The sequence below is a fragment of the Pseudomonas sp. AAC genome (assembly GCF_000725445.1).
GTDB lineage: Bacteria > Pseudomonadota > Gammaproteobacteria > Pseudomonadales > Pseudomonadaceae > Pseudomonas > Pseudomonas citronellolis.
In genome coordinates, this window is the sequence record NZ_KL647101.1 from 81,548 (window position 1) to 274,334 (window position 192,787).

162 protein-coding genes and 4 pseudogenes are annotated in these 192,787 nt (G+C 67.8%); 86 read left to right on the forward strand and 80 right to left on the reverse strand.

Going from position 1 to position 192,787, the window contains the following annotated elements; translation table 11 throughout:
• Positions 1-142: 142 nt before the first annotated feature.
• Both FG99_RS25885 and FG99_RS25890 read left to right on the forward strand, forming a co-directional pair.
• Complete coding sequence (locus tag FG99_RS25885; RefSeq protein ID WP_043273087.1) at positions 143-1,285, forward strand: NAD(P)/FAD-dependent oxidoreductase; 1,143 nt, start codon at positions 143-145, stop codon at positions 1,283-1,285.
• A 517-nt stretch (positions 1,286-1,802) separates the two neighbouring features.
• A complete protein-coding gene (locus tag FG99_RS25890) occupies positions 1,803-2,033 on the forward strand; it encodes a hypothetical protein (protein WP_009616111.1) in 231 nt (76 codons plus the stop codon).
• A 337-nt stretch (positions 2,034-2,370) separates the two neighbouring features.
• On the opposite strand, the gene moaA is transcribed toward FG99_RS25890, so the two are convergent.
• The 8 genes from moaA to FG99_RS25930 all read right to left on the reverse strand — a co-directional run bounded on the left by moaA (position 2,371) and on the right by FG99_RS25930 (position 13,892).
• Positions 2,371-3,360 (reverse strand): GTP 3',8-cyclase MoaA, encoded by a 990-nt coding sequence (gene moaA, locus FG99_RS25895; protein ID WP_009616110.1) that lies wholly within the window; start codon positions 3,358-3,360, stop codon positions 2,371-2,373.
• A gap of 100 nt (positions 3,361-3,460) precedes the next feature.
• Positions 3,461-4,279, reverse strand: a complete 819-nt coding sequence (locus tag FG99_RS25900) for a peptidylprolyl isomerase (protein ID WP_043273088.1) — start codon at positions 4,277-4,279, stop codon at positions 3,461-3,463.
• 64 nt (positions 4,280-4,343) lie between these two features.
• On the reverse strand, positions 4,344-5,030 hold the full coding sequence (gene narI / locus FG99_RS25905; RefSeq protein ID WP_009616108.1) for a respiratory nitrate reductase subunit gamma: 687 nt from the start codon (positions 5,028-5,030) through the stop codon (positions 4,344-4,346).
• 2 nt (positions 5,031-5,032) lie between these two features.
• Positions 5,033-5,764 carry a nitrate reductase molybdenum cofactor assembly chaperone gene (gene narJ, locus FG99_RS25910; RefSeq protein WP_141679736.1) on the reverse strand — a complete coding sequence of 244 codons (732 nt, stop codon included), beginning with the start codon at positions 5,762-5,764 and terminating at the stop codon, positions 5,033-5,035.
• Between the two features lie 17 nt (positions 5,765-5,781).
• Entirely contained in the window at positions 5,782-7,317 is a 1,536-nt protein-coding gene (gene narH / locus FG99_RS25915) for a nitrate reductase subunit beta (protein ID WP_043273090.1), read from the reverse strand.
• An 11-nt stretch (positions 7,318-7,328) separates the two neighbouring features.
• Positions 7,329-11,108: a nitrate reductase subunit alpha gene (locus tag FG99_RS25920; RefSeq protein WP_043273091.1), complete on the reverse strand. Its 3,780-nt coding sequence runs from the start codon at positions 11,106-11,108 to the stop codon at positions 7,329-7,331.
• A gap of 63 nt (positions 11,109-11,171) precedes the next feature.
• Positions 11,172-12,578: a NarK family nitrate/nitrite MFS transporter gene (locus FG99_RS25925; RefSeq protein ID WP_051879269.1), complete on the reverse strand. Its 1,407-nt coding sequence runs from the start codon at positions 12,576-12,578 to the stop codon at positions 11,172-11,174.
• A gap of 12 nt (positions 12,579-12,590) precedes the next feature.
• The gene (locus FG99_RS25930; protein ID WP_009616103.1) at positions 12,591-13,892 is read right to left on the reverse strand and encodes a nitrate/nitrite transporter; all 1,302 of its coding nucleotides are present in this window, start codon (positions 13,890-13,892) and stop codon (positions 12,591-12,593) included.
• Positions 13,893-14,065: 173 nt separating this feature from the next.
• Between FG99_RS25930 and FG99_RS25935 the strand changes: the two genes are divergently transcribed.
• The 3 genes from FG99_RS25935 (at position 14,066) to FG99_RS25950 (ending at position 17,896) form a co-directional block, all read left to right on the forward strand.
• On the forward strand, positions 14,066-15,928 hold the full coding sequence (locus FG99_RS25935) for a histidine kinase (protein WP_043273092.1): 1,863 nt from the start codon (positions 14,066-14,068) through the stop codon (positions 15,926-15,928).
• Entirely contained in the window at positions 15,925-16,578 is a 654-nt protein-coding gene (gene narL / locus FG99_RS25940; RefSeq protein ID WP_043273094.1) for a two-component system response regulator NarL, read from the forward strand. Before FG99_RS25935 ends, narL begins: the two co-directional genes overlap by 4 nt.
• A gap of 949 nt (positions 16,579-17,527) precedes the next feature.
• The gene (locus FG99_RS25950; protein WP_009616100.1) at positions 17,528-17,896 is read left to right on the forward strand and encodes a putative zinc-binding protein; all 369 of its coding nucleotides are present in this window, start codon (positions 17,528-17,530) and stop codon (positions 17,894-17,896) included.
• Between the two features lie 8 nt (positions 17,897-17,904).
• Here the strand turns inward: FG99_RS25950 and FG99_RS25955 are convergent, their stop codons facing one another.
• The 9 genes from FG99_RS25955 to FG99_RS25995 form a co-directional block, all read right to left on the reverse strand.
• Positions 17,905-18,381, reverse strand: a complete 477-nt coding sequence (locus FG99_RS25955; RefSeq protein ID WP_043273098.1) for a ubiquinone anaerobic biosynthesis accessory factor UbiT — start codon at positions 18,379-18,381, stop codon at positions 17,905-17,907.
• Positions 18,375-19,265, reverse strand: coding sequence for a U32 family peptidase (locus FG99_RS25960; protein ID WP_043273099.1), 891 nt, complete (start codon positions 19,263-19,265; stop codon positions 18,375-18,377). The genes FG99_RS25955 and FG99_RS25960 overlap by 7 nt, the downstream gene beginning before the upstream one ends.
• Positions 19,266-19,276: 11 nt before the next feature.
• Positions 19,277-20,272 carry a ubiquinone anaerobic biosynthesis protein UbiU gene (locus tag FG99_RS25965; protein WP_043273102.1) on the reverse strand — a complete coding sequence of 332 codons (996 nt, stop codon included), beginning with the start codon at positions 20,270-20,272 and terminating at the stop codon, positions 19,277-19,279.
• A gap of 60 nt (positions 20,273-20,332) precedes the next feature.
• Complete coding sequence (gene glp / locus FG99_RS25970) at positions 20,333-21,568, reverse strand: molybdopterin molybdotransferase MoeA (RefSeq protein ID WP_043273104.1); 1,236 nt, start codon at positions 21,566-21,568, stop codon at positions 20,333-20,335.
• Positions 21,565-22,137 carry a molybdenum cofactor biosynthesis protein B gene (gene moaB, locus FG99_RS25975; RefSeq protein WP_043273106.1) on the reverse strand — a complete coding sequence of 191 codons (573 nt, stop codon included), beginning with the start codon at positions 22,135-22,137 and terminating at the stop codon, positions 21,565-21,567. Before moaB ends, glp begins: the two co-directional genes overlap by 4 nt.
• Positions 22,138-22,220: 83 nt before the next feature.
• Positions 22,221-22,673, reverse strand: coding sequence for a molybdopterin synthase catalytic subunit MoaE (moaE, locus tag FG99_RS25980; RefSeq protein ID WP_043273107.1), 453 nt, complete (start codon positions 22,671-22,673; stop codon positions 22,221-22,223).
• 4 nt (positions 22,674-22,677) lie between these two features.
• Positions 22,678-22,926, reverse strand: coding sequence for a MoaD/ThiS family protein (locus FG99_RS25985; RefSeq protein WP_009616093.1), 249 nt, complete (start codon positions 22,924-22,926; stop codon positions 22,678-22,680).
• Positions 22,923-23,399: a cyclic pyranopterin monophosphate synthase MoaC gene (gene moaC / locus FG99_RS25990; protein ID WP_009616092.1), complete on the reverse strand. Its 477-nt coding sequence runs from the start codon at positions 23,397-23,399 to the stop codon at positions 22,923-22,925. The genes FG99_RS25985 and moaC overlap by 4 nt, the downstream gene beginning before the upstream one ends.
• A 657-nt stretch (positions 23,400-24,056) precedes the next feature.
• Positions 24,057-25,448 carry a PhoH family protein gene (locus FG99_RS25995; protein ID WP_009616091.1) on the reverse strand — a complete coding sequence of 464 codons (1,392 nt, stop codon included), beginning with the start codon at positions 25,446-25,448 and terminating at the stop codon, positions 24,057-24,059.
• A 407-nt stretch (positions 25,449-25,855) separates the two neighbouring features.
• On the opposite strand from FG99_RS25995, the gene yaaA reads away from it, so the two are divergent.
• The 13 genes from yaaA to FG99_RS26060 all read left to right on the forward strand — a co-directional run bounded on the left by yaaA (position 25,856) and on the right by FG99_RS26060 (position 44,673).
• Complete coding sequence (gene yaaA / locus FG99_RS26000) at positions 25,856-26,635, forward strand: peroxide stress protein YaaA (protein ID WP_043273108.1); 780 nt, start codon at positions 25,856-25,858, stop codon at positions 26,633-26,635.
• A gap of 855 nt (positions 26,636-27,490) precedes the next feature.
• Complete coding sequence (algD, locus tag FG99_RS26005) at positions 27,491-28,801, forward strand: GDP-mannose 6-dehydrogenase (RefSeq protein ID WP_043273109.1); 1,311 nt, start codon at positions 27,491-27,493, stop codon at positions 28,799-28,801.
• 144 nt (positions 28,802-28,945) lie between these two features.
• Positions 28,946-30,427 (forward strand): mannuronan synthase, encoded by a 1,482-nt coding sequence (gene alg8, locus FG99_RS26010; RefSeq protein ID WP_043273110.1) that lies wholly within the window; start codon positions 28,946-28,948, stop codon positions 30,425-30,427.
• 58 nt (positions 30,428-30,485) lie between these two features.
• Positions 30,486-31,655: an alginate biosynthesis protein Alg44 gene (locus FG99_RS26015; RefSeq protein ID WP_043273112.1), complete on the forward strand. Its 1,170-nt coding sequence runs from the start codon at positions 30,486-30,488 to the stop codon at positions 31,653-31,655.
• Positions 31,656-31,665: 10 nt separating this feature from the next.
• A complete protein-coding gene (algK, locus tag FG99_RS26020; RefSeq protein WP_051879271.1) occupies positions 31,666-33,063 on the forward strand; it encodes an alginate biosynthesis TPR repeat lipoprotein AlgK in 1,398 nt (465 codons plus the stop codon).
• A gap of 83 nt (positions 33,064-33,146) precedes the next feature.
• Positions 33,147-34,580, forward strand: a complete 1,434-nt coding sequence (locus tag FG99_RS26025) for an alginate export family protein (protein ID WP_043273377.1) — start codon at positions 33,147-33,149, stop codon at positions 34,578-34,580.
• Positions 34,581-34,765: 185 nt separating this feature from the next.
• Positions 34,766-36,376, forward strand: coding sequence for a mannuronan 5-epimerase AlgG (algG, locus tag FG99_RS26030; protein WP_043273114.1), 1,611 nt, complete (start codon positions 34,766-34,768; stop codon positions 36,374-36,376).
• An 11-nt stretch (positions 36,377-36,387) separates the two neighbouring features.
• Complete coding sequence (locus tag FG99_RS26035; RefSeq protein ID WP_043273116.1) at positions 36,388-37,821, forward strand: alginate O-acetyltransferase; 1,434 nt, start codon at positions 36,388-36,390, stop codon at positions 37,819-37,821.
• Between the two features lie 57 nt (positions 37,822-37,878).
• Entirely contained in the window at positions 37,879-38,952 is a 1,074-nt protein-coding gene (locus tag FG99_RS26040) for a mannuronate-specific alginate lyase (protein ID WP_141766102.1), read from the forward strand.
• Positions 38,953-39,280: 328 nt separating this feature from the next.
• Entirely contained in the window at positions 39,281-40,843 is a 1,563-nt protein-coding gene (locus FG99_RS26045) for an MBOAT family O-acyltransferase (RefSeq protein ID WP_043273118.1), read from the forward strand.
• A gap of 13 nt (positions 40,844-40,856) precedes the next feature.
• Positions 40,857-42,047: an alginate O-acetyltransferase gene (locus tag FG99_RS26050; RefSeq protein ID WP_081884736.1), complete on the forward strand. Its 1,191-nt coding sequence runs from the start codon at positions 40,857-40,859 to the stop codon at positions 42,045-42,047.
• A 58-nt stretch (positions 42,048-42,105) separates the two neighbouring features.
• Positions 42,106-42,753 carry an alginate O-acetyltransferase AlgF gene (gene algF, locus FG99_RS26055; protein ID WP_043273119.1) on the forward strand — a complete coding sequence of 216 codons (648 nt, stop codon included), beginning with the start codon at positions 42,106-42,108 and terminating at the stop codon, positions 42,751-42,753.
• A 474-nt stretch (positions 42,754-43,227) separates the two neighbouring features.
• Positions 43,228-44,673 (forward strand): mannose-1-phosphate guanylyltransferase/mannose-6-phosphate isomerase, encoded by a 1,446-nt coding sequence (locus FG99_RS26060; RefSeq protein WP_043273120.1) that lies wholly within the window; start codon positions 43,228-43,230, stop codon positions 44,671-44,673.
• A gap of 90 nt (positions 44,674-44,763) precedes the next feature.
• Here FG99_RS26060 and FG99_RS26065 read toward each other — a convergent pair whose 3' ends face one another.
• Together FG99_RS26065 and FG99_RS26070 are read right to left on the reverse strand one after the other, a co-directional pair.
• Positions 44,764-45,156 (reverse strand): hypothetical protein, encoded by a 393-nt coding sequence (locus FG99_RS26065; RefSeq protein WP_043273121.1) that lies wholly within the window; start codon positions 45,154-45,156, stop codon positions 44,764-44,766.
• Positions 45,153-46,412: a hypothetical protein gene (locus FG99_RS26070; protein ID WP_051879273.1), complete on the reverse strand. Its 1,260-nt coding sequence runs from the start codon at positions 46,410-46,412 to the stop codon at positions 45,153-45,155. The genes FG99_RS26065 and FG99_RS26070 overlap by 4 nt, the downstream gene beginning before the upstream one ends.
• Before the next feature lie 190 nt (positions 46,413-46,602).
• Here FG99_RS26070 and FG99_RS31655 point away from each other — a divergent pair.
• Together FG99_RS31655 and FG99_RS31660 are read left to right on the forward strand one after the other, a co-directional pair.
• Positions 46,603-46,722, forward strand: a pseudogene (locus FG99_RS31655) (multidrug transporter); the annotation flags it as partial.
• Between the two features lie 5 nt (positions 46,723-46,727).
• A pseudogene (locus tag FG99_RS31660) lies at positions 46,728-46,871 on the forward strand (hypothetical protein); the annotation flags it as partial.
• A 507-nt stretch (positions 46,872-47,378) separates the two neighbouring features.
• On the opposite strand, the gene codA reads toward FG99_RS31660, so the two are convergent.
• Together codA and codB are read right to left on the reverse strand one after the other, a co-directional pair.
• The gene (gene codA / locus FG99_RS26075) at positions 47,379-48,620 is read right to left on the reverse strand and encodes a cytosine deaminase (RefSeq protein WP_043273122.1); all 1,242 of its coding nucleotides are present in this window, start codon (positions 48,618-48,620) and stop codon (positions 47,379-47,381) included.
• A 61-nt stretch (positions 48,621-48,681) separates the two neighbouring features.
• The gene (codB, locus tag FG99_RS26080) at positions 48,682-49,941 is read right to left on the reverse strand and encodes a cytosine permease (RefSeq protein ID WP_009616076.1); all 1,260 of its coding nucleotides are present in this window, start codon (positions 49,939-49,941) and stop codon (positions 48,682-48,684) included.
• Positions 49,942-50,256: 315 nt separating this feature from the next.
• Here codB and FG99_RS26085 point away from each other — a divergent pair, with 315 nt between their 5' ends.
• The 6 genes from FG99_RS26085 (at position 50,257) to FG99_RS26110 (ending at position 54,003) form a co-directional block, all read left to right on the forward strand.
• A complete protein-coding gene (locus tag FG99_RS26085; protein ID WP_043273123.1) occupies positions 50,257-50,721 on the forward strand; it encodes a hypothetical protein in 465 nt (154 codons plus the stop codon).
• A gap of 71 nt (positions 50,722-50,792) precedes the next feature.
• A complete protein-coding gene (locus FG99_RS26090) occupies positions 50,793-51,623 on the forward strand; it encodes an SDR family oxidoreductase (RefSeq protein WP_043273124.1) in 831 nt (276 codons plus the stop codon).
• A gap of 2 nt (positions 51,624-51,625) precedes the next feature.
• Complete coding sequence (locus FG99_RS26095) at positions 51,626-52,003, forward strand: hypothetical protein (RefSeq protein ID WP_009616073.1); 378 nt, start codon at positions 51,626-51,628, stop codon at positions 52,001-52,003.
• A 97-nt stretch (positions 52,004-52,100) separates the two neighbouring features.
• On the forward strand, positions 52,101-52,772 hold the full coding sequence (locus FG99_RS26100) for a tyrosine-protein phosphatase (RefSeq protein WP_043273125.1): 672 nt from the start codon (positions 52,101-52,103) through the stop codon (positions 52,770-52,772).
• Positions 52,773-52,835: 63 nt separating this feature from the next.
• Positions 52,836-53,723: a TIGR01459 family HAD-type hydrolase gene (locus tag FG99_RS26105; protein ID WP_051879275.1), complete on the forward strand. Its 888-nt coding sequence runs from the start codon at positions 52,836-52,838 to the stop codon at positions 53,721-53,723.
• Between the two features lie 31 nt (positions 53,724-53,754).
• Positions 53,755-54,003, forward strand: coding sequence for a hypothetical protein (locus FG99_RS26110; RefSeq protein ID WP_009616070.1), 249 nt, complete (start codon positions 53,755-53,757; stop codon positions 54,001-54,003).
• Positions 54,004-54,282: 279 nt separating this feature from the next.
• On the opposite strand, the gene FG99_RS26115 is transcribed toward FG99_RS26110, so the two are convergent.
• The 4 genes from FG99_RS26115 to FG99_RS26130 all read right to left on the reverse strand — a co-directional run bounded on the left by FG99_RS26115 (position 54,283) and on the right by FG99_RS26130 (position 58,111).
• On the reverse strand, positions 54,283-55,416 hold the full coding sequence (locus FG99_RS26115) for an ABC transporter permease (RefSeq protein WP_043273126.1): 1,134 nt from the start codon (positions 55,414-55,416) through the stop codon (positions 54,283-54,285).
• A 9-nt stretch (positions 55,417-55,425) separates the two neighbouring features.
• On the reverse strand, positions 55,426-56,598 hold the full coding sequence (locus FG99_RS26120) for an ABC transporter permease (RefSeq protein WP_043273128.1): 1,173 nt from the start codon (positions 56,596-56,598) through the stop codon (positions 55,426-55,428).
• Positions 56,580-57,551: an HlyD family secretion protein gene (locus tag FG99_RS26125; RefSeq protein ID WP_043273130.1), complete on the reverse strand. Its 972-nt coding sequence runs from the start codon at positions 57,549-57,551 to the stop codon at positions 56,580-56,582. The genes FG99_RS26120 and FG99_RS26125 overlap by 19 nt, the downstream gene beginning before the upstream one ends.
• Before the next feature lie 86 nt (positions 57,552-57,637).
• Positions 57,638-58,111 carry a phosphate-starvation-inducible protein PsiE gene (locus FG99_RS26130; RefSeq protein ID WP_043273132.1) on the reverse strand — a complete coding sequence of 158 codons (474 nt, stop codon included), beginning with the start codon at positions 58,109-58,111 and terminating at the stop codon, positions 57,638-57,640.
• Between the two features lie 168 nt (positions 58,112-58,279).
• Between FG99_RS26130 and FG99_RS26135 the strand changes: the two genes are divergently transcribed.
• Positions 58,280-58,558 carry a DUF3509 domain-containing protein gene (locus FG99_RS26135; RefSeq protein WP_024128466.1) on the forward strand — a complete coding sequence of 93 codons (279 nt, stop codon included), beginning with the start codon at positions 58,280-58,282 and terminating at the stop codon, positions 58,556-58,558.
• 239 nt (positions 58,559-58,797) lie between these two features.
• Positions 58,798-59,055: a YebG family protein gene (locus FG99_RS26140; RefSeq protein WP_009616064.1), complete on the forward strand. Its 258-nt coding sequence runs from the start codon at positions 58,798-58,800 to the stop codon at positions 59,053-59,055.
• Positions 59,056-59,340: 285 nt separating this feature from the next.
• Here FG99_RS26140 and FG99_RS26145 read toward each other — a convergent pair whose 3' ends face one another.
• Positions 59,341-60,369 (reverse strand): Glu/Leu/Phe/Val dehydrogenase family protein, encoded by a 1,029-nt coding sequence (locus tag FG99_RS26145; protein ID WP_043273133.1) that lies wholly within the window; start codon positions 60,367-60,369, stop codon positions 59,341-59,343.
• Positions 60,370-60,542: 173 nt separating this feature from the next.
• On the opposite strand from FG99_RS26145, the gene FG99_RS26150 reads away from it, so the two are divergent.
• The 3 genes from FG99_RS26150 to FG99_RS26160 all read left to right on the forward strand — a co-directional run bounded on the left by FG99_RS26150 (position 60,543) and on the right by FG99_RS26160 (position 62,251).
• The gene (locus FG99_RS26150; RefSeq protein ID WP_043273134.1) at positions 60,543-61,352 is read left to right on the forward strand and encodes a SirB1 family protein; all 810 of its coding nucleotides are present in this window, start codon (positions 60,543-60,545) and stop codon (positions 61,350-61,352) included.
• A gap of 67 nt (positions 61,353-61,419) precedes the next feature.
• Positions 61,420-61,710 (forward strand): hypothetical protein, encoded by a 291-nt coding sequence (locus FG99_RS26155; RefSeq protein WP_043273381.1) that lies wholly within the window; start codon positions 61,420-61,422, stop codon positions 61,708-61,710.
• 4 nt (positions 61,711-61,714) lie between these two features.
• Positions 61,715-62,251, forward strand: a complete 537-nt coding sequence (locus tag FG99_RS26160) for a helix-turn-helix transcriptional regulator (RefSeq protein ID WP_043273136.1) — start codon at positions 61,715-61,717, stop codon at positions 62,249-62,251.
• A gap of 257 nt (positions 62,252-62,508) precedes the next feature.
• Here FG99_RS26160 and FG99_RS26165 read toward each other — a convergent pair whose 3' ends face one another.
• The 3 genes from FG99_RS26165 to FG99_RS26175 form a co-directional block, all read right to left on the reverse strand.
• The gene (locus FG99_RS26165) at positions 62,509-65,028 is read right to left on the reverse strand and encodes a LuxR C-terminal-related transcriptional regulator (RefSeq protein ID WP_043273138.1); all 2,520 of its coding nucleotides are present in this window, start codon (positions 65,026-65,028) and stop codon (positions 62,509-62,511) included.
• 155 nt (positions 65,029-65,183) lie between these two features.
• Positions 65,184-66,554 carry a DUF1329 domain-containing protein gene (locus FG99_RS26170; protein ID WP_043273140.1) on the reverse strand — a complete coding sequence of 457 codons (1,371 nt, stop codon included), beginning with the start codon at positions 66,552-66,554 and terminating at the stop codon, positions 65,184-65,186.
• A 23-nt stretch (positions 66,555-66,577) separates the two neighbouring features.
• On the reverse strand, positions 66,578-68,335 hold the full coding sequence (locus FG99_RS26175) for a DUF1302 domain-containing protein (RefSeq protein ID WP_043273142.1): 1,758 nt from the start codon (positions 68,333-68,335) through the stop codon (positions 66,578-66,580).
• A 228-nt stretch (positions 68,336-68,563) separates the two neighbouring features.
• Here FG99_RS26175 and FG99_RS26180 point away from each other — a divergent pair, with 228 nt between their 5' ends.
• The 3 genes from FG99_RS26180 (at position 68,564) to FG99_RS26190 (ending at position 71,465) form a co-directional block, all read left to right on the forward strand.
• A complete protein-coding gene (locus FG99_RS26180) occupies positions 68,564-69,370 on the forward strand; it encodes an AraC family transcriptional regulator (RefSeq protein WP_043273144.1) in 807 nt (268 codons plus the stop codon).
• Between the two features lie 286 nt (positions 69,371-69,656).
• Complete coding sequence (locus tag FG99_RS26185; RefSeq protein WP_043273145.1) at positions 69,657-71,078, forward strand: NAD(P)/FAD-dependent oxidoreductase; 1,422 nt, start codon at positions 69,657-69,659, stop codon at positions 71,076-71,078.
• A gap of 42 nt (positions 71,079-71,120) precedes the next feature.
• A complete protein-coding gene (locus FG99_RS26190; protein WP_009616056.1) occupies positions 71,121-71,465 on the forward strand; it encodes a cupin domain-containing protein in 345 nt (114 codons plus the stop codon).
• Between the two features lie 422 nt (positions 71,466-71,887).
• Here FG99_RS26190 and FG99_RS26195 read toward each other — a convergent pair whose 3' ends face one another.
• The 6 genes from FG99_RS26195 to FG99_RS26220 all read right to left on the reverse strand — a co-directional run bounded on the left by FG99_RS26195 (position 71,888) and on the right by FG99_RS26220 (position 76,739).
• The gene (locus FG99_RS26195; RefSeq protein WP_043273383.1) at positions 71,888-72,655 is read right to left on the reverse strand and encodes a crotonase/enoyl-CoA hydratase family protein; all 768 of its coding nucleotides are present in this window, start codon (positions 72,653-72,655) and stop codon (positions 71,888-71,890) included.
• Between the two features lie 115 nt (positions 72,656-72,770).
• Positions 72,771-73,682 carry an SDR family oxidoreductase gene (locus FG99_RS26200; protein ID WP_009616054.1) on the reverse strand — a complete coding sequence of 304 codons (912 nt, stop codon included), beginning with the start codon at positions 73,680-73,682 and terminating at the stop codon, positions 72,771-72,773.
• A 121-nt stretch (positions 73,683-73,803) separates the two neighbouring features.
• Complete coding sequence (locus tag FG99_RS26205; protein ID WP_043273146.1) at positions 73,804-74,700, reverse strand: alpha/beta fold hydrolase; 897 nt, start codon at positions 74,698-74,700, stop codon at positions 73,804-73,806.
• Positions 74,700-75,476: a class II aldolase/adducin family protein gene (locus tag FG99_RS26210; RefSeq protein ID WP_043273147.1), complete on the reverse strand. Its 777-nt coding sequence runs from the start codon at positions 75,474-75,476 to the stop codon at positions 74,700-74,702. Before FG99_RS26210 ends, FG99_RS26205 begins: the two co-directional genes overlap by 1 nt.
• Before the next feature lie 212 nt (positions 75,477-75,688).
• On the reverse strand, positions 75,689-76,375 hold the full coding sequence (locus tag FG99_RS26215) for an LrgB family protein (protein WP_009616051.1): 687 nt from the start codon (positions 76,373-76,375) through the stop codon (positions 75,689-75,691).
• A complete protein-coding gene (locus FG99_RS26220; RefSeq protein ID WP_009616050.1) occupies positions 76,362-76,739 on the reverse strand; it encodes a CidA/LrgA family protein in 378 nt (125 codons plus the stop codon). Before FG99_RS26220 ends, FG99_RS26215 begins: the two co-directional genes overlap by 14 nt.
• Positions 76,740-76,837: 98 nt before the next feature.
• On the opposite strand from FG99_RS26220, the gene FG99_RS26225 reads away from it, so the two are divergent.
• A complete protein-coding gene (locus FG99_RS26225; RefSeq protein WP_043273148.1) occupies positions 76,838-77,728 on the forward strand; it encodes a LysR family transcriptional regulator in 891 nt (296 codons plus the stop codon).
• A gap of 255 nt (positions 77,729-77,983) precedes the next feature.
• Here the strand turns inward: FG99_RS26225 and FG99_RS26230 are convergent, their stop codons facing one another.
• A complete protein-coding gene (locus FG99_RS26230; RefSeq protein WP_009616048.1) occupies positions 77,984-78,436 on the reverse strand; it encodes a flavodoxin in 453 nt (150 codons plus the stop codon).
• 148 nt (positions 78,437-78,584) lie between these two features.
• Here FG99_RS26230 and folM point away from each other — a divergent pair, with 148 nt between their 5' ends.
• The 5 genes from folM to FG99_RS26255 all read left to right on the forward strand — a co-directional run bounded on the left by folM (position 78,585) and on the right by FG99_RS26255 (position 81,053).
• On the forward strand, positions 78,585-79,295 hold the full coding sequence (folM, locus tag FG99_RS26235) for a dihydromonapterin reductase (RefSeq protein WP_043273149.1): 711 nt from the start codon (positions 78,585-78,587) through the stop codon (positions 79,293-79,295).
• Between the two features lie 29 nt (positions 79,296-79,324).
• A complete protein-coding gene (folE, locus tag FG99_RS26240; protein WP_009616046.1) occupies positions 79,325-79,885 on the forward strand; it encodes a GTP cyclohydrolase I FolE in 561 nt (186 codons plus the stop codon).
• A 2-nt stretch (positions 79,886-79,887) separates the two neighbouring features.
• Complete coding sequence (folX, locus tag FG99_RS26245; RefSeq protein ID WP_009616045.1) at positions 79,888-80,259, forward strand: dihydroneopterin triphosphate 2'-epimerase; 372 nt, start codon at positions 79,888-79,890, stop codon at positions 80,257-80,259.
• 118 nt (positions 80,260-80,377) lie between these two features.
• Positions 80,378-80,701 (forward strand): DUF1244 domain-containing protein, encoded by a 324-nt coding sequence (locus FG99_RS26250; protein ID WP_009616044.1) that lies wholly within the window; start codon positions 80,378-80,380, stop codon positions 80,699-80,701.
• A 13-nt stretch (positions 80,702-80,714) separates the two neighbouring features.
• Complete coding sequence (locus FG99_RS26255) at positions 80,715-81,053, forward strand: HopJ type III effector protein (protein ID WP_009616043.1); 339 nt, start codon at positions 80,715-80,717, stop codon at positions 81,051-81,053.
• 950 nt (positions 81,054-82,003) lie between these two features.
• Here FG99_RS26255 and trxB read toward each other — a convergent pair.
• Positions 82,004-82,951, reverse strand: a complete 948-nt coding sequence (trxB, locus tag FG99_RS26260; RefSeq protein WP_043273150.1) for a thioredoxin-disulfide reductase — start codon at positions 82,949-82,951, stop codon at positions 82,004-82,006.
• 375 nt (positions 82,952-83,326) lie between these two features.
• Here trxB and FG99_RS26265 point away from each other — a divergent pair, with 375 nt between their 5' ends.
• Together FG99_RS26265 and cysZ are read left to right on the forward strand one after the other, a co-directional pair.
• Positions 83,327-85,267, forward strand: a complete 1,941-nt coding sequence (locus FG99_RS26265) for a sensor domain-containing diguanylate cyclase (RefSeq protein ID WP_043273384.1) — start codon at positions 83,327-83,329, stop codon at positions 85,265-85,267.
• 86 nt (positions 85,268-85,353) lie between these two features.
• On the forward strand, positions 85,354-86,094 hold the full coding sequence (gene cysZ / locus FG99_RS26270) for a sulfate transporter CysZ (protein ID WP_043273152.1): 741 nt from the start codon (positions 85,354-85,356) through the stop codon (positions 86,092-86,094).
• Positions 86,095-86,391: 297 nt separating this feature from the next.
• Here the strand turns inward: cysZ and FG99_RS26275 are convergent, their stop codons facing one another.
• A complete protein-coding gene (locus FG99_RS26275; RefSeq protein ID WP_043273153.1) occupies positions 86,392-86,976 on the reverse strand; it encodes a hypothetical protein in 585 nt (194 codons plus the stop codon).
• Between the two features lie 174 nt (positions 86,977-87,150).
• Here FG99_RS26275 and FG99_RS32275 point away from each other — a divergent pair.
• Positions 87,151-87,347, forward strand: a pseudogene (locus FG99_RS32275) (EI24 domain-containing protein); the annotation flags it as partial.
• A gap of 17 nt (positions 87,348-87,364) precedes the next feature.
• Here the strand turns inward: FG99_RS32275 and FG99_RS26280 are convergent.
• From FG99_RS26280 to FG99_RS30900, 3 genes are all read right to left on the reverse strand, one after another.
• Positions 87,365-88,858, reverse strand: coding sequence for an ArnT family glycosyltransferase (locus FG99_RS26280; RefSeq protein ID WP_157763332.1), 1,494 nt, complete (start codon positions 88,856-88,858; stop codon positions 87,365-87,367).
• Between the two features lie 97 nt (positions 88,859-88,955).
• Positions 88,956-90,056: a hypothetical protein gene (locus tag FG99_RS26285; protein ID WP_064584238.1), complete on the reverse strand. Its 1,101-nt coding sequence runs from the start codon at positions 90,054-90,056 to the stop codon at positions 88,956-88,958.
• A 269-nt stretch (positions 90,057-90,325) separates the two neighbouring features.
• Positions 90,326-93,382: an autotransporter family protein gene (locus FG99_RS30900; protein ID WP_177330924.1), complete on the reverse strand. Its 3,057-nt coding sequence runs from the start codon at positions 93,380-93,382 to the stop codon at positions 90,326-90,328.
• Positions 93,383-94,048: 666 nt separating this feature from the next.
• Here FG99_RS30900 and FG99_RS26295 point away from each other — a divergent pair.
• Positions 94,049-96,652, forward strand: coding sequence for an autotransporter outer membrane beta-barrel domain-containing protein (locus tag FG99_RS26295; RefSeq protein ID WP_043273155.1), 2,604 nt, complete (start codon positions 94,049-94,051; stop codon positions 96,650-96,652).
• Positions 96,653-96,691: 39 nt separating this feature from the next.
• On the opposite strand, the gene FG99_RS26300 is transcribed toward FG99_RS26295, so the two are convergent.
• Complete coding sequence (locus FG99_RS26300; protein ID WP_043273156.1) at positions 96,692-98,386, reverse strand: acid phosphatase; 1,695 nt, start codon at positions 98,384-98,386, stop codon at positions 96,692-96,694.
• Positions 98,387-98,561: 175 nt separating this feature from the next.
• On the opposite strand from FG99_RS26300, the gene FG99_RS26305 reads away from it, so the two are divergent.
• Positions 98,562-99,764 carry a glycosyltransferase family 4 protein gene (locus FG99_RS26305; RefSeq protein WP_043273158.1) on the forward strand — a complete coding sequence of 401 codons (1,203 nt, stop codon included), beginning with the start codon at positions 98,562-98,564 and terminating at the stop codon, positions 99,762-99,764.
• On the opposite strand, the gene FG99_RS26310 is transcribed toward FG99_RS26305, so the two are convergent.
• The 5 genes from FG99_RS26310 to slyD all read right to left on the reverse strand — a co-directional run bounded on the left by FG99_RS26310 (position 99,765) and on the right by slyD (position 104,069).
• The gene (locus FG99_RS26310; protein ID WP_043273160.1) at positions 99,765-100,724 is read right to left on the reverse strand and encodes a DegV family protein; all 960 of its coding nucleotides are present in this window, start codon (positions 100,722-100,724) and stop codon (positions 99,765-99,767) included.
• Between the two features lie 198 nt (positions 100,725-100,922).
• Entirely contained in the window at positions 100,923-102,035 is a 1,113-nt protein-coding gene (locus tag FG99_RS26315) for an NADH:flavin oxidoreductase (protein WP_043273162.1), read from the reverse strand.
• Positions 102,036-102,090: 55 nt separating this feature from the next.
• Positions 102,091-102,684, reverse strand: a complete 594-nt coding sequence (locus tag FG99_RS26320) for a TetR/AcrR family transcriptional regulator (RefSeq protein ID WP_009616035.1) — start codon at positions 102,682-102,684, stop codon at positions 102,091-102,093.
• A 213-nt stretch (positions 102,685-102,897) separates the two neighbouring features.
• The gene (locus FG99_RS26325) at positions 102,898-103,380 is read right to left on the reverse strand and encodes a glutathione peroxidase (protein ID WP_009616034.1); all 483 of its coding nucleotides are present in this window, start codon (positions 103,378-103,380) and stop codon (positions 102,898-102,900) included.
• A 203-nt stretch (positions 103,381-103,583) separates the two neighbouring features.
• Positions 103,584-104,069, reverse strand: a complete 486-nt coding sequence (slyD, locus tag FG99_RS26330; protein ID WP_009616033.1) for a peptidylprolyl isomerase — start codon at positions 104,067-104,069, stop codon at positions 103,584-103,586.
• On the opposite strand from slyD, the gene FG99_RS26335 reads away from it, so the two are divergent.
• The 5 genes from FG99_RS26335 to FG99_RS26355 all read left to right on the forward strand — a co-directional run bounded on the left by FG99_RS26335 (position 104,038) and on the right by FG99_RS26355 (position 110,703).
• Complete coding sequence (locus FG99_RS26335) at positions 104,038-104,373, forward strand: DUF3565 domain-containing protein (RefSeq protein WP_081884745.1); 336 nt, start codon at positions 104,038-104,040, stop codon at positions 104,371-104,373. The genes slyD and FG99_RS26335 overlap by 32 nt on opposite strands.
• Before the next feature lie 7 nt (positions 104,374-104,380).
• A complete protein-coding gene (locus FG99_RS26340; RefSeq protein ID WP_043273164.1) occupies positions 104,381-105,568 on the forward strand; it encodes an acetate kinase in 1,188 nt (395 codons plus the stop codon).
• A 59-nt stretch (positions 105,569-105,627) separates the two neighbouring features.
• A complete protein-coding gene (gene pta, locus FG99_RS26345) occupies positions 105,628-107,751 on the forward strand; it encodes a phosphate acetyltransferase (protein WP_009616030.1) in 2,124 nt (707 codons plus the stop codon).
• 124 nt (positions 107,752-107,875) lie between these two features.
• Positions 107,876-108,784, forward strand: a complete 909-nt coding sequence (locus FG99_RS26350; protein WP_043273166.1) for an acyltransferase — start codon at positions 107,876-107,878, stop codon at positions 108,782-108,784.
• A 497-nt stretch (positions 108,785-109,281) separates the two neighbouring features.
• Positions 109,282-110,703, forward strand: a complete 1,422-nt coding sequence (locus tag FG99_RS26355; protein ID WP_043273167.1) for an IS1182 family transposase — start codon at positions 109,282-109,284, stop codon at positions 110,701-110,703.
• Positions 110,704-110,828: 125 nt separating this feature from the next.
• Here the strand turns inward: FG99_RS26355 and FG99_RS26360 are convergent, their stop codons facing one another.
• The 3 genes from FG99_RS26360 to FG99_RS26370 form a co-directional block, all read right to left on the reverse strand.
• Positions 110,829-111,557: a YiaD family glycine zipper/OmpA-like lipoprotein gene (locus FG99_RS26360; protein ID WP_009616028.1), complete on the reverse strand. Its 729-nt coding sequence runs from the start codon at positions 111,555-111,557 to the stop codon at positions 110,829-110,831.
• An 83-nt stretch (positions 111,558-111,640) separates the two neighbouring features.
• Entirely contained in the window at positions 111,641-112,285 is a 645-nt protein-coding gene (locus tag FG99_RS26365) for an MBL fold metallo-hydrolase (protein WP_009616027.1), read from the reverse strand.
• 73 nt (positions 112,286-112,358) lie between these two features.
• A complete protein-coding gene (locus FG99_RS26370) occupies positions 112,359-113,375 on the reverse strand; it encodes an AraC family transcriptional regulator (protein ID WP_043273169.1) in 1,017 nt (338 codons plus the stop codon).
• Between the two features lie 123 nt (positions 113,376-113,498).
• Here FG99_RS26370 and FG99_RS26375 point away from each other — a divergent pair, with 123 nt between their 5' ends.
• A complete protein-coding gene (locus FG99_RS26375; protein ID WP_043273170.1) occupies positions 113,499-114,338 on the forward strand; it encodes a metal-dependent hydrolase in 840 nt (279 codons plus the stop codon).
• Between the two features lie 949 nt (positions 114,339-115,287).
• Here FG99_RS26375 and FG99_RS26385 read toward each other — a convergent pair.
• Entirely contained in the window at positions 115,288-116,226 is a 939-nt protein-coding gene (locus FG99_RS26385) for an alpha/beta fold hydrolase (RefSeq protein WP_043273172.1), read from the reverse strand.
• Positions 116,227-116,295: 69 nt separating this feature from the next.
• Positions 116,296-116,958 (reverse strand): TetR/AcrR family transcriptional regulator, encoded by a 663-nt coding sequence (locus FG99_RS26390; protein ID WP_043273173.1) that lies wholly within the window; start codon positions 116,956-116,958, stop codon positions 116,296-116,298.
• A 90-nt stretch (positions 116,959-117,048) separates the two neighbouring features.
• Here FG99_RS26390 and FG99_RS26395 point away from each other — a divergent pair, with 90 nt between their 5' ends.
• Positions 117,049-117,906, forward strand: coding sequence for a hypothetical protein (locus FG99_RS26395; protein ID WP_009616021.1), 858 nt, complete (start codon positions 117,049-117,051; stop codon positions 117,904-117,906).
• 319 nt (positions 117,907-118,225) lie between these two features.
• On the opposite strand, the gene FG99_RS26400 is transcribed toward FG99_RS26395, so the two are convergent.
• Positions 118,226-120,952 (reverse strand): winged helix-turn-helix domain-containing protein, encoded by a 2,727-nt coding sequence (locus FG99_RS26400; RefSeq protein ID WP_043273174.1) that lies wholly within the window; start codon positions 120,950-120,952, stop codon positions 118,226-118,228.
• Between the two features lie 802 nt (positions 120,953-121,754).
• Positions 121,755-123,650: a propionyl-CoA synthetase gene (locus FG99_RS26405; protein WP_043273387.1), complete on the reverse strand. Its 1,896-nt coding sequence runs from the start codon at positions 123,648-123,650 to the stop codon at positions 121,755-121,757.
• 260 nt (positions 123,651-123,910) lie between these two features.
• Between FG99_RS26405 and FG99_RS26410 the strand changes: the two genes are divergently transcribed.
• Positions 123,911-124,090 (forward strand): hypothetical protein, encoded by a 180-nt coding sequence (locus FG99_RS26410; protein ID WP_009616018.1) that lies wholly within the window; start codon positions 123,911-123,913, stop codon positions 124,088-124,090.
• 6 nt (positions 124,091-124,096) lie between these two features.
• Here FG99_RS26410 and FG99_RS26415 read toward each other — a convergent pair whose 3' ends face one another.
• The 3 genes from FG99_RS26415 to FG99_RS26425 form a co-directional block, all read right to left on the reverse strand.
• On the reverse strand, positions 124,097-125,272 hold the full coding sequence (locus FG99_RS26415; protein ID WP_043273176.1) for a multidrug effflux MFS transporter: 1,176 nt from the start codon (positions 125,270-125,272) through the stop codon (positions 124,097-124,099).
• Positions 125,273-125,446: 174 nt separating this feature from the next.
• On the reverse strand, positions 125,447-128,611 hold the full coding sequence (locus tag FG99_RS26420) for an efflux RND transporter permease subunit (RefSeq protein WP_043273177.1): 3,165 nt from the start codon (positions 128,609-128,611) through the stop codon (positions 125,447-125,449).
• 13 nt (positions 128,612-128,624) lie between these two features.
• Positions 128,625-129,809, reverse strand: a complete 1,185-nt coding sequence (locus FG99_RS26425; protein WP_051879279.1) for an efflux RND transporter periplasmic adaptor subunit — start codon at positions 129,807-129,809, stop codon at positions 128,625-128,627.
• Positions 129,810-129,957: 148 nt separating this feature from the next.
• Here FG99_RS26425 and FG99_RS26430 point away from each other — a divergent pair, with 148 nt between their 5' ends.
• Positions 129,958-130,611 carry a TetR family transcriptional regulator gene (locus tag FG99_RS26430; protein WP_043273179.1) on the forward strand — a complete coding sequence of 218 codons (654 nt, stop codon included), beginning with the start codon at positions 129,958-129,960 and terminating at the stop codon, positions 130,609-130,611.
• On the opposite strand, the gene FG99_RS26435 is transcribed toward FG99_RS26430, so the two are convergent.
• On the reverse strand, positions 130,590-130,787 hold the full coding sequence (locus tag FG99_RS26435) for a heavy-metal-associated domain-containing protein (protein ID WP_009616013.1): 198 nt from the start codon (positions 130,785-130,787) through the stop codon (positions 130,590-130,592). The genes FG99_RS26430 and FG99_RS26435 overlap by 22 nt on opposite strands.
• Positions 130,788-130,939: 152 nt before the next feature.
• Between FG99_RS26435 and FG99_RS26440 the strand changes: the two genes are divergently transcribed.
• From FG99_RS26440 to cueR, 3 genes are all read left to right on the forward strand, one after another.
• On the forward strand, positions 130,940-131,344 hold the full coding sequence (locus FG99_RS26440; RefSeq protein ID WP_043273181.1) for a hypothetical protein: 405 nt from the start codon (positions 130,940-130,942) through the stop codon (positions 131,342-131,344).
• Positions 131,345-131,451: 107 nt separating this feature from the next.
• Positions 131,452-133,875 (forward strand): heavy metal translocating P-type ATPase, encoded by a 2,424-nt coding sequence (locus FG99_RS26445; RefSeq protein ID WP_043273182.1) that lies wholly within the window; start codon positions 131,452-131,454, stop codon positions 133,873-133,875.
• Positions 133,862-134,263: a Cu(I)-responsive transcriptional regulator gene (cueR, locus tag FG99_RS26450; RefSeq protein ID WP_009616010.1), complete on the forward strand. Its 402-nt coding sequence runs from the start codon at positions 133,862-133,864 to the stop codon at positions 134,261-134,263. Before FG99_RS26445 ends, cueR begins: the two co-directional genes overlap by 14 nt.
• A 509-nt stretch (positions 134,264-134,772) precedes the next feature.
• On the opposite strand, the gene FG99_RS26455 is transcribed toward cueR, so the two are convergent.
• The 5 genes from FG99_RS26455 to FG99_RS26475 form a co-directional block, all read right to left on the reverse strand.
• Positions 134,773-135,663, reverse strand: coding sequence for an EamA family transporter (locus tag FG99_RS26455; protein WP_043273184.1), 891 nt, complete (start codon positions 135,661-135,663; stop codon positions 134,773-134,775).
• 79 nt (positions 135,664-135,742) lie between these two features.
• Positions 135,743-136,294, reverse strand: a complete 552-nt coding sequence (locus FG99_RS26460) for a nucleotidyltransferase family protein (protein ID WP_043273186.1) — start codon at positions 136,292-136,294, stop codon at positions 135,743-135,745.
• Positions 136,291-137,184, reverse strand: a complete 894-nt coding sequence (locus FG99_RS26465; RefSeq protein WP_043273187.1) for a PA4780 family RIO1-like protein kinase — start codon at positions 137,182-137,184, stop codon at positions 136,291-136,293. The genes FG99_RS26460 and FG99_RS26465 overlap by 4 nt, the downstream gene beginning before the upstream one ends.
• Before the next feature lie 92 nt (positions 137,185-137,276).
• Positions 137,277-138,458, reverse strand: a complete 1,182-nt coding sequence (locus FG99_RS26470) for a response regulator (RefSeq protein ID WP_043273188.1) — start codon at positions 138,456-138,458, stop codon at positions 137,277-137,279.
• Between the two features lie 19 nt (positions 138,459-138,477).
• Positions 138,478-140,841 (reverse strand): ATP-binding protein, encoded by a 2,364-nt coding sequence (locus FG99_RS26475; protein ID WP_043273189.1) that lies wholly within the window; start codon positions 140,839-140,841, stop codon positions 138,478-138,480.
• Between the two features lie 122 nt (positions 140,842-140,963).
• Between FG99_RS26475 and ada the strand changes: the two genes are divergently transcribed.
• From ada to FG99_RS26530, 11 genes are all read left to right on the forward strand, one after another.
• Positions 140,964-142,022 carry a bifunctional DNA-binding transcriptional regulator/O6-methylguanine-DNA methyltransferase Ada gene (gene ada, locus FG99_RS26480; protein ID WP_043273191.1) on the forward strand — a complete coding sequence of 353 codons (1,059 nt, stop codon included), beginning with the start codon at positions 140,964-140,966 and terminating at the stop codon, positions 142,020-142,022.
• Positions 142,023-142,103: 81 nt separating this feature from the next.
• On the forward strand, positions 142,104-142,745 hold the full coding sequence (locus FG99_RS26485; protein WP_043273192.1) for a phosphatase PAP2 family protein: 642 nt from the start codon (positions 142,104-142,106) through the stop codon (positions 142,743-142,745).
• A 453-nt stretch (positions 142,746-143,198) separates the two neighbouring features.
• The gene (locus FG99_RS26490; RefSeq protein WP_043273193.1) at positions 143,199-144,107 is read left to right on the forward strand and encodes a glutamate/aspartate ABC transporter substrate-binding protein; all 909 of its coding nucleotides are present in this window, start codon (positions 143,199-143,201) and stop codon (positions 144,105-144,107) included.
• A 186-nt stretch (positions 144,108-144,293) separates the two neighbouring features.
• Positions 144,294-145,040: an amino acid ABC transporter permease gene (locus FG99_RS26495; protein WP_009616001.1), complete on the forward strand. Its 747-nt coding sequence runs from the start codon at positions 144,294-144,296 to the stop codon at positions 145,038-145,040.
• Positions 145,037-145,705, forward strand: a complete 669-nt coding sequence (locus FG99_RS26500; RefSeq protein WP_173427889.1) for an amino acid ABC transporter permease — start codon at positions 145,037-145,039, stop codon at positions 145,703-145,705. Before FG99_RS26495 ends, FG99_RS26500 begins: the two co-directional genes overlap by 4 nt.
• Positions 145,702-146,436 (forward strand): amino acid ABC transporter ATP-binding protein, encoded by a 735-nt coding sequence (locus tag FG99_RS26505; RefSeq protein ID WP_009615999.1) that lies wholly within the window; start codon positions 145,702-145,704, stop codon positions 146,434-146,436. Before FG99_RS26500 ends, FG99_RS26505 begins: the two co-directional genes overlap by 4 nt.
• Before the next feature lie 108 nt (positions 146,437-146,544).
• Positions 146,545-148,431: a sensor histidine kinase gene (locus FG99_RS26510; protein WP_043273194.1), complete on the forward strand. Its 1,887-nt coding sequence runs from the start codon at positions 146,545-146,547 to the stop codon at positions 148,429-148,431.
• Positions 148,428-149,756, forward strand: a complete 1,329-nt coding sequence (locus FG99_RS26515; protein ID WP_043273195.1) for a two-component response regulator AauR — start codon at positions 148,428-148,430, stop codon at positions 149,754-149,756. The genes FG99_RS26510 and FG99_RS26515 overlap by 4 nt, the downstream gene beginning before the upstream one ends.
• A gap of 418 nt (positions 149,757-150,174) precedes the next feature.
• Complete coding sequence (locus tag FG99_RS26520; RefSeq protein ID WP_009615993.1) at positions 150,175-150,627, forward strand: hypothetical protein; 453 nt, start codon at positions 150,175-150,177, stop codon at positions 150,625-150,627.
• A gap of 111 nt (positions 150,628-150,738) precedes the next feature.
• Entirely contained in the window at positions 150,739-150,969 is a 231-nt protein-coding gene (locus FG99_RS26525) for a hypothetical protein (RefSeq protein WP_043273197.1), read from the forward strand.
• A gap of 165 nt (positions 150,970-151,134) precedes the next feature.
• Positions 151,135-151,374, forward strand: coding sequence for a hypothetical protein (locus FG99_RS26530; protein WP_009615991.1), 240 nt, complete (start codon positions 151,135-151,137; stop codon positions 151,372-151,374).
• A 7-nt stretch (positions 151,375-151,381) separates the two neighbouring features.
• Here FG99_RS26530 and FG99_RS26535 read toward each other — a convergent pair whose 3' ends face one another.
• Complete coding sequence (locus FG99_RS26535; RefSeq protein ID WP_043273198.1) at positions 151,382-151,993, reverse strand: class I SAM-dependent methyltransferase; 612 nt, start codon at positions 151,991-151,993, stop codon at positions 151,382-151,384.
• Positions 151,994-152,188: 195 nt separating this feature from the next.
• Here FG99_RS26535 and FG99_RS26540 point away from each other — a divergent pair, with 195 nt between their 5' ends.
• The 6 genes from FG99_RS26540 to prpD all read left to right on the forward strand — a co-directional run bounded on the left by FG99_RS26540 (position 152,189) and on the right by prpD (position 160,859).
• Positions 152,189-152,911, forward strand: a complete 723-nt coding sequence (locus FG99_RS26540; protein WP_009615989.1) for a GntR family transcriptional regulator — start codon at positions 152,189-152,191, stop codon at positions 152,909-152,911.
• On the forward strand, positions 152,908-153,792 hold the full coding sequence (gene prpB / locus FG99_RS26545; RefSeq protein WP_043273200.1) for a methylisocitrate lyase: 885 nt from the start codon (positions 152,908-152,910) through the stop codon (positions 153,790-153,792). Before FG99_RS26540 ends, prpB begins: the two co-directional genes overlap by 4 nt.
• A 121-nt stretch (positions 153,793-153,913) precedes the next feature.
• Positions 153,914-155,071, forward strand: coding sequence for a bifunctional 2-methylcitrate synthase/citrate synthase (gene prpC / locus FG99_RS26550; RefSeq protein ID WP_043273202.1), 1,158 nt, complete (start codon positions 153,914-153,916; stop codon positions 155,069-155,071).
• A gap of 18 nt (positions 155,072-155,089) precedes the next feature.
• Positions 155,090-157,699 carry a Fe/S-dependent 2-methylisocitrate dehydratase AcnD gene (gene acnD / locus FG99_RS26555; protein WP_043273203.1) on the forward strand — a complete coding sequence of 870 codons (2,610 nt, stop codon included), beginning with the start codon at positions 155,090-155,092 and terminating at the stop codon, positions 157,697-157,699.
• Positions 157,700-157,861: 162 nt separating this feature from the next.
• Positions 157,862-159,049, forward strand: a complete 1,188-nt coding sequence (gene prpF / locus FG99_RS26560; protein WP_043273205.1) for a 2-methylaconitate cis-trans isomerase PrpF — start codon at positions 157,862-157,864, stop codon at positions 159,047-159,049.
• 325 nt (positions 159,050-159,374) lie between these two features.
• The gene (gene prpD, locus FG99_RS26565; RefSeq protein WP_043273206.1) at positions 159,375-160,859 is read left to right on the forward strand and encodes a 2-methylcitrate dehydratase; all 1,485 of its coding nucleotides are present in this window, start codon (positions 159,375-159,377) and stop codon (positions 160,857-160,859) included.
• A gap of 244 nt (positions 160,860-161,103) precedes the next feature.
• Here the strand turns inward: prpD and FG99_RS26570 are convergent, their stop codons facing one another.
• Genes FG99_RS26570 through FG99_RS26580 form a run of 3 tightly spaced genes read right to left on the reverse strand, consistent with a single transcriptional unit; the run spans position 161,104 to position 162,784 of the window.
• Positions 161,104-161,694: an LON peptidase substrate-binding domain-containing protein gene (locus FG99_RS26570; protein ID WP_043273207.1), complete on the reverse strand. Its 591-nt coding sequence runs from the start codon at positions 161,692-161,694 to the stop codon at positions 161,104-161,106.
• 15 nt (positions 161,695-161,709) lie between these two features.
• Positions 161,710-162,423, reverse strand: coding sequence for an LrgB family protein (locus tag FG99_RS26575; protein WP_043273208.1), 714 nt, complete (start codon positions 162,421-162,423; stop codon positions 161,710-161,712).
• Positions 162,416-162,784: a CidA/LrgA family protein gene (locus FG99_RS26580; RefSeq protein ID WP_009615981.1), complete on the reverse strand. Its 369-nt coding sequence runs from the start codon at positions 162,782-162,784 to the stop codon at positions 162,416-162,418. Before FG99_RS26580 ends, FG99_RS26575 begins: the two co-directional genes overlap by 8 nt.
• A gap of 152 nt (positions 162,785-162,936) precedes the next feature.
• Between FG99_RS26580 and FG99_RS26585 the strand changes: the two genes are divergently transcribed.
• The 3 genes from FG99_RS26585 (at position 162,937) to FG99_RS26595 (ending at position 165,680) form a co-directional block, all read left to right on the forward strand.
• Positions 162,937-163,392: a MaoC family dehydratase gene (locus FG99_RS26585; RefSeq protein ID WP_009615980.1), complete on the forward strand. Its 456-nt coding sequence runs from the start codon at positions 162,937-162,939 to the stop codon at positions 163,390-163,392.
• Positions 163,393-163,481: 89 nt separating this feature from the next.
• Complete coding sequence (locus tag FG99_RS26590; RefSeq protein ID WP_043273210.1) at positions 163,482-164,996, forward strand: C13 family peptidase; 1,515 nt, start codon at positions 163,482-163,484, stop codon at positions 164,994-164,996.
• Positions 164,997-165,038: 42 nt separating this feature from the next.
• Entirely contained in the window at positions 165,039-165,680 is a 642-nt protein-coding gene (locus FG99_RS26595) for an oxidoreductase (protein ID WP_009615978.1), read from the forward strand.
• A gap of 574 nt (positions 165,681-166,254) precedes the next feature.
• On the opposite strand, the gene FG99_RS26600 is transcribed toward FG99_RS26595, so the two are convergent.
• From FG99_RS26600 to FG99_RS26615, 4 genes are all read right to left on the reverse strand, one after another.
• A complete protein-coding gene (locus tag FG99_RS26600; RefSeq protein ID WP_043273211.1) occupies positions 166,255-166,515 on the reverse strand; it encodes a YceK/YidQ family lipoprotein in 261 nt (86 codons plus the stop codon).
• Between the two features lie 16 nt (positions 166,516-166,531).
• Entirely contained in the window at positions 166,532-167,161 is a 630-nt protein-coding gene (ubiX, locus tag FG99_RS26605) for a flavin prenyltransferase UbiX (protein WP_043273212.1), read from the reverse strand.
• Between the two features lies 1 nt (position 167,162).
• On the reverse strand, positions 167,163-168,515 hold the full coding sequence (gene mpl, locus FG99_RS26610) for a UDP-N-acetylmuramate:L-alanyl-gamma-D-glutamyl-meso-diaminopimelate ligase (RefSeq protein ID WP_043273213.1): 1,353 nt from the start codon (positions 168,513-168,515) through the stop codon (positions 167,163-167,165).
• A 310-nt stretch (positions 168,516-168,825) separates the two neighbouring features.
• A complete protein-coding gene (locus tag FG99_RS26615) occupies positions 168,826-170,736 on the reverse strand; it encodes a sigma-54-dependent Fis family transcriptional regulator (protein ID WP_043273214.1) in 1,911 nt (636 codons plus the stop codon).
• A 304-nt stretch (positions 170,737-171,040) separates the two neighbouring features.
• Here FG99_RS26615 and FG99_RS26620 point away from each other — a divergent pair, with 304 nt between their 5' ends.
• Positions 171,041-172,561 (forward strand): acetaldehyde dehydrogenase ExaC, encoded by a 1,521-nt coding sequence (locus FG99_RS26620; RefSeq protein WP_009615972.1) that lies wholly within the window; start codon positions 171,041-171,043, stop codon positions 172,559-172,561.
• Between the two features lie 267 nt (positions 172,562-172,828).
• Here the strand turns inward: FG99_RS26620 and FG99_RS26625 are convergent, their stop codons facing one another.
• Entirely contained in the window at positions 172,829-173,878 is a 1,050-nt protein-coding gene (locus FG99_RS26625) for an AraC-like transcriptional regulator QhpR (protein ID WP_043273215.1), read from the reverse strand.
• A 296-nt stretch (positions 173,879-174,174) separates the two neighbouring features.
• On the opposite strand from FG99_RS26625, the gene eat reads away from it, so the two are divergent.
• The 8 genes from eat (at position 174,175) to ppa (ending at position 181,873) form a co-directional block, all read left to right on the forward strand.
• The gene (gene eat / locus FG99_RS26630; protein WP_043273217.1) at positions 174,175-175,539 is read left to right on the forward strand and encodes an ethanolamine permease; all 1,365 of its coding nucleotides are present in this window, start codon (positions 174,175-174,177) and stop codon (positions 175,537-175,539) included.
• A 52-nt stretch (positions 175,540-175,591) separates the two neighbouring features.
• The gene (locus FG99_RS26635) at positions 175,592-176,986 is read left to right on the forward strand and encodes an ethanolamine ammonia-lyase subunit EutB (protein WP_043273218.1); all 1,395 of its coding nucleotides are present in this window, start codon (positions 175,592-175,594) and stop codon (positions 176,984-176,986) included.
• A 10-nt stretch (positions 176,987-176,996) separates the two neighbouring features.
• Complete coding sequence (eutC, locus tag FG99_RS26640; protein WP_043273219.1) at positions 176,997-177,809, forward strand: ethanolamine ammonia-lyase subunit EutC; 813 nt, start codon at positions 176,997-176,999, stop codon at positions 177,807-177,809.
• Positions 177,810-178,079: 270 nt separating this feature from the next.
• Positions 178,080-178,544, forward strand: a complete 465-nt coding sequence (locus FG99_RS26645) for a GNAT family N-acetyltransferase (RefSeq protein WP_009615966.1) — start codon at positions 178,080-178,082, stop codon at positions 178,542-178,544.
• Between the two features lie 92 nt (positions 178,545-178,636).
• Positions 178,637-179,527, forward strand: coding sequence for a substrate-binding periplasmic protein (locus tag FG99_RS26650; protein ID WP_043273220.1), 891 nt, complete (start codon positions 178,637-178,639; stop codon positions 179,525-179,527).
• A gap of 247 nt (positions 179,528-179,774) precedes the next feature.
• Positions 179,775-180,434, forward strand: a complete 660-nt coding sequence (locus FG99_RS26655; protein ID WP_043273221.1) for a DedA family protein — start codon at positions 179,775-179,777, stop codon at positions 180,432-180,434.
• Between the two features lie 7 nt (positions 180,435-180,441).
• Positions 180,442-181,260 carry a M90 family metallopeptidase gene (locus tag FG99_RS26660; RefSeq protein ID WP_043273223.1) on the forward strand — a complete coding sequence of 273 codons (819 nt, stop codon included), beginning with the start codon at positions 180,442-180,444 and terminating at the stop codon, positions 181,258-181,260.
• A gap of 82 nt (positions 181,261-181,342) precedes the next feature.
• Positions 181,343-181,873 (forward strand): inorganic diphosphatase, encoded by a 531-nt coding sequence (ppa, locus tag FG99_RS26665; RefSeq protein WP_009615962.1) that lies wholly within the window; start codon positions 181,343-181,345, stop codon positions 181,871-181,873.
• Positions 181,874-182,491: 618 nt separating this feature from the next.
• Here the strand turns inward: ppa and FG99_RS33365 are convergent.
• The 8 genes and pseudogenes from FG99_RS33365 to tssD all read right to left on the reverse strand — a co-directional run.
• Positions 182,492-182,773: a DUF6966 domain-containing protein gene (locus FG99_RS33365; protein WP_371263887.1), complete on the reverse strand. Its 282-nt coding sequence runs from the start codon at positions 182,771-182,773 to the stop codon at positions 182,492-182,494.
• 222 nt (positions 182,774-182,995) lie between these two features.
• Positions 182,996-183,259, reverse strand: coding sequence for a hypothetical protein (locus FG99_RS31665; RefSeq protein WP_081884739.1), 264 nt, complete (start codon positions 183,257-183,259; stop codon positions 182,996-182,998).
• Positions 183,260-183,765: 506 nt separating this feature from the next.
• Positions 183,766-184,136: pseudogene (locus FG99_RS33110) on the reverse strand (RHS repeat-associated core domain-containing protein); the annotation flags it as partial.
• Between the two features lie 412 nt (positions 184,137-184,548).
• Positions 184,549-184,860 (reverse strand): hypothetical protein, encoded by a 312-nt coding sequence (locus FG99_RS32280; RefSeq protein WP_141766181.1) that lies wholly within the window; start codon positions 184,858-184,860, stop codon positions 184,549-184,551.
• Positions 184,860-189,599: an RHS repeat-associated core domain-containing protein gene (locus tag FG99_RS26670; RefSeq protein ID WP_051879280.1), complete on the reverse strand. Its 4,740-nt coding sequence runs from the start codon at positions 189,597-189,599 to the stop codon at positions 184,860-184,862. Before FG99_RS26670 ends, FG99_RS32280 begins: the two co-directional genes overlap by 1 nt.
• Entirely contained in the window at positions 189,599-190,336 is a 738-nt protein-coding gene (locus FG99_RS26675; RefSeq protein WP_043273225.1) for a DUF4123 domain-containing protein, read from the reverse strand. Before FG99_RS26675 ends, FG99_RS26670 begins: the two co-directional genes overlap by 1 nt.
• Positions 190,326-192,368 (reverse strand): type VI secretion system Vgr family protein, encoded by a 2,043-nt coding sequence (gene tssI / locus FG99_RS26680; protein WP_043273227.1) that lies wholly within the window; start codon positions 192,366-192,368, stop codon positions 190,326-190,328. Before tssI ends, FG99_RS26675 begins: the two co-directional genes overlap by 11 nt.
• Positions 192,369-192,484: 116 nt before the next feature.
• Positions 192,485-192,787: type VI secretion system tube protein TssD (gene tssD / locus FG99_RS26685; protein WP_043273391.1), on the reverse strand; the 303-nt coding region annotated here is incomplete at its 5' end.

A 192,787-nucleotide genomic window follows, 5' to 3' on the forward strand; every position in this document is an offset into this window, starting at 1 on the left:
CCCCCCCCCCCACGCCAGAGCCCTCCATCCTTGCCGCCCCCACCTCCAAAAATCCAGAATGGAAAAATCATCCATCCCGGAGCCCCGGCATGCCCATCACCCTTCCCCCGCCCGCGGCCACCCGCCTGACGCAGAGACGCCCATGACCGAGGTCGACTTCCTGATCATCGGCGCCGGTATCGCCGGCGCTTCCACCGGCTACTTCCTCGCGCCCCACGGCAAGGTCGCCGTGCTCGAGCGCGAATCCCACGCCGGCTACCACTCCACCGGCCGCTCGGCGGCGCTGTATACCGTGGCCTACGGCACGCCCCAGGTACGCGCCCTGACCGCCGCCAGCCGGGCCTTCTTCGACGCGCCGCCGGAAGGCTTCGCCGAGCACCCGATCCTCAGCCCGCGCGGCGAGTTGATCGTGGACTTCGCCGGCAACGCCGAGGAACTGCGCCGCCAGTTCGACAGTGCCCGCGCCAATGTGCCGGAGATGCGCCTGCTGGACGCCGACGAGGCCTGCGCCATGGTCCCGGTGCTGCGCCGCGAGAAGGTCCACGGCGCGCTGTACGACCCCAGCGCCGCCGACATCGACACCGACGCCCTGCTGCAGGGCTACCTGCGCGGCATCCGCCGCAACGGCGGCAGCGTGCAGTTCGACAGCGAGGTGCTCGCCGCGGCCTATATCGACGGCCAGTGGGAAGTGCGCACGGGCCAGCAGAGCTACCGCGCCCCCGTGCTGGTCAACGCCGCCGGCGCCTGGTGCGACAAGCTGGCCGAACTCGCCGGCGTCGCCCCGCTGGGGCTGCAGCCCAAGCGCCGCGCGGCCTTCCTCTTCGCGCCGGGCGAAGACGTGGACAGCCATGCCTGGCCGGTGCTGGTGAGCCTGGACGAGTCCTTCTACTTCAAGCCCGACGCCGGCCTGCTGCTCGGCTCGCCGGCCAACGCCGACGCGGTGGAGCCCCACGACGTGCAGCCCGAGGAACTGGACATCGCCCTGGGCATCCATCGCATTGAGGAGCACACCACGCTCAGCATTCGCCGCCCCAGCCACACCTGGGCCGGGCTGCGCTCGTTCTTCGCCGACGGCGAGCTGGTGTCCGGCTACGATCCGCAGGCGCCCGGTTTCTACTGGGTGGCCGGCCAGGGCGGCTACGGCATCCAGACCTCGGCGGCCATGGGCCAGGCCAGCGCAGCGCTAATCCGTGCCGACGAGTTGCCCGAGGTGCTGGTGCGCCATGGGCTGAGTGCGGACGGGTTGGCTCCGGCGCGGCTGAAGCCAAGGTCAAGCGGCGGATAACCGCGAACGGTTATCCGCCCTACGCCGCACCAGCCGTGGCATTCCCCTGCACGCGATTCGCGGGCAGGGCCCGCTCCTACAGGTTGACGCCGAACTTCCCGCCGACGCCGAACGGCTCCCTCTCCCTCTGGGAGAGGGCTGGGGTGAGGGCAACGGAGCCAGCCCGCCCCCTCCGTACCCCCCTCCCCATTGTAGGAGCGCGCCCTGCGCGCGATTTCGCGGGCAGGGCCCGCTCCTACAGGGTGACGCCGAACTTCTCACCCACGCCGAGCGGCCCCCTCTCCCTCTGGGAGAGGGCTGGGGTGAGGGAGCGGAGCCAGCCTGGCACACACAGCCGCCGGCAAGCACCGTACGCGAGCACGCGAAGACAGCCCCTTCCGCGTGGCCATGCTCACGCACACCGGACGTTTCCCACCGTCCGGCGCGCCCATCCCGAATGGCCCGCCTGCGCGGTGGCCGGGAGAATGCGGGTCGGCCCATCCCGGGCCGATCCCTTTCCTGCTTGCGAGAGACAGCCATGAACGATCTGAAAGTACTCAACGAAAACGAAATCGACCAGGTAGCCGGCGGCTTCCTCTTCGGCATGCTGGGCGACCTGTTCGGCACTTCCGGCTCGCAGTCCGGTGGCCTGCTGGGCGGCGTGTTCAACGTGCTGCAGAACCTGCCGATCGTCGGTGGCCTGTTCGGCCTGGTCAACAGCATCTTCGGCGGCCTGTTCGGCGGCGGCTCCTCCAGCAACCCGCGCTGAACGCCAGGCGACGGATAACGTCGCCGCACTCTCTTTCGCCCCGGGCGGACTACCCCCTACGAGGGATGTCAGTGCCCCGGCGCTGGCCTAGTCTGACTTGCAACGACAGCCATATGGAGGGACCGCCAGACGAGATGATCTGCCTTTCCAACCACGGTTATCCAGCGCAGACATGCGCCCAGGCCCCAGCGAACCGCTCATTTCGCCGGGGCCTTTTTCTTTGGGAACGGAAAAGCACGACCGCAGGATGGGTTGAGCGAAGCGATACCCATCGGGCCGGGGGTGATGGGTATCGCTTCGCTCAACCCATCCTACGAGGGGCGTTCTTTACTTTGGCTCAGCCGCCGCTGAGGTTCATGAAGCGCAGCACCTGCACATCGCCGCCGGTGCTGAATTCGTGGCGGGCGGGCTTGCGTTGCAGGGCAGCGTGCAGGGCGTCGAGGATCGGGCCGTCGTCCAGCGGGTAGCGGCGCAGCAGGCCGCGCAGGTCCACGGAGTGCTCGTGGCCCAGGCACAGCAGCAGGCGGCCTTCGGCAGTCAGGCGCAGGCGGTTGCAGGTGGCGCAGAAGTTGTGCGAGTGCGGCGAGATGAAGCCGATGCGCGTGCGCGGGTGCTGCGCCAGGCGCACGTAGCGCGCCGGGCCGCCGCTGTGTTCGGCGCTGTCCAGCAGTTCGAAGCGCTCGGCGATCAGTGCGCGCACTTCGTCGCTGGAGCAGAAGCTCTCCTCGCGGTCGCGGCCGACCTGGCCCAGGGGCATTTCCTCGATGAAGCTGATGTCCAGTTCGTTGGCGATGGCGTAGTCCACCAGCGCCGGCACCTCGTCGGCGTTGCGCCCCTTCATCACCACGCAGTTGAGCTTGATCCCGGAAAAGCCCACCTCCCGCGCCGCGTCTATGCCGCGCAGCACCTGGTCGAGGCGGCCGGTGCGGGTGATGGCCTGGAAGCGCTGCGGGTCCAGGGTGTCGAGGCTGATGTTCAGGCGCGTCAGGCCCGCGGCGCGCAGGTCGCCGGCCAGGCGGACGAGTTGCGAGCCGTTGCTGGTCATGCACAGTTCGCGCAGGCCTGGCAGCGCCGCCAGGCGTTCGCACAGGCCGACGATGCCGGGGCGCACCAGCGGCTCGCCGCCGGTGAGGCGCAGCTTGCGCACGCCGCGTTCGACGAACAGCCGGGCGACGCGCTCGATCTCTTCCAAGGTCAGCACCTGCTGGCGTGGCAGGAAGCGCATGTTCTCGGCCATGCAGTAGACGCAGCGGAAGTCGCAGCGGTCGGTCACCGACAGGCGCAGGTAGTCGATCTTGCGGCCCTGGCCGTCGATCCAGTCGGACATGTGGGTGCTCCGGTTGATGCGTTGGCGAAGGCGGATGATCCGGCCCTCTCCCCAACCCTCTCCCTGAAGGAAGAGGGGGCTGTCCAGTGCAGCGGCTGCCTCACTGCACCAGCGGCGAGTCCGCGGCGTCGAAGGCGAAGCCCTCGATGTGCGCCTCGCCGGCCAGCACGGCGATGTACTGGCTGACCGCGCGCTGCAGCACCTGGGCGCGCAGGTAGGCGGCGATGCGCGGGCGGGCTTCGGCGAAGGGCAACGGTTCGCCGCCTTCGCGCGCCAGCAGTTCGACCACGTGCAGGCCGTAGCGGCTTTCCAGGGGCTGGGCCAGCAGGCCGGGGGTTTCCCGCAGCAGGCGTTTCTCGAATTCGGGCACGGTCTGGCCCGGCTCGATCCAGCCCAGGTCGCCGCCCTCGTCCTTCGACGGGCAGGCGGAGAAGCGCATGGCCTTTTCGGTGAAGCGCTCGGGGTGTTGGCGCAGCTCTTCCAGCAGGGCCAGGGCCTGTTCGCGGGCCTTGGCGCGGCCTTCCAGGTCGTCCGGGGCGCAGGCCAGCAGGATGTGCCGCAGGCTCATGCGCCAGGGGCTGGTCAGGCGGCCGGGGTTGGCTTCATACCATTGCCGGCAGCTGGCTTCGTCAGCCTCGGGTGTCCCTACGTCACGGTCGACCAGGGCACGGATGCGGGCTTCCTCGGGCGCCTCGCCCTCCTCCGCCTCGGCGCTGATGCCCAGCGCGTCGGCGCGCTGCAACAGCAGCTGGCGCACCACCAGCGCGCGGCAGGCGGCGTGCAGCGCCTCGGCGTGGCTGGTGGCCGGGTGGTACTGGAGTTCGCGGGCCAGTTCGTCGGCGTCGATGGCGATGCCGTTGACCGCCAGCTTCGGCAGCTCGACGTGTTCGACGCGGTTTTCGTAGTGGGAGCAGCTCATGGGTTCACCTTCGGGCGGCGGATAACCGCGAACGGTTATCCGCCCAGTGGGTTGGCGCGACTGTTCAGGCCGCGCGGCTCTTCTGGCGGACCACCTGGTAGCGGCGGCCCAGGTACCACACCGGGGCGCTGACGATGTGCACCAGGCGGGTGAAGGGGAAGAGCACGAACAGCGTCAGGCCGAGCATCACGTGCAGCTTGTAGACCAGCGACACCGGGGCGATGGCCTCGGCCGCGGCCAGCGGCTGCAGGGTGACCACCGACTGCGCCCAGTCGGCCAGCATGACCATCACCGAGCCATCCAGGTGGTGGGTGGAGGCGACGATGGTGGACAGGCCGAGGATCAGCTGGGCGTAGAGCACCAGCAGGATCATCAGGTCCGAGGCGTTGCCGGTGGCGCGCACCCGGGCGTCGGTCAGGCGGCGCAGGATCAGCCCGGTCAGGCCGATGAAGCAGAGCACGCCGAAGAAGCCGCCGGAGACCATGGCCAGCAGTTGCTTGTGCTCGGTGCTGATCAGGTGCTCGTAGACCGCGTGCGGCGTCAGCAGGCCGACGAAGTGGCCGGCGAGGATGAACAGCACGCCCACGTGGAACAGGTTGCTGTACACGCGCATGCCTTTCTTGCTCAGCATCTGGCTGGAGCCGGCCTTCCAGGTGTATTGCGACAGGTCGAAGCGCGCCCAACTGCCCACCAGGCAGATAAACAGGGCGACGTAGGGGTAGACCCCGAACAGCAGGGTATTGAACGACATGATCAGGCTCCTTGGCTGGCCACCCGGCGCGGCGGCACCGGCTGGGCGACCCATTGCAGGGGTTGTTCGAGGGCGCTGGAGGGCTGCCGCGGGTTCGACGGGCAGCCGGCGGCGGGTTCGCCGAAGCTCACCTGGGTTTCCTCCCAGGCCTTGTCCAGCGCCTCCAGGCTGTCGTCGCGAGCCTCCTGCTCGCAGTCGCGGTGCAGCCCGGCCAGGTCCGGGCGCTCGCCGGAGAGTTCCAGCAGGCCGTGGAACACCGCCGCGTAGGCGCTGCCGCGCTCGTCCAGGCGCGTCGCCAGCAGGGCGAGGATGTGCGCCACCTCGGCCAGGCCGACGCGCGCGCCCTCGGCGTCCTGCAGGGCGAGGAACTCCAGGTACAGCGGCAGGTAGTCCGGCAGCTCGTTGACGTGGATGGCCAGGCCCGCGGCGTTGTAGCGGTGCAGCAGGTCGACCATGGCCTGGCCGCGGTCGCGGCTCTCGCCGTGGACGTGCTCGAAGAGCAGCAGCGAGACCGAGCGGCCACGTTCGAACAGGCCGTCGTAGCGCGCCTGCACGTCCAGCAGGTCGCCCTGGCAGAGTTCGTTGAGCAGCGCGGCGAGGCCGTCGCGCTGCGCTTCGGGCAGGTCGCTGGTGCGGATCAGCGCGTGCAGCGCCAGGCTTTCCTCGCGCACTTCCGGGCGCGGGTAGTCCAGCAGCAGCGCGCAGAGCTTGAGCAGTTGGCTGTGGCTTTCCAGGGAGATAGTCATGGCCTTCACTCCTGGATCTGCACGGTCTGGATGACGTTGCGGCGGTCCACCGGCTTGCCGCCGAACAGGTTCACGCCGGAGTTGCCCGAGCAGCCGCTGCCGAAGCTGAAGCCGCAGCCCGAGCGCTCGGCGAAGGCGTCGGAAAGCGCCTCCTCGCGGTGCGCGGTGGGGATGACGAAGCGGTCCTCGTAGTTGGCGATGGCCAGGTAGCGGTACATCTCTTCCACCTGTTGCACCGACAGCCCGACCTTGGCCAGCACGTCCAGGTCCTGCTTGCCTTCCACCTGCTCGGCGCGCTTGTAGGCGCGCATCGCCAACAGGCGCTTGAGGGCGCGCAGCACCGGCGCGGTGTCGCCGGCGGTGAGCAGGTTGGCCAGGTACTGCACGGGGATGCGCAGCGATTCGACGTCCGGGATCACCCCGTCGCTGCCGATGTGGCCCTCGGCGGCGGCGTTCTGGATCGGCGACAGCGGCGGCACGTACCAGACCATCGGCAGCGTGCGGTATTCCGGGTGCAGCGGCAGGGCCAGCTGCCAGTCCATGGCCAGCTTGTACACCGGCGACTTCTGCGCCGACTCGATGACGCTGTCCGGCACGCCGTCCTTGCGCGCCTGTTCGATCACTTTCGGGTCGAAGGGGTCGAGGAAGATTTCCAGCTGCTTCTGGTACAGCTCGCGCTCGTCGGCGCAGCTGGCCACCTCATGGATGCGGTCGGCGTCGTAGAGCAGCACGCCCAAGTAGCGGATGCGCCCCACGCAGGTTTCCGAGCACACGGTGGGCTGGCCGGCCTCGATGCGCGGGTAGCAGAAGATGCACTTCTCGGACTTGCCGCTCTTCCAGTTGAAGTAGATCTTCTTGTACGGGCAGCCGCTGATGCACATGCGCCAGCCGCGGCACTTGTCCTGGTCGATGAGGACGATGCCGTCCTCCTCGCGCTTGTAGATCGCTCCGCTCGGGCAGGACGCCACGCACGCCGGGTTCAGGCAGTGCTCGCACAGGCGCGGCAGGTACATCATGAAGGTGTTTTCGTACTCACCGTAGATGTCCGCCTGGACCTGGTCGAAGTTCTTGTCCTTGCGCCGCTTGGCGAACTCGGTGCCGAGGATTTCCTCCCAGTTCGGGCCCCATTCGATCTTCTGCATGCGCTGCCCGCTGATCAGCGAGCGCGGCCGCGCCACCGGCTGGTGCTGCGCCTTGGGCGCGGTGTGCAGGTGCTGGTAGTCGAAGTCGAAGGGTTCGTAGTAGTCGTCGATCTCCGGCAGGTCGGGGTTGGCGAAGATGTTCGCCAGCACCCGGAACTTGCCGCCGATGCGCGGGACGATGGAGCCGTCGGCGTTGCGCACCCAGCCGCCCTTCCACTTCTGCTGGTTCTCCCACTCCTTCGGGTAGCCGATGCCGGGCTTGGTCTCGACGTTGTTGAACCAGGCGTATTCCATGCCTTCGCGGCTGGTCCAGACGTTCTTGCAGGTGATGGAGCAGGTGTGGCAGCCGATGCATTTGTCGAGGTTCAGCACCATGCCGACTTGCGAACGAATTTTCATGGCGTCTCTCCTCAAATGTCCCGGGGCAGCGGCTGCGGCAGGGCGTCGCCGCCCAGGCCGCCATGTTCCGGCTCGTCGAGCCAGTCGACCTTGTTCATCTTGCGCACCACCACGAACTCGTCGCGGTTGCAGCCCACGGTGCCGTAGTAGTTGAAGCCCCAGGCCTGCTGGGCGTAGCCGCCGATCATGTGGGTGGGCTTGAGCACCACGCGGGTCACCGAGTTGTGGTGGCCGCCGCGGGTCTTGGTGGTCTCGCTGCCGGGCACGTTCACGATGCGTTCCTGGGCGTGGTACATCAGCACCATGCCGTCCTTCACCCGCTGGCTGACCACCGCGCGGCAGGTGGCGGCGCCGTTGGCGTTGAAGACTTCGACCCAGTCGTTGTCCTCGATGCCGGCGCGCTTGGCGTCATGCTCGCTGAGCCAGATGATCGGCCCGCCGCGCGACAGGGTGAGCATCAGCAGGTTGTCGCTGTAGGTGGAGTGGATGCCCCATTTCTGGTGCGGGGTGATCCAGTTCAGGGTGATCTCCGGGTTGCCGTTGGGCTTCTTGTTGAACAGCTTGTCGGTGCTGCGGGTGTTGACCGGCGGCCGGTAGCTGACGAAGCCCTCGCCGAAGGCCTGCATCCACGGGTGGTCCTGGTAGAACTGCTGGCGGCCGGTGATGGTGCGCCACGGGATCAGTTCGTGGACGTTGGTGTAGCAGGCGTTGTAGCTCACGTGCTCGTCTTCCAGGCCCGACCAGGTGGGGCTGGAGATGATCTTGCGCGGCTGCGCCTGGATGTCGCGGAAGCGGATCTTCTCCTCTTCCTTGGGCAGCGCCAGGTGCTCGTGCTCGCGGCCGGTGATCTTGGCCAGCGCGTTCCACGCCTTGACCGCCACCTGGCCGTTGGTTTCCGGGGCCAGGGCGAGGATCACCTCGGCGGCGTCGATGGCGCTCTCGATGCGCGGCCGGCCCTGGCTGACGCCCGGCTCCAGCACGCGGTGGTTGAGATCGCCCACCAGTTTCACTTCCTTCTCGGTGTTCCAGCCGATGCCCTTGCCGCCGTTGCCCAGCTTGTCCAGCAGCGGGCCGAGGGAGGTGAACTTCTTGTAGGTGTTCGGGTAGTCGCGCTCGACCACATGCAGGGTGGGCATGGTTTTGCCCGGCAGCGCTTCGCACTCGCCTTTCTTCCAGTCACTGCCGCCGAAGGGCTGGGCCAGTTCGTTGGCGGTGTCGTGCAGCAGCGGCACGGTGACCAGGTCCTGCTCCACGCCCAGGTGGCCGACGGCGACCTCGGAGAATTTCTTCGCGATGGCCTTGTAGATCTCCCAGTCGCTCTTGGCTTCCCAGGCCGGGTCGATGGCGGCCGACAGCGGGTGGATGAAGGGGTGCATGTCGGAGGTGTTGAGGTCGTCCTTTTCGTACCAGGTGGCCGTCGGCAGGACGATGTCCGAGTACATGCAGGTGGAGGACATGCGGAAGTCCAGGGTGGTGACCAGGTCGACCTTGCCTTCGGCGCCCTGTTCGACCCAGTCCACCTCGGTGGGACGCGGGCCGCCGGCCTTGCCGAGGTCTTCGTTCATCACGCCGTTCTTGGCGCCCAGCAGGTACTTGAGCATGTACTCGTGGCCCTTGCCCGAGCTGCCCAGCAGGTTGGAGCGCCAGATGAACATGTTGCGCGGGAAGTTCTGCGCGTCGTCCGGCTTCTCGCTGGCGAAGCGCAGGTTGCCGGCCTTGAGCTCGCGCACCACGTAGTCCTGCACCGGCAGCCCGGCGCGTTCGGCGTCGGCGGCGATGCGCAGCGGGTTGCGGTCCAGCTGCGGCGCGGAGGGCAGCCAGCCCATGCGCTCGGCGCGGATGTTGTAGTCCACCGCGTGCTCGGGGAACTGCTTGCTGTCGGCCAGGGGCGAGAGCACTTCGTGCATCGACAGCTTTTCATGGCGCCACTGCGAGCTGTGCAGGTAGAAGAAGCTGGTGCCGTTCATCTGCCGCGGCGGGCGGCTCCAGTCGGTGCCGAAGGCCAGCGGTACCCAGCCGGTCTGCGGGCGCAGCTTCTCCTGGCCGACGTAGTGGGCCCAGCCGCCGCCGCTCTGGCCGATGCAGCCGCACATCATCAGCATGTTGATGACCGCGCGGTAGTTCATGTCCATGTGGTACCAGTGGTTCATCGCCGCGCCGATGATGACCATGGCCTTGCCGTGGGTCTTGTCGGCGCTGTCGGCGAACTCGCGGGCCACCTGGATGGCGCGGGCGGCCGGCACGCCGGTGATGCGTTCCTGCCAGGCCGGGGTGTAGGGGGTGTCGGCGTCGTCGAAGCCGCGGGCCACGTTGGCGCCGCCCAGGCCGCGGTCGACGCTGTAGTTGGCCATCTGCAGGTCGTAGACGGTGGCCACGCGCAGGGTCTTGCCGTCGGCGCCCTGGATGTCGCGGAAGGGCACGCGGCGCAGCAGCACCTCGTCGTTGTCCACGCCCTTGAAGTGCGGGTGCAGCTGGCCGGCGAAGTACGGGAAGCCCACCTCGCAGGCGTGCTCCGGGCCGTCGATCAGGCTCAGGCTCAGGCGCGTCTCGCGGCCCTGGCCGCCTTCCTTCTCCTCGATGTTCCACTTGCCCGACTCGCCCCAGCGGTAGCCGATGGCGCCGGTGGGCGAGACCAGCTCGCCGCTGCTTTCATCGAAGGCGATGGTCTTCCACTCGGGGTTGTTGTCCTGGCCCAGCTGGCCGTCGAGGTCGGCGGCGCGCAGGTAGCGGGTCGGCTTGAAGGCGCCCTCGCCGTGCGGCTCCAGCAGCACCAGCATGGGCATGTCGGTGTACTGCCGGCAGTAGTCGACGAAGTAGGCGCGCGGCTTGTCGAGGTGGAATTCCTTGAGGATGACGTGACCGAAGGCCATGCCCAGCGCGGCGTCGGTGCCCTGCTTGGGGTTGAGCCAGAGGTCGGTGAGCTTGGCCACCTCGGAGTAGTCCGGGGTCACGGACACGGTCTTGGTGCCCTTGTAGCGCACCTCGGTGAAGAAGTGCGCGTCGGGGGTCCGCGTCTGCGGCACGTTGGAGCCCCAGGCGATGATGTAGCTGGAGTTGTACCAGTCGGCCGACTCCGGCACGTCGGTCTGCTCGCCCCAGATCTGCGGGCTGGCCGGCGGCAGGTCGCAGTACCAGTCGTAGAAGCTCAGGCACACCCCGCCGATCAGCGACAGGTAGCGGGCGCCGGCGGCGTAGCTGACCATGGACATGGCCGGGATCGGCGAGAAGCCGATGACGCGGTCGGGGCCGTAGGTCTTCACGGTGTAGACGTTGGCCGCGGCGATGATCTCGGTGACCTCGTCCCAGCTGGAGCGCACGAAGCCGCCCAGGCCGCGCTCGCTCTTGTAGCTTTTCGCCTTGGCGGCGTCCTCGACGATGCTCGCCCAGGCGTCCACCGCGTCCTTGTGCGCGGCGCGCGCCTCGCGCCACAGCTTGAGCAGCGGCTTGCGCACCTTGGGGTACTTCAGGCGGTTGGCGCTATAGATGTACCAGGAGTAGCTGGCCCCGCGCGGGCAACCGCGCGGCTCGTGGTTGGGCAGGTCCGGGCGGGTGCGCGGGTAGTCGGTCTGCTGGGTTTCCCAGGTGATCAGGCCGTTCTTCACGTAGATCTTCCAGGAGCAGGAACCGGTGCAGTTCACCCCGTGGGTGGAGCGCACGATCTTGTCGTGCTGCCAGCGCTGGCGGTAGCCGTTCTCCCAGGCGCGGCTCTCGTTGGAGACCTCGCCATGGCCGTCGGCGAATTCGCCCTGTTTCTTCTTGAAGAACTGCAGGCGGTCGAGCAGGTAACTCATCTGTATCTCCTAACCCGGTCTACGCCGGGCGTTCAAACGCTAATCAGGCTCGCGAAACGGGGCTCAGCAGGGGCTTTCCGCACCCTTGCGCGCATACCACCACCAGGTCGCGACTATGCAGCTGAGGTAGTAGGCGACGAACACGTAGAGGGCGCCCTCGGCGCTGCCGGTCATGTGCAGCGAAGTGCCGAAGGCCTTGGGGATGAAGAAGCCGCCGAAGGCGCCGATGGCGGCGGAGAAACCGATCACCGCGGCCGACTCCATGCTGGCGTTCCGGGCTGCCTCGGCCTCGCTGTAGCCGCCGCGCTTGAAGCGCGCGGCCCACTCGTTGCGGAAGATCACCGGGATCATGCGGAAGGTGGAGCCGTTGCCGATGCCGGCGAAGAAGAACAGGCCGATGAAGGCGCCGAGGAAGCCGAAGAAGCTGCCCGCGCCACCGTCGCCGGGGAGGAAGGCGATCACCGCGAACACCCCGGCGATCATCGCCGCGTAGTTCCACAGGGTGATGCGCGCGCCGCCGAACTTGTCCGCCAGCCAGCCGCCCAGGGGCCGGCTCAGGGCGCCCACCAGCGGGCCGAGGAAGGCGTACTGCAGCGGGTTGATGTCCGGGAACTGGGTCTTGCTGAGCATGGCGAAGCCGGCCGAGAAGCCGATGAAGCTGCCGAAGGTGGCCACGTACAGCCAGCACATCAGCCAGTTGTGCTTGCGCTTGAAGATCACCGACTGCTCGCTGAACGAGGCCTTGGCGTCGGCGATGTCGTTCATCCCGAACCAGGCGGCGACGGCCACCACGGCGATGAACGGCACCCAGATCCAGCCGGCGTTCTGCAGCCACAGGCGGCCGCCATCGGAAAGCTGCTGCGGCTCGCCGCCGAAGCTGCCGAACAGGCCGCCGGCCACCGCCAGGGGCACGGCGAACTGCATCACCGAGACGCCCAGGTTGCCCAGCCCGGCGTTCAGGCCCAGGGCCGTGCCCTGCTGGCTCTTGGGATAGAAGAAGCTGATGTTGGACATGCTGGAGGCGAAGTTGCCGCCGCCGAAGCCGCACAGCAGGGCGATGGTGGCGAACACCCAGTAGGGCGTCTGCGGATCCTGCACGGCGAAGCCCAGCCAGATGCACGGGATCAGCAGCGAGGCGGTGGACAGCGCGGTCCAGCGGCGGCCGCCGAACACCGGCACCATGAAGGAGTAGAACACCCGCAGGGTGGCGCCGGAGATCGACGGCAGCGCGGCCAGCATGAACAGCTGGTCGTTGCTGAAGGCGAAGCCCACGGCGTTCAGGCGCACGGTGACGGTGCTCCAGATCATCCACACGGAGAAGGCCAGCAGCAGAGCCGGGATGGAGATCCACAGGTTGCGCGTGGCGATGCGCTTGCCGGACTGCGCCCAGAACTGCGAGTCCTCGGGGCGCCAGTCGACCAGCAGGGGCCCCCGCGCGGCTTTGAGTTGGGAATTGGCGATCATGCCCATGTCGGCACTCCGTCAGGATTGGCTGGAAGTCAGAGGGGAAAGGTCGACGTCGGCCGTCTGGGCCCGGCCGTCGAGGCGGCGCTGCTGCTTGATCGCGTAGTGCATCCAGACCATGCAGACGATGGTCAGGCCGAACAGCAGCATGAAGCAGGAGGAACGCACGCCGATGTGGTCGGCGGCGTAGCCGAACAGGATGGGCAGGCAGAAGCCGCCGAGGCCGCCGATGACGCCGACCATGCCGCCGACGGTGCCCATGTTCTGCGGGTAGTAGTCGTGGATGATGCGGTACACGCTGGCCTTGCCGAAGCCCTGGGCGATGCCGACCACGAACACCAGGAAGGTGAACAGCCAGACGTTCAGGCCCACGCCCAGGCTGAGGTCGCCCTGGATGCCGTGGATGGTCATGGTGGTCTGCGGGTAGGACAGGAAGAACAGGCACACCAGGCATACCCAGAACACGCCCCAGTTCACCGCGCGGGCGCCGTAGCTGTCGCTGAACCAGCCGCCCAGGGCGCGGATCAGGCCCGACGGCAGGGTGAACAGCATGGTGATGAAGGACGCGGTCTTCAGGTCCAGGCCGTACTCGGCGATGTAGTACTTGGGCAGCCACAGGGCCAGGGCGACGAAGCCGCCGAAGACGAAGAAGTAGTACAGGCCGAAGCGCCACACCCGCAGCTCGGCAAGCGGCGCCAGCTGCTTGGCCAGGGTCGGCCGGGCGCGGCTGGCGTCGGCCTCGCCGCCCTTGGCGTGGGCCGGGTCGTTCCAGGTGCAGAACCAGAACAGCGCCGCGGTCACCAGCATGGCCACCGAGTACACCTGCGGCACCATGCGCCAGCCGAAGGCGACCACGATCAGCGGCGCCACAAGGTTGGTGATGGCTGCGCCCGCGTTACCGGCGCCGAAGATGCCCATGGCGGTGCCCTGGCGCTCCTTCTCGAACCAGGCCGAGGTGTAGGCGATGCCCACCGCGAAGGAGCCGCCGGCCAGGCCGACGAACAGGCCCAGCACCAGGTACTGCCAGTATTGCGTGGCGAAGGCCAGGCCGTAGATGGGGATGGCCACCAGCAGCATGTGGATGAAGAACACGATGCGCCCGCCGAAGCGGTCGGTGATCAACCCCAGGGGCAGGCGCACCAGCGAACCGGTGAGGATCGGCAGCGCCACCAGCAGGCCGAACTGCGCCTCGGACAGGCCCAGTTCCGCCTTGATGCGGATACCGATGATCGAGAACATCGTCCAGACCGCGAAATTCACGGCGAACGCCAGTGTGCTCATGCCGAGCACGGAGTACTGTTTCTGTCGATGCGATGCCATGGCCAACACTCATTCGTCGATGCCGTTGGCCGCACGTTAGGCAGAGCCCATTCGGCGTCCGTTGACCGCGATCAATGAGCCCGGGGCCGTTTCATGGGCAGATGTGCGCCGCTACCTACAAATGGGTATCGTCGAAATGCATGCACAACACTTTGATTTAAAAGGTTTTTTCAATGAATACAGGCACTCGTTCGGAGCCTGATGCGGCCGAGCGGTTCTTTGGAGGTATGGCCCCCGCCAGCCGCCAGACCCTGCGCCGCTCCATCGTCCTGCGCTTCGGCTGCTACCTCACCCTGCTGGTGTCCCTGGCCCTGGCCGGCATGTTCAGCGCCCTGCTGTTCGCCGACTACTCGCACCAGGACGCGGCGGTGATCAACCAGGCCGGCTCGCTGCGCATGCTCAGCTACCGCCTGGCCCTGGAGCCCTCGGCGGAAGGCCGCCAGGCGCTGCGCCGGACCCTCGGCGAACGCCTGGAAAGCAGCGAGATCGCGCGCCTGCTGCAACGCGCCGACGCCGACGACCCGCTGCGCCACCAGCACCAGCTGCTGCGCCTGGAACTGGCCAGCCTGGACGTCGCCCAGACCCCGGCCCTGGCCACCCTCGACACCCTGGTCGGGCACATCGACGCCTTCGTCGGCACCCTGCAGCGCAACGCCGAGCAGCGCTCGCAGATGCTCAGCACGGTGCAGGGCCTGTGCCTGTTCCTCAGCCTGCTGGTGGTGTTCGTCAGCCTCTACGACCTCAGCTACCACGTGGTCGGCCCGCTGCGCGAGCTGACGCAGACCGCCCGCCGCCTCGGCCGCGGCCAGCTGGAGGCACGCGTCAGCTACAGCGGCGAGGACGAGCTGAGCCAGTTGGGCGAGCGCTTCAACCAGATGGCCGAGGAGCTGCAGGGCATCTACGGCGAGCTGGAAGCGCGGGTGGCGGACAAGACCCGTGCCCTCTCCCACAGCCACCAGCGCCTGGAACTGCTCTACGCCAGCGCCCGCCGCCTCGGCCAGGACCCCTACGACGAGCGCAGCCTGCGCCCGCTGCTGGGCCAGCTGGAGCAGGTACTGCAAGCCGGCAAGGTGACCCTCTGCCTGAACAAGGACGGCGTCGAGCGCGCCTACAACTCGCTGACCCCCAGCGGCGCCATCGCCGACTTCTGCCTGCAGGGCGACTGCGGCACCTGCCGCACCCGGGCCGACAGCTGTGGCGAGGGCGGTGGCCTGCAACCATTGCTGATGTTCCCCCTGGCCAGCGGCGAACACCGTTTCGGCGAGCTGTTCGTGGAAGCCAGCGGGCGCCTGGAAGACTGGCAGGCGCAATGCATCGCGGCCTTCTGCGACAACATCGCCCGCACCTTCGCCCTGACCCTGCAGCAGGAGCAGGAAAGCCGCCTGGCGCTGTTCGCCGAGCGCAGCACCATCGCCCGCGAGCTGCACGACTCGCTGGCGCAGTCGCTGTCGTACCTGAAGATCCAGGTCAGCCGCCTGGGCACCCTGCTCAAGCGCGAGGCGCCGGCGCAGAAGATCGACGAGACACTGGACGAGCTGCGCGAGGGCCTCAACAGCGCCTACCGCCAACTGCGCGAACTGCTCACCACCTTCCGTCTGAGCCTGGAGCGCTCCAGCCTGGCGGTGGCGCTGGAGGACACGGTGCGCGAGTTCGCCGAGCGCGGCGAGCTGACCATCGAGCTGGACAACCGCCTGGCGCACATCCCGCTCAACCCCAACGACGAAATCCACCTGCTGCAGATCGTCCGCGAGGCGCTGTCCAACGTGGTCCGCCATGCCCACGCCGACTGCGCGCGGGTGGTGCTGGCCGAGGACGAGGACGGCCAGGTGCTGGTCAGCATCGAGGACGATGGCGTGGGCCTTGACCCAACGCAGAACCGCAACGGCCACTATGGGCTTAGTATCATGCGCGAACGCAGCCAGACCCTCGGCGCCGACTTCCACATCGCCCCGCGCGAGCCGCGCGGCACCCGCGTCAGCCTGAGCTTCCAGCCACACCCCCTGTCCCAACGTCAGCGCGAGGAGTCCGCCCCATGACCGCCAGCCCCACCGACGATCGAGCCCGCATCCTGCTGGTGGACGACCACCCGATGATGCGCCGCGGGGTGATCCAGCTGCTGGAGTTCGAGGACGACCTCAGCGTGGTCGGCGAGGCCGGCAGCGGCGAGGAAGCCCTGCGCCTGGCCACCGAGCTGGACCCGGACATGATCCTGCTGGACCTCAACATGAAGGGCATGAACGGCCTGGAAACCCTGCGCGCGCTGCGCGAGAACGGGGTGGACGCGCGCATCGTGGTGTTCACCGTGTCCGACGACCGCGGCGACGTGATCAGCGTGCTGCGCGCCGGCGCCGACGGCTACCTGCTCAAGGACATGGAGCCCGAGCGCCTGCTGGAGCACATCCGCCAGGCCGCCACAGGCCAGCTCAGCGTCAGCCCGCAACTGACCCAGGTGCTGGCCCAGGCCCTGCGCGGCGACGAACACCCCAAGCGCCTGGAAGACCTGACCGACCGCGAACGGCAGATCCTCCGCCAACTCGCCCAGGGCTTCAGCAACAAGATGATCGCCCGCAAGCTGGACATCACCGAAGGCACGGTGAAAGTCCACGTCAAGCGCGTGCTGCACAAACTGGGCATGCGCTCGCGGGTGGAAGCGGCGGTATGGGCGGTGGAGAACCGGTTGGGTTGAAAACCAGGACCGGACCGGCGCGATTCGCGGATAAGATCCGCTCCTACGCAACCCCGTCTACGCCATTCCCCTGTAGGAGCGCGCCCTGCGCGCGATTCGCGGGCAGGGCCCGCTCCTACAATTGGCGGATAACCGCGAACGGTTATTCGCCCTACGCTCCCGGGAAGCACGGTCGTAGGAGCAACTGTCTTGCGCCGAGGTGCTCTTCGTAGGATGGGTTGAGCTTGCGATACCCATGCTGCCGTGGTGATGGGTATCGCTTCGCTCAACGCCATCCTACGAAAAGCCGTGCGTCCTGGCACCGTAGGACCTTGTCCGCGATGGCCGGAACCAACGGCGCGATTCGCGGATGAGATCCGCTACGCAACCCCGGCTACGCCATTCCCCTGTAGGAGCGCGCCCTGCGCGCGATTCGCGGGCAGGGCCCGCTCCTACAATTGGCGTATAACCGCGAACGGTTATACGCCCTACGCTCCCGGGAAGCAAGGTCGTAGGAGCAACTGGCTTGCGCCGAGGTGCTCTTCGTAGGATGGGTTGAGCTTGCGATACCCATGCTGCCGTGGTGATGGGGATCGCTTCGCTCAACGCCATCCTACGAAAAGCCGTGCTTCCTGGCACCGTAGGACCTTGTCCGCGATGGCCGGAACCAACAGCGCGATTCGCGGATGAGATCCGCTACGCTGCCCCACCCACACCATTCCCATGTAGGAGCGCGCCCTGCGCGCGATTCGCGGGCAGGGCCCGCTCCTACAGGTTACCGGGAGGTACGGTATTCCTCCTCCGTAGGAGCGGACCTTGTCCGCGATAACCGGACATACCGGCGCGATCCAGGGCCCCATGTAAAACCCTCATACCTCCACAGGAGTAGCCGTCAGCACGAATTGACGCAGGTCATGTCGCCGCGCCTGGCCGCCGCCGGACACTGCGCACTCACTGCGCGGAGGTCGCCATGCACCCGAAGTCCCAGTTGCCCCTCGTGTATTCCTGTTCCGGCTGTTCCAACCTGGCCCAGCTGGCCAACGACCTGGCCCTGCGCCTGGACCGCGACGGCCTGGCGGAGATGTCCTGCATCGCCGGCGTCGGCGGCGACGTGCCGCCGCTGGTGAAGAAGGCCTGCTCCGGCCGGCCGATCCTCGCCCTGGACGGCTGCCACCTGCACTGCGTGCGCGGCTGCCTGGCGCGCCATGGGGTGATCCCGGCGCACGCGCTCACCCTCACCGACTACGGGCTGCGCAAGCGCTACGGCGAAAGCAGTTCGCTCGACGATTTCGAGATGCTCTACGAGGAACTGCAGTTCCTCCTGCTCAGCAGCGCCTGAGCATCGCCTCAGGCCTGCTGCGCCTGCACGCTGCGGGCGGCGCGCTGCAGGCCGCTCCACAGCCAGGGCGGCAGGCTGTCGGGGTCGAGGCTGTCGATCAGGTTCTTCAGCGCCAGGCCCAGTTCGGTGTCGCCCTCGATCACCAGGCGGCGGCGGAAGAACAGGGTGTCGGGGTCCTCCTGGCGCCCGGCCAGCAGCAGGAAGTCGCGCCAGCCGCCGCGGATGGTCACGCTGGGCACCGGGCCCTCGGCCAGTTGCAGGCCGTTGCGGCCGCGGGTGAGGTTCCAGCCCAGGCCCAGGTCGCTCACCTCCAGGCGCAGCCAGTGGCCCTCCAGCAAGTCGAAGTCCCCAGCCGCCAGGGGCGCGGCGAACAGGCGGTTGGCGGCGCGTTGCAGCACCGCCCGCTGCAGCGGCGCGGGCACCCGCGCGGCCAGCGGCAGCAAGCGTTCGGCGGCGCGCAGGGCGCCGGTTTCGAGATTCAGCACAGGTTCACCTCATCGCTGCGCAACATGCCGGGGCGGCCATGCCAGTAACCGTTGCAGCCTTCCACCGCCAGCGGCGGCGCGGCGCCGCGGCGCACCCGGTCGAAGGCCTGGACCACTTCCACCATGCCCTGCGCCCGCGGGCTCAGGCGCAGCAGGTCGGCGCCGCAGTCGCGCAGCGAGGCGTAGTCGGCCAGCAGGTTGCCCGGCTCGCCGGACATCGTCTGGATGCCGTTGAGGGTGAACAGCGGCGCGCCTTCCTGGCTGAGCATCGACATCCCCTCCGGGTAGTTCTGGCAGCAGAACTGGCAGTCGTCCTTGGGCCGGTTCTCCGCGCGGGCGGTGAAGCAGCGCGCGGAGTACGCCAGGGGCAGGTGGCCGTAGGCGAACACCTCGGTTTCCAGGTCCTCCAGGCCCAGCTCCCGGGCCTGCTCCAGCACCGCCAGCACCTGCTCGCCGGAGCATTCCACCGGCGGCACCCAGCGGCGCAGGCCGCAGCCGTGCAGCTCGGCCAGGGCATGGCCGTTGTACAGGTTCAGCGCCGGGCCGCCGACGAATTCCACGCCCAGGCCGTGCAGTATCTGCACCGCGCCCATGTCGTTGGCCTCCACCCGCAGCTCGCCGTTGCCGCACAGCCGGCGCAGCGCCGACAGTTCGGAGGCCGCCTCGATCAGCGCCAGCCCCGAGAGGAGGATTTCCGCCCCGCTCTGCTGCGCCAGCTCACGGCCCAGACCCAGCCAGTCGTCCAGCGACAGGGCGCGGCGCTTGGAGCACACGGTCTCGCCGAGGTAGATGGCGTCCAGCGGCTGTTCGGCCATCTGCGCGTAGAAGTCCAGGAGTGTCCGGCGGTCCCAGTAGAACAGCACCGGCCCCAGGCTGAGTTTCATCAGGCTTTACCTCACTGCCAGGAACGATGGTAGGCGCCCAGGGTGGTCTGGTGGCCTTCGGAAAGTTTCTCCAGCGCGGCCTGCCACTGCGCCTGCGGCTGGTAGCGCTCCGGCGCGCGGCGCCAGCTGTCCAGCGCCTGGCGCCAGACGCGGGTGACCTGCTCGACGTAGGCCGGGCTGCGCTGGCGGCCCTCGATCTTCACCGCCGCCACGCCGATCTGCGCCAGCTGTGGGATGAGGTCGATGGTATTGAGGCTGGTGGGCTCCTCCAGGGCGTGGAAGCGCTGGCCGTCGACCACGAAGCGGCCCTTGCAGAGGGTCGGGTAGCCGGCCGGCTCGCCCGGCGCGTAGCGGTCGATCAGCACTTCGTTCAGGCGCGAGGTCAGCCCCTCGGGCTCCTCGCTCCAGCGCACCGCCTTGGCCGGCGAGCAGACGCCGCAGAGGTTCGGCGACTCGCCGGTGACGTAGGAGGACAGGTGGCAGCGCCCCTCGGCCATGATGCACAGGCTGCCGAAGGCGAAGACTTCCACCGGCACCGGGCTGTTCGCCGCCACCTGGCGCACCTGGGCCAGCGACAGCACCCGCGGCAGCACCGCGCGGCGGATGCCGTAGCGCTCGTGGTAGAAGGCCAGCGCCGCGACGTTGGTCGCCGAGCCCTGCACCGACAGGTGCAGCGCCAGGTCCGGGTGGCGCCGCGCGGCGTAGCCGAGCACCGCGCAGTCGGCGGCGATCAGCGCGTCCACGCCCAGTTCGGCGGCGTGGTCCACCGCCCGCTGCCAACGCGGCCAACCGGCGGCGCCGGGGTAGGTGTTGACCGCCAGGTAGAGCTGCCGGCCGGCCGCGCGGATCAGTCCCAGGCCCTCCTGCAGTTGGCGGTCGTCGAGGTTCAGCCCGGCGAAGTGGCGGGCGTTGGTGTCGTCGCGGAAACCCACGTAGATGGCGTCGGCGCCTTCGCGCAGCGCCGACTTGAGGGCGGGCAGGCTGCCCGCCGGACATACCAGTTGCATGCTTCCCCCTTGCATGGAACGGCCGCCGCGCCTCGGCGAGGCCGGCGGCCAGGGCTGACGTCAGCCGTACAGTTCGCTGAACGGCAGGTAGGCCACGGGCTCGCCGGCGGCGAGGGTGCGCCCCGCCTCCACCACCGCCAGGCCGTCGGCCCAGCTGGCGGCCAGCAGCATGGCCGAGCCCTGCTGCGGGTGGATTTCCACCCGGCTGGCGCCGCCGGCGTCGGTGGCCAGGCGCGCCCGCAGGTACTGGCGGCGCTTGTTCGGCTGCGGCCAGGCGAAGGCCGCCGGCAGGTTCAGCGGCGCCAGCGCGGTCTCGGCCAGCCCCTGGGCGCGGCGCAGGAAGGGCCGCGCCGCCACCAGGGCGGTGACCAGCGCCGCCGCCGGGTTGCCCGGCAGGCCCAGCCAGGGCTTGCCGGCCACGCTGCCGAAGGCCAGCGGCTTGCCCGGCTGCATCGCCAGGCGCCACAGGTGCAGTTCGCCGAGGGCGCCGACCGCCTGCTTGAGATGGTCGCGCTCGCCCACCGAGACGCCGCCGCTGCTGATCAGCACGTCGCATTCGGCGGCGGCCAGCTCCAGGGCGTCGCGGCTGGCGGCCAGGGTGTCGACCAGCACTTCGTATTCCTGTACGTCCAGGCCCCATTGGCGCAGCAGGGCGCCGAGGCTGAAGCGGTTGGCGTTGTAGATCTGCCCCGGCGCCAGCGACTGGCCGGGCTCGCGCAGCTCGTCGCCGCTGCTCAGCAGGCATACGCGCAGGCGCCGGTACACCGGCACCCGGGCCTGGCCCACGGCGGCCAGCAGGCCCAGTTCCTGGGGCCGCAGGCGGAGTCCGGCGCGCAACAGCGGCGCGCCCTGGCGCAGTTCTTCGCCACGGCGGCGCACATGGCTGCCCAGCGTAACCGCCGGCAACCACACGCGGTCGCCTTCGGCCCGGCAATCCTCCTGGGCCACCACGCTGTCGGCCCCCGGCGGCAAGGGCGCACCGGTGAAGATGCGCACGGCGCAACCCGCCGGCAACGCCTGGTCGCCCGCCTCGCCGGCGGCGATGCAGCCGGCCAGCGCCAGGCTCCCGCCGCCCGCCGGCACGTCGGCCGCGCGCAGGGCGTAGCCGTCCATCGCGCTGTTGTCCCAGTGCGGCAGGTCGCAGGGGGCTTCCAGGTCGCTGGCCAGCACCCGGCCGAGGGCATCGGCCAGGGCCACGGATTCCACCGCCGGCGGCGCCGGGGCGCGCGCCAGCAGCTCGGCCAGGGCCTCGTCCACCGGCTTCAGGCCGTGGCCGTCACAGCCGCAGCCGCTCATGACCGGCTGCCGCAGGCACAGGCGCCGCCGCCGCAGCCGCCCTCGGGCCTGGGCGGGGTCTTCAGGTGCGGCACGAAGCTGCACGGCCGGGTGCGGCTGTCCAGCTGCGCGGCGAGGATTTCCCGCCAGGCGGTGCGGCAGGCGCCGGGCGAGCCGGGCAGGCAGCAGACCAGGGTGCCGTTGGTGACGCCGGCCAGGGCCCGCGACTGGATGCTGGAGGTGCCGATCTCGCCCAGGGAGACCTGGCGGAAGAGTTCGCCGAAGCCCTCGACGCGCCGCTCCAGCAGCGGCTCGACGGCCTGCGGGGTGTTGTCGCGGGCGGTGAAGCCGGTGCCGCCGGTGATCAGCCCGACCTGGATGCGTGGGTCGGCGATCCAGGCGCAGACCACCGCGCGGATCTGGTGGATGTCGTCCACCACCAGGCGCCGCTCGGCCAGCACGTGGCCGGCCTCGCGCAGGGCGTCGGCCAGGCTCTGGCCGGAATCGTCGGTTTGCAGGGTGCGGGTGTCGCTGACGGTCAGCACGGCGATCTGCAGGCTCTGGAAGTCCTGCGTGGCCAGGTGGCTCATGGCTGCCTCCGGGGAAGGATGAGACTGCGGCCAGCCTGCGCCTCGGCGGCTGGCCTGCCCATTCCTCGGAAGAGGTAGCGCGACTATTTGTCCCAGCGCTGCGCCGCGGCCTGGTCGCTGCAGCGGCCTTCCACCCAGCGCGGGCCTTCGGCGGTGTCTTCCTTCTTCCAGAAGGGCGCGCGGGTCTTGAGGTAGTCCATGACGAAGTTGCAGGCGTCGAACGCCGCCTGGCGGTGGGCGCTGGCGGTGCCGACGAAGACGATGGGTTCGCCCGGCTCCAGGCGGCCGATGCGGTGGAGGATCTCCAGGCGCAGCAGCGGCCAGCGCTCCCGGGCCTGCCCGGCGATCTTCTCCAGGGCCCTCTCGGTCATGCCCGGGTAGTGTTCGAGGAACATGCCGCCGACCTCGCGGCCGTCGTTGAAGTCACGCACGTAGCCGACGAAGCCGACCACCGCGCCGACGCCGACGTTGGCGGCATGCAGCGCGTTGACCTCGGCGCCGGGATCGAAGGGGCTTTCCTGGACGCGCACGGCCATGGCCTCAGCCTCCGGTGACGGTGGGGAAGAAGGCCACCTCGTCGCCATCGGCGAGGGGCTCGTCGAGGGCGCACAACTCCTGGTTGCGCGCGCACATCAGATTCTGCTCGGCCAGCACCTGCCAGGCGCCGCCGCGTTGCAGCAGGTGCTCGCGCAGGCCGTCGACGCTGGCGAAGGCCTCGCTCCAGCCCAGCTGCTCGCCGTCCAGGCCGAGGGCCTCGCGGTAACGGGCGAAGTATTGCACGCGGATCATCGGCCCTCCTCCGCACGGTAGTGGCCGCTCTTGCCGCCGAGTTTCTCCAGCAGGCGCACGCCCTCGATGGTCATGCCCTTGTCCACGGCCTTGCACATGTCGTAGATGGTCAGCGCGGCGACGCTGGCGGCGGTCAGCGCTTCCATTTCCACGCCGGTCTGCCCGGCCAGCTTGCAGCGCGCCTCGATGCGCACGGCGTCCTCGCCGTCGGCCTGCAGCTCGACCTTGACGCTGGTAAGCAGCAGCGGGTGGCACAGCGGGATGAGTTCATGGGTGCGCTTGGCCGCCTGGATGCCGGCGATGCGCGCCACGGCGAAGACGTCGCCCTTGGGGTGGCCGCCGTCCTGGATCAGGCGCAGGGTCTCCGGGCGCATGCGCACCCGCGCTTCGGCCACGGCTTCACGGGAGGTCACCGCCTTGTCGGTGACGTCGACCATGTTGGCGCGGCCCTGGGAATCGAGATGGGTGAGCAAGGAAGGTCTCCGGATGGAACGAGCGATGGCAACCAGTGTACGCCCTGGACGGGCCGTGGGGGGCCTGGCGAGAGGTGAAAAAGGAGGGGGGATTGTATACAAAAAGAGGTAGGGCGGGTCCAGGTCGGACGCTGGAATGGTGGCGGAGTCCGTCACCCTCACCCCAACCCTCTCCCAGAGGGAGAGGGGGCTGTCCGGAGCGCACGGAAAGCCCGTGGCTCCCTGCATCTGTACTGCCGGCTGACTGCGTGGCCCCCCGTTCTGCCCAACGGTCCCCTCTCCCGCTTGCGGGGGAGGGTTAGGGAGGGGGTGCGGAGTCCAGGCCAAAACGCTGGAGTGGCGGCGAAGTCCGTAACCCTCTCCCCAGCCCTCTCCCTGAAGGGAGAGGGGGCCGTCCGTGCCGGCTGGGAGAGCGGCTTTAGCCGGAAATTACGGTGGGGCTGACTGCATGGCCCCCCGTTCTGCCCAACGGTCCCCTCTCCCGCTTGCGGGGGAGGGTTAGGGAGGGGGTGCGGAGTCCAGGCCAAACGCTGGAGCAGCGGCGAAGTCCGTAACCCTCTCCCCAGCCCTCTCCCTGAAGGGAGAGGGGGCTTTCCGTGCATCGGGGACGACTCGCGTACTCCGGCCAGCCCGGCAGGAGCCCGGCCGGTTCCGCGTTTACAGATGCGCCTCGGCGAACTCCGCCAGCACCGAGCGCGGTACCCCTTGCAGGGTCACGTGCACGCCGTGGGGGAAGTCCTTGAAGCGTTCGGTCAGGTAGGTCAGGCCGGAGCTGGTGGCCGACAGGTAGGGGGTGTCGATCTGCGCCAGGTTGCCCAGGCAGATCACCTTCGAGCCATTGCCCGCGCGGGTGATGATGGTCTTCATCTGGTGCGGGGTGAGGTTCTGGCACTCGTCGATGAGGATCAGGCTCTGCTGGAAGCTGCGGCCGCGGATGTAGTTCAGCGACTTGAACTGCAGCGGCACCTTGCTGAGGATGTAGTCGACGCTGCCGTGGGTGCATTCGTCGTCCGAATGCAGGGCTTCCAGGTTGTCGGTGATGGCCCCCAGCCAGGGCTCCATCTTCTCGGCCTCGGTGCCGGGCAGGAAGCCGATATCCTCGTCCAGGCCCTGCACGCTGCGGGTGGCGATGATGCGCCGGTAGCGCTTGGTGACCATGGTCTGCTCGATGGCCGCGGCCAGGGCCAGGATGGTCTTGCCCGAGCCGGCGGCGCCGGACAGGTTGACCAGGTGGATGTCCGGGTCGAGCAGCGCGTACAGCGCCAGCGACTGGTACAGGTCGCGCGGGCGCAGGCCCCAGGCTTCCTGGTGCAGCAGCGGCTCCTGGTGCAGGTCGAGGATCAGCAACTCGTCCTGCTGGATGCCCTTGATCCAGCCGACGAAGCCCTGCTCGTCGACGATGAACTCGTTGATGTGCACCGCCGGCAGGTTGTCGGTGAGCTGCACGCGGTGCCAGGTGCGGCCGTGGTCCTGGCGCGTCTCCACCTTGCTGACGCGGTCCCAGAACGAGCCGTTCAGCGAGTGGTAGCCGCGCGGCAGCAGGGCCACGTCGTCGATCAGCTGGTCGGTGTGGTAGTCCTCCGCCGCCACCCCGCAGGCGCGCGCCTTCAGGCGCATGTTGATGTCCTTGGTGACCAGCACCACCCGGCGGCTGCTGTTGCGGCTCTGCAGCTCCACCAGCTGGTTGATGATCTTGTTGTCGTTGAGGTGCTCCGGCAGCCAGGTGATCGGCTCGGCGCGCTTGCTCATGAGGATCGACAGGCTGCCGCAGGGGCCGCTCTTGCCACGCTGGATGGGAACGCCGTCCTCCACCTGCTCCGGGCTCGCCTCACCCAGCACCTGGTCGATCAGGCGGATGGCCTGGCGGCATTCGGCGGCGACGGAGTGCTTGCCGGTCTTGAGCTTGTCGAGTTCTTCCAGCACCGTCATCGGGATGGCGACGTGGTGTTCCTGGAAGTTGAGCAGGGCGTTGGGATCGTGGATCAGAACGTTGGTGTCGAGGACGTAGAAGATCGGCTGGGTGGTGCTGGAACGTCCGTGGTCATCCATACGCGTGTCACCTCATTCTGGGGGCGTTACGACGGAATGCCGTGACAGCGCTCCGCCGTGCGGTGAGACGCCGGCTCTCGATGCCGGGGCTCGAGAGAGGTGCAAGCAAGGGACGGGCCGGGGCCGCCACCTGTCTGCAGGGTTCGGCGGTCTACGGCTCCAGAAATACAGGAAAAATTGTGACGGTAGAAAGTCTTTTTCCTTATCAGACGAATTTTTTTCGCCGGCTGACGAAATACCTTGGCGCGGCTGCGTTACGGCGCTAATTTTATTAATCCGATCATCGGCTTATCCGCACCCGACGGTCTCCCCGCGCCCCTCCTCATTGGCCCCGCCTATCGTCCCCATGGGTGGAGCCGGCCCCGGCAACTCCCTACAATCGCCCGACGCTTCGAGGAGACCGCACGATGCTGATGGTGATTTCCCCCGCCAAGACCCTGGACTACGAGACCCCGCCGGTCACCGACCGCCACACCCTGCCGCTGCACCTGGACGATGCCCAGGAGCTGATCGGCGTGCTGCGCGAGATGACCCCGGCGCAGATCGGCAGCCTGATGAGCCTGTCGGACAAGCTGGCCGGCCTGAACGCCGCGCGCTACGCCAGCTGGCACCCCGACTTCAGCCCGGCCAACGCCAAGCAGGCGCTGCTGGCCTTCAAGGGCGACGTCTATACCGGCCTTGCCGCCGAGGACTTCGACGCCGCCGACTTCGACTTCGCCCAGCGCCACCTGCGCATGCTTTCCGGCCTTTATGGCGTGCTGCGGCCGCTGGACCTGATGCAGCCCTACCGCCTGGAGATGGGCACCAAACTGGCCAACGCCCGCGGCGCCAACCTCTATGAGTTCTGGGGCGAGCGCATCAGCGCCTGGCTGAATCAAGACCTCGCCGAGCAGGGCGACGCCGTGCTGCTCAACCTGGCCTCCAACGAATACTTCGGCGCGGTGAAGCGCAAGGCGCTGGACGCCCGCATCATCGACACCGAGTTCAAGGACCTGAAGAACGGCCAGTACAAGATCATCAGCTTCTACGCCAAGAAGGCCCGCGGCCTGATGGCGCGCTACGTGATCAAGGAGCGCCTGACCGACTCCGAGGGCCTGAAGGACTTCGACTACGCCGGCTACCGCTTCGCCGCCGAGGAGTCCTCCGCCGACCGCCTGGTGTTCCTGCGCGACCACCCCGACGCCTGACCTGCCCCCCGAAAGTGGCGGCCAAACGGCCGTCACGCCCCCTCCCCCGCTACCGTCGATCCCCCTCCAGCCCCCATGTGCCGCCGAATTACCCACACGGCGAAAATGGTCAAGGCTACCGTTCGTCGGCAACAGCCAAGACATTGAAAAAATTTTTCTCGCTCCCGCGCGCCATCACCACGGCAGAAAAGCGCCTTTTTTGCCATCGCGCATGTAATCCATTGGCCATTAAAAGCACCCCGCCATTACATGCAATTCACGATTGCAAGTTGCACGAAATACCTTGAAACACCCTCCCCGACATCCTGAACGGCAGCTGAACGAAGTGTAAAACGGCTGAATCACCGCGGAACTTTTTCCAATCCTTGCATTTTGCAAGTCCGCCAAAAACGACAGTCGTGTTTCAGCTTGATATCAAAAGCGCCTTATTTGATGGCGATTGGATATTTAATTCCGACCACTCCTCAGGATGGGTGGCAGGAACTATCGAGCGGCCTCGAACATCCTACTTCCGCAACGCCCATCATGGGTTTGTTGCCCATAACCAGGTTTTTCGAAAACGCATCGAGCGCTGCTCGAGGGACTCGTTCAACCTGAATAATTTCAATGAGTTATGAAATTAATGCAGAACTCCAAAGCAAACTTTAGTGCATCAGAAGAGTGCAATTAGTTCTAACTTTGCAATCACCCTGAAACATTAAAGTGCATGCCGCGGAACTCTGCCCGAATTGAGTGCAGAAAATTCGAGTCACTCACGGACTGCCTGAAGCGGCGCGCCTGACAGGGGCGCCGCAGCAAAAGGGAATTGGCCAGAAGGCCAACTTTTAACAGCTCGACAAAGCAGAGGTGAATACGATGCGTATCAGCATCTTTGGTCTTGGCTACGTCGGTGCAGTATGCGCCGGTTGCCTGTCCGCCCGTGGTCACGAAGTGATCGGCGTGGACGTTTCCACCACCAAGATCGACCTGATCAACCGCGGCAAGTCGCCCATCGTCGAACCGGGGCTGGAGCCCCTGCTGGAACAGGGCATCCGCACCTCGCGGCTGTCGGGCACCACCGACTTCAAGCAGGCGGTGCTGGACAGCGACGTCTCCTTCATCTGCGTCGGCACCCCGAGCAAGAAGAACGGCGACCTGGACCTGGGCTACATCGAGAGCGTCTGCCGCGAGATCGGCTACGCCATCCGCGAGAAGGCCGGCCGTCACACCGTGGTGGTGCGCAGCACCGTGCTGCCGGGCACCGTGAAGAACGTGGTGATCCCGATCATCGAGGACTGCTCGGGCAAGAAGGCCGGCGTCGACTTCGGCGTGGGCACCAACCCCGAGTTCCTGCGCGAGAGCACCGCGATCAAGGACTACGACTTCCCGCCGATGACCGTCATCGGCGAGCTGGACGCCCAGACCGGCGACCTGCTGGAGGAAATCTACCGCGAGCTGGACGCGCCGATCATCCGCAAGTCCATCGAGGTCGCGGAGATGATCAAGTACACCTGCAACGTCTGGCACGCCGCCAAGGTCACCTTCGCCAACGAGATCGGCAACATCGCCAAGGCCGTCGGCGTCGATGGCCGCGAGGTGATGGACGTGGTCTGCCAGGACCGCAAGCTGAACCTGTCGCGCTACTACATGAAGCCCGGCTTCGCCTTCGGCGGCTCCTGCCTGCCCAAGGACGTGCGCGCCCTCACCTACCGCGCCGGCCAGCTGGACGTCGAGCACCCGATGATCGGCTCGATCATGCGCAGCAACGCCTACCAGGTGCAGAAGGCCTTCGAGATCATCACCACCCACGGCAGCCGCAAGGTCGGCCTGCTCGGCCTGTCGTTCAAGTCCGGCACCGACGACCTGCGCGAGAGCCCGCTGGTGGAACTGGCCGAGATGCTCATCGGCAAGGGCTACGAGCTGCAGATCTTCGACCGCAACGTCGAGTACGCCCGCGTCCACGGCGCGAACAAGGAGTACATCGAGTCGAAGATCCCCCACGTCTCCTCGCTGCTGGTCTCCGACCTCGACCAGGTGGTGAAGACCTCCGACGTGCTGGTGCTGGGCAACGGCGACGAGCTGTTCGTCGACGTGGTGAACCAGGCGCCGCAGGGCAAGAAGGTGGTCGACCTGATCGGCTTCATGTCCCACGGCTCCGACGAGCGCGCCGAAGGCATCTGCTGGTAAGCGCCGCCGGCTCTTCGTAGGAGTGAGCCTGCTCGCGAACGCTCTTCCCGGCGGTACCGGTGCCGGGGCGGTTCGCGAGCAAGCTCGCACCTACGGGAGCCCACCTGTTCCCACGAAGCCAAGACGCGACTGACGGACCTGACCATGGACGCATACAAACGAGCCCTCGGCGAAGCCACCGGCTGGCTGGCCTTCCTCTGCCTGCTGATGGGCCTGGCGCTGATCGTGCCCCCCACGGTGTTCGACCCCAATGCCCGCGACTTCCTGCTGATCATCGGCGCGGTGGGCATCTGGCGCTACTCCATGGGCGGCCTGCACTTCCTGCGCGGCATGCTCTTCCTCCACGTCGTCTACCCGCACTACAAGCGGCGCCTGCGCAAGCTCGGCAAGGCGGCGGACCCGTCCCACGTCTACCTGATGGTCACCAGTTTCCGCATCGACGCCATGACCACCTCCATGGTCTACCGCTCGGTGATCCAGGAGGCCATCGTCTGCGGCTACCCGACCACCGTGGTCTGCTCCATCGTCGAGATGTCCGACGAGGTGCTGATCAAGCAGCAGTGGCAGAAGCTCAACCCGCCCGCCCACGTGAAGCTGGACTTCGTGCGCATCCCCGGCACCGGCAAGCGCGACGGCCTGGCCCACGGCTTCCGCGCCATCTCCCGGCACATGCCCGACGAAGGCTCGGTGGTGGCGGTGATCGACGGCGACACCGTGCTCGAGCCCGGCGTGGTCCAGGCCACGGTGCGCTGGTTCAAGCTGTTCCCCCAGGTCGGCGGCCTGACCACCAACGAATTCTGCGAGGTGCAGGGCGGCTACGTGATGAGCCAGTGGCACAAGCTGCGCTTCGCCCAGCGCCACATCAACATGTGCTCCATGGCCCTATCCAAGCGCGTGCTGACCATGACCGGGCGCATGTCGGTGTTCCGCGCCGCGGTGGTCACCGACCCCGACTTCATCGCCGACGTCGAGGCCGACCACCTGGACCACTGGCGCCTGGGGCGCTTCCAGTTCCTCACCGGCGACGACAAGTCCAGCTGGTACAGCCTGATGCGCCTGGGCTACGACACCTTCTACGTGCCGGACGCTGCCATCAACACCGTCGAGCACCCGCCGGAGAAGAGCTTCATCAAGGCCAGCCGCAAGCTGATGTTCCGCTGGTACGGCAACAACCTGCGGCAGAACTCCCGCGCCCTGGGCCTGGGCCCGCGGCGCCTGGGCTGGTTCACCACGGTGGTGCTGTTCGACCAGCGCCTGTCCATGTGGACCTGCCTGCTGGGCCTGGTGGCGGCGATCATCGCCAGCATCAAGTACAGCATCACCTTCCTGCTGGTGTACCTGCTGTGGATCGGCATCACCCGCCTGATCCTGACGCTGCTGCTGTCGCTGTCCGGCCACCCGATCGGCCCGGCCTACCCGCTGATCCTCTATTACAACCAGATCGTCGGCGCCCTGGTGAAGATCTACGTGTTCTTCCGCCTCGACCAGCAGTCCTGGACGCGCCAGAGCACCAAGCTCGACCGGGGCCTGAACAGCTACCAGCGCTGGTTCAACACCTGGTCCTCGCGCGCCATGACCTTCTCTGCCGCCAGTGTGTTCGTCGCCGTACTCCTGACGATCGTATGACCCCTTGAGCAACCGGCCCGCGGCCGATCCGACCCGTTTCGAACATAGGACCGACTTCATGAATACCGCCGTCAACGTCAACGTCGTGCACGAATCCGAAGCCCAGCGCCAGCACGCGCGGGTCAAGCTGCCCGCGCGCATCCGCTACATCGGCGCCAACCGCGAGGGCGTCGACGCAAGGCTCTTGGACCTTTCCGCCGGCGGCTTCGCCTTCACTGCCAGCGGCGCGCCTATCCAGGTCGGCGACCTGCACAAGGGCAAGCTGCTGTTCCAGATCGACAGCATCAGCTTCGCCCTGGAAGTGGAGTTCCAGGTGCGCTCCTTCGACCCGGACAGCCGCCGCACCGGCTGCGAGTTCCAGCACCTGAAGCCGCGCGAGGTCGCCGCCCTGCGCTACCTGATCACCGCGTACCTGGCCGGCGAGGTGGTCAGCGTCGGCGACATGCTCAACACCCTGCAGCGCGAGAACTTCACCAAGGCCCGCAAGCACGGCGGCGCCGGCGGCGGCATGGGCTTCTTCGGGCGCATCCGCGCGGTGACCCTGAGCACCGCCATCTTCGTGGTCGGCGTCGGCGCCTTCGCCTTCATCCTCAACCAGCTGTACAACCTGTACTTCGTCACCCATGCCGACTCCGGCGTGGTCAACATCCCCGCCCAGCAGATCACCATGCCCCGCGAGGGCACCGTCGACAGCCTGGTGCAGATGGACGCCGAAGTGGCCAAGGGCGCGCCCATCGCCACCTTCTCCACCAGCCTGCTGGACCTGCTCAAGGGCAATCTGTCCGACGAGCAGCTCAACCCCGGCAACATCGAGAAGCTCTTCGGCCACCAGCTCAAGGGCACCCTCACCAGCCCCTGCGACTGCCGGGTGATCGAGCAGCGCGTCGCCAACGGCCAGTACGCCAACAAGGGCGACGTGATCTTCACCCTGGCCCCGCGCGACGCCAGCGCCACCGTCGAGGCGCGCTTCGCCTACCGCAACGCCGCCGAACTCTCGCCGGGCACCCTGGTGCACTTCCAGGTCGCCGGCGACAGCGAAGTGCGCAGCGGCCGCATCCTGCGCACCGCGCCGGTGGACGGCGACCTGTCGTCGGAGATCCGCGCGCAGATCCAGCCCGAGCAGCCGCTGGACAGCCAGCTCGCCGGGCGCCCGGCGGAAGTCAGCATCGGCGGCCTGCCCGGCCGCACCCTGCTGAACAAGGCCATGGCCATGGCCACCGCGCGCTGAGGAGCCAAGCATGAACGCCATCGCCCACCATCCGCTGCGCGGCGCCGCCCTGGCCCTGGCCATCGGCCTGGCCGCCGGCTGCGCCGGCCTGCCGGACCAGCGCCTGGCCGACGAAGCCATGGCCCGCGGCGACATCGCCACCGCCCAGGCCAACTACCAGGCCCTGGCCACCCTCGGCTACACCGACGCGCAGATCGGCCTGGCCGACATGCAGGCCGCCAGCGGCGACAGCGCCGCCCAGGCCCGCGCCGAGAAGCTCTACCGCGACGCCGCCGAGACCTCGCCGCGGGCCCGCGCGCGCCTGGGCAAGTGGCTGGCGGCCAAGCCCGGCGCGACCGACGCCGAGCACCGCGAGGCCGAGCAGTTGCTCAACCGCGCCTTCAACGAAGGCGAGGACAGCGCCCTGGTGCCGCTGATCGTGCTCTACCTGCAGTACCCGCAGGCCTGGCCGGGCGTGAACCCGCAGCAGCGCATCGACCAGTGGCGCGCCCAGGGCCTGCCCCAGGCGGACCTGGCGCAGATCATCCTGTACCGCACCCAGGGCACCTACAACCAGCACCTGGGCGAGATCGAGCAGGTCTGCCAGCGCTGGCTGACGCGCATGGACGTGTGCTGGATGGAGCTGGCCACCGTCTACCAGGTGCAGGGCGACGCCGACAAGCAGAAGGCCCACCTCGAGCGCCTGCGCGCCGCGCACAAGGCCGGCCGGGTGCCGCCGGAGCGGGTGGAATCGGTGGCCCAGGTGCTGGCCGACGCCGACCTCGGCAAGCCCGACCCGCAGACCGCCCAGGCCCTGCTCAACGAACTGGCGCCGACCTACCCCGCGGCCTGGGTCGACCTCGCCAAGCTGCAGTACGACTACCCCGAGCTGGGCGACGTCGAGCAGATGCTCGACTACCTGAAGAAGGCCCAGGACGCCGCCCAGCCGCGCGCCGAGCTGCTGCTCGGGCGCCTGTACTACGACGGCAAGTGGATGCCCCAGGATCCGCAGAAGGCCGAGCAGCACCTGCTCAAGGCCGCCGCCAGCGAACCCCAGGCGCACTACTACCTGGGGCAGATCTACCGCCGCGGCTTCCTCGGCAAGGTCTACCCGCAGAAGGCCGCCGACCACCTGCTGATCGCCGCCCGCGCGGGCCAGGCCAGCGCCGACATGGCCCTGGCCCAGCTCTGGTCGCAAGGCCGCGGCGTACAGCCCAATCGCGTCAACGCCTACGTCTTCGGCACCCTGGCGCAGCGCCAGCAGATACCCCAGGCCGGCGACCTGATGAGCGAACTGCAACCGCAGCTGCAGCCGGCCGAACTGAGCCAGGCGCAGCAGCTGCTCAAGCGCGAGGAACAGGCCCGCGGCGCCAACTGGCAGGCCACCGTCAGCCTCATGCAGAACGAACAGGAACAAGAAAGCCTATGAAGCGCCCCGACCCGACCTCCGCCCCGCTGTTCCAACCGATCCGCCTGGCCCGCGCCATCCGCCGCGCCCGGCTGTTCCCGGCGATGCTCGGCGCCGGCATGAGCCTGGCCGGCACCCTGTTCGCCGCCAGCGCCTGGGCCGACGACACGCCGCCCAAGAACTACGGCATCGACATCAAGATCACCGCCGAGTCCGAGGACGATCGCGACCTGGGCACCGCCCACGGCGGCGACCTCAACGGCATCGGCATCGACCTGCGGCCCTGGGCCTTCGGCCAGTGGGGCCAGTGGAGCGCCTACGTGATGGGCCAGGCGGTGGCCGCCACCGACACCATCCAGACCGACACCCTGCAGTCCGACGAAGTCGACGCCAGCGGCCGCGACAGCAGCGACAACAAGCGCGAGCCCGACGACGCCTACCTCGCCCTGCGCGAGTTCTGGGTGGACTACGCCGGCCTCACCCAGTACCCCGGCGAGCACCTGCGCTTCGGCCGCCAGCGCCTGCGCGACGACAGCGGCATGTGGCAGGACACCAATATCGAGGCGCTGAACTGGACCTTCGACACCACCCTGCTGCGCGCCCACCTGGGCGCCGCCCAGCGTTTCTCCGAGTACCGCACCGACATCACCGACCTGGCGCCGGAAGACGAGGACCGCACCCACGTCTTCGGCGACATTTCCACGCAGTGGGCGCCGCACCACTGGGTGGGCCTGCGCCTGCACCACGCCGATGACAGCGGCAGCCTGCCGGACCCGGGCGAAACCATCGACTCGCTGGACAAGCGCTCCACCGGCGACCTCACCTGGGTCGGCATCGAAGCCAACGGCGATGGCTACAACTACCGCTCGCAGATGCCGCTGAACTACTGGGCCAGCGCCACCTGGCTGAGCGGCAACCGCGACCGCCTGACCAGCGCCGCGGTGGACGGCGAGCGCGTGGCCACCGGCAAGCAGAGCGGCGACGTCAACGCCTACGGCGTCGACCTGGGCCTGCGCTGGAACATCGACGAGCAGTGGCGCGCCGGCGTCGGCTACGCCCGTGGCAGCGGCGGCGGCCACGACGGCGAGGACCAGTACGAGCAGACCGGCCTGCAGAGCAACCGCTCCAACTTCACCGGCACCCGTGCCCGCGTGCACCGCTTCGGCGAGGCCTTCCGCGGCGAACTCTCCAACCTGCAGGACGCCACCCTGTTCGGCGCCTGGCAGCTGCGCGACGACTACGACGCCAGCGTCGTGTACCACAAGTTCTGGCGCGTGGACGGCGACTCGGACATCGGCAACAGCGGCATCACCGCCCCCCTGGAGAACAACTCCAAGGACATCGGCCAGGAAGTCGACCTGGTGGTCACCAAGTACTTCAAGCAGGGCCTGCTGCCCGCCTCGATGAGCCAGTACATCGACGAGCCCTCGGCCCTGGTGCGCTTCCGCGGCGGCGTGTTCAAGCCCGGCGACGCCTACGGCAGCCACGTCGACTCGACGATGCACCACGCCTTCGTCGATTTCATCTGGCGCTTCTGAGGATCAGGGCGATGCGAACTGGCAGTCACTGGTTCCCCGCGTTAGCGGGGATGACGGAAAACCCCTCCCGCGTGCGAACGGGCACGGGGAGCGCGGGGGTTCGCATCCCCCGCCCGGCGACCGTCACTCCCGCGCACGCGGGGGCCCAGCGCCTTCCGGCTCCACGCCCACAGGGAGAACCCACCATGAACCGCCATCCGCTACCCCTGGCCGCCCTGCTGCTCGGCGGCCTGCTGGTCGCCACGGGCCCCGCCTGGGCCTCGACCCCGGCGGCCAACGCCAAGGACGCCGAGGCCAGCGAGCAGCCCTCGCCGGCCAACCAGCCCGGCCACGTCCAGGGCCTCAAGGAAACCGGCAACTACACGGTCACCGCGCTGCCCGAGGGCCCGCTGCACCTGGACCCGCCGAAGCTGCCCGACCTCTCCGGCTACACCGCCGAGGCGGTGGCGAAGAAGATCGTGCGCAAGCCCGGCGGCAAGGCCGTGGTGCAGCGCATGGTGCAGCAGCAGCCGCTGAAGGAATTCACCGGCGGGCAGAACCGCCTGGCCGAGTGGGTCAAGCGCCAGCGGCAGATGCCCCAGGCCATCTTCATCGAAGGCGGCTACGTCAACCTCGCGCAGCTGGCCGGCAAGCTCGGCAAGGCGCTGGAGCAGGTCGAGCCCGGCGTGTTCGTCGCCCGCCTGCCCATCGTGGTCAGCCAGGGCGCGACCCTGGAGATCGACGGCAAGGTCAGGGAACTGCGCCTGTCCCAGGACCGCGGCGCCTTCCTGGTCAACGACGGCAAGCTGTTCGTGCGCGATACCAAGGTCACCGCCTGGAACGAAGCCCGCGGCGAGCCGGCCTGGTTCAAGAGCCCCAACGAGTTCCGCCCGTTCCTGGTGTCCTGGGGCGGCGCCGAGGCCTACCTGGTGAACAGCACCTTCACCAGTTTCGGCTACAACGCCTCCAAGGCCTACGGCATCTCCATCTCGCAGTACAGCCCGGGCATGGACAAGACCATGAAGCGTCCGCGGCCCAAGGGCTGGGTGATCGGCTCCACCTTCGTCGACAACTGGTACGGCTTCTACTGCTACGAGGCCGACGACCTGGTGGTGCGCGGCAACACCTACCGCGACAACGTCATCTACGGCATCGACCCCCACGACCGCTCGCACCGCCTGATCATCGCCGAGAACACCGTGTACGGGACGAAGAAGAAGCACGGCATCATCGTCTCGCGCGAGGTCAACGACAGCTGGATCTTCCGCAACAAGACCTACGACAACCACCTCTCCGGGATCGTCCTGGACCGTAACTCCGAACGCAACCTGGTGGCCTACAACGAGGTGTACCGCAACCACTCCGACGGCATCACCCTGTACGAGAGCGGCGACAACCTGATCTACGGCAACCAGGTGCTGGGCAACCGGCGCCACGGCATCCGCATCCGCAACAGCGTGAACATCCGCCTGTACGAGAACCTCGCCGCCGGCAACAAGCTGATCGGCGTGTACGGGCACATCAAGGACCTGTCCAACACCGACCGCAACATCGACCTCGACCCCTTCGACACCAAGGTGTCGCTCATCGTGGTCGGCGGCAAGCTGGTGGGCAACGGCTCAGGTCCCTTGTCGGTGGATTCGCCGCTGTCGCTGGAACTCTACAAGGTGGCCATGCTCGGCCCGACCAAATCCTCGGGCATCAGCTTCAACGGCGTGCTCGGCGAGAAGCAGGACCAGATCCTCGACCTGCTCGTGCGCCAGCAGCGCGCCGTGCTGATCGACCCCGTGGAAAGCCAGGCCGAACTGCAGAATTGAGGACCCGTACCATGACCATCCGCCCCCATCGTCTGCTGCGCCTGTCGACTCTGGCCGCCGGCCTGCTGCTGGCCCACGGTATTCTTGCTGCGGGCGCCGCCGACGCCGGCGCGCCGACCTACAGCGCCCTGCCCGCCGCCGGCCTGTGCCCGGCCGCGGCCGACGACAAGGCCTACAACACCAAGTACCTGGGCTTCTTCACCCACCTGGTGCCAGCCCAGGAAGACTGGCTGTTCCGCACCACCTACGACCTGCGCACCGACTTCGGCACCACGCCCGAGGGCTGGCGCGAACTCAAGGCGCTGCGTGAGGCGCTGGAGCGCCGCGGCGTCGAGCTGATGGTGGTCTACCAGCCCACCCGCGGGCTGATCAACCGCGAGAAGCTCAGCCCCGAGGAGAAGGCCTCGTTCGACTACGAACTGGCGAAGAAGAACTACCTGGCGACCATCGCCAAGTTCCGCGAGGCCGGCATCTACACCCCGGACTTCTCGCCGCTGTTCGACGAGAAGGAAGCCCACCCCTACTACTTCAAGGGCGACCACCACTGGACGCCCTACGGCGCCATGCGCAGCGCCAAGATCGCCGCCGAGACGCTGAAGCAGATGCCCGCCTATGCGGACATCCCGAAGAAGGAATTCGAAAGCAAGCGCGTGGGCCTGCTGTCCAAGCTCGGCACCTTCCACAAGGCCGCCGCGCAACTGTGCGGCAGCAGCTACGCGCCGCAGTACGTCGACCGCTTCGAGACCGAGCCGGTGGGCGACAGCGGCGGCGGCGACCTGTTCGGCGACGGCGGCGACCCGCAGGTGGCGGTGGTCGGCACCTCCAACAGCGGCCCGGCGTACAACTTCGTCGGCTTCCTGGAGCAGTACGGCAAGGTCGACATCCTCAACAACGCCGTCTCCGGCGGCGGCTTCGACAGCTCGCTGCTGGCCTACCTGACCAGCAAGGAATTCCACGACAAGCCGCCGAAGATCCTGGTCTGGGAATTCGCCACCCACTACGACATGGCGCAGAAGAGCTTCTACCGCCAGGCCATGCCCCTGGTGGCCAACGGCTGCGCCGAGCAGAAGGCCGTGCTCAGCCGCAAGGTCAAGCTGCACGCCGGGCGCAACGAGGTGCTGCTCAACAGCGCGGCGCTGCCGATCCGCAGCGGCAGCTACACCGCCGACGTCACCTACAGCGACCCGGGCATCCACGAGCTGAAGAACACCGTCTGGTACATGAACGGCCGCCGCGAGCAGCTGAAGATCGAGCAGTCCAAGGCCGTCGACACCGGCGGGCGCTACGTCTTCGAACTGCGCAACGACGAGGACTGGCCGGACCAGCAGTTCCTCTCCCTGGAGATCGAGGCGCCGGACGACATGCCGGCCGGCCTCGAGGTCGAGGCGAAGCTGTGCCAGACCCCGCAGATCAAGGCCACCGCCAGTACCGTGGCCGGGAGGTAATCCATGTCCATCCAGCGACTTTCCCGCAACAAGGGCCTGCGCCTGCTGTGGCCGGCCATGGCCCTGAGCAGCCTCGCCGCCCTCTACGGGCAGAGCAGCCAGGCCGCCGACCTGGTGCCGCCGCCGGGCTACTTCGCCGCGGTCGGCGAGCGCAAGGGCGACGCCGATAGTTGCCCGGCAGTGCCCACGCCCTACACCGGCTCGCTGCAGTTCACCAGCAAGTACGAGGGCTCCGACTCGGCGCGCGCTACCCTCAACCTGGCCGCCGAAGGCAAGTTCCGCGCGCAGATCAAGGACATCACCGACATGGAGCGCGGCACCACCAAGCTGATCACCCAATACATGCGCAGCGGCCACAAGGGCGACCTGGACTGCGCGCTGAACTGGCTGACCACCTGGGCCCGAGCCGATGCGCTGGAAAGCGGCGACTTCAACCACACCGGCAAGTCCATGCGCAAATGGGCCCTGGGCAGCCTGTCCTCGTCCTACCTGCGCCTGAAGTTCTCCAGCAGCCGCCCGCTGGCGGCCTACCCGCAGCAGGCGGCGCAGATCGAGCAGTGGTTCGGCAAGCTCGGCACCCAGGTGGTCAGCGACTGGAGCAACCTGCCGCTGAAGAAGATCAACAACCACAGCTACTGGGCCGCCTGGTCGGTGATGTCCACCGCCGTGGTGACCAACCGCCGCGACCTGTTCGACTGGTCGGTGCGCGAATTCAAGGTGGCGGCCAGCCAGGTCGACGCCCAGGGCTACCTGCCCAACGAACTCAAGCGCCGCCAGCGCGCCCTGTCCTACCACAACTACAGCCTGCCGCCGCTGGCGATGATCGCCGCCTTCGCCCAGGTCAACGGCGTGGACCTGCGCCAGGAAAACAACGGCGCCCTGCAGCGCCTGGCCGAAAGGGTGATGCAGGGGGTGGACGACCAGCAGGACTTCGACCGCCGGACCGGCAACGACCAGGACATGAGCGACCTGAAGGAAAACAGCAAGTTCGCCTGGCTGGAGCCCTACTGCGCGCTCTACAGCTGCGCGCCGAAGACCCAGGACTGGCGCAGGAAGATGGAGCCGTTCAACAGCTTCCGGCTGGGCGGGGATGTGACGAAGGTGTTCAACCGGGGGAATGGCGGGAGCTGATGCGCTCAATGGGAGTGGGGTGCAGACCGGCACGTGCCGGCTGACACAACGGTTTCCACCTGCACCGAACAGTCCCCTCTCCCTTCAGGGAGAGGGTTAGGGAGAGGGCAAGAACCTCCCAGCAACACCGCGACAACCGGCTGAACCCCGCAACGAAGACGGGCCCAGCCACCCCCGACCCAAGCGCAAAAGACGCCGGGCGGGCGCACCACCTTAGCGACAAAACGGGGAGGAACTGGCGGGTGACACCGGCCTTTTCCTTGCGCGCTATACGGCGCCGGAAGGGCTGGAGCCACCCTGGGTACGAAGCTCCAGAGCGAGACGGGCAATGGTCTTTTCTTCCAACGTGTTCCTGTTCCTGTTCCTGCCGATCTTCCTCGGCCTGTACTACCTGAGCGGGAACCGCTACCGCAACCTGCTGTTGCTGGTGGCCAGCTACGTCTTCTACGCCTGGTGGCGGGTGGACTTCCTCGCCCTGTTCGCCGGCGTGACCCTGTTCAACTACTGGATCGGCCTGCGCATCGGCGCCGCCGGCGTGCGCACCCTGGCGGCCAAACGCTGGCTGATCCTCGGCGTGGTGGTCGACCTGGCCGTGCTGGGCTACTTCAAGTACGCCAACTTCGGCGTCGACAGCCTCAACCAGATCATCACCTCGTTCGGCATGCAGCCCTTCGTGCTGACGCACATCCTGCTGCCCATCGGCATCAGCTTCTACACCTTCGAGTCGATCAGCTACATCATCGACGTGTACCGCGGCGACACCCCGGCCACGCGCAACCTCATCGACTTCGCGGCCTTCGTGGCGATCTTCCCGCACCTGATCGCCGGCCCCGTGCTGCGCTTCAAGGACCTGGTCGACCAGTTCAACCACCGCACCCACACCCTGGACAAGTTCGCCGAAGGCTGCACCCGCTTCATGCAGGGCTTCGTCAAGAAGGTGTTCATCGCCGACACCCTGGCGGCCCTGGCCGACCACTGCTTCGCCCTGCAGGACCCGACCACCGGCGACGCCTGGCTGGGCGCGCTGGCCTACACCGCGCAGCTGTACTTCGACTTCTCCGGCTACAGCGACATGGCCATCGGCCTGGGCCTGATGATGGGCTTCCGCTTCATGGAGAACTTCAACCAGCCCTACATCAGCCAGTCCATCACCGAGTTCTGGCGGCGCTGGCACATCAGCCTGTCCACCTGGCTGCGCGACTACCTGTACATCAGCCTGGGCGGCAACCGCGGCAGCACCTTCCAGACCTACCGCAACCTGATCCTGACCATGCTCCTGGGTGGCCTGTGGCACGGCGCCAACGTCACCTACATCATCTGGGGCGCCTGGCACGGCGTATGGCTGGCCATCGAGCGCGCCCTGGGCGTGAACGCCGCGCCGCGGGTGCTCAACCCGCTGAAATGGGCCTTCACTTTCCTGCTGGTGATCATCGGCTGGGTGATCTTCCGCGCCGAGAACCTGCACGTGGCCTGGCGCATGTACGAAGCCATGTTCAGCTTCGGCGACTGGAGCCTGTCCGAGCAGAGCCGCGCCAGCCTCACCGGCCTGCAGGTGGGCACCCTGGTGGTGGCCTACGTGGTGCTGGCCGTCTTCGGCCTGCGCCAGTTCTACAACCAGCCGCTGCAGAGCAAGGCGCCCAAGGCCGCGGCCAAGACCGACGACGTCGCCGCCGACGGCCCGGCCAGCGCCCAGCCGCGCAGCCCGCAGGACGCCGAGAACGACCCGGCGGCCATCGCCTACTTGCGCAGCGGCGCGGCGGTGTACCGCCCGCACTGGCTCACCCAGCTGCCCGTGCTGGCCACCCGAGTGGCCCTGCTGGCGCTGTTCGCCGCCTCGGTGCTGAAGCTCTCGGCGCAGAGCTACTCGCCCTTCCTCTACTTCCAGTTCTGAGCGAGGCCGGACCATGCAACCGACTCCTTACGTTTCCAAGATCAGCAAACCCCTGCAATACGCCTACGTCGCCGCCTTCGGCGGGATACTGCTGGGCCTGGCCGGCTGGTCGCTGAAGGCCTTCCCCAGCTTCGCCGCCGCCGAGGGCACCACGGTGCTCAACGGCAAGCTGGCCCACGCCTTCGAAGGCCACTACGACGACCAGTTCCCCATCAAGCGCCTGGGCACCAACCTCTGGGCCGCGCTGGACTACGCCCTGTTCGACGAAGGCCGCCCGGGCGTGGTGATCGGCAAGGACGGCTGGCTGTACACAGACGAGGAATTCAAGCCGGCGCCCAGCCAGACCCAGCTGGACGACAACTGGGCCCTGGTGCGCGGCGTGCAGCAGGAGCTGGAGCGCCGCGGCGTGAAGCTGGTGCTGGCGATCATCCCGGCCAAGGCGCGCATCTACCCCGAGTACATCGGCAAGGAACAGCCTGCCCAGCTGCACGTCGGCCTGTACGACGAATTCCTGCAGCGCGCGCGCCAGGCCGGCATGGCCGCGCCCAAGCTGCTGGACACCCTGGAGCAGGCCAAGGACAACGGCCAGGTGTTCCTGCGCACCGACACCCACTGGACGCCGCTGGGCGCCGAGGCCGTGGCCCAGCGCCTGGCCCAGAGCATCCGCGAGGGGCAGAACCTCGACCTGCCGCAGCAGACCTTCATCACCGACGCCAGCAAGGCCACGCCGCACAAGGGCGACCTGCTGACCTTCCTGCCCCTGGACCCGCTGTTCAGCGAACTGCTGCCGGCGCCGGACCAGCTGCAGGCGCGCCAGACCCGCCCGGCCGAGGACAACGCCGCGGCCGGCGGCGACCTGTTCGGCGACAGCGCCGAGCCGCAGGTGGCCCTGGTGGGCACCAGCTACAGCGCCAACCCCCACTGGAACTTCGCCGGCGCCCTCAAGCAGGCGCTGTCCACCGACCTGATCAACTACGCCAAGGAAGGCAAGGGCCCCCTCGAACCCATGCTCGAACTGCTCAAGGACCCGGGCTTCCAGCAGAAGCCGCCGCGCCTGCTGGTGTGGGAATTCCCCGAACGCTACCTGCCGATGCACAGCGACCTCAGCCAGTTCGATGCCGACTGGCTGGCCCAGCTGCGCGCGGCCGGCAACCGTGACGAACGCCTGGCGGCCAACCCGCCGGGCCTGACCGCGGCGCACTGAGCGCCACGCCAAGGGCGCCAGCGCGCCCCATGAAAAAGTGAAGACGGAGGTACACCCCATGACTCGTTCCAAGACCCTCGGCTGGAAATCCCCCGCCCTGGCACTGGCCCTGGGCCTGGCCGCCTTCGGCGCCCACGCCGGCGAAGCCGCGCTCTACGGCCCGCAGGCGCCCAAGGGTTCGGCCTTCGTGCGGGCCTACAACGCCGGCAACAGCGAACTCTCGGTGAGCGTCGGCAACGCCCAGCTCAACGACGTATCGCCCCTGGGCTCCAGCGACTTCAAGTTCCTCCCGCCGGGCAACTACACCGCCAAGGTCGGCAGCCAGAGCCTGCCGGTGAAACTCGACCCGGACGCCTACTACACCCTGGTCAGCCAGCCCGGCGGCCAGCCCAAGCTGGTGCCCGAGCCGCCCTTCAAGAACAAGCAGAAGGCCCTGGTGCGGGTGCAGAACCTCAGCGGCCAGGCGCTGACCCTGAAGACCGCCGACGGCAAGACCGAAGTGGTCGGCAACGTCGCCCCGCAAAGCCACGGCGACCGCGAGATCAACCCGGTGAAGGTGAACCTGGCGCTGTTCGAGGGCGGCAAGAAGGTCAGCGACCTCAAGCCCGTCACCCTGGAACGCGGCGAGGTGGTGTGCCTGTACGTCACCGGCGAGGGCGGCAAGCTGTCGCCGGTGTGGGTCAAGCGGCCGGTGAAGGCCGACTGAGTTAGATGGCGATGACGTGCCGACGTGAAGGCCGCCCCCTCTCCCTAACCCTCTCCCTGAAGGGAGAGGGGACCGTTCGGCATCAAGCGCAACCCTGGCGCTCGCCGGCAGTGAAGGAGCGGCCGGTTGGCACAGTCCTCGCCGATCGCACGGATAGCCCCCTCTCCCTTCAGGGAGAGGGGACCGTTCGGCATCAGGCGCAACCCTGGCGCTCGCCGGCAGTGAAGGAGCAGCCGGTTGGCACAGTCCTCGCCGATCGCACGGATAGCCCCCTCTCCCTTCAGGGAGAGGGCTGGGGAGAGGGGCTCTTACCCCCCACACCCAATCACCAAAACGAACACCACAAAAAGACCGGCCACACCGGCAGAAAAAACCAGCGAGCTGCCAAGACGGCCCGCACGGAGAGGTCACCCGAAACGGTAACGGCGCCCGGCGCCCCACAGAACGCATGAACGCTTTAAGGAGAAACCCCACATGATTCCCGTCATTCTTTCCGGTGGTAGCGGCTCGCGACTCTGGCCCCTTTCCCGCAAGCTGTATCCCAAGCAGTTCCTGGCCCTGGCCGGCGAGCACACGCTGTTCCAGCAGACCCTCGAGCGCCTGGCCTTCGAAGGCATGGAGCCGCCGCTGGTGGTGAGCAACAAGGAACACCGCTTCATCCTCCAGGAACAGCTGGAACAACTGAAGCTCAAGACCCAGGGCATCCTGCTCGAACCCTTCGGCCGCAACACCGCCCCGGCCGTAGCCATCGCCGCCATGAAGCTGCTCGCCGAAGGCCGTGACGAACTGCTGCTGGTGCTGCCGGCCGACCACGTGCTGGAAGACCCGCGCGCCTTCCAGCGCGCCCTGGCCCTGGCCACCGTGGCCGCCGAGAAGGGCGAGATGGTGCTCTTCGGCGTGCCGGCCAGCCGCCCGGAAACCGGCTACGGCTACATCCGCGCCAACGCCGACGACAAGCTGCCCGGCGGCGTCGCGCGGGTCGAGCGCTTCATCGAGAAACCCGACGAGGCCCGCGCCCGCCAGTTCGTCGAGGAAGGCGGGCACTACTGGAACAGCGGCATGTTCCTGTTCCGCGCCAGCCGCTTCCTGGAAGAACTCAAGCGCCACGACGCCGACATCTACGACACCTGCCTGCTGGCCCTGGAGCGCAGCCAGCACGAGGGCGAGGTGGTCAACATCGACCCGGCCACCTTCGAGTGCTGCCCGGACAACTCCATCGACTACGCGGTGATGGAAAAGACCCAGCGCGCCTGCGTGGTGCCCCTGGCCGCCGGCTGGAACGACGTCGGCAGCTGGTCGTCGATCTGGGAAGTGCACGACAAGGACGCCAACGGCAACGTCACCAAGGGCGACGTGCTGGTGCACGACAGCCGCAACTGCCTGGTGCACGGCAACGGCAAGCTGGTCTCGGTGGTCGGCCTGGACGACATCGTCGTGGTGGAAACCAAGGACGCCATGATGATCGCCCACCGCGACCGCGTGCAGGACGTGAAGAAGGTGGTCAACGAACTGGACGCCGCCGGCCGCAGCGAAACCCAGAACCACTGCGCCGTGTACCGCCCCTGGGGCAGCTACGACTCGGTGGACATGGGCGGCCGCTTCCAGGTCAAGCACATCACCGTCAAGCCCGGCGCGCAGCTCTCGCTGCAGATGCACCACCACCGCGCCGAGCACTGGATCGTGGTCAGCGGCACCGCCCAGGTGACCTGCGACGACAAGGTGTTCCTGCTCACCGAGAACCAGTCCACCTACATCCCCATCGCCTCGGTGCACCGCCTGGCCAACCCCGGCAAGATCCCGCTGGAGATCATCGAAGTGCAGTCCGGCAGCTACCTGGGCGAAGACGACATCGAACGTCTGGAAGACGTCTACGGTCGAACCGAAGAGAGCGGCATCCGCGCGCAGGTAGCCGCTCGCTAGTTGAAGGACGGCGTCTCCCCCATCGATGCCAATCGCCCCCAGGCCTTGTGCCTGGGGGTTTTTCTTTCTCTGCGGAATGATGAGGGGCTTTCATTTCACACCGTTGAGTTTGAGCAGGCCTACACCCATGAGCAACCAGACCGACCCTGTGGCGCAGGACCACCAGCCTATGCGGATCAGGCGTGCGATGGCCGGTGGAAACGCCTGGATGTCCCTGGCATCCACTTGTCCGCGGCGGATGAAGAACCTTGGCCAGAGCACCAGGCCGGCGACGTTGAGAATACGCAGGTAACGCAGCTTGAAGCTGGCATCCGACCAGGATTGAAGCGAACGCTGGAGACCCGGGCTGTGGGCGAAAGCCGCGGCGATGGTGTCGTAGTGGCGATAGGTGAGAAAGAAAAAGATCGCAACACCGAGCAAGCCGATGATGAAGGGCGACAACATGAACGCGAATGCCCACCAGCTTTTCCAGAACGTAATCATGGCGTCCCGCTGCCGTAAAGATATTCCCCCATCCACTCGCCACCAGCTTCTCCCATCTTGCCACCTAGATAGCTTCCAGCACCAATGAGCACCAGACCACAGGCAACGGCTCCAACGCCTCCCGATGCAAACCCAACGGCAGCGCAAATAATCCCGGACGGTGCTCCTGCAACGCTTCCCAAGAACGCACCACCGGCTATTCCCCCAACAAAACTCCCCGTCTCGGTAAATCGCACCTTCTTGCAGGCCTCGGTTTCTCCACCCCGACAGACTTCCTGTACTTTCAGCGCAGACGCCGTCCCCCCCAACCCGATGCCGATATAGCCGCCGTACTTCAGATACCGCGCCGCCTTGGCCACCTCCTCGATATGTGTGGCATAGCCGGGAATCTGCCCCGGCGCGCCGGAGCGGCTCCAGTGGTGGACCAGGCTGCGGGTGGAAATGCCCAGGTCGCGGCGTAGCAGAGGGTGGTGGCCGAGGTTGAGTTGCTTGTTCATGAAGGTGGCCTTGAGCTGGGAGTCCAGGTGGGTGAGCAACTGGCGGCGGCTGACGAAGAAGTTATGGCTGCGCAGGTGGCCATGGGTGGCGAATTCGGTCTGGTGCAGGTATTCGATGTCGCGCAGTGTTTCGCCGATCTGCCGCAGGCCCTTGTCCAGTACGTCCTTGGTCAGCCCCAGCGAGGTGCCGGCGCCGCCGAGGATGTTGGCGATCTCGGCCTGGTGCCTGACCATGAAATCCGCTTCCTCCTCGCTCAGCGGTTCCAGGGCCGTGCGTACTTGAGCAGCGGCGGCCATCAGCTCGGCTTCTTCGCGCAGGCAGGCGGTGGGGTTGAGCAGGTCGCCGATCACGAAGATTTCCCCTGCCTTGAAACCCTGGGCATGAGTGGGGTTGAGAGCCTTGAGGCGGCTGATGAGGTAGGAATGGGCCTTTTCGGGGAAGAGGTGCGCCAGCAACTGCTCGAAGCTCATGCTGCGCTGCACGATATGGAAGCCGGGCTCCAGCTTGGCAGGGCGCTTGAACAGGCCGGGTGCTGGCCGGTCGACCTCGGGGACGCGTTCGGGCTTGGGCTCCCAGGCCACGAAGGAGGCGCCGCCGTTGTCCTGGCGGCGCCTGGGTGGTTCGGTGAAGCGGCTCCAGCCCTTGTCCGGTGCCCAACTGCGATCGGTGTGCCAGTCGCTGGAAGGCTTCCAGTCGGGCTCTGGGGCCCAACTGCGGTCGAAAGGATAGGCGGCTGCTCGGGGATCGTCCGCGCTCATGCTTGCTGTCCTGCTTGGCCGGGGTAAGCGGCCAAGCTAGGCAATCGCGGCACGCCTGAATGTCAGGCGCCCTGGACCGACGGCTGAATCAGGCGTATGAAGTCTCGCAAAGCGCCGCCGCGGCGCCCCCTCGCAACCTTGATCCAGGCCAGCACCCGCCGCCGCAAACCCGCACCACCTTGACTCAGGCGCGCGCCTCGGCGGCAACAGCTGGAACGACTGCCTGCCCCTGCCGCCGTTGCGCCTGGGCTACCGCGCGAGCACCCTGAAATTCCGCGCCGAACGCATCGACGGGCGCTTCGGTGACTGAGCTGCCTGGCCAACCCCGGCAAGATCCCGCTGGAGATCATCGAAGTGCAGTCCGGCAGCTACCTGGGCGAAGACGACATCGAACGTCTGGAGGACGTCTACGGTCGAACCGAAGAGAGCAGCATCCGCGCGCAGGTAGCCGCTCGCTAGTTGAAGGACGGCGTCTCCCCATCGATGCCAATCGCCCCCAGGCCTTGTGCCTGGGGGTTTTTCTTTGTGCGCGGGGAATGGCGTGGGTGGGGCGGCGATGGGTATCGCTTCGCTCAACCCATCCTACGGGGCTGTCTTGCAGGCCACGTCGGGGAGCGCATAACGCCAACGGTTCCCGGGGAGCACGGTCGTAGGAGCGGACCTTGTCCGCGATAGCCGGGCGTATCGGCGCGGATCGCGGATAGGATCCGCTCCTACGCCGCCCCACCCACGTCATTCCCATGTAGGAGCGCGCCCTGCGCGCGAAATCGCGGGCAGGGCCCGCTCCTACAGGTTGCCGGGGAGCACGGTATTCCTCCTCCCCCGTAGGAGCGGACCTTGTCCGCGATAGCTGGACGTCCCGGCGCGGATCGCGGACAGGACCCGCTACGCCGCCCCACCCGCGCCATTCCCCTGTAGGAGCGCGCCCTGCGCGCGAATCGCGGGCAGGGCCCGCGCCTACAGGTATCAGCCTTCGAGCAGCTCCACGCTCTCCGGCGCGCGGCGCATCAGTACGCGGCCGTGGCGGATGGAATACAGCGCCTTGGTCTGCTGGCGCACCGCCTCGTAGTCGCTGTCCACGCCCAGCACCAGCAGGTTGGCCGGGCGGCCGGCGGCGATGCCGTAACGCTCGCCCAGGTTCAGCGCGCGGGCGCTGTTGTCGGTGACCAGGTCGAGGCTGCGCTGCAGGTCCTCGAAGCCCATCATGTGGCAGATGTGCAGGCCGGCGTCGAGCACGCGCAGGATGTTGCCGTTGCCCAGCGGGTACCACGGGTCCTTGATCGAATCCTGGCCGAAACACACGTTCATCCCGGCGCGGTCGATCTCCGCCACGCGGGTCACACCGCGGCGTTTCGGGAAGCTGTCGAAGCGGCCCTGCAGGTGGATGCTCTCGGTCGGGCAGGAGACGAAGCTGATGCCCGAACGCTTGAGCAGGCGGAACAGCTTCGAGCAATAGGCGTTGTCGTAGGAACCCATCGCCGTGGTATGGCTGGCGGTCACCCGCGCCCCCATGCCACGCACCCGCGCCTCTTCGGCCAGCACTTCGAGGAAGCGCGAATTGGGATCGTCGGTCTCGTCGCAGTGCACGTCCACCAGGCAGCCAGTGCGCTCGGCCAGGTCCATGAGGAACTTGATCGAACTGACGCCCTGCTCGCGGGTGTTCTCGAAATGCGGGATGCCGCCGACCACGTCCGCGCCCAGGCGGATCGCCTCTTCCATCAGCTCGCGGCCGCCGTCGTAGGACTCGATGCCCTCCTGCGGGAAGGCGACGATCTGCAGGTCCACCAGGTGTTTCGCTTCCTCCTTCACCTCCAGCATGGCCTTGAGCGCGGCCAGCGTGGGATCGGTGACGTCCACGTGGGTGCGCACGTGCTGGATGCCGTGGGCGGCCAGCATGCGGATGGTGGTGTGGGCGCGGGCCTTGGTGTCTTCGTGCGTGATGGTTTCCTTGCGCTGCGCCCAGCGCTCGATGCCCTCGAACAGGGTACCGCTCATGTTCCACTGCGGCTCGCCGGCGGTGAGGGTGGCGTCGAGGTGGATATGCGGCTCCACCAGCGGCGCGATCACCAGTTGCCCGGCGGCGTCGAGGTCATCGCTGGTGGCGGCGACGCTGGCCGCCTGGGGCAGCACCTCGGCGATGGTCTCGCCCGCGCAGCGGATGGTGAACAGGCCTTCCTGCTTGCGCAGCTTGGCGTTGACGATCTTCATTGGGTTGGCTCCTCAGGCTGGGCGCTGCGCGGATGCCGAATGCGCAGCGCCATGAATGGGTTCAGGCGCGCGGCTCCGCCACGCCGGCGCGGGCCCGGGCGATCTCGCCGAGCACGATGTAGCAAGCCGCCGAGGCGCCGATGCCCACCAGCGGGGCGATCCACGGCGAGGCATAGGCCAGCGCCGCGCCCACGGCGTAGGACAGCAGCCCGGCGACGTTGAACGCCGGGATGTGCGGGCCGACCAGCGCCGGGTAGTTGCCGCGGTGGCGGTGCCAGAAGTCGGCCATGATCACCCCGCCCAGCGGCGGAATGATCGAGCCCAGCAGCACCAGGAAGGGAATCAGCCACTCGTACATGCCGCCGATGGCCAGGACGATGCCCACGCCCGCGGCGAGCAGCGTCATGCTGCGCCGGCGTTCGCTGCGCACCAGATGGCAGGCGGCGGCGGAGACGTTGTAGATGGTCGGACCCTGGATGGTCCAGAGGTTCAGGCAGAGCATGATCACCGCGGCGAACGACAGGCCCTGCAGGACCATGACTTCGACGATGTCGGCGTTCTGGTAGACGATGGCGCACCAGGCCCCGGCGACGATCATCAGGCCGTTGCCGACGAGGAAGCTGATGACGCTGGCGGCCACGGCGATGCGCCCGCTGCGCGCCATGCGCGTCCAGTTGGTGGCCTGGGTGGCGCCGCTGGCGAAGGTGCCGAAGACCATGGTCACGGCGGCCGAGAAGGTCATGCCGGTGCTCGGCTGCACCGCCAGCAGCCCGGCCCAGCCGCCGGCCTGGCGGGTGGCGATGACCATGGAGGCCACCAGCAGCACGAACATCAGCGGCACCGACACCCGCGACAGCAGGTCCAGGCCCTTGAAGCCGATGATCGCGGTGATGCTGAAGCCCAGGCCGAACAGCACCATCAGCGGGATGGTCAGCCAGCCCGGCAGGGCCAGCATCTTCACCAGCACGATGGCCACGGTGGCGGTGCCCCAGGCGTACCAGCCCAGTTCGGCGAAACCGAGGAGGAAGTCCGACAGCTTGCTGCCGCGCTCGCCGAAGCAGAAGCGCCCCATGAGCACGGTGTTCAACCCGCTGCGCGAGGCGATCAGGCCCAGGGCGGCGGCGTAGACGGCCAGCAGCGTGTTGCCGACGACGGCGACCCAGAGCATGTCGACGAAGTCGAAGGCCATGCCGATCTTGCCGCCGGCGAACATGGTGCCGGTGAAGAAGGTGAAGCTGAACAGGACCATGGCGATGGGCAGCAGCCCTTTGCGCCCTTCCCTGGGCGTGGCGCTCAGGGGGAATTCACTGGGGGAACTCATGGATGTCTCCGCGAGGTGGGTTGGATGTCTGTCGGCCTGGAGCAAGGAGCGGGCCGGAAAAGCCGACGGGGAACGACGCGGAAACCTTTGAGCATGACGAACATCGATGAATGTTCAGAATGCACACTTCCCAGGGGAAATATGCCGCCGCGTGCCTGCTCAAATGTGCATTATGCGGATTCCGCAGATGCAGCGCAGCGTCCGACGCACCAGATTCGCGCACAATCTTGACCCAGGTCGTGGCCATCCGTCGAAGTCGTTGCAGAAGCGACGGATTTGCTAGGCTGCTGCCCCAAGCCCATCCCGGACGCATCCATGTTCTTCGGCATCCTCCTCATCGTTACCTGGATCATCCTGCTGCTGCGCTACCCCGCCCGCGCGCTGCCGATCTCGGCCGCGGCCCTGGTCGGCCTGGGCCTGGTGGCGGCCCTGGCGATCTGGCAGGACAGCCTCGACCAGCGCCGCCTGGAGCGCCTGGAACTGCGCATCCGCTACGCGCCGACGCTGTGCCCGGCCGACCGCCCGCTGCGCGTCGACCTGAAGAACGGCAGCGACGCGCCGCTGCTGGAACTGCGCTGGAAGGTCGCCGCCTACCGCCCCAGCGACACCACCGACCTCGCCGAGAACCTCTACGAGGCGCCGCGCTACCGCGGCCCCGACGCGCTGCTCGGCGGCGACGCCTGGAGCGACTGCCTGCCGCTGCCGGCGCTGCGCCCTGGCTACCGCGCCAGCACCCTGGAGTTCCGCGCCGAGCGCATCGAAGGGCGCTTCGGCGACTGAGTTCACCCGCGCGGCGCAATCGGCTAGGGTAGGCGCCGAACACCCACGCGCCCACGCCAAGGAAAGCCGCCATGCCCCAACCCGTCGCCCTCATCACCGGCTGCTCCAGCGGCATCGGCCGCGCCCTGGCCGAGGCCTTCCAGGGCGCCGGCTACAACGTCTGGGCCACCGCCCGGCGCGACGAAGACGTGGCCACCCTGGGCCAGGCCGGTTTCCGCGGCGTGCGACTGGACGTGGACGACGGCGCCGCCATCGCCCGCCTGGCCGAGCAGCTGCAGCGCGAGGCCGGCGGCCTGGACGTGCTGGTCAACAACGCCGGCTACGGCGCCATGGGCCCGCTGCTGGACGGCGGCGCCGAAGCCCTGCGCCGGCAGTTCGAGACCAATGTCTTCGCCGTGGTCGAGCTGACCCGTGCCTGCTTCGGGCTGCTGCGCGAACGCCGTGGGCTGGTGGTGAACATCGGCAGCGTCTCCGGCGTGCTGGTCACCCCCTTCGCCGGCGCCTACTGCGCCTCCAAGGCCGCGCTGCACGCGCTCAACGAGGCGCTGCGCCTGGAGCTCGCGCCCTTCGGCATCGGGGTGCTGGAAGTGCAGCCCGGCGCCATCGCCTCCAGCTTCGGCGCCAACGCCGGGCGCACCTGGCAGGCGCTGGTGGACGACCACTCGCCCTGGTGGCCGCTGCGCGAGTTCATCCGCGCCCGCGCCGGCGCCTCCCAGGACAAACCCACCCCGGCTGCCGAACTGGCCCGCCAGTTGCTCGCCGCCGTGCAGCGCCAGCCACGCCCGCGCCTGCTGCGCGTCGGCCACGGCAGCCGCGCCCTGCCGCTGCTGGCCCGCTGGCTGCCCACCGGCCTGCTGGACAAGGCCCTGAAGAAACGCTTCGGCCTGGACGGGAGCCTCTAGCCATGCCCATCCGCACTCGCTACTACGCCCTCGCCGGCATCCTCGTCGCCATGGTCCTCAACGTGCTGCTGCGCACCCTGCTGCGCTACGGCCTGGTGCCGGTGAACCTGCTGGTGGCGCTGGCCATCGGCGCCGGCATGGCGTTCTTCTTCGCCCGCCGCGTGGGGCGCCTGCCCAGCGTCGGCGAGCGCTGGCGCCTGCTCGGCTTCTACGCCGCCGGCCTGGCGCTGCTGTACCTGGCGCTGGTGGCCCTGGCCGCCTGGCGCAACCCGCCGAGCCACGCCGCGCTGCTGCTGTACCTGGTGAACTACCTGGTCTACCCGCTGGCCGCCTGGTGGTTCTTCCGCCCGCCGGTGCAGGCGCGCTTCCTGCCCCGCTGATCGCCGCGGGGCGTCTTCACGCTTTTTTCACAATCTTTTCATCCGGGCTTTATCGCCCGCCGCCTACTGTCTGCGCTCCGCCAGCCAGGAGGCCCCCATGCGCCCCGCCCTGCCCTTTTCCGTCCTGCGCCATTGTCTGCTCGCCCTCGCCCTGGTCACCGCAGCGGTCCACGCCGAAGAGCGCCCCACCGCCTGGGCGCAGCCGGTGGACAAGTCGTTCAACCTCTATCGCATGTCGCCCAGCCTCTACCGCAGCGCCCTGCCCGACGGCCAGGACCTGCCGCTGCTGCAGCAGCTCGGCGTACACACGGTGCTGAGCTTCATCAAGGACGACGACAAGGCCTGGACCGGCGCCGCACCGCTGCAGATCCTCAGCTTCCCGACCCACGCCGACCGCGTCGACGACGCCGACGTCATCCGCGTGCTCAACCTGCTGCAGGCCGCCCAGCAGCAGGGCCCGGTGCTGATGCACTGCAAGCACGGCAGCGACCGCACCGGGCTGTTCTCCGCCATGTACCGCACGGTGGTCCAGGGCTGGAGCAAGGAAGACGCGCTCAAGGAAATGCGCGAGGGCGGCTTCGGCAGCGCCGACGACATGGCCGACGCCATCCACTACGTGCAGAACGCCGACGTCGACGCCATCCGCCAGGCCATGGCCGAGGGCCGCTGCAGCCCCAGCCCGTTCAGCCTGTGTCACCTGCGCGGTCTGGTGGAGGTGCCGGTGGCCCCGGCGCCGGAAAGCGTCGCCCAGGCCCGCCCGGCCAGCTGAAAGCATTCACCCGCCTGCCCGCGGTGCGCTAGGCTGGGGCTTTTCCCCCGCGACAGGCTTGCCATGACCTCCCCACGCTTCAGCGCCGTCACCCACACCCGCCTCATCGACCACGCCGGCCTGGATGCCTTCTGCGCCGGCTACGACGGCTTCCTCCTCGACCTCTGGGGCGTGCTGATCGACGGCGCCGAGGCGTTCCCCGGCGCCCTCGCCTGGCTCCGCCGCCGCGCCGCCGAGGGCCGCCCGGTGTGGTTTCTCAGCAACGCCTCGCGCAGCGTCGTGGAAATGGCCGACACCCTGGAAAGCCTGGGCGTGCCGCGGGAGCTGTACGCGGGCATCACCACCTCCGGGCAACTGACCATCGACGCCATCGAGCACGACGCCCAGCTGCAGCGCGGCGGCATCTGCATCGCCGGCGTGGCCGACGCCCTGGGCACCTGGCCGGCGCACATCCGCGAGCGCTTCGGCACGGATATCCACAAGGCCACGCTGATCCTCGGCGTCGGCAGCTTCCCCCAGGACGAGCTGGAGGCGCGCTTCGAACCGCTGCGCCAGGCCCTGGAGCTGCCCTTCCTCTGCGCCAACCCGGACCGCGTGGTGGTCTCCGCCGGGCGCACGGTGTTCGGCGCCGGCCGCCTGGCCGAAGCCTTCGCCGAGGAAGGCGGCCAGGTGCGCTGGTTCGGCAAGCCGGACCCGGCGGCCTTCCGCATCGCCGAGCGGCAGCTGCAGGCGCGCGGGGCGCAGAACATCCTGTTCGTCGGCGACTCCCTGGTGACCGACGTGCCCGGCGCCCTGGCCGCGCGCATCGACACCCTCTGGCTGGCCGCCACCGGCATCCACCGCCAGGCCCTGGGCGTGCCCTTCAACGGCGAGCTGGACGCCGACAAGGTGCAGGCGCTGCTCGACGGCTACGCAGTCCGACCGCACTTCGCGGCGCCCGGGTTGGTCTGAAGTCAGGACGACAGCCGCGGGAAACCGCCCCATGCACGAACTCCTCGACCTGCTGCAATGGCCGGCGATGCTGGTCACGGTACTGGCCGCCTGGCTGGTCGGCTCCCGCGAGCGCCGGCGGCGCAAGCTCGGCTTCTGGACCTTCCTGGCCAGCAACGCCCTGTGGATAGCCTGGGGCCTGCCGGCCAAGGCCTACGCCCTGGTGCTGCTGCAACTGTGCCTGGCGGCGATGAACATCCGCGGCAGTTACAAGAACCGGCGCAAGGGGCGCGATGCCTGAGCTCCGGGTTCGAATCCGCAGCGGCCGGGGGCCAAGGTCAAACGGCGGATAACGCCGTAGGCGTTATGCGCCCTACGCAACACCCAGCCATGGCGTAGGGCGTATAACCGTTCGCGGTTATACGCCGATACGCCCAAGCCCATGCCCGGCTTCACGGTCAGGATCGGAGCCCCGTAGGATGGGTCGAGCGAAGCGATACCCATCGCCATGGCCACAGCGAGATCCGCTCCCGCGGGCAGGCACGGCTTCTCGTAGGAGCGAGCAAGAGCGCTTCGGGGCTCACCAACCCTTGAGCTGGTCCCAGCGCCAGTTGCGGAACTGGTAGATCAGCGTGCCCAGCAGGCCGTAGGCGGCGGCCATGCCCAGCAGCACCAGGATGCGGTCGGAAACCGCCGAGAGCGGCAGGTTCATCTGGTTCATCTCCACCACCGCGCGGATCGCCCAGGTGGAGGGGATGCCGTTGGCCAGCCACTGCACCCACTGCGGCATGGCCTGGGGCGGCCAGGTGAAGCCGGCCATGTAGAACAGCGGCAGGGTGATGAAGGTCATGGTCAGGTACACCGCCTCTTCCGAGGGCAGCAGCTCGGCGAGGAATTCGCTCAGGGCGATCACCGCCAGCAGGAAGGGCAGCACCAGGCCCATGAGCATGAAGAACGAGGCGGTCTGCCGGTAGCCCATGATCCACGGCCAGATCACGTAGAAGAGCATGGCCAGCACCGTCCAGATCAGCAACTGCGCGGCGTAGCGGCCGAAGCGCGTGGACGGCGGCTGGCGCAGCGAGCGCGGGGTGCCGCCGCGCAGGTTGAGGTTCACCCGGGTGCAGGACAGCAGCAGGCTGTGCTGCAGGATCAGCGTCACCAGCCCCGGCAGGACGATGGCGGCGAAGCTGGTGCCGGGGTTGAACAGGTCGGTCAGCTGGCCCGCCACCGGGCTCAGCAGCACCTCGGCCTGGCTCGCGCTGAAGCCGTTGTGCAGCAGCAGGTGGGCGTTGTAGCGCAGCGTCAGCTCGTTGTAGGTGGCGCTGATGTCCTGCTGGATCTGCCCGTTGGCCATGCGGTTGGTGGCGTCGCCGAAGATCGGCACGCTCACCGCCTCGCCGCGCAGCACGCGCTTTTCGAAGTCCACCGGGAGGATGACGATGCCGAACAGCCGGCGCCAGGCCAGGTCGTGCTGCGCCGTGGGCAGCTCGCTGTAGCTGCGCACGGCGATCTTGGGCGCGGCGTCGAGCAGGCGGATCAGCTCGCGGGAGGCGGCGCTGTGGTCCATGTCGATCACCGCCACCGGCAGGTCGTCCATGGTGCGGTGGGCGTAGGGCAAGGTGGTCAGCGCCACCGACAGCACGGTCAGCAGCCACAGCGGCTTGCCCAGCATGTTCTTCAGGGTCAGCCTGAGGACGCTCCAGAAGTTCTCCATGGCGCCTCCTCAGGCCGGGCTCAGGTCGAGGCGCCGGCGCAGGCGCAGCTTGGCGATCATGTAGGCCAGCAGCGGGTAGACCAGCAGCCGGCAGCAGGCGTACAGCCCGGACTCCGGCGGGGCCTGGCGCAGGAACTGGTCGAACAGGCCGTGCAGGGTGTGCGTCAACGGCTCGGCCAGGCTGATGAAGCGGGCGATCTCGGGCATCGCCAGGTCCGGCAGCAGCACCCCGGAATAGGTCTGCGCCACGCCGATCAGCAGGCCGATCAGCGAGTAGGCGCTGAAGCGGTTGGCGGTGAAGATGAACAGCACCAGGCCGACGCTCTGCGCGGCCATCACGTAGCACACGGTAATCGCCAGCATCCACAGCGGGCTGCCGTTGATCTTCGCGCCGTTGAGCGTCACCAGCAGGAACAGCTCCAGCATCAGCAGCGCGCTGAACAGCAGGGTGTAGGGCGCCAGCTTGCCCAGCAGGCGCACGCCCAGCGCCCGGGCGCGCAGGATGTGCGGCGAGGAGGCGCGCAGCTCCGGGGCCTCGCGGGCCAGCACGTGGACGGTGGCGACTATCACGAACAACTGCAGCAGGTGCACGATGGCAGCGAACTGCTGGTAGTAGATGTAGTTGCCGCTGGCGTTGAACAGGCTCTCGTAGGCCACGCTGATGCTCGCCAGCTTCGGCAGCGGGGTGCCCGCGCCGGCGGCCAGGTAGGGGCGCAGGTCCTGGTTGACGCCGGCGACCAGGCCGCTGAAGTCCTGGGTGGAATAGAAGCCGGCGGAATAGAACAGCGAGTTGTAATAGAGCACCGCGCGCGGCTGGCGCCCGGCCAGGGCATCGGCCTCGAAATCGCGGGGGATGTACAGCAGTGCATAGTCGTCGGCCGCGCGCAGGCGCCGCAGGCCTTCCTGCAGGCCGCCGCCGAGCACCTCGACCTGGGCGTGGGAACCGGCGTCCAGCTCGCGCACCACGCGCCGCGACAGGTGGCTGTGGTCGGCGTCGACCACCGCCACCGGCATGTCCAGCAGGGTGCCGGCCTGGTAGATGCCGCTGATCAGGGTGAACAGCAGCAGCGGCCACAGCCAGCCGAGCCAGTGGATGGTCCAGCTGCGCACGGCGATGCGCGTCTCGGTGTTGAACGCCTGGGCGAAGCGCAGCAGGTTGCGCCTTATTGCTGCCATTGCCACAGCGCGCTCATCCCCGGACGCAGGCCCTGCACAGGTTGCAGCGGGTACAGGCGAACCTCGAAGGTCTTCAGGTCGAAGTCGCCGGTGGCGCGGGTGGCGCGCTTAGTGGCGAAGTCGCCCAGCGGGGCGATGTAGCGCACCTCGGCCTCCACCTCGGCGTCTCCCAGCGCCGGGATGCGCAGCTTCACCTTGTCGCCCTTGCGCACCTTGGCGAGGATGTCCTCGCGCAGGTTGAACACCAGGTAGCTGTCGGACAGCCGCACCAGGGTCAGCAGCGGGCTGTAGGCGTTGATCAGCTCGCCCTCCTCCGCCGGGATGGGCCCGACCTCGCCGTCCACCGGGGCGAGCACGGCCAGGTCGTCGGTCTGCGCCTGCAGTTCGGCGATCTGCGCGTCGGCGCGGCGCACCGCGGCCTGCAGCGCCTGGCGCACTTCCTCGCGGTCGCCGCGCTGGCCCTGGTCGAGGTTGGCCTGGGCCTCGGCCACCTGGTTGCGCGCCACGTCGCGGGCGCGCCGGGTGGTGTCGAGCTGGGCCTGGGAGACGAAGCCGCGGCCGGCCAGTTCCTCGTTGCGCTGGAAGTCCAGCTCGGCGTTGCGCAGCTCGGCCTGGGCCTGCTGCAGGCTGGCCTGGAGGGCGCGCAGGGTTTCCTCGCGGGTGCCGTGCAGGGATTCGTCGAGCTGCGCCTGGGCCTGGCTGCGCCCGGCGCGCAGGGAGTCCAGCTGGGCCTGCAGCTCCGGGCTGCTCAGGCTTATCAACAGTTGGCCCTTCTGCACGTCGTCGCCACGCCGCACGTGCAGCGTCTCGACGCGGCCCTTGGCCTTGGAGGCGACTATGACTTCGGTGGCGTCCGCCTCGCCTTGCAGCAGCAAGGGCTGGGTGTGCAGACGCAGGTACAGGGTGATGGAGATGATTACCAGGAGCAGCAGGGGTGCGAACAGCTTCCAGCCCTTCATCGTGCGGGTCTTCCCTCGGCGGCGCGAATTATTCCGATGTTAGTGCATCGCGGCCGCCAAGGGGGCCATTGCTGCTCGAAGCGCCGTCAGCGCTCGTCGTCCTGCAGCAGCGCCTGCTCGCCCTTGCCCGACGGCGCCGAGGGGAAGCGCGAGGAGGCGTAGCGCACCACCAGGATCGCCAGGGCCAGCAGCAACAGGGCCAACGAGACCAGGATGATGCCGTCGTCGGGCACGTGGTTGTGCTGGATGTCGGCGATCATCAGGCGCGTCAGCGCGGTCATCGCCACGTAGATCAGGAAGCGCACCGGCATGTGGTTGGTCTTGAAGTAGATGCCGACCATGGCGCCCAGTTCGAGGTAGATGAACAGCAGCAGGATGTCGTCGATGCTCGCGTGGCCCTTCTCGAACATCTCGACGAAGGCCACCGCCGCCGACCAGAACACGGTGCCGCCGATGGCGAACAGCGCCAGGTAGTGGAAGCCCTCCACCAGCAGGTTGCCCAGCGACTCGGCCATTCCGTGCATCTGCTGGCGCATGCGTTCGGCCCATTGCAGTTTCATCCGTCGACTCCCGGTTCGATAAAGCGATTGTTGGCTTGGTACGTGCAAGACACACGCCACTGACCCTGGGCAGCAATAGCCTGCCGAGGCTGCGGCAATATGAATGCGAACTTTGCTGACGCCTTCCAGTCCATGAAGGGTCACGCCACCACGCAGGCAGGATCGAAGATGGAAAGCCCCTTCCAGGTACTCACCGATGCATTCCAGGCCCAGTTCCGGGTCAATTTCAGCCTCGAACGGCCGGACGGCAGCATCGTGCTGACGCTTTCCACCGAAGCCGGCGTGGCGGCCAAGCGGCTCATCCGCAACGCCCAGCTGCAGGACGCCGAACAGCTGCAACGCCTGATCCAGAGCATCCGCTTCGGCATCGCCATCGAGCAGGGCGACAGCGCCCCGCGCCTGCTGGCGGACATGACCGCCGGCCGCGCCCTGCGCATCGCCTCCTGAGCCTTCCCCTCGCGCGCCCGGCCAGTCTGCCGGGCGCCGCCGCCGCGCGCCATCCACCAGCCCCGCGCCAACTTGTCGCATGCCCTGCCATGGCCCCGCGTGCCCCGAAGCGGTTCGCCGGCCATACTGGCCTTCTGCGATTTCCCTCTTCCCAGGGGCCGGGCGATTGCCTTATGCTTAACTGTATAAATAAACAGTATTTACTCCCCCAGACAGCAAGAAGGCATACGAGGTGATGAATGGCCGTCGAAGTGGTGTACCGCAGCAGCCGCGATCCGGAGCGCCTGTTCATGGATAAGGCAGAAGCCGACCGGCACGACAAGATGCTCGAACTGGCGGAGAACCTCGCCGCCGTCCTGCACAAGGCGGTGCCCTCGCTGAACGAGGAGCAGGTGGAGGAAGTGGGCATCTTCATGGCCCGCCACCGCGACACCTTCGCCCGCGCCTTCAAGAACCAGCCCGACGCCCTTGGCGAGTTGTTTGCCGAAGGGGAATGAGCGGCGCGGTGCTCTGCGTAGGATGGGTTGAGCTTGCGAAACCCATGCGGTTGCGGTGATGGGTATCGCTTCGCTCAACACCATCCTACGAAGAGCCATGCTCGCTCATGCTGTAGGAGCGGACCTTGTCCGCGATGGCCAGACGCCCCGGCGCGATTCGCGGATAAGATCCGCTCCTACGCTGCCCCACCTTCGGTATCCCCCTGTAGGAGCGGGCCCTGCCCGCGAAATCGCGCGCAGGGCGCGCTCCTACAGGGCGTCTATCCCAATGCCCCCGGCAGCCTGTCATCCCCCATGTCCGTAGAGAATCCGCTCTGCAAGCATGTCCGCCACCCGCGCCGGCGAGCGGTGGTCGGCCTGGGCGTGGGCGAACACCTCGGTGAGGCGGTTGCCGATCTGCGCCAGGTGCGCGGTGATCGCCGGCAGCTCCTGGCCCTGGTGCTGCAGGGCGACGTAGATAAGCCCGCCGGAATTGATCACGTAGTCCGGCGCATAGAGGATGCCGCGGGCTTCCAGCTCGTCGGCCACGTCCGGGTGCGCCAGCTGGTTGTTCGCCGCGCCGGCCACCACCGCGCAACGCAGCTGCGCCACCACCGGCGAGCTGAGCACCCCGCCCAGGCCGCAGGGTGCAAGGATGTCGCAGGGCGTGGTCAGCAGCGCCTCGTTGGCGATGGGCTGGGCGCCGAACTGGTCGACGGCCAGTTGCACCTTGCCCGGGTCCAGGTCGCTGACCAGCAGTTCGGCGCCGGCGGCATGCAGGTGTTCGCACAGGGCGTAGCCCACGTGGCCCAGCCCCTGCACGGCGATGCGCAGGTCTTCCAGGTCGTCGCTGCCCAGGCGCGCCTGGGCGCTGGCGCGGATGCCGGCGAACACGCCCAGCGCGGTGTGTGGCGAGGGATCGCCGCCGCGGGTGGTGCTGGTGACGTGGTCGGTGTGCTGGGCGATGCAGTCCATGTCGGCGCTGGAGGTGCCGCTGTCCACCGCGGTGACGTAGGCCCCGCCGAGGCTTTCGATGAAGCGGCCGAAGGCTTCGAACAGCGCGCCGCGGTTGTCCACATGGGGCGCGCGCAGGATCACCGCCTTGCCGCCGCCCTGGCGCAGGCCGGCCAGGGCGGCCTTGTAGCTCATGCCCTGGGCCAGGCGCGCAGCGTCGCGCAGGGCCGCCTCGTCGTTGGGATAAGGCAGGTAGCGACAGCCGCCCAGGGCCGGGCCCAGGCGGGTGCTGTGGATGGCGATGACGGCCCGCAGCCCGGTGGCCGGGTCGTAGGCGAGGTGCAGTTTCTCTAGCCGGGTGGCTTCCATCATGTCGAACATGGCGGCGCTCCCTTGCTGGCGCGTGAGGGTCGGCCGGCGGCGCCTGCCGCGGCCGGCCCCTTCAGTATAGGCAGAGGCGCCGCGGGCCAGCGGCGGCGCCGACGACCAGCCGCGGCGGCTCTGGACGGCGCCCCGGCGCTGCGGGTAAAACGCAGTATCAGCCGGAGAACGCCATGGACCCGCGCCAAGCCTGCCTCGCCTGCCTAGCCCAGGAGCCACCAGCGCTGTTCGAGGCGGCCCTGTGGATAGCCGCCGAGCACGAGCCGCACCTGCCGCCCGAGCAGGCCCTGCGCGTGCTCGACGACCTGCAGCGGCAACTGCAGGCGACGCTGCCCGTGGCCGCCGGCGACATCGAACGGGCCCAGTTGCTGCTGCGCCGGCTGAACGAGCTGGGCTTCGCCGAGGACGACGACGTGCCCCTGCCGGCCCGCGCCGCCCTGCTGCCCCAGGTGCTGCAGCGCCGCCGCGGGCAACCGCTGTCGCTGGCGCTGATCGCCCTGGAGCTGGCGCGCCGCCAGGGCATCGCCCTGCAGGGGGTGAACTTCCCCGCGCGCTTCCTGCTGCGCGTGCCCGGCGCCGACCACCTGCTCGACCCCGCCACCGGCCGCCGCCTCTACCCCCGCGACTGCCGCGACCTGCTGGCCCGCCACCTGGGCCCGAACGTGGAGCTGAGCGCCGCCTTCCTGCGCAACGCCGAGCCACGCGAGATGCTCCAGCGCCTGTCGCGCAACCTGCGCCAGCTGCACCAGGCCGCCGGCGACCACCTGGCGGCCCTGAAGGACGCCCAGCGCGTACTGGAACTGGGCGCCGCCAGCGCCGCCGACCACCTGGCCCGCGCCGACCTCTACCACCAACTGGAATGCCCCCAGGCCGAACGCTACGACCTGGAGCGCGCCCTGCTGCTCAGCGACGACCCGGCCGAGCAACTGCGCCTGGGCCAGCGCATCGAGGCGATAGCGGTGCAGAAGAAGGCGTTGCATTGAGAAAACGAGCGCCCGAAAAGGTTGTCAGTTGACAACTCGCATGTTCTTTCCTAGGCTGGAGAAGTCAATGCCTCGCAAGAAGCATCCCGACAAGGAAGTGGAAAAGGCGCTGCAATATGCGGAAAGCGCAGGCTGGACGATCATCGAGGGCGGCGGCCATGCCTGGGGCAAGTTGCGCTGCCCCTTCAACTCCAACGATTGCCGCTGCGGCATTCATTGCACGACGAGCATCTGGAGCACGCCCAAAAACCCCGGCAACCATGCCAGGCAGGTCCGCCGGGTGGTGGACAACTGCAGCGGCGGGATGACGGAAACAGCGAAAGAGGCCGAATCGGCAACAGATTCTTCCGAGACCTGAAGCGATGGATTTCGAATTCACCCTCAAGTTCAAGATCGACGCACAGACCGACGAGCAGTTCGACGAGATCGTCGAGCGCCTGGGGGCCGAAGGTTGCACCGACGCGCTCGTGGGCACGGGCATCCCAGGCCTGCTCGGCCTGGACTTCATCCGTGAAGCGAGCAGCGCAGAAGTCGCCATCGTTTCCGCCATCAAGGATGTGCAGCGGGCCATCCCGGGCGCCTCGCTGGTGGAGGTCTCCCCCGACTACGTGGGCCTGAGCGATGTCGCCAGCAAGCTCAGCGTTTCCCGGCAATACATGCTCAAGCTCAGGAACAAGTACCAGGGCACTTTCCCGGTCCCGGCCCATGGCGGCTCGACGCTCATCTGGCACCTGGCCGACATACTCAAGTTCCTTTCCAGCAGCAGCATCATGCGCATCGCCCCGGAAGAAATCGAACTGGCCACCGTGGCCGAGGCCATCAACGCCGCGCTGCTCGCCAACAAGGTTTTCGGCAGGCAGGCGTTGAGCCACGGTCTGCCGGGCTCCCTCGACCTCTAGCCCGAGATAACGGCGGATAACGCTTCGCGTTATTCGCCCTACGACATTTGGGCGTACCAGCGCGATGGGTATCGCTTCGCTCCACCCATCCTACGAAAACACGCCTGAGCCCACCCCCCCTACCCTCCGGCATACACGACGCCCCGTAGGATGGCGTTGAGCGAAGCGATACCCATCAGAGCAACCGCATGGGTTTCGCAAGCTCAACCCATCCTACGAAAAGCACCTCGGCTCAGCCGGCAAGGGCCTCCAGGGCATCAGGCTTTGAGCAGCCCCAGCTCCTTGGCCCGGGCCACGGCCTGGGTGCGGCGTTCGACGCCGAGCTTGCCGTTGATGCGCCGGGCGTGGGTTTTCACGGTGTGCAGGGAGATGAACAGGCGCTCGCCGATCTCCAGGTTGGAGCAGCCGCGGGCGATCAGTTCCAGCACCGACAGTTCGCGCAGGCTGAGCAGCGGCGCCGGGCGTTCGCCGGCCTGCTCGGCCAAGCGTTCCGGCAGGCGCTGGCGGGCGTCTTCCAGTATCGCTTCCAGGCCGTGGCGGCGGGCCAGTTCCAGGCCTTCCTGCCAGCAGTCGCGGGCCTGTTCGTCGGCGCCGGCGGCGGCATGGGCCAGCGCCAGCCCCAGCAGGACCTCGCAGACCAGGGCCATGCGCCCCTGCCGCTGCATTTCCGCCAGCAGGTTCGACAAGCGCTCCAGCGCCCGTTGCGCCTGGCCGTCCTGGATATCCGCCATGGCCAGCTGGCATTCCACCCGCAGCAGCAGGTCGACCGCCGAGGCCGGCGCGCTGCGGCCTTCCTCGCGGTAGCGGCTCAGCACCCGGGTGAAGATCTCCCGGGCCTGGGCGGTCCGCCCCTGGCGCAGGCCGAGGGTGCCGCCGGCCAGCAGCAGCGGGCCGCGGTAGACCGCTTCGGGGATGTGCTGCAGTTGCATCTGTCGCTCGGCTTCGAGCAGGCGGTTGAACGCCACGTCGAACTGGCCCTGGCGCGCATCCAGCATCGCCAGGCCGATGTAGCCGTACAGGGCGCAGGGGTCGAGGTTGCGCTGCGCGCCGCGCAGGCCGTCCTGCATCAGCTGGCGCGCCTCGGCCGGGCGGCCCTGGTGGTAGCACGCCCAGCCCAGGCGCAACTGCGCGCGGCAGGCCACCGGGCAGCCGCTCTGGTGCCGTTCGGCCAGGGTGTCGAGCATGCGCCGCAGCAGGGCTTCGGCGCGCGGCAGCTCGCCGCGCTGGGCCAGCAGGTAGGCGTGGTCGATCTCCAGGTAGGCCTCGAAGATGGCGCTGCCGCGGGCGCGGGCCAGCTTCAGGGCATCGCGGTTGAGCAGGCGGGCCTCGTCCAGGCGGCCGTCGATCAGCGCCAGTTGGCTGAGCGCGGACAGGCTGATCAGGCGCTGCGCCCAGGCTTCGTCCGGCAGGTCGTCCAGGGCGGCCTGTAGCAGCGGCGCGGCCTCGCGGCGGCCACGGGCGTGGGCGAGCATGCCGGCCAGGCCCAGCCACTGTGCCACCAGTGCCCGCTGGCGCGCCTCGCCGGGCAGCGGCAGGAAGCGCGAGAAGGCCGCCAGCTGCGCCTCGACTTCGTCCAGGCGCCCGCCGAAGAGCAGTGCCCAGGCATTGAGGATCAACAGCCGCGGCGTGCTCGCCAGCAGCTCTTGCGGCAGTTCCTCGCGCAAGCGCAGCACCCGCGCCACGTTGTGTCCTTGCAGCAGTTGTTCTTCGGTCAGGCGCTGCAGCAGGCTGGCGGCGACGTCGGGTTGCTCGGCGCGCACTGAGTGTTCGAAGGCGGCGTGGATGTCGCCCTGCTGGTTGTACCACTGGCAGGCCCGGCGGTGCAGGCTGCAGGGCGAGCCGTGGCCCATGTCGGCGAGTTCGTCGGCCAGCAGCGGCGGCAGGCGGTACCAGGCGCCGGCGCCCTCCTCGCGCTGCAGGCCGACGCCGCGTTCGAGCAGGGCCTCGAGAACGCCGGGCTGCTCCTCGAAGAGGTATTCGGCCAGGGAGGTGCAGCAGCGGGTGAGCCGCGCCAGGTCGCAGAGCACCTCCGCCAGCGGCGCCGGCAGGGCGTCGAGGATTTCCCGCTGCAGGTATTCGCGCAGCAGCGGCCGGCCGGCCTCGGCCAGTTGCCCGGGCGAGGGCGTGCCCGCCTCGGCCGGCCAGCCGAGCAGGCGCAGGCGGATGCCGGCGCACCAGCCGTCGGTCTGCTCCAGCAGCGCCAGGCGCAGTTCCTCCGGCCAGTCGCGGCCGTTGCGCAGCAGGAAGGCTTCCAGCTCGGCGGCGTCGAAGCCCAGTTCCGCCGCGCCCAGCTCCAGCAGTTCGCCCTCCAGCAGCAGGCGCGCCAGGTTGCACGCCGGGCGCCGCCGGCTGGCCAGCCACCAGGACACCCAGGGCGAGGCCTGGGCCAGCAGGCGGTCGAGGCAGGCGTCCAGCGCGGCATCGGGTTCGCGGGAGTAGTCGTCGAGCATGATCCACAGCGGCTCGCGGCAGTCGCGCAGGCGGCCGAGCACTTCGACCTCGCCGACCGGCCCCAGGCCCAGGGCCTCGCCCAGGCGCCGGCACAGGGCCGCGGCGTCGAGGGCCTCGCCGCCCAGCGCCAGCCAGGCGATGCGGGTGCCCGCCGGGGCGGCGCGCGCGCATTCGCCCAGCAGCACGGTCTTGCCGTGCCCCAGGGGCGCGAGCAGCAGGCGCAGGCGGTGTTCCTCGTGCAGCAGGGCCTGGCGCAGGCGTGCGCGCGGCAGATGCTGCGGTGGCAGGCGGGGCAGCGAAGCGAGGGTGGCGACAGCGTCGATCATGGGCGGGGTCCGACCGATTCTGACGTTCGAGACTAGTCAGCAGTCGGGCCCCAGGGAAGGGCTATCAGCCGGATGTATGTAGCGACATATCACCCTTTGGCATTACAGGAAGGTACATGGCCGGCGGCAACCCCCGCCGCCGGCCATGGCCCGGCTCAGCGCACGCCTTCGTTGCGCAGCGCCGCCGGGGTGTAGTCGGCCATGCTGGCCTTGATGCCGAAGCGGTAGCCGCTCTTCTCTTCGTTGAACAGGCCCAGGGCCAGGTAGCGGCCGGCGATCACGTCGTAGATCACCTCCGGCACGTAGCCGCCGGCCTGGTGTACGTAGTTGAACATCTGGTGGCCTTCGGAAACGCGCCACAGCTGGCCGCGGCCGTCGTAGTGGTCGACTTCGGCGATCTGCCAGCTGTCCTCGTCGATGTACATGTGGCGCTTGGCGTAGATGTGCCGCTCGCCCGGCTTCACGGTGCCCACCACTTCCCACACGCGGTGCAGCTCGTAGCGCGTCAGGTCCTGGTTGAGGTGGCCGGCCTTGACGATGTCGTCGTACTTGTAGGTCGGCAGGCCCAGCTTGTAGCTGTTGTAGGGGATGTACAGCTCCTTCTTGCCCACCAGTTTCCAGTCGTAACGGTCCGGCGCGCCGGAGAACATGTCGAAGTTGTCCGAGGTGCGCAGGCCGTCGGCGGCGGTGCCGGGGCCGTCGTAGGCCACCTGCGGGGCGCGCCGCACGCGGCGTTGGCCGGCGTTGTAGATCCACGCCAGGCGCGGCTCCCTGACCTGGTCGAGGGTCTCGTGCACCAGCAGCACGTTACCGGCCAGGCGCGCCGGCGCCGTTACCGACTGCTTGAAGTACAGCAGGATGTTACTGACCTTGGCGAGGTCCACGTCGCCCATGTTCTGCGGGAAGGCCACGGTCTCCTCGAAGCGGATCGGCGTGTAGCTGCCGTTGGTCTGCGGGGTGACCTGGACCACGGTGCGCGCCAGGTTGCCGCCGCGGTAGCGGGTGATGTGGTTCCACAGCACCTCGACGCCGTTCTTCGGCAGCGGGAAGGCGTAGTAGCGGCTCTTGTCGAAGTTGGCCAGGCCGTTGCCGTCGTTGATCGGCTGCACGTTCACTGCGCTGGTCTTGACCGCCTGGTAGATCTCCGCCGGCTGCGAGAAGGTGCGGTGGGTCTTGTACACCGGGATGCGGTAGGTGTCCGGGTAGCGCTTGAACAGCGCCACCTGGCCGTCGGTGAGCTTGTCCTTGTACTGGTCGACGTTCTGCGCGGTGATGGTGAACAGCGGCTTCTCGCCGGCGAAGGGGTCGCTGAGGAAGCCGCGGGCGTCCTCGCTGCCGGCGCTCTTGTCGATGCCGCCGGTCCAGGCCGGGATGCTGCCGTCGGCGTTGCCTTCCTTCTGCGCGCCCATGGGCGTGAGACTGGTGCCGAGCTTGGCCGCCTCGTCCGCGGACACCGCCGCCATCACGGCGCCGGAGAGCAGGCTCAGGGCCAGGGCGCCGCATTGCAGGATTCGTATCTTGTTCATCTTTCCTGTCCTTGACTGACCGATCAGAAGTTCACACCGAAGCTGACGGCGATGAAGTCGCGATCGTTGATCGGGTTGTAATCGCCACCGAAGAAATCGGTATAGCTGATGCTGGCGGTATAGGTGTTCTGGTAGTCCGCATCCAGGCCGACGCTGACCGCCTTGGCGCCCTCGCTGAAGTTCGGGCCGTAGCCGTGCACGTCGTGGGACCAGGCCAGGTTCGGCTTGAAGTTGATGCCGGCGATGACGTTGGGGTAGTCGAGGATGCCGCGCACGCGGTAGCCCCAGCTGCTGCTGGTGTAGAAGCCCTTGTTGTTGCACTCGCCGGGGTTGGCGGTGTTCAGCAGGCCCTGGCACAGGGAGTTGTTGGGCAGCTCGCCGATGCCCCAGATGGAGTCGCGGCCGAAGCGCAGCTCGCTGTCGTCGATGCCGCTGATGTGGTTGTAGCCCACCTCGCCGACCACGGTCAGGCGTTCGGCGGCCAGCACCTGGTCGAAGAACTGCGTCACCGTCACCTGGGCCTGGGTCACCGGCTTGCGTACGTAGCCGTGGATCACCTCGCCGGCGCTGGGGGTGGCGGCGCCGCTGGCATAGATGGGGTTGCCGAACAGGGTGGTCGGGTAGAGCGCGGCCACGGTCAGGTCGGTGCTGTTGAGTTGCAGCGGCATGTTCGGCCGGTAGCTGACCTCGCCGGCCACCGAAGTGCCGCCGATGTTGGTCTGGAAGCTCAGGCCGTAGAGGCGGATGTCCTCCGGGTACTCGATCAGGTACTGCGCGCTGGCCTCGCCGGTGGCGGCGTTGGCGGTGGCCAGGCCTTGTCCGGCGATGGTGCTGAAGACCGGGTTGCGGCTGTGGTAGTTCATCACGTAGGCGCCGAACTCGGTGTCGTTCAGCTCCGCCGCGTACCAGCGCAGGGCCAGGCCCCACTGGCCGCCGTCGCGGGCGGTGTTGTCGCCGGAGCGCGCCAGGTAGCGGTAGCCGCTGGCCGGGTCGGTGTCGAAGTCGCTGCCGGCGTAGACCAGGCGGTTGCAGCCGTTGGCCGCCACGTCGGTGGTGGAGAAGAAGGTGCCGCAGTTGTCCACCACCGTCTTCTCCCACTTCAGCTGGTAGAAGCCTTCGGCGGTGAGGCTGTCGGTCAGGCCCTGGGACATGTAGAACATGCTCACCGGGATCAGGCCTTCCTTGATCTCCGCGCCGGGGCGGCGGAAGGCGGCGACGTCGACCGGGTTGATGCTGTTGATGGAGTTCTGGATGAAGGTGCTCTCGCCCCAGCTCACCACCTGCTTGCCCAGGCGCACGGTGCCGGGCAGGTCGCCGATGCTGTACTTGTGGTAGATGAAGGCGTCCAGCAGTTCGGCGCCGGAGGAGCGCGCGCCCATGCTGCGGCCCTGGTCGCTGATGTCGTAAAGCTCGCGGTGCTCGTCCTTCAGTTCGAAGTCGTACCAGTACTTGCCGCGGACGAAGACGCCGGTATCGCCGTACTTCAGCTCCAGGTCGTGGATGCCCTTGAAGATCTTCGAGAAGGTCTCGCCCTTCTTGAAGTTCAGGCGGCCGTCGTCGGAGGTCTGCGACGATGCCGTTCCGCCGTTGCGAGCCCCCACGTATTCCGAATCGGCGTCGCGCAGCCCCCAGCTGGCCCCCACGGACAGCGTCGAATCCAGCTGCCCCTCGATTTCCCCGATGTTGAACGAGACGGCCCCGGCCTGGGTGGCGCAACCCAGGGCTACAGCAGCGGCCAGCAGTTTCGGTTGGAACGATACGCGCCTTGTTTTTGTTGTCATTCGGCACTCCTGACGGTGTCTAGGCGGCTACACGCTACTCAGCCGGCCCGGTCGCGACCAAGCGCACCAAGGAGGTATTTGCACTGTCAGCCGAAAGAGTGAATCCCCCCTCTGCGACGGCCCCGGGCGGCCACCATTGACGCCGGGCATGGCCCATCATGCAGTGCCTGGATGATAGCGGGGCCTCCCCCCTACCCGAGCGCGCCGCTCTGCGGCATCCTGTGCGCCATGCAAGCGACCCACCCGACCCCGGCCGACAGCCACCTCACCCCGAGCACCCGCGACGTGGTGCAGCGCTACCACGACAGCTGGAAGCGCCGCGACCTGGACGCGGCGCTGGCGCTCTACCATCCCGAGGTGGAATACAACGACTACTTCCAGAACCGCCGCATGGGCCTGGCGGACCTGCGCGAGTACGTCACCCAGACCATGCCCAGCCGCCCGGACGAGTTCCTCGACCACATCGACCGCATCCGCGTCGACGGCGACACAGCCTTCATCCAGTACCGCACCGCCATCACCCTCAGCGGGCGCCTGGCGGTGTTCCACTCCAGCGAAGCCATCAGCGTGCGCGACGGGCTGATCTGGCGCATCAACGAATACGCCACCCTGGTCCGCGAAGACGCCCCGGGCGCCGCACGCGCCTCCGGCGACAGCCGCCCGCCGGCCAGCCGCCTGGGCCTGTCGCCGCGCCAGCTCAGCCAGCTGGCCGCGGACCTGGAGGAATACTTCCACAAGGCCCAGCCGTACCTCGCGCCGGACCTGGACCTGTCGCAGGTGGCCGGCGCTACCGGCTACACACGCAACCAGATTTCCTACCTGCTCAACCAGGTGATGGGCCTGAGCTTCTACCAGTACGTCAACCAGAAACGCCTGCAGCACCTGCTGGAACAGCTGCGCCCGGCCACCTCGGCGCGCATCGACGAACTGGCCTTCTCCGCCGGCTTCAATTCGCTGTCGGCCTTCTACCGCTGCTTCCGCCAGCAGACCGGGCTGTCGCCGCGGGAATACCTCAAGCGGATGGAAAACCCGTAACGCCGAGGCGCTCTTCGTAGGATGGGTTGAGCTTGCGAACCCCATGCACTCGCGGTGATGGGTATCGCTTCGCTCAACCCATCCTACGACGGTGTTTCTGCTGCACCTCGTAGGAGCGGACCTTGTCCGCGATAGCCGGGCGTCCCGGCGCGTTTCGCGGATGAGATCCGCGCCTACAATTGCCGTCAGCCGGCTTTTCCCCGCGTACCCGCGCGCACGACAGGAATGCCGGGCGCTTCTAGGCTTGCGCACATTCCCCATCACCCTTCTGCCCGGAGTCGCCCCTATGTCGGCATGGCGCCATATCAGCCTGTGGATGAACCAACTGGACGACGACTTCATCGCCCGCCCGGCCCTGGAAGGCACCCTGGAGGTCGACGTGGCCATCGTCGGCGCCGGCTATACCGGGCTGTGGACGGCCTATTACCTGAAGACCCGCGCACCGCAATTGAAGGTGGCCATCCTCGAAGCCGAAACCGCCGGCTTCGGCGCCTCCGGGCGCAACGGCGGCTGGCTGATGGGCGCGCTGCTGGGCGAGGACCGCCTGGTGGGCCGCATGCCCGAGCCGCGCCGCCGCGAGACCTGGGACCTGCTGCACGGCATCCCCGACGAGGTGGCCAGGGTGCTGGAACGCGAAGGCATCGACTGCGACTACCGCAAGGGCGGCGTGCTCTATTGCGCGGCGCGCTACCCGGAACAGGAACGCCGCCTGCGCCAGTACCTGGCCGACCTGCGCCACGAGGGCCTGGGCGAGGACGATTACCGCTGGCTGTCGAAGGCCGAACTGGACGGCCAGCTGCGCATCCCCAGCGCCCTGGGCGCGCTCTACACCCCGCACTGCGCCACCATCGACCCGGCCAAGCTGGCCCGCGGCCTGGCCACAGCGGTGGAACGCCTGGGCGTGCAAGTGTTCGAGAAGAGCCGCGTCAGCCACTGGCAGCCCGGCCTGCTGCGCACCGACAAGGGAAGCGTGAAGGCCCACTGGATAGTGCCGGCGGTGGAAGGCTACGCCGCCGCCCTGCCGCCCCTGGGCAACTACCAGCTGCCGGTGCAGAGCCTGCTGGTGGCCACCGAGCCGCTGCCCGAGTCGGTGTGGGCGGAGATCGGCCTGGAGCACGGCCAGGCCTTCAGCGAATTCAGCCGCCAGGTCACCTACGGCCAGCGCACCCGGGACAACCGCCTGGCCTTCGGCGCCCGCGGCGGCTACCGCTTCGGCGGCAAGCTGCGCAGCGATTTCAGCCTCGACGACGACGAGGTCGGCCTGCGCCGCTACCTGTTCGGCGAACTGTTCCCGCAGCTCAAGGACGTGAAGATCACCCACACCTGGGGCGGCAACCTGGGCATGTCGCGGCGCTTCCACCCGCACATGCTGATCGACCGCCGCAACGGCATCGCCCTGTCCGGCGGCTACGGCGGCGAGGGCGTGGGCGCCACCAACCTGGGCGGGCGCACCCTGGCCGACCTGATCCTCGGCAACGACAGCCTGGAGACCCGGCAGAACTGGGTGATCCACGACCGCGCCATGACCGATGCCCTGCGCGCCTGGGAACCCGAGCCGTGCCGCTGGCTGGGCTACAACGCGATCATCCGCAGCTTCGTCCACGAGGACGAGGTGCTGGCCAACCCCAACACCCCGGCCTGGCGCCGGCAGCTGGCGGAAAGACTCGCCGCCGGCATGGAAGGCCTGATGACCTGGAAGGTCGGCTGAAGCCGGCCGCCCCCTTTGCACCGACAACCCACTGGAGCCCCGATGAAGATCACCCACCTCAAGGACACCCCCAACGCGCCCCTGGGCGAAGCCAGCCCGGTCGGCGTGCCGCTGGGCGAGCCGGTCTCGCACACCCGCGTGGCCGAAGTGGAACGCCCCGACCAGGTCGACACCGGCATCTGGGAATGCACCCCGGGCCGCTGGCGCCGGCAGATCGTCGAGCAGGAGTTCTGCCACTTCATCAGCGGCCGCGGCACCTTCACCCCGGACGACGGCGAGCCCATCGCCTTCCAGGCCGGCGACGCCTTCCTGCTGCCACAGAACAGCCTGGGGGTGTGGGACATCCAGGAGACGGTGCGCAAAACGTACGTGATCATCAAGCGCTGAGGCGCTCTTCGTAGGATGGGTTGAGCTTGCGATACCCATCAGGCCATGGCGATGGGTATCGCTTCGCTCAACACCATCCTACGACGGTGATCTCCTGCCATGTGGGGAGCGAGCTTGCTCGCGAATGGCGCCTCCCGATGACTACGGTGTTTCGGGTTGACTCCGCCCCCTCTCCCCAGCCCTCGGCTACGCGCCCCGCCCTGAAGGGAGAGGGGGCTAGTCCGTGCCGAGAGGAGGAACGGTTTCAGCCGGTAATCACTGTGCTAGCCGGCTAACGCCGAAATATCAGCATCTGCCCAACGGTCCCCTCTCCCTTCAGGGAGAGGGTTAGGGAGAGGGAAAGGCGCTTCCCTCATGCAGCGGCGTCCCAGGGGAACTCCATTCGCGAGCAAGCTCGCTCCTACGAAAAGCAACCCCGTCCCTCAAAACTTCCCATGCCGCCCCTCCCCCCGCGCGAAGCGTTGCGCCCCGGCCTGGGTCTCGCCGCTGAGAATCACCATCAGCCCACCCTGGAATTCATTCGCCATGGCCACGTCGAACGACTGGTTCCACTGCGCGTAGACGCTGTCGCGGTCCGCCAGCATGCAGGCCTGGGGGAAGTCGGCGATCTGCCGGGCCAGGTCCTCGGCGGCGGCGCGGGCTTCGCCCTTGGCCACCACGCGGTTGGCCAGGCCCATGCCCAGGGCTTCCTGGGCGGCGACCGGGCGGCCGGTGAGGATCAGGTCCAGCGCCCGGCCCTGGCCGATGATGCGCGGCAGGCGCACGGTGCCGCCGTCGATCAGCGGCACGCCGAAGCGCCGGCAGAACACCCCGCACACCGCGTCCTCGGCCATCACCCGCAGGTCGGCCAGCAGCGCCAGCTCCAGGCCGCCGGCCACGGCGTAGCCCTCGATTGCGGCGATCAACGGCTTGTTCAGGTGCATGCGGCTGGGGCCCATGGGGGCGTCGCCTTCCATTTCCAGGCGGTTACGCCGCTCGCTGCCCTCGGCCACCGCGGCGAGGTCGGCGCCGGCGCAGAAGGTGCCGCCGGCGCCGGTGAGCACCGCCACCTTCGCCTGCTCGTCGGCCTCGAAGGCGCGCAGGGCCTCGGCCAGGGCGTCGGCAGTGGGCCGGTCGACCGCGTTGCGCGCCGCGGGGCGATCGATGATCAGGGTGGTTACCGGGCCGTTGTGCTCGACGATCACGCTCATGCTGGACTCCAGGCTGACGGAAAGGACGAAGGCCGGCTTGCGCCGGCCTTCCACCTTACTGCGTCACGGCGCGCGGAGCAGCACCCCGGCCGTTCCGCCCGTCTGCCTGTCGCGATCAGCCGACGTATTTCTGCAGGTTGGCCATCATCTCGCGCAGGGCCTCGACGTTGTCCGCCGGGTGCACGGCGTTCTCGAAGCTGCTGATCTGCTGCCAGTGCGCCGCCACGTCCTCGGCGTCGAAGCCTTCGCGCGGGTCGAAGCCGAAGCCCAGGCTGCGCTCCCAGCGCACCTTGCCCATCCAGCCGCCGCCCACTTCATACAGGCCGGAGGTGTCCTGGCAGGCCTCGCTGCCCAGGTAGACCACCAGCGGGCTGACCAACTCGGGCTTGAGCTGCTCGAACACCTGCGGCGGGATCAGCCCCTCGGTCATGCGGGTGCCGCCGGTGGGGGCGATGGCGTTGACCAGGATGTTGCTCTTGCGCCCTTCCAGGGCCAGGGTGCGGGTCAGGCCGTAGAGGCCGAGCTTGGCCATGCCGTAGTTGCTCTGCCCGAAGTTGCCGTAGATGCCCGAGGTGGAGGCGGTGAAGATCACCCGCCCGTAGCCCTGCTCGCGCATCAGCGGCCAGGCGGCGCGGGTCACCTTGTAGGCGCCCTCGACGTGGACCTTGTAGACCAGGTCCCAGTCGGCGTCTTCCATCTTGTGGAAGGTCTTGTCGCGCAGGATGCCGGCGTTGTTCACCACCACGTCGACGCGGCCGAAGGCTTCCACGGCCTCGCGCACGATGTTCTCGCCGTCGGTCACCGAATCGTGGTTGGCGATGGCGGTGCCGCCGGCGGCGCGGATCTCCGCCACCACGCGGTCGGCGGCCGAAGCGTTGGCGCCCTCGCCATGGGTGCTGCCGCCCAGGTCATTCACCACCACCTTGGCGCCATGTTTGGCGAACAGCAGGGCGTGGGCACGGCCAAGGCCGCCGCCGGCACCGGTGACGATCACGACCTTGTCGTCGAAACGAACGGCATCACTCATGGTTGGTACTCCCAGGCAGGTTGATGGCTACGGAGTGTCAAACAGACGTTTGACGGTCACAACCAAGACGCCGGGCCTGAATATGCCGCGATAAGGTCCGGGGATGATGCCGGCGGCCCCTTCAGGCCGCCGGCTGCACCTGCCCGGCCAGGCGCGCGCGGAACGCCAGGTAGTGCGCCAGCACCTGCTCCGGCGCCTCGGTCTGCGGGTAGTGGCCGATGCCGTCGAGCATCACCGTGTCCGGCCGCGGGATCAGCTGGCGGTAGCGCTCGACCATGTGCGCGCCGGAGATCGGGTCCACGGGCCCGTCGATCAGCCGCAATGGCACGGACGTGCGCTGCATGGCGCCCACCCAGCGCTCGCGGTGTTCGCGGCGGTCGAGGATGTAGTGGATCAGCCGGTGCATCACCTTCGGCCCGTCGTTGCAGGCGATCAGGCTCCAGAACGCGTCCAGCTCCTCCTCGCTCGGCCGGGTGCGCGGGCCGAACACCTTGGCGAAGTTGGCGGCCAGCTTGCCACGGTCGAAGAAGCGCCCGAAGAAGCCGCCCAGCGGGCTGAGCAGCAGCTTCTGCGAGAGCACCGGGCGGTGCGTCTCGGGGAACAGCCCGCCATTGAGGAACACCAGCGAGGCCAGTTGGATTTGTCCTTCCAGGTGCCGCGCCAGCAGTTCCTGGCCGACGCTGTTGCCGTAGTCGTGGACCAGCAGGTGCACGGGCTCGCGCACCGCCAGATGCTCCAGCAGCGCCTGCTGCAGGTCGGCCTGCTCATGGATGCGGTAGGCGTGGTTGCGCGGCTTGGCAGAATCGCCGAAGCCGAGCATGTCGCAGGCGATCACCCGGTAGCGCCCGGCCAACGGCTGCCACAGCTTGTTCCAGTCCCAGGAGGCGCTGGGGAAGCCGTGGATCAGCAGCAGCGGCTCGCCCGCGCCGGCCTCCCAGTAGCGGATGGCGTGGCCGTTGAAGTCGAAGGTGCGCCCCTGCGCGCGCCAGTCGCGCAGGGGGATGGCGATGCCGGCCATCAGTCGCGGTAGCCGGGGTTCTGCAGGTCGAGCTTGCGCAGCAGCGCCGGCCAGGCCAGGCCCCCGCCCATGCCCTGGGAGGTCTTCATCACCCCGGCGACCATCGCCCGGGCGCCGTCGAGGATCTGCTGCGGGATGCGGATCAGCTCGCCGCCGCCGCTCTGCGCCATCACCTGCGCCTCGCAGGCGCGCTGCAGGGTGAACATGCCGAGGAAGGCGTCGGCCACGGTGCCGAAGGCGGTGAGCAGGCCGTGGTTGGGCAGGATCATGAAGTGCTTGTCGCCCAGGTCGGCCTGCAGGCGGGCCTTCTCGTCGTGGTTCAGGGCCACGCCCTCGTAGCCGTGGTAGGCCAGGCTGGAGAGCACGAACAGCGACTGCTGCGACAACGGCAGCAGGCCGTTCTTCTGCGCCGACACGGCGATGCCGGCGGGGGTGTGAATGTGCAGCACGCAACCGACGTCGTGGCGCACCTCGTGCACGGCGCTGTGGATGGTGTAGCCGGCGGGGTTGATGTCGTAGGGGCTGTCCATCAGCTTCTTGCCGGCCAGGTCCACCTTCACCAGGCTGGAGGCGGTGATCTCGTGGAACATCATGCCGTAGGGGTTGATGAGGAAGTCCTCGGTGCCCGGGACCTTGGCCGAGATGTGGGTGAAGATCAGGTCGTCCCAGCCGTACAGGGCGATCAGCCGGTAGCAGGCGGCGAGGTCGACGCGGGTCTGCCATTCGGCCTCGGAGACCTGGTCTTTCACGGAAGGTGCGGGAGCGGCGGCGTTCATGGGGCGGTCCTCATCGTTGTTGTTGTTCGATGGGGCCAGTCTAGTCAGGCGAAGGCCGCGGGACTGTCGGGGGTCTGACAGTCCTCTCCTACAACTGCGGCAAACACCACGCCCCGTAGGATGGGTTGAGCGAAGCGATACCCATCACCGCGACCGCATGGGTATCGCAAGCTCAACCCATCCTACGAAAGGCACCTCGGCGCGGCTCGCTCCTACAGGACCAGCGCGACGGCGGGCGCCAGCATCAGGTTGAACAGCCCGGTGAGGACCATCAGCAGCCCCGCCGTGGAGCCCTCCTCGCCGCCGAACTCGTAGGCCCGGCTGGTACCCGCGCCGTGGGCGCCGACGCCCAGCAGCGCGCCGCGGGCGAGGGTCGAGCGCAGCGGCAGCAGCTTCATCAGCAGGCCGCCGGCCAGGGCGCCGAACACCCCGGTGATCATCACGAAGGCGGCGGTCAGCTCCGGCACGCCGCCCAGGTCGTGGGACATCTCCATGGCCAGCGGCGTGGTGATCGAACGCGGCACCAGCGACAGCGCCACCTGGCCGTCCAGCGCCAGGGCGTTGGCCAGCATCCAGGAACTGCCGATGGCCACTGCGGAGCCGGCGCACATGCCCACCAGCAGCGCCGGCCAGTGCCGCGCCAGCAGCGCGCGCTGCTGCCAGATGGGTACGGCGAAGGCCACGGTGGCCGGGCCGAGCAGCGCCACCAGCCAGTTGGTGTCGCGCGAGTAGTCGGCGTAATGGGCGTGCAGCGGGATGGCCACGGCGAACAGCAGCACCGGGACGAACACGATGGGCGCGAAGCCGTACCAGCGCACGCGCTTGTACAACTGGCGGCTGAACAGGTAGCCGCCGAGGGTCAGGGCCAGCCAGAACAGGGCTTGCTTATCGAGACTCATGGCGCGACCTCCAGCGGTACATGCCCTCTACCGACAGCGCGGTGACCAGCATCACCAGCAGCGTGCTGCACATGATCACCAGCAATATCTTCCAGCCCTCGCTGCGCAGCAGCGGGCCATAGTCCAGCAGGCTCATCAGCGCGGGGATGAAGAACAGCAGCATCTCCGCCAGCAGCAGCCCGGCGCCGCCCTGCAGCAGGGCCGGGCGGATCGCCCCGCTGGCGAACAGCGCCAGCAGCAGGCCGAGCCCCACCACCCCGCCGGGCAGCGGCAGGCCGGTGGCTTGCGCCAGCCAGCCGCCGAACCACCAGAAGGCGATGAGGACGGCGAGTTCGAAGCCCAGTCGGGCGATGCGGCGGATCATTTCGGGTGCCTGCGTGGCGGTGTGCTGTGGATGGCGCTCAGGTTAAGCCCGGGGCTACTATCCCCAAAGCGAATTGTTCGAATCGAGGCCATTCCAAAATGGAATTCAAGCAACTGCGCAGCTTCGTCGAAGTGGTGCGCCAGGGCAGCTTCACCCAGGCCGCGCAGCGCCTGCACGCCAGCCAGTCGGCCATCAGCAAGCAGGTGGCCCAGCTGGAGCAGAGCCTGCACGTGCAACTGCTGGAACGCAGCGGCCCCCACGTGCGCCTGACCGCCGCCGGCGAAGTGGTGCGGCGCCGCGCCGAGGACATGCTGCGCCTGCGCCGCGAACTGCTGATCGAACTGGACGACCTCAGCCAGATGCGCCGCGGCGAACTGCGCCTGGGCCTGCCGCTGCTGGGCGCCGACGCCCTGTTCGCCTGGCGCTTCGCCGAATACCGCAAACGCTACCCGCACATCCAGGTGCACCTGGTGGAAGGCGGCAGCAAGAGCCTGGAACAGGCGCTGCACGCCGGCGAACTGGAACTGGCCGGCGCGCTCACGCCGAACGACCCGGCCTTCGACTGGCAGCCGTTCTGCAACGAGCCGCTGGACGCCCTGCTGCCGGCCGAACACCCGCTGGCCGGGCGCGAAAGCATCGCCCTGGCCGAACTGGCCGACACGCCCTTCCTGCTCTACCAGCAGAGCTTCACCCTCAACGACCGCCTGCTGCGCGCCTGCCGCGAGGCCGGCTTCGAACCCCGCGAGGGCGGGCGCAGCGGCCAGGCCGACTTCCTCGGCGCGTTGGTGGCCGCCGGGCAAGGCGTGGTGCTGCTACCACGGGTGGTGGCACAGGAAGTGGAACGGCCGGGAGTGGCGCGGGTGCTGCTGAGCGAGCCGGACCTGCGCTGGGACATCTGCTTCATCTGGCGCCGCGACGCCTACCTGTCCCATGCGGCCAAGGCGTGGCTGGCGCTGCTGGAGGAGTTTCCGCTGCATCCCATGGGCTGAGCGGGCATCGCGGACGGAGTCCGCTCCTACGGTTCCAGGAAGCACGGCTTTTCGTAGGGTGGCGTTGAGCGAAGCGACACCCATCAGCGCAACCGCATGGGTTTCGCAAGCTCAACCCATCCTACGAAGAGCACCTCGGCGCAAGACAGTCGCTCCTACGTTGCAGGCGAGCACAGCTTCTCGCAGGAGCAGGCCCTGCCTGCGATTCGCGCGCAGGGCGCGCTCCTACAGGTGGGGCCCGCTGCAGGTCGTGCATCAACCCTTCAACGCAGCGATGAACTCGGCGATCCAGGGCTCGGCGTCGGTCTCCGGGGTGACCGTCTCGCTGGCGTCCAGGCGCAGCATCGGCAGCACCTCGCGCAGGCCCAGTTCGGCGTACAGCTCGCGCACCTGCTCGCCGCCGCCGCAGTAGGTGTCGCCGTAGCTGGAGTCGCCCAGGCCGATCACCGCGCCGGGCAGGCCGCGCCAGTTCGGCAGGCGGTCGCGCAGGGCGTAGTACAGCGGCTGGATGTTGTCCGGCAGCTCGCCCAGGCCGGTGGTCGAGGTGACCGTCAGGAAGGCGTCGGGCGCGGCTTCGATCAGCGCGTCCAGGGTGGCGCGCGGCTCGAACCAGGTCTCCAGGCCCGCGGCCTCCAGCAGGCGCCTGGCATGGCGCGCGACCTCTTCGGCGGTGCCGTAGACCGACCCGGACAGAATGGCGACTTTCATGGAAACTCCCGGTTCATGCGACAAACGCCCATTATGCCGCAAGCCGGCCACGGGTGTTCGCCGGCGCCGCCGGGCTGGTATAGTTTTTTCCCACCGCGCCGCTCGGATATGCCTCCGCCGGCCGTTTTCCACCAGCCACGAGGCTCGCATGAGCGCATCCCCGGCCCCCATCCTGATCACCGGCGCCAGCCAGCGCGTCGGCCTGCACTGCGCGCTGCGCCTGCTCGACGCGGGCCAGCCGGTGATCGTCAGCTACCGCAGCGACAAGCCCGGGCTGCAGCAACTGCGCGAGCGCGGCGCGACCTGCCTTTACGGCGACTTCGCCGACGAGGCCGGCATCCTCGCCTTCATCGACGAACTCAAGGCGCACACCGACAGCCTGCGCGCCATCGTCCACAACGCCTCGGCATGGCTCGCCGAAACGCCCGGCCACGAGGCCGAGGCCTTCCGCGCGCTGTTCAGCGTGCACATGCTCGCCCCCTACCTGATCAACCTGCACTGCGCGCCGCTGCTGGAGCGCTCGCAGCCGGCCGACATCATCCACGTCAGCGACGACGTGGTGCGCAAGGGCAGCGCCAAGCACGTCGCCTACTGCGCCAGCAAGGCCGGGCTGGACAGCCTGACGCTGTCCTTCGCCGCGCGCCTGGCGCCGAAGATCAAGGTCAACACCATCGCCCCGGCGCTGGTCATGTTCAACGCCGGGGACGACGCCGACTACCGCGCGCGCACCCTGGCGAAATCCGCCCTGGGCATCGAGCCCGGGCCGGACGTCGTCTACCAGGCCATCCGCTACCTGCTGGACACCCCCTACGTCACCGGCACCACCTTGACCGTCAACGGCGGCCGGCACCTCAAATGACCGCCCGGCGTGGCGCGAGGAAACCTGCAATGACCGATTCCCTGTCCGCGAACTACCGCGAGATACTCCTGGGCCTGGGCGAGAACCCCGAGCGCGAGGGCCTGCTCGACACCCCCAAGCGCGCCGCCAAGGCCATGCGCTACCTGTGCCACGGCTACGAGCTGAGCCTGGAAGAGGTGGTCAACGGCGCGCTGTTCGCCTCGGATAACGACGAGATGGTGATCGTTCGCGACATCGAGCTGTATTCGCTGTGCGAACACCACCTGCTGCCCTTCATCGGCAAGGCCCATGTGGCGTACATTCCCACCGGACGGGTGCTGGGCCTGTCGAAGGTGGCGCGCATCGTCGACATGTTCGCCCGCCGCCTGCAGATCCAGGAGAACCTGACGCGGCAGATCGCCGAGGCGGTGGAGCGCATCACCGGCGCCGCCGGCGTGGCGGTGGTGATCGAGGCCCAGCACATGTGCATGATGATGCGCGGGGTGGAGAAGCAGAACTCGCAGATGTTCACCTCGGTGATGCTCGGCGCCTTCCGCGACTCCAGCAACACCCGCCAGGAATTCCTGCAACTGATCGGACGGAGCAAGTGACAATGACGCAATTGCAGCCGGGCATGGCGCGGATCCGCGTGAAGGATCTGCGCGTGCGCACCTACATCGGCATCAAGGAAGAGGAAATCCTCAACAAGCAGGACGTGCTGATCAACCTGACCATCCTCTACCCCTCGCAGGAGGCGGTGCAGGTCAACGACATCGAGCACGCGCTGAACTACCGCACCATCACCAAGGCGATCATCGCCCACGTCGAGGAGAACCGCTTCGCCCTGCTGGAGCGCCTGACCCAGGAAATCCTCGACCTGGTCATGGCCCACCCGGCGGTGCGCTACGCCGAGGTGGAAGTGGACAAGCCCCACGCCCTGCGCTTCGCCGAATCGGTGTCGATCGCCCTCGCCGCGCAGCGCTGAGCCGCGCGGCGCCGCCTGGCCAACGGCCATTGCTGGCGCCCGCCCCCGCTCTTATCATCTGCGCAGCCCCGAAGAGCCCCGACGTCCCACGACGACGCGCCACGCGAGAGCCCGACCCATGAGCAAGCCCGAACACAGCATCCTCGACCTCAGCCAGGAACAACGCACGGAACTGGAAGCCGCGGCGTTCCGCACCCTGGTGCAGCACCTGCGCAACCGCAAGGACGTGCAGAACATCGACCTGATGAACCTCGCCGGCTTCTGCCGCAACTGCCTGTCCAAGTGGTACAAGGCCGCGGCCGACGACATGGGCCTGGAACTGAGCCCGGAACAGGCCCGCGAGGAGATCTACGGCATGCCTTACGCCGAATGGAAGGCGAAATACCAGAAGGAGGCCTCGCCCGAGCAGCAGGCCGCCTTCGACACCGCCAAGAAACACTGACGAGCCCGCCTTGATGACCCTCACCGATTTCCGCGCGCGCCTGCGCAGCGAGCAGCACCTGTTCACCGATACCCTGGCGTTCATCGCCGAGCACTACAGCTACAGCCCCAGCGCCTTCAGCAACGGCCCGGTGGAGAACCCGGCCGGGCAGAACGAGGGGTCCTGCAAGACGCTCGGCTTCGCCATCCTCGAGGGTCTGAGCCTGGAGGAAACCCTGCTGGCCTTCGGTGAGCATTACCGCGCGGTGCGTGATACGCCCGAGGGTACTGATCACGCCAATATCCGGGCGTTGCAGAATACCGGCCTGGCCGGCGTGCGCTTCGAACGCCAGCCGTTGTCACGGCGCGGTTGAGGCCTCGGATACAGAAAAGCCCCGCTGATGCGGTAATGCTGTTCACTTAAGCGATATGTGGTGGTTCAGCGAAGGTGCGCCAGCCTGGCTTCGCTCCCTCACCCCAGCCCTCTCCCAAAGGGAGAGGGGGCTGTTCGGAGCGTGCGGGGAGTTCGGCGTCATCCCGGAACGCCTACCTCCTCCCGTCATTCCCGAGAACGCGAACCCTGGGTTCGCGAGCAAGCGCGCTCCTACGAAAAGCCAAAGCGCATTCGCTCTGGCTTTTGGACTTCCAGAGAAATACCCGAGCGCACCGAAACGCCCCTTCAGCAGGCCGAACGAAACCGGCGCTCAGGAGGTCATGCGACATGGATGTCGCGAGAGCCCCGATGGGCTACAGGGACGTACCCTCGGGGCGGGCCTCCGTGGCGGGGGAATTCGCGAGGGTAGCCCGGCTCCATCGGGCCCGTATGTCGGGGCAAGCCTTTTTGGTTCCTTTTGTGGCGTTTGACAAAAGGGACTCGCCCGAGGGGGCGAAACAAGACGGTCGGGCAGACTCGGTGCGGCGCAGAAACACCCAAGCCAAGGCAACTGGGTTTCCGCGTTCGCAAGCCAAGCCATAGCCCCAGCCATATGAAAATACCGTTTCCCCCAGGCAGAGAAACGGCATCCTTTCTTAAGTGAACAGCATTACGCTGATGCGGGGCTTTTTCTTGGGGGCTGGAGGGCCTGGGGCTCATTGGTCAACGGTCTGTGCCGAAACGCTTTTCGTAGGATGGGTTGAGCGAAGCGATACCCATCACCGCCACCGCATGGGTTTCGCAGGCTCAACCCATCCTACGAAGAGCACCTCGGTGCAGCCGGCAAGACAGTTGCTCCTACAGTTCCAGGAAAGCTCGGGTATCCTCCTCCCAAAAAGGAAAAAGCCCCGACCAGCGGGGCTCCGTCCTGCACGCCGGCTCTTGGGGCCGTTACAACGAATCCAGGTAGCGCTCCACGTCCAGCGCCGCCATGCAACCGGCGCCGGCCGAGGTGATGGCCTGGCGATAGACGTGGTCGGCCACGTCACCCGCGGCGAACACGCCGGGGATGCTGGTAGCGGTAGCGTTGCCATCACGGCCGCCGTTGACCACCAGGTAGCCGTCCTTCAGTTGCAGCTGATGCTCGAACAGCGAGGTGTTCGGCGTGTGCCCGATGGCCACGAACAGCCCGTCCACCTTCAATTCCTCGGCGCTGCCATCGTTGTTGCGCAGACGCACGCCGGTGACGCCCATGTCGTCACCCAGCACCTCTTCCACCCGGGCGTTCAGCTTCAGGGCGATTTTCCCCTCGGCTATACGGGCGCGCAGCTTGTCCTGCAGAATCTTCTCGGCGCGGAAGGTCTCGCGGCGGTGCACCAGGGTCACCTTGCTGGCGATGTTGGCCAGGTACAGCGCCTCTTCCACCGCCGTGTTGCCGCCACCGACCACCGCCACTTCGCGGTTGCGGTAGAAGAAGCCGTCGCAGGTGGCGCAGGCGGAAACGCCCTTGCCCATGAACGCTTCTTCCGAGGGCAGGCCCAGGTAGCGGGCGCTGGCGCCGGTGGCGATGATCAGCGCATCGGCCGTGTAGGTGCCGCTGTCGCCCTTGAGCACGAACGGCTTGCCGGCCAGGTCCACGGCGTTGATGTGGTCGAAGACGATCTCGGTCTCGAAGCGCTCGGCGTGCTCCTGCATGCGCTGCATCAGCGCGGGCCCGGTGAGTCCGTGGGGGTCGCCGGGCCAGTTGTCCACCTCGGTGGTGGTGGTCAGTTGGCCGCCGGCCTGCAGGCCGGTGATCAGCAGCGGCCTGAGGTTGGCGCGGGCGGCATAGACGGCGGCCGAGTAACCGGCGGGGCCGGAGCCCAGGATGATGACGCGGGCGTGACGAACTTCAGGCATGACTGACTCCTCGTCGAACAAGAAAAGGGAGCTGCCAAGGTACCTGGGGGAAGGCTGGGAGGAGCGGCAGCTCCCGCTAAACGCACAGATCGCGAGGAAGACAGGGCCGTCAGGAGCGGGCGGCGCTGCCGTGGAGTCATCCACGGCCTGAAGTCTGTCAGACGTTTCCCAATACCACCTTGAGATAAGTCAGGGACATCCCGCTTCGCCGGCCGGTCAGTTCGCGACTGGAGATTGCCGCGCAGCGTATAGCCCGCGCGGGCCCAGGCGAAATGCCCAATCTCAATGCCTCTGATAGAGCCCCCCTATCTCCCGCGGCGGGCCAACTAGACTCAGGAGGTCCGCCCCTCTCCACCCGCCACCTGCGTGCCCGGCATGACCCTGAGAAACCGCCTGCTCCTGCTGTTCCTGCCGCTGCTCGCCCTCATCCTGCTGGGCATCTGGCAGCTGTCGGAACACATCCTCCTCGCACGCTTCGACCGCAACGACCGCCAGCGCCTGTACGACGAGGTGCGCGTGCTCGACAACCGCCTGGCCTTCGAGAAGAAGCGCCACCTGGACCTGCTGCGCAGCTATGCCTGGTGGGATGCCAGCTACCGCTTCGTGGCGCACCCCACGCCGGGGTTCGTGCGGGAGAACCTGGACATCGACATGCTCGGCAACCTGGGCTTCGACTTCGCGCTCTACCTCGACCGCCAGGGCCGCGTCGTCGCCCAGCGCTGGGAGGAGGCGCGGCTCGCCGCGCCCCAGGCGATAACCGGCGCGCCCAGCCCCGAGCGGCTGCGCCAGGCCCTGCTGCGCAGCGCCCTGGACCTGGGCGTGCTGGACCTGCAGGGCGACCCGTCGCGCAGCCTGGCGCAATGGCTGCTGGTGGACGGCACCCCGCTGCTGCTGCTCAGCCAGCCGATCAGCGACAACCTGGGCCAGGCCGAACCGGTCGGCGCCATCGTTGCCGGCTACCTGCTCGACCAGCGCCGGGTGAACGCCCTGCAGGAACAGATGGACGCGCGCCTGCAGGTGCAACCCGGGGTGACGCCCGGCGACGGCTGGCGCGCCCTGCACGTGCCGGGGCGCAACGGCGGCGCGTTGCTGAGCCCGCGGCGGGTGCTGGACGCCGACACCCAGCAGGCCACCCTGCTGTTCCTCGATTCCGCCGACGCGCCGCAGTTCAGCCTGGCCATCAACAAGTCGCGGGTCGCCTACCGCCAGGGCCAGGAGGCCATCCGCCTGTTCCTCGGCATGACCTTGCTGATCACCCTCGCCGGCCTGCTGCTGGCCTACCTGGTCCTGGAGTTCTGGGTGATCCGCCGCGTGCAGCGGCTCAACCGCGGGGTGGCGAACATCGGTGCCGACACCGCTGGCCCCGCCCGCCTGGCCGACATGGGCCGCGACGAAGTCGGCCAGTTGGCCTGCGAAGTCAACCAGATGCTCGAACGCCTGGAACGCAGCGAGGCCCGCGACCGCGCCATCCTCGACAGCATCCGCGACGGCTATTTCGAAATGGACGACAGCGGCGTGGTGCTCACGGTGAACGCCGCCTTCTGCCGCCTGCTCGGCTACGCCGCCGAGGAAGTGGAAGGCCACTCCTACCGGGAGCTGCTCGACGAACAGGACGTGGCGCGCGCCCGCGGGCTCTACCAGCAGGTGCGTGACGGCGAGCAGGAAACCACCTTCGCCGCGCCCTTCAAGCGCCGCGACGGCCAGCGCATGGTCTTCGAGACGAAGGTCTCGCCGATCGTCGACGCCCACGGGCAGTTCTGCGGTTTCCGCGGCATCCTCCGCGACATCAGCCTGCAGGTGGCCTACCAGCAGCGCCTGCTGGACCTCGCCTACCGCGACGCGCTGACCGGCCTGGGCAACCGCAAGGCCTTTGGCGAACAGCTGCCCCTGGCCCTGCAGCGCTGCGCCGAAGGCACCGGCCTGGCCCTGCTGTACATCGACCTGGACCACTTCAAGCCGGTCAACGACCGCTACGGCCACGCCGCCGGCGACGCCGTGCTGGTCGCCGTGGGCGAGCGCCTGCGCAACAACCTGCGCCAGCCGGACATGGCCTTCCGCCTGGGCGGCGACGAGTTCGCCGTGATCCTCGAAGGCGTCGACTGCAGCACCGCCGAAGCCCTGGCCGGGCGCCTGCTGGCCTGCCTCAACCAGGACTACCACGCCGGCGAGCAGCGCCTGGAATTCCTCTCCGCCAGCATCGGCATCGCCCTCTACCCGGCCGACGCCGGCGACACCGACGGCCTGCTCCAGGCCGCCGACAGCGCCATGTACCGCGCCAAGCAGCAGCGCAACCACTACAGCCGCTACCGCGCCTGAACTCCACACAACAGGCAAAACAGACGGCTCGCGGCCCCGCGCCGGCCCTGCTAAGGTCGCAAGCTGGTTTCCTACGGAGATGTTCCATGCCCACCCTGAGCGGCCCGCAATACCTCGGCGAAGGCCTGAAACTCATGATGCGCCCGGGGCTGCGCCTGTTCGTGCTGCTGCCCCTGACGGTCAACCTGCTGCTGTTCGTCGGCCTGATCGGCTTCGCGGTGAACCAGTTCAGCCACTGGGTCGACTGGCTGATGCCCAGCCTGCCGCAGTGGCTGGACTTCCTGCAGTACATCCTCTGGCCGCTGTTCGTCCTGCTGGTGCTGCTGATCCTGTTCTTCAGCTTCACGCTGGTGGCCAACCTGATCGCCTCGCCGTTCAACGGCTTCCTCGCCGAGAAGGTCGAAGTGGTGGTGCGCGGCCAGGACGACTTCCCGGCCTTCAGCTGGGCCGAACTGGCCGCCATGGTGCCGCGCACCGTCGCCCGCGAACTGCGCAAGCTCGGCTACTTCCTGCCGCGGGCCATCGCCCTGTTCGTCCTCAGCCTGATCCCCGGCCTGAACATCATCGCCGCCCCGCTGTGGCTGGTGTTCGGCGTGTGGATGATGGCCGTGCAGTACATCGACTACCCGGCCGACAACCACAAGTTGGGCTGGAACGAGATGCTCGCCTGGCTGCGCAGCAAGCGCTGGGCCTGCATGGGTTTCGGTGGCATCACCTACCTCGCCCTGCTGATCCCCGTGGTCAACCTGGTCGCCATGCCCGCCGCCGTGGCCGGCGCGGTGCTGTTCTGGGTGCGCGAGGACGGCGACAAGGCGCTGGTGAAGTAGACCGGCGTCCTCGCTCTGGATGCCTGACGGTTGAGCCATAAGCAGCCGGATTCCTGCTGATTGATGCAGAAGGCAGGTACAGAACATGGCCCTCATCGCTCAGCCGTTCCGGCATTCGGACTAGGGCATCTACTACCTCAGGCGAGCCATCCCGGAAGACCTCCGCCCCATCCCAGGCAAAGCCGGGAGACCCCGCCCAATGCGAACCCGCGCCCCCAGGGGACCAAGATAGTGTTCACAACTGCCCGCACCAGATAGGGGAGCTACTCCGGCAAACATGTCCAGATGGCCCCAGCGTCACTGTTGGCAGGGGTTATACGCCTCGCGGAACCCAACCTCGGTCGCGTATGGCAGATTCGTTCCCGGGATCATTCCCGCAATCACTTTGTTCCGTTCGCTGGGTCGCGTGAAGGCGCCCGCGTTGCCAATCAACAGCGGTTGCCCCTTCGATAGCAGGTAATCATTGATCTGTCCGTGCATCGGCCCGTTGAACTGGCCTTTGTCATCAAGCGGGATGATCATCGCAGCATAGTTGCGGGTGAACATCACGAACGATTCAGGGGCGTCCCGCGCGGTGTCAGTCCTGCCACAGAGCACGTCATCGGGGCGTAGGGTCAGCCAAGTCTTGTACTGGCCGAAGCTGTAGGTGGCAAGGATCAGCCCTTTATGGGTCAAAACGCCCAGCCCGATTTCGGCGCGACAGAAAGCTTCCTGGCCATAGTTGAATGCGCAGAAGTTGGTTTCGGCCATGCTGACGATATCGCCGTGGGCGATGTTCAGGTCATGTTCGATCCGGGCTTGGGCATCGGGGGTCTTGTAGGGGATCGAGCAAGCGGTGAGAGCGACACAGGTGAGCAGGCACAACAGTCGGAGCGAGAGCATCAGCATTCCTTGGCGAAATCAGATATGGCATCCGTAGCCTTGGGACAGGTTGGGTAGCGTTGCCCCACCGGTACTGGCTAGTGGCACAGCATAATAGCGCCGCCAGGAGTGAGATCCGCTAATTTCTCGATATTCAGGCGCGTCGCTCACCCGACATTGAATGTCGCCGCCCCCGATAACCACAAACCGGGCTGGAACGAAATGCTCGCCTGGCTGCGCAGCAAGCGCCGGGCTGCATGGGCTTCGGCGGCGTGACCTACCTGGCGCTGCTGATTCCGCTGGTCAACCTGGTCGCCATGCCCACCGCCATGGCCGGCGCAGTGCTGTTCTGGGTGCGCGAGGACGGCGACAAGGCGCTGGCGACGCGATAGTCGTCCCCATCCAGGCCTCAGGGAGGATCGCGGCGGAACACGCCGCAGGCGTCGCCCGAGGCGTTGTGGAACCGGGCGACCAGGGTCAGGCCCTGGCCGGCCAGGGCGGCGATCTGCTCATCCGGGTGGCGCTTGAGGTCCAGGACGAAGTAACGGAACGCCCCGTCTCCTCGCCGGGCAAGCGCTTCGGCCCGGGTCAGTTGCTCCGGCCCCACATTCCAGCCCGCATAGAACTTCACGCGCTTGTCCTCGGTATAGACCCCATCCGAGGCTTGCAGGTGCTCGCCCACCCAGTGCCCGGCATCGCGCAGTTGCGTCTTGGGTGAAGAAGTGGATACGACGTTGGCCAACGCCTGCACGAGCATGAGTACGACCAGGACGCCGGACAACCTGGGCCAGCGACCCGAGATGACCTGCAGGCCCTCGACGATGCGCGGCAGCAGCAACAGTTCGAGCAAAGCGATGTAGCGCTGGGAAAGGAACAGGTTGCTGTAGAGGAACAGCAGCAATACCGCGGCATACAGCAATGCCGCCAGGTCCAGGGCCAGCCAGGGCCGAGAGCGTGCTCCAGCGAGACTGCGCGTACCGAAACAGAACGGCACGAGCAGCAGCCCCATGCAGCCCGCCACGCGCAACAGAAAATAACCGGCGACGCCCAAGCCAAGGATCAGGCCGGCATCGTCGCGGGCGTACTTGAACGGCATCGCATCGGCAACCTGCGCGGCGAAAGCGGCGAACCCTCCGGACAGGCTACCGAGATCCAGGCGCAGCACGTAGTAGGTGATCCTGCCGCCTGGCAGCAGGCCCGCATGCAATGCCATCACCAGTGCCGCCCCAAGGCCGGCGAAGAGCAGTGCGATCGCGAGCAGGACGCTCCCTTTGCCCAGCGCCGTACGCTGCAAGCGCAATGCGACGAAGAGCACAAGGCCCCCCAACAGGAAAACGGCCTCCAGGCGGAAAAGACAGGCCATGGCAATGGCCAGCAGATTCAGCAGCAATAGGCGCGGCTGCCGGCCTTGGTCCCAGCGCACCAGCGCCCAGAGGGACAGGAACGCAAAGCACCAGAAGCCGTTCTCACGAAGGATGTCCGCCCGATAGCCATTGAACGCCGGCAGGCAGAGCACCGCCAGAGCCGCCCAGGCGGCATGCCGGGGTCTGATGCGGCGTAGCACGTCGACCACCAGGACGCAGGTCAGCGCGCTGAACGTTTCACAGAGCAGATGGGCCAGTGGCTCGAGCCCAAGGCCCGAAAAACGCTGGAGCAACCCCAGGAGAATCGGGAACCAGGGCCAGTCGAATTGGCCACGCGCCGCGGTAATGCCGGATTGCGCGGTGATCCGGGCGATGTCGAGGTACAACGATGCGTCCCGGGCGATCACCGGGTCGAAGATCAAGGCGATCCCCGACAGCAGCAGGCTACCGACGAAGACAACGACGAGCAGTGATTTGCCCTCGAGCAATTTCGCGGTCCATTCGATGTTGCGCTTTCGTAGCCTGTCGGTCAGAGCCACATTCATTGTCGTTGAATACCTGAGAACTTACGTGTCCAGCGGGCAGCCCTTGTCCAGCGCCCAAGGGTGGGGCAGCCGATGTCGGCCCATCTGCGGGTCAGGAACCGATCAGTTCCGCGATAGCCCTCGCGGGCTGCCGGCTCAACGGAGTCTGGTCGGTCGGCAGGAAGCGCTGGGCAAACATCCTGAACTCCAGTTCGGTGATCCCGCCGGGGCTTGGCACCTCCTGGGGCCAGGCGCCTGTGAGGTCGAACAACCCCACCTCGCGCAGATCGGAAATCGCCGCGCTCCACCAAGCCCACTTGCAGGCACGCACATAATCGTCGCCCTGCATCGCACTGCCATACAGGAGCTTCCGAGCGGCTTTCTTCAGCGCCGGACTCACCCCTTTCAGGCGCCATTTGATGCGCAGGCGTTCGAATGGAGACGGCATCGGCCGTTCCCGGGGAACCTCCTCGCACAACGTCAGGAGGGCGGGATCGAAGGCTTCGCCATACCGCTCGAAGAAGACACCGAGCATCGCGTGGAAGTATTCCTTGTGCGCGAAATAGTGCTCGATCTGCCCACGCCCCTCGCTGACCTGGCGACCGTCCAGCTCGAACGACAAAGCGATCTGCTCGATCGTGTGCAGGCCGCTCGTGAAGCGGGACCAGTCGTCGATGCGTTGGATGACCCGCTCCATCAGATGGGCATCATCGCGGGACAGTCCGCAGAGCCCGCTGTTGTAGAAACGGAAAGCGTCGCCGGGCTGCTGCCCGGACTCGACGATGCCGGCCGTGAACATCGCATAGTCCGGACGACGCAGCGCGTCCTTCCAGGTCCACTCGAAGGTATCCACCAGGTAGCGCTGCGGGCCGACCTTTTCGAACAGAGCATCTGGATCGCAGAGGAAGAAGGTGTCCGTGTCGATGAAAACGGTCTTATCCGCCCACTGCGCAGCCGCCGCTATGGCACAGGCCTTGCGCCTGTGGTTGTAGCCGGAAGGCCCGGTCCATGCCTGCAATGTCGCGGCATCGAGTTTCACTACCTCGACCGGCCAGCCATCGAATGCCGCAGGCCGTTCGGTGAGCACCCTGATCACCGGGCCACTATCAGACCGCCTCCTGGCCAACGCGGTGAGAATGCTGAACTTCGCTTCGAACTCGTAGAGTTTGCGATCCCCATAGAGTAGGTAAATCAGCTGTTTATCAACGCGCATGGAGACTTCTTGTCACGATTTCGCACTCTGAAATACTTCATTTCCTACGTCCGCATTGTACGCAAAAGTAATGGCTTTGTGCCATGCAGATGCCGGAATGGATACACGGAGGTACGGAGAGCGAACGGGCGGAAGGCATTGGCCTGCTGGGAATGCCGTCAAAGATGAATGCAGGTCCGTCGTCAGTCGGGGCAGCACTGTTCGGGGGGACCTGGGCAGGGGCAAGCGCCGGTGGAGTGACGTTCACCAGCTGCCGGCTCCAGGCCCTGTCAGAACAACACCCTGAACCCCAGGTTGCCGCTGTAGCCGTGGGCGTCGCCGTCGAAGGCCTGCTGGTAGCCGCCGGTGGCGAAGAAGCTGGTGCGCTTGTCGGCCTGCACGTCCACCCCGAAGGTCAGTTCGCCGCTGCTGCCGCCGATGTCGGACTTGAACGGCACGTCGCCATCGGCCGAGGAGAAGAGCGTCTTCGATTCGCCCTGGAAGTCATGCAGCACGCTGGGGCGCAGCCACAGGCTGACGCGGCGGCTGGACTGGCCCGCCGGGGGCAGCCAGTCCTTGGCCAGGCGCACGCCGGCGCGGGTCACCAGCGACTCGCTGTCGTCGAAGCGCACGCTGGCGGCGCTGTCGCGGCTGTCGCTCAGGTCGAGGCGGGTGTAGGTCGCCTGCAGCTGCGGCTCGACGTACAGGTCCCGACCGACCTCGAACGGGTAGCCGCCCTCCAGCGAGGCGGTGTAGGCCTGGCCATGGCTGTCCAGGTCGTAGGTCTGCCTGGAGTTGGCGTCGATGTCTATGTAGGTGTATTGCAGCACGCCATCCAGGTACCAGCCGCTGGCGCCGAAGTGCGTCCAGTAGCCGCCCAGGCTGTAGCCGCGCAGGGTGTCGTCGCCAGCGTCGCGGCGGTCGTAGTGGTCGACATCGCCCTTGATGTTGCCGAAGGCCAGGGACAGGCCCGCCCGGTCGCTGCTGCCATCGTCCATCTGGCGCTGGAACAGGTCGAGGCCGACCTGGAAGGCGCTGATCTGGTAGTCGTACTTGGGCATCTCGCCGTACTGGCCGTAGTGCTCGCGATCCTGTTGGCCGTTGCGGTAGATCATCCGCCCCCAGCCCAGCGGGCCGTCGCCCGCTGGCCGTTGCTGAAGGGTGCCCTCCAGGCTGCGGTTCTCCTCGCCGACGCGCTCGTGCAGGCTGTCGACCATGGCCTGGGCATAGGTCAGACCCAGGGACGGGATGGCCGCGTACAACGAGGTTTCCGGACGATAGTCGGGCGTGGTGGGCGTGACGGGGCCGCTCGTCGGCGGCGGCGTGGCGCTGTCGTCCTCGCGTTGCGAGCGCAGGAACCAGGAGTCCGGCGCGGAGTCGTCGCGCGAGCCGCGGTACAGGCTGTAGCGATAGGGCCCGGCCTCCAGCGAGTTGCCCAGGGAAAACGCCGAGGCCTCGCTGGTGGCGCCGTTCACCGCGTTGACCAGGAGAATGCCGTTGCCCGGCGTGGCGGCGCCGAGGCCGCCGACGTTGGTGACCTGGAGGCTGGTCTGCCCGCTGGCGCTGCCACCGTCGATGACGAGCTGGTCCGTGGGCGAGGCGTCGCCGCCGAGCACGGTGTTCAGGTTGATCCGGCCGCCCTGGCCGGCGTAGCTCCCCACCGTCAGCTTGTTGCCCACGCCGGTGCCGGCGAGCTGCACCAGCCCGGCGTTGCTCAATGCGCCGCCGATGACGAAGGCGCCCGTACCCTGCCCCGGCAAGGCCGCGTCGGCCACCGCCAGGGTCCCGGCATTGCTCACCGGGCCTTGCACGTTGCCATAGCCGCCCAGGGTCGCGCCGGCCGCCACCTGCACGGCGCCCCCGCCGCTGAGGGCCGCGGACGCATGGGCCGCATCGCCCACCAGTAAGGTGCCGCTGCTGACGGTGGTGGCGCCACTGTAGGGATTGTCGCCGGTCAACAGGGTGGTGCCGGTGCCGATCTGGTTGACCGCGCCGGTCCCCGAGATGCTGCCGTCGAAGGTCAAGGTGTCGGCGCGATTGAATGCCAGCGTGGCGTCGTTCAGCACGTCGCCCACGATCGACCCGGAGGTGCCGCCGTCGCCCAGCTGCAGGGTGCCGGCGGAAATCGTGGTGCCCCCGGCATAGCTGTTGTTGCCGGTGAGGGCGGTGGTGCCGGCGCCGACCTGCTCCAGCGTCCCCGTGCCGGAAATGTCGCCGGCGAGCGTCAGGCTGTCCGAGCGATTGACCACCAGCCGGGCGTCGTCCTGCACGTTGCCGACGATGGAGCCCGAGGTGCCGCCATCGCCCAGCTGCAGGGTGCCGGCGGAAATCGTGGTGCCGCCGGCATAGCTGTTGTTGCCGGTGAGGACAGTGGTGCCGGCGCCCACCTGCTCCAGCGTCCCCGTGCCGGAAATGTCGCCGGCGAGCGTCAGGCTGTCCGAGCGATTGACCACCAGCCGGGCGTCGTCCTGCACGTTGCCGACGATGGAGCCCGAAGTGCCGCCGTCGCCCAGTTGCAGGGTGCCGGCGGAGATCGTTGTGCCGCCGGTATAGGTGTTGTCGCCGGTGAGCACGAGGGTGCCCGTGCCGGCCTTGACCAGGCTTCCTCCGGTCCTGTTGGTGGGCTGCTGGCCGAGGTATTGGCGGTAGGCGTTGATGGCCGCCGAGGTGCCGTCCTGGATGACGCCTGAAATGACGTCGTCGCGGTTCAGCGCCCCCAGCGTCAGCGCCGAATTGGACAGGTAGACCGAGCCCGCGCCGCTCAGCGAGCCAATGGACAGCGCCATGCCGCTGGCCAGGTTCACCACGCCGCCGGCGTTGTTGACCAGGGTTGCGCCAGCGGCGCTGGACGAGCCGCTGAACGAAGTCACGCCGCCGGCGTTGTTGGTGATGGTTGCCGAACCGGCGCTCGACGTCTGGGTGAAGGAGGTCAGGCCGCGGTCGTCGTTGACGATGGTCGCGCTGCCGGCGCTGGAGGCGCCGGCGAAGTTGATCTGGCCCTCGCCCTCGACCGACAGGTTGGCGTTGCCTGCCGTCGAATTCTCGACGAACTGCACCAGCGAACCGCTGAACAGGTCGCCCGGAGTATTGCCGACGACGGTGATGGTGGCGTTCGCCGCCGTGGACGAACCGGCGAAATGCATGGCGTTGTAGGGGTTGCCCGGCGCGGCCGGCGTTGTCCCCTCGAGACTGTAGCTACCGCCGCCGGCCGAGGCCGCGCCATTGAGGTTCAGGCCGGCGCGGCCGGTCAGCTCCAGCGAGCCGGCGTCGATGGTGATGTCGGTGGCGGTGGCGAGCTGCGAACCGGGGATGCCGAAGATATGCGCGTCGTCCGCGGCGCCCGGCACCACGCCGAGGTCCCAGTTGCCGGGGGTATTCCAGTTTCCCCCGTCATTGGCGCCCCGGTCCAGGTGATGGTCTGGGCCGACAGCGTCCCCGAAAACGAAATCAAGGCACAGGTCAACAACGGAATCCTGAACGCCACGGAACTGCCCTCCATAGTCAAATGCACTCGGAAAGCGTAGACGCCGGGAGCGTTTCAGAAAGCGTCGGTCGCCCCTCCTGGCGTGACGGAGACCATCAAGATCGCGATTTTCAGCTCGGCCACAGCCTGCATGGCTTATCGCCACCTCCCCTGAAGGCGTTGTGGGAAGCGGCATTGCGGGAGGCAATTGTCACTGAATATTTTCTGACGCCATAAATCTGACAACCATCAAAAAAATACGAAAATTCCTACATCAAGGCGAATAGTCAAAAAAACCGCCTGACCTATATCAAGCGATTCCCCTCCTCCCGCCCCCAAGAATGTCCCCGCACCCCGATGCCGTGAAGGCACCGGAGCGGCGCGGCCCAGCCGCGCATCCACCAGCGCCTGGCGAGGCCAGGCCACATCGTCCAACGACCGCGGATCGGCATCGGCAGCCCGCGTCTGCCGCGCAGTTTCCCCTCGTGCCCTCACGCCCGTTGGCTCACGCCCCGCCCTTCCACGAAACGGCGGTGCAAGGAGGTGAATCATGCGTTTCCAGAAGACGGCCCTGGCGCTTCACATCGCCCTGGCCACGGCCCTGACTTTGTCCACGCAGGCGGCCAGCGCCGCTTGCAGTGGCGACTCTGCCAGCAGCACGCTGACCTGCGACGTGCCCCTGTACTACGGCAACCCGAACGGTTACGACAACATCGTGATCAACACCACCGCCACCGGCGGCACCTCGCCGCTGGCGGGCTTCGGCATCTACGGCAACGGTTCGACCTACAACCTGAACAACGTGGCGATCACCACCAGCGGCAGCAAGGCGGACGCCATCCAGGCCAACAACGGCACCAACAACATCCGTATCGAGACGTTCAGCGTCGTCACCACGGGCTCCTCGGCCGACGGCATCAACGTCACCGAGAACGCGGTCAATTCGACGGTCAGCATCGGCGACAACGCCTCCATCAGCGCCGAGGGCGGCGGCATGGGCGTCCGTGCCAACACCTCGAAGAACGGCGGCAAGAACCAGATCGTGCTCGGCAAGAACGCGCACATCACCACCGCCGGCGGCGGCGGCAACTGGCTCGACGGCACCGGCTACGCCGTCTACGCCGGGAACCGCGACCTTAGCAACACCACCTACAAGGGCGACGCCGAAGTCACCCTCGGCGATGGCAGCGTGATCCTCACCAAGGGCAACTCGGCCCACGCCGTCTACGCCAACCGCGGCGGCGTGATCAACCTCGGCGACACCCGCATCACCACGGAGAAGACCAACGCCTACGGCATCTATGCCCAGACCCTGAGCGACGCCAATGGCCCGCGCGGCGGCCAGGTCAACCTGGGCGGCGACACCCAGGTGACGGTGACCGACGGCAACCGCGCCCTCTACGCCAGCGGCGCCGGCTCGCACATCAGCAGCAGCGACGGCGCCGCCGTCTACCGGTTGGACAGCAGCGCCGCGGCCGACCAGTCCGGCCGCCTGGGTGCCGCGCTGCTGGCCGACCAGGGCGGCGTCATCGACCTGAAGATGGCCGCCGGCTCCTACTTCAACGGCAGCACCGCCACCGCCAGCGACGGCCAGGTGCACCTGGCCCTGGACGGCGCCAGCAGCTGGGTCATGACCGCCGACTCCAACCTCAGCAGCCTGGCGCTGGGCAGCGGCGCCACCCTGGAGTACGCCCGCAGCGGCGAGGCCGCCGACTACAGCCACAAGACGCTTACCGTGGACGGTGACTTCAGCGGCGGCGGCCGCCTGATCATGAACACCCACCTGGGCGACGACGGTTCGGCCACCGACCAGTTGCTGGTCAAGGGCAGCACCTCCGGGCAGACGCAGGTCACGGTGAACAACACCACCGGTGTCGGCGCCGAGACCTGGGAAGGCATCCGCATGATCGAGGTTGCCGGCCTGTCCGAGGGCGAGTTCCGCTCCGACCGGGTCACCGAGGGCGGCTACGAATACGTGCTGCGCCGCGGCGGGACCTTCGTCGGCTCCAGCGGTTCGGAGAAGGACTGGTACCTCACGTCCTACAAACCCACCGTCGATCCCGACCCGGAACCGGAACCCGAGCCGGAACCCGGCCCCGGTCCGACGCCTGAGCCGCAGCCGGACCCCGATCCCGAACAACCGCCGGTACCACCGGTAACGCCGCCGTCCGGCGACAGGGACCGTGTCCGCCAGCCGGAAGGCGGCGCCTACACCGCCAACCTGGCGGCGGCCAACACGCTGTTCCTGCACCGCCTGCACGACCGCACCGGCAACCTGACCTACGTCGACCCGGATACCGGCGAGGCCCGCACCTCGATGCTGTGGATGCGTAACGTCGACGGCGCCGGCCGCTGGAACGACAGCACCGGGCAGTTGAAGACCGAAAGCAACCGCTACGTACTGCAGCTCGGCAGCGACCTGCTGCGCTACAGCAATGACAAGGGCGACTGGGTGCTCGGGGTCATGGGCGGCTACGCCAAAGGCAACTCCAGCAGCCGCTCGCGGATCACCGGCTTCAGCGCCAAGGGCGAGATCGACGGCTACAGCCTGGGCCTCTACGGCACCTGGTACGAGGACCGCGAGGACGAGAACGGCGCCTACGTCGACACCTGGGTGCTGTACAACCGCTTCGACAACGAGGTGCGCGGCGAGCAACTGGCCAAGGAGCACTACGACTCCGACGGCATCACCGCCTCCATCGAGACCGGCAAGACCTTCCGCGTGGCGCAGACCGGGAAGGCCAGCGTCTACCTGCAGCCCCAGGCGCAGGTGGTCTACATGGGCGTCAAGGCCGACAGCCACCGCGAGGCCAACGGCACCCGCGTCACCGGCAAAGGCGACGGCAACCTCATGACCCGCCTGGGCGCCCGCGCCGCGCTGCGCAGCAACGACGACGAAGCCGGCTTCGCCAGGCGCTACGCCGTGGAGCCCTACCTGGAAACCAACTGGATCCACAACTCGGACGACTTCGGCGCGAAGATGGGCAGCTCGCGCTTCGAGATGGACGGCGCCAGCGACATCCTTGAGGTCAAGCTGGGCGCCACCAGCAAGGTCAACAGCCGGGTCAACGTATGGGGCGAGGTAGCCCGCCAGCACGGCGACAACGGCTACCGCGACCAGACCTTCACCCTCGGCCTGAAGATCGACTTCTGAACCCTGCCCGCGCCCCGGCCTCTGCCGGGGCGCGCTTTCTCAGCCGACGAAACGCAGCGCCGCGGTCAGGTCGCCCATGGGCTGCTGGCCGCGGGCGCGCATGGCGTCGTCGCGCAGTTTCAGGCCGTCGAGCTTCTCCAGGTCGAACACCCGGGTGATCAGGCGCAGGATCGAGCCGGTGTCGTAGACGGTGTGGTCCACCGTGCCGTGGCGGGCGAAGGGCGAGACCACCAGCGCCGGGATGCGTGAGCCGGGGCCCCAGCGGTCGCCCTTGGGCGGCGCCACGTGGTCCCACCAGCCGCCGTTCTCGTCCACCGTGATGACGATCACCATGTTCTGCCACTGCGGGCTTTCCATCAGGTGCTTCACCGCGCGCACGATGTGCCGGTCGCCGCTGGCCACGTCGGCGTAGCCGGCGTGCATGTTGAGGTTGCCCTGGGGCTTGTAGAAGCTCACCGCCGGCAGCTTGCCGGCGCGGGCGTCGGCGAAGAAGCGGTTGCTCGACGGGTCGTCGCCCAGGCCGCCGTCGCGCAGGCGTTTGGCGCGTTCCTCCGGGTGTTCCGGGCCCTGCTGGACGAAGTAGTTGAACGGCTGGTGGTGGTACTGGAAGTTGGGAATCTTCGGGATGCCGGCGGAGTTCCTGTACTGCTCCAGGGTGGCTTCCCAGGCGCCGGCGTACCACGCCCAGTCCACGCCCTTCCTGCTCAGCTTGTCGCCGATGTGTTCGTGACGCTGCGGCACCATCACGTTGGGTTGGTCCGGCAGCGCGTAGTCCGGGCGCTCGGGGTCGCGCTGCACGGTCGGCCAGTAGGGCGGGAGCATGGTGTTCACGCCGTAGCCGTCGGGGGTCAGGGCGCTGGGGCCGAACTTCGGTGCGCCGCCAGCGACGCTGGCGGGCGAGTCGTCCAGCGGTTTCAGCCGCGGGTCGGCGGGATTGTCGCTCATCAGTTGGGCGATCTGCGTGCGGGCCGGCGAGTTCTGCACGTCCGGGTACACCGGGGGGGTCGCCGCCACCAGGTACTGGTGGTTGAGGAAGGAACCGCCGAAGGCGCCCTGGAAGAAGTTGTCGCACAGCACGAAGTCCCGGGCCAGGTCCCACAGGCGCAGGCTGTACGGGCTCTGCGCGTAGTAGCCCATGGGCAGCGCGCCGGAGTCGGCCCAGGCGACGAACATATCGTTGCGCCCGCCGTTGATCTGCATCTGGTTCTGGTAGAACACGTGCCACAGGTCGCGGGTCACCAGGCCCAGGGGCAGGTCCTCGCCCTGCGGGCCCTTGAGCGCGAAGGGCGCGTTGGCCAGGTTCTGCTGGTACTGCACGCCCTCGGCGTAGTTCACGCCTTCCAGGGTCTGGCCGACCTGCAGCACGCCGCCGTACACCGGCGGCAGCTTGTCCAGCAGGCGGCCGTCGCGGTCGCGCTGCTGGTAGTCGGCCGGCTGCAGCGACGACAGCGGTTTCTCCACGCCGGGGAAGTCGCCGAACAGGTTGTTGAAGCTGCGGTTCTCGGCGTAGATCACCACGATGTTCTGCACCTGCTCGCGCAGCGCCCGATCCAGCTCGGTGCCGCTCAGCTCGCGCACCGCTTCGGCAGCCTGCGCCGTGCCCTCGCCCACCAGGCCGGCCAGCGCGGCGCCGGCGCCCAGGGCCGCGGCGCCGCCGAGGAAGCGGCGGCGGCCGGCGTCCGCCAGTGGCTGGGCATCGTCCTGCCCGGGATTCTGATCGCGCTTGTCGCTCATCGACGGCTCCCCCATGTCGGAAATCGCGGCACTCTAGCAGTCCCATGTGACAGGCGGACGAAGGCTCTATGACAGGCCTTTCCAAAAGCCTTGCGAGAATCCCCTGAATCCCCCGTCACATTTGTGCAACCCGGGCGTCACACGAGCTACACCGGCTGGGCGGAGACTGCCGTTCATGAGCACGACTCCCCTGCGCATCGCGCTGATCAGCGAAACCTTCCCGCCGGAAATCAACGGCGTGGCCAACACCCTCGGGCGCCTCGCCGCCGGGCTGCTACAGCTCGGCCACCGGGTGCAGGTGGTGCGCCCGCGGCAGCACGTCGACGACGGCCGCCACAGCGACGACGAGTTGCTGCTGACCCGCGGCTGGCCGCTGCCCGGCTACCCCGGCCTGCAATGGGGCCAGTCGTGCCTGCACAAGCTGCTGCGGCACTGGCGGCGGCTGCGCCCGGACGTGCTCTACATCGCCACCGAGGGCCCGCTCGGGCTGGCCGCCCTGCGCGCCGCGCGGCGCCTGCGGATTCCCGCGCTGAGCGGCTTCCACACCAATTTCCAGCAGTACAGCGCGCACTACGGCCTGGGCCCGCTGACGCGCCTGGTGACGGCCTACCTGCGCTGGTTCCACAACCGCACCCAGCGCACCCTGGTGCCCAGCGCCAGCCAGGCGCTGGAGCTGGAGCGCCGCGGCTTCGCCCACCTCGCCCAGTTGGCACGCGGCGTGGATGGCCAGCTGTTCCAGCCCGGCCGCCGCGACGATGCCTTGCGCCGCGAGTGGGGCCTGGGCGAGCAGGACATCGCCGTGCTGCACGTCGGCCGCCTGGCCGCGGAGAAGAACCTCGGCCTGCTCGGCCGCGCTTTCAACCAACTGCGCGCCGCCCACCCGCAGCTGAAGCTGCGCCTGGTGATCGTCGGCGACGGCCCGCAGCGCGCGCAGCTCGCCCGCGAACTGCCGGATGCGATCTTCTGCGGCCTGCAACGCGGCGAGGAACTGGCCCGGCACTACGCCAGCGGCGACCTGTTCCTCTTCCCCAGCCTGTCGGAAACCTTCGGCAACGTGGTGCTGGAAGCGCTGGCCTCGGGCCTGGCGGTGGTCGCCTACGACCAGGCCGCCGCGGCCCAGCACATCCGCCACGGCCACGACGGCGCGCTGGCGATACCCGGCGACGAGGCCGATTTCATCGATGCCGCCAGCTGGTTGCTGGAAGACCGCGAGCACCTGCGCCGGGTGCGCCTGAACGCCCGCCGGCACGCCGGGCGCCTGGAATGGCGGAGCATCGTCGAACGCTTCGAGGGCTACCTGCTGGAGGCCATCCGCCAGCCGCTGCCGGCGCCGGCCAACGGCACCGGCGCGCTGGGCGCCGATACCGTGCGCAAGTGATCAGGCGAAGGGCTTGGGCTCGGCGGCGAACGACAAGCTCATGGCCCCGGCGCCGAGGTTGATGCCCCCGGTCGGGCTGAGCATGCCCAGGTGCATGGCGATGCCGCGCTCGCCGCAGGCCTGCTCCAGCGCCTCGAAGCCCGGCAGGTCGCGCAGCGCCGAAGGGTCGCCGGCGTAGCTCAGGCCGACGTGCGGGGCCAGCAGTTCGCCGGCCTCCACCCGCGCGCGGGCGAAGTTGAGCAGGCGCTCGGCGGACTTCTCGTAGTTCGGCGACACCGACACCGGCTTGTCCTCGCCCTGCACCAGGCTCAGCACCGGCTTCATGTCGAGCATCGAGCCGATGCCGAGGAAGGCGCCGCGCAGGCGGTCGCCGATGCTGCTGCGGTCGCCCTTCTGGAAACCGCGGCGACGCACGTGGCCCAGGTCGTTGGCGACCAGGAAGGTGTTCATCTGCTGGCTCAGCTGCTCCAGGCGCGTGCGGATGGCGTTGGGGTGCTGGTCCTCGCCGAGCAGGCGCGCGCCTTCGGCGGCCAGCACCGCCAGGCCGGCGAACACCGTCTGGCTGTCCACCACGCGCAGCGCGAAGGGGCCGTTGATGCCGGCCGCGGCGCGTTTCTCGCGGTAGTTCTGCAGCAGGCCGAAGGAGGCCTGGGTGGCGTTCTCGAAGATCGGGCTGCGCGCGCTGCTGACGGTCAGGCAGATGACGTAGTCGAAGTCGGTGACCAGCTGTTCCAGGAACCAGGCCTGGGTTTCCACGGCGGTCAGCGGCTCGCTGCCGTCTTCCGGGGCGACCTTGGGCAGTTCCTCGGCGTAGAAGCGCAGGGTGGTGTCGGGGTCTCGATCGTCGATGATGCGCCGCTGGCCCACCCGGATACCGATGGGCAGGACGCGGATGTTGTTGGCAGAGAGGAATTCGGGGGGCAGGTCGCAGGTCGCATCCACCACCAGGCCGATCCGCATGGCTTAGCTCCTTTGGCCGTGTGCCGGCCTATTGTTGTGTGTTAGCCGCCCTACAATGCCTGTTTCCGACCTTCAAGTCAGCAGATCGGAAGGCCTACTTCGGAAAAGATTTGTAAATTTGGCGGAAATGGCCTTAGGAAAAGGACAAAAGAAACCGCCCGGGGAAGTGCCCCGGGCGGTCTTGTCAGTCCGCGGCGATCAGGCCAGGGACATCAGCGCATCGCGGCTGAACGGCTTGATGTCGGCCAGGCGGCCGTCGCGCACCTTCAACGCCCAGTCCGGGTCCACCAGCAGCGCGCGGCCCACCGCCACCAGGTCGAACTCCTGCTTGCCCAGGCGCTCCAGCAGGCCCTCGATGCCCGAAGGCTGGGCCACTTCGTCGGTCTTGCCGAAGAAGGCCAGGAACTCGCTGCCGTCCAGGCCGACGTTGCCCACGGTGATGGTCGGCTTGCCGGTGAGCTGGCGCGTCCAGCCGGCCAGGTTGAGGTCCGAGCCTTCGAACTCGGGAATCCAGAAGCGGCGGGTCGAGCAGTGGAAGATGTCCACGCCGGCCTCGGACAGCGGCTTGAGGAACGCCGCCAGTTCTTCCGGGGTCTGCACCAGGCGCGCGGCGTAGTCCTGCTGCTTCCACTGCGAGAAGCGGAAGATGATCGGGTAGTCCGGGCCCACCGCCTCGCGCACGGCGCGGATCAGCTCGATGGCGAAGCGCGAGCGGTTGGCCAGGCTGCCGCCGTATTCGTCGGTGCGCTTGTTGCTGCCGTCCCAGAAGAACTGGTCGATCAGGTAGCCGTGGGCGCCGTGGATCTCCACGCCGTCCATGCCGATGGCCTTGGCGTCGCGGGCGGCCTGGGCGAAGGCGGCGATGACGTCCTGGATGTCTTCCCTGCTCATTTCATGGACCAGCACCTGGCCGTCCTTGACCTTGCCGCTGGGGCCGTAGCCGGGGACGCTGGCGTCCGGCTCCACGCCCAGGCGGCGCACGGAACCCACGTGCCACAGCTGCGGGACGATCTTGCCGCCTTCGGCGTGCACCGCGTCGACCACCTGCTTCCAGCCGGCCAGGGCGTCCTCGCCATGGAAGCGCGGCACGTTCGGGTAGCCGTTGGCGGCCTTGTGGCCGACGGTGGTGCCTTCGGTGACGATCAGGCCGACGCCGGCGGCGGCGCGGCGGCGGTAATACTCCACCACCTGGGCGTGGGGCACGCCGCCCGGGCTGAAGTTGCGGGTCATCGGGGCCATGACCACGCGGGTCGGCAGCTCCAGGTTGCCGAGGCGGAAGGGCTGGAACAGGCTCTCTACGGATGCGCTCACGAAGGTTCTCCAGGGGCGGCCGGGCGGCCCGTCCCGTCAGTGGGTTGCATGATGTTCAGGCCGCCAGCACCCGCTCCAGGCGGGCGATGAAGGCTTCCATGGGTTGCAGCGAGCCGCTCGCCTTCAGCCGCCCCAGCACGCCTTGCCAGGCGTTGGCGATGAAGTTGGCGAGGTTCTCGCAGTCCTCGTCCGCGGCCAGCTCGCCGGCGCGCTGCGCCTCGGCCAGGCAGTCGCGGAGGATGTCGGCGCCGCGCTGGAGGATGGCGTCGACCTGGGCGCCGATGGCCGGCGACAGTTCGGCCATCTCGAAGCTGAGGCTGCCGATGAAGCAGTGGTACTCGGCCTTCTCCTGGCGGGCGAAGTGCGCCAGCAGCTCGGCGTAGTAGCCGAGGATGCGCGCGCGCGGGCCCAGCGCCGGGTTGCCCAGGGCCTCGGCGTAGCGCTGCAGGCGCGAGCCGTAGATGTGCTCCAGGGCCTGCAGGGCGAAGTCTTCCTTGCTCTCGAAGTAGTGGTAGAAGGAGCCCTTGGGAATGCCCGCGGCCTGGACGATGTCCTGCACCCCGGTGCCGTGGTAGCCGCAGCGGGTCATGACCGCCGAGCCCTTGGCCAGGATGAGGTCGCGCTTGTCGAGTCGGATGCTGGTGTTCATGGGGCGCAGGATATGACCGGTCGTCTCGCCCTGCCCAGCACTATTGATGGCGGTGATTCTGCGCCACAGGCAGCGGCCTCAGTGCCAACTGACGTGCCGCTCCAGCGCGAAGCGCAGGCGCACCTCGTCGAAGCCCTCCATGGGACAGCTGGCATGGATGAGGGAAATGCCGGCAGGATTGGCGCAAGCGCCCTCTCCTGCCGGTGCGCGGGCTCAGCCCAGGGCCTTCTCGATGGCCTGCACCAGGGCCGCGTCGTCCGGCGCGGTGCGCGGGCTGAAGCGCGCCAGCACGCGGCCGTCGGGGGCGAGCAGGAACTTCTCGAAGTTCCAGGTGATGTCGCCGGGGAACTCGGCGCCCTCGCCCGCCAGCAGGCGGTACAGCGGATGGCGCTCGGGGCCGTTGACCTCGAGCTTGGCCGACATCGGGAAGCTGACGCCGTAGTTCAGCGAGCAGAACGACTGGATGTCCGCCTCGCTGCCCGGCTCCTGGCCGGCGAACTGGTTGCAGGGCAGGCCCAGGACCACGAAGCCGCGGTCGCGGTATTGCTGGTAGAGCTTCTCCAGCCCGGCGTACTGCGGGGTCAGACCACACCTGGAGGCGACGTTCACCACCAGCACCACCTTGCCCTTCAATGGGGAGAGCGGCAGATCCTGGCCATCCAGGCCACGCAGAGTCAGATCGTGAAAAGCGCTCATTGGAGTACTCCTTGAATGAAATAGGCACACGAAGTGCCGTGCGCCCGGCCGGACAAGTCGTCCACGCGGCGCATCCCAGTCGGTTCGGGAAAAAGGCCCAGCGTCCGTGCATGCGAAAGGCGCCCTCAGGCGCCTTTCACGGGTACAAGCTTAGCAGCTCCGACCGGGTGTCACCGGGCCATCAATCGGCCCGACGAAACACCTCAGTGGTGGTGGCCGCCCTCGCCATGGATGTGGCCGTGGGCGACTTCTTCCTCGGAAGCTTCGCGCACGTTGACCACCTTGACCTTGAAGTTCAGGCGCTGGCCGGCCAGCGGGTGGTTGCCGTCGACGGTCACGTCGTCGCCGTCGATGTCGCGGATGGTGACGATCTGCATGCCGCCGTCCGGAGCGGAAGCGTGGAATTGCATGCCGACCTGCAGCTCGTCGACGCCTTCGAACATTTCGCGGCTCAGGGTGGCGACCAGCTCGGCGCTGTATTCGCCGTAGGCTTCGCCCGGCTCGATGGCCACGTCCAGCTCGTCGCCGACCTGCTTGCCTTCCAGGGCCTTCTCCAGACCGGAGATGATGTTGCCGGCACCATGCAGGTACACCAGCGGAGCGCCGCCGGCGGAACTGTCGATGACCTCACCTGCATCGTTGGTCAGGGTATAGTCGATGGAAACCGCCTTGTTGGCTGCGATCTGCATGGGGAAGAACCTTTCCGAAAAAGAAGTTGAGCGGACAAGTCTACGCCGGGCCGGGGATGAAAGCGACCCGAAGGCGGACGGATGGCCCGTGCGCGAGCCGCCGCGCCTGCTTGACTTCCATCAGGACGAGGACGGCCACTGGGTGGCAGTGTTGTCCTGCGGCCACACCCAGCACCTGCGCCACCAGCCGCCCTGGCAGTCGCGCCCCTGGGTGCTGGACGCAAAGGCCCGCGCGGCGCTGATCGGCCGGCCCTTCGCCTGCGGCTGGTGCGCCCGGGCAACCCACTCCGACGACAAGGACTGAGACGAGCATGGCGGCACGCAACATCCTGGTAATCAACTGCGGCAGTTCCTCGATCAAGTTCGCCCTGGCCGGCGAGGACCGCGAGGGCTTCGTCCTGCACGGCCTGGCCGAGCGCCTGGGCGAGCCCGGCGCGGTGCTCGGCTGGGTGCGCGGCGGCCAGCGCGACAGCCTGGAACTGGGCGACGGCGCCGGCCACGAGATCGCCCTGGCGCGCCTGCTGCCGCTGGTGGAGCAGGCCGTTAAGGGCCCGCTGCACGCCATCGGCCACCGCGTGGTGCACGGCGGCGAGCGCTTCACCCAGGCCTGCCGGATCGACGCCGAGGTGCTCCAGGCGATCCGCGACACCGTGCCCCTGGCGCCGCTGCACAACCCGGCCAACCTGCTGGGCATCGAGGCGGCCATGGCGCTTTATCCACAGCTGCCCCACGTCGCCGTGTTCGACACCGCCTTCCACCAGAGCCTGCCGCCGCGCGCCTACCGCTACGCCCTGCCGGAGCCGCTGTACCGCGAGCAGCACGTGCGCCGCTACGGCTTCCACGGCACCAGCCACCGCTACGTCAGCCACCGCGCCGCCGAGATCAGCGGCCTGGCCCTGGGCGACAGCTACTGGATCTCCGCGCACCTGGGCAACGGCAGCTCCACCTGCGCCATCGCCGAGGGCCAGAGCCGCGATACCAGCATGGGCCTGACGCCCCTGGAAGGCCTGGTGATGGGCACCCGCAGCGGCGACGTCGACCCCAACCTGCACAGCCACCTGGCGCGCACCCTGGGCTGGAGCCTGGAGAAGATCGACCACATGCTCAACCACGACAGCGGCCTGCTCGGGCTGTCCGGCCTGTCCAACGACATGCGCACCCTGGAGCACGCCCGCGAGCAGGGCCACGCCAACGCGGCGCTGGCCATCGAGGTGTTCTGCTACCGCCTGGCCAAGTCCCTGGCGGCCATGACCTGCGCCCTGCCGCGCCTGGACGGGCTGATCTTCACCGGCGGCATCGGCGAGAACTCGCCCCTGGTGCGCAACCTCACGGTGCAGCACCTGCACGTGATGAACCTGCAGCTCGACGGCGAGGCCAACGCCCGCTGCGTGCGCGGCGTCGAGGGGCCGATCCACGCCCAGGGCCATCCGCGGGTGCTGGTGATCCCGACCAACGAGGAACGCCAGATCGCCCTCGACACCCTGGCCGTGCTCGGCTGAAGATTGCCTCCCCGGCCCCACAAGGGCCGCAGCGAACCCGAACGGCTTAAGGAGCCCGGATGCATACCTTCTTCATCGCCCCGACCGGCTTTGGCGTCGGCCTCACCTCCATCAGCCTCGGGCTGATCCGCGCCCTGCAGCGCGCCGGCCTGAAGGTCGGCTTCTACAAACCCATCGCCCAGCCGCAACCCGGCGACGACGGCCCGGAACGCTCCAGCGAGCTGGTGGCCCGCACCCACGGCCTGAAGCCGCCCACCCCGCTGCCCCTGGGCAAGGTCGAGCGGATGCTCGGCGACGGCCTGCTGGACGACCTGCTCGAAGGCATCATCCACGAGTACCGGGCCGCCGCCGAAGGCCAGGACGTGATGATCATCGAGGGCATGGTCCCCACCCGCCACGTCAGCTACGCCGCGCGCATCAACTTCCACCTGGCCAAGAGCACCGACGCCGAGGTCATCCTGGTCTCGGCGCCGGAGAACGAGACGCTCAACGAGCTGTGCGACCGCCTGGAGATCCAGGCCCAGCTGTTCGGCGGCGCCCACGACCCGAAGCTGCTCGGGGTGATCCTCAACAAGGTCCGCGACGTCGACGAGGAAGGCCGCCCGCTGGAAGGCGAGGCCGCCGCCCAGCGCTTCGCCTCGCGCCTGAGCGAGCACTCGGCGCTGATGCGCGGCGGCGAGTTCCGCCTGCTCGGCTGCATCCCCTGGCAGGACGACCTCAACGCCCCGCGCACCCGCGACGTGGCCGACCTGCTCAACGCCAGCGTGCTCAACGCCGGCGACTACGAGCAGCGCCGGGTGCAGAAGATCATCCTCTGCGCGCCCTCGGCGCCGAACACCGTGCACCTGCTCAAGCCCGGCGTGCTGGTGGTGGTGCCGGGCGACCGCGACGACATCATCCTCGCCGCCTGCCTGGCGGCGATGAACGGCGTGCCCCTGGCCGGCCTGCTGCTGTGCAGCGGCCTGGCGCCGGACGCGCGGATCATGGAACTGTGCCGCAGCGCCCTGCAGAGCGGCCTGCCGGTGCTGACGGTGAACACCGGCTCCTACGACACCGCCGGCGACCTGACGCGGATGAACAAGGAAATCCCCATCGACGACCGCGAGCGCGCCGAGCACGTCACCGAGTACGTCGCCGGGCACATCGACTTCGAATGGCTGCGCGAGCGCTGCGGCGCGCCCCACGAGCCGCGCCTGTCGCCGCCGGTGTTCCGCTACCAGTTGACGCAGCGCGCCGCCCGCGCCGGCAAGCGCATCGTCCTGCCCGAAGGCAGCGAGCCGCGCACCGTGCAGGCGGCGGTGATCTGCCACGCCCGCGGCATCGCCCGCTGCGTGCTGCTGGCCAAGCCCGACGACGTCCAGGCGGTGGCGCAGATGCTCGGCATCGCCCTGCCGGCGGACCTGGAGGTCATCGACCCGGACCTGGTGCGTAGCCGCTACGTCGAGCCCATGGTGAAGCTGCGCAAGGGCAAGAACCTCAACGCGCCCATGGCCGAGCAGCAGTTGGAAGACAACGTGGTGCTGGGCACCATGATGCTTGCCCTGGAGGAAGTGGACGGCCTGGTCTCCGGCGCCATCCACACCACCGCCAACACCATCCGCCCGGCGCTGCAGCTGATCAAGACCGCGCCGGGCTACAACCTGGTGTCCTCGGTGTTCTTCATGCTGCTGCCCGACCAGGTGGTGGTCTACGGCGACTGCGCGGTGAATCCCGATCCTTCGGCCAGTGACCTGGCGGAGATCGCCCTGCAGAGTGCCGACTCGGCGCAGGCCTTCGGCATCGTCCCGCGGGTGGCGATGATCAGCTACTCCACGGGGGACTCGGGAACCGGCGCCGATGTCGAGAAAGTGCGGGAAGCGACGCGCATCGCGCAGGAAAAACGCCCCGATCTGTTGATCGACGGGCCCTTGCAGTATGATGCCGCCGCCGTCGCCGGCGTCGGCCGCCAGAAGGCCCCCGACAGCCCGGTGGCCGGCCGCGCCACGGTGTACGTGTTCCCCGACCTGAACACCGGGAACACCACCTACAAGGCGGTGCAGCGCAGCGCCGACTGCATCAGCATCGGCCCCATGCTGCAAGGCTTGCGCAAGCCGGTGAACGACCTGTCGCGCGGCGCCCTGGTGGAAGACATCGTCTACACCATCGCGCTCACCGCGATCCAGGCCGACACGCAACAGACCTGATCGATGGAGGGCCGCCCAGTGGCGGCCCAGGCCAACGCCGGCACAGGAAGGTGCCACCCGAACAGCGGGGCCGGAACCCCGACCACGCGCCGCCCCGAGCGTCGCCCATGTACAAGGAACATCCATGCTCAACTTCCTTCCCCATGCCCTGCGCGGCTCGCTCGCCGGCCTGCTGCTGATCCTCAGCACCCTGTGCTGGTGCGTCCCGCTGTTCGGCATGACGCTGTTCAAGCTGCTGCTGCCCTTCGCCCCGGCCCAGGCGGTTTGCCGGCGGATCATGGGGCTGATCGCCGAAGGCTGGATCAGCTGCAACAAGGGCTGGATGAACCTGGTGCAGCGCACCGGCTGGAACGTCCAGGGCCTGGAAGGCCTGGAGTACGACCATTCCTATCTGGTCACCAGCAACCATCAGAGCTGGGTCGACATCCTCGTCCTGCAGTACCAGCTCAACCGGCGCATCCCGCTGCTGCGCTTCTTCCTCAAGCAGCAGCTGATCTGGGTGCCCGTCATCGGCCTGTGCTGGTGGGCGCTGGATTTCCCCTTCATGAAGCGCTACAGCAAGGCCTACCTGGCGAAACACCCGGAGAAGCAGGGCCAGGACCTGGCCACCACCCGCAAGGCCTGCGCCAAGTTCAAGCGCATCCCGGTGGCCATCTTCAACTTCCTCGAAGGCACCCGCTTCACCCGCGCCAAGCACGACGAGCAGGGCTCGCCGTTCCAGCACCTGCTCAAGCCCAAGGCCGGCGGCATCGCCTTCGTCCTCGACGCCATGGGCGAGCAGCTGCGCACCCTGGTCAACGTGACCATCCACTACCCCGACGGCAGCCCGACCTTCTGGTGCCTGCTGTCCGGGCGCCTGAAGCGCGTGGTGGTGCGCTTCGAGGAGCTGGAGATCCCGCGGCAGTTCATCGGCAAGAGCTACGACCAGGATGCGGATTACCGGGCGGAGTTCCAGCGCTGGGTGAACCAGCTGTGGGAGCGCAAGGATCAGATGCTGACGCAGTTGCACCGGGAGTATCCGGCGGGGGCTTGAGGGGGTGCGCTTTTCGGGTGGGGCCGCATACGCCGAGGCGCTTTTCGTAGGATGGGTTGAGCGAAGCGATACCCATCGAACCCTGGTGATGGGTATCGCTTCGCTCAACCCATCCTACGGGGCTTGGCGTGGGTTGTGGTGAAGGTGAAACGGCGGATAACCACGAACGGTTATCCGCCCTACGTCACGGTCAAGCCTGGCGTAGGGCGCATAACGCCTACGGCGTTATCCGCCGTCTGGCCTTGGCCCGAGGCGACTTCGGGTTCGACTTTGGCGTGGGTCGTGGTGAAGGTGAAACGGCGGATAACCGCGAACGGTTATGCGCCCTACGTCACGGTCAAGCCTGGCGTAGGGCGGATAACGCCGGACGCCCCGGTGGCACGACCAATACCCCTGTCCCAACAAAAAGCCCGCCAACCCAGGCCGTGTGAAAACCTAGCCGTCTGAGTGGAGGCCGAAGACAATGCCCGTATCGATCGATACGGGCATTGTCGTTTATGGGCTACATCCAGGGAGAGGCGCGCGGTCAGGACAGTCTGTTTCCTCCGTCATTGGACGAACTGGTTCCCGAGGACCATCTGGTGCGGGTGATCGAGGCCTATGTGGCGCAGCTGGACCTGCAGGTCCTGGGTTTCAGCAAAGCGCAGCCGCAGAAGACGGGGCGGCCGGCCTACGATCCCGCGGACCTGCTCAAGCTTTACCTGTACGGCTACTTCCAGCGCATCCGTTCCTCGCGCCGGCTGGAAGCCGAGTGCCGGCGCAATGTCGAGGTGATGTGGTTGCTGGGCCGGTTGGCACCGGACTTCAAGACCATTGCCGACTTCCGCAAGGACAATGGGGCGGCCTTTCAGGCGACCTGCCGGGCCTTCGTGCAGTTCTGCCGTCAGGTGGGGCTGATCAGTGGCCAACTGGTGGCCATCGATGGCAGCAAGTTCCAGGCGGTGGCGTCGCAGCGCAAGCACCTGAGCCTGGCCAAGCTCAAACGCCAACAGGCCAAGCTGGAGGCGCAGATTGCCCGCTATCTGGCGGAGCTGGACGAGGCCGACCGTAGCGAAGCGACTGAAGTGGTCGATCGCAGCGCGGTCAAGGCCGCGCTGCAACACCTGGAGAACCGGCATGCCGACAACCTGACAGCCCAGGCACTGATGGAGGCGCAGGGGCTGGAGCAATTCGTGGTTGGCGAGAGCGAAGCCCGCCTGATGCGCACTCACCAAGGAGTCAAGGTGGCCTTCAACGTGCAGAGTGCGGTGGATGGTGAGCATGGCCTGATCCTGCATCATGCGGTGACCCAGGACGGCAGCGACAACCAGCAACTGGAACCCATGGCCAAGGCCGCCCAGGCCGTGCTGGAACAGGCGCACTTGACGGTCACGGCGGATGCCGGCTACTCCAATGGCGAGCAGTTCCAGGCCTGTGACGAGGCCGGCATCACCGCCTATGTGCCGGCGAATCGGGGGATCAACAATCAGGGCGACGGTCCCGCGCTGTTCGACCGCAGCGCCTTTACCTACGACGCGGAAACCGACCAGTACCAATGCCCGGCGGGCGAATGGCTGCCGCTCAAGCAGGTGAACGGCAAGCAGCGCATCTATGCGGCCCGCACCGATTGCAGCGCTTGCCCCTTGCAGCCGCAGTGCACGAAAGCCAAACGCCGACACGTCACCCGGCATGCCCATGAAGCGGCTTTCGAGCGCATGCAGCAGCGGATGCAGGCCCATCCGGAGATGATGGTCAGGCGCCGGTCCATCGTCGAACATCCCTTCGGCAACCTGAAACAGTGGATCCTGGGCAACGGCCGCTTCCTGCTCCGCCAGTTGCAGGGGGCGCGCACGGAAATGGCCTTGGCGGTCAACGCTTACAACCTGAAACGGGCCCTCAATGTGCTCGGTGCTCGCCGGTTGATCGAGCTGATGGGCTAAAGCCCACCCTTTTTCCATGGCCCAGAAACACCAACGCCCCGAACCAGTCGGGGCGTTGGCTTGGCCTGCAGTCAGGGTATTTTCACACGGCCTGATTCGCCGGGCTTTCTTCATCCAGGCAACGCTTACTGATACTGCTGCTGGCCACCTTGCGGCGCAGTGCCCTGGGCGCCCGGCAGGGCCTTCAGGTTCACCTCGACGCGACGGTTCTGCGCACGACCATCAGCAGTGGAGTTACTGGCAATCGGCTGGTCCGGCCCCATGCCGCGGGTGCTCACGCGAGTACCGTCGACGCCCTGTGAGGTCAGGTAGGTCGCCACGCTCTGCGCCCGGCGCTGCGACAGGTCCATGTTGTGCTGGCGGCTGCCGGTGCTGTCGGTGTAGCCGACGATCTCGATGCTGTTCTGGTTGAACTGCTTGAAGGAGTTCGCCAGGTTGTTCAGCGGCGCGTAGAAGGACGGAGCGATGTTCGCCGAGTCGGTGGCGAAGGTGATGTTGCCCGGCATGATCAGCTTGATGTCATCGCCCTGGCGCTGCACCTGCACGCCGGTGCCCTGCATCTGCTGGCGCAGCTGGGCTTCCTGCTTGTCGGCGTAGTAGCCGTAGCCGGCACCGGCCATGCCGGCCACCGCGGCGCCGATCAGCGCGCCCTTGCCGCGGTTGTCGTGGTTGATCGCCGCGCCGGCCACGGCGCCGGCCAGCGCGCCCAGGCCGCCGTACTTGGCGGTCTTGCTCACGCCGCCCTCCTGCGGGACCTGGGTGTTGGGGTCATAGGGATTCTGCGAGGCGCAACCGGCCATGAGAGCGAAGGCGGTGACGGCCGCGACCATGGACAGACGACGTGCGGTGAACATGAAGGAGGACTCCTTGAAAGCGATACGCCCTTTCCCGGGCGGCAGGTTAGAGCTTGGAACGTGCAAAAGATTCCACAACAACCTTAAGCACGAATGAACGGATTCTCGCGCATTTCATCGCCCAGGCGCGTGTCCGGGCCGTGGCCGGTAACCACGGTGGCCTCCTCGTCCAGGCTGTACAGGCGCTGTTTGATCGAACGCTCGATGGTGGCGTAGTCGCCGCCCCACAGGTCGGTGCGGCCGATGCCGCGGCGGAACAGGGTGTCGCCGGCGATCAGCAGCCTGGCGCCGGGGAACCAGAAGCTCATCGAGCCCGGCGTGTGCCCCGGGGTGTGCAGCGCCACGCCGCAGCCGCAGGCCAGCTCCTCGTCGTCCTGCAGCCACTGGTCCGGCGACGGCACCGGCTTGTAGGGCACGCCGAACATGCGGCACTGCATCTCCAGGTTGTCCCAGAGGAACTGGTCGCCCTGGTGCAGGTGCAGGGTGGCGCCGGTCTTCTCCTTCATCTGCCCGGAGGCGAGGAAGTGATCCAGGTGCGCATGGGTGTGGATGATGCTGACGACCTTGAGGCCCAGGGCGTCGAGGCGCTGCAGGATCAGCTCGTGGTCGCCGCCCGGGTCGACCACGATGGCCTTCTTCGTCACGGGGTCGCCGATGATGGTGCAGTTGCACTGCAGGGGGCCGACGGGGAAGGTTTCGCGGATCAGCGCGGGCTGGGCGGCGTCCATGGGGGTATTTCCTGACAGGTTTCGACAAACGCCAAGGGTGACGGCAAAGCCGCTGCGCTTCAACTCCCCGTGTTCAGTCGGCGCGGTAGTCGGTGGGCAGCTTGCCGGTCCACTTGCGGAACGCCCGGCGGAAGTTCGACGGGTCGTTGAAGCCCAGCAGCAGGGCGATCTCGTACAGCGGCAAGTGGGTGGTGGTGAGGTACTGCAGGGCCAGGCGCTTGCGCACGTCGTCCAGCACCTGCTGGTAGGTGGTGCCCAGGCTGGACAGGTGCCGGCGCAGGCTGCGGCCGCTGGTGTGCAGCTCGCGGGCGGCGCTGTCCAGGTCGGGGAACTCGCCGGGGCGCGCCAGCAGCAGGCGGCGGATGCGGGTGAGCAGGCCTTCCTGCACGTCCAGGCTGGCCAGCAGCGCCTCGCACTGCTGCTCGCACATCTGCACCGTGGCCGGGTTGGCCAGGGCCATGGGGCGGTTGAGGTATTCCCGCGGCAGGCTGATGAAGTGGAACGGCTGGTCGAAGGCCGCCGCCACGCCGAACACCTCGGTGTAGCGCTCGGCGTAGGGCGGCGCGGGGAAGGCGAAGCCGACCTCCACGCCCTGCAGCGGCTCGCCGACGAGGAAGCGGGCGATGGTGTACAGGCTGGTCATCAGGCCCTCGCCGGCGAAGCGCTGCATGGGCCCCAGGGGGATCGACTCGCTGGCGCGCAGCTGCGAGCGGTCCTGCTCCTCGACGCGCTCCAGGTCGTAGGCCAGGCCCAGCACGCGGTAGTACTTGAGGGCGAAGTCGATGGCCTTTTCCAGGTTGGCGCTGGACAGCACCGCGTAACCGAGGATGCCGTGGGTGGAGACGTTCAGGCGCTGGCCCAGCAGCAGGCCGAAGGCCGGCTCGCCGCAGTTGGCCAGGGCGGCGCCGGCGAGCAGGTTGAAGTCGACGAAGGACAGGCGCCCGGCCGGGCTTTGCAGCACCTCAGGGCGCACCCGGGCCAGTTCGAACAGGCGCTGGCGCGGCACGCCGAGCTCCTCGGCGAGGTCGAGCAGGGCCTGGGCGTAGGCCACGGGAACCAGTTCGGCGGTGAAGTTGAGCGGTTGCTTCATGGGCTTCTTCTTGTTCTGACCGCTGGCCGGATATGACCGGAAATTTGGCAGAAGATAACCTTGTGAGCCTTCCCCCGCAAGCCCAAGATCGGTGCCATGGAAACCCACAACAATGGAGCCGTCATGGCCAGCACGACCCCCGCAGGACTGGAAATCAAGCCACGGCACATGGACTTCGAGCTGCCCGATCCGCTGCCGCGCCACTGGCACGGCGGGGACGCCTTCAAGTCGCACCTGTTCGACGCCATGTCGGTGCTCTTCCCCGATGGCGAGCGCTTCTTCATCGACTCGGTGCGCAACTTCCGCGAGCAGATCGCCGACCCGCTGCTCAAGGAGCAGATCCGCGGCTTCATCGGCCAGGAAGGCCACCACAGCCGCGAGCACCTGGTGTACAGCCAGCGCCTGAAGGACCAGGGCTACGACATCACACGCATCGAGAAGCTGGCCCAGGCGCGCATCCGCTACACCCAGAAGAAGTTCAGCACCCGCCGCCAACTGGCGGCCACCGCGGCGCTGGAGCACATCACCGCGATCATGGCCAACGGCCTGCTCACCAACCCGCGCACCCTGGAAGGCGCCGAGCCGGTGATGCAACGCCTGTGGCGCTGGCACGCGCTGGAGGAAACCGAACACAAGGCGGTGGCCTTCGACGTCTACAACCAGGTCTGCGGCAGCCGCCGCCTGCTGCGCCGGGCGATGGTGATGGCGACCTTCTTCTTCGTCCTCGACACCTTCCGCGGCCTGGTGCACATGCTCAAGCGCGACGGCCTGCTGTGGAACTGGCGCGTGTGGCGCGACGGCCTGAAATGGAGCTGGGGCAAGGACGGCGTGTTCCGCCCGCTGCTGCGCGAATACCGCGACTTCTTCCGCAAGGACTTCCACCCGTGGCAGCACGACAACCTCGACCTGCTGTACCAGGTGCGCAAGGAATACGATGCGCAGCCGATGGCGCATGCGGGTTGATTCCGGCTTTCCCACAACACCCCGCCTCGTCGGGGCGTTGGTGTTACGGCTTTTCGTAGGATGGCGTTGAGCGAAGCGATACCCATCACCATGGCCCGATGGGTTTCGCAGGCTCAACCCATCCTACGAAAAGCGCCTCGGCGCAGCCTGCGTCCAGGTCCGCACGAAAGGCGTTCCCCCTGCACAACGAAAAAGCTCCGGCGAACCGGGTAATGCTGTTCACTTAAGAAAGGATGCCGTTTCTCTGCCTGGGGGAAACGGTATTTTTCATTTGGGGTTATGGCTTGGCTCGCGAAGCTTGCCTCACTCCGGCCTTAACCTCGTCATTGCCGCGAACAATACTTGCGCTGGCCCGAAGGGGAATAACCCAGTTGCCTTGGCTTGGGTGTTTCTGCGCCGCACCGAGTCTGCCCGACCGTCTTGTTTCGCCCCCTCGGGCGAGTCCCTTTTGTCAAACGCCACAAAAGGAACCAAAAAGGCTTGCCCCGACATACGGGCCCGATGGAGCCGGGCTACCCTCGCGAATTCCCCCGCCACGGAGGCCCGCCCCGAGGGTACGTCCCTGTAGCCCATCGGGGCTCTCGCGACATCCATGTCGCATGACCTCCTGAGCGCCGGTTTCGCTCGGCCTGCTGAAGGGGCGTTTCGGAGTGCGCGGATGTTTCTCTGGAAGTCTCAAGAGCAAAAGCCAGAGCGAATGCGCTTTGGCTTTTCGTAGGAGCGAGCTTGCTCGCGAACCCAGGGTTCGCGTTCTCGGGAGTGACGAGAGGAGGTAGGCGTTCCGGGATGACTCCGAACTCCCCGCACGCTCCGAACAGCCCCCTCTCCCTTTGGGAGAGGGCTGGGGTGAGGGAGCGAAGCCAGGCTGGCGCACCTTCGCTGAACCACTACCTATCGCTTAAGTGAACAGCATTACCGGCGAACCGGGGCTTTTTCATCGCAGGCCCGATCAGGCATGCAGAAAGCGCAACGCATCCGCCGCCGTCTGCTGCGGAATCTCCTCCATGGGAATGTGGCCCACCCCGGGATAAGTTTTCACCTGGATGCCCGGCAAGTCCCGCTGCCACAGCGGCACGTGCTTCGGCGAGATCCAGCGGTCGCGCTCGCCCCACATCAGCAGCGTCGGCACCTTGAGCTGCGCCACCCGCGCCGGGGTGCCCGGCAGTTCCTCGCGGTTGGCCTTCACCAGCACGCGGAAAATGTCGATCATGGCGCGGCGGTTGCCCGGGCGGCGGCTGATGTCGTAGTAGCGATCGACCACCCCGGGCTGGATGCGCTGCGGGTTGCCGTAGACCTCCCTGATCCCCTGAGCCACCAGGGCCCGCGGCATCCAGGCCGGTATCAGCAGGCCGGCGCCGGGCAGCGCGGCGCTGGCGATCATCAGCGGCACCTTCTGCATGTGGTAGCCGGCCGGGTCGATCAGGATCAGCCGCTCCACCCTGTGCGGCTGGGCCAGGGCGTAGTTCCAGGCGATGTAGCCGCCCAGGGAGTTGCCGGCGATGGACACCTTGTCCAGCCCCAGGCGTTCGAGGAACAGGCCGAACACCTTTACCAGGCGCTCGCCGCTGTAGTCGCGGTCGCGGCCGCCGCCGGTGAGGCCGAAGCCGGGCACGTCGAGGCGGACGATGCGGAAGTGCCGGGCCATCTCCGCCACCCAACCGTCCCAGGTGTGCAGCGACGCCATCACCCCGTGCACCAGCACCAGCACCGGCTTGTCGCGGCCGCCCTCGTCGCGGTAATGGATCGGGAAGCCGTCCACCTCGATGAAGCGCGAACCGGCCTCGCTCGGGGCGTAGCGGTCGATCAGGGCTTCCAGCGGCAGGGCGCCGAAGCCCAGGCGGGCGAAGCCGGCCGCCAGCGGCGGTTGCAGGCTGTAGGTTGCGGACATGGGGCACTCCGGTGCGCGTTGTTGTCGATGCCCGATCAGAGCACAGCGCCCCGCCGCGTTGCGCCCAACCTAGGTAGTGCGCTTGCAGAGGCTGTCGACCAGCAGGTCGCCGAGCACCCGCTTGACCTCTTCCAGGTCGGGCCGCACGGCGCCGCCGAGCAGTTCGTGGGAGGCCGCCTCCAGGGCCCAGAGCAGCGCCTGGTAGGTCAGGGGCGCATGCTTGACGCCCTCGCCGACGAAACGCTCCTCCAGCAGCGCCTGCAACTCGTGCAGCGCCTGGCGGCGGTGCGCGGCCAGGAGTGAGTCGGAGCGTAACGCTTCCTCGTGCATCAGGCGGATGATCGGCCCCACCGCCTGGTGGTAGTCGAAGAAACGCGCGACCATGGCGCGCAGCCAGGCCTCGCTGCTGCCGGTGGCGGTGCGCATCTCGCGGAAGCGCATCAGCAGCAGCTGCACGGCGGTGCGGTAGATGCCTTCGAGCACGTCGAGCTTGCCGTCGAAGTACTTGTAGAAGGTGCGCCGCGAGACGCCGGCCGCCGCCAGCAGATCGTTCACCGTAGTCTCGGCCAGGCCCTTGGCGACGAACACCGGGATGCTCGCCAACTGGATGTTGGCGCGCTGCAGGTGGTTGACCAGCGGCCCCTCGCCGCTGCCCTCCTGGCGCGCCAGGGCGCCGTAGCCGCCGAGGTCCTCGAACACCGCCAGCACCGCGCCGGATTCCTGGATCGTCATGCCACCTCCACCCAACCAAGGCGCGGGGTGACGCCGGCCCCGCCCGTCGCTAACCTAGGCCGACCGCTCCCGCGCAAGGAAAGCCCGTTCGTGCCGACCCTAACACGCCGCCTGCTGTGGCCGCTGGCCATCCTTTTGCTGGTCGTCTGCCGCCCCGCCGCAGCCGCCGGCAACGAGCTGTTCTACCTCGGCCAGCGCATCCCGGACATCCAGCGCACCTGGACCAGCGAGGACTACCAGCAGCTGATCGACGCGCTGAAGAAGATCGAGGAAACCCAGGCCAACAGCCTGCCGCGGCGCAGCGGCGAATTCACCGGGCCGATCTACCAGCGCATGGTCAGCGAGGAGAACTTCCGCCCGCAGATGAACATTTACGCGCCGCTGGAGCTGCGCCAGAACGAGGCGCGCGAGGTGCTGTTCAAGCTCAAGGAGCTGATGCGCCTGTACTTCGACTTCCGCGCCGCCAAGCAGCCCTACGGCGCAGAAGCCCTGGGCCTGATGAGCTATTCGCTGCGCGAGCAGGCCATCCTGTTCAACCTGACGGTGGAATTCTGGATGACCCTGGCGCAGAGCGAACAGCGCAACCCGGTGCGCCTGAAGGGCATGCAGGAAGCCAAGGCCGCCGCGGCGATGCTGACCAGCAGCGCCCTGGACTACCTGGACCTGACCGCGCAGTTCGAGCGCCAGGACCTGGTGCTGTACAGCGCCGAACTGGCCAAGCAGTTGCCGGAGCTGTTCATTCACCTGCCCGGCGAAACCCGCGGCCAGCTGCTGGCGCGGGTGCAGGCGTTCGCCGACAAGCATCCCTACCCGGAAGTGCGGGAAAACATGCGCGAGCTGCTGCCGGTGCTGCAGGGCATCCAGGCCGACGTGCAGCGCCAACTGGCCAAACCGGCGAAGGGTGCGCCGGCGCCGAAGGCGCTGGATTTGAGTCCGCCGAAGGAGTAGCACGGCAGCCCCTTGTAGGAGCGAGCTTGCTCGCGAACGGGATTTACCGGCAGCAGTTGTGTTTCGGATCGACTCCGTTCCCTCTCCCCAGCCCTCTCCCTGAAGGGAGAGGGGGCTAGACCGTGCCGAGAGAAGGAATGGTTTTAGCCGGAAACCACCGCGCCTGCCGGCTGACTCGGGAAAACCAGACCACGCCGAACGGTCCCCTCTCCCTTCAGGGAGAGGGTTAGGGAGAGGGCGCTCTCAAGGCCAGCACCGAAGCCAACGGCAGAACACATTCGCGAGCAAGCTCGCTCCTACGAAGAGCCAAGCAACCAAGCTAACGCAACAACCCCAACACCTTCGCCCGCGCCACCGCCTGGGTGCGCCGTTCCACCCCGAGCTTGTCGTTGATGTGCCGCGCATGGCTCTTCACGGTATGCAGCGAGATGAACAGGCGCTCGCTGATTTCCTGGTTGGACAGGCCCTGGGCGATCAGCTCCAGCACCGCCAGTTCGCGGCCGCTGAGGCCGTCGGCGAGGGTGGCCGGGCGTTCCGCCTGGGCCGGCAGGCGTTGCAGCAGCAAGCGTTGCAATGGACAGGGCGCGCGCTGCTCCAGTTGCTCGCGCAGCCAGTCCGGTTCCTGGGCCAGCAGCTCCTGCAAGGGCAGCAGCGCCCCGCCGACGGCGCCTTGCAGGCAGGCGTCCAGCGCTTCGCGGGCCTCGCGCTCGCGGCCTTGCTGCAACAGCAGGCCGGCCAGTTGCGCCTGGGCCAGGCGCGCCGGCATCTGCGCCCCGGCCGGCTGGGCCGCGGCGATCAGCGTGCGCAGGCGGCGCTCGGCCTCGGCCGGGCGCTCCTCGCGGCGGGCCAGTTGCGCCTGCAGCAGTTCGATGTAGTACGGCAGTTGCGGGTGGCACTCCGGCGGTGTCGCCGGGTTCACCCCCGAATAGGTTTCGCCCAGGCGCTCCAGCCAGGCCGAGGCCAGCTCCAGCTGGCCCTGGGCCAGCCACAGCTCGCATTTGACCAGGGTGATGACCGACAGGTAGTAGACCGGCGGCACGTCCCACACGTGCATCAGCCGCTCGGCCTCGGCCAGTTGGGCGAAGGCCTGGGTGTAGTTGCCCTGGCGCCCTTCCAGGCCGGCCAGCGCGCAGTAGCCGATTACCAGGCTGACGTCGCGGCAGGCGCGGGCCTCCTCGATGCCGGCGCGCAGTTTCTGGCGCGCCTCCTCGCCTTGCAGGCCCAGGCCGCGCAGGTAGCCCTGGTAGATCAGCAGCCGGCCGCGCACGGCGTAGCGCCGGTGCGCCGGTTGCCCGGCCAGGCGCGCCAGGCCCTGTTCCAGTTCCTCGCTGGCGCGCAGGACTTCGCCGCGGGCCTGCAGGCCGCGGGCGCGGTCGTAGTGCACCAGCGCTTCGAGCAAGGGGTTGCCGAAGCGCTGCGCCAGCTCCAGGGCCTCGCGGTTGAGGCCGCGGGCGCCCCAGGAATCGCCGCGCACGATGGCCAGGTTGGCCAGGCTCGACAGGCACATCAGGCGCGGCCCGGAGCGCTCCATCGGGAGCTGCGCCAGGGCCTCGGCGCAATGCCGTTCGGCGCCTTCGATGTCGCCGCGGCCGCGGGCGATGATCCCGGCCAGGGCCTGCCACTGGGCCAGCAGGTCGGCCTGGGTGGCGGCGTCGGCGGCGGGCAGGAAGCGCGCCAGCTGGGCGCCCAGTTCCTCGGCGGCGTCCAGTTGGCAGGCCAGGGCCAGGGCCCAGCTGTACAGCACGATCAGCCGCGGCGTGCTGGCCAGCAGGCTGTCGGGCAGGTCCATCTTCCAGCGCAGCAGGGTGGCGACGTTCTGCTCGGCCAGCAGTTGTTCTTCCGACAGGCTCTGCACCAGGCTCGCCGCCACTTCCGGGTGGCCGGCGCGCAGGGCCTGGTCCACCGCCTCGTCGAGCAGCCCGCGGGAGCTGAACCAGCGGCAGGCGCGCAGGTGCAGCGAGCCCGCCGAGGGGCCGTCGGCCGGCAGTTCGCGGGCCAGCAGCAGGTCGGAGAACAGGTGGTGGTAGCGGAACCACTGGCCCTGCTCGTCCAGCGGCACCAGGAACACCTGGTGCCGCTGCAGGTGGCGCAGGATGGCGGCGCTGTCGTGGCTGTCGCGCAGGGCGTCGCACAGTTCGCCGCAGAAGCGTTCGAAGCGCGCCGTCTGCAGCAGGAAGGCCTGGACCTCCGGCGGCTGCTTGTCGATCACCTCTTCCAGCAAATAGTCGCGGATCAGTTCCTCGGTGCCGTTCAGCGGCGCATCGCAGCCCTGCCCGCCCAAGCCCTCGGGGTGCGCCAGCAGCCACAGGCGCAGGCCGGCGATCCAGCCTTCGCTGCGTTCGATCAGGCGCTCGACCAGCGCCTCGCTGGCCGGGGTGCCGCTGGCCGAGACCAGGGCGGCGGTTTCCTCGGCGGTCAGGCGCAAGTCCTGCTCGCTGAGCTCCAGCAACTGGCGCGACAGGCGCAGGCGCGCCAGGTGCCAGTCCGGGCGCTGGCGGCTGGTGACCAGCAGCACCAGGCCGGGCGGCTGGTGGTTGAGGAGGAATTGCAGGCAGCGGTCGAGCACCGCGCCCTGGGCCAGGTGGTAGTCGTCCAGCACCAGCAGCAGCGGCGCCTCGGCGGACAGGCGCTCGGCCAGTTCGTCGAGCAGGTCGTCGAGCCAGGCCTCGAAGGCGAACGGCTGGTGGCGCTGGCGCATCTTCAGCACCGCCATGGCGTCGTCGCCGAGGTTGGGCAGGTACAGGCGCAGCCCGTCGAGCAGGCGCTCGAGGAAGCGCCCCGGGTCGCTGTCCCGCGCGCTCAGGCCCAGCCACAGGCTGCGCCAGTGCGGCGCCAGGGATTCGCAGAACTCGATGGCCAGGGAGCTCTTGCCGAACCCGGCCGGGGCCGAGAGCAGCAGCAGGCGCCCGCCCAGGCCCGCGCCCATGCGCTGGCACAGCCGCGCGCGGCTGACGTAGCCGGCGGGCAGCGGCGGCCGATAGAAGCGGCTGCCGCCTGGCGGGCTGGCGTTCTCCGGCGGGAGTGGCAGAGTCGAGAAGTCGGTCATGCCCTGGCGCTTGCTCTAGCTCTTATGAGGGATCCTTCGTAGCCGAGCCTAGTAGCTCGACCGGGCTATTTGAAGCCGAATTTGTTACATAACCCGGCGTTTTGCCACTAAATAATTCAGCATTCTCAGATAAATACGACATATTCCGACGGAACATCCTCTTCTGTATCGGCAGGGGATTCCGTATTCACAGCCGGAATATCCGCCAATCATCGGAAAGGTAATGGGGTTCGCGGTTTTCGGGGCGTTGGGATGCCTATGGGCTGGCCACGCCGAGGTGTTCCGTAGGATGGGTTGAGCCTGCGAAACCCATGCTGCCGTGGTGATGGGTATCGCTTCGCTCAACCCATCCTACGGGGCTCGTCCCCCTGTAGGAGCGCGCCCTGCGCGCGAATCGCGGGCAGGGCCCGCTACAATTCCAGGATGGCACGGGCGTAGGAGCGGACCTTGTCCGCGATAGCCGGGCATATCGGCTCGATTCGCGGATGAGATCCGCTCCTACGCTGCCCCACCTGCGCTGTTCCCCTGTAGGAGCGCGCCCTGCGCGCGAATCGCGGGCAGGGCCCGCTCCTACAATTCCAGGATGGCACGGGCGTAGGAGCGGACCTTGTCCGCGATGGCCGGGCGTATCGGCGCGGTTCGCGGATGAGATCCGCTCCTACGCTGCCCCACCTACGCCGCTCCCCTGTAGGAGCGCGCCCTGCGCGCGAAATCGCGGGCAGGGCCCGCGCCTGCAGATGGACAAAAAAAGGGCCGCAACGCGGCCCTGGAGAAAAGCCGGCCCGCAGGCCGGCGCGTGGGTTCAGCTGGCCCGGGCTAGGCCCACGGCCTGCAGGCGGGCGGCGATTTCGTCGAGGATGGCCGGGTCGTCGATGGTGGACGGCGGCGCGTAGTCCTCGCCATCGGCGATCTTGCGCAGCACGGCGCGGAGGATCTTGCCCGAGCGCGTCTTGGGCAGGCGCTTGACCACCACCGCGCGCTGGAAGCAGGCCAGCGCGCCGATGCGCTCGCGGACCAGCGCCACCAGTTCGCGCTGCAATTGCTCCTCGGTGACGCGCGCGTCGTCCTTGAGCACCACCAGGCCCAGCGGCACGTGGCCCTTGAGCGGGTCCTGCACCGCGATCACCGCGCATTCGGCCACCGCGTCGTGCAGCGCCAGCAGCTCTTCCATCTCGCCAGTGGACAGGCGGTGGCCGGAGACGTTTATCACGTCGTCGGTGCGGCCCATGATGTGGACAAAGCCGTCCTCGTCGATGAAGCCGCCGTCGCCGGTGTGGTAGTAGCCGGGGAAGGCCCGCAGGTAGGCGCTGAGGTAGCGCGGGTGGTCGTTCCAGAGGGTCTGCGCACAGCCGGGCGGCAGCGGCAGGCCGATGACGATCGAGCCGGTCTGCCCCGGCGCCAGCAGGCGCCCCTCCTCGTCCACCACCTGCACGTCGTAGCCGGGCACCGCCAGGTTGCTGGAGCCGGCGCGCTGCTCCTGGCAGCCCAGCCCGGTGCAGGGCGCGGTCACCGGCCAGCCGGTCTCGGTCTGCCACCAGTGGTCGAACACCGGCTTGCCGGTCAGTTCCTCCAGCCACTGGTGGGTGCTGCTGTCGAGCTTCTCGCCGGCGAGGAACAGTTGGCGCAGCGAGCCCAGGTCGTAGCGCTTGAGCAGCTCGCCGTTGGGGTCTTCCTTGCGGATCGCGCGGATCGCCGTTGGCGCGCAGAACAGCGCGTTGACCTGGTGTTCCTCGATCACCCGCCAGTAGCTGCCGGCGTCCGGCGTGCGCACCGGCTTGCCCTCGTAGAACAGCGTGGTGCAGCCGTTCATCAGCGGGCCGTAGACGATCAGCGAGTGGCCGACCACCCAGCCGACGTCGGAGATGCCCCACCAGACGTCGCCCGGCTGCATGCCGAAGATGGTCGGCAGCGTGTAGTGCAGGGCCACCGCGTGGCCGCCGTTGTCGCGCACTATGCCCTTGGGCTTACCGGTGGTGCCGGAGGTGTACATGATGTACAGCGGGTCGCCGCTGGCCACCTCCACCGGGTCGGCCGGCTCGGCGTGGGCCACCGTCTCGCGCCAGTCCAGGTCGCGCCCGGCGTGCAGCTCGGCCATCGCCTGCGGGCGCTGCCAGACCAGCACCTGGGCCGGCTGGTGCAGGGCCAGCTCCAGGGCCTTGTCCACCAGCGGCTTGTATTCGATGACGCGCTCGAACTCCAGGCCGCAGGAGGCGGTGAGGATCAGCTTGGGCCTGGCGTCGTCGATGCGCAGCGCCAGCTCGTAGGGGGCGAAGCCGCCGAACACCACCGAGTGCACCGCGCCGATGCGCGCGCAGGCCAGCATGGCCATGGCCGCCTGGGGCACCATCGGCATGTAGATGATCACCCCGTCGCCCTTGCCCACGCCCAGGGCGCGCAGGGCGCCGGCCAGGCGCGCCACTTCGTCGCGCAGCTCGCGGAAGCTGTAGCGCTGCTGCACACCGGTGACCGGGGAGTCGTAGATCAGCGCCGCCTGCTCGCCGCGGCCCAGGGCGATCTGCCGGTCCAGGGCCAGGTAGCAGCTGTTCAGGCGGCCATCGGCGAACCAGCGGTGGCTGCCGTCGGGGAGTGCTTCGAGGATGTTGCGCGGGCGCTGGTACCAGGCCACGGCCTCGGCCTGTTCGGCCCAGAAGGCGGCAGGATCTGCAATGGAGCGGGCATGGGATTGCCGGTAATTCATCATCTGACCCTCTGAATTGTTTTTATCGAGGTCGAATAACGAGTATGGACAGGCCGCGGGGAGCCGCCATCAACCTTTGGTCGTAAGCCGGCGGCGCCTTCCCGGGAGACCGCGCCCCGCGGCCGAGCCGGCTGCCCTGGCAGCAGGCACAGCGTCGCCCACGTCAGCGAGGCCCGGCGCCGATTGTCGAGTCGCCCCGGACAGCGCGGCTGGCGGAACTACACTCAGCTTCCCCCCAACACAGACACGGGTGTCGCGCCATGCACATACTCGTTCGTCCGTCGGCCGGCGCCCAGGGCAAGCGCTGGCAGGTCTGCCTCGATCAGTTCGCCGTGGACTTCCGCAACGAGCAGGAGGCACGGCACTTCGTCAGCACCCTGGAGGCCCGCCTGCGCGCGCCCCACGCGCTGCCGCGCACGGAGCAGCCACTGACCGGCTGAAGCGCCTCAGACGCTGCGCTCGCTGATCTGCCCGGTGTACCAGCCCAGCAGCGCCGCGCAGCCGCCGCAGGTCGTGATCACCAGCGCCATGGGCAGCGCGCTGCCGTCGTGCAGCACCCCGACCAGCGCCGAGGCAGCCGCCGCCACCGTGAACTGCAGGCTGCCCATCAACGCCGAGGCGCTGCCGGCGTGGCTGCCCTGCCCGGCCATGGCGCAGGCCGAGGAGTTGGGCAGCAGGAAGCCCAGGCTGGCGATGGCGCCGAACAGCGGCATCAGCAGCGGCCACAGGTGTTCCGGGCGGTACAGGGTGACCGCCAGCAGCGCCAGGCCGCAGAAGAAGTACACCCACACCGCGCGGCGCAGCCAGAACCCCGGCCCGCGGTAGCGCAGCAGCCGCGCGTTGACCTGGGCCATGAGGATGAAGCCGGCGGCGTTGCTGCCGAAGATCCAGCCGTAGTGCTCCGCCGGCACCTGGTAGAGCTGGATAAAGACGAAGGGCGAGCCGGCGATGTAGGCGAACATCCCGGCGATGGCCACGCCGCCGGTCAGCGCGTAGCAGAGGAAGGCGCGCTCGCCCAGCAGCCGGCGGTATTCCCCCAGGGCGCCGGACAGCGGCGGCCGCGGGCCGGCGGGGATGGTCTCGGGCAGCCACAGGGCGATGGCGCTGCCGGCCACGGCGCTGAACGCCACCAGGCAGAGGAAGATCGACTGCCAGCCGAACAGCCCCAGCAGCGCGCCGCCGCCCAGGGGCGCGAGGATCGGCGCCAGGCCCATCACCAGCATCAGCTGCGAGAAGGCCTTGGCCGCCGCCACCGCATCGCACAGGTCGCGCACCACCGCCCGCGAGATGACCATGCCGGCGCAGCCGCCCAGGGCCTGGACGAAGCGCGCGCCGATCAGCCAGTGCAGGTCCGGCGCGAAAGCGCAGGCCAGCGAGGCCGCGGTGAAGATGATCACCCCCAGCAGCAGCGGCAGGCGCCGGCCGTAGCGGTCGGCCAGCGGGCCATAGAGCAGTTGGCCGATAGCCAGGCCGGCGAAGTAGGCCGACAGGCTCAGCTGGATGTGCTCGACGTCGGTGCCGAAGGCCGCGGCCAACGCCGGGAAGCTGGGCAGGTAGAAGTCGATGGCCATGGGGCCGAAGGCGCTCAGCGCGCCGAGGATCAGCAGGATGCGAAAGGTCATGGAACACCGTTGGCCCCGTCGCCTGACGGGGCCTGGAAAGATTCGGGCAAGAATTGCAAGCAGGCTAACGAAACGCCGGCAAGCATATCAATTCGCCGGCCCCGGGGCAGGGCCGGAAGAGGAAATTTGCGAGTTGGCTTCAGGCGCCGGCCAGGCGGCCGGCGCCCGTGCCCGTCAGTGCGCCGGCCCCTCCCCCCGGGCCGCTTCGGCCGCGGGCCGGGCCTTGGTCTTGCGCTTGCCCAGGCGTTCGGCGGCCGATTCCACCAACATGTAGAACATCGGGATGAGGAAGGTCGCCAGCACGGTGGCCGCGAGCATGCCGCCGATCACCCCGGTGCCGATCGAATGGCGGCTGGCCGAGCCGGCGCCGCTGCTGATGGCCAGCGGCACCACGCCGAGGATGAACGCCAGGGAGGTCATGACGATCGGCCGGAAGCGCAGTTTGGCCGCCTCCAGCGCCGCCTGCAGCGGGCTCAGCCCCTGCTCCTCGCGGACCATCACGGCGAACTCGATGATCAGGATGGCGTTCTTCGCCGCCAGGCCGATCAGCGTCACCAGGCCGACCTGGAAGTACACGTCGTTGCTCAGCCCGCGCAGCCAGATGGCGAGGATGGCGCCGAACACCGCGAAGGGCACCGCGGTGACCACCGCCAGCGGCAGGGTCCAGCGCTCATACTGGGCGGCGAGGATGAGGAACACCAGGATCAGGCCGAAGACGAACGCCGTGCTACCCGAGCCCTGGGTCTCCAGCTCCTGGTAGGCCGAGCCGATCCAGGTGAGGAAGTAGCTGTCGCCGAGGGTCTGGTCGGCCACCTCCTGCATCGCCGCCAGGGCCTGGCCGGAGCTGTAGCCCGGCGCCGGGCCGCCGAGCAGCTTGGCCGCGGGGAACACGTTGAAGCGCGCGTAGGAATCCGGGCCGAGGGTGCGCTGCACGCTGACCAGGGCCGACAGCGGCACCAGGTCGCCGCTGGAGGAGCGCACGTACACCTGGGTCAGGTCCTCGGGCTTGCGGCGGAAGTCCGACTCGGACTGCAGGTTGACCTTCCAGGTCCGCCCGTAGAGGGTGAAGTCGTTGACGTAGTAGGCGCCGAAGGTCGCCTGCATGGCGGTGAACACATCGTTGATGGCCACCCCCAGCGAACGCGCCTTGGTGCGGTCGAGGTTGATGAAGTACTGCGGCACGTTGGCGTTGAAGGTGCTGGTCACCCCGGCCAGTTCCGGGCGCTTGGCCGCCGCCGCCATGAACTTCTGCACCATCTGTTCGAGCTGCGCGGAGGTGCCGCCGCTACGGTCCTGGATGTACGCCTCGAAGCCGCCGGTGGTGCTCATGCCGGTGATCGGCGGCGGGTTGAAGCTCATCACCACGCCATCTTGCTGCCTGGCGCCCATGGCCATGAAGGTGCGCGTCAGGTTGCGCGCGTCCAGCTCGGGGGTGGTGCGCTCCTTCCAGTCCTTGAGGGTGACGAAGGACACCCCGGCGCTGGTGGTGTTGGCGTTGGTGAGGATGTTCAGGCCGGCGAAGGTCAGCACGTCCTGCACCGCCGGGTGCTTCTCCAACTGCTGCGAGACGGCGTCGGTGAGCGCCTCGGTGCGCGACAGCGAGGCCGCCGGCGGCAGCATGTAGGCGTTGATCACGTAGCCCTGGTCCTCGTCGGGCACCAGCGAGCCGGGCACCCGGCCGAACAGCAGCAGCATCAGCGCGATCATCCCGCCGAACACCAGCAGGCCGATGAGCACGCGCTTGAGGAAGAACTGCACGCCGGCGCCGTAGGCCGCGGTGGCCGCGTCGAACATGCGGTTGAACCAGCGGAACGGCGCCGCCGGCTCCTTGTGCTCGGGCTTGAGGATCAGCGCGCAGAGCGCCGGCGAGAGGGTCAGCGCGACTATCCCGGAGATCACCACCGAGACCGCGATGGTGATCGCGAACTGCTGATACATCTGCCCGGCCAGGCCGCCGAGGAAGCCCACGGGGACGAACACCGCGCAGAGCACCAGGACGATGGCGACGATCGGCCCGGTGACCTCCTCCATGGCCTTGATCGCCGCCTCCCGCGGCGGCAGCTTCTCGGTGCGCATCACCCGCTCGACGTTCTCCAGCACCACGATGGCGTCGTCCACCACGATGCCGATGGCCAGCACCATGCCGAACAGCGTCAGCAGGTTGATGGAGAAGCCCAGCAGGTACATGCCGGCGAAGGTGCCGACCAGCGACACCGGGATGGCCAGCACCGGGATCAGCGTGGCGCGCAGGTTCTGCAGGAAGATGTAGACCACCAGCATCACCAGCACCAGGGCCTCGAAGAAGGTGTGCACCACCTCCTCGATGGACACCTTGACGAAGGTGGTGGTGTCGTAGGGGATCTTGTAGACGACGCCTTCGGGGAAGCGCTTGGCCAGCCGCTCCATGGTGGTTTCCACGGCCTCGGCGGTGTCCAGGGCGTTGGCCCCCGGCTGCAGGTAGACGCCGAAGGAAGCGTTGAGCCGCCCGTTCAGCGTGGTCTTCATCGAGTAGTCCTGGGCGCCCAGCTCGATGCGCGCGACGTCCTTCAGGCGCAGGCTGGCGCCGGTGCTGTCGGTGCGCAGGATGACGCCCTCGAACTCCTTCGGGTCGGTGAAGCGGCCCTGGGTACTCACCGTGTAGGTGAAGTCCTGCGGGGTGTTCAGCGGCTCCTTGCCGAAGTTGCCGGCGGCGAACTGCGAGTTCTGCTCGCGGATGGCGTCGACCACGTCGCTGGGGGTGAGGTTGTACTGCGCCAGCTTGTCCGGGCGCAGCCAGATGCGCATGGCGTAGTCCTTGGAGCCGAACTGGGTGACGTCGCCCACGCCGGGGAGGCGCTTGAGCTCGTCGATGACGTTGATCAGCGCGTAGTTGCTGATGAACACCGGGTCGCGCGAGCCGTCCGGGGAGAACAGCGTCACCACCTGGAGGATGTCGGCGGACTTCTTCTGCACCTTCACGCCCTGCCGGCGCACTTCCTCCGGCAGCTTGGCCAGGGCGGCCTGGACCTTGTTGTTGACGTTGATGGTGGCCTGGTCCGGGTCGGTGCCGACCTTGAAGTACACGGTCAGGCTCATGGCGCCGCTGCTGTCGGAGTTGGACAGCTGGTAGATCATGCCCTCGACGCCGTTGATCTCCTGTTCCAGCGGCGCCGCCACGGTCTCGGCGATGACCTGCGAACTGGCGCCGGGGTAGGAGGCGGTCACCGAGACCTGCGGCGGCAGGATCTCCGGGTACTGCGCCACCGGCAGCGCGCGCAGGGCCGCCAGGCCCGCGAGCAGGATGACGATGGAGATCACCATGGCGAACACGGGGCGGTCGATGAAGAAGCGCGAGATCACGATGGCCGCTCCTTCAGGACTGGGCTGGCTGGGCGGGGGCCTGCTGCGCCGGCGCGGCCGGCGCCTCGACGGCCTTCACCGGCTGGTCCGGGCGGACCTTGGGCAGGCCGTCGACGATCACCCTGTCGCCGTCGTCGACGCCGGAATCGACTATCCAGCGCTGGTTGACCACCTGCGAGGTGGTCACCTGGCGCACGCGGGCGAAGCCGTCCTTGTCCACCACGTAGACGAAGGTGCCGCGCGGCCCCTGGGCCAGGGCGCGCTCGGGCACGGTCACCACATCCTTGCGGACGATGCCGGTGACCACCACGCGGACGAACTGGCCGGGGATCAGGTGGGTTTCCGGGTTGGGCACCACGGCGCGGGCGTTGATGGTGCCGGTGCCGGTGTTGACGAAGCTGTCGGTGAAGTCCACCACGCCGTCGATGGGGTAGCGGCTGCCGTCGCCGAAGAAGATCTGCGCGTTCAGCTTGCCGTGCTCGGGCAGCACCAGGCGGCCCTGCTGCACGCCCTCGCGCAGGCGCGCGGCCTCGGTGTCGGAATAGGCGAAGTTGACGTAGATGGGGTCGAGCTGGGTCAGCTCGGTGAGCAGGCTGGTGTTGGGGTCGCTGGCGGTGACCAGGCTGCCCTCGGAGCGGGTTTCCTTGCTGGCCATGCCGGAGATCGGCGCCTTGACCGTGGTGTAGTCCAGGTCGATCTGCTTGGCGTCGACGTTGGCCTTGGCTGCCTCGACGTCGGCCTTGGCCTGCTCGTAGTCGGAGGTGTAGCGGTCCAGCTCGCTGGCGCTGGCGAAGCCCTTGCGCTGCAGCTCGCGGATGCGCTTGAGGTCGCGGTCGGTCTGGCGGTAGCGCGCCTGGGCCTGGGCCAGCGCGCCCTTGGCCTGGCCGAGGGCGGCCTGGTAGGGGCGCGGGTCGATCTGGAACAGCACCTGGCCCTGCTTCACCGGCCGGCCTTCCTCGTAGGTGCGTTTCTGCAGGATGCCGCTGACCTGGGCGCGCACCTCCACCTCGCGGTAGCCGGCCGCCCGCGCCGAATACTCGAGGTTCAGCGGCAGGCTGGCGCTCCTGGCCACTTCCACCGTGACCTCCGGGGCCGGTGGCGCCGCGCTCCCCTCGTCCGCCAGGGCCGGCAGGACAGACTGCGCGGCGACCAGGGCACACAGGGTCAGGGCGGCGGGCAAGCGCGGGGTGAACGGCATAGAACCTCTCCATGGAAAATGTCGGCTAGGACGATTCGGCACGCTATCGGGGGAAAACTGCCATCCGCCAGTAACTCACGGTTCCCGCTCGAAATTTCAGTAAACTGCGGAAATACCAGTGAGCCTAGCCCGTGTAGCAAACCGCGCCATGAGAAGAACTAAAGAAGATTCGGAACGAACCCGCCAGACGATCCTCGACTCGGCGGAGGCGCTGTTCCTGGAAAACGGCGTTTCCAGCACCAGCCTCGAGGAGATCGCCCGCAACGCCGGGGTCACCCGCGGGGCGGTGTACTGGCACTTCGAGAACAAGGCCCACCTGTTCAACGAACTGCTCAACCAGGTGCGCCTGCCGCCGGAGCAACTGGCCTTGCGCCTGTCCGGCTGCGACGGGGTGGACCCGCTGCAATCGCTGTTCGACCTGTGCGTGGAAGTGGTGCACAGCCTGGCGCAGAACGCGCAGAAGCGCCGCGTGCTGACCATCCTGATGCAGCGCTGCGAGTTCACCGAGGAACTGCGCGAGGCGATCCTCCGCCACAACGCCTTCATCCGCCAGTTCATCGACCTCTGCGAGCAGCTCTTCGCCCGCGACAAATGCCAGGTGCGGCTGCTGCCCGGGGTGACGCCGAAGACCGCCTCGCGGGCGGTCCACGGCCTGATCCACGGGCTGATCAACGACTGGCTGCGCGACCCGCAGCTGTTCGACCCGCTACAGGACGCCGAAGCGCTGCTCGAGCCGCTGTTCCGCGGCCTGATCCGCGACTGGAGCCAGGCCGGCGCGGCTCAGGCCAGCGCGGCCTCGTAGCCCTCCTCGCGGATCGCCGCCAGCACCTCTTCGGCCGCCAGGCGGCTGGCCACCCGCACCTCGCCGCCGGCCAGGTCCACCTGGACCTCGGCCGCGCCGTCGCGGGCCTGGATCGCCTGGGTGATGGCCCGCACGCAGTGGCCGCAGGACATGCCTTTCACACTGAACGCTTGCATGGTCGAACTCCTCGGGTTCGCTTGACGATGGGCGCAGTGTCGACCTTGCCACCGTGGCAAGGTCAAGCCCCCTGCGGCGCCACGCCGCGGGCTTGCCCCCGGCGCCGCCCTCGGCCAAGCTCTGCGCATCCGAGCCCTACCGGGAGCCCCCCATGCGCCGCCTGCTCCGCGCCCTGCCCTGCCTGCTCTGGCCCGCCCTGGCCCTGGCCGCCGACCCGCCGACGGTGCAGGCCTGGCCACAGCAGGAGCCGCCGCCGCCCGGCTATGCCGTGCTCAACGTCAGCCGCCAGGGCCTGCAGAGCGGCAGCGCCTGCGACATCGACCTCTACGTGCGCGGCGAACTGCTGGCGCGCCTGCAGCCCGAGGGCACCGTGGCGCTGAACCTGTCCCCCGGCGAGGTGCCCATCCGCCTCGCCGTCTCCGCCACCGGCGCCTGCCGCGACGGCATGCAGCAACTGCAGGCGCAGACCCTGCGCCTGCGCGCCGGGGAAATCCGCAGCTACCGCATCGGCTACCGCGAAGGCGGGCTGTTCCTGACGCCGGTCAACGTTCCCTGAGCGAGGGCTTGACCTTGCCCTCGTGGCAAGGTTCATCCTCGCAGCATCGTCGGATCGTGACCGCCGCGCCCGCCGGAAGCGGGCGGCGGACATCAGGAGGATCGTCCATGAACAGCCCCATCGAGCTCGACCTGCCGGTGACCGGCATGACCTGCGCATCCTGCGTCGGCCGCGTCGAACGGGCCCTGAAGAAGGTGCCCGGGGTGCTCGCGGCCAGCGTCAACCTGGCCAGCGAGCAGGCGCGGGTGAGCGTCGACTCGCCCGAACAACTGCCGGCCCTGGTGGCCGCGGTGGAGAACGCCGGCTACCAGGTGCCCAGCCACAGCCTGGAGCTGGCCATCGACGGCATGACCTGCGCCAGCTGCGTGGGTCGCGTGGAGCGCGCGCTGAAGAAGGTCCCCGGGGTGCGCGAGGCCAGCGTCAACCTGGCCAGCGAACGCGCCCGCCTGGACCTGCTCGGCCCGGTGGACCCGGCCACCCTCATCGCCGCGGTGGACAAGGCCGGCTACCACGCCCGCCTGCTGCAGGCCGAGCGCCCGGCCGAGGACCCGGCCCTGGCGCGCCTGGCCCGCGAGCGCTGGTTCCTGCTGGCGGCCATTGTCCTGGCCGTGCCCCTGGTGCTGCCGATGTTCGCCGAATGGGCCGGGCTGCACTGGATGCTGCCGGCCTGGGTGCAGTTCGCCCTGGCCACCCCGGTGCAATTCATCATCGGCGCGCGCTTCTACGTCTCGGCGTGGAAGGCGGTGCGCGCCCGCAGCGGCAACATGGACCTGCTGGTGGCCCTGGGCACCAGCGCCGGCTATGGCCTGAGCCTGTACCTGTGGCTGAGCGCCGCCCCCGGCGCCATGCCGCACCTGTATTTCGAGGCCAGCGCCGTGGTCATCGCCCTGATCCTCCTCGGCAAGTACCTGGAAAGCCGCGCCAAGCGCCATACCGCCGCGGCCATCCGCGCCCTGGAGGCGCTGCGCCCGGAACGCGCCACGCGCATCCGCGACGGCCACGAGGAAGACGTCGCCATCGCCGAACTGAGCCTGGGCGACGAACTGCTGGTGCGCCCGGGCGAGCGCTTCCCGGTGGACGGCAAGGTGCTCGACGGCCGCAGCCACGCCGACGAGGCGCTGATCACCGGGGAAAGCCTGCCGGTGCCCAAGGCCCCGGGTGACAAGGTGACCGGCGGGGCCATCAACGGCGAGGGCCTGCTGACCATCCGCGCCACCGCCCTGGGCGGGGAAACCGTGCTGGCGCGCATCATCCGCCTGGTGGAAGACGCCCAGGCGGCCAAGGCGCCGATCCAGAAACTGGTGGACAAGGTCAGCAACGTCTTCGTCCCGGTAGTGATCGGCATCGCCCTGGTCACCCTGGCCGGCTGGCTGCTGGCCGGCGCCGGCGTGGAAACCGCGCTGATCAACGCCGTGGCCGTGCTGGTCATCGCCTGCCCCTGCGCCCTGGGCCTGGCCACGCCGACGGCGATCATGGCCGGCACCGGCGTGGCCGCGCGCCACGGCATCCTGATCAAGGACGCCGAGGCCCTGGAAGTGGCCCACGCGGTGAGCGCCGTGGCCTTCGACAAGACCGGCACCCTCACCTCGGGCACGCCCAGCCTGGTCCACTTCGCCGTGGCCGAAGGCGAACCCGACGCCGCCCTGGCCCTGGCCGGCGCCCTGCAGCGCGGCAGCGAGCACCCGCTGGCCAAGGCGGTGCTCGGCGCCTGCGCCGAGCAGCACCTGCGCGTGCCCATCGTGAGCCACAGCCAGGCCCTGGCCGGGCGCGGCATCCAGGGCCAGGTCGGCGAGCGCCTGCTGGCCCTGGGCAACCGCCGCCTGCTCGACGAACAGGGTCTGGCCGCCGGCGAACTGCAGGCCAGCGCCACGGAATGGGAAGGCCAGGGCCGCACCCTGTCCTGGCTGCTCGAACTGCAACCGCAACCGCGCCTGCTCGGCCTGTTCGCCTTCGGCGACAGCCTCAAGCCCGGCGCCGCCGAGGCGGTACGGGCATTGCGCGAGCGCGGCATCGGCAGCCACCTGATCACCGGCGACAACCGCGGCAGCGCGCGGGTGGTGGCCGAGGCGCTGGGCCTGGACGACGTCCACGCCGAAGTGCTGCCGGCGGACAAGGCCGCGGTGGTGGCGCAGCTCAGGAGCGGCGGCAAGGTGGTGGCGATGGTCGGCGACGGCATCAACGACGCCCCGGCGCTGGCCGCGGCGGACGTCGGCATCGCCATGGGCGGCGGCACCGACGTGGCCATGCACGCCGCCGGCATCACCCTGATGCGCGGCGACCCGCGGCTGGTCCCCGAGGCCCTGGACATCGCCCGGCGCACCTACGCGAAGATCCGCCAGAACCTGTTCTGGGCCTTCATCTACAACCTGGTCGGCGTGCCCCTGGCGGCCTTCGGCCTGCTCAACCCGATGGTCGCCGGCGCCGCCATGGCCGCCTCCAGCGTCAGCGTGGTGAGCAACGCGCTGCTGCTCAAGCGCTGGAAGCCGGCGCACGGCGCCAACGCAAAGGGAGACGGCGATGAACATCGGTGAAGCGGCGAAGAAGAGCGGCCTGTCGGCGAAGATGATCCGCTACTACGAATCCATCGGCCTGCTCGCCCCGGCCGGCCGCAGCGCCAGCGGCTACCGCCACTACAGCGAGCAGGACCTGCACCGCCTGGCCTTCATCCGCCGCTCGCGGGACTTCGGTTTCTCCCTGGAGGAAGTCGGCCGCCTGCTCGCCCTCTGGCAGGACCGCCAGCGCGCCAGCGCCGACGTCAAGGCCCTGACCGGCCAGCACATCGCCGAACTGGAACGCAAGATCGCCGAACTCAGCGCCCTGCGCGACACCCTGCAGGAACTCCACGACCACTGCCAGGGCGACCACCGCCCGGACTGCCCGATCCTCAAGGACCTGGAGTCGGGGAGTTGTTGTCACTGAAGTCCCCCTGCTGTCCCAACGGTCTTGCCGGCTGCGCCGAGGTGCTCTTCGTAGGATGGGTTGAGCTTGCGAAACTCATGCGGTCGCGGCGATGGGTATCGCTTCGCTCAACCCATCCTACGACGGCGTTTCTCCTATGGTTGATCGGCGGATAACGCTTCGCGTTATTCGCCCTACGTCCACATGAAGCACAGCATTTCCCCGTAGGAGCGAGCTTGCTCGCGAACGGTGTTTACCGGCAGCAGCTGTGTTTCGGATTGACTCCGCTCCCTCTCCCCAGCCCTCGGCTGCGCGCCCCGCCCTGAAGGGAGAGGGGGCTAGGCCGTGCCGAGAGCAGGCATGGTTTCAGCCGGAAACCACCGCGCTTGCCGGCTGACTCGGGAAAACCAGATCGCACCGAACGGTCCCCTCTCCCTTCAGGGAGAGGGTTAGGGAGAGGGCGCTCTTCAGGGCCAGCACCAGAGCAACCTCACCACACCATCACCATAAGGCCTGGCCCTGAACCAAGGTCAGCCACGCACCTGCGCCACCACCCCACGCCGCCACAGCGACGCCGGCAGCACCGTCACCGCCAATCCCACGAAGACCAGCGCGCAGGCCAGCCAGTCCTGGGCGGTGAGTCGTTCGCCCAGCAGCAGCCAGCCGGACAGCAGGCCGGAGACCGGCACCGCCAGGGCGAAGGGGGTGACCTGGCTGGCCGGGTAGCGGCGCAGCAGGAAGCTCCACAGGCCGAAGCCCACGGTGGTGGCGAGGAAGGCGATGTACAGCAGCGCGCCCATGCCTTCCCAGCTGATGCCGGTCAGCGCCGTCGAGATGGCTTGCGGGCCTTCGAAAATCCACGACAGGACCAGCAGCGGCAACGGCGGGATCAGGCTCACCCAGCTGATCAGGCGCAGCATGTCGCTGGCTCCGGAGCGCTTGGTAGCGATGTTGGAGAAGGCCCAGGCCAGGGCCGCGGCCACCACCAGGGCGAAGGCCAGCAGGCTGCCGCCCAGGGGGCGTTCCAGGCCGATCAGCAGCAGGCCGCCGGCGGCCAGGGCGAGGCCGGCCAGGGCGCGCGGGCTGGGGCGTTCGCCGAGGAAGGCGGCGGCGATCAGCACGGTGAAGAACACCTGGCTCTGCAGCACCAGGGACGACAGGCCGGCGGGCATGCCCAGGTGCATACCGACGAACAGCAGGCCGAACTTGACCACCCCCAGCAGCACGCCGATCTGCACAATGCGCCAGAACGGCGCCGGCAGCGGCCCGCGCAGGAAGATCAGCGGCAGCGCCGCCAGGGCGAAGCGCAGGGCGCAGAACAGCAGCGGCGGGAAGTCGTGCAGGCCGACCTTGATGATGACGAAGTTGACGCCCCAGATCAGCGTGACCAGCAGGGCGAGGAGGACGTGCGGCAAGGGCATGGCGGTGCTTCCGGGTGGGATCGGGCCACGCTAGCAGGGCCGCCGCGGGCTGTATGTACACAGTTGCCGCGCAAATGCATCAGGACAGTTCGATGCGCAACTGCGGCCAGCGCCGCGTCCAGGCCTTGCCCCGCAGACGCTGGCGGTAGACCTCGGGCTTGCCGCGGAAATGCTCGGTGGGGCGAACGCGCAGTTCGAACAGGTCCTCCAGGCCCAGCGGCGCCAGCAGCTCCAGGCCCCGGTCGGCGAGGCGCACCGCCACCGCGGTGCAGATTTCCGGCCAATGGCGCATGGCGTCGGCGACATCCGCATAGGGCGCATCGCCGTTGCGCAGGTGCATGCGCGCCTGGTTGCGCACCGACCAGGGCACCCGCGGGCAGGCCCGGGCCAGGCGTCGCTCGAAGGCTTCGTCGGCCTCGGCCCGCAGGCAGCGGGCGTCGAAGTACAGCACGTCCACGTCCGCCAGGGGGCCGGGGGCTAGCCCGTGCAGATGGTCCCAGACGGCGTTGCGCACGAAGCCGGCGCCGATCCAGGCGCCGGGCGGGCCGTACTCGCGCAGGGCGCGCAGCAGGCCCAGGCGTTGCGGGCAGGCGGCGAGCAGCGCGATCAGGCGCGCCGCCTGCGGGCTCACTGCAGCCACGGCGGCGGTGGCGGCTCCTCGGCGCGCGGCGGGCCATCCTGCTCGGCGCGGGCCGCCTCGCGGCGCTCCTGCTCGCGCAGGGCGGCAGCGATCTCGCGCATCACCGCATCGACGTCGGCTTCCTCTTCCGGCTCGTCGAAGTGGCCGGTCAGCGGGGTGTCCGGCTGCAGCTTGCCGTCTTCGAACAGCGCCCACATTTCCTTGGCGTAGCGGGTGTCCTTGAGCTCCGGGGCGAACTGGCCGAAGTAGGCGGCCATGTTGCCGACGTCGCGTTCGAGCATGCGGAATGCATGGTTGTTGGCCGCCGCATCCACCGCCTGGGGCAGGTCGATGATCACCGGGCCGTCGGGGCCGAGCAGCACGTTGAATTCCGAGAGGTCGCCGTGCACCAGCCCGGCGCAGAGCATCATGACGATCTGGCGGATGAGGAAATCGTGGTATTCGCGGGCCTGCTCCGGCTCCAGCACCACGTCGTTGAGGCGCGGCGCGGCCTCGCCGTATTCGTCGGCGACCATTTCCATCAGCAGCACGCCATCGAGGAAGTCGTAGGGCTTGGGCACCCGCACCCCGGCGTTGGCCAGGCGGAACAGCGCCGCCACCTCGGCGTTCTGCCAGGCCTCCTCCTGCTCGCGCCGGCCGTAGCGCGAGCCCTTGGCCATGGCCCGGGCCTGGCGGCTGTTGCGCACCTTGCGGCCCTCCTGGTATTCCGCGGCCTGGCGGAAACTGCGCTTGTTGGCCTCCTTGTAGACCTTGGCGCAGCGCAGCTGCTCGCCGCAGCGCACCACGTAGACCGCCGCTTCCTTGCCGCTCATCAGCGGGCGCAGCACTTCGTCGACCAGGCCGTCCTCGATCAGCGGCTCTATGCGTTTGGGTGTCTTCATCAGGCTCCGTCGTCGTTCTTGTCCGGCCCAAGCGGCCGCAGCCGCTCCTTATACGACATGCGCCGGGTGACGCCCAGCACCGACCGCCGGAATCATGGTGGCGTCGTGGTCATTTCGATGCTTTCGCCCAGGGCATCGGCCATGCGCTCGATCTCGCTGCCCAGGGCCTGGGCGTCGTCGGCGTAGCGGATGGCGATGGCGGCGAAGCCGTCGGCGACCTCGGCGAAGGCCTCCACCACCTGCGGGTCGAAGTGGCTGCCGCTGGCGGCGAGGATCTGCTGGCGGGCCTCATCCGGCGACAAGGTCGCGTGGTAGGGATGGCGGCTGGTCAGTTCGTCGTAGCAGTCGATCAGCGCCAGCAGCCGTGCCGACAGCGGAATCTGCTCGCCGCGCAGGCCCCGCGGGTAGCCGCTGCCGTCCCAGCGTTCGTGGTGGCCGTAGGCGATCTCCTTGGCGTAGCGCAGGAATTCCGCCGGGCTGCCCAGGCGGCGTTCGGCGGCGGCCAGGGCGTCGTGGCCGATGCGCGTGTGGCTCTGCATCAGCAGTTGGTCCTCGGGGCTGAGCTGGCCGGGGTTGAGCAGCACGCGGTCGGGCACCGCCACCTTGCCGATGTCATGCAGCTGCGCCGAGCGCGCCAGCAGTTCGATCTGCTCCAGGTCCAGGCCGCCGGCCTCGCCCTCGCGCCGGGCCAGGGCGTCGGCGAGCAGGCGCATGTACTGCTCGATGCGCAGCAGGTGGCGGCTGTGCGGGTTGTCGCGCAGGTCGCAGAGGGTGGCCATGGCCTCCAGGGTGGCGTCCTGGGCGGCCTGCAGTTCGCGGCTGCGGCGGCGCACCTCCAGCTCCAGGTATTCGCTCTTGTCGCGCAGGAAGTCGGCGTTGGCCTTGAGCTTGAGGTGCGCGCGGATGCGCGCCAGGGTCACCGGCGGGCTGATCGGCTTGGTGATGTAGTCCACCGCGCCCAGGTCCAGGCCGCGCTGCTCGTCGGCGGTGCTGACCATGCCGGTGAGGAAGATCACCGGGATCTCGGCGGTCAGCGGGTCGGCCTTGAGCTGGCGGCAGACTTCGTAGCCGTCCATCTCCGGCATCATGATGTCGAGCAGCACCAGGTCCGGCCGCGGCTCGCTGGCGGCCAGGCGCAGGGCCTTGGCGCCGCTGCCGGCGACGCGCACCTGGTACTGGCCCATGAGCAGCTCGCTCATGAGCATGAGGTTGTCCGGTTGGTCGTCGACCACCAGGATCACTTCCTGGTCCGGTCGGTCCAGCATGCTGTCCAAGGTTCCACCCCTCTTGCGCTCAGATGCGGATGTCGCGCTCGCGCGACAACACCAGCAGTTTTTCCAGGGCCCGCTCGAACTCGAAGCGGCGGATGCTCGCCGCGACGTCGTCGTACCCGTCATTGAAGATACTGCGCAGCAGGCCCGCGCGCTCGCCCACCAGTCGTCCGGCGCGCGGGTCGTCGGCAGCCAGCAGGTGCGCCAGGCGGCGCACCACCTGCTCGGCCTGCTGGCGCTCGGCCGCCGGCAGTTCGACCGCCGGCTGCCCCGCCGGTTCTGGCGCCTCCAGCAGCGGCGGCGCCGTCGAGGGCGAGCGCAGGATGCGCGACAGGTCGATGGGCCGCGCATCCTCCACGTGGCCCAGGGGCAGGCGGCACCAGAACAGGCTGCCCTTGTCCGGCTCGCTGTCCACCCCGACCTCGCCGCCCATGGCCTCGGCCAGGCGCTTGCAGATCGCCAGCCCCAGGCCCGAGCCGCCGTAGCGCCGGGTGATGGAGTTGTCGGCCTGGCGGAAGGACTCGAACAGGCGTTCCTGCTGCGCCGGGCTGATGCCGATGCCGGTGTCGCGCAGGCCGAAGTACAGCCAGTCCTCGTCGCCGGCCTGCATGTCCAGGCGCACTTCCAGCTCCAGGGAGCCGTGCTCGGTGAACTTGAGCGCGTTGTTGCCGTAGTTCATCAGAATCTGCCGCAGGCGCAGCGAGTCGCCCAGCAGGTGCGAGGGCAGCCGCGGGTCGATGTGGCATTCCAGGCTCAGGCCCTTGCCCGCGGCGCGGATCGCCAGCAGGTCGACCAGCTCGCCGAGCAGGCGCTCCAGGTCGAAGTCCAGGTGCTCGAACTCCAGGCGCCCGGCCTCCACCTTGGACAGGTCGAGGATGTCGCTGATCAGCTCCAGCAGGTACTGGCCCGAACCCTGGATCTTGCCCAGGTAGTCGCGCTGCTGCGGGTCCAGGGCGGTCTGTTCGAGCAGGTGCGCCAGGCCGATGATGATGTTCAGCGGGGTGCGGATCTCGTGGCTGACGTTGGCCAGGAACTCGCTCTTCAGCCGCGCCGCCTGCTCGGCCAGGTCGCGGGCCTGGGCCAGGGCCTCCTCGGTGGCCTTGCGCGCGGTGATGTCGCGGCTCACCCCGACCAGCCCGAGCAACGCGCCGTGGTCGTCGTGGAAGGCGCTGCGCAGGGTATCGAACAGCACCCGCCGGCCATCCGGGTAGACCACCCAGCCCTCGCTGGCGAACGGCTGGCTGGCCGACAGCGCCTGGCGGTCGCGCTCGCCGCGGCCGGCGCTGGCGGCGTCGCTGAACAGCTGGGCGTCGCTGCGCCCGATCACGTCCTCGGCCGGCAGCCCCAGGCATTCGGCGAAGGCGTGGTTGGCGCCCAGGTAGCGGCCTTCGGTGTCCTTGAACCAGATGGGGTCGGGGATGGCGTTGATCAGCGCCAGCAGGGTGCGCCGCTGGCGGTGCTCCTCGGCCTCGGCGCGGGCACGCTCGGCCACCTGGATCTGCAGGCGGCGGTTCCAGACCAGGACGAAGGCGAGCAGGGCGAAGAAGCCCGCCACGTAGGGCCAGGCCGCCTGCAGCAGCTGCATCCAGTCGAAGGCGTCTATCTGCGGCAGCCAGCGCTGGCGGATGCGCTCCTGCTCACCGTCGTCGATGCTGGCCAGGGCGCGGTCCAGCAGCGGCACCAGGGGCGCCAGCTCGCGGCGCACGGCGAAGCGCACCTGGCTGTTGTCCAGGCCGCTGTCGCCGCGCACCTCCAGGTTGCTCAGGTTGAGCTGGCCGATCAGATAGTTGGTCGAGATGAGATTGCCCACGTAGGCGTCGGCGCGCCCGGAAGCCACGGCCTTGAGGGCTTCGGCGGTGTCGTCGACGATGACGAAGGCCACCCCCGGCACCGCCGTGCGCAGCAGGTCGTGCACGGCGAAGTCGCGCTCCACGGCCACGCGCTTGCCGGAGAGGTCGTCGAGCACCCGCACATTGCTGTCGCGGCGGGCGAAGATCAGGCTGCTGGTGCTCAGGTAGGGCTGGCTGAAGGCGAGGAAGCGCTCGCGCTCGGGCGAGCGCGCCACGGTCGGCAGCAGGTCGACCTCGCCCTTGCGCGCCGCTTCGATCACCTGCGCCCAGTCGTCGAAGGTCTGCGTCTGCAACTGCAGGCCCAGGCGCTGGGCGACCTGATTCAGGTAGTCGGCGCTGATGCCCTGGAACCCGCCCTGGGCGTCGACCATCTCGAACGGCGGCCAGCCATCGCGGGAAATGCCCACCCGCAGCGTCGGGTGGGCCTCCAGCCAGCTGCGTTCGTGGCCGCTGAGCGCCAGTTCCGCGCCCCACAGCGGTGGGCACAGCAGGAAGCAGAGCAGCAGGCAATGGCTAAGGAGTCGGCGGCAGGGCATGGCGGGCTCTCGACGGACCTCCTGCAAGCGTAGCCGGCAGTTTGAAAAGCGATTACGGATTGCCCGCCCGCCGGGTGACGCCGACAATTTCCCCATGTACCCGGTCCTCCCTGGAGAGCGCCATGCCCCCACTTCCCGATGACGAACGCTGCTGGCAGGCGGTCTGCGAGCGTGACGCGGGCTTCGACCAGCGTTTCGTGTTTTCCGTTCGCTCCACCGGCGTCTATTGCCGGCCGAGCTGCCCGGCGCGGCGGCCAAGCCGCGCCAACGTGCGCTTCCACGCCGACGCAGCCGCCGCCGAAGCCGCGGGCTTCCGCCCCTGCAAGCGCTGCACGCCTGACGGCGAGAGCCCGACGCAGCGCCTCGATGCGCTGGTCGCCGCCGCCTGCCAGTTGCTGGAGCAGGCCGAGCGCCCGTTGACCATGGACGAACTGGCCGCGCTCATCGGCCTCTCGGCCTCGCACCTGGCCCGCGCCTTCAAGGCGCGCACCGGCCTGACGCCGCGGGCCTGGGCCGAGGCCCGCCGCCAGCAGCGCCTGGCCGCCGCCCTGCCGCAGGCGCGTTCGGTGCTCGATGCCGCCCTGGAGGCGGGTTATTCCGGCACCCGCGCGCTCTACGAGGCGCCCACCGCGCTGAGCCCGGCGCAACGCCGACAGAAGGGCGCCGGCATCCGCCTGCGCTACGCCATCGCCCCCTGCCCGCTCGGCCAGGTGCTGCTGGCCGCCAGCCTGCGGGGCGTCTGCGCCCTGCTGTTCGGCGATGCGCCGGAGCAGCTGGAGGCGGAACTCCGCCAGCGCTTCGCCGCCGCCGAGTTGCAGCGCGACGACGCCGGCCTGGGCGACTGGCTGGGCCGGGTGCTGCGCCAGCTGGAGCAGCCCGAACGCGCCGCCGGCCTGCCCCTGGACCTGCACGGCAGCGCCTTCCAGCTGCGCGTCTGGCGCGCCCTGGCGCAGATTCCCAGCGGGCAGACGCGGCGCTACGGCGAACTGGCCGAGCAGTTGCACAGCCATCCCCGGGCCATCGCCCGCGCCTGCGCGAGCAACCCGGTGGGGCTGCTGGTGCCCTGCCACCGGGTGGTGGCCGCCGACGGCGGCAGCGGCGGCTACCGCTGGGGCCTGGAGCGCAAGCGCGAGCTGCTGCGCCGCGAGGACCAGGCGGCGCAGCAGGACGAACCGGCCTGAGCCGCCTCCGATCGGCCGGGCCCATGGCAGAGCCCTCGCTGTGCTATGGTTCGGCCCCTCGAAGGACCGCCTGCAAGCCCCATGACCCTCTGGAACCTCATCACCCGTTTCGGCGACAGCTCGCTGCTGCTGCCCTGCGCGCTGTTCATCTATGCCTGGTTGCTGCTGCGCCGGGAAACGTACAACGCCAACTGCTGGCTGCTGCTGTTCGGCCTGGCCGCCGGCGTCACCCTGGTCTCCAAGCTGGCCTTCATGGGCTGGGGCATCGGTATTCCCGCCTGGAACTTCACCGGGCTGTCCGGCCACAGCATGATGGCCGCCAGCGTCCTGCCGGTGCTCTGCAGCCTGCTGCTGCCCGCCCGCCCCGCCTGGCGCCTGGCCGCCGCGGCCGGCGGCGCCGTGCTGGCCGTGCTGGTGGGCGTGTCGCGGCTGCAGATCAACGTCCATTCGCCGGCGGAAGTCTACGGCGGGCTGGCCGTGGGCCTGGCCGCCAGCGGCGCCTTCCTCTGCCTGACGCAGCGTCGCCTGCCGTCGCTGTCGCCCGTGCTGCTGGCCCTCGTCCTGCTGCTGGCCTCGCTGCAGGGCGTGACCGGCGTGCGCGCGCCCACCCACCAGATGCTCGAACGCATCGCCGCCTACATGGCCGACCGCGACCAGCCGTTCAAGCGCGGCGAGTGGGGTGGCTTCCATCGCCTCGACGGGCAGCGGGCGCCAGCGGCCTGAGCCGAGATGCTCTTCGCAGGATGGGTTGAGCCTGCGAAACCCATCGGGCCACGGTGATGGGTATCGCTTCGCTCAACCCATCCTACGGTGAAATACCCTGCCTCCCTTACAGACCGCGCTGGCGCGCTCTTCGTAGCGGGCCCTGCCCGCGATTCGCGCGCAGGGCGCGCTCCTACAAGGGAGCGGCGTGCGCGTTCGGAAAACCGAACGCGCGAACGGCATCTATCCGGAACTCCGAACGCCCGTCTCGCCAACGGCCTGCCAAGCCCGAATATAAGTCCTTTAAATTCAATCACTTAAAATAAAATCCAGGGACTGGCACGGTCCCTGCTCCATAGCTTCCCCGTGAGCATGCGGCAGCGCCGCGCTTGCCCGCCGGCCGCCAGGAGGGCCCGCCGCCGGGTACGCCTGCCGCAGGATCGACAACAACCAGAACAAGTCGAGGAAGCATCAATGCGTATCGCACCCCGTGTGCTGGGCGTGGCCATCGTCGCCGCCCTGTTCGCCACTCCGGCCCTTTGCGAGGAACTCACCGGCACCCTGAAGAAGATCAAGGATTCCGGCACCATCGTCCTCGGCCACCGTGACGCCTCCATCCCCTTCTCCTACCTGGCCGACGACCCGCGCCAGCCGGTGGGCTATTCCCACGACCTGCAGCTGAAGGTGGTCGAGGCAGTCAAGCAGGAACTGGGCATGCCCGACCTCAAGGTGCGCTACAACCTGGTCACCTCGCAGACGCGCATCCCGCTGGTGCAGAACGGCACCGTGGACATCGAGTGCGGCTCCACCACCAACAACCTGGAGCGCCAGAAGCAGGTCGACTTCTCCCTCGGCATCTTCGAGGTGGGCACCCGCCTGCTGACCAGGAAGACCAGCGGCATCAGCGACTTCGCCGACCTCAAGGGCAAGAACGTGGTGACCACCGCCGGCACCACCTCCGAGCGCCTGCTCAAGTCGATGAACGCCGAGAAGAAGATGGGCATGAACATCATCTCGGCCAAGGACCACGGCGAATCCTTCCTGATGCTCGAATCCGGCCGCGCCGTGGCCTTCATGATGGACGACGCCCTGCTCTACGGCGAAATGGCCAAGGCCCGCAAGCCCGACGACTGGGCGGTGGTCGGCACCCCGCAGTCCTATGAAATCTACGGCTGCATGGTGCGCAAGGGCGACGAGGGCTTCAAGAAGGTGGTCGACAAGGCAATCGCCGACACCTTCGCCTCCGGGCAGATCAACGACATCTACGCCAAGTGGTTCACCCAGCCGGTGCCGCCCAAGGGCCTGAACCTCGAATTCCCGATGAGCGACACGCTCAAGAAGCTGATCGCCAGTCCCACCGACAAGTCTGCCGAGCAGATGTAAGGGTGGCGCCCCGCCGCGCTCACGAGGCGCGGCCGGGCGGGGAACGGGAGCGCCAGCGGCGCTCCCGGCCTCCCCTTCCTTCCCGATCCACCACCGGAACACGCCCGCCACCCACGGGCGCAGGCGCCTGCGCGCCGCGTTCCGGCCGTTTCGACGCCCCGCACGGGGCCATCGAGGGCAACCTTCATGAACTACAACTGGGACTGGGGCGTGTTCTTCAAGTCCACCGGGATCGGCGACGAGATCTACCTGGACTGGTACATCGCCGGCCTGGGCTGGACCATCGCCGTCGCCCTCACTGCCTGGCTCCTCGCCCTGGCGCTGGGCCTGGTGCTGGGCGTGCTGCGCACCGTGCCGAACCGCTGGCTGTCGGCCATCGGCACCGGCTACGTCGAGCTGTTCCGCAACGTGCCGCTGCTGGTGCAGCTGTTCATCTGGTACTTCCTGGTCCCGGACCTGCTGCCGCAGCCGCTGCAGGACTGGTTCAAGCTCGGCCTGGCGCCGGAGACCTCGGCCTTCGTCAGCGTCGTGGTGTGCCTGGGCCTGTTCACCGCCGCGCGCGTCTGCGAGCAGGTGCGCACCGGCATCCAGGCGCTGCCCGGGGGGCAGGTCGCCGCCGGCCGCGCCATGGGCTTCAGCCTGCCGCAGGTGTACCGCTACGTGCTGCTGCCGCAGGCCTTGCGCATCATCATCCCGCCGCTGACCTCGGAGTTCCTCAACATCTTCAAGAACTCCTCGGTGGCCTCGCTGATCGGCCTCATGGAGCTGCTGGCGCAGACCAAGCAGACCGCCGAGTTCAGCGCCAACCTGTTCGAGGCCTTCACCCTGGCCACGGCGATCTACTTCACCCTGAACATGAGCCTGATGCTGTTCATGCGCCTGGTCGAGCGCAAGGTCGCGCTGCCCGGGCTGATTTCCGTGGGAGGCAAATGATGGACTTCGGCTCGATCGTCCCGGCGCTGCCGGGCCTGTGGGACGGCATGGCCATGACCCTGCAGCTGACCGGCCTGGGCGTGCTCGGCGGCGTGGTGCTGGGCACCCTGCTGGCGCTGATGCGCCTGTCCCACAACCGCCTGCTGAGCAACCTCGCCGGCTTCTACGTCAACTACTTCCGCTCCATCCCGCTGCTGCTGGTGATCACCTGGTTCTACCTGGCGGTGCCCTACATCCTGCGCTGGATCACCGGCAGCGACACCCCGGTGGGCGCCTTCACCAGCTGCCTGGTGGCCTTCGTGATGTTCGAGGCGGCGTACTTCTGCGAGATCGTCCGCGCCGGCATCCAGGCCATCCCGAAAGGCCAGATGGGCGCGGCGCAAGCCCTGGGCATGACCTACGGCCAGTGCATGCGGCTGATCATCCTGCCCCAGGCGTTCCGCAAGATGACCCCGCTGCTGCTGCAGCAGAGCATCATCCTGTTCCAGGACACCTCGCTGGTCTACACCGTCGGCCTGATGGACTTCCTCAACGCGGCGCGCTCGCGCGGCGACATCATCGGCCAGCCCCACGAATTCCTGATCTTCGCCGGTCTCGTCTACTTCATCGTCAGCTTCACCGCCTCCTTCGCGGTCAAGCGCCTGCAGAAAGGGTTAGCCCTATGATCACCATCGACAACGTCAACAAGTGGTACGGCGACTTCCAGGTCCTCACCGACTGCAGCACCTCGGTCGCCAAGGGTGAAGTGGTGGTGGTCTGCGGGCCGTCCGGCTCGGGCAAGTCGACGCTGATCAAGTGCGTCAACGCCCTGGAGCCGTTCCAGAAGGGCGACATCGTGGTCGACGGCACTTCCATCGCCGACCCGAAGACCAACCTGCCGAAGCTGCGCTCGCGGGTGGGCATGGTGTTCCAGCACTTCGAGCTGTTCCCGCACCTGACCATCACCGAGAACCTGACCATCGCCCAGGTCAAGGTGCTCGGCCGCGGCAAGGACGAGGCCACCGAGAAGGGCCTGGCGCTGCTCGACCGCGTCGGCCTCAAGGCCCACGCCCACAAGCACCCCGGCCAGCTTTCCGGCGGCCAGCAGCAGCGCGTGGCCATCGCCCGCGCCCTGGCCATGGACCCGATCGTGATGCTGTTCGACGAACCCACCTCGGCGCTGGACCCGGAAATGGTCAACGAAGTGCTCGACGTGATGGTCCAACTGGCCCAGGAAGGCATGACCATGATGTGCGTGACCCACGAGATGGGCTTCGCCCGCAAGGTGGCCGACCGGGTGATCTTCATGGACCGCGGGCAGATCGTCGAAGACTGCGCCAAGGAAGAGTTCTTCGGCGACCTGGAAGCCCGCTCCGAGCGCGCCCGGCAGTTCCTCGCCAAGATCCTCACCCACTGAAGCCCACCCATGCCCCGTAGGATGGGTTGAGCGAAGCGATACCCATCACCAGCCGGCCCGTCGCCACACCCGGCGCCGGGCTGGTTCGCTTCCGACGACTGTGATGCAATGCCCGCCCAGCCATTGACCCTGCCACCGCCGAACGTGAAGCCGAGCCTCGTGCGCAACCTGCTGTTGCCGATTCCGCTGATCCTGCTGATGCTCGGCTTCGGCTACGGCGGCTACCTGGTCAGCGCCGGCGCCGGCACCCGCGCCCTGGTCGCCAGCGGCGAGCGCCAGCTGGAACTGCACGCCCGCGGGGTGGAAAGCGAGATCAGCCGCTACACCTACCTGCCCAGCCTGCTGGAGCTGGAAAACAACGTCACCCGCCTGCTGCTGGAACCCACGCCCTACCGCCGCGACCTGGTCAACGCCTACCTCGAAGGCCTCAACCGCCGCGCCGGCAGCCGCGCCATCTACCTGCTGGACACCTCCGGCCGAGTGCTGGCCACCAGCAACTGGCAGGACGCCGACAGCTACCTGGGCGAGGACCTGTCCTTCCGCGCCTACTTCCAGGACGCCGTGCAGGGCCGCCCGGGGCGCTTCTACGGCATCGGCAGCACCGTCGGCGAGCCCGGCTACTACCTGGCCCACGGCCTGGTGCATGGCGGGCGCATCGTCGGCGTGGCGGTGGTCAAGGTGAAGATGGAGGCCCTGGAGGAACGCTGGGAGAAGGCCCAGCTGCAGGCCTTCGTCAGCGACGAGAACGGCATCATCGTCCTCTCCAGCAACCCGCAGTTGCGCCTGAAGGCGGTGCGCTCGCTCAGCGCCGCGGACAAGGAGCGCCTGGCGCGCAGCCTGCAGTACTACTGGTGGGCGCTCAACGAATGGCAGCCCAGCTCGCGCCGGGCCCTGGGCGAGGGCGTGGAGGAAATCGGCTTCCGCGACCGCGACGCCAGCGGCGAGCCGCACGCCGAGCGCCTGTACCTGAAGCAGAGCCGCCGCCTGAACGACACCCCCTGGGACTTCACCCTGCTCAGCCCGCTGCAGGACGTGCGCCGCGAGGCCATGATCCACGGCGTGCTGGCCGCGGTGGGCTTCGCCCTGCTGGCGTTCCTGCTGATCGCCTGGAACGAGCGGCGCAAGGTCCTGGCCACCCGCCTGGCCGCCCGCGAGGCGCTGCAGCAGGCCAACGACGAACTGGAGCGGCGCATCGCCGAGCGCACCGCCGACCTGCGCGCCAGCAACCAGCATCTACGCGAGCAGATCCGCGAGCGCCGCCAGGCCGAGGACACCCTGCGCAAGGCCCAGGACCGCCTGGTCCAGGCCGGCAAGCTGGCGGTGATCGGGCAGATGTCCACCAGCATCGCCCACGAACTGAACCAGCCGCTGGCGGCGCTGCGCACCCTCTCCGGCAACACCGTGCGCTTCCTCCAGCGCGGCGCCCTGGACATCGCCAGCAGCAACCTCGAAGCGATCAACGAAATGGTCGACCGCATGGGCCGCATCACCGCCAGCCTGCGCGCCTTCGCCCGGCGCGCCGACGACCACGGCCAGGCGCGCCTGGGCAAGGCGGTGGACGCCGCGCTGCGGGTGCTGCAGGTGCGCCTGAAGGACTGCCCGCTGGCCCTGCACCGCGAATTCGACGACGTGAGCCTGGGCATCGACCAGACGCGCCTGGAACAGATCCTGGTCAACCTGATCGCCAACGCCCTCGACGCCATGAGCGCGCAGGCCGACCGCCAGCTCTGGCTCAGCGGCCGCGCCGAGGGCGCGCAATACCACCTGACGGTGCGCGACAACGGCCCGGGCATCCCGCCGGATGCCCGCGAGCACCTGTTCGAACCCTTCTTCACCACCAAGCCCGGCGAGCACGGCCTGGGCCTGGGCCTGACGCTCTCGGCCAGCCTCGCCACCGCCGCCGGCGGCAGCCTCGGCGTGGCCCACCCGGAGGCCGGCGGCACCGCCTTCGAACTCAGCCTGCCCCTGCAGCCCACTCAGGAACCCACGCCATGAGCGACGAAAAACTCCGCGTACTGGTGGTCGAGGACGACCCCCACGTGCTGCTCGGCTGCCAGCAGGCCCTGGCCCTGGAAGACCTCGACAGCGACGGCGTGGCCAGCGCCGAGGAAGCGCTGCGGCGCGTGGGCGCCGACTTCCCCGGCATCGTCATCAGCGACATCCGCCTGCCCGGCATGGACGGCCTGCAACTGCTGGCCCGCCTGCGCGAGAAGGACGCGCAACTGCCGGTGGTGCTGATCACCGGCCACGGCGACATCGCCATGGCGGTGCAGGCCATGCGCGACGGCGCCTACGACTTCATGGAAAAGCCCTTCGCCCCCGAGCGCCTGGTGGACGTGGCGCGGCGCGCCCTGGAACACCGCCGGCTCAGCCGCGAGATCGGCCAGCTGCGCCGCCAACTGGCCGGGCGCCAGGCCCTGGAGGCCCGGCTGATCGGCCGTTCGCCGGCGATGCAGGCGCTGCGCGAGCTGATCGCCAACGTCGCCGACACCTCGGCCAACGTGCTCATCGAGGGCGAGACCGGCACCGGCAAGGAACTGGTCGCCCGCTGCCTGCACGACTACAGCCGGCGCCAGGCCAAGGCCTTCGTCGCGCTGAACTGCGGCGGCCTGCCGGAAAGCCTGATCGACAGCGAAATCTTCGGCCACGAGGCCCACGCCTTCACCGGCGCCGGCAAGCGGCGCATCGGCAAGATCGAGCACGCCGACGGCGGCAGCCTGTTCCTCGACGAGATCGAGAGCATGCCGCTGAACCTGCAGGTCAAGCTGCTGCGGGTGTTGCAGGAACACCAGCTGGAACGCCTGGGCTCCAACCAGTTGATCCCGGTGGACTGCCGGGTGATAGCCGCGACCAAGTCGGACCTCGCCGCCATGGGCCGCGAGGGCAGCTTCCGCAGCGACCTCTACTACCGCCTCAACGTCATCACCCTGCAACTGCCGCCGCTGCGGGAAAGACGCGAAGACATCCTGATGCTCTTCGAGCACTTCCTGCAGCAGTCCTCGCTGCGCTTCGACCGCCCGGCGCCGGCCATCGACAACGCCACCGCCGCCAGCCTGATGGCCCACGACTGGCCGGGCAACGTGCGCGAACTGCGCAACGTCGCCGAACGCTTCGCCCTCGGCCTACCGGTGCTGACCGGCGGCGGCCAGGGCCCGGACGCCAGCGAACCGCGCTTCGCCGAAGCCGTCGAAGCCTTCGAACGCAGCCTGCTGCAAAGCGCTCTGGAACGCCACGCCGGCAACCTCAGCCAGGCCGCCCTAGCCCTGGGCATGGCCAAGACCACGCTGTTCGACAAGGTGAAGAAATACGGGTTGGCGTAGGGCGCATAACGCCTACGGCGTTATCCGCCGCTACACCCATGCCCTCGCCGACGCTGGGGTCGAACCGGGCGATCCTCTTCCGTCGGTGAGAGCGGCCAAGGTCGGCTCCGAGCGGGGCGCGGCCAAGGTCAGGCGGCGTATAACCGCGAACGGTTATACGCCCTACGCGAATCGCGGACAGAGTCCCAGGGAAGCACGGTCGTAGGGCGCATAACGCCTACGGCGTTATCCGCCGCTACACCCATGCCCTCGCCGACGCAGGGGTCGAGCCGGGCGATCCTCTTCCGCCGGTGAGAGCGGCCAAGGTCGGCTCCGAGCGGGGCGCGGCCAAGGTCAGGCGGCGTATAACCGCGAACGGTTATACGCCCTACGCTACACTACCCGCCTTCCCCATCGCCGCCCCCGCCGGAGCCGCCCCATGTCCGCCAAATCCGAAGCCTTCTGGAACCAGCTCTGCGCCGACGCCGGCGTCGATCCGCAGCGGCGCCTGGCCGCGCGCCAGGCCATTCTGGCCGACGCGAAGGCGGTGGATGCCTGCTTCTACCGCCCCGACGACAACGACCCGGACGCCGAGGAGCTGGACCTGGGCGACGCCAGGGTGCTCATTCTCGGCCCCTTCGAGGCGCCCGCCGACTGGGACGCCGCCGAGCGCGAGGCGTTCTTCGAGGATGCCGACCCGGCGGCCTTCTTCAACGCCCTGGTGGAGTGCGAGGCCGAGCCCGGCAGCAAAGCCTTCTTCGTCCCGGAGATCGGCGATTTCGTCGCCGTGATGCCGAGCCCGGACAAGGTGCAGATGTACTTCCTGCACGACTGGCACGAAGAGGAAGACGGCTGCCATTGCGTGCTGGTGCGCGATGACGAAGGTCTCTGAGCCGACACGCAACCCAGGCTTTTTCCTACAGAAGCAGCGGTGAATCTCCACTAGGCCGGGCGCCGGGCCGAACCTACAGTTGCGGGCTCATTGCACCCAGCGGCGCCCGCCATGCCCCACGATCACGACAGCCTGCCGGTGGAACTCGAAACCCACCTGCCCAACCACGCCCCGCGCATCCTGCGCGGGCGCATCAGCCTGAACGACTACCACGACCTGCTGCTGGGCGACACGCCCGCCCTGGTGCGCCTGACGGACCTGCATGGCCAGAGCGACCTGTTCATCCGCGGGGTGAACATCCGCTGGGTGATCCGCACCGACGACAGCGACGCAGCCGCCTAGGCGCCACGCCGAAACCTGCCTGGGCGCGGGCCTGGCTGAACCGAAGCTGAATATCGCCACGATTCATCGGCGCCCGGGGAACCGGGCGCCACGGCGTCAGTCACAGAGGAATCTTCGGCAACTTCCTACGCAGCCTTCGGCAGCAGCGCCGTGCGAGAGCCCACCATGCAACCGGATCAAGACACCCTCTGGGTCGAACTGGAAACCCTGGACAACGCCCAGCGCCCGCATCGCCTGCGCGGACGCATGCAACTGCGCGACTACTTCGACCTGCTGGCCGGCTGCGCGCCAAGCCTGGTGCGCCTGGATGACTGCCGCGCCGACCGCCGCGGCCCGGTGGCCGACCTGTTCATCCGCAGCGTGCACATCCTGCGGGTGATGGCCCTGGGCCCGGTGCCGGCCTGAAGCGGCCTCAGTCGGCCATTCCCTTGTAGACATAGGTCATCGGCCGCGGCCCCGGCAGGTACTCGCGGCTCAGCTCGCGCACCTGGAAACCGCCGGCCTCGATCAGCGCCGGGATGTCGCGGTCCAGGTGGCAGCCACCGGCCAGCGGCTTCCAGATCGGCGTCAGGCGGTGCTGCCAGGCGCGCACGCCGGCGTCCGGCGCCAAGCCGTGCTCGCAGAAGAGGAACTCGCCGCCCGGCTTGAGCACCCGGCGCATCTCGCGCAGCGCCGCCAGCACGTCCGGGATGCTGCACAGGGTGAAGGTGCAGACGATGGAGTCGAAGCTGCCGGCGTCCGCGCGAATCTGCCCCAGCTCCAGCGCCACCATCTCCACCGGGATGCCGATCCCCGCCGCGCGCTTGCGCGCCAGGCCCTGCATCTGCGCCGCCGGGTCGACGCCGACGATTGTCGACACTTTCCCCGCGTCGTAGAAACCCAGGTTCAATCCGGTGCCGATGCCGATCTCCAGCACCCGGCCATGGGCCCGCGGCACCAGCTTCGAACGCTGCTTCATCACCTCGCCCATGCCGCAGGCGCAGTCGATCAGCCGTGGCAGCAGGTAGCGATCGTAGACTCCCATGCTCGTCTCCCCTGGCGGTTTCGCCCAGCCTAGCGCAGCCCAGGCCGCGTCGCGCGGGCTTTTCCGCCATCCGCCGGATTCCTGGGAACCTTTGTGCATAACTCGTCGGCCCATTAGACGATTGTCGACAATCCCCTTGACCACACGAACGAGGGGGGTTAGTTTTCGCCGCACCTGATGTGGATTGTCGACACCATGAACGAATCCCTGCTCCTGCCCAACGACGTCGAAGGCGACGGCGAGACGCTTTCGGAACACGTGTTCCGCAAGATCCAGTCGGCCATCGTCAAGGGCGAGATCGCTCCCGGCAGCAAGATCTCCGAGCCGGAACTGGCGCGCACCTACGGCATCAGCCGCGGCCCGCTGCGCGAGGCGATCCACCGCCTGGAGGGCCAGAAGCTGCTGGTGCGCGTGCCCCACGTGGGCGCGCGGGTGGTGTCGCTGAGTCATGCCGAGCTGATCGAGCTGTACGAAATCCGCGAATCCCTGGAAGGCATGGCCTGCCGCCTGGCCGCCGAGCGCATGAGCCAGGCCGAGATCGACGAGCTGCGCCGGGTGCTCGACACCCACGAACGCGACGAGGCCTTCCAGGCCGGGCGCGGCTACTACCAGCAGGAAGGCGACTTCGACTTCCACTACCGGATCATCCAGGGCAGCGGCAACCGCACCCTGAGCCAGATGCTCTGCGGCGAGCTGTACCAGCTGGTGCGCATGTACCGCCTGCAGTTCTCCGCCGTGCCGAACCGGCCGCGCCAGGCCTTCGCCGAGCACCACCGCATTCTCGATGCCATCGCCGACCGTGACGGCGAACTGGCCGAACTGCTGATGCGCCGTCACATCGGCGCCTCCAAGCGCAATATCGAGCGTCACTACCTGGACGCCCAAGCCAAGACAGCCAACGAACGAGGTGAGTCATGAGTCTGCTTTCCCCCGGCCAGCGTTTCCGTACCGCCCTTGCCGAAGAGAAACCGCTGCAGGTGATCGGTGCGATCAACGCCAACCACGCCCTGCTCGCCAAGCGCGCCGGCTTCAAGGCCATCTACCTCTCCGGCGGCGGCGTTGCCGCCGGCTCCCTGGGCCTGCCGGACTTAGGGATAAACACCCTGGACGACGTGCTCACCGACGTGCGCCGCATCACCGACGTCTGCGACCTGCCGCTGCTGGTGGACATCGACACCGGCTTCGGCCCCAGCGCCTTCAACATCGAGCGCACGGTCAAGAGCCTGATCAAGGCCGGCGCCGCCGCCGCGCACATCGAGGACCAGGTCGGCGCCAAGCGCTGCGGCCACCGTCCGGGCAAGGAAATCGTCTCCACCGAGGAAATGGCCGACCGCGTGAAGGCCGCCGCCGACGCCAAGACCGACCCGAACTTCTTCCTCATCGCCCGCACCGATGCCATCCAGGCCGAGGGCGTGGACGCCGCCATCGAGCGCTGCCTGCGCTACGTGGAAGCCGGCGCCGACGGCATCTTCGCCGAGGCCGCCTACGACCTGCCGACCTACCAGCGCTTCGTCGACGCGCTGAACGTGCCGGTGCTGGCCAACATCACCGAGTTCGGCGCCACCCCGCTGTTCACCCGCGACGAGCTGGCCTCGGTCGGCGTGGCCATCCAGCTTTACCCGCTGTCGGCCTTCCGCGCCGCCAACAAGGCCGCCGAAGCGGTGTACACCGCGATCCGCCAGGAAGGCCACCAGCAGAACGTCATCGAGCTGATGCAGACTCGTGCCGAGCTGTACGACCGCATCGGCTACCACGCCTTCGAGCAGAAGCTCGACGCGCTCTTCGCCAGCAAAAAATAAAAGCCGATAAAGGCCGAAAAAAGCGCTGGAGGCTGGACGACTCGCTCTTCGTTCAGCCTCCAGCCTCCAGCGCTCTTACTCGGCTCTTGAAGCCCAGAACAATAGAGATGAGGAAACACCGATGAGCACGACTGAAACCACAACTGCCTTCAAGCCGAAGAAATCCGTGGCCCTCTCCGGCACCGCCGCCGGCAACACCGCCCTGTGCACCGTCGGCCGCACCGGCAACGACCTGCACTACCGCGGCTATGACGTGCTCGACTTCGCCAACCGCTGCGAATTCGAGGAAATCGCCCACCTGCTGGTCCACGGCAAGCTGCCCAACGTCGCCGAGCTGGCCGCCTACAAGGCCAAGCTGAAGGCCCTGCGCGGCCTGCCGGCGGGCGTCAAGGCCGCCCTGGAAACCCTGCCGCCGTCGGCCCACCCGATGGACGTGATGCGCACCGCGGTTTCCGTGCTCGGCTGCCTGCAGCCCGAGAAGGACGACCACAACCACCCCGGCGCCCGCGACATTGCCGACAAGCTGATGGCTTCCCTGGGCTCGGCCCTGCTGTACTGGTACCACTTCAGCCACAACGGCAAGCGCATCGACGTGGAAACCGACGACGACTCCATCGGCGGCCACTTCCTGCACCTGCTGCACGGCGAGAAGCCGCGCGAGTCCTGGGTGCGCGCCATGCACACCTCGCTGAACCTGTACGCCGAGCACGAGTTCAACGCCTCCACCTTCACCTCGCGCGTCATCGCCGGCACCGGCTCGGACATGTACTCCTGCATCGCCGGCGCCATCGGCGCGCTGCGCGGCCCGAAACACGGCGGCGCCAACGAGGTGGCCTTCGAGATCCAGAAGCGCTACGACAACCCGGACGAGGCCGAAGCCGACATCCGCGCCCGCGTCGAGAAGAAGGAAGTGGTGATCGGCTTCGGCCACCCGGTCTACACCGTGTCCGACCCGCGCAACAAGGTGATCAAGGAAGTCGCCCGCCAGCTCTCCGAAGAGCAGGGCAACAGCAAGATGTACGACATCGCCGAGCGCCTGGAAAGCGTGATGTGGGAAATCAAGAAGATGTTCCCCAACCTCGACTGGTTCAGCGCCGTGAGCTACCACATGATGGGCGTGCCCACCGCCATGTTCACCCCGCTGTTCGTGATCGCCCGCACCGCCGGCTGGTCCGCCCACGTCATCGAGCAGCGCATCGACGGCAAGATCATCCGCCCGAGCGCCAACTACGTAGGTCCCGAAGACCTGAAGTTCGTGCCGCTCAAGGACCGCCCCTGAATAACGATGAATAACATCATGAACAGCCAATACCGTAAAAGCCTGCCCGGCACACAACTGGACTACTTCGACGCCCGTGCGGCCGTCGAAGAGATCCAGGCTGGTGCCTGGGACAAACTCCCGTACACCTCGCGCGTGCTGGCCGAGCAACTGGTGCGCCGCTGCGAGCCGGAGCTGCTCACCGCGGCCCTGGAGCAGCTGGTCTACCGCAAGCGCGACCTCGACTTCCCCTGGTACCCGGCGCGCGTGGTCTGCCATGACATCCTCGGGCAGACCGCGCTGGTCGACCTGGCCGGCCTGCGCGATGCCATCGCCGACCAGGGCGGCGACCCGTCCAAGGTCAACCCGGTGGTGCCGACGCAGCTGATCGTCGACCACTCCCTGGCCGTGGAAGCCGCCGGCTTCGACCCCGAGGCGTTCGAGAAGAACCGCGCCATCGAGGACCGCCGCAACGAGGACCGCTTCCACTTCATCGAGTGGACCAAGACCGCGTTCAAGAACGTCGACGTGATCCCCGCCGGCAACGGCATCATGCACCAGATCAACCTGGAGAAGATGAGCCCGGTGATCCAGGCGCGCGGCGGCGTGGCCTTCCCCGACACCTGCGTGGGCACCGACTCGCACACCCCGCACGTGGACGCCCTGGGCGTGATCGCCATCGGAGTCGGCGGCCTGGAAGCCGAGACCGTGATGCTCGGCCACCCGTCGATGATGCGCCTGCCCGACATCGTCGGCGTCGAGCTGACCGGCAAGCGCCAACCCGGCATCACCGCCACCGACATCGTCCTGGCGCTGACCGAGTTCCTGCGCAAGGAACGCGTGGTGGGCGCCTACGTCGAGTTCTTCGGCGAAGGGGCGGACAGCCTCTCCGTCGGCGACCGCGCGACCATCTCCAACATGTGTCCGGAATACGGCGCCACCGCCTCGATGTTCTACATCGACCAGCAGACCATCGACTACCTCAAGCTCACCGGCCGCGAGCCCGAGCAGGTGGCGCTGGTGGAGAACTACGCCAAGACCCTCGGCCTGTGGGGCGACGCCCTGAAGAGCGCCGAGTACGAGCGCGTGCTCAGCTTCGACCTGGGCAGCGTGGTGCGCAACATGGCCGGCCCGTCCAACCCGCACCGCCGCCTGCCGACCTCGGCGCTGGCCGAGCGCGGCATCGCCGACGAGGCCAAGCTGGAGTCCGGCCGCGACGAAGAGGCCCATGGCCTGATGCCCGACGGCGCGGTGATCATCGCCGCCATCACCAGTTGCACCAACACCTCCAACCCGCGCAACGTGGTGGCCGCCGGCCTGCTGGCGAAGAAGGCCAACGCGCTGGGCCTGGTGCGCAAGCCCTGGGTGAAGACCTCCTTCGCGCCGGGCTCGAAAGTCGCCAGGCTGTACCTGGAAGAAGCCGGCCTGCTGACCGAGCTGGAGAAGCTCGGCTTCGGCATCGTCGCCTACGCCTGCACCACCTGCAACGGCATGTCCGGGGCGCTGGAGCCGAAGATCCAGCAGGAGATCATCGACCGCGACCTGTACGCCACCGCCGTGCTCTCGGGCAACCGCAACTTCGACGGGCGCATCCACCCCTACGCCAAGCAGGCCTTCCTCGCCTCGCCGCCGCTGGTGGTGGCCTACGCCATCGCCGGCACCGTGCGCTTCGACATCGAGCGGGACCCGCTGGGCACCGACGCCAACGGCAACCCGATCACTCTGAAGGACCTGTGGCCGTCCGACGAAGAGATCGACGCCATTGTCGCGGCCAGCGTGAAGCCGGAGCAGTTCCGCCAGGTGTACATCCCGATGTTCGACCTGGGCAGCGTGAAGGAAGCCGACAGCCCGCTGTACGACTGGCGCCCGATGTCCACCTACATCCGCCGCCCGCCCTACTGGGAAGGCGCGCTGGCTGGCGAACGCACGCTCAAGGGCATGCGCCCGCTGGCGATCCTGCCGGACAACATCACCACCGACCACCTGTCGCCGTCCAACGCCATCCTCGCCAGCTCCGCTGCCGGCGAATACCTGGCGAAAATGGGCCTGCCGGAGGAGGACTTCAACTCCTACGCCACCCACCGCGGCGACCACCTCACCGCGCAGCGCGCCACCTTCGCCAACCCGCAGCTGGTCAACGAGATGGCCGTGGTCGACGGCCAGGTGAAGAAGGGTTCGCTGGCCCGCGTTGAGCCGGAAGGCAAGGTGATGCGCATGTGGGAAGCCATCGAGACCTACATGAACCGCAAGCAGAACCTGATCATCGTCGCCGGCGCCGACTACGGCCAGGGCTCGTCCCGCGACTGGGCGGCCAAGGGCGTGCGCCTGGCCGGCGTCGAGGTGATCGTGGCCGAAGGCTTCGAGCGCATCCACCGCACCAACCTGGTGGGCATGGGCGTGCTGCCGGTGGAGTTCAAGCCGGGCACCACGCGCCTGACCCTGGGCCTGGATGGCACCGAGACCTACGACATCGAAGGCGAACTGTCGCCGCGCTGCGACCTGACACTGGTGGTCAACCGCCGCAACGGTGAAGTGGTTCGCGTGCCGGTGACCTGCCGCCTGGACACCGCCGCCGACGTCAGCGTGTACAAGGCCGGCGGCGTGCTGCAGCGCTTCGCCAAGGACTTCCTCGAGTCGTCCGCGGCGTGATGTAACAAGAGCCCCTCTCCCTAACCCTCTCCCTGAAGGGAGAGGGGACCGTTCGGCGCAGGATGAAACCAATGCGTCAGCCGGCACGGACGGCTCCCTCTCCCTTCAGGGAGAGGGCGGGGGGAGAGGGTTGCCCCCCTCGAACTTTCAGGTAGCGACCCCATGCCCCACGTACCCCAAGTGAAAATCCCCGCCACCTACATCCGCGGCGGCACCAGCAAGGGCGTGTTCTTCCGCCTGCAGGACCTGCCCGAGCGCTGCCAGGTGCCGGGCGCGGCGCGCGACAAGCTGTTCATGCGCGTGATCGGCAGCCCCGACCCCTACTCGGCGCACATCGACGGCATGGGCGGCGCCACCTCCAGCACCAGCAAGTGCGTGATCCTGTCGAAAAGCAGCCAGCCCGGCCACGACGTCGACTACCTCTACGGGCAGATTTCCATCGACAAGGCCTTCGTCGACTGGAGCGGCAACTGCGGCAACCTCTCCACCGCCGCCGGCGCCTTCGCCATCCACGCCGGCCTGGTCGACCCCGAGCGCATCCCGGACAACGGCACCTGCGTGGTGCGCATCTGGCAGGCCAACATCAACAAGACCATCATCGCCCACGTGCCGGTGACCAACGGCCAGGTCCAGGAAACCGGCGACTTCGAACTGGACGGGGTGACCTTCCCGGCCGCCGAGATCGTGCTGGAGTTCCTCGAGCCGTCCGACGACGGCGAGGAAGGCGGCTCGATGTTCCCCACCGGCAACCTGGTGGACGACCTGGAAGTGCCCGGCGTCGGCACCTTCAAGGCGACCATGATCAGCGCCGGCATCCCCACGGTGTTCGTCAACGCCGAGGACATCGGCTACAAGGGCACCGAACTGCGCGAAGACATCAACTCCGATCCCGAGCAACTGGCGCGCTTCGAGCAGATCCGCATCGCCGGCGCCCTGCGCATGGGCCTGATCAAGACTCCCGAAGAAGCGGCCACCCGCCAGCACACGCCGAAGATCGCCTTCGTCTCGCCGCCCAAGGACTACCGCACCTCCAGCGGCAAGCAGGTGCAGGCCGGCGACGTCGACCTGCTGGTGCGCGCGCTGTCCATGGGCAAGCTGCACCACGCCATGATGGGCACCGCCGCCGTGGCCATCGGCACCGCCGCGGCCGTGCCGGGCACCCTGGTCAACCTCGCGGCCGGAGGCGGCGAACGCAGCGCCGTGCGCTTCGGCCACCCCTCCGGTACCCTGCGCGTGGGCGCCGAGGCCAGGCAGGTGGACGGCGAATGGACGGTGACCAAGGCCATCATGAGCCGCAGCGCGCGCATCCTCATGGAAGGCTGGGTGCGGGTGCCGGGCGACGCCTTCTGAGCGCCGCCGCGTAGGAGCGGACTCCGTCCGCGATGGCCCTGGCCGGCGCAATCGCGGATGAATCCTACGGTTCCAGGAAGCACGGCTTTTCGTAGGATGGCGTTGAGCGAAGCGATACCCATCAGCGCAACCGCATGGGTTTCGCGAAACCCATCCTACGAAGAGCACCTCGGCGCAAGACAGTCGCTCCTACGTTGCAGGCGAGCACCTCGGCAGCTGCTCGCCGTAGGATGGGTCGAGCGAAGCGATACCCATCGCCATCGTTCGCGAAAGCTTTGCGCCCCCAGCGTCTAGACTCTCCCGGATTACCGCGCAGGAGCACGCCATGAGCACCAACGCCGATCCGAACACCCGCCCCGACTACGACGGCGTCCTGCAGCAGATCGCCGACTACGTCCTGACCTACCGCGTCGACTCCGCCGAAGCACGCGACACCGCGCGGCTGTGCCTGATGGACAGCCTGGCCTGCGCCCTGCTGGCCCTGCGCTTCCCCGAATGCACCAAGCTGCTCGGCCCGCAGGTGGAAGGCACCGTGGTGCCCCACGGTTCGCGGGTGCCGGGCACGCGCTTCTGCCTCGATCCGGTCAAGGCCGCCTGGGACATTGGCGCGCTGGTGCGCTGGCTGGACTACAACGACACCTGGCTGGCCGCCGAATGGGGCCACCCGTCGGATAACCTCGGCGCCATCCTCGGCCTCGCCGACCACCTGGCGCAGCGCGCCCAGGCCAACGGCGAACCGCCGCTGAGCATGGGCGACGTGCTGGAGTCGATGGTCCTGGCCCACGAGATCCAGGGCGTGTTCGCCCTGGAGAACGCCTTCAACCGCGTCGGCCTGGACCACGTGTTCCTAGTCAAGCTCGCCTCCACGGCGGTGAGCGCACGGCTGCTCGGCGCCGACCGCGAGCAACTGCTCTCCGCCCTCTCCCACGCCTGCGTCGACGGCCAGGCGCTGCGCACCTACCGCCACGCGCCCAACGCCGGCTCGCGCAAGTCCTGGGCCGCCGGCGACGCCAGCAGCCGCGGCCTGCGCCTGGCGGACATCGCCCGGCGCGGCGAGATGGGCATCCCCGGCGTGCTGAGCGCGCCGCAATGGGGCTTCTACGACGTATTGTTCAGCCACACCAACAAGGACCTGGCGCTCAAGCCCGACGACCAGCGCCGCTTCCGCCTGCCGCAGCCCTTCGCCAGCTACGTGATGGAGAACGTGCTGTTCAAGATCAGCTTCCCCGCCGAGTTCCACGCGCAGACCGCCGTGGAAGCCGCGGTGCAGCTGCACCCGCTGGTGCGCAACCGCATCAGCGAGATCACCCGCATCGTCATCGACACCCAGGAATCGGCGATCCGCATCATCTCCAAGACCGGCCCCCTGGCCAACGCCGCCGACCGCGACCACTGCATCCAGTACATGGTCGCCGTGCCGCTGATCTACGGCACCCTGGAAGCCGAGCACTACGAAGACGCCTTCCACGCCGCGCACCCGCTGATCGATCGCCTGCGCGACAAGATGGAAGTGGTGGAGGACCCGCGCTACAGCCGCGAATACCTGGAGCCGGGCAAGCGCAGCATCGCCAACGCCGTGCAGGTGTTCTTCAGCGACGGCAGCAGCACGCCGAAGATCGAGGTGGAATACCCGGTGGGCCACCGCCGCCGCCGTGCCGAGGGCATCCCGCTGCTGGAGGCGAAGTTCCGCAACGCCCTGGCCACCCGCTTCGCCCCGCAGCGCTGCGCGCAGATAACCGCGCTGTGCGACGACCCCGCGCAGCTGGAAGCCACGCCGGTGCACCGCTTCATGGATTTGCTGGTGATCTGAAGCGCTTTTGCAGGATGGGTTGAGCCCTGGCGAAACCCATGCGGTCATGGCGATGGGTATCGCTGCGCTACGCCATTCCCTTGTAGGAGCGCGCCCTGCGCGCGAATCGCGGGCAGGGCCCGCTCCTACAGGTTGCCGTGAGGCATGGCATTCTCTCCCCGTAGGAGCGGACCTTGTCCGCGATAGCCGGAACCAACGGCGCGATTCGCGGATGAGATCCGCTCCTACAGGGCGGCCACAACGCTCAAGCCAACAGATCGCCCTGCAACTGCTCCAGCAGCACCTGGATGCGCGCCAGGCGCACCGTGGGGTCGTCCATCTCCAGCAGCACCTGCTTCTGCTCCGGCTCGAAAGGCAGCAGGTAGGCCAGTTGGCAGGCCAGCTCCTGCTGGCCGTGGACCTCGCCGCCCATCTCCAGGGTGGCGACCATCGGGTGCAGCGACAGCGCGCCGAGCAGCGCGGCCAGGTCGTCGTGTTCCTCGGTCAGTGGCTGGTCGGGCTGTTCCTCCAGCCAGGCCACGTCGGCTTCCAGCAGTTGGTCCGGCTGCACCTGCGTATCCAGCACGCGGAAGCGCCGGCCGCCCTCGACGCGGATGCCCAGCAGGCCGTTGGGCAACTGCTGCCAGTCGCGGATCAGCGCCTCGCAGCCGACCTGGCTGAACGCCTGCGGCGCCTCGCCCACTTCGCGGCCTTCGACGATGGACACCACGCCGAAGCCGCCGCCCTGCTTCATGCAGCGGCCGATCATGTCCAGGTAGCGCGCCTCGAAGATCTGCAGGTCCAGGCGGCAACCGGGGAACAGCACGGTGTTGAGGGGGAAGAGCGGCAACTTCATGTGAATCTTCCTGCTTCAGGCGATCAACGCTACCGCCAACGGTAGCAGCACTGCGGTGGCCACGCCCATCAGGCTCATCGCCAGGGCGGCGAAGGCGCCGCATTCCTCGCCCTCCTGCAGGGCTCGGGAGGTGCCCACGGCGTGGGCGGTCATGCCCAGCGCCATGCCCTGGGCGGCCGGGTGGCGCACGCCGATGCGGCGCAGCAGCTCCGGGCCGAGGATGGCGCCGAGCACCCCGGTGATCAGCACGAACACCGCCGCCAGCGCCGCCACGCCGCCGATCTGGCTGGCCACCAGCATGGCGATGGGCGAGGTCACCGACTTCGGCGCCAGGCTCATCAGCAGCTCGCCGCGCAGGCCGAACAGCCAGCCCAGGCCGATGCCGGCCACGGTGGCCAGCACGCCGGCCACCAGCAGGGTGACCAGGGTCGGCCAGAACAGCTGGCGGATGCGCTTGAGGTTGAGGAACAGCGGCACCGCCAGGGCCACGGTGGCTGGGCCGAGCAGCACGGTCAGCACGCTGACCCCGGCGCTGTAGGCCTGGTAGTCGATACCGGTGCCCAGCAGTACCAGGATCACCATGGCCATGGACACCAGCACCGGCTGCAGGAACACCCAGCGCGTGCGCTCGTAGGCCGCCAGGGCCAACTGGTAGGCCGCCAGGGTGATGCCGATGCAGAACAGCGGGTGATGGGTGACCGCCTGCCAGGCGCCTTGCCAGTCAAGCATCGCGGGCCTCCTTGCGGCCGCGCTGGCGGTCGATCAGCTTCTGCATCAGCCAGCCGGCGAACAGGAAGGAGCCCAGCAGCGACAGCGCCAGGGCCCCGGCCAGCGGCCAGAAGTCCGCCAGCAGCTGGCGGCCGTAGACCATCACCCCCACCGCCGGCGGCACCAGCAGCAGCGGCAGGTAGCGCAGCAGCGAGGAGGCCGCGAGCGTGATCGGCTCGCCCACTTCCCCGCGCGCCAGCAGGAACGCCAACAGCAGCACCAGCCCAATGATGGGGCCGGGGATCATCGGCAGGATGAGAACATTCAGACCGGTGCCCAGCAGTTGGAACAGCACCAGCCAGGTCAGGCCGCGGAGCAGCATGGCAACCTCCTGTGAAAAAGCCCGACATTATGCCCAAGTACGCCCGGCCTATGGCATGGCATTCGCTTCAAGCATAGGTGCGCAGCCGTCATCGACCTGTGCCATGCTGCATCGCACGCAAAAAACAACAACACGCGTTCGCGGAGGAAAACATGCCGTTCGTTCCCGTCAGCACCCTCAAGGACTACATTGGCAAGGACCTGGGCCATTCCGAATGGCTCACCATCGACCAGAACCGCATCAACCAGTTCGCCGAGTGCACCGAGGACCACCAGTTCATCCACGTGGACCCGGAGAAGGCGAAGAAGACCCCGTTCGGCGGTACCATCGCCCACGGTTTCCTCTCCCTGTCGCTGATTCCCAAGCTCTGCGAGGGCCTGCTGGTGCTCCCGGAGAACCCGAAGATGGTGGTCAACTACGGCCTCGACAGCGTGCGCTTCATCCAGCCGGTGCCGGTGGATTCGCGGGTGCGCCTGCAGGTGACCATCCTCGACGTCAGCGAGAAGAACCCCGGCCAGTGGCTGATCAAGGCGCGCTGCACCCTGGAGATCGAGGGCCTGCCCAAGCCGGCCTACATCGCCGAATCGCTGAGCCTGGCCTTCGTCTGACGCCGGCGCCCGGCCCCCTGCAAAAAAGCCCGCGCCCGCGGGCTTTTTTGCGTCACACTGGTGCAAAACCGCCGTGACCGACCTGCCGCATGCGCCTGCACCTTCCCCTCCTCGCCCTGATCCTGGCCCTGTCGGCCTGCGACCAGGGCCCCGCCCAGCCCTCGGCCGACCTGGTGCTGCCCGACGGCGCGCGCTACCACGGCGCCCTCGTCGATGGCCGCCTGCACGGCGAGGGGCGCCTGGAGCACGGCAACGGCGCCTGGTACCGGGGCCGCTTCGCCAAGGGCCTGTTCGACGGCCCGGGCGAATGGCACGGCGCCGACGGCAGCCACTACCAGGGCGGCTTCCGCGCCGGCCTCTACCACGGCCAGGGCCAACTGGACGACGGCCAGGGCAACGAATACACCGGCACCTTCGAGAACGGCCAGCTGCGCGGCAAGGGCAGCTTCAGCGACGCCGACGGCGACCGCTACGAGGGCGGCTTCGAGAACACCGAATTCAGCGGCCAGGGGCGCTTCGTCAACGCCGACGGCGACGTCTGGAGCGGCCAGTTCAGCCAGGGCGCGCTGAACGGCCAGGGCAAGTACGAAGGCCGCGACGGCAGCCGCTACGAAGGCGGTTTCAAGGACTGGCGCTTCGCCGGCGAAGGCGTGCTGACCCAGGCCGACGGCCAGGTCTACCGTGGCCGGTTCGCCGACGGCAAGTTCGCCGGCAAGGGCAGCCTGCGCGGCGCCGACGGGCGCCTGCAGGCCGGCACCTGGAGCAACGGCCTGCTGCGCCGCGACGAACAGGGCCGGCGCCTGCCCAACCCGGTAGAAGTCGGCCTGCTGGAACAGGGCCGCCTGCTCGACCGCGCCCTGGCCGCGCTGCCGCCCTCCACGCCGCAGGTGGAGCTGTACGCCCTGAGCGTGGGCGGCGACGGCAAGCAGAGCGTGTTCCTGCGCGAGGCCGACTACGTCGCCCGCCTGCTCGGCCAGCGCTTCGGCGCGCGTGGCGTGGTCACCCTGGTGAACAACCGCAATCATGCCGACGACCGCCCCATGGCCACCCGCGAGAGCCTGGCGCGGGCGATCCGCGCCCTGGCGCGCAGCAGCGGCCCGGAGGACCTGGTGTTCATCTACCTGACCAGCCACGGCAGCCACGACCACCAGCTGATCCTCGACATGCCCGGCATCCGCCTGGACAACCTGCCCGCCGCCGACCTGGCCGAACTCCTCGCGCCGCTGAAGGAGCGCTACAAGGTGCTGGTGATCTCGGCCTGCTACAGCGGCGGCTTCATCGAACCTCTGAAGGACGACAGGACTCTGATCATGACCGCGGCGCGCAGCGACCGGGTGTCCTTCGGCTGTTCCGAGGAAGCCGACTTCACCTACTTCGGCCAGGCCCTGTTCGCCAACGCCCTGAACGCCACCGACGACCTGCAGCAGGCCTTCCAGCTGGCCAGCAGCGAGGTCGCCCGGCGCGAGACGGCGGACGGCTTCGACGCTTCCGACCCGCAGCTGTGGGCGCCAGCGGCCGTGCTGCAGCGCTGGAACACCTTGCGTGCGGGCCAGGCCAGCCGGGCCCTGAGCGCCGATGCGGGGCACGTGCAGGAAAAACGATAGCCCGGCAACTACGCTTGTAACTGTGTCAGCGGAGAAACCAGGATGTATTCAACACCGACGCATGTCATTCTCGCCGGCGCCACCGGCCTCACCGGCGAACACCTGCTCGACCGCATGCTCAGCGAGCCGACGGTCAAGCGCGTGCTGGCGCCTACGCGCCGGCCACTGGCCGCCCACCCGCGCCTGGAGAACCCCATCGGCCCGCTGGCCGAACTCATCCCCAACCTGGCCGGGCCGGTGGACACGGTGTTCTGCTGCCTGGGCACCACCCTCAAGGAGGCCGGCTCCGAAGCGGCCTTCAAGGCGGTGGACTACGACCTGCCGCTGGCCCTGGGCGAGCACGCGCTCAAGCTCGGCGCGCGGCACTACGTGGTGGTCAGCGCGCTGGGCGCGGACAGCAAGTCCTCGCTGTTCTACAACCGCGTCAAGGGCGAGCTGGAAGAGGCCCTGCAGAAACAGGGCTGGGCGCAACTGACCATCGCCCGCCCGTCCTTGCTACTGGGCCAGCGCGAGGAAATCCGCCTGGCCGAACTGCTCGCCGCGCCCTTCGCCCGCATCCTCCCCGGCAAGCTGCACGGCATCGAAGCCTGCGCCCTGGCCCGCGCCCTCTGGCGCCTGGCCCTGGAGACGGGCAAGGGTGTGCGGTTCGTCGAGTCGGACGAGTTGCGCAGGCTGGGGAAATAGTCCCGACAGCGCCGAGGCGCTCTTCGTAGGATGGGTTGAGCCTTGGCGAAACCCATGCGGCCGTGGCGATGGGTATCGCTTCGCTCAACACCATCCTACGACGGTGTTTCCTGCTGCGCCCTGCGCGCGATTTCGCGGGCAGGGCCCGCTCCTACAGTTCGGCATGAGGCATGGCATTCCCCGTTCGCGGATAAGATCCGCTCCTACGCGACGCCCACCTGCAGGAGCGCAACCTGCGCGCGATTTCGCGGGCAGGGCCCGCTCCTACAGTTCGGCATGAGGCATGGCATTCCCCTGTAGGAGCGGACCTTGTCCGCGATAGCCGGAGGCTCCGGCGCGATTCGCGGATAAGATCCGCTCCTACGCGACGCCCACCTGCAGGAGCGCGCCCTGCGCGCGATTTCGCAGGCAGGGCCCGCTCCTACAGTTCGGCATGAGGCATGGCACTCCCCTGTAGGACCTTGTCCGCGATAGCCGGAGGTTCCGGCGCGATTCGCGGATGAGATCCGCTCCTACGCAACGCCCACCTGTAGGAGCGCGCCCTGCGCGCGATTCGCGGGCAAAGCCCGCGGCGTCAATTCCCGCCCCACACCTGCAGGCCGATCCCCAACTCCGCGGCAATCGACAGCGGCAACAGCACGGTATCCAGCAACGCGCTACCCGGCAGGTCCAGCCGCGGGTATTTCGGCGCCTCGGTGCCGTAATGATCCCGCGGGCAACAACCGCCGTTGATGGAATACCAGTCCAGCCGCGTACCGGCATAGATCAGCGGGGCGCCGGGCTTGTTGGCGTTGAGGGTCTTCACGGTGGCGCAGCCGCCCAGCTGCAGCAGCATCAGGGCGGCGAGGAGCTTATTCGTCACTGACAAGGTGGTGTTCGCCCCAGCGCGGCAGCATGTCCTGGGGGATGCTCAGTTGGTTGAGGATGCGCGCGACCACGAAGTCGATCAGGTCGTCGATGGTCTGCGGTTGATGATAGAAACCCGGCGCCGCCGGCAGGATCACCGCGCCCAGGTTGGACAACTTGAGCATGTTCTCCAGGTGGATGCTGGAGAGCGGCGCCTCGCGCGGCACCAGGATCAGCTGGCGGCGCTCCTTCAGGGCGACGTCGGCGGCGCGCTCGATCAGGTTGTTGCAGGCGCCGCTGGCGATCGCCGACAGCGTGCCGGTGGAACAGGGCACCACCACCATCGAGCCGGGCGCGCCGGAGCCGGAGGCTACCGGGGCCATCCAGTCTTCCTTGCCGTAGACGCGAATCTGCCCCGGCGCGGCGCCGGTGTATTCGCTGAGGAAGGCCTGCATCGCCTGGGGCTTGCCCGGCAGGGTCACGTCGGTCTCGGTGGCCACCACCAGTTGCGCGGCCTTGGAGATCAGGAAGTGCACCTCGCGGTCTTCCTGCACCAGGCAGTCGAGCAGGCGCAGGCCGTACTGCGCGCCGGAGGCGCCGGTCATCGCCAGGGTGACGCGTTCGGCTCCCGCCATCTCAGTCCTCCAGGGCCTTGGCCAGCTTGCCGTGCAGGCCGCCGAAGCCGCCGTTGCTCATGATCACCACCTGGGTGCCCGGCGTGGCCACGGCCTTCACGCCCTCGATGATGGCCTCCAGGGAGTCGCATACCTGGGTCGGCACGGTCGAGCCGGCCACGGTGGCGGCCAGGTCCCAGCCCAGGTTCGGCGGCGCGTACCAGAACACCCGGTCGGCCTGGGTGACGCTGTCCGCCAGGCCGTCGCGGTGGGCACCGAGCTTCATGGAGTTGGAACGCGGCTCGACCACGGCGATCACCGGGGCGTCGCCAACGCGCTTGCGCAGGCCGTCGAGGGTGGTGGCGATGGCGGTCGGGTGGTGGGCGAAGTCGTCATAGAGGGTCACGCCCTTCACTTCGGCGACCTTCTCCATGCGCCGCTTGACGCTCTTGAACGCCGACAGCGCGGCGCAGCCCAGCTCCGGCACCACGCCGACGTGGCGCGCCGCGGCCAGGCAGGCCAGGGCGTTGGCGACGTTGTGCTGGCCGGTCAGCTCCCATTCCACCGTGCCCTGGGCGGCGCCGTCGAACAGCACCTCGAAGCGCGAGCCATCGGCGCTGAGCAGGCGCGCCTGCCACTGGCCGCCCTCGCCGGTGGTCTGCACCGGGGTCCAGCAGCCCATGCCGATCACGCGCTTGAGCGCGCTTTCGTTTTCCGGGTGGATGATCAGGCCTTCGCCGGGGATGGTCCGCACCAGGTGGTGGAACTGCCGCTCGATGGCGGCCAGGTCCGGGAAGATGTCCGCGTGATCGAATTCCAGGTTGTTCAGGATGGCGGTGCGCGGGCGGTAGTGGACGAACTTGGAGCGCTTGTCGAAGAAGGCGCTGTCGTACTCGTCGGCCTCCACCACGAAGAACGGCGTGCCGCCCAGGCGCGCGGAGACGCCGAAGTTCTGCGGCACGCCGCCGATCAGGAAGCCCGGGCTCATGCCGGCGTGTTCCAGAACCCAGGCCAGCATACTGCTGGTGGTGGTCTTGCCGTGGGTGCCGGCGGCGGCCAGCACCCAGCGGCCCTGCAGCACGTGGTCGGCCAGCCACTGCGGGCCGGAAACGTAGGGCAGGCCCTTGTTCAGCACGTACTCTACCGCCGGGTTGCCGCGCGACAGGGCGTTGCCGATCACCACCAGGTCCGGCGCCGGCTCCAGGTGGGCGGGCTCGTAGCCCTGCATCAGCTCGATGCCCTGGGCCTGCAGCTGGGCGCTCATGGGCGGGTAGACGTTGGCGTCGGAACCGGTGACGCGGTGCCCCAGTTCCTTGGCCAGCACGGCCAGCGAGCCCATGAAGGTGCCGCAGATGCCGAGGATGTGGATATGCATGCAGACTCCTGCAATCAAGCTTGGGAAGGCGCTTCGAATGGGCGGCAGATTAGCACAGCGCCGCCTTCTCGCGGCGCGGCCGGGAGCATCAGACGGCGCCATTGGACGGGGGTTCCACGCAAGCCATTGGTGGGCCTGGCGTAGGGCGTATAACCGTTCGCGGTTATCCGCCGATACACCCAATCTTCACCCAAAGCCAAGGTCGAACCTGAAGCCATCCATCTACACAGCCGCCCCCACCGCCAAGGTCGAACCCGGAGCCACCTGGGGCCTGGGTCAAACGGCGTACAACCGCGAACGGTTGTACGCCCTACGGTACGGAGCGGCTCAAACCATGGCGGCGCAGCTTGCGGTACAGAGTGTTGCGGCTGATGCCCAGCTGCTGCGCGGTGCGGCTCATGTGCCAGCGCTGCGCCTCCAGTACCGCCAGCAGCGCGCCGCGCTCGGCGTCGAGCAGGCAGTCGGCGTGCGCCTCCGCTTCGGGCGCGGGCCTGGGTTGCGCGGCGCGGCGGATGTCCACCGGCAGGTCGGCCAGGTGCACGCGGCCGCCCTCGCTGAGCGCCACCAGGGTGCGCAGCACGTTGCGCAGCTGGCGCACGTTGCCCGGCCAGGGATGGTCGAGCAGGACCTGGCGCACGTCCTCGTCGAGCACGATGGACCGGCCCCGGGACTCTTCGGCGAGCAGTTGCGCCAGCAGCTGCGGCCGGTCCTCGCGCTCGCGCAGGGCCGGCAGTTGCAGCACCAGGCCGTTGAGGCGGTAGTAGAGGTCTTCGCGGAAGGTTCCGGCGGCCACCAGCTCCTCCAGGTTGCGGTGGGTGGCGCTGATCAGGCGCAGGTCCACCGGCTGCGCCACGCCGTCGCCCAGGGGCACCACCTGGCGCTCTTCCAGCACCCGCAGCAGGCGCGTCTGCAGGGCCAGGGGCATGTCGCCGATCTCGTCGAGGAACAGGGTGCCGCCATCGGCCTGCAGCAGCTTGCCGCGCATGCCTTCCTTGCGCGCGCCGGTGAAGCTGCCGCCGCGGTAGCCGAACAGCTCGCTCTCGATCAGGCTCTCCGGGATGGCCGCGCAGTTCAGCGCGACGAAGGCCTTGCCGGCGCGCTCGCCGGACTGGTGCACGGCCTTGGCGAAAGCCTCCTTGCCCGAGCCGGTCTCGCCGTGCAGCAGCAGCGGCACGTCGTGGGCATAGACCTTGAGCGCGCGGCGGAAGTCCGCGGCCAGGCGCTCGTCGCCCAGGCACAGCCCCGGCGCGACAGGCGCCGGCCGTGATACGGGAATCGCCAGCGGCCGCGGCTCACCCCGCAGCAGCGCGTGGAACTGGCGCCCGGCGTGGCTGCGCAGCGGCCAGCTGAGGCTGGCCTGGGTGCTGGCGCGGCCGAGCAGCTCGTCCAGGCGGATGTCGAAGCAGTCTTCCACGCTGCGGCCGAGCAGGCCGTCGCGCGGGCGGTCGAGCAGGTTCAGCGCGCCCTGGTTGGCGGCGAGGATGCGCCCGGCGCCGTCGAAGGCCACCAGGCCCTCGCTGAACAGCCCGACGTACTCGGCCTGCAGGTGGAAGCGCAGCAGCCACTGGCCTTCGAAGCGGCGCAGGAAGTAACAGCTCTCGATCATCTTCGCCGAGAGGTTGACCAGGGCCATGGTGTGGAACTGGCTCTGCCGCGACAGGTCGCGGCGCGCCGAGGACACGTCGAGCACCGCCAGCAGTTCGCCGTGGGGGTCGAACACCGGGCTCGCCGAGCAGGTCAGGCCGGTATGCAGGCTGCGGAAATGTTCGTCGCGGTGGATGGTCAGCGCCTGGCGCTCGATGAGGCAGGTGCCGATGCCGTTGGTGCCCTCGCGGGCCTCGCTCCAGTCGGCGCCCAGCCACAGCCCGGCGTGCTCGAAGGTGGCGCGCTCGGCCTCGTCGCAAACGCGGTTGAGGATCACCCCGCGGGCGTCGGTGAGCAGCACCGCGTGGCCGGCGCCGGCGAGCTGCTGGCGCAGGCTGGTCATCTCGCCGCTGGCGATCTCCAGCACCTGCTGCAGGCCTTCGCGGCGCTCCAGCATGCGCCGGTGCTCCAGCACCGTGGGCGGCAGCGTCTGCGCCGGGTCGAGGTGGTATTCCTCCAGGCAGCGCAGCCAGGAACGGGCGATCGACGGATCGGCGGCGGGGCCGCTGGCCGGTTGCTGCCCGCGGGCCACCGTCATGACCTGGCGGGCGTGGCGACTCATGGCGTTCGCACTCATTGTTATGGTTCTCCACGGAAGGGACGGCAGGCAGTCCCGGGGCGACCGTTCCCGCAGCATCGTCCAGCGCGCCGCGCAATGCAATGCCCGCGTGACCTGGCGGTCAGCCGCTGTACCGGATGCGGGACAAACTGTCACCCCGGCCTGTGCCAGCGCTGCCACACCGCCCGTCGGCGCGCGCCCGCCAGCCGACCGCCGGCCCAGCAACCACGCGGTTCGCGCTGGCATGGCCCGGCCCTTGCTCTACGCTTGTCAGACCGCAAACGCGTCCTCCCCAACAAGCACAAGAGCCAGGAGATCCACCATGCGTTACGCCCAACCCGGTAGCCAAGGTGCTGTCGTTTCCTTCAAGTCCCGCTACGGCAACTACATCGGTGGCGAGTTCGTACCGCCGGTCAACGGCCAGTACTTCGTCAACACCTCGCCGGTGAACGGCCAGCCCATCGCCGAGTTCCCCCGCTCCGACGCCGCCGACATCGACAAGGCCCTGGACGCCGCCCATGCCGCCGCCGATGCCTGGGGCCGCACTTCGGTGCAGGAGCGCTCGCTGGTCCTGCTGAAGATCGCCGACCGCATCGAACAGAACCTGGAAGTGCTCGCCGTCACCGAGACCTGGGACAACGGCAAGCCGGTGCGCGAAACCCTCAACGCCGACATCCCGCTGGCCGCCGACCACTTCCGCTACTTCGCCGGCTGCATCCGCGCCCAGGAAGGCTCGGCCGCGGAGATCAACGACAGCACCGTGGCCTACCACATCCACGAGCCGCTGGGCGTGGTCGGGCAGATCATCCCGTGGAACTTCCCGCTGCTGATGGCCGCCTGGAAACTCGCCCCGGCCCTGGCCGCCGGCAACTGCGTGGTGCTCAAGCCGGCCGAGCAGACGCCGCTGGGCATCTGCGTGCTGATGGAAATCATCGGCGACCTGCTGCCGCCGGGCGTGCTCAACGTGGTGCAAGGCTTCGGCAAGGAAGCCGGCGAGGCGCTGGCCACCAGCAAGCGCATCGCCAAGATCGCCTTCACCGGCTCCACCCCGGTGGGCTCGCACATCCTCGAATGCGCGGCGAAGAACATCATCCCCAGCACCGTGGAACTGGGCGGCAAGAGCCCGAACATCTACTTCGAAGACATCATGCAGGCCGAGCCGACCTTCATCGAGAAGGCCGCCGAGGGCCTGGTGCTGGCCTTCTTCAACCAGGGCGAGGTGTGCACCTGCCCGTCCCGCGCCCTGGTGCAGGAATCCATCTACCCGCAGTTCATGGAAGTGGTGATGAAGAAGGTCAAGGCGATCAAGCGCGGCGACCCGCTGGACACCGACACCATGGTCGGCGCCCAGGCCTCGCAGCAGCAGTTCGACAAGATCCTCTCCTACCTCGACATCGCCCAGCAGGAAGGCGCCGAGGTGCTGGTCGGCGGCCAGGTCGAGAAGCTCGAAGGCAGCCTGGCCACCGGCTACTACATCCAGCCGACGCTGCTCAAGGGCAGCAACAAGATGCGCGTGTTCCAGGAAGAAATCTTCGGCCCGGTGGTGGGCGTCACCACCTTCAAGGACGAAGCCGAGGCCCTGGCCATCGCCAACGACACCGAATATGGCCTGGGCGCCGGCGTCTGGACCCGCGACATCAACCGCGCCTACCGCATGGGCCGCGGCATCAAGGCCGGCCGCGTGTGGACCAACTGCTACCACCTGTACCCGGCGCACGCCGCGTTCGGCGGCTACAAGAAATCCGGCGTCGGCCGCGAAACCCACAAGATGATGCTCGACCACTACCAGCAGACCAAGAACCTGCTGGTCAGCTACGACATCAATCCGCTGGGCTTCTTCTGATCCGACCGAGCTTCCGACTCTCTTCCTGCGCGGCCTTCGGGCCGCGCTTTTTTTCGCCTCGAAGAAATAAGCGTTCGCGGTTACTCGCCGTTATCTCCCGCCATGGATGGGAAATTCGCAGTCAACCTGTAGGAGCGGGCCCTGCCCGCGATTCGCGCGCAGGGCGCGCTCCTACATGGGAATGACGCGGGTCGCACAGCATAATCCGCGCCGGAATCTCCGGTTATCGCGGTCAAGATCCTACGTTGCAGGCGTGCGCCGGGAAGATCAGGCTTCGTCGCTGCGCCATTGCCGCGGGCTCACGCCGAACCAGCGGCGGAAGGCGCGGGAGAAGGCGCTGGTCTCGGAGTAGCCCAGCAGCGGCGCCAGTTCGGAGATCGGCCGTTGGCGCTGGCGCAGGTAGTGCACCGCCAGTTCGCGGCGGGTGTTTTCCACCAGTTGGCTGAAGCTCAGTCCGGCCTCGCGCAGGCGCCGTTGCAGGCCGGCGGTGGTCAGCTCCAGGCGCTCGGCGATCAGTTCCAGCACCGGCTCGCCCTCGCTCAGGGCCAGGCGGATCTGGGTGCCGGCGTCTTCCAGCAGGTCCGGCCCGCGGCCCTGCTCGCCCAGGCGGCGGATCACGTCCTGCACCAGGAACAGCAGGTTGGCGTCGCGCTCGGGCATCAGCCGGCCCTTGATGTCGGCCTTGGGCACCAGCAGCGAATTGCAGCCGCGCTGGAAGTGCACCGGCGCGCCGAACACCCGCGCGTGCTCCTGCCAGTCCTCCGGGCGGGCGTGCTCGAAGCCCACCGCGCGCGGCGACCAGTCCTGGCCGAGGGCGTGGCGCAGCAGGTTCAGCGCCATGCCCATGGTCAGCTCGGCGTCCTGCCGGCGGTCGAGGATGGCGCCGTGCTGCACCTGGTAGTCGAAGCGGTAGCACTCGCCGCAATCCACCAGGCGGATCAGGGTGCTGTGCTGGTGGAAGGGAAAGGCCGCGGCGAAGTTGCGCAGGGCGTCTTCCAGGGTTTCCGAACACAGCCCCACGTAGCCCAGCAGGCCAAGGGCGCGGGGCTGGAACTGCTGGCCGTAGCGCAGGCCGAAGTTGTCGCAGCCGGACTGCCGCGCCGCCTCCTCCAGCACCTGGCAATAGTTGGTCAGGGCCAGGCTCAGGGTGGGGTGGCGCAGACGCTCGGGGTCGATGCCGGCGCGGCCGAAGACGCGGTCGATATCGCCGCCCTGGGCGGTGATGAAGCCATCCAGGCCGCTGGCGGCGGCGGACAGCACGCCCAGGTTGCTCGCCGAGGGCGTGGCGACGGCACAGGAAAACAGGGACGGGTTCATGGGCACGCTCGTTGTTATTGATCGCTTATCCGACAAAACTACTTAGCAATTACCGTTAGCAATTACCGTGCCTCGCCCCGGAACCCCGAAATACCCCATGACAGCCGCCGCATCGGCCCCTGGACGCGACATTCCCGTGCAGGCCCCGCGCCATCCTGGGGCGATGGGTAACACCTCGTTGCAACTTGACCGCAGAGACCGCACGGCGGGCTCCAGGGTCAAGTCCTGGGCCCCCGCCGTCGCTACCATCGAAGCCAGGCAACCCGTCCACGCCCCGAGGGGCAGAGGAGTCCGCAATGAGCGCATCACAACTAAAACCGACGCTGGGAACCTTGCACCTCTGGGGCCTGGCCGTGGGCCTGGTGATTTCCGGCGAGTACTTCGGCTGGAGCTACGGCTGGGGCACCGCCGGCACCCTGGGCTTCCTGGTCACCACCCTGATGGTGGCCCTGATGTACACCTGCTTCATCTTCAGCTACACCGAACTGACCACCGCCATTCCCCACGCCGGCGGCCCCTTCGCCTACAGCCTGCGGGCCTTCGGCAAGACCGGCGCGACCATCGCCGGCATCGCCACCCTGATCGAATTCGTCTTCGCCCCGCCGGCCATCGCCATGGCCATCGGCGCCTACCTCAACGTGCAGTTCCCGGCACTGGACCCGAAATGGGCGGCCACCGGCGCCTACGCCATCTTCATGACGCTGAACATCCTCGGCGTGAGCATCGCCGCCACCTTCGAGCTGGTGGTCACCGTGCTCGCGGTGGCCGAGCTGCTGGTGTTCATGGGCGTGGTGGCGCCGGGCTTCAGCTTCAGCAACTTCGTACTCAACGGCTGGGCCGGCTCCAGCACCTTCAGCAGCGCGGCCATCGGCGGCATCTTCGCGGCCATTCCCTTCGCCATCTGGTTCTTCCTCGCCATCGAGGGCGCGGCCATGGCCGCAGAGGAAGCCAAGGACCCGAAACGCACCATCCCGCGCGCCTACATCGCCGGCATCCTCACCCTGGTGACCCTGGCCATCGGCGTGATGATCTTCGCCGGCGGCGTCGGCGACTGGCGCGAGCTGTCGAACATCAACGACCCGCTGCCGCAGGCGATGAAAGCGGTGGTCGGCAACAACTCCACCTGGATGCACATGCTGGTGTGGATCGGCCTGTTCGGCCTGGTGGCCAGCTTCCACGGCATCATCCTCGGCTACTCGCGGCAGTTCTTCGCCCTGGCCCGCGCCGGCTTCCTGCCCGCAAGCCTTGCGAAGCTGTCGCGCTTCCAGACCCCGCACCGGGCCATCCTCGCCGGCGGCGTGGTGGGCATCGCGGCGATCTTCAGCGACAACCTGATCAGCCTGCAGGGCATGACCCTGACCGCCGCGATGATCACCATGAGCGTGTTCGGCGCCATCGTCATGTACATCATGAGCATGCTCAGCCTGTTCAAGCTGCGCCGCAGCGAGCCGCACCTGGAGCGCACCTTCCGCGCGCCCGGCTACCCGATAGTGCCGGGCATCGCCCTGGCCCTGGCGCTGGTCTGCCTGGCTGCCATGCTGTGGTACAACCAGGTGATCGCCCTGGTGTTCCTGGCGCTGATGCTCGCCGGCTTCATCTGCTGCAACCTGGTGATCGCCGCGCGCCGTGGCGTGCCGGCCAGCTTCGCCAGCGAAGGTTGATCCACCCGCGCCGGGCCGCGAGGTCCGGCGCCGTTGAGCACAAGGAGTTCCCATGCCCGGATACGTCCACAGCGTCGGTGGCCAGACCTGGCGCTTCGACAGCCTCAGGCAACTGATGGCCAAGGCCAGCCCGGCGCGCTCCGGCGACTGCCTGGCCGGCGTCGCCGCCAGCAGCGACGCCGAGCGCGTGGCCGCGCAGATGGCCCTGGCCGAGGTGCCGCTCAAGCGCTTCCTCGACGAGGCGCTGATCCCCTACGAAGCCGACGAAGTCACCCGGCTGATCATCGACGGCCACGACCGCGCCGCCTTCGCCCCGGTCAGCCACCTGACGGTGGGCGACTTCCGCGACTGGCTGCTCGGCGACGCCGCCGACGAGGCCAGCCTGCGCGCCCTGGCGCCGGGGCTGACGCCGGAGATGGCGGCCGCGGTATCGAAGATCATGCGCGTGCAGGACCTGGTGCTGGTGGCGCAGAAAATCCGCATGGTCACCCGCTTCCGTAATACCCAGGGGCTGCGCGGACGGCTGTCCACCCGGCTGCAGCCGAACCACCCCACCGACGACCCGGCCGGGATCGCCGCCAGCGTCCTCGACGGCCTGCTCTACGGCAACGGCGACGCCATGCTGGGGATCAACCCGGCCACCGACAGCCTGCAATCCATCTGCACCCTGCTGGAGATGCTCGACGCCATCATCCAGCGCTACGAAATCCCCACCCAGTCCTGCGTGCTGACCCACGTCACCAGCTCCATCGAGGCGATCAACCGCGGCGCGCCGCTGGACCTGGTGTTCCAGTCCATCGCCGGCACCGAGGCGGCCAACGCCAGCTTCGGCGTGAGCCTGGCGGTGCTGCAGGAAGGCTACGAGGCCGGCCTGTCGCTCAAGCGCGGGACGCTGGGCGACAACCTCATGTACTTCGAGACCGGCCAGGGCAGCGCGCTCTCGGCCAACGCCCACCACGGTGTCGACCAGCAGACCTGCGAGGCCCGCGCCTACGCCGTGGCCCGGCACTTCAAGCCGTTCCTGGTGAACACCGTGGTCGGCTTCATCGGCCCGGAATACCTGTACAACGGCAAGCAGATCATCCGCGCCGGCCTGGAAGACCACTTCTGCGGCAAGCTGCTGGGCGTGCCCATGGGCTGCGACATCTGCTACACCAACCATGCCGAGGCCGACCAGGACGACATGGACATGCTGCTGACCCTGCTGGGCGTGGCCGGGATCAACTTCATCATGGGCATCCCCGGCTCCGACGACGTGATGCTCAACTACCAGACCACCTCCTTCCACGACGCCCTCTACGCCCGCCAGAGCCTGGGCCTGCGCCCGGCGCCGGAATTCGAGGAGTGGCTGGAGCGCATGCACATCCTGCAGCAGCGCGAAGGCAAGGTGCGCCTGGCCGAGCAACTGCCGCCGGCGTTCCGCCCGGCCCTGGCGCAACTGAACTGAGGACGCGCGGATGAGCGAAGAGAAGTCCACCGCCACCCCCAACCCCTGGCAGGAACTGCGCCGCCTGACCCCCGCGCGCATCGCCCTGGGTCGCGCCGGCACCAGCCTGCCGACCAGGGCGCAACTGGACTTCCAGTTCGCCCACGCCCAGGCCCGCGACGCCGTGCACCTGAGCTTCGACCATGCCGGCCTGAGCGCCGCCCTGGCCGAACGCGGGCGCGCCAGCCTGCTGCTGCACAGCGCCGCCGCCGACCGCCACACCTACCTGCAGCGCCCTGACCTGGGCCGCCGCCTGGACGAAGACTCGGCGACCCTGCTGCGCCAGCACGGCGAGGCCAACCCCGCGGGCTACGACCTGGCCGTGGTGGTGGCCGACGGACTCTCCGCGCTGGCCGTGCAACGTCATGCCCTGCCCTTCCTGGAACGCCTGGAGGACATGGCCGCGGCCGAGAACTGGAGCCTGTCGCCGGTGGCCCTGGTGCAACAGGGGCGCGTGGCGGTGGCGGACGAGGTGGGCGAACTGCTGCGGGCGAAGATGGTGGTCATCCTCATCGGCGAACGCCCCGGCCTCAGCTCGCCGGACAGCCTCGGCCTGTACTTCACCTGGGCGCCGAAGGTCGGCCTGAACGACGCCTACCGCAACTGCATCTCCAACGTGCGCCTGGAAGGCCTGAGCTACGGCATGGCCGCCCACCGCCTGCTGTACCTGATGCGCGAAGCCTGCCGCCGTCAGCTCTCGGGGGTGAACCTGAAGGACGAGGCGGAACTGCCGACGCTGGAAGGCCAGGGGCCGGGGGCCAACTTCCTGCTGGCCGGGCGCTAGGGCACGCTCCTGCTTCGTAGGATGGGTTGAGCGAAGCGATACCCATCACCCTGACCGCATGGGTTTCGCAGGCTCAACCCATCCTACGAAAAGCGCCTCGGCGCAGCCGGCAGGACAATTGCCCTGCGTCCGGCCGAAACACCACTGTCGATCAAACGCTCGCTTGGATTGCGCTTTCAACGATTTCTGGTGCAGCATCCGGGCAGTGTTGTGCTGGCACAGCACCTGCATCGTGACAGCAGCCCATTCACCGAACGCAGAGATCCGCCCATGCGCATCGTGCAAGCCACCCTCGATCACCTCGACCTGCTCGCCCCGCTGTTCGTCAAGTATCGTGAGTTCTACGGGATGCTGCCCTACCCCGAATCCTCGCGGAAATTCCTCGAGAAGCGCCTCAAGCGCAAGGAATCGGTGATCTACCTGGCGCTGCCGGACGACAGCGACGACAAGCTGCTGGGCTTCTGCCAGCTGTACCCGAGCTTCTCCTCGCTGTCGCTCAAGCGCGTGTGGATCCTCAACGACATCTACGTCGCCGAGGACGCCCGCCGCCAGCTGGTGGCCGACCACCTGCTGCAGCACGCCCGGCAGATGGCGCGGGAAACCAACGCCGTGCGCATGCGCGTGTCCACCAGCACCAACAACGAAGTGGCGCAGAAGGTCTACGAGTCCATCGGCTTCCGCGAGGACACCGAGTTCAAGAACTACATCCTGCCCATCAGTGACGATCTCGTCTAAGCCGAGGGCGCATTACGCTGGCAATGGCTTAACGCCAGCATTACAGTGAAGCATCGCACGTGCCGCCCGGCGTTCGGCGGCTAAGGGGCTCCATGGGCATTCCCCAGCGTCTACTGCGTCACTTCTCCCTGCTCCTGCTGTTCGGCCTGGGCACCGTCCAGGCCGATACCCTGCGCGTGGCCACCCTCGACTGGGAGCCCTACGTCGGCGCCGACCTGCCCGGCCAGGGCCTGGCCAGCCGCATCCTCGACGAAGCCCTGGCGCTCAACGGCGACCGCGCCGAGCGGGTGTTCCTGCCCTGGCAGCGGGCCCTCAACGAAACCCGCGAAGGCCACTACGACGCCCTGATGCCGGCCTACCTGTCGGCCGACCGCAGCCGCGACTTCTACACCTCGATGCCGCTGCTGGACTCGCAACTGGGCTTCTTCCACCGCCGCGACCGCGCCATCGCCTACCGCGCCGGCGACCTCGACAGTCTGCGCCCCTACCGCATCGGCGTGGTGCGCGGCTACGTCAACCAGGCGGATTTCGACAAGGCCGACTTCCTCACCAAGGAAGTGGTCAACAACGACTGGCAGAACCTGGAAAAGCTCCTGCGCGGGCGCCTCGACCTGGCGGTGGTGGACCGCTACACCGGCTACCACCTGCTGGCGCGCAACGCCCCGGCGCTGCGCGAGCAGTTGGAATTCATCGAACCGCCGCTGGAGGTCAAGCCCCTCTACGTGCTGATTCCCAAGACCCGCACCGGCGGCGAGGCGCTGGCCGCCAACCTCGACCGCGGCCTGCGCACGCTGCGCCAGAGCGGGCGCCTGCAACAGCTGATCGCCGACGCCCACCTGGAAACCGCCCAGGGCATCCGCGCCGTGGCCGAACACCCGCTAGCCGAGCAGGTACCAGGCGCCGCCGGCCACGACCGCACCCGCGAAGGCGCCGACAACCGCCCAGCGGCGCCAACCCTGGACTGGCAGGCGAGCCTGCGCTAGCCCGGCCCCGCTTCGACAGCCGCACCGGCGCCAAAAGCGCCCCCGGACAGGGACATCGGGCGAGGTTCCGACAGAGATTTCCACTGCGGAACTGCAGCCTTCATGCCGACAGTCTTTTCACTCGCGCGCTGTAATATCCTGCAACCTGTCGTGGGCAGACGCCTGCGACAAAGCGCGCCCCACGGCAACGCGGGGGTGCCTATAATGCCGGGCTCGGCAGTTCACCACGCGGTTTTCAAGGCGCCTCATGGATTTCAACCCGATCGACCTCGTTCTGCATCTCGACACCTATCTCTCGCTGCTGGTCAACAACTACGGGGCCTGGATCTACGCCATCCTGTTCCTGGTGATCTTCTGCGAAACCGGCCTGGTGGTAACGCCCTTCCTCCCCGGCGACTCCCTGCTGTTCATCGCCGGCGCCATCTGCGCCACCGGCGGCATGGACCCGTGGGTGCTGGGCAGCCTGCTGCTGTTCGCGGCCATCAGCGGCGACAGCACCAACTACGTGATCGGCCGAACCCTGGGCAAGCGCCTGTTCAGCAACCCGGACTCCAAGGTGTTCCGCCGCGACTACCTGGACCAGACCCACGCCTTCTACGAGCGCCACGGCGGCAAGACCGTGACCCTCGCGCGCTTCCTGCCCATCGTGCGCACCTTCGCCCCCTTCGTCGCCGGCATGGCCTACATGCCCTACCTGCGCTTCCTGTTCTTCAGCGTCGCCGGCAGCATCGCCTGGGTCGGCGGCCTGGTCACCCTGGGCTACTTCTTCGGCAACGTGCCCTTCATCAAGCAGAACCTCTCGGTGATGATCATCGCCATCATCGCCTTCTCCCTGGTGCCCATGCTGATCGGCGTGATCCGCCACAAGCTGGCGCGCAACGGCAAGCCGCAGGCCTCGGAGCGCTGATACCGCGATGTGGTCGTTCAGCGCCTGGCGCCGCCGGCGCTTCCTCGCCCGCCACCCGCTGGACGCCCAGCTGTGGGCCGAGGTGCTGCACCACCTGCCGATCCTCGACGGCCTGAGCGAAGAGGAACTGCGCCTGCTCGGCGAACGGGCGCTGCTGTTCCTGCGCGACAAGCACCTCACCGCCCTGCCCGGCGTCGAGCTGGACGACTTCCGCTGCCTGCTGCTGGCGGCCCAGGCCCAGCTGCCGCTGCTGCACCTGCCGGAGCTGAACTGGTACGGCGGCTTCCACGAGCTGGTGCTCTACCCGGACGACTTCCTCAGCCCGCAGAAGCACCGCGACCCGGCCGGGGTGATCCACGAGTTCGACGACGAGCGCAGCGGCGAAACCTCGCTGCAGGGCCCGGTGGTGCTGGCCTGGCCCGGAGTGGAAAGCGGCGGCGGCTGGGACGCCTACAACCTGGTGATCCACGAGCTGGCGCACAAGCTGGACATGCTCGACGGCGACGCCAACGGCCTGCCGCCGCTGCACCGCGACATGCGCATCGGCGACTGGTCGGCGGCCATGAAATCGGCCTACGACGAGATGAACCGCAAGCTCGATCGCCATCCAGAGGCGCACACCGCCATCGATCCCTATGCCGCGGAGAACCCGGCGGAATTCTTCGCCGTCACCAGCGAATACTTCTTCACCGCCCCGGACCTGCTGCACCGGGCCTATCCGAAGGTCTACGAGCAACTGGGGCTGTTCTACCGGCAAGATCCGCTTGCGCGCCTGCAGCGACTGCAGCGCGAGCACCCCGACTATCAGGAAACTCCGGCGCACTGAGCGATGTCTGTGGCTTGGCCACGGCAATCTGCCTATAATCCGCCGCACTTTTTCGGCCCGACCAACCCCCTTGGAGTCGTCCATGAGCTACAGCAGCATCCCGGCTGGCAAAGACCTGCCGAACGACATCTACGTCGCCATCGAGATCCCGGCCAACCACGCGCCGATCAAGTACGAGATCGACAAGGACACCGACTGCCTGTTCGTCGACCGTTTCATGGCCACCCCGATGTTCTACCCGGCCAACTACGGCTTCATCCCCAACACCCTGGCCGACGACGGCGACCCCCTGGACGTGCTGGTCGTGACCCCCTACCCGGTGGCCCCGGGTTCGGTGATCCGCGCCCGTCCGGTCGGTGTGCTGAACATGAGCGACGAAGCCGGCGGCGACGCCAAGCTGATCGCCGTACCGCACGACAAGCTGAGCGTGCTGTACCACGACGTGAAGGAATACACCGACCTGCCGGCCCTGCTGCTGGAGCAGATCAAGCACTTCTTCGAGAACTACAAGGACCTCGAGAAGGGCAAGTGGGTCAAGGTCGAAGGTTGGGGCAACGCCGAAGAAGCGCGCTCCTACATCACCAAGGCCGTCGCCGCCTTCCAGGCCAAGTGATGGTCGCGGGGTGACCCGCCACGAAGAAGCCCCGCCCCGCGCGGGGCTTTTTTCTGCGCGCGACGGGCACGCTCGTCGCAACGACGGCGCCTGGCGGAAAAGCCATTAGGCAAGCCCGGCCGAATTTGCTAAAGTGCGCGCCCAAGACGCCGGTCCCAGAGCCGCGTCCACAGCATTCAAAGGCGGTCGCTGCTTACCAGAAGTAAGGACGGGCCACCCCCTGAAGAGCCGGCCACAAGCCGGCTTTTTTAATGCCCGCGGGAAACGCCGGCCTTGCGCCAATTCAACTCTGGCCGCCCTGCCACCTCGGCCCAAGGTTACCGAACGCACCGGTGACGGCGTTCACTCGGCCCTGAAGACTGCGCTCCATCCCTCCCTCCACCTCACTCAGCCTCAATATAGGCCACCAAAGTAGCCATATGGATGACGAGAATCCTGATGCATGGCGACAGTGGATGCGGCGAATAGCGCCAGGAACGAGCAGACCTCAGGTAGAGAGCGATCAGTGACGGAAGGATAGTCGCACGACTCAGTAGTGGCTGGTCTCTTTCCTACCACAGCATGAACAGCACGTATTTAAATTTGAAAACAAATTAATCAACGCCCCAAGAGCAATGCTCATAGGCACAGCTGATACAGTCTTTCTCGCAGATCATCCAAGTTATCATTCTCTTTCTTTAAAATCTTTCCATCCTTAGACAAAACAACATCGTTAAGGGAGCCCATCCCTGAATACATAGACAAAATGTTACTCGCAACCGACTCTGGGTCAGAGTCAAGATTACGAACCTGAACCTCTAAGGCTCTCCCCCATTCACCCGCCCCTCCGTCAATCAAAAGTATAATCATCTGAGACGTTACATCTCTGATTGCCCGGGAATTTTCCACATCAAACGTCATTGTTTAATTATCTCTACGCCTATAGCCACGGCCTTAAATTAATTACCTGTGGAGTGCCGCCTACGTAGAGTCCACCTTGTCACCCAACCTGACCGACATATACCTCACTTCCTGCTGGGCTTGTGCCTCTTCACTCTGAGCGACAGACTTACCCGAAGCTCTGGTGTAATGCTCTCGGGCTTGTATGTTACGGTGCCTACACAGTGCTTTCTATATTACAGCCTAGGTTGCAACTCCACGATCTCTCCCAGGTTGAATAATTAATAAATTATCTACCTCTCTATTTCTGCAGCGTATGACAAATGGTAAAGCTAAACCAGGGTTTTCTATATAACTTTCAAAAGTATTCTTGTCAATCTCAAAATACTCCTCATAATCAACCATTCCATTGCTTACTGGTATTGAGATATAAAATTTTCCTGAGCTTTCTTCTATTCCTATAGAAAATCGCTCATCCTTGTTGAAATAAGAATCATTAAATCTCATGCGTGTCTAACCTATAAGTCGACTGGAGAAATTTTTAACTTCGGCATGTGGGTTCCCCCAACATCAATTATTGCCTCGCTATTCCCAGTTGGCAGTTTTCCACCCGGAATCCAGAATTCATTAGCCCCTGCCTAATTCCCTGATGGAATTCTAAGATTAAGTTCTTGAGGGTTAGAAATATCAACACGGACCATCTTGTTACTTTCTAGGAAACCTGATGGCAGCCCAAGAGCAGTTTCTAATGCGGGCGCATTTCCTTGGGTAGACTCTAGTAGTTTATCGGCCTCTGTCTTAGGCATGACGAAAGATGTTCCATCACGCTGACCAATGCCATATTTATCCAGATTTTTCTGGATTATAAATCTAGATGCACCGTTATCAAACTGACTCAGATGATTTTTTATGTATTCTGATGAAAGATACTCACTTGGATCTGGTCGAGCTCCTTTAGGAATTGTCGTAATTTCTTCAATTTTCGCCGTTGTCAACGGAGGAGAGGCGTTAAGACAGTCTCCATGTGTACTAGCCAACCCCAACGGATCCACCCACCCCGTAGGGTTAGGCACGTACTGGTAGTGGTTCAACCCACCCGCCAGCTTGATCGGGTCCGGGGTCAGGAAACGGCCGGTGTTGGGATTGTAGTAACGATGCCGGTTGTAGTGCAGGCCGGTTTCCGCGTCGTAGTACTGCCCCTGGAAGCGCAGCGGGTTGTCGATTTCCGCTACTTCCAGGCGGGCGACGTTGCCGTAGGCGCGGTAGCGGGCCGACCAGAGGATTTCGCCGCCGTAGCTGGTCAGTTCCTGCGGAGTGCCCAGGTGGTCGAGTGGTAGTAGAAGGGCTCGGCCTTCAGCGGGCCTTCGCCGTCCAGCATGACCAACGACCCGGCTCGTTGCCTCTTCACTCTGAAACAGGCTCACCCGAGGTTTTGTGCAATAGCCTCTCCGGCTTGTACGTCACGCTATCTACAACTGTGTTTTCCATATAAATCCTAGGTTGCAATTCCGCGATCCCTCCCAGGCTGAACCATTAACAAATCATCTACTTCTCGATTGCGACAACGCCTGACAAATGGCAAAGCCAAACTTTGGTTGCTCATATATAAATCAAAAGCAGCCTTATCTGCCTCAAAATACTCCTCATAATCAACCACCCCATTACTTATTGGTATTGAAATATAAACCTTCCTAGGCCTTCTTCTAGCCCTATAGAAAATCGTTCATCCTTACAAAAAAAATTAAACCTCATACATTTCAACCCCCACACCCACCAAACAATAAGAGCTCATAAAACTAATAATTAATAACCTCCAACCTACCAAGCTTCTCTTCTAGTGCTCTCAACAGTTCCTCAGAATCAAGACCATCATTATCCTTCAAAAAATTCAGTATCCACTCAGCCCTCAGCTCTTCAAATACAACTCTCCACTTGTCTTGTCCAGCAGCTTCTTCGCGAAGCACTCCCCCCATAAGACCATGCCCTGAGCCCTCCAGAAATAAAAAGCGTCTCAAAAAGGGAGAGTAGGCTATTTTTTTTGGCCATTCTGGATCATTCCCACTTCTTCCAGGAACATCCTTACTTGCCAACACGAAATATTTTTCCATCAATTCTCCGGGAGAATATCGACCTTATCAAAATCTAGCATCCTTCCATCTAGATGCAATTGCACCGCACCACCACTCCCATACTGAGGATATGCTTTAGCAAACAACTCAAGCTTTTCTTTCTCAGTATCCCCTTTCCAGTATGGTACCCGAGCCTGAGGAACTCCGGACTCATATAACTGGAGAGTATCAAACTGTCCTCTCAATCTGGCATCACTCCATGAACCAGCTCCACTTTCGTCATGACCAAACTCTCGCCCCTTGATCTGAAAAGCGTCTCTAGCAGAACTCCCTGTTTGATACTTCTCAAATCCGACATACGTAGCAGGAGCGGACTTTGACTCCATAGTCATTTCAGCATATTTATTTACTGAGCCATCATCATTCATGTATCGCATATATCTATATCCGGTTGCCGGCAGTGTAGACTCCGGGCCAGAAGGACCAACGTAAAAATCTGGCCTCGCCCCTGAAGGGCACTGGGCTTTCGCACTAGCCAACCCCAACGGATCCACCCACCCCGTCGGGTTGGGCACGTACTGGTAGTGGTTCAACCCACCCGCCAGCTTGATCGGGTCCGGGGTCAGGAAACGGCCGGTGTTGGGATTGTAGTAACGATGCCGGTTGTAGTGCAGGCCGGTTTCCGCGTCGTGGTACTGGCCCTGGAAGCGTAGCGGGTTGTCGATTTCCGCCACTTCCAGGCGGGCGACGTTGCCGTAGGCGCGGTAGCGGGCCGACCAGAGGATTTCGCCGCCGTAGCTGGTCAGTTCCTGGGGAGTGCCCAGGTGGTCGAGCTGGTAGTAGAAGGGCTCGGCCTTCAGCGGGCCTTCGCCGTCCAGCATGGCCAGCGGGCGGAAGCTGCCGGGTTCGTAGACGTAGCTGCGGTAGCGGCCTGCGCCGCTTTCGGCGACCAGGCGGTCGCCCTGCCAGATGAATTCGGTGGTCTTGCCGTCCACTTCCTTGGCGATGCGCCGGCCGAAGGCGTCGTATCGGTAGCTGACCTGGCGGCCATCGGGCAGTTGCACGCCCACCAGGCGGTGCTGGCTGTCGTAGCGGTACTGGGTGACCAACTTCTGCCCGGCGCCGCGGCGTTCGCGGAGCAGGTTGCCGTAGGCGTCGTAGTCGTAGTGGCAGTCCCCCTGCATCAGCAGGCGGTTGCCCTGTACGTTGACCTGCCGTGGGTGGCCCTGCTGGGCATTCTGGGTCAGCAGGTTGCCCGCCGGGTCGTGGGCGAAGCTTTCCGGCAGGTCGCCGCGCACGGCGACCAGGCGGTCCAGCGGGTCGTAGTGGTAGCTGCGCGCGCCCTTGCGGCTGTCTTCGACGCTGGCGAGGTTGCCGCCGGCATCGTAGCTGTAGCGCCGCTGGTACAGCGCGCGCTCGCGCTGGCTGACCTGGTGTGCGAGAAGCCGGCCCTGTTCGTCGTACTGGTACTGGCTGAGCAGTTGGCCTTGCTGGCGCTGTCGTTCCCGGCCGAAGCTGAACTGGTGGCTGGTCAGGCGCTGGCCGTTCAGGTCGATGGCGCTGAGTTCGCCGCCCGCCCGGTGGCGGTAGTCGAGGGTGCTGCCATCCGGGAGCCGGCAATGGCTCAGCCGCCCCAGGGCGTCATAGCCGTATTGCAGGGTCGCCCAGCCCTGGTGTTCGCGGGTCAGGCGGTTCTGCAGGTCGTACTCGTAGGCCAGCGGCCATTCGCCGTCGTCCACGCCCACCAGGCGGCCCAGGGCATCGTAGCTGTAGTGGACCTCGCTGCCGTCGGGCTGCGTTCTGACCAGCAGGCGGCCCGAGGCGTCGCGCTGGTAGCGGGTGACGAGTTCGCTGCCGTCCTCGCCATACTCGGTCTTCTCCAGCAGGTGCCCGTTGAGGTCGTAGGCATAGGCGCAAGTGCGCCCGTCGAAACCGGTTTCCCGGCTGATAAGGCCACTGGGGTGGTAGTCGAGGCGGTACAGCTCGCCACGCTCGTTCTCGATCTCGCTGAGCAGCAGCCGGGCGTTGTCATAGCGGTAGCGCAACTGGCTGCCGTCGGGGTTGATGCGCCGGGTGACGAGGTGCAGGCCACCGTCGTATTCGTAACGGGTCACCCGGCCGAGCTCATCGCGCTCCGCCGTCACCTTGCCGTAGGCGTTGTATTCGTAGGCGCGGCTGGCGCCCCCCGGCAGGGTGACCTGGCGCAGGCGGCCCTGGGCATCCCACTCGAACCGGGTGATGGCGCCCTGTTCGTCCTGGCGGGTGATCTGGCGGCCGAATACGTCATAGCGATAGCGGCGCACGCCGCCATCCGGCAGGCGCTCCTCGATCAGTTGGCCCAGGCCGTTCCATAGCAGTTGATGGCTGCTGCCGTCGGGATGCTGGATTTGCAGCAGGCGGCCGCGTTCGTCGTAGCGGAAGAAGGTGGAATGGCCGTCCGGATCGGTTTGCTGGATGACGTCGCCCTGGGCATTGCGGCGGTAGCGCCAGCTCGCCTTGCCGCGCTCCACGGCGCTGACGAAGCCGTCGCGGTACTCAAAGCTGGTGGGCTCTTCCTCCGGCGGCACCAGGGCCACCAGGTGGCCGCCCTCGTCGTAGTGGTACTCGGTCACGGCCCCAAGGGGGTCGCGCTCGGCCACCAGTTGCCCCTGCGGGTTGTAGGCTTTCTCGTGTACCGCGCCGTCGGGATCGACCTGACGTACCAGGCGTGCGTTGCCGTCGTGGACGAAGACCTGGCGGCCGCCATCGCTCTGGAGCAGGGTCGCGGTACCCGCTTCGTCGTCCCATTCGAACTGGAAGTCCAGGGGCTCGATGCTCGACCACTGACGCACGCAGCGAGCCTGCTTGCCGGCGCCCTCCCAGGCCCAGTAGAAGCTGGCGCCGCCGGCCAGGTGGCGTTCGAGGATCACATGCTGTTCGTCGTAGCGGTAGCGCTCAATTTCGCCAAGCGCATTGTGCGCCTCCAGCAGTTGGCCTGCGGTGTTGTAGACGTAGCTGGCCAGTGTCTGCACGCTGCGCCAGGAGGCCTCCTCGGTGTCCGCCGGGACCTGCTGCTGATATTCCACGGCCTGGATGCGGCCGTGCTCATAACGGAACGCCAGGGCCCGACCGGCGCCGTTGCTCAGGCGGCTGATGCGGCCGGCGAGGTCGCGGCCGACGTGAAGGCGGTTGCCGTAGGCATCGCTGATGGCGACCAGGTCGCCGCCCTTGCCGTCGTGGCGGAAGTGGTAGAAGCGCGGCTTGTCGCCCGCCTGGGCCAGGACGAGTTCGGCCGGGTCGGCGCCGATGAAGATGGCGGCCTTCGACAGCCGGTTGTTGATGGCGGGCCGCTGCCGGTCCGGCAGCGGGAAGATGGTGCGGCGGTTTTCATGATCGATCCAGGTCACCTGCCCGTCTTCGATCAGCAGGCGATGAGCCAGTCCGTGGCTCCAGCCGTACCCCAGGCCGTGGTCGACCTCCACCGCGCTGGTGCGGTACAGGCGACTCCAGACGAAAGGCAGCAGGCCATCGAGGCTGGCATCGTCGAGCGTCAGCAGTTCCTCGCCGGTGACCATGGAAACGGGTTCGCCGCCGGTGCAGGTTTCCTTGCACGCCTGGGCTGGCCGCTCGTTGGGCGTCGTGGCCTGGCGGTCGACGTTGGGCCGGGCATCGACTTCGCGCAGCGTGCTGTTCTTGCGCGCATCCCAGATCAGTTCCGCCTTGCCACGCTGGACACCGCTGGCGATGCCGCGGGCGGCCACCACACGGTATTTCTCGATGTAGTCGAGCACGCCTTCGAGGATGCCGAACACCGATTTGACGAAACCGATGACGGCATCGACCAGACGCTTGCCGTACTTGGCCAGGCGCACCGCCAGGTAGGCAATGCCCGTCCCCTCGACCGCGACGGTCAGGACAATGGCGATGAGGATGTCGATCAGCACGGAGACCAGGATGCGGGAGATTTCCTTGGCAGCCGTACCGGCTATCTGGCTCGGCGGCAATGCGGAAAGCCAGAGAGTCGCGCTGCGCAGCAGCAGGTAGAGCACCGCCTCGTCGCTGGCCAGGAGCATCACCCGGGCCATCTTCTGCGGCGCGCTCTTGGCCAGGGCGGCCAGTTCGCTGGCCTTGTCGCCCAGCATGTGGGCGTACTTCATCGGGTCCTGGAGGATCTCGAAGATCAGCTTGATGCCTTCCCAGACATCCTTCACCGCCTGCCAGCTGCCTTCGAGGATGCCGGTGCCGGCGGCCGACAGCACCGACGATGCGCCATGGGCCTGCCATTGCGGCCTGAAACCGGCCCACTGCCCCCGCAGCCAGGTCTCCAGTTGGTTCGCCAGGCCATCGTAGCGGCTGAACAGTTCGTCGACCTGTTGCGCACTGACCGCGGAGTTCACCTGGATGGAGTACCACTTGCCGGGCTGCCCCTTGAAGCTGGCCTTGCCGTCGTCGCCCAGGGTCAGGGTCTGCTGCAGGCTATTGTCGTCCCGGGAGCGGACGTCTACCTGTATGCGCCCCAGCGGCACCTCGTAGGCCGACTCGAACTTGCTCTCGATTTCCAGGATGCCGCTGAGCGGGCACTGCGCGACCAGACCGAAGTCGCTATCGCCCAGGCTCACCGACTTGCTGCTGGAACCCGCCCGGATGCTGCGCTCCATACCCAGCAGGGATGGCAGGTCCGTCGCGCGGCTACCGGCATCGGCCGTCCGGGCATACCAGCTCTCGGTCATCTCGCGGTACCGGGTCAGGCTGTTCCTGAAGTCATTCAACTCCTGTTCGATTACGGCAATCTGGTCCATCAGTTGAGCTCCAGCGCCAGCTGTTCCAGCAGGGCGTTCTTGAGAGTGGCGACGTCACTGCCGCGACGGGCGAGATGGGCGATCTTCAACCGCAGGTTCGCTTCGGGCAGGCAGTCACAGAGGTCGGGATGTTCTTCCTGCAGCCATTGCAGGAGGTTGGCGGACAAGGTGCTGTTGTCCTCGCGCGCCAGGCTGTCCAGCAGCGCCTGTGGCGGCGTCCACCAGGGGAAGGGCCGCTCGGGCGGCAGCACCGCCTCGGCTGCCTGAAGGGCGCGGCCGTTTATCAGGTAGCGATCGAACATCGGCAGCAGGGTCGCGGCATCGGTACCGAGGAAAGTCAGGATCGGCAGGAGATGCCGTCCATCCCAGAAGCGGAAGAACACTTCGTTGCCTTCCGGCATCCGTACCTGGGTCAGGCTGCGCAGGTGCCCGAAGATGCGCTCGGGGTCGCCGCTGGAAACGGCCAGCCACCCCCAATCCTCGGCGTCGGTCTCGCCGACCCAATCGAGGAAACTGCCGTCGATTTCTGGTTCGACGAGATAGGGCATCACCTCGTGCCAATCGGCGTAGGGCGTTCCCTGCCAGAGCGGCTGCAGCGCCCGATGCATGCCTTGGCGGTTCCAGGCGCTCAGCGGGACGGCCGCGCTGACGCTGCTGAACACGCCGTACAGCCGCTCGCCTTCGGCCAGCGGCTTCGCGGCCAGCCATTCACGTGGGGTGAGGCGTTCAGAAGACACAATGGCCCTCCTTGCACTTCTCGCATTCCTCGCAGAAGGGCGCGCTGCGCTTGAAGGTATTGATCTGCGCCGGGGTCAGGAGGAACCCGGGCCGGTCGGCGTCAGCCTGTTGGAGCAGGCCCGGCAGCAAAGGAGCCGCCACGGTGCCCGTGCCGGGGCTGCCTCCACTGTTGAGCTTGACGTCGGCGCCGCTGAGGGTGACGCCAGCACCGTCCAGCTTGACGAAGCTGCCGCCGGCCTTGAGGGTCAGTTCGCTGCCGGCTTCCAGCACCACCTTGAGCCCGGCGGAGAGGTGGATTTCCTGACCGGCCTCGATGAACTGGCCACTGCCGAGCTTCAGGTGCTGGTCGTTGCCCACCGTCAGGTGGTCGTCGGCGCGTACCTCGACCTTGCGGTCGCCATGGGTGGTGCGGTGTTCCTCGGCCTTGAACTCGCTGTAGGCGTTGGCTTCCACGGTGTCGTGGCGTTCGTGGCCGACGCGGATCTTCTGGTCGTGCTCGATGTTCTCGTCCCAGTCGCGCTGGGCATGCAGGTAGATCTGTTCCTGGCCCTTGCGGTCCTCGATGCGCAGTTCGTTGTAGCCACCGCCGCCGGGGCTGGAGAGCGTCTTGAACAGGCTGCGGGTCTTGTTCGCCGGCAGCTCGTAGGCCGGCAGGTGCTCGGCGTGGTACAGGCAGCCGCTGATCAGCGGCTGGTCCGGGTCGCCTTCGAGGAAGGTCACCAGCACTTCCATGCCGATGCGCGGGATGGCGATAGCGCCGTACTGCTTGCCGGCCCAGCTGGAGGCCACGCGCAGCCAGCAGCTGGTCTTGTCGTCGGCCTGGCCCTCGCGGTCCCAGTGGAACTGCACCTTGACCCTGCCGTAGCGGTCGCAGTGGATTTCCTCGCCCTTTGGCCCCGTCACCACGGCGGTCTGGCTGCCCAGCACGCGCGGCTTGGGATGCGCCAGCGGCGGGCGGTAGGGCACGTCCCAGGGCGTGGCGAGGAAGCGGTTGCGGTAGCCCTGCTGGAAGTCGTCCTTGCCGTCGCGGGCGTCGCTGGTGACCGACTCTTCCAGCACCTGCGGCTGCTTGCCTTCGTGCCGTACTTCGGTGAGCAGCCAGAGGTCGTTCCACTCGCCGCGCGGGTGCTCGCGCAGGGGCAGGAAATGGCCGCTGCGCAGGCTCGGCTGGTCGCTGCGGCCCTCGGCCTGGCGGTAGTCGGCGCGGTGCCTTTCCAGGCTGCGCTGGCTCAGCAGCTTGCCGCGCTCGCGGTCGGTGAAGCGACCGGGGTAATCGTAGTCCTCGAGGTCCGGGCGGCTGTCGCTGCGCGCCGTGCTTTCCAGTTGCAGCCTGGGCTTCTCGAAGTCGTAGTCGCGGCGGCTGACGCGGGCGGTACGGGTATCCAGACGCTGGCCGAAGCGCTTGATCACCGGCAGGTCGGCGACCAGGCCGGAGTCCTGCTGGTAGGCCACCGGCGCCAGCTTGGGGAAGGCGGTCTGGTCGTCGCCGAACACCAGCAGGTGCCCGTCGGGGCTGTGCTCGAAGTGGTAGTGGAGACCTTCCTCTTCGCACAGGCGCTGGACGAAGTGCAGGTCGCTCTCGTCGTACTGGGTGCAGTAGTCGCGCGGCGGGTAGACGGTGGGGCCGAGCTGGAAGCGGTAGGCGTCGGCGAGGATGCCGTGTTCCTCCAGCACCCGGGTGATGATCTGCGGCACCGTCAGCTGCTGGAAAATGCGCTGGTTATGCCGATGCGCGAGGTAGGCCAGGCGCGGCACCAGGCTCACCTGGTAGCGGGTCAGGCGCTTGCCGGATTCGCCCTGGGCCACCCGGTGCAACTGGCCATGGATGCCGTGGCCCTGCCCCAGGTCCAGGTAGGCGCCCTTGTGCAGCAGGCTTTCCAGGTCCAGGTCGGGACGTTCGCTGACCAGTTCGATGTCGAAGCGGTAGGGCTGGTTCAGGGCTTCGCGGCCATGGAATTCGAGCACCTGCAGGTCGCTGTCGAGGCCGTCGATATTCAGGCTGAAATGGGGCTGGTTGGCCGGGGCGAACATCCTATGTTCCTCTGCGCGGAGGGCCTGCCCGGCAGTTGCCGCAGCGCCGGCTCAGGCCTGGAAAAGACACATCGGCCGGAAACCCGGCCGATGTGAACAGCACGTGTCGCGACCGATCAGGAAGCGATCGGGGTGCGCCAGTCGTCGGAGCCGGAGGTGCCGGAAACCTCATGGGTCCAGACGATCTTGCGGTAGGTGAAGTAGACGTCTTCCAGGTGGGTGAAATGCGCCATGTTCGGGTCCTGGCAGTTCGGCATGCGCGACTGCACGTCGACGATCACCGCGTCTTCCAGTTCGATGGTGAAGTAGTGCTCCTGGGTGCCGGTGGAGGAGGTGCGGTACCACTCCAGGCGGCACTTGTTCAGGCGCTCGCCGGAAGTCAGGGCGTTGAAGATCAGCGGCGAGGACTTGTCGAAGAC

Coding starts and splice junctions, on each gene's coding strand:
- algG (WP_043273114.1), top strand. CDS start 34,766: ATGAACCGCCATCCGCTACCCCTGGCCGCCCTGCTGCTCGGCGGCCTG.
- FG99_RS26295 (WP_043273155.1), top strand. CDS start 94,049: ATGCGTTTCCAGAAGACGGCCCTGGCGCTTCACATCGCCCTGGCCACG.
- FG99_RS25930 (WP_009616103.1), bottom strand. CDS start 13,892: ATGGCATCGCATCGACAGAAACAGTACTCCGTGCTCGGCATGAGCACA.
- FG99_RS26515 (WP_043273195.1), top strand. CDS start 148,428: ATGAGCGACGAAAAACTCCGCGTACTGGTGGTCGAGGACGACCCCCAC.
- FG99_RS26070 (WP_051879273.1), bottom strand. CDS start 46,412: ATGAGCGCGGACGATCCCCGAGCAGCCGCCTATCCTTTCGACCGCAGT.
- eutC (WP_043273219.1), top strand. CDS start 176,997: ATGAGCGAAGAGAAGTCCACCGCCACCCCCAACCCCTGGCAGGAACTG.
- narI (WP_009616108.1), bottom strand. CDS start 5,030: ATGTCGTTCAATACCCTGCTGTTCGGGGTCTACCCCTACGTCGCCCTG.
- FG99_RS25950 (WP_009616100.1), top strand. CDS start 17,528: ATGCACCCGAAGTCCCAGTTGCCCCTCGTGTATTCCTGTTCCGGCTGT.
- folM (WP_043273149.1), top strand. CDS start 78,585: ATGAGCGCATCCCCGGCCCCCATCCTGATCACCGGCGCCAGCCAGCGC.
- cueR (WP_009616010.1), top strand. CDS start 133,862: ATGAACATCGGTGAAGCGGCGAAGAAGAGCGGCCTGTCGGCGAAGATG.
- FG99_RS26135 (WP_024128466.1), top strand. CDS start 58,280: ATGGAAAGCCCCTTCCAGGTACTCACCGATGCATTCCAGGCCCAGTTC.
- FG99_RS26505 (WP_009615999.1), top strand. CDS start 145,702: ATGATCACCATCGACAACGTCAACAAGTGGTACGGCGACTTCCAGGTC.
- moaA (WP_009616110.1), bottom strand. CDS start 3,360: ATGTCCGACTGGATCGACGGCCAGGGCCGCAAGATCGACTACCTGCGC.
- algK (WP_051879271.1), top strand. CDS start 31,666: ATGAACGCCATCGCCCACCATCCGCTGCGCGGCGCCGCCCTGGCCCTG.
- FG99_RS26100 (WP_043273125.1), top strand. CDS start 52,101: ATGCGCCCCGCCCTGCCCTTTTCCGTCCTGCGCCATTGTCTGCTCGCC.
- folX (WP_009616045.1), top strand. CDS start 79,888: ATGACGCAATTGCAGCCGGGCATGGCGCGGATCCGCGTGAAGGATCTG.
- tssI (WP_043273227.1), bottom strand. CDS start 192,368: ATGTTCGCCCCGGCCAACCAGCCCCATTTCAGCCTGAATATCGACGGC.
- FG99_RS26390 (WP_043273173.1), bottom strand. CDS start 116,958: ATGACGATCCAGGAATCCGGCGCGGTGCTGGCGGTGTTCGAGGACCTC.
- slyD (WP_009616033.1), bottom strand. CDS start 104,069: ATGCAGATCGCAGCCAACAAGGCGGTTTCCATCGACTATACCCTGACC.
- FG99_RS26645 (WP_009615966.1), top strand. CDS start 178,080: ATGCGCATCGTGCAAGCCACCCTCGATCACCTCGACCTGCTCGCCCCG.
- prpC (WP_043273202.1), top strand. CDS start 153,914: ATGAGCACGACTGAAACCACAACTGCCTTCAAGCCGAAGAAATCCGTG.
- FG99_RS26615 (WP_043273214.1), bottom strand. CDS start 170,736: ATGAGTGCGAACGCCATGAGTCGCCACGCCCGCCAGGTCATGACGGTG.
- FG99_RS26165 (WP_043273138.1), bottom strand. CDS start 65,028: ATGATCGACGCTGTCGCCACCCTCGCTTCGCTGCCCCGCCTGCCACCG.
- FG99_RS26220 (WP_009616050.1), bottom strand. CDS start 76,739: ATGATCCGCCGCATCGCCCGACTGGGCTTCGAACTCGCCGTCCTCATC.
- FG99_RS26465 (WP_043273187.1), bottom strand. CDS start 137,184: ATGAAGACACCCAAACGCATAGAGCCGCTGATCGAGGACGGCCTGGTC.
- FG99_RS25985 (WP_009616093.1), bottom strand. CDS start 22,926: ATGATCCGCGTGCAATACTTCGCCCGTTACCGCGAGGCCCTCGGCCTG.
- FG99_RS26205 (WP_043273146.1), bottom strand. CDS start 74,700: ATGGCCGGCATCGCCATCCCCCTGCGCGACTGGCGCGCGCAGGGGCGC.
- alg8 (WP_043273110.1), top strand. CDS start 28,946: ATGGACGCATACAAACGAGCCCTCGGCGAAGCCACCGGCTGGCTGGCC.
- FG99_RS26025 (WP_043273377.1), top strand. CDS start 33,147: ATGCTCGGCGCCGGCATGAGCCTGGCCGGCACCCTGTTCGCCGCCAGC.
- FG99_RS26150 (WP_043273134.1), top strand. CDS start 60,543: ATGGACCCGCGCCAAGCCTGCCTCGCCTGCCTAGCCCAGGAGCCACCA.
- FG99_RS26625 (WP_043273215.1), bottom strand. CDS start 173,878: ATGAACCCGTCCCTGTTTTCCTGTGCCGTCGCCACGCCCTCGGCGAGC.
- FG99_RS26375 (WP_043273170.1), top strand. CDS start 113,499: ATGGCCAGCACGACCCCCGCAGGACTGGAAATCAAGCCACGGCACATG.
- yaaA (WP_043273108.1), top strand. CDS start 25,856: ATGCTGATGGTGATTTCCCCCGCCAAGACCCTGGACTACGAGACCCCG.
- codB (WP_009616076.1), bottom strand. CDS start 49,941: ATGAGTTCCCCCAGTGAATTCCCCCTGAGCGCCACGCCCAGGGAAGGG.
- glp (WP_043273104.1), bottom strand. CDS start 21,568: ATGAGCGGCTGCGGCTGTGACGGCCACGGCCTGAAGCCGGTGGACGAG.
- FG99_RS26170 (WP_043273140.1), bottom strand. CDS start 66,554: ATGAACAAGATACGAATCCTGCAATGCGGCGCCCTGGCCCTGAGCCTG.
- FG99_RS26540 (WP_009615989.1), top strand. CDS start 152,189: ATGAACGAATCCCTGCTCCTGCCCAACGACGTCGAAGGCGACGGCGAG.
- prpD (WP_043273206.1), top strand. CDS start 159,375: ATGAGCACCAACGCCGATCCGAACACCCGCCCCGACTACGACGGCGTC.
- FG99_RS25900 (WP_043273088.1), bottom strand. CDS start 4,279: ATGAGCTGCTCCCACTACGAAAACCGCGTCGAACACGTCGAGCTGCCG.
- FG99_RS25885 (WP_043273087.1), top strand. CDS start 143: ATGACCGAGGTCGACTTCCTGATCATCGGCGCCGGTATCGCCGGCGCT.
- FG99_RS26475 (WP_043273189.1), bottom strand. CDS start 140,841: ATGCCCTGCCGCCGACTCCTTAGCCATTGCCTGCTGCTCTGCTTCCTG.
- FG99_RS26660 (WP_043273223.1), top strand. CDS start 180,442: ATGTGGTCGTTCAGCGCCTGGCGCCGCCGGCGCTTCCTCGCCCGCCAC.
- FG99_RS26650 (WP_043273220.1), top strand. CDS start 178,637: ATGGGCATTCCCCAGCGTCTACTGCGTCACTTCTCCCTGCTCCTGCTG.
- FG99_RS26175 (WP_043273142.1), bottom strand. CDS start 68,335: ATGACAACAAAAACAAGGCGCGTATCGTTCCAACCGAAACTGCTGGCC.
- FG99_RS26250 (WP_009616044.1), top strand. CDS start 80,378: ATGAGCAAGCCCGAACACAGCATCCTCGACCTCAGCCAGGAACAACGC.
- FG99_RS26385 (WP_043273172.1), bottom strand. CDS start 116,226: ATGTCCGCAACCTACAGCCTGCAACCGCCGCTGGCGGCCGGCTTCGCC.
- FG99_RS26145 (WP_043273133.1), bottom strand. CDS start 60,369: ATGTTCGACATGATGGAAGCCACCCGGCTAGAGAAACTGCACCTCGCC.
- folE (WP_009616046.1), top strand. CDS start 79,325: ATGACCGATTCCCTGTCCGCGAACTACCGCGAGATACTCCTGGGCCTG.
- FG99_RS26130 (WP_043273132.1), bottom strand. CDS start 58,111: ATGAAACTGCAATGGGCCGAACGCATGCGCCAGCAGATGCACGGAATG.
- pta (WP_009616030.1), top strand. CDS start 105,628: ATGCATACCTTCTTCATCGCCCCGACCGGCTTTGGCGTCGGCCTCACC.
- FG99_RS25925 (WP_051879269.1), bottom strand. CDS start 12,578: ATGGGCATGATCGCCAATTCCCAACTCAAAGCCGCGCGGGGGCCCCTG.
- FG99_RS26490 (WP_043273193.1), top strand. CDS start 143,199: ATGCGTATCGCACCCCGTGTGCTGGGCGTGGCCATCGTCGCCGCCCTG.
- FG99_RS26530 (WP_009615991.1), top strand. CDS start 151,135: ATGCAACCGGATCAAGACACCCTCTGGGTCGAACTGGAAACCCTGGAC.
- FG99_RS33365 (WP_371263887.1), bottom strand. CDS start 182,773: ATGACGTTTGATGTGGAAAATTCCCGGGCAATCAGAGATGTAACGTCT.
- FG99_RS26015 (WP_043273112.1), top strand. CDS start 30,486: ATGAATACCGCCGTCAACGTCAACGTCGTGCACGAATCCGAAGCCCAG.
- FG99_RS26255 (WP_009616043.1), top strand. CDS start 80,715: ATGACCCTCACCGATTTCCGCGCGCGCCTGCGCAGCGAGCAGCACCTG.
- FG99_RS26410 (WP_009616018.1), top strand. CDS start 123,911: ATGCACATACTCGTTCGTCCGTCGGCCGGCGCCCAGGGCAAGCGCTGG.
- FG99_RS26160 (WP_043273136.1), top strand. CDS start 61,715: ATGGATTTCGAATTCACCCTCAAGTTCAAGATCGACGCACAGACCGAC.
- prpB (WP_043273200.1), top strand. CDS start 152,908: ATGAGTCTGCTTTCCCCCGGCCAGCGTTTCCGTACCGCCCTTGCCGAA.
- FG99_RS26045 (WP_043273118.1), top strand. CDS start 39,281: ATGGTCTTTTCTTCCAACGTGTTCCTGTTCCTGTTCCTGCCGATCTTC.
- FG99_RS26340 (WP_043273164.1), top strand. CDS start 104,381: ATGGCGGCACGCAACATCCTGGTAATCAACTGCGGCAGTTCCTCGATC.
- FG99_RS26580 (WP_009615981.1), bottom strand. CDS start 162,784: ATGCTGCTCCGCGGCCTGACCTGGCTGGTGCTGTTCCAACTGCTGGGC.
- FG99_RS26210 (WP_043273147.1), bottom strand. CDS start 75,476: ATGAACGCCGCCGCTCCCGCACCTTCCGTGAAAGACCAGGTCTCCGAG.
- prpF (WP_043273205.1), top strand. CDS start 157,862: ATGCCCCACGTACCCCAAGTGAAAATCCCCGCCACCTACATCCGCGGC.
- ppa (WP_009615962.1), top strand. CDS start 181,343: ATGAGCTACAGCAGCATCCCGGCTGGCAAAGACCTGCCGAACGACATC.
- eat (WP_043273217.1), top strand. CDS start 174,175: ATGAGCGCATCACAACTAAAACCGACGCTGGGAACCTTGCACCTCTGG.
- moaB (WP_043273106.1), bottom strand. CDS start 22,137: ATGAGCCACCTGGCCACGCAGGACTTCCAGAGCCTGCAGATCGCCGTG.
- trxB (WP_043273150.1), bottom strand. CDS start 82,951: ATGCCTGAAGTTCGTCACGCCCGCGTCATCATCCTGGGCTCCGGCCCC.
- FG99_RS32280 (WP_141766181.1), bottom strand. CDS start 184,860: ATGGAAAAATATTTCGTGTTGGCAAGTAAGGATGTTCCTGGAAGAAGT.
- FG99_RS26035 (WP_043273116.1), top strand. CDS start 36,388: ATGACCATCCGCCCCCATCGTCTGCTGCGCCTGTCGACTCTGGCCGCC.
- FG99_RS25965 (WP_043273102.1), bottom strand. CDS start 20,272: ATGCAACTGGTATGTCCGGCGGGCAGCCTGCCCGCCCTCAAGTCGGCG.
- codA (WP_043273122.1), bottom strand. CDS start 48,620: ATGAAGATCGTCAACGCCAAGCTGCGCAAGCAGGAAGGCCTGTTCACC.
- FG99_RS26455 (WP_043273184.1), bottom strand. CDS start 135,663: ATGCCCTTGCCGCACGTCCTCCTCGCCCTGCTGGTCACGCTGATCTGG.
- FG99_RS25960 (WP_043273099.1), bottom strand. CDS start 19,265: ATGAAACTCAGCCTGGGGCCGGTGCTGTTCTACTGGGACCGCCGGACA.
- FG99_RS26265 (WP_043273384.1), top strand. CDS start 83,327: ATGACCCTGAGAAACCGCCTGCTCCTGCTGTTCCTGCCGCTGCTCGCC.
- algD (WP_043273109.1), top strand. CDS start 27,491: ATGCGTATCAGCATCTTTGGTCTTGGCTACGTCGGTGCAGTATGCGCC.
- FG99_RS25920 (WP_043273091.1), bottom strand. CDS start 11,108: ATGAGTTACCTGCTCGACCGCCTGCAGTTCTTCAAGAAGAAACAGGGC.
- narL (WP_043273094.1), top strand. CDS start 15,925: ATGACCGCCAGCCCCACCGACGATCGAGCCCGCATCCTGCTGGTGGAC.
- FG99_RS26425 (WP_051879279.1), bottom strand. CDS start 129,809: ATGCCGTTCACCCCGCGCTTGCCCGCCGCCCTGACCCTGTGTGCCCTG.
- FG99_RS26405 (WP_043273387.1), bottom strand. CDS start 123,650: ATGAATTACCGGCAATCCCATGCCCGCTCCATTGCAGATCCTGCCGCC.
- cysZ (WP_043273152.1), top strand. CDS start 85,354: ATGCCCACCCTGAGCGGCCCGCAATACCTCGGCGAAGGCCTGAAACTC.
- FG99_RS26085 (WP_043273123.1), top strand. CDS start 50,257: ATGTTCTTCGGCATCCTCCTCATCGTTACCTGGATCATCCTGCTGCTG.
- FG99_RS26310 (WP_043273160.1), bottom strand. CDS start 100,724: ATGCGGATCGGCCTGGTGGTGGATGCGACCTGCGACCTGCCCCCCGAA.
- ada (WP_043273191.1), top strand. CDS start 140,964: ATGCCCCCACTTCCCGATGACGAACGCTGCTGGCAGGCGGTCTGCGAG.
- FG99_RS26190 (WP_009616056.1), top strand. CDS start 71,121: ATGAAGATCACCCACCTCAAGGACACCCCCAACGCGCCCCTGGGCGAA.
- FG99_RS26360 (WP_009616028.1), bottom strand. CDS start 111,557: ATGTTCACCGCACGTCGTCTGTCCATGGTCGCGGCCGTCACCGCCTTC.
- acnD (WP_043273203.1), top strand. CDS start 155,090: ATGAACAGCCAATACCGTAAAAGCCTGCCCGGCACACAACTGGACTAC.
- FG99_RS26355 (WP_043273167.1), top strand. CDS start 109,282: ATGGGCTACATCCAGGGAGAGGCGCGCGGTCAGGACAGTCTGTTTCCT.
- FG99_RS26590 (WP_043273210.1), top strand. CDS start 163,482: ATGCGCCTGCACCTTCCCCTCCTCGCCCTGATCCTGGCCCTGTCGGCC.
- FG99_RS26525 (WP_043273197.1), top strand. CDS start 150,739: ATGCCCCACGATCACGACAGCCTGCCGGTGGAACTCGAAACCCACCTG.
- FG99_RS26195 (WP_043273383.1), bottom strand. CDS start 72,655: ATGAGCGTGATCGTCGAGCACAACGGCCCGGTAACCACCCTGATCATC.
- FG99_RS26670 (WP_051879280.1), bottom strand. CDS start 189,599: ATGGACCAGATTGCCGTAATCGAACAGGAGTTGAATGACTTCAGGAAC.
- FG99_RS26520 (WP_009615993.1), top strand. CDS start 150,175: ATGTCCGCCAAATCCGAAGCCTTCTGGAACCAGCTCTGCGCCGACGCC.
- FG99_RS26535 (WP_043273198.1), bottom strand. CDS start 151,993: ATGGGAGTCTACGATCGCTACCTGCTGCCACGGCTGATCGACTGCGCC.
- FG99_RS26635 (WP_043273218.1), top strand. CDS start 175,592: ATGCCCGGATACGTCCACAGCGTCGGTGGCCAGACCTGGCGCTTCGAC.
- narH (WP_043273090.1), bottom strand. CDS start 7,317: ATGAAAATTCGTTCGCAAGTCGGCATGGTGCTGAACCTCGACAAATGC.
- FG99_RS26285 (WP_064584238.1), bottom strand. CDS start 90,056: ATGCGCGTTGATAAACAGCTGATTTACCTACTCTATGGGGATCGCAAA.
- FG99_RS26350 (WP_043273166.1), top strand. CDS start 107,876: ATGCTCAACTTCCTTCCCCATGCCCTGCGCGGCTCGCTCGCCGGCCTG.
- algF (WP_043273119.1), top strand. CDS start 42,106: ATGACTCGTTCCAAGACCCTCGGCTGGAAATCCCCCGCCCTGGCACTG.
- mpl (WP_043273213.1), bottom strand. CDS start 168,515: ATGCATATCCACATCCTCGGCATCTGCGGCACCTTCATGGGCTCGCTG.
- FG99_RS26155 (WP_043273381.1), top strand. CDS start 61,420: ATGCCTCGCAAGAAGCATCCCGACAAGGAAGTGGAAAAGGCGCTGCAA.
- FG99_RS26115 (WP_043273126.1), bottom strand. CDS start 55,416: ATGGAGAACTTCTGGAGCGTCCTCAGGCTGACCCTGAAGAACATGCTG.
- FG99_RS26575 (WP_043273208.1), bottom strand. CDS start 162,423: ATGCTTGACTGGCAAGGCGCCTGGCAGGCGGTCACCCATCACCCGCTG.
- FG99_RS31665 (WP_081884739.1), bottom strand. CDS start 183,259: ATGAGATTTAATGATTCTTATTTCAACAAGGATGAGCGATTTTCTATA.
- FG99_RS26485 (WP_043273192.1), top strand. CDS start 142,104: ATGACCCTCTGGAACCTCATCACCCGTTTCGGCGACAGCTCGCTGCTG.
- FG99_RS26585 (WP_009615980.1), top strand. CDS start 162,937: ATGCCGTTCGTTCCCGTCAGCACCCTCAAGGACTACATTGGCAAGGAC.
- FG99_RS26050 (WP_081884736.1), top strand. CDS start 40,857: ATGCAACCGACTCCTTACGTTTCCAAGATCAGCAAACCCCTGCAATAC.
- FG99_RS26595 (WP_009615978.1), top strand. CDS start 165,039: ATGTATTCAACACCGACGCATGTCATTCTCGCCGGCGCCACCGGCCTC.
- FG99_RS26365 (WP_009616027.1), bottom strand. CDS start 112,285: ATGGACGCCGCCCAGCCCGCGCTGATCCGCGAAACCTTCCCCGTCGGC.
- FG99_RS26090 (WP_043273124.1), top strand. CDS start 50,793: ATGCCCCAACCCGTCGCCCTCATCACCGGCTGCTCCAGCGGCATCGGC.
- FG99_RS26415 (WP_043273176.1), bottom strand. CDS start 125,272: ATGACCTTTCGCATCCTGCTGATCCTCGGCGCGCTGAGCGCCTTCGGC.
- FG99_RS26305 (WP_043273158.1), top strand. CDS start 98,562: ATGAGCACGACTCCCCTGCGCATCGCGCTGATCAGCGAAACCTTCCCG.
- FG99_RS26440 (WP_043273181.1), top strand. CDS start 130,940: ATGCGCCGCCTGCTCCGCGCCCTGCCCTGCCTGCTCTGGCCCGCCCTG.
- FG99_RS26230 (WP_009616048.1), bottom strand. CDS start 78,436: ATGAAAGTCGCCATTCTGTCCGGGTCGGTCTACGGCACCGCCGAAGAG.
- FG99_RS26370 (WP_043273169.1), bottom strand. CDS start 113,375: ATGAAGCAACCGCTCAACTTCACCGCCGAACTGGTTCCCGTGGCCTAC.
- FG99_RS26180 (WP_043273144.1), top strand. CDS start 68,564: ATGCAAGCGACCCACCCGACCCCGGCCGACAGCCACCTCACCCCGAGC.
- FG99_RS26495 (WP_009616001.1), top strand. CDS start 144,294: ATGAACTACAACTGGGACTGGGGCGTGTTCTTCAAGTCCACCGGGATC.
- FG99_RS25995 (WP_009616091.1), bottom strand. CDS start 25,448: ATGGATGACCACGGACGTTCCAGCACCACCCAGCCGATCTTCTACGTC.
- FG99_RS26060 (WP_043273120.1), top strand. CDS start 43,228: ATGATTCCCGTCATTCTTTCCGGTGGTAGCGGCTCGCGACTCTGGCCC.
- FG99_RS26510 (WP_043273194.1), top strand. CDS start 146,545: ATGCCCGCCCAGCCATTGACCCTGCCACCGCCGAACGTGAAGCCGAGC.
- FG99_RS26300 (WP_043273156.1), bottom strand. CDS start 98,386: ATGAGCGACAAGCGCGATCAGAATCCCGGGCAGGACGATGCCCAGCCA.
- moaE (WP_043273107.1), bottom strand. CDS start 22,673: ATGGCCGTGCGCGTCCAGGAAAGCCCCTTCGATCCCGGCGCCGAGGTC.
- FG99_RS26125 (WP_043273130.1), bottom strand. CDS start 57,551: ATGAAGGGCTGGAAGCTGTTCGCACCCCTGCTGCTCCTGGTAATCATC.
- FG99_RS26200 (WP_009616054.1), bottom strand. CDS start 73,682: ATGAGTGATGCCGTTCGTTTCGACGACAAGGTCGTGATCGTCACCGGT.
- FG99_RS26320 (WP_009616035.1), bottom strand. CDS start 102,684: ATGAACACCAGCATCCGACTCGACAAGCGCGACCTCATCCTGGCCAAG.
- FG99_RS26600 (WP_043273211.1), bottom strand. CDS start 166,515: ATGCTGCTGCAGCTGGGCGGCTGCGCCACCGTGAAGACCCTCAACGCC.
- FG99_RS25935 (WP_043273092.1), top strand. CDS start 14,066: ATGAATACAGGCACTCGTTCGGAGCCTGATGCGGCCGAGCGGTTCTTT.
- FG99_RS25890 (WP_009616111.1), top strand. CDS start 1,803: ATGAACGATCTGAAAGTACTCAACGAAAACGAAATCGACCAGGTAGCC.
- FG99_RS26655 (WP_043273221.1), top strand. CDS start 179,775: ATGGATTTCAACCCGATCGACCTCGTTCTGCATCTCGACACCTATCTC.
- FG99_RS26040 (WP_141766102.1), top strand. CDS start 37,879: ATGGCCCTGAGCAGCCTCGCCGCCCTCTACGGGCAGAGCAGCCAGGCC.
- FG99_RS26095 (WP_009616073.1), top strand. CDS start 51,626: ATGCCCATCCGCACTCGCTACTACGCCCTCGCCGGCATCCTCGTCGCC.
- FG99_RS26185 (WP_043273145.1), top strand. CDS start 69,657: ATGTCGGCATGGCGCCATATCAGCCTGTGGATGAACCAACTGGACGAC.
- FG99_RS26620 (WP_009615972.1), top strand. CDS start 171,041: ATGCGTTACGCCCAACCCGGTAGCCAAGGTGCTGTCGTTTCCTTCAAG.
- FG99_RS26335 (WP_081884745.1), top strand. CDS start 104,038: ATGGAAACCGCCTTGTTGGCTGCGATCTGCATGGGGAAGAACCTTTCC.
- FG99_RS26400 (WP_043273174.1), bottom strand. CDS start 120,952: ATGACCGACTTCTCGACTCTGCCACTCCCGCCGGAGAACGCCAGCCCG.
- ubiX (WP_043273212.1), bottom strand. CDS start 167,161: ATGGCGGGAGCCGAACGCGTCACCCTGGCGATGACCGGCGCCTCCGGC.
- FG99_RS26065 (WP_043273121.1), bottom strand. CDS start 45,156: ATGATTACGTTCTGGAAAAGCTGGTGGGCATTCGCGTTCATGTTGTCG.
- FG99_RS26435 (WP_009616013.1), bottom strand. CDS start 130,787: ATGCAAGCGTTCAGTGTGAAAGGCATGTCCTGCGGCCACTGCGTGCGG.
- FG99_RS26430 (WP_043273179.1), top strand. CDS start 129,958: ATGAGAAGAACTAAAGAAGATTCGGAACGAACCCGCCAGACGATCCTC.
- FG99_RS26225 (WP_043273148.1), top strand. CDS start 76,838: ATGGAATTCAAGCAACTGCGCAGCTTCGTCGAAGTGGTGCGCCAGGGC.
- FG99_RS26570 (WP_043273207.1), bottom strand. CDS start 161,694: ATGAAGTTGCCGCTCTTCCCCCTCAACACCGTGCTGTTCCCCGGTTGC.
- FG99_RS26500 (WP_173427889.1), top strand. CDS start 145,037: ATGATGGACTTCGGCTCGATCGTCCCGGCGCTGCCGGGCCTGTGGGAC.
- FG99_RS26215 (WP_009616051.1), bottom strand. CDS start 76,375: ATGAGTCTCGATAAGCAAGCCCTGTTCTGGCTGGCCCTGACCCTCGGC.
- FG99_RS26110 (WP_009616070.1), top strand. CDS start 53,755: ATGCACGAACTCCTCGACCTGCTGCAATGGCCGGCGATGCTGGTCACG.
- FG99_RS26445 (WP_043273182.1), top strand. CDS start 131,452: ATGAACAGCCCCATCGAGCTCGACCTGCCGGTGACCGGCATGACCTGC.
- FG99_RS26105 (WP_051879275.1), top strand. CDS start 52,836: ATGACCTCCCCACGCTTCAGCGCCGTCACCCACACCCGCCTCATCGAC.
- FG99_RS26275 (WP_043273153.1), bottom strand. CDS start 86,976: ATGCTCTCGCTCCGACTGTTGTGCCTGCTCACCTGTGTCGCTCTCACC.
- FG99_RS26325 (WP_009616034.1), bottom strand. CDS start 103,380: ATGAGCGCTTTTCACGATCTGACTCTGCGTGGCCTGGATGGCCAGGAT.
- FG99_RS26140 (WP_009616064.1), top strand. CDS start 58,798: ATGGCCGTCGAAGTGGTGTACCGCAGCAGCCGCGATCCGGAGCGCCTG.